The organism is Neglectibacter sp. CSJ-5, from assembly GCF_032490475.1.
Taxonomy (GTDB): domain Bacteria; phylum Bacillota; class Clostridia; order Oscillospirales; family Acutalibacteraceae; genus Hominenteromicrobium; species Hominenteromicrobium mulieris.
Map to the genome: position 1 here is coordinate 634,164 of NZ_JAVYJC010000001.1, position 230,686 is coordinate 864,849.

221 protein-coding genes, 5 tRNA genes, 1 other RNA gene, 2 riboswitches and 1 other annotated feature (2 of these 230 only partly in view) are annotated in these 230,686 nt (G+C 54.0%); of the genes, 187 read left to right on the forward strand and 40 right to left on the reverse strand.

Annotated elements, in window-relative coordinates:
- The 5 genes from R2K26_RS02860 to R2K26_RS02880 form a co-directional block, all read left to right on the forward strand.
- Positions 1–1,953, forward strand: partial view of a DNA polymerase III subunit alpha gene (locus tag R2K26_RS02860; protein WP_316518686.1) — the 3' portion only. It extends 1,635 nt beyond the left edge of the window; only the last 1,953 of its 3,588 coding nucleotides appear in the window; its start codon lies beyond the left edge, outside the window; its stop codon occupies positions 1,951–1,953.
- A gap of 153 nt (positions 1,954–2,106) precedes the next feature.
- Positions 2,107–3,075, forward strand: a complete 969-nt coding sequence (pfkA, locus tag R2K26_RS02865; RefSeq protein ID WP_316518687.1) for a 6-phosphofructokinase — start codon at positions 2,107–2,109, stop codon at positions 3,073–3,075.
- Between the two features lie 187 nt (positions 3,076–3,262).
- Positions 3,263–3,338: transfer RNA gene (locus R2K26_RS02870), tRNA-Trp, on the forward strand.
- Between the two features lie 4 nt (positions 3,339–3,342).
- Positions 3,343–3,419 (forward strand) — tRNA-Asp (locus tag R2K26_RS02875).
- A gap of 32 nt (positions 3,420–3,451) precedes the next feature.
- Positions 3,452–3,527 (forward strand) — tRNA-Thr (locus R2K26_RS02880).
- A gap of 126 nt (positions 3,528–3,653) precedes the next feature.
- Here the strand turns inward: R2K26_RS02880 and R2K26_RS02885 are convergent.
- The 4 genes from R2K26_RS02885 to R2K26_RS02900 form a co-directional block, all read right to left on the reverse strand.
- Complete coding sequence (locus tag R2K26_RS02885; RefSeq protein WP_316518688.1) at positions 3,654–4,685, reverse strand: site-specific integrase; 1,032 nt, start codon at positions 4,683–4,685, stop codon at positions 3,654–3,656.
- A 209-nt stretch (positions 4,686–4,894) separates the two neighbouring features.
- Complete coding sequence (locus tag R2K26_RS02890; protein ID WP_316518689.1) at positions 4,895–6,121, reverse strand: Fic family protein; 1,227 nt, start codon at positions 6,119–6,121, stop codon at positions 4,895–4,897.
- Positions 6,122–6,403: 282 nt separating this feature from the next.
- On the reverse strand, positions 6,404–7,912 hold the full coding sequence (locus R2K26_RS02895) for a hypothetical protein (RefSeq protein WP_316518690.1): 1,509 nt from the start codon (positions 7,910–7,912) through the stop codon (positions 6,404–6,406).
- A gap of 25 nt (positions 7,913–7,937) precedes the next feature.
- Positions 7,938–8,564, reverse strand: coding sequence for a LexA family transcriptional regulator (locus R2K26_RS02900; protein WP_316518691.1), 627 nt, complete (start codon positions 8,562–8,564; stop codon positions 7,938–7,940).
- A gap of 157 nt (positions 8,565–8,721) precedes the next feature.
- Here R2K26_RS02900 and R2K26_RS02905 point away from each other — a divergent pair, with 157 nt between their 5' ends.
- Together R2K26_RS02905 and R2K26_RS02910 are read left to right on the forward strand one after the other, a co-directional pair.
- Complete coding sequence (locus R2K26_RS02905; RefSeq protein WP_316518692.1) at positions 8,722–8,925, forward strand: helix-turn-helix transcriptional regulator; 204 nt, start codon at positions 8,722–8,724, stop codon at positions 8,923–8,925.
- Between the two features lie 55 nt (positions 8,926–8,980).
- Complete coding sequence (locus R2K26_RS02910) at positions 8,981–9,217, forward strand: hypothetical protein (protein WP_316518693.1); 237 nt, start codon at positions 8,981–8,983, stop codon at positions 9,215–9,217.
- 45 nt (positions 9,218–9,262) lie between these two features.
- On the opposite strand, the gene R2K26_RS02915 is transcribed toward R2K26_RS02910, so the two are convergent.
- Complete coding sequence (locus R2K26_RS02915; RefSeq protein WP_316518694.1) at positions 9,263–9,442, reverse strand: hypothetical protein; 180 nt, start codon at positions 9,440–9,442, stop codon at positions 9,263–9,265.
- 545 nt (positions 9,443–9,987) lie between these two features.
- Between R2K26_RS02915 and R2K26_RS02920 the strand changes: the two genes are divergently transcribed.
- The 41 genes from R2K26_RS02920 (at position 9,988) to R2K26_RS03120 (ending at position 44,660) form a co-directional block, all read left to right on the forward strand.
- Positions 9,988–10,272 carry a helix-turn-helix domain-containing protein gene (locus tag R2K26_RS02920; RefSeq protein WP_316518695.1) on the forward strand — a complete coding sequence of 95 codons (285 nt, stop codon included), beginning with the start codon at positions 9,988–9,990 and terminating at the stop codon, positions 10,270–10,272.
- 6 nt (positions 10,273–10,278) lie between these two features.
- Positions 10,279–10,464, forward strand: coding sequence for a hypothetical protein (locus R2K26_RS02925; RefSeq protein ID WP_316518696.1), 186 nt, complete (start codon positions 10,279–10,281; stop codon positions 10,462–10,464).
- Positions 10,461–10,982, forward strand: a complete 522-nt coding sequence (locus R2K26_RS02930; protein WP_316518698.1) for a hypothetical protein — start codon at positions 10,461–10,463, stop codon at positions 10,980–10,982. Before R2K26_RS02925 ends, R2K26_RS02930 begins: the two co-directional genes overlap by 4 nt.
- Entirely contained in the window at positions 10,979–12,916 is a 1,938-nt protein-coding gene (locus R2K26_RS02935) for a hypothetical protein (protein ID WP_316518699.1), read from the forward strand. The genes R2K26_RS02930 and R2K26_RS02935 overlap by 4 nt, the downstream gene beginning before the upstream one ends.
- Positions 12,913–13,275 carry a hypothetical protein gene (locus R2K26_RS02940; RefSeq protein ID WP_316518700.1) on the forward strand — a complete coding sequence of 121 codons (363 nt, stop codon included), beginning with the start codon at positions 12,913–12,915 and terminating at the stop codon, positions 13,273–13,275. Before R2K26_RS02935 ends, R2K26_RS02940 begins: the two co-directional genes overlap by 4 nt.
- Before the next feature lie 15 nt (positions 13,276–13,290).
- Positions 13,291–14,100: a recombinase RecT gene (locus tag R2K26_RS02945; RefSeq protein WP_316518701.1), complete on the forward strand. Its 810-nt coding sequence runs from the start codon at positions 13,291–13,293 to the stop codon at positions 14,098–14,100.
- Complete coding sequence (locus R2K26_RS02950; RefSeq protein ID WP_316518703.1) at positions 14,101–14,817, forward strand: MBL fold metallo-hydrolase; 717 nt, start codon at positions 14,101–14,103, stop codon at positions 14,815–14,817.
- Between the two features lie 5 nt (positions 14,818–14,822).
- On the forward strand, positions 14,823–15,635 hold the full coding sequence (locus R2K26_RS02955; RefSeq protein ID WP_316518704.1) for a DUF4373 domain-containing protein: 813 nt from the start codon (positions 14,823–14,825) through the stop codon (positions 15,633–15,635).
- Positions 15,632–16,093 (forward strand): RusA family crossover junction endodeoxyribonuclease, encoded by a 462-nt coding sequence (locus tag R2K26_RS02960; protein WP_316518705.1) that lies wholly within the window; start codon positions 15,632–15,634, stop codon positions 16,091–16,093. Before R2K26_RS02955 ends, R2K26_RS02960 begins: the two co-directional genes overlap by 4 nt.
- Before the next feature lie 173 nt (positions 16,094–16,266).
- Positions 16,267–16,476, forward strand: a complete 210-nt coding sequence (locus R2K26_RS02965) for a hypothetical protein (RefSeq protein WP_316518706.1) — start codon at positions 16,267–16,269, stop codon at positions 16,474–16,476.
- Positions 16,463–16,762: a hypothetical protein gene (locus tag R2K26_RS02970; RefSeq protein ID WP_316518707.1), complete on the forward strand. Its 300-nt coding sequence runs from the start codon at positions 16,463–16,465 to the stop codon at positions 16,760–16,762. Before R2K26_RS02965 ends, R2K26_RS02970 begins: the two co-directional genes overlap by 14 nt.
- Positions 16,762–16,944, forward strand: coding sequence for a hypothetical protein (locus tag R2K26_RS02975; RefSeq protein WP_316518708.1), 183 nt, complete (start codon positions 16,762–16,764; stop codon positions 16,942–16,944). The genes R2K26_RS02970 and R2K26_RS02975 overlap by 1 nt, the downstream gene beginning before the upstream one ends.
- Positions 16,945–16,960: 16 nt before the next feature.
- The gene (locus R2K26_RS02980; RefSeq protein ID WP_316518710.1) at positions 16,961–17,326 is read left to right on the forward strand and encodes an SANT/Myb-like DNA-binding domain-containing protein; all 366 of its coding nucleotides are present in this window, start codon (positions 16,961–16,963) and stop codon (positions 17,324–17,326) included.
- Between the two features lie 66 nt (positions 17,327–17,392).
- Complete coding sequence (locus tag R2K26_RS02985; RefSeq protein ID WP_316518711.1) at positions 17,393–17,593, forward strand: hypothetical protein; 201 nt, start codon at positions 17,393–17,395, stop codon at positions 17,591–17,593.
- Positions 17,594–17,656: 63 nt separating this feature from the next.
- Complete coding sequence (locus tag R2K26_RS02990; protein WP_316518712.1) at positions 17,657–18,445, forward strand: toll/interleukin-1 receptor domain-containing protein; 789 nt, start codon at positions 17,657–17,659, stop codon at positions 18,443–18,445.
- Between the two features lie 267 nt (positions 18,446–18,712).
- Positions 18,713–19,159 carry a terminase small subunit gene (locus R2K26_RS02995; protein WP_316518713.1) on the forward strand — a complete coding sequence of 149 codons (447 nt, stop codon included), beginning with the start codon at positions 18,713–18,715 and terminating at the stop codon, positions 19,157–19,159.
- Complete coding sequence (locus R2K26_RS03000; RefSeq protein WP_316518714.1) at positions 19,149–20,396, forward strand: terminase large subunit domain-containing protein; 1,248 nt, start codon at positions 19,149–19,151, stop codon at positions 20,394–20,396. Before R2K26_RS02995 ends, R2K26_RS03000 begins: the two co-directional genes overlap by 11 nt.
- Positions 20,393–21,832 (forward strand): hypothetical protein, encoded by a 1,440-nt coding sequence (locus R2K26_RS03005; RefSeq protein WP_316518715.1) that lies wholly within the window; start codon positions 20,393–20,395, stop codon positions 21,830–21,832. Before R2K26_RS03000 ends, R2K26_RS03005 begins: the two co-directional genes overlap by 4 nt.
- Positions 21,783–23,351, forward strand: a complete 1,569-nt coding sequence (locus tag R2K26_RS03010) for a phage minor capsid protein (protein WP_316518716.1) — start codon at positions 21,783–21,785, stop codon at positions 23,349–23,351. The genes R2K26_RS03005 and R2K26_RS03010 overlap by 50 nt, the downstream gene beginning before the upstream one ends.
- Complete coding sequence (locus tag R2K26_RS03015; protein ID WP_316518717.1) at positions 23,348–23,545, forward strand: hypothetical protein; 198 nt, start codon at positions 23,348–23,350, stop codon at positions 23,543–23,545. The genes R2K26_RS03010 and R2K26_RS03015 overlap by 4 nt, the downstream gene beginning before the upstream one ends.
- Positions 23,546–23,697: 152 nt before the next feature.
- Entirely contained in the window at positions 23,698–24,297 is a 600-nt protein-coding gene (locus R2K26_RS03020) for a phage scaffolding protein (protein WP_316518718.1), read from the forward strand.
- Positions 24,298–24,309: 12 nt separating this feature from the next.
- Complete coding sequence (locus R2K26_RS03025; protein WP_316518719.1) at positions 24,310–25,416, forward strand: P22 phage major capsid protein family protein; 1,107 nt, start codon at positions 24,310–24,312, stop codon at positions 25,414–25,416.
- Between the two features lies 1 nt (position 25,417).
- Complete coding sequence (locus R2K26_RS03030) at positions 25,418–25,792, forward strand: hypothetical protein (protein ID WP_316518720.1); 375 nt, start codon at positions 25,418–25,420, stop codon at positions 25,790–25,792.
- 9 nt (positions 25,793–25,801) lie between these two features.
- Positions 25,802–26,143: a DUF6751 family protein gene (locus R2K26_RS03035; protein ID WP_316518721.1), complete on the forward strand. Its 342-nt coding sequence runs from the start codon at positions 25,802–25,804 to the stop codon at positions 26,141–26,143.
- A gap of 12 nt (positions 26,144–26,155) precedes the next feature.
- Positions 26,156–26,527 carry a minor capsid protein gene (locus tag R2K26_RS03040; protein WP_316518722.1) on the forward strand — a complete coding sequence of 124 codons (372 nt, stop codon included), beginning with the start codon at positions 26,156–26,158 and terminating at the stop codon, positions 26,525–26,527.
- Entirely contained in the window at positions 26,524–26,955 is a 432-nt protein-coding gene (locus R2K26_RS03045; RefSeq protein ID WP_316518723.1) for a hypothetical protein, read from the forward strand. The genes R2K26_RS03040 and R2K26_RS03045 overlap by 4 nt, the downstream gene beginning before the upstream one ends.
- Before the next feature lie 17 nt (positions 26,956–26,972).
- A complete protein-coding gene (locus R2K26_RS03050) occupies positions 26,973–27,473 on the forward strand; it encodes a hypothetical protein (RefSeq protein ID WP_316518724.1) in 501 nt (166 codons plus the stop codon).
- Between the two features lie 11 nt (positions 27,474–27,484).
- Positions 27,485–27,826 (forward strand): DUF6673 family protein, encoded by a 342-nt coding sequence (locus R2K26_RS03055; RefSeq protein ID WP_316518725.1) that lies wholly within the window; start codon positions 27,485–27,487, stop codon positions 27,824–27,826.
- Positions 27,823–28,422, forward strand: coding sequence for a Gp15 family bacteriophage protein (locus R2K26_RS03060; RefSeq protein WP_316518726.1), 600 nt, complete (start codon positions 27,823–27,825; stop codon positions 28,420–28,422). Before R2K26_RS03055 ends, R2K26_RS03060 begins: the two co-directional genes overlap by 4 nt.
- Positions 28,423–28,433: 11 nt before the next feature.
- Complete coding sequence (locus R2K26_RS03065; protein ID WP_316518727.1) at positions 28,434–32,183, forward strand: phage tail tape measure protein; 3,750 nt, start codon at positions 28,434–28,436, stop codon at positions 32,181–32,183.
- On the forward strand, positions 32,184–32,834 hold the full coding sequence (locus R2K26_RS03070; RefSeq protein ID WP_316518728.1) for a hypothetical protein: 651 nt from the start codon (positions 32,184–32,186) through the stop codon (positions 32,832–32,834).
- A gap of 1 nt (position 32,835) precedes the next feature.
- The gene (locus R2K26_RS03075; RefSeq protein WP_316518729.1) at positions 32,836–34,521 is read left to right on the forward strand and encodes a phage tail spike protein; all 1,686 of its coding nucleotides are present in this window, start codon (positions 32,836–32,838) and stop codon (positions 34,519–34,521) included.
- Positions 34,521–36,335 (forward strand): DUF859 family phage minor structural protein, encoded by a 1,815-nt coding sequence (locus tag R2K26_RS03080; protein WP_316518731.1) that lies wholly within the window; start codon positions 34,521–34,523, stop codon positions 36,333–36,335. The genes R2K26_RS03075 and R2K26_RS03080 overlap by 1 nt, the downstream gene beginning before the upstream one ends.
- 12 nt (positions 36,336–36,347) lie before the next feature.
- A complete protein-coding gene (locus R2K26_RS03085; RefSeq protein WP_316518732.1) occupies positions 36,348–36,794 on the forward strand; it encodes a phage holin family protein in 447 nt (148 codons plus the stop codon).
- The gene (locus R2K26_RS03090; protein ID WP_316518733.1) at positions 36,794–37,510 is read left to right on the forward strand and encodes an N-acetylmuramoyl-L-alanine amidase; all 717 of its coding nucleotides are present in this window, start codon (positions 36,794–36,796) and stop codon (positions 37,508–37,510) included. The genes R2K26_RS03085 and R2K26_RS03090 overlap by 1 nt, the downstream gene beginning before the upstream one ends.
- Before the next feature lie 390 nt (positions 37,511–37,900).
- On the forward strand, positions 37,901–38,635 hold the full coding sequence (locus R2K26_RS03095; RefSeq protein WP_316518896.1) for a DUF3825 domain-containing protein: 735 nt from the start codon (positions 37,901–37,903) through the stop codon (positions 38,633–38,635).
- A gap of 161 nt (positions 38,636–38,796) precedes the next feature.
- Complete coding sequence (locus R2K26_RS03100; RefSeq protein WP_316518734.1) at positions 38,797–39,075, forward strand: hypothetical protein; 279 nt, start codon at positions 38,797–38,799, stop codon at positions 39,073–39,075.
- Between the two features lie 357 nt (positions 39,076–39,432).
- A complete protein-coding gene (locus R2K26_RS03105; protein ID WP_316518735.1) occupies positions 39,433–40,581 on the forward strand; it encodes an aminoglycoside phosphotransferase family protein in 1,149 nt (382 codons plus the stop codon).
- 66 nt (positions 40,582–40,647) lie between these two features.
- On the forward strand, positions 40,648–41,466 hold the full coding sequence (locus tag R2K26_RS03110; protein ID WP_176821201.1) for a sugar nucleotide-binding protein: 819 nt from the start codon (positions 40,648–40,650) through the stop codon (positions 41,464–41,466).
- A 412-nt stretch (positions 41,467–41,878) separates the two neighbouring features.
- A complete protein-coding gene (locus R2K26_RS03115) occupies positions 41,879–42,724 on the forward strand; it encodes a hypothetical protein (protein ID WP_316518737.1) in 846 nt (281 codons plus the stop codon).
- A gap of 184 nt (positions 42,725–42,908) precedes the next feature.
- Positions 42,909–44,660, forward strand: a complete 1,752-nt coding sequence (locus tag R2K26_RS03120) for a Na/Pi cotransporter family protein (RefSeq protein ID WP_316518738.1) — start codon at positions 42,909–42,911, stop codon at positions 44,658–44,660.
- Between the two features lie 103 nt (positions 44,661–44,763).
- Here the strand turns inward: R2K26_RS03120 and R2K26_RS03125 are convergent, their stop codons facing one another.
- The 3 genes from R2K26_RS03125 to R2K26_RS03135 form a co-directional block, all read right to left on the reverse strand.
- Positions 44,764–45,762: a prepilin-type N-terminal cleavage/methylation domain-containing protein gene (locus R2K26_RS03125; RefSeq protein WP_316518739.1), complete on the reverse strand. Its 999-nt coding sequence runs from the start codon at positions 45,760–45,762 to the stop codon at positions 44,764–44,766.
- 138 nt (positions 45,763–45,900) lie between these two features.
- A tRNA-Pro gene (locus R2K26_RS03130) sits at positions 45,901–45,978 on the reverse strand.
- Between the two features lie 90 nt (positions 45,979–46,068).
- Positions 46,069–46,713: a gamma-glutamyl-gamma-aminobutyrate hydrolase family protein gene (locus R2K26_RS03135; protein WP_316518740.1), complete on the reverse strand. Its 645-nt coding sequence runs from the start codon at positions 46,711–46,713 to the stop codon at positions 46,069–46,071.
- Positions 46,714–46,831: 118 nt separating this feature from the next.
- Between R2K26_RS03135 and R2K26_RS03140 the strand changes: the two genes are divergently transcribed.
- From R2K26_RS03140 to R2K26_RS03185, 10 genes are all read left to right on the forward strand, one after another.
- Positions 46,832–47,695, forward strand: a complete 864-nt coding sequence (locus tag R2K26_RS03140) for a M15 family metallopeptidase (protein WP_316518741.1) — start codon at positions 46,832–46,834, stop codon at positions 47,693–47,695.
- Between the two features lie 154 nt (positions 47,696–47,849).
- Positions 47,850–49,298: a glutamate--tRNA ligase gene (gene gltX, locus R2K26_RS03145; RefSeq protein ID WP_316518742.1), complete on the forward strand. Its 1,449-nt coding sequence runs from the start codon at positions 47,850–47,852 to the stop codon at positions 49,296–49,298.
- A 43-nt stretch (positions 49,299–49,341) separates the two neighbouring features.
- Positions 49,342–51,033: a glutamine--tRNA ligase/YqeY domain fusion protein gene (locus tag R2K26_RS03150; RefSeq protein WP_316518743.1), complete on the forward strand. Its 1,692-nt coding sequence runs from the start codon at positions 49,342–49,344 to the stop codon at positions 51,031–51,033.
- Between the two features lie 175 nt (positions 51,034–51,208).
- Entirely contained in the window at positions 51,209–52,204 is a 996-nt protein-coding gene (locus R2K26_RS03155) for a biotin--[acetyl-CoA-carboxylase] ligase (RefSeq protein ID WP_316518744.1), read from the forward strand.
- A gap of 44 nt (positions 52,205–52,248) precedes the next feature.
- Complete coding sequence (locus R2K26_RS03160) at positions 52,249–52,800, forward strand: biotin transporter BioY (protein ID WP_316518745.1); 552 nt, start codon at positions 52,249–52,251, stop codon at positions 52,798–52,800.
- Between the two features lie 164 nt (positions 52,801–52,964).
- On the forward strand, positions 52,965–53,162 hold the full coding sequence (locus R2K26_RS03165) for a DUF951 family protein (RefSeq protein WP_176821211.1): 198 nt from the start codon (positions 52,965–52,967) through the stop codon (positions 53,160–53,162).
- Between the two features lie 50 nt (positions 53,163–53,212).
- Complete coding sequence (prfA, locus tag R2K26_RS03170) at positions 53,213–54,292, forward strand: peptide chain release factor 1 (protein WP_316518746.1); 1,080 nt, start codon at positions 53,213–53,215, stop codon at positions 54,290–54,292.
- 2 nt (positions 54,293–54,294) lie between these two features.
- Entirely contained in the window at positions 54,295–55,914 is a 1,620-nt protein-coding gene (locus R2K26_RS03175) for an L-threonylcarbamoyladenylate synthase (RefSeq protein ID WP_316518747.1), read from the forward strand.
- A gap of 41 nt (positions 55,915–55,955) precedes the next feature.
- Positions 55,956–56,519, forward strand: a complete 564-nt coding sequence (locus R2K26_RS03180) for a lytic transglycosylase domain-containing protein (protein ID WP_176821214.1) — start codon at positions 55,956–55,958, stop codon at positions 56,517–56,519.
- Positions 56,512–57,924: an aminopeptidase gene (locus tag R2K26_RS03185; RefSeq protein WP_176821215.1), complete on the forward strand. Its 1,413-nt coding sequence runs from the start codon at positions 56,512–56,514 to the stop codon at positions 57,922–57,924. The genes R2K26_RS03180 and R2K26_RS03185 overlap by 8 nt, the downstream gene beginning before the upstream one ends.
- Positions 57,925–58,071: 147 nt before the next feature.
- Here R2K26_RS03185 and R2K26_RS03190 read toward each other — a convergent pair whose 3' ends face one another.
- Together R2K26_RS03190 and pyrR are read right to left on the reverse strand one after the other, a co-directional pair.
- Positions 58,072–58,506 carry a DUF523 domain-containing protein gene (locus R2K26_RS03190; protein ID WP_308448134.1) on the reverse strand — a complete coding sequence of 145 codons (435 nt, stop codon included), beginning with the start codon at positions 58,504–58,506 and terminating at the stop codon, positions 58,072–58,074.
- 42 nt (positions 58,507–58,548) lie between these two features.
- Entirely contained in the window at positions 58,549–59,115 is a 567-nt protein-coding gene (gene pyrR / locus R2K26_RS03195; protein ID WP_176821318.1) for a bifunctional pyr operon transcriptional regulator/uracil phosphoribosyltransferase PyrR, read from the reverse strand.
- A gap of 173 nt (positions 59,116–59,288) precedes the next feature.
- On the opposite strand from pyrR, the gene upp (R2K26_RS03200) reads away from it, so the two are divergent.
- The 8 genes from upp (R2K26_RS03200) (at position 59,289) to R2K26_RS03235 (ending at position 67,382) form a co-directional block, all read left to right on the forward strand.
- Positions 59,289–59,954 carry a uracil phosphoribosyltransferase gene (gene upp, locus R2K26_RS03200; RefSeq protein WP_308448135.1) on the forward strand — a complete coding sequence of 222 codons (666 nt, stop codon included), beginning with the start codon at positions 59,289–59,291 and terminating at the stop codon, positions 59,952–59,954.
- Between the two features lie 353 nt (positions 59,955–60,307).
- Positions 60,308–61,783 (forward strand): solute carrier family 23 protein, encoded by a 1,476-nt coding sequence (locus R2K26_RS03205; protein WP_308448136.1) that lies wholly within the window; start codon positions 60,308–60,310, stop codon positions 61,781–61,783.
- Between the two features lie 144 nt (positions 61,784–61,927).
- Positions 61,928–62,737: a M15 family metallopeptidase gene (locus tag R2K26_RS03210; RefSeq protein WP_308448137.1), complete on the forward strand. Its 810-nt coding sequence runs from the start codon at positions 61,928–61,930 to the stop codon at positions 62,735–62,737.
- A 167-nt stretch (positions 62,738–62,904) separates the two neighbouring features.
- The gene (gene rpmE / locus R2K26_RS03215) at positions 62,905–63,105 is read left to right on the forward strand and encodes a 50S ribosomal protein L31 (protein ID WP_176821220.1); all 201 of its coding nucleotides are present in this window, start codon (positions 62,905–62,907) and stop codon (positions 63,103–63,105) included.
- Positions 63,106–63,204: 99 nt separating this feature from the next.
- The gene (locus tag R2K26_RS03220; protein ID WP_176821221.1) at positions 63,205–63,828 is read left to right on the forward strand and encodes a YigZ family protein; all 624 of its coding nucleotides are present in this window, start codon (positions 63,205–63,207) and stop codon (positions 63,826–63,828) included.
- A 125-nt stretch (positions 63,829–63,953) separates the two neighbouring features.
- A complete protein-coding gene (gene dnaG / locus R2K26_RS03225) occupies positions 63,954–65,726 on the forward strand; it encodes a DNA primase (protein WP_308448138.1) in 1,773 nt (590 codons plus the stop codon).
- Positions 65,727–65,820: 94 nt separating this feature from the next.
- A complete protein-coding gene (gene rpoD, locus R2K26_RS03230; RefSeq protein WP_176821223.1) occupies positions 65,821–66,918 on the forward strand; it encodes an RNA polymerase sigma factor RpoD in 1,098 nt (365 codons plus the stop codon).
- A 23-nt stretch (positions 66,919–66,941) separates the two neighbouring features.
- On the forward strand, positions 66,942–67,382 hold the full coding sequence (locus R2K26_RS03235; RefSeq protein ID WP_316518749.1) for an Rrf2 family transcriptional regulator: 441 nt from the start codon (positions 66,942–66,944) through the stop codon (positions 67,380–67,382).
- Between the two features lie 220 nt (positions 67,383–67,602).
- Here R2K26_RS03235 and R2K26_RS03240 read toward each other — a convergent pair whose 3' ends face one another.
- Complete coding sequence (locus R2K26_RS03240; protein WP_316518750.1) at positions 67,603–68,244, reverse strand: hypothetical protein; 642 nt, start codon at positions 68,242–68,244, stop codon at positions 67,603–67,605.
- A 382-nt stretch (positions 68,245–68,626) separates the two neighbouring features.
- On the opposite strand from R2K26_RS03240, the gene rpoB reads away from it, so the two are divergent.
- The 16 genes from rpoB to R2K26_RS03320 all read left to right on the forward strand — a co-directional run bounded on the left by rpoB (position 68,627) and on the right by R2K26_RS03320 (position 89,544).
- Positions 68,627–72,352 (forward strand): DNA-directed RNA polymerase subunit beta, encoded by a 3,726-nt coding sequence (gene rpoB / locus R2K26_RS03245; RefSeq protein ID WP_316518752.1) that lies wholly within the window; start codon positions 68,627–68,629, stop codon positions 72,350–72,352.
- 28 nt (positions 72,353–72,380) lie between these two features.
- Complete coding sequence (gene rpoC, locus R2K26_RS03250; RefSeq protein ID WP_316518753.1) at positions 72,381–75,986, forward strand: DNA-directed RNA polymerase subunit beta'; 3,606 nt, start codon at positions 72,381–72,383, stop codon at positions 75,984–75,986.
- Positions 75,987–76,184: 198 nt separating this feature from the next.
- Positions 76,185–76,613 carry a 30S ribosomal protein S12 gene (gene rpsL, locus R2K26_RS03255; RefSeq protein ID WP_176821228.1) on the forward strand — a complete coding sequence of 143 codons (429 nt, stop codon included), beginning with the start codon at positions 76,185–76,187 and terminating at the stop codon, positions 76,611–76,613.
- A 187-nt stretch (positions 76,614–76,800) separates the two neighbouring features.
- The gene (gene rpsG, locus R2K26_RS03260) at positions 76,801–77,271 is read left to right on the forward strand and encodes a 30S ribosomal protein S7 (protein WP_176821229.1); all 471 of its coding nucleotides are present in this window, start codon (positions 76,801–76,803) and stop codon (positions 77,269–77,271) included.
- 30 nt (positions 77,272–77,301) lie between these two features.
- Entirely contained in the window at positions 77,302–79,395 is a 2,094-nt protein-coding gene (gene fusA / locus R2K26_RS03265; RefSeq protein ID WP_176821230.1) for an elongation factor G, read from the forward strand.
- A 91-nt stretch (positions 79,396–79,486) separates the two neighbouring features.
- Positions 79,487–80,689, forward strand: a complete 1,203-nt coding sequence (gene tuf / locus R2K26_RS03270) for an elongation factor Tu (protein ID WP_176821231.1) — start codon at positions 79,487–79,489, stop codon at positions 80,687–80,689.
- 24 nt (positions 80,690–80,713) lie between these two features.
- A riboswitch (FMN riboswitch) is annotated at positions 80,714–80,845 on the forward strand.
- A gap of 222 nt (positions 80,846–81,067) precedes the next feature.
- Positions 81,068–81,676, forward strand: a complete 609-nt coding sequence (locus R2K26_RS03275; protein WP_176821232.1) for an ECF transporter S component — start codon at positions 81,068–81,070, stop codon at positions 81,674–81,676.
- Between the two features lie 103 nt (positions 81,677–81,779).
- Positions 81,780–81,881, forward strand: a riboswitch (SAM riboswitch).
- A gap of 86 nt (positions 81,882–81,967) precedes the next feature.
- A complete protein-coding gene (gene metK, locus R2K26_RS03280) occupies positions 81,968–83,152 on the forward strand; it encodes a methionine adenosyltransferase (protein WP_316518755.1) in 1,185 nt (394 codons plus the stop codon).
- A 147-nt stretch (positions 83,153–83,299) separates the two neighbouring features.
- A complete protein-coding gene (locus R2K26_RS03285) occupies positions 83,300–83,554 on the forward strand; it encodes a hypothetical protein (protein WP_316518756.1) in 255 nt (84 codons plus the stop codon).
- Positions 83,555–83,591: 37 nt separating this feature from the next.
- On the forward strand, positions 83,592–85,841 hold the full coding sequence (locus tag R2K26_RS03290) for an ATP-dependent RecD-like DNA helicase (RefSeq protein WP_316518757.1): 2,250 nt from the start codon (positions 83,592–83,594) through the stop codon (positions 85,839–85,841).
- Positions 85,838–86,485 (forward strand): ComF family protein, encoded by a 648-nt coding sequence (locus R2K26_RS03295; RefSeq protein WP_316518758.1) that lies wholly within the window; start codon positions 85,838–85,840, stop codon positions 86,483–86,485. The genes R2K26_RS03290 and R2K26_RS03295 overlap by 4 nt, the downstream gene beginning before the upstream one ends.
- Positions 86,486–86,548: 63 nt before the next feature.
- Positions 86,549–87,580, forward strand: coding sequence for a rod shape-determining protein (locus R2K26_RS03300; protein ID WP_308448147.1), 1,032 nt, complete (start codon positions 86,549–86,551; stop codon positions 87,578–87,580).
- A gap of 10 nt (positions 87,581–87,590) precedes the next feature.
- Positions 87,591–87,803, forward strand: a complete 213-nt coding sequence (locus R2K26_RS03305) for a hypothetical protein (protein ID WP_316518759.1) — start codon at positions 87,591–87,593, stop codon at positions 87,801–87,803.
- A 427-nt stretch (positions 87,804–88,230) separates the two neighbouring features.
- The gene (locus R2K26_RS03310) at positions 88,231–88,542 is read left to right on the forward strand and encodes a DUF2325 domain-containing protein (protein WP_316518760.1); all 312 of its coding nucleotides are present in this window, start codon (positions 88,231–88,233) and stop codon (positions 88,540–88,542) included.
- On the forward strand, positions 88,535–89,080 hold the full coding sequence (locus tag R2K26_RS03315) for a DUF3793 family protein (RefSeq protein WP_308448150.1): 546 nt from the start codon (positions 88,535–88,537) through the stop codon (positions 89,078–89,080). Before R2K26_RS03310 ends, R2K26_RS03315 begins: the two co-directional genes overlap by 8 nt.
- A 35-nt stretch (positions 89,081–89,115) precedes the next feature.
- Complete coding sequence (locus R2K26_RS03320; RefSeq protein WP_176821241.1) at positions 89,116–89,544, forward strand: flavodoxin; 429 nt, start codon at positions 89,116–89,118, stop codon at positions 89,542–89,544.
- A gap of 154 nt (positions 89,545–89,698) precedes the next feature.
- Here R2K26_RS03320 and argS read toward each other — a convergent pair whose 3' ends face one another.
- From argS to R2K26_RS03345, 5 genes are all read right to left on the reverse strand, one after another.
- The gene (argS, locus tag R2K26_RS03325) at positions 89,699–91,387 is read right to left on the reverse strand and encodes an arginine--tRNA ligase (protein WP_316518761.1); all 1,689 of its coding nucleotides are present in this window, start codon (positions 91,385–91,387) and stop codon (positions 89,699–89,701) included.
- A 19-nt stretch (positions 91,388–91,406) separates the two neighbouring features.
- Complete coding sequence (locus R2K26_RS03330; RefSeq protein WP_176821243.1) at positions 91,407–91,844, reverse strand: DUF1934 domain-containing protein; 438 nt, start codon at positions 91,842–91,844, stop codon at positions 91,407–91,409.
- 6 nt (positions 91,845–91,850) lie between these two features.
- Positions 91,851–92,663 carry a glutamate racemase gene (gene murI / locus R2K26_RS03335; RefSeq protein WP_316518762.1) on the reverse strand — a complete coding sequence of 271 codons (813 nt, stop codon included), beginning with the start codon at positions 92,661–92,663 and terminating at the stop codon, positions 91,851–91,853.
- A gap of 15 nt (positions 92,664–92,678) precedes the next feature.
- Entirely contained in the window at positions 92,679–93,752 is a 1,074-nt protein-coding gene (locus tag R2K26_RS03340) for a D-alanine--D-alanine ligase family protein (protein WP_316518764.1), read from the reverse strand.
- 320 nt (positions 93,753–94,072) lie between these two features.
- Positions 94,073–94,855, reverse strand: coding sequence for a ThuA domain-containing protein (locus tag R2K26_RS03345; RefSeq protein WP_316518766.1), 783 nt, complete (start codon positions 94,853–94,855; stop codon positions 94,073–94,075).
- A 265-nt stretch (positions 94,856–95,120) separates the two neighbouring features.
- Between R2K26_RS03345 and R2K26_RS03350 the strand changes: the two genes are divergently transcribed.
- Positions 95,121–95,450, forward strand: coding sequence for a DUF1540 domain-containing protein (locus tag R2K26_RS03350; protein ID WP_316518767.1), 330 nt, complete (start codon positions 95,121–95,123; stop codon positions 95,448–95,450).
- Between the two features lie 126 nt (positions 95,451–95,576).
- The gene (locus R2K26_RS03355) at positions 95,577–96,323 is read left to right on the forward strand and encodes a hypothetical protein (protein WP_316518769.1); all 747 of its coding nucleotides are present in this window, start codon (positions 95,577–95,579) and stop codon (positions 96,321–96,323) included.
- A 162-nt stretch (positions 96,324–96,485) separates the two neighbouring features.
- Here R2K26_RS03355 and R2K26_RS03360 read toward each other — a convergent pair whose 3' ends face one another.
- A complete protein-coding gene (locus R2K26_RS03360; RefSeq protein WP_316518770.1) occupies positions 96,486–97,613 on the reverse strand; it encodes an FtsW/RodA/SpoVE family cell cycle protein in 1,128 nt (375 codons plus the stop codon).
- 350 nt (positions 97,614–97,963) lie between these two features.
- Between R2K26_RS03360 and R2K26_RS03365 the strand changes: the two genes are divergently transcribed.
- The 5 genes from R2K26_RS03365 to upp (R2K26_RS03385) are packed head-to-tail and all read left to right on the forward strand — an operon-like array spanning position 97,964 to position 101,962.
- On the forward strand, positions 97,964–99,637 hold the full coding sequence (locus tag R2K26_RS03365) for a formate--tetrahydrofolate ligase (protein WP_316518771.1): 1,674 nt from the start codon (positions 97,964–97,966) through the stop codon (positions 99,635–99,637).
- Positions 99,637–100,062, forward strand: coding sequence for a tRNA (adenosine(37)-N6)-threonylcarbamoyltransferase complex ATPase subunit type 1 TsaE (gene tsaE, locus R2K26_RS03370; protein ID WP_308448159.1), 426 nt, complete (start codon positions 99,637–99,639; stop codon positions 100,060–100,062). Before R2K26_RS03365 ends, tsaE begins: the two co-directional genes overlap by 1 nt.
- Before the next feature lie 60 nt (positions 100,063–100,122).
- Positions 100,123–100,830, forward strand: coding sequence for a tRNA (adenosine(37)-N6)-threonylcarbamoyltransferase complex dimerization subunit type 1 TsaB (gene tsaB, locus R2K26_RS03375; protein WP_316518772.1), 708 nt, complete (start codon positions 100,123–100,125; stop codon positions 100,828–100,830).
- Between the two features lie 24 nt (positions 100,831–100,854).
- On the forward strand, positions 100,855–101,301 hold the full coding sequence (gene rpiB / locus R2K26_RS03380) for a ribose 5-phosphate isomerase B (protein WP_316518773.1): 447 nt from the start codon (positions 100,855–100,857) through the stop codon (positions 101,299–101,301).
- Positions 101,302–101,323: 22 nt separating this feature from the next.
- Positions 101,324–101,962, forward strand: a complete 639-nt coding sequence (upp, locus tag R2K26_RS03385) for a uracil phosphoribosyltransferase (protein WP_308448162.1) — start codon at positions 101,324–101,326, stop codon at positions 101,960–101,962.
- A gap of 119 nt (positions 101,963–102,081) precedes the next feature.
- On the opposite strand, the gene R2K26_RS03390 is transcribed toward upp (R2K26_RS03385), so the two are convergent.
- Entirely contained in the window at positions 102,082–102,753 is a 672-nt protein-coding gene (locus tag R2K26_RS03390) for an HD domain-containing protein (RefSeq protein WP_316518774.1), read from the reverse strand.
- A 24-nt stretch (positions 102,754–102,777) separates the two neighbouring features.
- Positions 102,778–104,145 carry a Sapep family Mn(2+)-dependent dipeptidase gene (locus R2K26_RS03395; protein ID WP_316518775.1) on the reverse strand — a complete coding sequence of 456 codons (1,368 nt, stop codon included), beginning with the start codon at positions 104,143–104,145 and terminating at the stop codon, positions 102,778–102,780.
- A gap of 115 nt (positions 104,146–104,260) precedes the next feature.
- Here R2K26_RS03395 and R2K26_RS03400 point away from each other — a divergent pair, with 115 nt between their 5' ends.
- The 8 genes from R2K26_RS03400 to R2K26_RS03435 all read left to right on the forward strand — a co-directional run bounded on the left by R2K26_RS03400 (position 104,261) and on the right by R2K26_RS03435 (position 111,850).
- A complete protein-coding gene (locus R2K26_RS03400) occupies positions 104,261–104,839 on the forward strand; it encodes a nucleoside recognition domain-containing protein (RefSeq protein ID WP_316518776.1) in 579 nt (192 codons plus the stop codon).
- Positions 104,827–105,345, forward strand: coding sequence for a nucleoside recognition domain-containing protein (locus R2K26_RS03405; RefSeq protein ID WP_316518777.1), 519 nt, complete (start codon positions 104,827–104,829; stop codon positions 105,343–105,345). Before R2K26_RS03400 ends, R2K26_RS03405 begins: the two co-directional genes overlap by 13 nt.
- A 73-nt stretch (positions 105,346–105,418) precedes the next feature.
- Positions 105,419–106,189, forward strand: a complete 771-nt coding sequence (locus tag R2K26_RS03410; protein ID WP_316518778.1) for a type III pantothenate kinase — start codon at positions 105,419–105,421, stop codon at positions 106,187–106,189.
- A 138-nt stretch (positions 106,190–106,327) separates the two neighbouring features.
- Complete coding sequence (locus tag R2K26_RS03415) at positions 106,328–107,380, forward strand: lysylphosphatidylglycerol synthase transmembrane domain-containing protein (protein ID WP_316518779.1); 1,053 nt, start codon at positions 106,328–106,330, stop codon at positions 107,378–107,380.
- Between the two features lie 179 nt (positions 107,381–107,559).
- Positions 107,560–108,273, forward strand: coding sequence for an ABC transporter ATP-binding protein (locus tag R2K26_RS03420; protein ID WP_316518780.1), 714 nt, complete (start codon positions 107,560–107,562; stop codon positions 108,271–108,273).
- 14 nt (positions 108,274–108,287) lie between these two features.
- A complete protein-coding gene (locus tag R2K26_RS03425) occupies positions 108,288–109,874 on the forward strand; it encodes a hypothetical protein (RefSeq protein WP_316518781.1) in 1,587 nt (528 codons plus the stop codon).
- Between the two features lie 115 nt (positions 109,875–109,989).
- On the forward strand, positions 109,990–110,916 hold the full coding sequence (gene pfkB / locus R2K26_RS03430) for a 1-phosphofructokinase (RefSeq protein WP_316518782.1): 927 nt from the start codon (positions 109,990–109,992) through the stop codon (positions 110,914–110,916).
- Positions 110,906–111,850 (forward strand): AEC family transporter, encoded by a 945-nt coding sequence (locus tag R2K26_RS03435; RefSeq protein ID WP_308448172.1) that lies wholly within the window; start codon positions 110,906–110,908, stop codon positions 111,848–111,850. The genes pfkB and R2K26_RS03435 overlap by 11 nt, the downstream gene beginning before the upstream one ends.
- Positions 111,851–111,907: 57 nt before the next feature.
- On the opposite strand, the gene R2K26_RS03440 is transcribed toward R2K26_RS03435, so the two are convergent.
- The 3 genes from R2K26_RS03440 to R2K26_RS03450 form a co-directional block, all read right to left on the reverse strand.
- Positions 111,908–112,285 carry a metal-dependent transcriptional regulator gene (locus tag R2K26_RS03440; protein WP_176821263.1) on the reverse strand — a complete coding sequence of 126 codons (378 nt, stop codon included), beginning with the start codon at positions 112,283–112,285 and terminating at the stop codon, positions 111,908–111,910.
- Positions 112,286–112,501: 216 nt separating this feature from the next.
- The gene (locus tag R2K26_RS03445) at positions 112,502–114,229 is read right to left on the reverse strand and encodes an ammonium transporter (RefSeq protein ID WP_316518783.1); all 1,728 of its coding nucleotides are present in this window, start codon (positions 114,227–114,229) and stop codon (positions 112,502–112,504) included.
- A gap of 140 nt (positions 114,230–114,369) precedes the next feature.
- Positions 114,370–116,478 (reverse strand): glutamine synthetase III, encoded by a 2,109-nt coding sequence (locus R2K26_RS03450; RefSeq protein WP_316518784.1) that lies wholly within the window; start codon positions 116,476–116,478, stop codon positions 114,370–114,372.
- 595 nt (positions 116,479–117,073) lie between these two features.
- Here R2K26_RS03450 and R2K26_RS03455 point away from each other — a divergent pair.
- The 14 genes from R2K26_RS03455 (at position 117,074) to araD (ending at position 135,542) form a co-directional block, all read left to right on the forward strand.
- Positions 117,074–118,174, forward strand: coding sequence for a hypothetical protein (locus tag R2K26_RS03455; RefSeq protein ID WP_316518785.1), 1,101 nt, complete (start codon positions 117,074–117,076; stop codon positions 118,172–118,174).
- 35 nt (positions 118,175–118,209) lie between these two features.
- Complete coding sequence (locus tag R2K26_RS03460) at positions 118,210–119,715, forward strand: glutamate synthase-related protein (protein ID WP_316518786.1); 1,506 nt, start codon at positions 118,210–118,212, stop codon at positions 119,713–119,715.
- Positions 119,716–119,735: 20 nt separating this feature from the next.
- A complete protein-coding gene (locus R2K26_RS03465) occupies positions 119,736–120,167 on the forward strand; it encodes a 4Fe-4S dicluster domain-containing protein (protein ID WP_176821268.1) in 432 nt (143 codons plus the stop codon).
- A gap of 5 nt (positions 120,168–120,172) precedes the next feature.
- Positions 120,173–121,405 carry an FAD-dependent oxidoreductase gene (locus tag R2K26_RS03470; RefSeq protein ID WP_316518787.1) on the forward strand — a complete coding sequence of 411 codons (1,233 nt, stop codon included), beginning with the start codon at positions 120,173–120,175 and terminating at the stop codon, positions 121,403–121,405.
- 11 nt (positions 121,406–121,416) lie between these two features.
- Complete coding sequence (locus tag R2K26_RS03475; RefSeq protein WP_316518788.1) at positions 121,417–122,070, forward strand: glutamate synthase; 654 nt, start codon at positions 121,417–121,419, stop codon at positions 122,068–122,070.
- 277 nt (positions 122,071–122,347) lie between these two features.
- Positions 122,348–123,544, forward strand: coding sequence for a glutamine synthetase family protein (locus R2K26_RS03480; protein ID WP_316518789.1), 1,197 nt, complete (start codon positions 122,348–122,350; stop codon positions 123,542–123,544).
- A gap of 18 nt (positions 123,545–123,562) precedes the next feature.
- On the forward strand, positions 123,563–124,144 hold the full coding sequence (locus R2K26_RS03485; RefSeq protein WP_316518790.1) for a response regulator: 582 nt from the start codon (positions 123,563–123,565) through the stop codon (positions 124,142–124,144).
- Between the two features lie 90 nt (positions 124,145–124,234).
- On the forward strand, positions 124,235–125,305 hold the full coding sequence (locus R2K26_RS03490) for a carbamoyl phosphate synthase small subunit (protein ID WP_316518791.1): 1,071 nt from the start codon (positions 124,235–124,237) through the stop codon (positions 125,303–125,305).
- Between the two features lie 39 nt (positions 125,306–125,344).
- Positions 125,345–129,394 (forward strand): carbamoyl-phosphate synthase large subunit, encoded by a 4,050-nt coding sequence (gene carB / locus R2K26_RS03495; RefSeq protein ID WP_316518792.1) that lies wholly within the window; start codon positions 125,345–125,347, stop codon positions 129,392–129,394.
- A 133-nt stretch (positions 129,395–129,527) separates the two neighbouring features.
- Positions 129,528–130,445 carry a diaminopimelate epimerase gene (gene dapF / locus R2K26_RS03500; RefSeq protein ID WP_316518793.1) on the forward strand — a complete coding sequence of 306 codons (918 nt, stop codon included), beginning with the start codon at positions 129,528–129,530 and terminating at the stop codon, positions 130,443–130,445.
- A gap of 127 nt (positions 130,446–130,572) precedes the next feature.
- Complete coding sequence (locus tag R2K26_RS03505; RefSeq protein ID WP_316518794.1) at positions 130,573–132,183, forward strand: CTP synthase; 1,611 nt, start codon at positions 130,573–130,575, stop codon at positions 132,181–132,183.
- Between the two features lie 56 nt (positions 132,184–132,239).
- On the forward strand, positions 132,240–133,424 hold the full coding sequence (locus tag R2K26_RS03510; protein ID WP_316518795.1) for an LL-diaminopimelate aminotransferase: 1,185 nt from the start codon (positions 132,240–132,242) through the stop codon (positions 133,422–133,424).
- A gap of 116 nt (positions 133,425–133,540) precedes the next feature.
- Entirely contained in the window at positions 133,541–134,824 is a 1,284-nt protein-coding gene (locus R2K26_RS03515; protein ID WP_316518796.1) for a glycoside hydrolase family 27 protein, read from the forward strand.
- A 22-nt stretch (positions 134,825–134,846) separates the two neighbouring features.
- Positions 134,847–135,542 carry an L-ribulose-5-phosphate 4-epimerase gene (gene araD, locus R2K26_RS03520; RefSeq protein ID WP_316518797.1) on the forward strand — a complete coding sequence of 232 codons (696 nt, stop codon included), beginning with the start codon at positions 134,847–134,849 and terminating at the stop codon, positions 135,540–135,542.
- A 264-nt stretch (positions 135,543–135,806) separates the two neighbouring features.
- On the opposite strand, the gene R2K26_RS03525 is transcribed toward araD, so the two are convergent.
- Positions 135,807–136,295, reverse strand: coding sequence for an HD domain-containing protein (locus R2K26_RS03525; protein WP_316518799.1), 489 nt, complete (start codon positions 136,293–136,295; stop codon positions 135,807–135,809).
- A gap of 99 nt (positions 136,296–136,394) precedes the next feature.
- Here R2K26_RS03525 and R2K26_RS03530 point away from each other — a divergent pair, with 99 nt between their 5' ends.
- Positions 136,395–137,807 carry a PLP-dependent aminotransferase family protein gene (locus R2K26_RS03530; RefSeq protein WP_316518800.1) on the forward strand — a complete coding sequence of 471 codons (1,413 nt, stop codon included), beginning with the start codon at positions 136,395–136,397 and terminating at the stop codon, positions 137,805–137,807.
- A 264-nt stretch (positions 137,808–138,071) separates the two neighbouring features.
- Here R2K26_RS03530 and R2K26_RS03535 read toward each other — a convergent pair.
- The 3 genes from R2K26_RS03535 to R2K26_RS03545 all read right to left on the reverse strand — a co-directional run bounded on the left by R2K26_RS03535 (position 138,072) and on the right by R2K26_RS03545 (position 140,242).
- Positions 138,072–138,158, reverse strand: a tRNA-Leu gene (locus tag R2K26_RS03535).
- Positions 138,159–138,239: 81 nt separating this feature from the next.
- Positions 138,240–138,884 carry a redox-sensing transcriptional repressor Rex gene (locus R2K26_RS03540; RefSeq protein ID WP_176821283.1) on the reverse strand — a complete coding sequence of 215 codons (645 nt, stop codon included), beginning with the start codon at positions 138,882–138,884 and terminating at the stop codon, positions 138,240–138,242.
- A gap of 137 nt (positions 138,885–139,021) precedes the next feature.
- Positions 139,022–140,242: an NADP-dependent isocitrate dehydrogenase gene (locus R2K26_RS03545; protein WP_316518801.1), complete on the reverse strand. Its 1,221-nt coding sequence runs from the start codon at positions 140,240–140,242 to the stop codon at positions 139,022–139,024.
- A 326-nt stretch (positions 140,243–140,568) separates the two neighbouring features.
- On the opposite strand from R2K26_RS03545, the gene R2K26_RS03550 reads away from it, so the two are divergent.
- From R2K26_RS03550 to R2K26_RS03575, 6 genes are all read left to right on the forward strand, one after another.
- Complete coding sequence (locus tag R2K26_RS03550; protein WP_373367761.1) at positions 140,569–141,336, forward strand: ClpP family protease; 768 nt, start codon at positions 140,569–140,571, stop codon at positions 141,334–141,336.
- Between the two features lie 98 nt (positions 141,337–141,434).
- Entirely contained in the window at positions 141,435–142,376 is a 942-nt protein-coding gene (locus R2K26_RS03555; RefSeq protein WP_316518802.1) for an undecaprenyl-diphosphate phosphatase, read from the forward strand.
- Between the two features lie 29 nt (positions 142,377–142,405).
- On the forward strand, positions 142,406–145,300 hold the full coding sequence (locus R2K26_RS03560) for a DNA translocase FtsK (RefSeq protein ID WP_316518803.1): 2,895 nt from the start codon (positions 142,406–142,408) through the stop codon (positions 145,298–145,300).
- A complete protein-coding gene (locus tag R2K26_RS03565; RefSeq protein ID WP_316518804.1) occupies positions 145,293–146,195 on the forward strand; it encodes a ComEC/Rec2 family competence protein in 903 nt (300 codons plus the stop codon). Before R2K26_RS03560 ends, R2K26_RS03565 begins: the two co-directional genes overlap by 8 nt.
- Positions 146,196–146,237: 42 nt before the next feature.
- Positions 146,238–146,459 (forward strand): DUF3006 domain-containing protein, encoded by a 222-nt coding sequence (locus tag R2K26_RS03570; RefSeq protein WP_308448194.1) that lies wholly within the window; start codon positions 146,238–146,240, stop codon positions 146,457–146,459.
- Between the two features lie 13 nt (positions 146,460–146,472).
- Positions 146,473–147,486: a sugar-transfer associated ATP-grasp domain-containing protein gene (locus R2K26_RS03575; protein ID WP_316518805.1), complete on the forward strand. Its 1,014-nt coding sequence runs from the start codon at positions 146,473–146,475 to the stop codon at positions 147,484–147,486.
- On the opposite strand, the gene R2K26_RS03580 is transcribed toward R2K26_RS03575, so the two are convergent.
- Positions 147,473–147,925, reverse strand: coding sequence for a putative ABC transporter permease (locus R2K26_RS03580; RefSeq protein ID WP_176821289.1), 453 nt, complete (start codon positions 147,923–147,925; stop codon positions 147,473–147,475). The two genes, R2K26_RS03575 and R2K26_RS03580, sit on opposite strands and share 14 nt — an antisense overlap.
- A gap of 160 nt (positions 147,926–148,085) precedes the next feature.
- On the opposite strand from R2K26_RS03580, the gene galE reads away from it, so the two are divergent.
- From galE to R2K26_RS03680, 20 genes are all read left to right on the forward strand, one after another.
- Positions 148,086–149,105 carry a UDP-glucose 4-epimerase GalE gene (galE, locus tag R2K26_RS03585; protein WP_176821290.1) on the forward strand — a complete coding sequence of 340 codons (1,020 nt, stop codon included), beginning with the start codon at positions 148,086–148,088 and terminating at the stop codon, positions 149,103–149,105.
- Complete coding sequence (locus R2K26_RS03590; protein WP_316518806.1) at positions 149,105–149,677, forward strand: Maf family protein; 573 nt, start codon at positions 149,105–149,107, stop codon at positions 149,675–149,677. Before galE ends, R2K26_RS03590 begins: the two co-directional genes overlap by 1 nt.
- 59 nt (positions 149,678–149,736) lie before the next feature.
- On the forward strand, positions 149,737–150,330 hold the full coding sequence (locus tag R2K26_RS03595; RefSeq protein ID WP_316518808.1) for a sporulation protein YunB: 594 nt from the start codon (positions 149,737–149,739) through the stop codon (positions 150,328–150,330).
- A 92-nt stretch (positions 150,331–150,422) separates the two neighbouring features.
- Positions 150,423–152,432, forward strand: coding sequence for an NAD-dependent DNA ligase LigA (gene ligA / locus R2K26_RS03600; RefSeq protein ID WP_316518809.1), 2,010 nt, complete (start codon positions 150,423–150,425; stop codon positions 152,430–152,432).
- Positions 152,432–153,103, forward strand: coding sequence for a hypothetical protein (locus R2K26_RS03605; RefSeq protein WP_316518810.1), 672 nt, complete (start codon positions 152,432–152,434; stop codon positions 153,101–153,103). The genes ligA and R2K26_RS03605 overlap by 1 nt, the downstream gene beginning before the upstream one ends.
- Before the next feature lie 18 nt (positions 153,104–153,121).
- Positions 153,122–154,360: a galactokinase family protein gene (locus R2K26_RS03610; protein ID WP_316518811.1), complete on the forward strand. Its 1,239-nt coding sequence runs from the start codon at positions 153,122–153,124 to the stop codon at positions 154,358–154,360.
- Positions 154,361–154,632: 272 nt separating this feature from the next.
- Positions 154,633–155,973 (forward strand): tRNA (N6-isopentenyl adenosine(37)-C2)-methylthiotransferase MiaB, encoded by a 1,341-nt coding sequence (miaB, locus tag R2K26_RS03615; RefSeq protein ID WP_396897220.1) that lies wholly within the window; start codon positions 154,633–154,635, stop codon positions 155,971–155,973.
- A 73-nt stretch (positions 155,974–156,046) separates the two neighbouring features.
- Positions 156,047–156,457, forward strand: coding sequence for a YlbF family regulator (locus R2K26_RS03620; protein WP_308448202.1), 411 nt, complete (start codon positions 156,047–156,049; stop codon positions 156,455–156,457).
- Positions 156,458–156,667: 210 nt separating this feature from the next.
- Positions 156,668–159,286 (forward strand): DNA mismatch repair protein MutS, encoded by a 2,619-nt coding sequence (gene mutS, locus R2K26_RS03625; RefSeq protein ID WP_316518813.1) that lies wholly within the window; start codon positions 156,668–156,670, stop codon positions 159,284–159,286.
- Positions 159,287–159,313: 27 nt separating this feature from the next.
- Positions 159,314–161,374, forward strand: coding sequence for a DNA mismatch repair endonuclease MutL (mutL, locus tag R2K26_RS03630; protein ID WP_316518815.1), 2,061 nt, complete (start codon positions 159,314–159,316; stop codon positions 161,372–161,374).
- Positions 161,375–161,443: 69 nt separating this feature from the next.
- Positions 161,444–162,403 carry a tRNA (adenosine(37)-N6)-dimethylallyltransferase MiaA gene (gene miaA, locus R2K26_RS03635; protein WP_316518817.1) on the forward strand — a complete coding sequence of 320 codons (960 nt, stop codon included), beginning with the start codon at positions 161,444–161,446 and terminating at the stop codon, positions 162,401–162,403.
- Between the two features lie 14 nt (positions 162,404–162,417).
- Positions 162,418–163,728, forward strand: a complete 1,311-nt coding sequence (locus R2K26_RS03640) for an HlyD family efflux transporter periplasmic adaptor subunit (RefSeq protein WP_308448206.1) — start codon at positions 162,418–162,420, stop codon at positions 163,726–163,728.
- A complete protein-coding gene (locus R2K26_RS03645) occupies positions 163,709–164,440 on the forward strand; it encodes a YggS family pyridoxal phosphate-dependent enzyme (protein ID WP_316518818.1) in 732 nt (243 codons plus the stop codon). Before R2K26_RS03640 ends, R2K26_RS03645 begins: the two co-directional genes overlap by 20 nt.
- 35 nt (positions 164,441–164,475) lie before the next feature.
- Entirely contained in the window at positions 164,476–164,937 is a 462-nt protein-coding gene (locus R2K26_RS03650) for a cell division protein SepF (protein WP_308448208.1), read from the forward strand.
- Between the two features lies 1 nt (position 164,938).
- Positions 164,939–165,685 (forward strand): YlmH/Sll1252 family protein, encoded by a 747-nt coding sequence (locus R2K26_RS03655; protein WP_316518819.1) that lies wholly within the window; start codon positions 164,939–164,941, stop codon positions 165,683–165,685.
- 13 nt (positions 165,686–165,698) lie between these two features.
- The gene (locus tag R2K26_RS03660; RefSeq protein WP_316518820.1) at positions 165,699–166,637 is read left to right on the forward strand and encodes a DivIVA domain-containing protein; all 939 of its coding nucleotides are present in this window, start codon (positions 165,699–165,701) and stop codon (positions 166,635–166,637) included.
- 27 nt (positions 166,638–166,664) lie between these two features.
- Positions 166,665–169,466 carry an isoleucine--tRNA ligase gene (ileS, locus tag R2K26_RS03665; RefSeq protein ID WP_308448211.1) on the forward strand — a complete coding sequence of 934 codons (2,802 nt, stop codon included), beginning with the start codon at positions 166,665–166,667 and terminating at the stop codon, positions 169,464–169,466.
- 134 nt (positions 169,467–169,600) lie between these two features.
- Positions 169,601–170,110, forward strand: a complete 510-nt coding sequence (gene lspA / locus R2K26_RS03670) for a signal peptidase II (RefSeq protein WP_316518821.1) — start codon at positions 169,601–169,603, stop codon at positions 170,108–170,110.
- 2 nt (positions 170,111–170,112) lie between these two features.
- Entirely contained in the window at positions 170,113–171,033 is a 921-nt protein-coding gene (locus tag R2K26_RS03675; RefSeq protein WP_316518822.1) for an RluA family pseudouridine synthase, read from the forward strand.
- Positions 171,034–171,045: 12 nt separating this feature from the next.
- Positions 171,046–171,411 (forward strand): ComEA family DNA-binding protein, encoded by a 366-nt coding sequence (locus R2K26_RS03680; protein ID WP_316518823.1) that lies wholly within the window; start codon positions 171,046–171,048, stop codon positions 171,409–171,411.
- A 58-nt stretch (positions 171,412–171,469) separates the two neighbouring features.
- Here R2K26_RS03680 and tyrS read toward each other — a convergent pair whose 3' ends face one another.
- The 6 genes from tyrS to R2K26_RS03710 all read right to left on the reverse strand — a co-directional run bounded on the left by tyrS (position 171,470) and on the right by R2K26_RS03710 (position 177,946).
- A complete protein-coding gene (gene tyrS / locus R2K26_RS03685; RefSeq protein ID WP_316518824.1) occupies positions 171,470–172,696 on the reverse strand; it encodes a tyrosine--tRNA ligase in 1,227 nt (408 codons plus the stop codon).
- A 111-nt stretch (positions 172,697–172,807) separates the two neighbouring features.
- Positions 172,808–173,057: a binding site (T-box leader), on the reverse strand.
- A 29-nt stretch (positions 173,058–173,086) separates the two neighbouring features.
- Positions 173,087–173,680: a DUF4093 domain-containing protein gene (locus R2K26_RS03690; RefSeq protein ID WP_316518825.1), complete on the reverse strand. Its 594-nt coding sequence runs from the start codon at positions 173,678–173,680 to the stop codon at positions 173,087–173,089.
- 10 nt (positions 173,681–173,690) lie between these two features.
- Positions 173,691–174,743, reverse strand: coding sequence for a DNA polymerase III subunit delta (holA, locus tag R2K26_RS03695; RefSeq protein ID WP_316518826.1), 1,053 nt, complete (start codon positions 174,741–174,743; stop codon positions 173,691–173,693).
- 22 nt (positions 174,744–174,765) lie between these two features.
- Complete coding sequence (locus R2K26_RS03700) at positions 174,766–176,931, reverse strand: ComEC/Rec2 family competence protein (protein WP_316518827.1); 2,166 nt, start codon at positions 176,929–176,931, stop codon at positions 174,766–174,768.
- 9 nt (positions 176,932–176,940) lie between these two features.
- Positions 176,941–177,645 carry a YjjG family noncanonical pyrimidine nucleotidase gene (locus R2K26_RS03705; protein WP_316518828.1) on the reverse strand — a complete coding sequence of 235 codons (705 nt, stop codon included), beginning with the start codon at positions 177,643–177,645 and terminating at the stop codon, positions 176,941–176,943.
- Positions 177,629–177,946: a DUF1294 domain-containing protein gene (locus R2K26_RS03710; RefSeq protein WP_316518829.1), complete on the reverse strand. Its 318-nt coding sequence runs from the start codon at positions 177,944–177,946 to the stop codon at positions 177,629–177,631. The genes R2K26_RS03705 and R2K26_RS03710 overlap by 17 nt, the downstream gene beginning before the upstream one ends.
- Before the next feature lie 87 nt (positions 177,947–178,033).
- Here R2K26_RS03710 and R2K26_RS03715 point away from each other — a divergent pair, with 87 nt between their 5' ends.
- From R2K26_RS03715 to R2K26_RS03845, 27 genes are all read left to right on the forward strand, one after another.
- On the forward strand, positions 178,034–179,317 hold the full coding sequence (locus R2K26_RS03715) for a family 10 glycosylhydrolase (RefSeq protein WP_316518830.1): 1,284 nt from the start codon (positions 178,034–178,036) through the stop codon (positions 179,315–179,317).
- A gap of 163 nt (positions 179,318–179,480) precedes the next feature.
- Complete coding sequence (locus R2K26_RS03720) at positions 179,481–180,566, forward strand: nucleotidyltransferase domain-containing protein (RefSeq protein WP_316518831.1); 1,086 nt, start codon at positions 179,481–179,483, stop codon at positions 180,564–180,566.
- Positions 180,567–180,871: 305 nt separating this feature from the next.
- Positions 180,872–182,137 carry an EF-P 5-aminopentanol modification-associated protein YfmF gene (gene yfmF / locus R2K26_RS03725; protein WP_316518832.1) on the forward strand — a complete coding sequence of 422 codons (1,266 nt, stop codon included), beginning with the start codon at positions 180,872–180,874 and terminating at the stop codon, positions 182,135–182,137.
- On the forward strand, positions 182,134–183,432 hold the full coding sequence (gene yfmH / locus R2K26_RS03730) for an EF-P 5-aminopentanol modification-associated protein YfmH (protein WP_316518833.1): 1,299 nt from the start codon (positions 182,134–182,136) through the stop codon (positions 183,430–183,432). The genes yfmF and yfmH overlap by 4 nt, the downstream gene beginning before the upstream one ends.
- Before the next feature lie 18 nt (positions 183,433–183,450).
- Positions 183,451–184,554, forward strand: a complete 1,104-nt coding sequence (gene lgt, locus R2K26_RS03735) for a prolipoprotein diacylglyceryl transferase (protein ID WP_316518834.1) — start codon at positions 183,451–183,453, stop codon at positions 184,552–184,554.
- On the forward strand, positions 184,538–185,392 hold the full coding sequence (gene folD / locus R2K26_RS03740; protein WP_308448238.1) for a bifunctional methylenetetrahydrofolate dehydrogenase/methenyltetrahydrofolate cyclohydrolase FolD: 855 nt from the start codon (positions 184,538–184,540) through the stop codon (positions 185,390–185,392). Before lgt ends, folD begins: the two co-directional genes overlap by 17 nt.
- 2 nt (positions 185,393–185,394) lie before the next feature.
- Positions 185,395–187,287, forward strand: a complete 1,893-nt coding sequence (dxs, locus tag R2K26_RS03745) for a 1-deoxy-D-xylulose-5-phosphate synthase (protein WP_316518835.1) — start codon at positions 185,395–185,397, stop codon at positions 187,285–187,287.
- Positions 187,284–188,102, forward strand: a complete 819-nt coding sequence (locus R2K26_RS03750) for a TlyA family RNA methyltransferase (protein ID WP_316518836.1) — start codon at positions 187,284–187,286, stop codon at positions 188,100–188,102. Before dxs ends, R2K26_RS03750 begins: the two co-directional genes overlap by 4 nt.
- Positions 188,099–188,947 carry an NAD(+)/NADH kinase gene (locus R2K26_RS03755; RefSeq protein WP_316518837.1) on the forward strand — a complete coding sequence of 283 codons (849 nt, stop codon included), beginning with the start codon at positions 188,099–188,101 and terminating at the stop codon, positions 188,945–188,947. Before R2K26_RS03750 ends, R2K26_RS03755 begins: the two co-directional genes overlap by 4 nt.
- A 24-nt stretch (positions 188,948–188,971) precedes the next feature.
- Entirely contained in the window at positions 188,972–189,427 is a 456-nt protein-coding gene (argR, locus tag R2K26_RS03760) for an arginine repressor (protein WP_176820049.1), read from the forward strand.
- A 1-nt stretch (position 189,428) separates the two neighbouring features.
- A complete protein-coding gene (recN, locus tag R2K26_RS03765) occupies positions 189,429–191,105 on the forward strand; it encodes a DNA repair protein RecN (RefSeq protein ID WP_176820048.1) in 1,677 nt (558 codons plus the stop codon).
- The gene (locus tag R2K26_RS03770) at positions 191,102–191,641 is read left to right on the forward strand and encodes a hypothetical protein (RefSeq protein ID WP_316518838.1); all 540 of its coding nucleotides are present in this window, start codon (positions 191,102–191,104) and stop codon (positions 191,639–191,641) included. Before recN ends, R2K26_RS03770 begins: the two co-directional genes overlap by 4 nt.
- Positions 191,625–191,879 (forward strand): DivIVA domain-containing protein, encoded by a 255-nt coding sequence (locus R2K26_RS03775; RefSeq protein WP_308448244.1) that lies wholly within the window; start codon positions 191,625–191,627, stop codon positions 191,877–191,879. The genes R2K26_RS03770 and R2K26_RS03775 overlap by 17 nt, the downstream gene beginning before the upstream one ends.
- Before the next feature lie 122 nt (positions 191,880–192,001).
- Positions 192,002–192,955: a LysR family transcriptional regulator gene (locus R2K26_RS03780; protein ID WP_316518839.1), complete on the forward strand. Its 954-nt coding sequence runs from the start codon at positions 192,002–192,004 to the stop codon at positions 192,953–192,955.
- Between the two features lie 184 nt (positions 192,956–193,139).
- Positions 193,140–193,781 carry a redox-sensing transcriptional repressor Rex gene (locus R2K26_RS03785; protein WP_316518840.1) on the forward strand — a complete coding sequence of 214 codons (642 nt, stop codon included), beginning with the start codon at positions 193,140–193,142 and terminating at the stop codon, positions 193,779–193,781.
- 92 nt (positions 193,782–193,873) lie between these two features.
- Positions 193,874–194,116: a (2Fe-2S) ferredoxin domain-containing protein gene (locus R2K26_RS03790; protein WP_176820043.1), complete on the forward strand. Its 243-nt coding sequence runs from the start codon at positions 193,874–193,876 to the stop codon at positions 194,114–194,116.
- Between the two features lie 113 nt (positions 194,117–194,229).
- Entirely contained in the window at positions 194,230–194,616 is a 387-nt protein-coding gene (locus R2K26_RS03795) for a thioesterase family protein (protein WP_308448246.1), read from the forward strand.
- Between the two features lie 22 nt (positions 194,617–194,638).
- The gene (locus R2K26_RS03800) at positions 194,639–196,312 is read left to right on the forward strand and encodes a [Fe-Fe] hydrogenase large subunit C-terminal domain-containing protein (protein WP_308448247.1); all 1,674 of its coding nucleotides are present in this window, start codon (positions 194,639–194,641) and stop codon (positions 196,310–196,312) included.
- Complete coding sequence (locus R2K26_RS03805) at positions 196,305–197,477, forward strand: SpoIIE family protein phosphatase (RefSeq protein ID WP_176820040.1); 1,173 nt, start codon at positions 196,305–196,307, stop codon at positions 197,475–197,477. Before R2K26_RS03800 ends, R2K26_RS03805 begins: the two co-directional genes overlap by 8 nt.
- Before the next feature lie 106 nt (positions 197,478–197,583).
- On the forward strand, positions 197,584–199,032 hold the full coding sequence (locus tag R2K26_RS03810; RefSeq protein ID WP_316518841.1) for a 4Fe-4S dicluster domain-containing protein: 1,449 nt from the start codon (positions 197,584–197,586) through the stop codon (positions 199,030–199,032).
- Positions 199,033–199,345: 313 nt separating this feature from the next.
- Positions 199,346–200,806: a nicotinate phosphoribosyltransferase gene (locus R2K26_RS03815; RefSeq protein ID WP_316518842.1), complete on the forward strand. Its 1,461-nt coding sequence runs from the start codon at positions 199,346–199,348 to the stop codon at positions 200,804–200,806.
- 24 nt (positions 200,807–200,830) lie between these two features.
- An RNA gene (gene rnpB / locus R2K26_RS03820) (RNase P RNA component class A) lies at positions 200,831–201,174 on the forward strand.
- A 253-nt stretch (positions 201,175–201,427) separates the two neighbouring features.
- Positions 201,428–202,549: a hypothetical protein gene (locus R2K26_RS03825; RefSeq protein ID WP_316518843.1), complete on the forward strand. Its 1,122-nt coding sequence runs from the start codon at positions 201,428–201,430 to the stop codon at positions 202,547–202,549.
- Positions 202,550–202,844: 295 nt separating this feature from the next.
- Positions 202,845–203,396 carry a GNAT family N-acetyltransferase gene (locus R2K26_RS03830; protein WP_316518844.1) on the forward strand — a complete coding sequence of 184 codons (552 nt, stop codon included), beginning with the start codon at positions 202,845–202,847 and terminating at the stop codon, positions 203,394–203,396.
- A gap of 158 nt (positions 203,397–203,554) precedes the next feature.
- Positions 203,555–204,949, forward strand: coding sequence for an asparagine--tRNA ligase (gene asnS, locus R2K26_RS03835; protein WP_176820035.1), 1,395 nt, complete (start codon positions 203,555–203,557; stop codon positions 204,947–204,949).
- Positions 204,950–205,207: 258 nt separating this feature from the next.
- Positions 205,208–206,485, forward strand: coding sequence for an aminotransferase class I/II-fold pyridoxal phosphate-dependent enzyme (locus R2K26_RS03840; RefSeq protein ID WP_316518845.1), 1,278 nt, complete (start codon positions 205,208–205,210; stop codon positions 206,483–206,485).
- A 159-nt stretch (positions 206,486–206,644) separates the two neighbouring features.
- Positions 206,645–207,601, forward strand: coding sequence for a GNAT family N-acetyltransferase (locus R2K26_RS03845; protein WP_316518846.1), 957 nt, complete (start codon positions 206,645–206,647; stop codon positions 207,599–207,601).
- A gap of 94 nt (positions 207,602–207,695) precedes the next feature.
- On the opposite strand, the gene R2K26_RS03850 is transcribed toward R2K26_RS03845, so the two are convergent.
- Positions 207,696–208,742, reverse strand: a complete 1,047-nt coding sequence (locus R2K26_RS03850; protein WP_316518847.1) for an AI-2E family transporter — start codon at positions 208,740–208,742, stop codon at positions 207,696–207,698.
- A 180-nt stretch (positions 208,743–208,922) separates the two neighbouring features.
- Between R2K26_RS03850 and R2K26_RS03855 the strand changes: the two genes are divergently transcribed.
- The 16 genes from R2K26_RS03855 (at position 208,923) to R2K26_RS03930 (ending at position 220,986) form a co-directional block, all read left to right on the forward strand.
- Positions 208,923–210,437 carry a glycoside hydrolase family 32 protein gene (locus R2K26_RS03855; RefSeq protein ID WP_316518848.1) on the forward strand — a complete coding sequence of 505 codons (1,515 nt, stop codon included), beginning with the start codon at positions 208,923–208,925 and terminating at the stop codon, positions 210,435–210,437.
- A gap of 8 nt (positions 210,438–210,445) precedes the next feature.
- On the forward strand, positions 210,446–211,246 hold the full coding sequence (thiD, locus tag R2K26_RS03860) for a bifunctional hydroxymethylpyrimidine kinase/phosphomethylpyrimidine kinase (protein ID WP_316518849.1): 801 nt from the start codon (positions 210,446–210,448) through the stop codon (positions 211,244–211,246).
- 215 nt (positions 211,247–211,461) lie between these two features.
- Positions 211,462–212,439 carry an ATPase, T2SS/T4P/T4SS family gene (locus R2K26_RS03865; protein ID WP_316518851.1) on the forward strand — a complete coding sequence of 326 codons (978 nt, stop codon included), beginning with the start codon at positions 211,462–211,464 and terminating at the stop codon, positions 212,437–212,439.
- Entirely contained in the window at positions 212,348–212,833 is a 486-nt protein-coding gene (locus R2K26_RS03870) for a stage III sporulation protein AB (RefSeq protein ID WP_316518852.1), read from the forward strand. The genes R2K26_RS03865 and R2K26_RS03870 overlap by 92 nt, the downstream gene beginning before the upstream one ends.
- Before the next feature lie 23 nt (positions 212,834–212,856).
- Positions 212,857–213,051 (forward strand): stage III sporulation protein AC, encoded by a 195-nt coding sequence (gene spoIIIAC / locus R2K26_RS03875; RefSeq protein WP_176820026.1) that lies wholly within the window; start codon positions 212,857–212,859, stop codon positions 213,049–213,051.
- The gene (locus tag R2K26_RS03880; protein ID WP_316518853.1) at positions 213,048–213,437 is read left to right on the forward strand and encodes a SpoIIIAC/SpoIIIAD family protein; all 390 of its coding nucleotides are present in this window, start codon (positions 213,048–213,050) and stop codon (positions 213,435–213,437) included. Before spoIIIAC ends, R2K26_RS03880 begins: the two co-directional genes overlap by 4 nt.
- The gene (locus R2K26_RS03885; protein ID WP_316518854.1) at positions 213,434–214,543 is read left to right on the forward strand and encodes a stage III sporulation protein AE; all 1,110 of its coding nucleotides are present in this window, start codon (positions 213,434–213,436) and stop codon (positions 214,541–214,543) included. The genes R2K26_RS03880 and R2K26_RS03885 overlap by 4 nt, the downstream gene beginning before the upstream one ends.
- Positions 214,536–214,994 carry a hypothetical protein gene (locus R2K26_RS03890; protein WP_316518855.1) on the forward strand — a complete coding sequence of 153 codons (459 nt, stop codon included), beginning with the start codon at positions 214,536–214,538 and terminating at the stop codon, positions 214,992–214,994. The genes R2K26_RS03885 and R2K26_RS03890 overlap by 8 nt, the downstream gene beginning before the upstream one ends.
- A 34-nt stretch (positions 214,995–215,028) precedes the next feature.
- The gene (locus R2K26_RS03895; RefSeq protein ID WP_316518856.1) at positions 215,029–215,577 is read left to right on the forward strand and encodes a hypothetical protein; all 549 of its coding nucleotides are present in this window, start codon (positions 215,029–215,031) and stop codon (positions 215,575–215,577) included.
- A 31-nt stretch (positions 215,578–215,608) separates the two neighbouring features.
- A complete protein-coding gene (locus R2K26_RS03900) occupies positions 215,609–216,247 on the forward strand; it encodes a SpoIIIAH-like family protein (RefSeq protein ID WP_176820021.1) in 639 nt (212 codons plus the stop codon).
- Positions 216,248–216,470: 223 nt separating this feature from the next.
- Positions 216,471–216,908, forward strand: a complete 438-nt coding sequence (nusB, locus tag R2K26_RS03905) for a transcription antitermination factor NusB (RefSeq protein ID WP_316518857.1) — start codon at positions 216,471–216,473, stop codon at positions 216,906–216,908.
- Entirely contained in the window at positions 216,901–217,836 is a 936-nt protein-coding gene (locus R2K26_RS03910) for a peptidase M22 (RefSeq protein ID WP_316518858.1), read from the forward strand. Before nusB ends, R2K26_RS03910 begins: the two co-directional genes overlap by 8 nt.
- Position 217,837: 1 nt before the next feature.
- Positions 217,838–219,055, forward strand: coding sequence for an exodeoxyribonuclease VII large subunit (xseA, locus tag R2K26_RS03915; protein WP_316518859.1), 1,218 nt, complete (start codon positions 217,838–217,840; stop codon positions 219,053–219,055).
- A complete protein-coding gene (gene xseB / locus R2K26_RS03920) occupies positions 219,048–219,251 on the forward strand; it encodes an exodeoxyribonuclease VII small subunit (protein WP_308448264.1) in 204 nt (67 codons plus the stop codon). The genes xseA and xseB overlap by 8 nt, the downstream gene beginning before the upstream one ends.
- A gap of 2 nt (positions 219,252–219,253) precedes the next feature.
- A complete protein-coding gene (locus tag R2K26_RS03925; protein WP_316518860.1) occupies positions 219,254–220,129 on the forward strand; it encodes a farnesyl diphosphate synthase in 876 nt (291 codons plus the stop codon).
- Positions 220,129–220,986 (forward strand): RluA family pseudouridine synthase, encoded by an 858-nt coding sequence (locus R2K26_RS03930; protein WP_316518861.1) that lies wholly within the window; start codon positions 220,129–220,131, stop codon positions 220,984–220,986. Before R2K26_RS03925 ends, R2K26_RS03930 begins: the two co-directional genes overlap by 1 nt.
- 50 nt (positions 220,987–221,036) lie before the next feature.
- Here R2K26_RS03930 and R2K26_RS03935 read toward each other — a convergent pair whose 3' ends face one another.
- Together R2K26_RS03935 and R2K26_RS03940 are read right to left on the reverse strand one after the other, a co-directional pair.
- Positions 221,037–221,504, reverse strand: coding sequence for a MarR family transcriptional regulator (locus tag R2K26_RS03935; RefSeq protein ID WP_316518862.1), 468 nt, complete (start codon positions 221,502–221,504; stop codon positions 221,037–221,039).
- A gap of 71 nt (positions 221,505–221,575) precedes the next feature.
- Positions 221,576–222,160 (reverse strand): GNAT family N-acetyltransferase, encoded by a 585-nt coding sequence (locus R2K26_RS03940; RefSeq protein WP_316518863.1) that lies wholly within the window; start codon positions 222,158–222,160, stop codon positions 221,576–221,578.
- 47 nt (positions 222,161–222,207) lie between these two features.
- Between R2K26_RS03940 and R2K26_RS03945 the strand changes: the two genes are divergently transcribed.
- Positions 222,208–223,176: a TIGR01212 family radical SAM protein gene (locus R2K26_RS03945; protein ID WP_316518864.1), complete on the forward strand. Its 969-nt coding sequence runs from the start codon at positions 222,208–222,210 to the stop codon at positions 223,174–223,176.
- Between the two features lie 57 nt (positions 223,177–223,233).
- Positions 223,234–224,154 (forward strand): glycoside hydrolase family 25 protein, encoded by a 921-nt coding sequence (locus R2K26_RS03950; RefSeq protein ID WP_316518865.1) that lies wholly within the window; start codon positions 223,234–223,236, stop codon positions 224,152–224,154.
- 54 nt (positions 224,155–224,208) lie between these two features.
- Here R2K26_RS03950 and R2K26_RS03955 read toward each other — a convergent pair whose 3' ends face one another.
- The gene (locus R2K26_RS03955; RefSeq protein WP_316518866.1) at positions 224,209–224,529 is read right to left on the reverse strand and encodes an MGMT family protein; all 321 of its coding nucleotides are present in this window, start codon (positions 224,527–224,529) and stop codon (positions 224,209–224,211) included.
- 125 nt (positions 224,530–224,654) lie between these two features.
- Between R2K26_RS03955 and R2K26_RS03960 the strand changes: the two genes are divergently transcribed.
- Positions 224,655–225,482, forward strand: a complete 828-nt coding sequence (locus tag R2K26_RS03960) for an alpha/beta hydrolase family protein (protein ID WP_316518867.1) — start codon at positions 224,655–224,657, stop codon at positions 225,480–225,482.
- A gap of 198 nt (positions 225,483–225,680) precedes the next feature.
- On the opposite strand, the gene R2K26_RS03965 is transcribed toward R2K26_RS03960, so the two are convergent.
- Both R2K26_RS03965 and R2K26_RS03970 read right to left on the reverse strand, forming a co-directional pair.
- Positions 225,681–226,808 (reverse strand): DUF2974 domain-containing protein, encoded by a 1,128-nt coding sequence (locus tag R2K26_RS03965; protein ID WP_316518868.1) that lies wholly within the window; start codon positions 226,806–226,808, stop codon positions 225,681–225,683.
- Positions 226,809–226,831: 23 nt separating this feature from the next.
- Positions 226,832–227,239 (reverse strand): NINE protein, encoded by a 408-nt coding sequence (locus R2K26_RS03970; protein ID WP_316518869.1) that lies wholly within the window; start codon positions 227,237–227,239, stop codon positions 226,832–226,834.
- 186 nt (positions 227,240–227,425) lie between these two features.
- Here R2K26_RS03970 and R2K26_RS03975 point away from each other — a divergent pair, with 186 nt between their 5' ends.
- From R2K26_RS03975 to R2K26_RS03985, 3 genes are all read left to right on the forward strand, one after another.
- Positions 227,426–227,884, forward strand: a complete 459-nt coding sequence (locus R2K26_RS03975; protein WP_316518870.1) for a phage holin family protein — start codon at positions 227,426–227,428, stop codon at positions 227,882–227,884.
- A gap of 4 nt (positions 227,885–227,888) precedes the next feature.
- Positions 227,889–228,767 carry an N-acetylmuramoyl-L-alanine amidase gene (locus tag R2K26_RS03980; RefSeq protein WP_316518871.1) on the forward strand — a complete coding sequence of 293 codons (879 nt, stop codon included), beginning with the start codon at positions 227,889–227,891 and terminating at the stop codon, positions 228,765–228,767.
- A gap of 176 nt (positions 228,768–228,943) precedes the next feature.
- Positions 228,944–230,317, forward strand: coding sequence for a sodium-dependent transporter (locus R2K26_RS03985; protein WP_316518872.1), 1,374 nt, complete (start codon positions 228,944–228,946; stop codon positions 230,315–230,317).
- A 144-nt stretch (positions 230,318–230,461) separates the two neighbouring features.
- Here R2K26_RS03985 and R2K26_RS03990 read toward each other — a convergent pair whose 3' ends face one another.
- Positions 230,462–230,686, reverse strand: partial view of a GNAT family N-acetyltransferase gene (locus tag R2K26_RS03990; RefSeq protein WP_316518873.1) — the 3' end only. The gene runs 288 nt beyond the window's last position; only the last 225 of its 513 coding nucleotides appear in the window; the start codon falls outside the window, past its right edge — the gene reads right to left on this strand; it ends in the stop codon at positions 230,462–230,464.

Here is a 230,686-nt window from a genome sequence, read left to right on the forward strand (position 1 = left end):
CTCAAGATGGACTTTCTTGGCCTGCGCAACCTCTCGGTTATCGACCACGCCGAGCAGATGATTGCGAAACACACGCCGGGCTTTAAGGTGGAAAACGCGCCGGATAACGACCCGGACGTGTTTAAAATGATCGCGAGCGGTGCGACAGAGGGCGTGTTCCAGTTTGAATCTGCCGGTATGCGCCGTGTCATCATGCAATCCGACCCCAAAAGCATCGAAGATCTCATCGCCGTTATCTCTTTGTATCGCCCCGGCCCGATGAAGTTCATCCCCATGTACGTCGAAAATCGCAAGCACCCGGATAAAATCACGTACCGCCACCCGCGCCTTTCCAAAATACTGGATGTCACCTACGGGTGCATCATTTATCAGGAGCAGGTCATGCGCATTTTCCGCGAGCTTGCGGGCTATTCGCTCGGCCGTGCAGACATTGTGCGCCGCGCCATGAGCAAGAAAAAGCACGATGTCATGGAGCAGGAGCGCGAGTATTTCATTCACGGCTTAAAGCGTGAGGACGGCACCGTGGAGATTGAAGGCTGCATCGCCCGCGGCGTGGACGAGCAGACCGCCGAGACAATCTACGATGAGATGAAAAGCTTCGCATCCTACGCGTTCAATAAGTCCCATGCCGCCGCGTATGCCGTTGTGGCGTATCGCACGGCGTACCTCAAATATCACTATCCGAAAGAATATATGGCCGCGTTGCTCACAAGTGTGCTCGCATCCGCAGGCAAGATTGCGGCGTACATGGAAGAATGCAGCAGGCTGAATATTGCCGTGCTGCCGCCGCACGTGAACGAGAGCGAGCAGGGCTTTTCCGTTTTTGAAAACAGCATTCGTTTCGGTTTGCTCGCCATCCGCAACCTCGGGCGCGGCCTGATACAGCGCATTTTGTCCGAGCGCACGATGAACGGCCCGTTCACGACCTTCTACGATTTCTGCAAGCGCATGCAGGGCAGAGACCTGAACCGCCGCGCCGTGGAAAGTCTTATCCGCTGCGGTGCGTTCGACGGTCTCGGCAACAACCGCCGCGAAATGCTGATGGCGGTCGGCCCGCTGCTCGATCAGCTGGAGGACGACAAACGCCGCAACATAGAGGGACAGATCGGCCTGTTTGACTTCGGCGGGGAGGAGAAAACGGAATCTTTCGAGATGCCGAAAGCCGAGGAGTTCCCCAAAACCGAACTGCTTTCTATGGAAAAGGAAGTCACCGGCATGTACCTTTCCGGGCACCCCATGTCGCCGTATGCGGAGGTCTATAACGCCGGCATCGCCGCGCGCCTTGATGAGATTGCCCGCAGCGCCGCCGGGGAATCCGACCAATATAAAGACGAGCAGTATGTGGACGTTCTGGCCGTTGTGGAAAGCGTGAAAAAGAAGGTGACGCGCTCCGGCTCTGCCATGGCGTTCGTCACGCTGGAAGACATGTATGGCTCCATTGAGGCGCTTGTTTTTCCGAAGGTTTTGGAAAAATACGGCGACCTTTTTGCGCCGGGCGGCTCTGTTTGGGCGCACGGACGCATCAGCTTTACGGAAGAAAAAGACCCGAAATTCATCTGCGAATATGCCTCGGCACCGTTTTCGCCGGAAGAAATGATGATCCGCAGAAGGCCTGCGCCGGAGGAAAAGAATAGGGCCTCGCAAACGCCTGCCGTTGTGCCGGAAAGCGTCATGCCGCCGCGCGGGGAAGAGCGGCCCGGTGTGCAGATTAAGGGCTATAACACAGCCTATAAGGGCCTTTACCTGCGTGTACCGAACGCCGAAGACCCGCTCTGCAAAAAGGCGATGCAGTACATCGAGATTTTCGACGGCGTGACCGACCTCTATCTATATTATACGGACACGAAAAAGCTGGTCCGCGCGCCCGCTCGTTACCGCGTTGCGGTGAACTACGAGCTCGTTTCCGCATTGAAAAAACTTCTCGGCGAGGGAAATGTTGCGCTGAAAGAATAAGAAATTCTCAAAAAAACAAAAACCGATTCAAAAAAGACGAAATACCTCTTGAAACCGTCAGGGAAAAGGGGTATAATCAAAAATGAATGGAATAAATTGCTGAATTGCATTTTTAACTTTGCAGTTTTCAATAAGAAAGTGGAGGAATTTACAATGTGTGCAAAGAAAATCGCAGTACTTACGAGCGGCGGTGACGCACCGGGCATGAATGCTGCGGTTCGTGCTGTTGTCCGCACCGCGATCTCCTTCGGCATGGAGGTATATGGCGTACGTCACGGCTACAACGGTCTTCTGACCGGCGAAGTGCAGAAAATGGAACTTCGCAGCGTTTCCAACATCATCCAGCACGGCGGCACGGCGCTCTTTACGGCGCGCAGCCCCGAGTTCAATACCCCGGAGGGCGTTCAGAAGGCAGCTGCTAAATGTCGCGAACTGGGCATCGACGGCGTGGTCGTCGTCGGCGGCGACGGTTCTTTCCGCGGCGCACGCGACCTGACCGGCGCAGGCGTACCTTGCATCGGCGTCCCGGGCACCATCGATAACGATATTTCGAGTTCCGAATATACCATCGGTTATGACACGGCGATGAACACCGCTATGGAAATGATCGACCGCATCCGCGATACCACAGAGTCTCACGACCGCTGCAGCGTTGTAGAGGTCATGGGCAGACGCTGCGGCGACATCGCACTCAACACCGGCATCGCTGTCGGCGCAATCGCAACGCTCGTCCCGGAAGTGAAGTATGACTTTGAAAAGGACATCATCGAGCGCATCCGCTACGCGCAGAAGACCGGCAAGCGCCACTTCATCGTGGTCGTTGCAGAGGGCGTAGGTCACTCCGAAGATATCTGCAAGCGCATCCAAGAGGAGACCGGCATCGAGAGCCGTGCGACCATCCTTGGCCATGTACAGCGCGGCGGTTCCCCGACGCTCCGTGACCGTGTTGTGGCAAGCCAGATGGGCTACCACGCAGTTGAGCTGCTCCGCGACGGCAAGAGCAACCGCGTCGTCGTCATGCAGGGCGAACGCATCGTAGACTTCGACATTACCGAAGCCCTCGAGATGCCGCGCGTCTTCGACGAGAAGCTCTACAGGATCTCTCAGGATCTTTCCCGCTAAAGTTTAGTCACCGAAACGCCTGTTCCAAAAGGACGGGCGTTTTCTGTTTTTCGGCACGGTGTCTGCATTTTTTGCATAAAGCACCTTGTCGGGGGTAAAAAATAATTATTTTTGGGAAAATAGGTTGACATTTTCCGTAGTTCGTGGTAGAATAATCGAGCGGTCGAAAAGAGGCCGCGAGATAAATAGGGGCATAGCTCAGTTGGTAGAGCAGCGGTCTCCAAAACCGCGTGCCGTGAGTTCGAATCTTACTGCCCCTGCCACCATGGCCCGGTAGTTCAGTTGGTTAGAACGCTAGCCTGTCACGCTAGAGGTCGACGGTTCGAGCCCGTTCCGGGTCGCCACAAAAGGCGAGTTTATCTTGCCTTTTGCGTATGCTGCTATGGCTCAGTAGGCAGAGCACGTCCTTGGTAAGGACGAGGTCACCAGTTCGAATCTGGTTAGCAGCTCCAAGAAAAAGTCCAGTGTTTAAGCCGTTTTTTGGTTTTGACACTGGATTTTTTATTTTCTGAATATCGGTTTTTTAAGGCTTTTTTAAAGGGGTCGGGTAGTCAAAAAGTAGTCAGATTTTCGGGCGGTCACAGGCACAGGGCGGTCAGCTTTTCCGTAGCGTCTCGCAGGTCGCTGTTTTCAAGATGGGTGTAGATGTTGAGGGTCGTCCGCACGTCCTTGTGACCCATAAGGTACTGCGCTTGCTTGACGCCGACACCCAGGCGGTAGAGGGTAGACGCATAGCTGTGCCGCAGCATGTACGGATAAACGTGGAAGCCGACGGATTTCTCCACATGTGCCCACAGACGTTGGAATGCGCTTAGGGTCATTTCTTGTCCGTGTGCGTTCGGTACGATCTGCAAGGCGGTCTTTGGGGTTTCGTCCAAAATGTCTTTCAAGCGCTGCGGAATGGGAATCGCGCGGTTCGCCTTGGTCGTTTTCAACTCGCGATTTTCATCTGGCTGATTGACGGGGAAGGTGAGGCTGCGCCGAACGTGGAGCTTGTTGCCCTCTATGTCCGTCCAGAGGACGCCCAGTGCTTCTTCGCGCCGCAGGCCACAGAATAACATCAGCGCGCAGAACGCCCGCGCACGGGGCTCCGTGACGCGCGAGAGAAGCTCTCTCTGCTGCTCGGTGGTCAAAAACTGTGTTTGGTTCTCCGGCTTCGCGTGCGGAGTGATTTCTAAGTTTTCAGTAGGGTTCTTTGCAACAATGCCGTTTGCGATGGCCGTCTTGAAAAGCTGGTGCAGGATGTTCAGCACCTTGCGCTGCAGGTCTTCCGAATACTTGGAGATCGGATTCATCACCGCGCGGCAATGCACCTCTTTTACGTCCTGCATCCGCATGTTGCCGAGCACCGGCAGAATATGTAAGTTCAAATTGCGCAGGATGCTGCGCTGCGTGTTTTCGCGCAGGCCGCTTTTGTACTCCTGCACCCATTTTATCGCCCACTGTGCGACGGTCGTACGGTCTGAGAGATCTATGCCGGTCTCGAAGGCGCGTTCGATTTCCTTGGCTTTGCGGTTTACCTCCGCCGGGCTTGTGCCGTAGACGTGCTTTTGCGTGCCGTCCGGCAGCGTGATCTTGCGCTGGTAGCGCCCATCTGCTCGTTTTTTCATATGTACCTCCTGTTTTTATCCCGCTCTATTTATATGCGGCTATTTCTACCCACGTCCTCAAAGGGGAACGACTAATTTTGGGCATAAAAATGCCCGGGCTATTGCTTTTGCCCGGGTCAGGTGGTACAATATAGTTTGTTCGGGACTATACTGTCCACCGGGGTGACCCGGGCGGCCTCGTCGGTGTTGGTAGCACCGGCGGGGCTTTTTTATTGTTGCGAGTATGGTTCGACTAATTCTATAAGCCTTTTCAGGTTTAATCGATAGGTTTTATTGTGACCGACGCGATCCTGAGTGAGCAGTTGATAAGAATTGAATTTAGATAATCTTTTCCTAAGAGTTGCTGGTGTGACTTCTGTAGCTTCCAAAAGTTCCGAAGTGGTAATTCCATCTTCAGAAAACAATTCTGCTTGAATTAGCAGATAAGCGATGTTTTCCATTTCAGAGCTTTCTGAAATAAAAGGAATGTACTCTGCCATCTTGGCGAAAGATTTCAGACTTTCTAATCGTTTCTGTAACGCTGCATACAGTTGATCAATGGCTTTAGACACAATTTCGAGGAAGCTAAGAAGAAACGGGGTTAAATCGCCACGGCTTTTTTCGTCATTACAGACAATAAAGGCTTTGTAATATAATTGAATGTTTTCTTTTATGGTGTACGAAAGGCGATAGCTGATAAGCGAGTTTAACTCTTTAGATAGTAAATAACTGCTGATGAAACGGGAAAGACGACCGTTGCCATTATAAAAAGGGTGAATATAGCCAAAAAGATAATGAAAAATTGAAATTCGTTCAAGCATCTCAATTTCATCATTAGATAAGAAATCAAGGGCTTTTTGCATATAATGGATAATTTTGCTTTCCGGGTACAAACCTGTGTGGATTATTTTCTGGGTACTGCTGTATACATTCACCGAACCTTTACGGAAAAGAAGACCATCGGGCAGATCATTAGGATCTTCCTCTTCAACCTCTTTTAAAACAAGATCATCATAAATCAAACGTATGTCTTCACAAGTTTTGATGCTTAATTCATCAGTTTCACGAAGCATAAGATATTTATTTACCAGTCCAGAAAAACGTTTTCTTTTATCCTGTGTCTTCAGACTTTCAAGGACGTCCGTAATGTCTCTTCTGGTACTATTGACGCCTTCGATACTGTTTGTCAAAACTACTTCATCAATCAGACAGCGTTTTGCAAATTGATGTTGAGCAATACCCGGAAGCGAATGTATAAGCTCGCGAACCTTTTTATCCATTTTGTGAATGTTGAGCAATAAATCTATGCTCTCTGGAGTGCGTAAATAAAACGCCGGAAAGCCTTGAATATCAAAATCTAAATGGATAGCATATTCACTATTGAAGCGATTGTGATATATAGAATGATAGTCATTCGGCTGTTTGAAAAAAAGTTTTTGTAAAGAGTCATATTTCATCTGCTGCTACCACCTAATAAATGCAAATATAAGGGAGATTTATCATTTTACAATTGAAATTCCAATGTAAGATGTTAATTTAAGGTTATTTTATCATCTTTCGCAGTAAAATATACCGGAACATGTTAATTTTTGCTCTTTTCAACTTTTGCCCCACAGCGGGGCTTTTTCTTTTTTATCCACGCCCTCCGGGTGGAGGGCGACGGCGTGTTCATGGCTTTTTTATACCAAGATATGCCATTTCTATCCACGCCTTTTTCTCAAAAGGCGACTAAAATTCAGTTATTGTTCAACAAGCTCATAGCTGTCGCCGGAACGAACGTAGGTATGAATGCTTTTTAACAATGCACCGTCTTTATCAATTTCACCGTAATCAAAAACGGTAGTATTGCAGCCGGCAAAAACAAGTCCTGTACCGTCCATTAAATCGATAGTGAACCAGCTATAATCTTTACCCTCGATTTTTTCATCGACGAATGATACAAACTCTTCTTCGGTGCTCAGCTTAAGAACTTCTTTACCAACGATCACGGAAGCTCGTGTGCCGTTGGACATACTATATTCCGTAACCGGAAGGTTGAGCAAGAAGGTATTCGGGGTACTTTCGGAAGAAGTCTTGGCTGTGTCTGTTTCAGAAGAAACGGCGCTATTGTCGGCTTCACCCTGCGGCACTTGACCGTAGTAGAGGATCTCTGCGACCTTGCCTTGATTTAATCCAAACGCAACAGAGAAAACGCCGTCCGTCAAGCTTACATCTACACCGTCAACGTAGAGACTAACACCACCAGTTCCGTCGCCCTGCATCATGGTCAGCTTTCGGGTGTTGGAATTATAGGAGCACCACGTGACAATCATCAGATATGAGTCAGCAGGAATTTCATCTGTGTGCCGAATACGGTCTTCAAGGGACGTGTATTTTTCCATGTATGCCGTGCCCGTATTTGTGGTGTCGGTATCTTCGTCGAAATACGCGTCAGACATGGAAAAGTCATAATTTTCAAGAAGTTTCTCAGTGGTATCACCGATTTTGATGCCACGATACGTGTGAAGCGGTCCGAGTTCTTTTTCGGCTTCGGAAACAGAAGTCCACATTAAATTTGACGAATATTCACATTCATCATCTTCATTCCACATCAGGAAGTCATCGATAGACCAGCTTGCTGCGGCTTGTGAAGAACTTTCAGTGTCGTCACTTGTTTCTTCGCTTGGCATAAACGTGCTTTCGATAAGAATACTGGTTGATATGTGTTCCACTTTGTCGTTATCATCGTACATTACAGAAACTTCACCATAATGCCAAAGTTCATCGGGATCAGCGGTGACAACGATGCTTTCGTTATATGGGACATCCACGTCGATGCTTTCACCGATCGTGGCATCATCGTTCATTTTAGCCGCGAACATTGTGTAGTCATCAGAATCAGAAACTTTGTCACTGAGCTTTTGCAGCCTTTTAACCACGCTTTCGTGGCTATCTCCACAATGAATACCGCAAATCTGATACGTTTGGGAGTCAGAGATGGAAATGTTGATAATCGTGCTGTCAAGTTGTTTTATTGTCACACCGTCGTAACCCCAACGTACACAATCGTATTCGTCCGGGTCCGTTGTAAATTCCGGCTCACCGAGGTATTCAACCGCTTTGTCGATGTTGTCGCCGAGGACTATTTCCTTGCCGCCATACTGAAACGAGAACTTCTGTGGAAACTTTTGCGAAGCCGCGCCCGAGCACCCGCAAACCGCACAGGCGACGAAGACGATGCAAAGAACTACGCTCATTACCCTTTTCATGTCAATATACCTTTCTTTTATTCAATTATATTTTCCTGCACAGTCCCACGGCTTTGCCTTCTATGATTGCGGTGTTCATTTCCTCGCCAATCAGAACGATAGGGGGAAAAGCGGGATTTTCGGGCTGCAGGATGAGCTTGTCCGGCGAGTAGTAAACGTGCTTCAGCGTGGCTTCATCGCCGATGCGCACGGCAGCAATTTCGCCATTTTCGACGCTCGGCTGCTTGCGAATTGCCACAACGTCGCCGTCCTGAATGCGCGGCACCATACTGTCGCCTGCGCAGATCAGCGTGAATTGTGCGCCCCATTCCGTCGGCACGCGGTCATAGTCTTCTATGTTCTGCTCCGCCAATATCGGCTCGCCGCATGCGATTTGTCCTACGCGCGGCAGCAGCTCCGTCTCCGGGAGGGGCTGAAAGCCCGGCGGGACTTGAAAAGTAGATTCCTTCGTGTCCCATCCCATTAAGTATTCAACAGAAACCCCAGTGGCTTTTGCTATCATTTCAAGTCTGTCAATCGGTATTTTCTCGGTCTCACCGGTAGCATATCTTTGTAGAGCCGATTTTGGAATACCGGTTAGTTCGTGGAGAACGCCATAAGATAATTTAGCGTTCTGGATCGATTTAAGAATACGTTCAGATCGTTGACTCATGTTCTCACCTCGTTGCACTCATCATACCACCATCGTCCCAAATAAGCAATACTTTTTCAAAAAATATTTTGATATTGTCCCAAAATAGGGTTGACACACGCAAATAAATGTGTTAAGATTTAATCGTCCCAATAAAGGGACAAAAGGAGGTGGTGAAGTGGTCAGTAAAAATCTTCTTCGATCGAGAATTGCACAGAATGCACTTACGCAAAAGCAGCTTGCAGAACTCATCGGCATTAGTCCAAACTCTTTTTCTTCAAAAATCAACGGAAAAAAGCCTTTTAATACCGATGAGATCGATAAAATCTGCGCAGTGCTACATATCTCGAACAATGTCGAGAAGGCAAAAATTTTTTTGTGAAAATCGTCCCATTTTTGGAATGGTAAGAGATGCAGAGGTGAGAGGAGGGGAGAAAATGCAGACCAAAACAAAAAGCAAAGCCTTACATTCGGTTTTCATCGATACAGAAAGCAAAACGTATCTTTTCGACGGAAAGCCGATGCAAGGCATGTTAGGGCTTGATCTTCACATAGAACCTGACAACGACTACGTGACGATCAAGTATTGTTTAGAGTGTCCGCCGGAACATGAAGAAACGATATGGACCTGCGACGAGGGGCTAAAAAGAGAGGTGAGGGAATGGAACCGCTGACTTTGATCCTTGCACTGGTCAGCTTGGTGCTTGGTATCATCACGGCTATTTTGAGGCGGTGAGTTTCGATATTTTGTATCGCTTCTTTCCTCGATTAGTCATGATGATGAGTTCCCAGTCGGAAAGGTCGTTCGGCGTGTCCACGGCGGCTTCAACCATAAAATAACTGCCGACAACACCCATACCCGGAATGTACTGGGGAAGCGGTACGGAATCGATGCGCATTCGATCAACAACATCTTCTCCGTTTTTTTCTTCCTAAGTGTATACACGTTGCGGCAAACAGTTGAAGTCATACACTTTATCTTGGTGCTTCAACAGTATCCGGCTGATAGAAAGTGCAGTATGAGAGCGGTTTTCGATACTCATCAAAAACCTGAAGCTTTTATGGTTAAACCGTATCGGACATGGGCTATATGATCTAAAAGCAATATGTATCTTAAATCGATTTTGAAGAATATCTTTTGTAAGGTTGTAAACTGACAGTAGAGCGCCGAGAATGGCGATCGCAAAGGTTATGTTTGAGTAAGTGAAAAATTCCGAGAAATCAACATTCATACAAAAATCTCCTTTTTTCTTCCATATTACCACAAGAAACGGAGATGTACAAGAAATATGACCTAACCCGCCCCGCAGCCTTGCCCCATGCCGCCCGGAACTTACCTCCCATGATTTCATTTTGTTTGCGCCGAAGTGATTGTTTTCTTGTCATTGAACGGGCGGCAGGTGGGAGGGCTGCGGGAAAGAGACCAAAGGAAAGGAGTAGAAAAATGGAACAGTATTACACACTGCAGGAAGTGATGGCGCGACTGAACATCTCGCGCGATACGATTATGGGGCTTATCAGAAAAGGGAAGATTCCCGGCACGATCAAGCTCAGCAATGTTTTCCGCATCCCGGAAAGCGGCATCCAGCGCTTTTTGGAAGCCCAGACCGTGCAGCCGCATAAGCCGTTCTACGTGCCGCGCCAACGCAAACAGACCAACAGCAAGACGCCGGGCACGGCGAACGCAGGTTGGGCGCCGCTGACCATGGACGTATTCAAGAAAGGGTGATTTTATATGATCTTCGTCAAGCTGCTCGGCTTTGCGATGCTGATCGGGACGGTCATGGGGTCCGTGCTCGGGCTCCAGATCGTTATTGACCGGCTCGTCGCCGCGCAGCGCAGGAAAAGAAAAGCCGCACGGTCGTGCGGGAATATCGTGAACATCAATGAGTACAGAAAAAGAAAGGAAAGAAACGCATGAACCTGTATCACAAAGTAGAAGCCGCCTTCGACGGCATGGCAGACGCGTTGAAAGCGGCGATGAACGTCGCGGATAACAGCGAAGAAACGGAACTGTACAGCGACCTCTCTATCGATATCGAGAGCTTGCGCGACGATGCCCAGAGTCTTTACGAAAAGCTCATTCAAAAGAAAAATGCCGCTTCGGCTGTTGCAGCAGTCGAAACGGCGAAAGAGTCGGATAAACACTCTGATTTGAGTATAGACAAAATTCTTGAGAATGTCAAGGGGTCTTACTTGATCGTAGAACTGTTTGACGGAAAAAAGCCGGTGGTACACAGTAAAACCAGAAATAAGCACGATGTAATAGAGATGTATTCTGCCGCTGTAGAGACCTTTATGGAGAAAGGTGCGGAAAATTTGGTGTTTCCAGAAGAGATGGTGGAAGCCCATAAAAAAGGTGTCAATCGCTCTCTTCTCAAAATGGCTGATAAAGTGCAGCAAATTCTTGAAGATATAGTCAAGGGGGAACGGAAATGAAACTGCTTAGTTTGAAACTGGAAAACTTTATGGGCGTGAAGACGTTTGACTTTGCGCCCCATGGGCAATCGGTGACGGTCCTCGGCGCGAATGACAGCGGAAAAAGCACGCTGGAAACTGCTTACTGGTGGCTGCTCACCGGCAAAAATGCCGATCAAAGCACGGATTTTGACGTTTATCCTTACGGGGCCCCGGAGGGCGTGGAAGCGTCCGTCATAGGAGAATTTGAAGATGATAACGGCGATACATTTACCTTGACCCGTACATATAAGCGCGAGTTTACCCGCCGTAAGGGCGACGCGGAAGCGGCATTTAAAGGCAACAAAACGTCGTATCTCATCAACGGCGTACCGGAGACGCAAACAAAATTTAAGGCTTTTGTCGCGGAACATATCGCGCCGGAAGACAAGCTGCTGGTGCTTGGAAAGCTCCACTATTTTGCCACAGGCATGAGGTGGGACGCACGCCGCGCGGTGCTGCTGGACGTTTTTGCCCCGCATTTGAGCGACGCGGACATCATCAAAGCGCATGAAGAGCTCGCCCCGCTCGGTGGGTGGATCGGCGCGATGACGACCGTGGACGATATGGCGCGCCAGGCAAAAGCCAAGCGCCGCGAATTAAATGCCGAGCTGAATGAGATCCCTGCCCGCATCGACGAAGCCGAGCGCAGCAAACCTGATCTGCCGCCGGAGAGCGAACGACCCAGCACAGCGGCGCTTATGAAAGAAAAAATGAAGCTTGTCAGTGAGCTGGAAGGATTGAAATCTAACGCGGATGCAGCGGCAATCCGTACGAGGATTGCCGAGCAGAAAGCTAAAGCCGCCGAAGCGAAGGCAGCATACATAAAAGACAGCACGTCCGGTAGCGCGACGATCTCCCGACAGGCGGAAACGCTCCGCGAACGTATCCGCCGCGCAGAAGAAAAGCAGATGCAGCTTGAGAGAGACTACAAGGCGAATGTCTCTTTGAAAGAGAGCTTTGAGAAGGAACTCAACGAGCTCAGAAAACGTGCGGTCGATAACCATAATGAGCAGTTTCCGACAGATCAAACAATCTGCCCGACCTGCGGACAGATCCTCCCAAAGGAACGCTTGGCGGATCTGAAGGCCGAATTTAACACGCGTAAAGCCCGGCGCGGCGATGAGATCACGAAAAAGGGGCTTGAACTGAAAGCTATATGCGCATCTACGGCGCAGCGCGTAAACGAGTTTGCGGCAGAGCTGAAGGACATAGAAATGCACTTGCAGTCCGACAACGAAATGCTCCGCAGTCTGACTGCAAGCATCGTTACACCGCCCGCATGGGAGACCACCGTCGATGCAATGGCATACGATACGGAGCTCCGAGAGTTGGAGGCGAGGCTGACAAAAGCCGAACAGACAACGGATGAAAGATACCTTGCAGTACAGAAACGCATGGACGAGCTGAATGCACAACTCGCTTCCGGAGATACCCGCGCCGCTGCCGAAACACAGATTAAAACGCTCGATAAGCGCATCGAGGAGCTGAAAGCGCACGAAACATATCTCGGGCGCCAACTCGTCGAAGCGGATCAGCGCATTACCTTGGCGGAACGCTTTGTGCAGCTTCAGGCGGCGGACATTGAAGACAAGATCAACGCAGCCTTTAAGCGTGTGCGTTGGGTTATGTTTGACCGACAGGTCAACGGCGGTATCGCACCGTGTTGCCGGGCAACGGTGCAGAGCAACAAAGAGGACGTTTATACCGCATACGAGAGCAATACAAATACCGCGCGGCAGTATAACGCCGGGTTGGACATCATCGCGGCGCTTTCCGAAGCGATGGGCTTACATTTACCGGTCTGGGTGGATAATGCGGAAAGCTGCACGAAATTGGAAAACATCAAAAATCAAACGATCCGCTTGCAGGTTGCGGCAGAACACAAAAAAATCAAAGTGGAGGCAGACAAATGAGCGAATATTTGAAAGATAACGAAACGATCACCGTGCCGGTAACCGGCAAACCCGTTTCAATCTGGAGCGGCGAGCTGAAGAATATCATTTACGCCATTGATGATAAAATCGTTCGCGCGTTGCGCACAGCGTTGGAAAATCGCACTGGGTTTGAAGTCAACGCGAAGATCACATTCGCGCCGACGCAGCACAACGGGCAGACCTTGTTTGCCGTAACCTACAAAACAAACCATAAATTTGACCCGATACAGGTCGAAGACAAAGCGGCTCTGAATGACTTTTTGCCGGTGGCGATCGATGAATACGGGCAGCTTGTCATCCCGGACGATGCAGAATATCAGACAATGCTTGACGACTAAAAGGAGAAACAACAAATGAACAACAATCTTGCAAAAATCGATCAGTTTAAAGGCGTGCTGAACAGTCAGACCATACGCGCCCAGTTGAAGAACAGTCTGAAGGACAAAGCGGGGCAGTTTATGAGCAGCATGATCGACCTGTATTCCGGCGAAACGGCGCTCCAGAATTGTGACCCGGAAAAGGTGGCGCTGGAATGTGTCAAAGCAGCCGCGCTTGACTTGCCGCTTGTAAAATCTCTCGGCTATGCGTATGTTGTGCCGTACAAAAATGTGCCGACATTTACGATCGGATACAAGGGCCTCATACAGCTTGCGCAGCGTACCGGACAGTATAAAGTCATCAATGCCGATGTGGTGTACGATGGCGAGCTTCGCGGTTTTGATAAGCTCTCCGGCATCCCGGATATTTCTGGCGAGCGTATCTCGGATACAATTGTCGGCTATTTTGCATACTTTAAGTTGCTCAATGGGCACGAGCACGTCTATTACATGAGCAAGCCGGATATGGAGGCTTACGCGGAGCACTACTCGCCGAGCTACAACAGCAAGTACAGCCCGTGGCAGACCGACTTTGACAAGATGGCAATGAAAACAGTCCTACGCCAGCTCATCAGCAAATGGGGCCCGACCTCTACGGAGATGCAGAGGGTCGAAGCACTCGACGATAAGGGAAAAACACCTGTGCAGGAGATGCAGGATAAAGCCAACAAAACCATGATCGACATCCAGGTCGACGAGAACACCGGCGAAGTGATGAACCCGGAGGCGTTGCCGGTACCCGAAGAATCCATGCCGGAAGAGGCACCGTTTGTGCCCGGTTTTTAATTGATCTCGGTCAAATGCCTGGCATCCGGCAGCGCAGGAAACAGCTACGCCGTGGACGATGGAAAAAGCGTCCTGCTGCTGGAGGCCGGCATCAGAAAAAGGACGATACTCGCGGGATATATGGACTTGCTTATGCGTGTGCAGGGGTGTCTTATTACACATGAGCACCAAGATCACACCAAAGCGGCGCTTGGCCTGCCGATGGCGGGCATTGATGTTTACGCGTCGGGAGGGACGTTTGCCGCGCTGAACGCCGAGAAAGACCGCCGAAACTACCGCTTACACAGTATCAAAGCGGGTGAGCAGTTTACACTCGGCACGTGGACGGTGCTGCCGTGGGAAGCGCAGCATGATGCTGCGGAGCCGCTGGGTTTCCTCCTGTACTCGAAAGAGACGAGGGACAAGCTGATCTTCGCGACAGATACTTACTTTATTCCGAATACATTTCGCGGACTGACCTATATCATGGTCGAATGCAATTACGACCGAACATTGTTAGACCGCAATATCAGCGCTGGGTCTGTGCCGGAGTCTCTCCGGCCGCGCCTTGTGCGCAGTCACTTTTCACTTGATAATGTCCGAACATTTCTTACCGCCAACGATCTTTCAACCGTGCAGCGTATTTACCTATTGCATGTATCAAATCGAAACGGCGACAAGGACGCATTCAGGCGCGACATCGAAGCCCTGACCGGCATACCGGTCACCGTATTTTAGAGGAGGTGAGCCGAACGGCCGGAAGACGTCCTAAAAAGGGGCTCGACTGGTTCAAGAAAGATGTCAGCTATTATGAGGATTTTAAGGTCATGGACCTTATCAATGAGTACGGCCCTTTAGGCAGCACGATATTTGATTGCATCCTTTGCATGATATATCGTGAGGGATATTACCTTGAGCTGCCGCTCGATAAACTGTGCCTCGCAGTCGTGAAGTCGATCGGCAGCAAATGGGTCAAAAAACACCAGGTGATGCAAGTCATCCAGTATTGTGCGGATATAGGCTTATTCGATAAAAGCCTCCTCGCGCGATCTGTGGTAACCTCTGCGGGACTCCAGCGTCGCTACGCCGATGTGACCTCGAGGAACAAGGTGGATAAATCCTTATATTGGTTGATCGACGATGACGGTCAGCTCTTAAAAACTGTACCCCAAAATGTTATTTCTGCTACAGAAAAGCGCATTTCTGCAACAGAAATCCCAATTTCTACCGCAGAAATGCAACAAGAGACAGAAGTAAGAAAGAAGAATAAGAGAGAGAGTCATAGAGCGGCTTGCGCCGCGACTCCCTCTTTGGCTGAAGTTAAGGCGTATTGTGAGGAAAAAGGTTTTACCGTTGACCCGGAGCGATTTTGGAATTATTACGAGACGTTAGGCTGGGAAATCAACGGACAACCGGTGCGAAGCTGGAGAGCTCTACTCGGTAACTGGAGTTTATCCGAGCGGTGGAAGCCTCCGAAGCACGAACCGTCTTATGATCTTAGTGAGTACGAGAAATATGATATCTTCGCGGCAGCGAAGGCGAAAGGTGAAGTATGAAAATCAAATTTATAATACCGGGCGAACCGCAGGGCAAAGCCCGGCCGCGTGTAGTGCGGATGAAATCTGGGCGCAGCATGAGCTACACGCCCGATAAAACCGTGGCGTATGAGGAGCTTGTGCGGCAACGCTTTTTAGCGGAGGCACAGGGTAGGCGCTTTACCGATGATGCACCGATCGATATAATCATCACGGCGTTTCTGGGCGTTCCGAAGAGCGCCAGCAAGCGAAAGCAAATGCTGATGACGAGTGGCGCACTTTTCCCGCTGAAAAAGCCGGACCTGGACAACGTGATGAAGATCGTGTGCGATGCCTTGAACGGCATTGCGTATAAAGATGACGTGCAGATCGTGAATGCGAAGATCTGTAAGCGATGGTCATCGGAGATGCCGAGCGTATGGGTGACGATCTGCAGCACCGAAAGAGAGGGTGAAAACGATGAACGTAAAGAAGTATGATCCAGATCCGGTAAAGCGGACAAGCACAGCAGCAAACGTAAGACATCGCCGCACAGGCTGCCGTGGTTGCATCTACCGGCGTGACAATACGTGCTGCTATTGCTTTGACACGGGACACCCGCGTGGATGCCCAGTGGAGCATTGCACGAGAAAAATATACAGGAGGTGAGCCTGTGGCGCAAGTAAATCCATGTGTGCAAAATTGCCCGCAGCGCTCGGTGAGCTGCCATAACGGGTGCCAGACGTACATGCGGTACAAGCTGATGCGGCTACTGATGAACAAGCAGCGCGCGAAAGTAATAGACGAGGTAGGCTTTCACCGCGACGTGCGGCAGGCTGTGAAAAGAAAACATGAAAGGAAGATCAGATATGACAACAGATGAACTCATCGAGGCGCTTGAGCGCATGAAATCGGAGACCGGCTCGCTGGCAGACTCCTTGTGCTGCCTCGGTTACGGGCATGAGCATAACTGCGGCGTGCATGGGTGCGCGGTTATTCGGGAGGCAATAAAAACCGCGCAGCTGTATCAAGCCGCGTACAAAGTGCTCGAGCGGCAGCGGGACTGTGACACATGCCACTACAACAATCCGTGCGGAATGGACGATTTGCGCTGTACGGTCTGCACGAGAGGGCAAAAATGGAGATGGGACAGAGGAGGCGTAGAATAGTGACTAAAATCATCTTGGTCGTGCTCGTAATCGCGGCGACGCTCACGGAGTGCATCGTGATGCGCAAGTCGCGGGAGTACGACGCAGCGGACAATATCGCCGGGCTTGAGCGATGTGTAAAAGCCATGGTGGTGCTTGGAGTGGTAGGCATTGCCGCAGCAGTGGCGTTTGTGGCGATGTGATTTTTGAGGAGATGCGATGACAAAAGAACTTTTGGAGCAATATCTGGATATTTGTGCGGAGATCGAGGAGCTGAAGGCGAAAGACAGCGCGGCGGTGAGCGACGTGGTGCAGGCGAGCGCGGACGAGTTCCCGTTCAACCTGCACAGCGTTACCGTGCGGGGCTTGCCGAACCCGAAACACGCAGAACGCATTCGGGAACTTGAAGTGCAAAAGGCGGAGATCGAAGCGTTTGTGAGCAGGCTTGCCTACCGCCCTCAGAAGCTCGCCCGATGTGTCATGAAGCACGGGACGAGGTGGAAGGTCATTATGCGTGAGATGGGCGGTTACAAGTCGCCAGAAGCGCTGCGAAAAGAATTTTCGAGAATTTTCAAAAAAATTTGAGATTTGTCCGCTTTGTCCGTTTTGTCCGCCTATAATGATAATTGAGGAAGTCTACAAGGAGCAACTATGACACACAAAGAAGCTGTTATTTTATCCGCTTACACCGGTTTTTTGCTGGTCCCCGATTTTAAGGACGTGCATCGCTTCTGCGAGAAGCTGCTCGGGCGCGCGATCTTCACGCACGAGTTTGCCGACCCGAAGTTTATGGGAAAGATCAGGACGAAGTGCGAGCCGCTCGTCGAGGAGATCATTCGGGATGCAACGTGATTTTCCTTTACAAGCCTTTGCAAAGCGCGTATAATTTGCACTATACGACCTCGGAGGTGCATTATGGCAAAGGGAAACAAAAAGCCGATTTTATTTATTTCTCATATCTCGGAAGAAAAAGAAGCCGCAAGCCTGCTGAAAGATTTCTTTGAGCACGCTTTCCTCGGCGCGATTGAGGTGTTCGTCTCCTCGAACGAAAAGAGCATCACCTACGGCGCGCGATGGCTGGACCGCATCACGAATGCGCTTCAAAGCTGCGACACTATGCTGGTCCTATGCAGTGCGAAATCCGTGCAGCGCCCGTGGATCAACTTTGAGACCGGCTTCGGCAGCGCGAGAGATGTTGAGGTCATCCCGGTCTGCTATGCCGGGCAGGACAAGGGGCAGCTTCCGGCGCCGCTTTCGTTCTACCAAGGACTGAATTTGCGCGATGCCGGTGTTCTGGAGCTTCTGTTGGAGCAGATTGCCGAGAAAATCAACATGCACTGTCCACAAGCAGACTGTGCAGCGCTGGCGGAGCGGATTGGGAAGATAGAAGAACGATACATGTTCTGGGATGCCTGCAATGCTGCATTTGATGGACTTGAAGCGTGTATGCCGGGTATTATGCAAACGCTGAAGCAGCTTCCGGTCGGCGGGACGTATGAATTTGAGGTCGAAGGCACAGAGGAGAATCAGATCTTCAAAAAGCTTCGAGAAGGGTTCTTCGCAGACGGCTCGATCTTAGCGCTTTCGGAAGCAGAGGGAATGACTATTTACGCCGATTACGAAGTTAGCAAAGATTATATCGTCACCGTGCAACAGCGTTTCATCGATGAAATCGCCGGGAACGAGGAATTCAAGTACAAGTAAGTAAACAACAAAGAGGCACCTGCGCATTTGCGTGGGTGCTTTTCTTATACCCGAAACCGAAAGGAGGGGTGCACGTGAAAAGAAAATACCGGGTATGTCCGAGGGGCTGCAAATGCGTTTGGGCGGAACAATCGGACGATGTACGCTTCTGTATGCTCTCTGTGTGCCCCTATACGGCGATTTCGGACGGTGCGAGGGTAATTTCACCTGTTAGGGATAAAAATGCAGCAGAGAGCCGCATAGACGGCTCGGGGAGCGGGTGATGCGATGAGCAGACCTGTGGGCAGACCTCCGAAATACAAGAGCGTGGAGGAGATCGAGCAGAAGATTGAGGCGTACTTCAAATCATGTGAGGGCGAACCGCTGAAAGATAGGGACGGCACGGTGCTGACGGATAAATACGGCGCGCCGATCATCGTCGGCAAAAGACCGCCGACCGTAACGGGCTTGGCACTTGCGCTGGGCTTTGCCAGTCGTCAGGCATTGCTGAATTATCAAGGCCGAAAGCAATTTAATGACACGATAACGCGGGCGAAAACTTACGTGGAGCAGTACGCCGAAGAACGGCTATTTGACCGGGAGGGCGTGCAGGGCGCGAAGTTCTCGCTCGTCAACAACTTTAAAGGGTGGAGCGAGAAGCCGGAGAGTGAAAGCGACGCCGAACTGCTCCAAAAGGCGGCGGAATTGCTGGGAGGTGTGGACAGTGTCATTTAGTCCGAAGCAGCAGGAGTTTTTGCAGAACTGTAATCACCGTTGGAACATCAAGACCGGCGCGACGCGTTCCGGCAAGACGTTTTTGGATTACACCGTGATCCCGAAGCGGATTTTAAAATGCCGCGGCGAGGGGCTCATTGTGCTGCTCGGCAACACCAAAGGCACGCTTGAGCGCAATATTCTGGAGCCGATGCGTGCGATCTGGTCGCCTGCGCTCGTCGGGCAAATCGGCAGCAACAACACCGTACAGATCTTCGGCAAGAAATGCCATGCGCTCGGCGCAGACAAAATTTCTCAGGTATCAAAATTACAGGGCGCGGCGTTTGAATACTGCTACGGTGACGAGATTACGACCTGGCACGAGGACGTTTTCCAGATGCTCAAGTCGCGCTTATCGTGCCCGAACAGCCATTTTGACGGGACATGCAACCCCGGAAATCCGCAGCACTGGTTCAAGAAATTCTTGGATTCCGATGCAGACATTTACCGGCAGGCGTACACGATCGACGACAACCCGTTTTTGGCGCCGGAGTTCGTCGAGAACCTCAAGCGCGAATATGCCGGCACGGTGTATTATAACCGCTTTATCCTGGGCGAGTGGGCAGCCGCCGAGGGCGTGATTTATCAGGACTTCGCAAACAGCGTGGCAAGCCGTGACGAGCGGTTCGTATGGAAAGGCAAGGAGCTGCCGTTGATGGCGGTGAATATCGGCGTGGACTTCGGCGGCAATGGGTCAAAGCACGCGTTTGTTGCGACCGGCATTTTATCGGGCTATTCCGGCGTTGTGCTTTTGGCATCGCGCCGCGTGGAGCCGAGCACGCCGCAGGCGCTTGAAAAGGCGTTCGTCGATTTCTGCGCGGCGGTATACCTTGCGTACAGGCGTATCGACCATATCTACTGCGACAGCGCCGAGCAAGTGCTCATTCGCGGTATGCAGATCGCTTTGCAGCGGTCGGAGCTTTCGTTTGCCGCTTCCAGAGTGGCGAATGCCGCAAAGACAGAAATCAACGATCGTATTCGCCTTGTGTCCGTTTTGATGGGCGCAGGGCGCTTTTGGTATTTGCCGGAGGCAGGTTCGGCGAGAGACGCTCTGGCGGCAGCGCTGTGGAGCACAAAGGACCCGACAAAAGACGAGCGGCTTGATGACGGCAGCACGGACATCGATACGTTGGATGCGCTCGAATACAGCATCGAGCGAGACTATAAGCGCTTTTTGAAAGCGAGGGGACACACATGAACATCGGAGCAGTGATCGAATACCTGAACAAAACATACGGGTACGATCTCAACAGCAGTTATTATACATACATTGCCGAGTGGCGCGACTGGTGGACAGGCTTTCACAGGCCGTTTCATCATTTTGTGGAGATGCGGCAGAATAAGCCGATCCACCGCGAGCTTTTCACGCTGCACATGGGCAAGAAGGTGTGCGAGGACTGGGCAAGCTTGCTGATGAACGACAAGACGCGCATCGACGCCGGTGAACAGAACCAGGTGTTTTTGCTCGGCAATGGTACGGAACGCGGGCTTTTTGATGAACTTGCATTTTGGCTGCGGGAAAATGAACTTATTGAACGCGCTTTTGCGACCGGCACGGGCGCGGCGGTGCTGCGATTTGAAAACATGCTGGTGCAGAGCGGCGCAGTACAGCCGGACGAGAACTGCCGCATTTGTGTGGATTATCTGACGGCGGAAAACATCGTGCCGCTGACGGTCACGCCACACAGCGTACAGGATGTGGCTTTCGCGACCGATACGGTCTACAACGGCAAAACGTACACGTATGTTTCTACGCACCGATTGATCGGCGGCGAATATGTAATCCGCAACGCGTACTTTTCGGAGGAAGCGGGCGAGCTGAAGCCGGCAGAACTGCCGGAAGGCATCGCACAGGAATACCATACCGGCAGCCGTACGCCGTTGTTTTCGCTCATCTCGCCGAATATCGTGAAGAATTTTTACGGAGGCGCGGGGCTCGGTGTATCGGTGCTCGCGAACGCGCTGGATCAACTCAAGGGCGTTGACCTGGCCTATAACAATTTCTGCCGGGATTTTAAGCTCGGCGGCAAAAAGGTGTTTTACGATCAGTCGCTCGTGCAGATGGACGAGAACGGGCACCCGGTCACGCCGGACGACATCATGCAGTCGTTGTTCTTTCAACTCGGCGACGGCTGCGACCTCGGGGATAATCACCCGATTACGGAATACAACCCGTCTTTGCGCGTGGAAGAAAACATCGCGGGCATACAGGCGGCACTCGATTATCTTTCGCTTCGCGTCGGCTTCGGTACGAAGCACTATCAGTTCAACAGCTCATCTATTGTGACGGCGACGCAGTACAACGGCGACAAGCAGGACCTTGTGCAGAACGCCGCAAAGCACAGTATCGCCGTAGGGCAGCACGTGCAGGCGCTTGTGCGGGCGCTCTTGTGGGCGGGCAAATATGTGCTGGGCGCAGACGTAGACCCGGAAGCGCCGGTAACAGTCGATTTTGACGACAGCTACATTGTGGATAAAGAGACGCAAAAGGAGCAGTTTAGGCAGTTTGTAATCGCCGGCAAAGTGCCGCTGTGGTATTACCTCACGCGCTTTGAGGACATGGAGGAGGGCGAAGCGAAGGCGATTGCGAACGAGAGCGCACGTGCGCTCGGTGATCCGTATGCTGACGCCTGATTATCTCGAACACTGCGCCGATGCGGTGATTCTGCTGTATCAGCGGCTCGACGAAGCCATAGCGCGGGACATTGCCCGCAGGCTCATGAAAATGGGCGAAGTCACGGACACGGCACGCTGGCAGGCGGAGCAGTTACAGCACGCAGGGCGTCTCTATGACGAGGTGATCGCCGAAGTCGCGCGGTACAGCGGCATGACACAAGAAGCCGTGCGCAAGGCGTTTGAGGACGCGGGTGTGAAAAGCATGGACGCGGAGATCGAGCAGTATTTGCAGGCGGGCATAAACGTGCCGCCGATACGTCAGAACGAGCGTGCCTGGAACATCTTGCAGGCCGCGCTCAAGAAGACAGGCGGCGAGCTTTTGAACCTTACGATGACAACGGCGCTTGAAACGCAGCAGCGGTTCATTTCTGCATGTACGCTCGCCGAAATGCAGGTTACGGGCGGCTTTTTGAGTTATCAAGAAGCTGTACGGCGGGCAATACGCGATGCAGCGGGGGAAGGCACTTCCGTACTTTATCCCTCCGGGCATGTCGATAAGCTCGACGTTGCCGTACGGCGTGCGGTCGTGACCGGCGTCAACCAGACGTGCGGGAAGATCACCGAATCGCTTGCCGATGAATTTGAATGTGACCTCATGGAGATTACCACGCACGCAGGCGCAAGACCTTCGCATGCCGTTTGGCAGGGACAGATTGTCTCCCGTTCCGGGCGGCGCGGGTATTTGTCGCTTTCGGACATCGGCTACGGCACGGGCGCGGGCTTTCAAGGGTGGAACTGCCGTCATAGCTGGAATCCGTTTTTTGAGGGCATCTCGAAGCGCTCCTACACAAAAGAAGACATCGAAGCGCTGAACGCCAAAGACGTGCCGTATAACGGCGGCATGTACACGGAATACGAGATCAGCCAGATGCAGCGGCGCATGGAACGCGAGATCCGCGCCACACGCCGCGAGCTTGCGGGACTGGACGAAGCGGCAAAGTTTTCAGCAGGCAAGCAGAAAGCCGACCTGCAAAGCGATTTTGCGCAGAGTTCCGTGAAGCTCAAGCGGCAGGAAGCGAAGCTGCGGGACTTCACCCGGCAGACCGACCGCCGTGCAGATACCTCCCGCGTGCAGGTGATGGGCTTCGGGCGCAGCGTGAGCCAGAAGGCAGTTTGGGAGAATAAAAAAGAGAAACCCATATTTGACTTACTTTCTGCTCATGGTGTAAAATATAAGCAGAGAATCAACCGTAAAGAGATCATTGTTGATGCAGGAAAGCCTAAAATAGTCGGTATGCGTGTTCATGCGGCCGAAAATCTTACAACCAAAGCTGACCGCGCTCAAATGTCGCTTGAGCAGGCACAGCTTTTCGTGAACAATGCGAAACTGACGCTGTATCAAGACGATAAGTTTACAATGAAGTTTTTGGCCGAAGACGGATATGCAGTTCTTAATTTTGACTATGAGTTGGTAACAGCTGTACCGCAGAAATGGCGTAAGAAATACGATCAATATTTGGAGGAGATGAAAACATGAGACATCCAGACGACAAACATCCGTGTCCGTTACTGAAACGCGACGTCCTTTGGGGCGAATGTTGGGTCATTCAGGACATCCGCGACGACAACACCGATATGGAATTTGCCCCGGAGCCTTTTGAACGCTCCACCGCAAATAAAGTCTGTGAAAAATGTCGGTGGTATAGGGTGGACGAAGAAGCATCACAATAATTTTACACTGTTGATAAAGCAGCTTAGCGCTTAGGCGCCGGGCTGCTTTTTTCATACCCAAAATTACCGCCTGCCCGGCGGAAAAGAAGCGGGGCGGCCGCAGAACGGGGACTGGCCCGAGAAAAAGGACGCGGCAGAAGAAAGGAAAAACTATGGCACTTGAATGGCTGAAAGGTATTCTCGGCGACAAATACACCGAGGACATCGACAAGCAGGTCTCCGCAGAGATCGGCAAAGCATTCGTTTCTAAGGCGGATTTCAACACCAAAAACACAGAGCTGAAGAATGCGAAGGACGCTTTATCCGATGCGAACAAGACGATCGAAGGCTTTAAGTCTATGGACGTTGACGCGATCAAAAAGTCCGCCGATGAATGGAAGCAGAAAGCCGAAAAAGCAGAGAAAGAAGCTGCGGAGCAGATTGCACAGCTCAGATTTGACGCGCGTCTCGATAACGCGATCCTCTCCCGGCACGGCAGGAGCACGAAAGGCATCAAGGCGATGCTGGACGTGGAAGCCCTCCAAAAAAGCCAGAACCAGGACAGCGACATTGCCGCAGCGCTGGAGACCCTGCAGAAAGAAAGCGGCTACATGTTCGAGACTTCCGCTGCTGGCAGTTCGAACACAAACAACGGTACACAGGGCGGCATCCGTCTGAACAGCGGCACACAGCACGCCGGCGGCGGAATGCCCGACTACAATGCTATGAGCGACGCGGAATATTATGCCGCTGTGCTCAAAGATAACAAATAACAGGAGGTCATTATGGCAAATCAGTTTTTAACCATCAAAGAGGTCGCACGCCAGGCGCTGCCGCGTCTGATCGAAAACCTCGTATTCCCGAACCTTGTATACAGGGACTATTCCGACACGTTCCAGAAGCGCGGCGACGAAATTCAGATCCGCAAGCCCGCAAAGCTGGAAGCAAAGGAGTTTGACGCAGCAAAGGGCGTTGAGATGCAGGACATCGACGACAGCCAGACCGTAACGGTCAAGCTCGACAAGATTGCGACGGTAGACGTGGAAATCTCCGCGCTGGAGGGTGCGCTGAACATCGACAACCTCAACCGCCAGTTTATCGAGCCTGCGGCTGTCGCGCTCGCCCAGAAGATCAACAGCGATGGCCTTGCACTTTACAAGGACATTCCGTATGTCTGCGGCACGCCGGGCACCACGCCGAGCAAGCTTGAGGACATCACCGCCGTGCGCAAGGTACTCAATGCTAACAAGGTACCGACGAGCGGCAGACGTGCCGTGTGGGACGTGGAAGCGGATGCAGCGTTCACAACGATTCCGGCGATTGTCAACGCGGAAAAGTCCGGCAGCACAGCAGCGCTGCGTGAGGGCTCCATCGGCAGACTGTTCGGTCTCGACAACTACATGTCGCAGGCGGTCAAGCATCACACTGCCGGTACGCTTTCCGCCGCCGTCAAGCCGAAGGAAGCCACAAAGGCAGGTGCAACACAGCTCACCCTCGCGGCGACTGCCGTGACCGGCGCGCTCAAGAAGGGCGATATTCTGACGATCCTCGGCGACACGTATGTGGTCACGGTGGATGCTGCGGCAGCCTCGAACGAGATCACAGTGCCGATCTATCCGGCACTCAAAAAGGATGTTACGACCGCGACGAACGTGACGGTCGCAGGCAACCACACCGCAAACCTGGCATTCGTTGCCCCGGCATTCGCGTTTGTCACCCGTCCGCTCGTTACGCCCGCCGGTGTGGACTGCTATACCACGAGCTACAATGGCATTTCCCTGCGCGTTACAAAGGGCTATGACATGAAGTATAAGCGCGAGATGCTCTCCATGGACGTGCTGTACGCGTACAAGACGATCTACCCGGAGCTCGCCGTGCGTGCGATGGGTTGACATGTGGACGGTCGGTTTTGAGTTCTACCGCAGCACATACGGCGGTGCGATGGAAGCGGAGAACTTCCCGCAGACGATGCGTGCGGCGTGCGCATATATCGACACGCTGACGTTCGGCAGGCTGCGCGGTGCGGAAGAAATTCCCGATGACGTGCAGCTTGCGGCTTGTGCTGTGGCGGACGTATACGCCGCGGAACAAAGCGCACGCCGGGAGCAGATGCAGCGGGCGGGCGTGAAGTCGTTCACGACGGACGGGTACAGCGAAACGCTCGGCGACGCCGCACAGCTCGCGAAAGACTTTGCGCAGCACCGTATGGACGTGGCTGAAATTTACCTGCCGCGTGCGCACCCGCTGCGCTACGCCGGTATTCGGTAGGAGGGCAGCATGCAGCTTTGTAAGGAACAGCTCACGTATTTCGTGCTCGATGAGCGCGACCGCGTTGAAAAAGCCATTCCGCTTTTCGGCTCCTGGTACAGCAAAAGCACTTCGGAGCTGACGGATAAGGGCATGACGTTCGCGCAGGTCACGGAGTGCCGCATCCCCGCGGAATACGCGCCGCAGGGCTTTGCACCAAAAGAAAACGACATGCTGCTGCGCGGCACGTTTGACGGAGACCCGCCGGCGGCTGCACTGCTCAAGCACCGATACCACGCGGTGACGGTGAAAGCGGTGCGGGATAACCGCCGAACCGTGATGGCGCCGCACTGGCATATCTTTGCGGTTTGAAAGGCGGTGTATATGGCAGTCAGCATTGAACTGAAGCTTGACCCGCTTGTAAAAATGGAAGCGAAACGCCATTTGAACGACACGGGCAGAAAGAAGGTCGCAAGCGAAGTGAAACGCCTTTGTGACCCGTATGTGCCGTTTGACACCGGCATGCTGAAAAACACCGCGCAGGTGCTCACGGACGGCGTATTGTACGTGCAGCCATACGCGGCGGTGCAGTATTACACCAACGCCGGCAGCGGCAGGCAGGGGCTTACAAAGCAGAATGCGCACAACTACAAATGCCTGCGCGGCGCCTACTGGGACAAGCGCATGATGGCGGATAAGGGCGACGCGCTCAATAAGAGCATCGCTTCGTTCTGCGGCGGAAAGGCGGGAAAATGAGCATATCGGTTTTGGCGGGCATCCGGGAGTATCTTTCCGGGTGTCCTCTTTTTGATAACGGCTTGATACGCGTGAATTACCTCGAGGGCGAACCGATCGCGTATACGGTCGATGAAGTCCCCGCAGAGCCCGTTGTGCGGCAGTACACGGACGGCAGCAGCCTGCGGCAGGCAGAATTCGTCATCGCATCAAGCGAGTATTACAGCCGGGATGAAATCGAAAACCTCAAGGTGAGCGGCTTTTACGAGCAGCTTGCCGACTGGCTGGAGATGCAGAGCGAAAGCGGTGTTTTGCCCGAGCTGCCGCGCGGGTGTACGGCACAGAAAATAGAAGTTTTGACAAACGGTTACTGTATCAGCGCGGACATGCAGCAGAAGGTCCAGCGGTACCAGATACAGTGCCGTTTGCTCTATTTAAAAGAATTTTGAAAGGAATGATTTGAATTATGGCAGATACCAGAACTTTGGTACCCAGAAGCCAAAAGGTGCTCTTTTACGGCGTTCCGGCAGCGTCCGGCGATACAACTACTTACCACCGTATGAAGGGCTTTACGGACGTATCTACATCCAAAAACGCGAAGGAGTATACCCGTCAGTATGTAGACGAGCTTTTTGAGCAGACGGACGTCACCGGCTATTCGCCGTCCACATCTTACGGTTTCGACCAGTACGCGGGCGACCCGGTACATGCGGACATTGTGAAGATCACAGACGATGAGCTGATCGGCAGCAACGCCGTGCGCTCTCTGATCCTTGTAGACCTCTCCGCAACGGGTGCCACGGCAACGACCGCACCCGCCATGAAGCGCGATTATGCCGTCATCCCGGATTCCGAAGGCGGCAGCATGGACGCATATACCTACACGGGCAATTTCCGCTCGAAGGGTGAGAAAGTCACCGGCACGGCTACCACGGACGACGACTGGCAGACCATTACGTTTGCATAAGGAGGCGCAGCATGTACAAGTTCAAAATCGAAAATACCGAGTTCGAATACAACTTCGCGGACGCCGATGCTGTGGAATGCTTTGAAAAAGCGATGCTCATGCTCGGTGAGCAGATGCAGAACGTGCCGAAGGAAAAGAGCGGCAGCGAGCAGATCCGCTACGTGTGCAAATCTGTTTTCGCGGTGCTGGACATGATTTTCGGCGACGGCACGGCGAAGAAGATCTTCGGCGCGACTTGCGATATGATGCGCTGCATGAATGCGGTGGATGCGCTCGTGACCGCGAGATATGAGGCGGACGCGCAGCTCAGCGAGCAGATGCGCGCTCTGAACGGCAAAAGCTATATCAAATGACCTCGTGGCAGACATTGCCCGAAAGCATCATGGTGGACGGCACGGAGATCCCGATCAACGCGGATTTCCGTGCCTCTGCTGCTTTTGAGGAGCTGATGCAGGACCCAACGTGCACCGACGAACAGCGTGTTGCGGAGATGCTGGACCTGTATTTTACCTCGCAGACTATGCCGATGCTGCAAACGCTGGTACTGGAAGGCAAAGCACAGGCACTTTTTGAAGCAATCTTGTGGTTTTACCGCTGCGGCAAAGCGCCGAAAGAAGATCACGTAGCGAGCAAAAACGAGCCGCTCCCGTATTCCTTTGCCGCCGATGAACAGCGCATTTACGCGTCGTTTCGGGAGCAGTACGCGCTTGATCTGTACGACGTGCCGTTTCTGCACTGGTGGAAGTTTTCCTCCATGTTCGCAGCACTCGGAGAGAACACCGAAATGGCACGCGTGATGCACATTCGCACGGCGAAGTTTGAAAACGGCATGAGCGCCAAAGACCGTGCGGCACTGCGCAGGGCGAAGCGTGCGTATGCGCTGCCGGATCTGCGCACCGACGCACAGCGCGACGATGATTTTGCCGCTGCATTTGCTTCGGCGTTTTAGGAGGTGACGGTTTGGCATCTGACGGTTCTATCAAAATATTGACCGACCTTGACACCTCGGGATTTGAAAAGGGTATCAACAAACTTTCGGGCTTAGCGCCTAAGGGGTTAGGTACGGTTTTGAAATCGGTCGCGGCAGTCTCCGGCGCGCTGGGTGCTGCGAGCGGGTTTGCCGTAAAGGTCGGCTCGGACTTTGAAGCCGGTATGAGCGAGGTCGCCGCCATATCCGGCGCTACGGGCAAGGATTTGGAAGCCCTCACCGCGAAAGCAAAAGAGATGGGCGCGACCACAAAATTCAGTGCGACGGAGTCCGCCGAAGCGCTGAAATATATGGCAATGGCGGGCTGGGACACCGACAAAATGCTCTCGGGCTTGCCGGGTGCCATGAACCTTGCGGCGGCATCGGGTGAAAATCTCGGCACGGTATCGGACATCGTGACGGACGCCATGACGGCGTTCGGGCTTTCCGCAGACAAAGCCGGACACTTTGCGGACGTGCTGGCGCAGGCTTCGAGCAAATCGAATACCAACGTCGGCATGATGGGCGAAACATTTAAATACGTCGCGCCTGTTGCCGGTGCACTCGGGTACAGCGTGGAAGACGCCGCCGTTGCGATCGGCCTGATGGCGAACAGCGGCATCAAGAGCAGCCAGGCGGGCACAGCTTTGCGGCAGACGCTCACGCGCCTTGCAAAGCCGACCGACGAAGTGGAAGCCGCGATGGAAGACCTCGGCATATCGCTGACGGATAGTGAGGGCACCATGAAGTCCCTCGGCGAAGTCATACTCGATATGCGCAAAGGCTTCAAAAATCTCACGAAAGACCAGCAGGCGCAGTATGCGGCTTCTATCGCCGGGCAGGAAGGCATGTCCGGCCTGCTTGCAATCGTCAATGCAAGCGATGAAGATTTCAACACACTGACCGAAGCCATACAGAATTCCGACGGTGCGGCGCAGTCTATGGCAGACACCATGCAGGACAACCTCAAGGGCGCCGTGACCATCGCGAAATCCGCGCTGGAGGGGCTGGGCATTACGGTGTATGAAGAAATCAGTACGCCGATGAAAAACGCTGTGGAGACCGCTACGGAGTACACAGGGCAGTTACAGCGAGCTTTTGAAGCTAAAGGGATTGAAGGTGCTGTATCGACACTGGGTACAGTGCTCGCGAGTGCGGCGACAAAGGTAGCGCAGGCAGCGCCGAAAATGGTGGATGCCGGTGCAAACATGATCGTATCGTTTGTGCAGGGAATATCCAAAAATGCCCGTAAACTCTCTACGGCTGCCGTGAACGTAGGTAAATCTATCGTCAACGCATTGCTGAAATTTGTACCGGAAGCCGGAAAGGCAGGCTTGAAACTCATCACGGCGTTTGCAAAACAACTCGTGGGGTACAAGCTCGGCAAAGAAATCGATTCACTTGGCAGCACGATCATAAAAAGCTTTTCGGACATTTCGCGGTCTGTGAGCAATGCTATTGGGAAAATCACGCCGATCATTGAAAAAATGGCATCTGCTGCCATTAAAGCAGCGGAAGGCGGCATAGAAGTGCTGGCAAATATGATCGAATTCCTTTGCAACCATATTGACGTTGTTTTACCGTTAGTTTCTGCGGCTGCAACCGCCTTTGCAGCACTCTCCATTGCAAAGAACGCCGCAACATGGATACAAGGCGCTACGACGGCATTTCAAGGGCTAACAGCGGCGATGTCGCTTAATCCGTTTACGCTTGCGGTCGCCGGCGCTGCCGCTTTAGTGGCTATCCTTGTGACAGTAGTCGCTATGCAGGAGGATACTGTTACCTCTGCGGAGCGTTTAGCCGAATCGCAGGAAAATCTTGCGGAAAGCTGTCAGGGGGTACTTGATCAGTACGGTGCTTGGTCGGATGCAGTAAAAGCCGCAGACGGCTCGCTGGACGCCTTAACGTCCACAATGGGCATTGCAAAGGACAAGCAGCAGGAGCTCGCTGCCGAAATGGATGCTGTGCAAGCGCAGATCACAGCGATTATGAAAACGGCATCAGACGAGCGTCGAGGCTATACGGAGGCTGAAATCCAGACGCTGCAAGATCTGTTTGCACAGATGAGGTCACTATCCGAGCAGGAGCTCGCGATACAGCAGTCTTATCAAGATGCCGTCCTGACGCAGGCGAGCAATTTGCTCGACGCAGAGAATATGACCGCCGAATCATACACGGAATACGCTGCACGTATTGCAGCACAAGCCGAGACGACACGCGACGCAGTTATTAACAGTGCAAGCGACAAATATACACAAGCCATCGCCTACGCCGAACAAGAACGCGAAGCGGTTTTAAATTCCGAGGCAGGTAAAAACGAGGAACAAAAAGCGCTGGCCGAGCAGGCGTATCAGGATGCAATAAACACGGCTGCAAAGGAATATCAAGCGGCTGTGGACGCAGCAAACGCTAAATGCAACGACACCAGTGAGATCATCGCACAGGGATATGCCAAAAACGCAGACCTCGCACATGCGTGGTCAGAAGAACAGGCAATGATTGCCGCGGAAGAAACCGCCAATGCCAATGCCTACAAACAGGAGCTTATAGACGTTTACCAAAGCTATGTCGATGAGATGAAGCAAAAAGGTGCAGACGAATATACTGCACGCGATAATTTGCAGAAGGAACTCAATGACATTAACGAAAGATACACCGCAAAAGAAGCGAGTACCAATAACCGCCGAGCGGCAAATCTGGATGAAGCCACGCAAAAGCAAATCGCTACATTGCTTGAGATGGTGGCAGAATCGGGCAGCGCTTACGATGATTTGGATTCGACGACGCAACAAATGGTCGATGGTTTTATGGAAAACATCGATCGCCTTTCGCCGGAAACAAAGGAAAGCCTCAACGATACGCTCAAAGGTATGGGCATGACGATTGACAGCAACGGCAAGCTTTTGTACACCAGCGGCGAAAAGTCTGGGCAAGAGGTTATTAAAGGTTGGAAAAGTAAAATTCCAACTATGCAGTCGGCTGCCGATGAAGCAATCAAAGAGATCGATTCTCGTATGAAATCCGGGAAAGTATCGGCACCGAGTATGGGCAATATCGGTAACGCTTACAATGCGGCAGCAAATGCTCGAGCCCAAATCCAGTCGTATCTCAACAATAATCCTGTTTATGCCACTGTCCGCACCTCTCATGCGGCGGGCGGGTACTGGGCGCGGGGCGGCGTTACGAAGTATGCGCGCGGCGGTATGACGCCGGAGATCCACAAGCACGCAGCGGGCGTATTCACAAAGCGCACACGGCTGTGGGACCCGGTGACGGGCATCAACGAATATGGCGAAGCCGGACACGAAGCGCTGCTGCCGCTCAAAACCTCGGTGTATGACGAGATTGCGAAAGGTATCGTGCGGCAGCTCAGCCCGGCGAAGCTTTCCGGCATTGTGGACATGCTGCGCAGCGCCGTACGTGAACGCAATGAGACCGTTACCGTGCAGGTGCAGGAGCGGCGCGACCTTCGCGCGGCGGAGAAAGCGACACTGCACGAGGAAGACAGCGGCGTTGAAGAACTGCGCGAGGAAGCAGCCGTGCTCGGCAGCCGCATGGAGCAGGTCTTGACGTTGTTGAAAGAATTGCTCGGTACGTCGAAAAGCGGAGCAAATGCACTGCTGCAAGCGCTGCTCGGTATGCGCATCGACCTTGACGGCGAAGCGGTCGGCAGGCTGATTGCGCCGGAGATCAACGAACGGCTGAACGACTTATACGAACTGGAAGAAAGGGGGCGCTTTTAAATGTGGGGACTGACGATCAACGACAAGCACACGTTCGACGATTTCGGGCTTTGCTGTCTGAGCTGCACACTGGATCCGCCGGAGCCGCGGCTTTACACCATCGATATTCCCGGTGCTGACGGTGTGCTGGATGCGACCGCCGCACGCGGGCGTGTGACCTACAAAAACCGCACGCTGACAGCGGAATTTGACTGCGTATATAAAAGCCGCACATCATACGATGCAGCTTGCGCGGCACTGAACACGGCGCACCACGGAAGGCTTGTGGAGCTTCTCACGGACAGCGACCCCGAGCATGTGCTCACGGGACGTGCTGCGTGGGAGCATACTGTAGACGGCCTTGCCGCCACGCACACGCTGACGGTCGATTGCCAGCCGTACCGCATGGCGCTGTTTCCAACGGAAAAAACGTATGTCTTGACCGGCGAAGAGCTGCCCATAGCGCTTTTGAACGCACAGAAAGCCGTGATTCCGGAATTTGTGACGGACGCAGCCGGCATGACCGTGAAAACAGCGTCCGGCACGCAGTATACCATCATGAAGACCGGAGGCTATACCATCCCGGAGATTTATCTCAGCGAGGGCGTGAACACCTTTACGCTGAACGGCACGGGCACGATGACGATTCGTTACCGCGAGGGGGTGCTGTGATATGTACCGCATCACCTGTGACGGTATAACGCTGTATGAGCCCGATAACCCCGTTCTGCAGCTCATCTCCGGCACGCTCAAGACCGGGCAGAACATTGCCGGCACGCTGGCGTTTGTACTGGCGCCGACGCACCCGTATTTGTCCCGCATCAAAGCGCGCAGCAGCGTTATTTCGGTGTACAGGGACGGGGCGTTATATTTCCGCGGTTCACCGCTCAACGTGACGGAGAACGACACGGGGCTTGTGACGGTCACAGCAGAGGGGGCGCTGGCATGGCTCGGAGACTCCGTGCAGCCGTTTGCCGAATACCACAACATGACGGTGCGCACATATCTTGAAACGTTGGTTCAGAACCATAATGTGGCTGTGCAAGACGACGCGTACAAACAGTTTACGGTCGGCGAAGTGACCGTGACGGACAGCAACGACAGTTTATATCGACACTCGAATTTTGAACACACCAAAGACGCGATCACCGAGAAGCTGACAAAGCGTCTCGGCGGCATTTTGCGGGTGCGCTGGAAGAACAGCGTGCAGTATCTCGACTACCTTGCCGAATACAAGCACGTGAACGGGCAGGGCATCAAGTTCGGGCAGAACCTTTTGACGTATGCCCGCAGCGTGCCGACCGCGAACCTCGCAACGGCGATCATCCCGCTTGGCTGCAAGCTGACGGACGCAGACGGCAACGAGACGGACGAGCGCCTGCAAATCGACAACGGTGGTAAAAATTACGTGTGGGACGAAAAAGCTGTGCAGGAATTCGGCTGGATCTTCGACACGATCATCTGCGACGATGTGACACTGAAAGAAAATCTCATCAAGCGCGGCTATTCGGAGCTTGAAGCCCGCAAGGTGCTGCCGACGACCATCAAGCTGACCGCCGTCGATTTCGGTGCGCTCGGCGGCAATTATGAGCGCATCACCGTCGGCGACCTGCTGCCCATCGTGAGCGCCCCGCATAACCTCGACACCTACATGACCGTCGCCGAGATGACGGAGAACCTTGTGGACCCGGGCAAAAGCACGGTGACGCTGAACAGGACGTATAAAACGGTGACGAGCGGCATCGCGAGCGTCAAAAAAGAGCTTGGGCAAGAGTTTGACCTTGTGAAAAGCGATATGCAGAAGCGCACAGACAAAGTGCGGCAGGAGCTCACCGATTACAAAGTCGACGCGCGGAAGGACATGGACAGCATCACGGCATCGGTGACGGAGACCAGGACGGAGCTGACCACGACAACTGAAAACGTGTATGACGCGCTCGGGCGTTTACAAGATACCGCAGTCTCTACGGAAGAGCTCGAAAGCGTTAAACAACTGCTCATCACCCAATGGAGCGACCAGCTCGAATACCGCTTTACGCAGGTGACAAACCTCATTGACAGCACCAACGGCACGATAGCGGAAAATCAGCGGCTTTTAGAGCAGTATATCCGCTTTGAGGGGGCGCGAATTACTCTCGGCCGCAGCGACAGCGCCATACAGGCGGTGCTCTCCAACGACCGGCTCGAGTTTGTTGAAAACGGTCAAACCGTCGCGTATATCTCCAATCGTATGCTTTATATCACGGATGCGCATATCACGGGCAGCTTGTCTTTCGGCAACGCCGACACGGGCTTGTATATGTGGCGGTACAACGCGGAGGCCGACACGTTTGATCTTGAGTTTGAGGGGGACGACTGATGGGCAAAAACAGCTATAAAGCCCAGCTTAACTATTACGACAGTAAGTGGGGATGGAAAAGCGAGGGCACCGCCTCGCAGGGCCAGTGGGACGGCACAGGTGTGCGCACCGGCGTACTGTACTTTCCGGGCCTTGCAGCGCTCAAGGGCAAGATCATCAACAGCGTAAAGCTTGCCGCGACGACCGGACAGACGGGCTACGGCACAGCGACCACCAAAACGGTATACATCTACAACTCCGCCGCGCAGGGCGGCATTAAAACCTCGCTCAACGCAGGGCACCGCACAGGCAATGCGCTTGGCAGCTGTAAAGCGCCCATGTGGGATAATACCAAAACGTTTGATGTTGCTTTCATGGCGGCATCTATCGCCGCCGGGTACGATACGTACTGCATCTACAATGGCAGCTCTTACACGGATTATCTCAAATGGACGGCTGTAACGCTTGAGGTGGATTGGCAAGAGCCCGCAACACAGCCGAGTTTAAGTGCTACAACCGTAGAGATGGGCAAGAGCGTGACGATCAACACGCCTGCGGTAAACAGTGCCTACAGGCACACACTGCGCTACGCGTTCGGCGGCGCATCCGGAACGATTGCCACGGGCATTGCAAGCAGCGTGAGCTGGACGCCGCCGGTGTCGCTCGCAAATCAAATACCGTCCGCCACGGCGGGCAGCGGTACAATCTATTGCGATACATATTCCGGCAGTACGCTCCTCGGCACGAAGTCCGTAAGCATCACGCTCACCGTCCCCGGCAGCGTAGTTCCGTCGGCGGGCACGCTCTCGGCAGCGCTCGCCGAAGACACGAGCGGCACGGGTCTATACGTCAAGGGCATGGGCAAAGCAAAGCTGACGCTTTCCGGAGCATCCGGCGCATACGGCAGCAGCATCACCTCGTACACGATTACCGGCGGCGGATGGACGGCCACAAACGGCGCGCTTACGACCGGCACGTTGGCATCGGCGGGCAACATCACATTCACGGCCACGGTAACGGATTCGCGCGGACGAAAAGCGAGCACTACGCGCGCGATCAACGTCATAGACTACACAAAGCCCGGCGTAGCGGTGTGTGACGTGTACCGCTGCGATGCAGACGGCAACCGCAAAAAGGCAGGCACATATTTTGCCGTGAAGATCAACGCGAGTTACAGCGCAATCACCGGCAACACCTTGAGCATTACAGCTCGATACAAAAAGCAGTCCGAGAGCAGTTACAGCACCGCGGCGAACGTTACCAACAACGGCAAAACCGTGCTCGGCGGCGGAAATATAGGCGCGTCCACCACCTACGACGTGCTCGTGACGGTGGCGGACAAGTATAACAGCTTACTTATCCAGCGTACTCTGTCTACAAAAAGTGTGCTGCAATCCTTCAAACGCAGCGCAGGGGCGGCCATCGGCAAAGTGGCCGAGCTCGCGAACTGGCTGGACGTGGCGTGGAATACGCGGATTCGGGGCACGGTGCAAGCCGATAGTTATACTCCCGTAAATCGTGATGATGCGTCATCTAATCCAATCGTGTTTGTGCCGCGTGTTACCTATGGCACACTGGGACTTACTGGATCAAGCGGCTCCGAATACTTTAAGCAGTGGCTTATTTGGGTGTGCAAAGCCTATCCGAATAAATATATGCTATTGTGTATCGGCACGCAGCATCCTAATTCGGTCGGCATTGTGCTTTGCCACATCTACAATACGTCAGCAGTAAATGCGACCGGGCTGCCCGAGTATGCGACGGGCAAATATTTTGCACTGGGCGGCGGCGAAAGAGCTTTCGGCACCGTAGATTATAATTTTTATTTAAAATAAAGGAGCAAAAAAATGAACAAAGCAACTGTACTTAAATCCGTAACGGCAGTCGTTGGGGCGGGGGTCGCGGCATACTGCGGGCAGCTGGCCGCGCCGGTGCTCGTGCTGCTGTGCATGATGGTGATCGATTACGTCACCGGCATGGTCAAAGCCTACATGACGGCGCAGCTTAGCTCGCGCATCGGCGTGAAAGGTATTCTCAAAAAGCTTTGCTATATGGCCATGGTCGCCGTAGGCGCAGGCGTGGATTATCTGCTGCGCGGCGCCCTGGTACAGGCGGGCATCAACCTGCACATCGAGCTTTTCTGCGGTCTGCTGGTCGCAATCTGGCTCATCATCAACGAGCTCATTTCCGTCATGGAAAATCTCGCCGCCATCGGCGTGCCGGGGTTTCCGCGGCTGTCTAAACTGTTGGAGAGATTGAAGAACACCGTAAGTAAAGAAGAGGAGGAAAAATAATGGTACCGATTAGAGAAAACTTACTTAGCCCGAGCAAATATGATTTGAAAGTACCCGTAGAATCATGCGCAAAAGACATGAAGTACATCGTTATCCACAACACGGGCAATGATGCGTCTGCTGCGAACGAAGTGGCATATATGATTCGCAACGACAGTGCCGTCTCGTTCAATGTCGCGGTAGACGAGAAAGAAATTGTGATCGGTATTCCGCTCAACAGAGGCGCATTTGCTGCCGGCCCGAGAGACGGCAATGCGCACGGAATCCACATCGAGATTTGCTGGTCTCTGTCTGGCGGTGCTAAGTTCGATAAAGCTGAAAAGAACGCAGCTGAATACGCAGCGAAACTCTTGAAAGAGCGGGGGTGGGATATTTCTCACCTGAAAAAGCACCAGGACTTTGACGGCAAATATTGCCCTCATCGCACGCTCGACAAGGGCTGGCAGCGATTCGTAAACATGGTCAAGACGTATATGAACTCGAGTGCTTCTGCCGCAAAGCCTTCAACGTTCAAGTCCTATCTTATTCGAAAGAATTGCCGTGACCCGCTGAACATCCGCAAAGGTCCCGGTACGAACTACGGCGTGCAGGGCCAGATCAAAGACACGCTGCGCTATACAATTGTTGAGGAGCGCAGCGGCCCCGGCTCCGCCAAGGGCTGGGGCCGTCTCAAAGCCGGCGGCTGGATCGCACGCGACTGGGTGAAAAAGGTCTAAAAGTAAATACATAAAGCGAAAGGCGCAGGGCTGCCGGGATTTCCGAGCAGGCTCTGCGCCTTTTTTATTTTTCTTTATCGAATATCCTTGTAATATTTAGAAATATGTTCTATAATAATACCAAAAATAAAAGAACGATAAAGAAAAAGGGCTACACAAGCGTAGCCCCGCAACGATTGAGTTGCATGTTTTAAGTCGTGAGCATTAAAAATTGACGAGGTAACCGCTCACTAGTCCTCTTAGTTCTTATTATATTCAATTATTTAGATTTGTCAACAGTTAATTCTAAATTTACTTAGAAGGAGAATAGAATGGGAAAGCCTTTTTTTTAATTTTCGTTATCAATGTTATACACCTAATTATCCAGACAAAATAGAAGAGCTATTACATCTGGCGCGTCCTGAACGGTGGGATTATTTAAGAGATCAGCAAGATGTTGATCATAAAATTCTTGTAAACTATATTGACCATACATATAATCGGCTGAATTCATTGAATAGAAAATATCCTAATGGAAACTATCTGTTTAGCAATGAAAAGAACGCTTGTTTTAATACGGGATTGTTTACCACAAACTTTGAACCAATATTTGCGTTACTTGAAAGGAATGACCCTGCTTATAAAGTAAAATGGAAACTCAGGGGATTTTATAAAGAGTCTAGCCGTGAATTAAGATCGATTTCACCTTTGCCGGAGAGAGCTCATTATTTTGACAAAGTTGAAGATTTGATATATGATACGAAACATGAATTGAGAGTCAATATAGATCACATATTAGAAGATGAAAGAAATAGGCAAAGAATCCCAAAAATATATAGAGATTCACCTAATTTAGCTATGCTCTTTAAGGGAGCTGCATTAGATTTTGCAAAAATTAGAATAATGGAAAACTATAAAGCGGCAGTACCGCAATATTTTAATGGGAAAATTCAGTTTCTTATTCCAATAAGTTTAGGGGATCCTTCTGTAGTTGATTTGTCTTTAGCTGTTGGGTTAGAAGATGGTATATACACCGGGCATACATGTCTTACTCTTGATATGGCTTATAATAATGCAAGACTTATTGCAAAGCCAGAAAGTGACTGGCTTGTTTCAAACCCTGAAGCTATTCATATACGAACATAACTTGAAACACAAAAAAACAGCGCCCCAGGCTGAAGGATGAGTAGCCGCGGGGCGCTTGACGGATTTATCGATCATATTATAAAAAGGTGCGGCAAAAATATCAGGAAAATCTTGAACAGGCCTGCAAAAATCTGCTATGATATGTCAAAAGAGGGATAGCTATGACAAAAGAGCAGATGAAGATTAAATTTGACCGTTGGACTGAACGTGTAGGGCACACGCCGTTTGAAAATGACCTCGACAACGCGACGCTTTTGCTTTCATACGACGACAAGCAAACAAGTACAACGCTTTCGACCGTGGCGGTCTATGCCGTCGCCGTACATATGAACCGTGTGCATCTGTTTTTGTATACGGTGCGCACCACGTGGCAGCTTGACGCGCGGGGTGACACCGGAGAAGTGCTTGATGAGAGGTATAGGGTTATTGTGGCGTTTTAGCGCGGGTAGTCAAAAAAGTTGTCAAATGCTGAAAAAAGGCAGAAAACCCGCGAAAAGCCTGATTTCTTTCCGTCCTTGGTAAGGACGAGGTCACCAGTTCGAATCTGGTTAGCAGCTCCAAGAAGGACTTTGCAGAGATGCAGAGTCCTTTTTTGTTTGTGTTTTTGAGAGGTCATGCAGACAAAAGAGTATTCGGCAGTATATCATTTTTGAAGAAAAACGGCCTTTTTGCGCCTGTTCATAATTTCGACTTGAAATTTGCCGTATTTCTGCTATAATCTTTATAGTTATCCCTATATGTTTATGCTTAAAAAAAGCAAAGGCCAAACTGCCAGAAAATTGAAGGAGCAGAGGATTATGAGTATTCCAGAAATGGACATGAACCCGGAGATCGCCCGAAAGTTACTCGAGGTCGGCGAAGAATTCCGCATTGAAGGCCCGTTCTTCTCGTACGAAGAAATCAAAATGGGCAACGTGAACCACACCTACAAAGTCAATTATATTCGCGATGACGGTACCGGCATGGCAAGGATTAAGTCTTTCCTTGTGCAACGCGTCAATACATATGCGTTTCAGCACCCGATTGAGCTGATGCAGAACATTGACCGTGTCACGGAGCACATCCGCGAAAAATGCCCGGATACGAAAAGCCTGCATTTCCATCACACGAAGCACGGCGTCAACTATTTGATGGATAATGACGGCTTCTGGCGGCTCAGCAACTACGTGCCGTCTGTGACGTTCGATACCTGCGACGATCTGAACGTGGTGCGCAGTGCAGGTGAGGCGTTCGGCGATTTCCAACTGATGTTGGCAGATTTCGATGCGAACTCCCTTTTCTACACAATCCCGGATTTCCACAATACGCGCAAGCGCTATGAGAAGCTGAAGGAAGACATGGCTGCCGACCCGTGCAATCGTGTGGCAGAGGTGCGCGAAGAACTCGATTGGCTGCTTTCCGTAGAGGACGAGGCTTGCCGCCTGACCGACCTCTTTGAAAAAGGCGAGCTTCCGCTGCGCGTTACGCACAACGACACAAAGATCAACAACGTGCTGTTCGATGAGAAGACGCACGAGGCGCTCGTTGTCATCGATCTGGATACCGTTATGCCGGGCCTTGTCGGCCACGATTTCGGCGATGCCATCCGCTTCGCTGCAAATTTTGTGGAAGAAGATTGCGATTATCCGGAAAAGGCCGGCGTAAACCTCAATATTTTCTGGGCATTTGCCGAGGGCTTCCTTAAAAAGACCGCCGCGTCTCTGACGAAAACCGAAGTGGATACGCTGGCGCTCAGCTGCTTTGCGCTTACCTGCGAGCTTGCAACGCGCTTCCTTGCGGACTACATCGTCGGCGATAAGTACTTCAAGGTCAAAAAGCCGCAGCATAACCTTGTTCGTACGCGCTGCCAGATTGCCCTTGCAAAGGACATGCTGAATAAAATGGACGCGATGAACGCCATCGTGCAGGACTGCGCACGCCGCTACAAAGAGACCGAAAACGCATAATTCATTTTGCATCCAGACGACCCGGCAGTTTTGTCGGGTCGTTTTTAAAAACAGGGGGAGTTTATCATGAAAATTCTGTTGACCGGCGCAAATGGCTTTGTAGGGGCACGCATCCGTGCGGCGGCGCCCGTTATTTGTGCGCCGTCTCTGCGCGGGGCGGAAAAAGAGGATATCGACCGTCTCATCGACACCGTGCAGCCGGACGCCATCCTTCACACCGCGGCAATCTCGGACATCGGTGCGTGTGCCAAAGACCCGGAAGGCTCGTACCACGCAAATGTTTTGGTGCCGGAGTATTTAGCCAAAGCCGCAAACGGTGCGAAGCTCGTGTTGTTCAGCTCCGATCAGGTGTACAGCGGCGCAAAGGGCGATAAGCCGTTTACGGAAGACGACGTTGCGACCGCAAATCTCTACGCCGAAGAGAAGTTGGAAATGGAAAACCGCGTTCTCGCGATCGACCCGAATGCCGTCATGCTGCGTGCGACGTGGATGTATGACATGCCCATGTTCGGTGTGCCGAACCGCAGCAACCTCATCACGATGTTCCTGAACGCCGCCATCACCCAAAAGCCGCTTGCACTTTCCAAAGAGGAATTTCGCGGCATCACCTATGTGCGCGAGGTTGCAGAGCAGACCTTGCAGGCTGTGAACTTGCCCGGTGGGGCGTATAACTTCGGCAGCGAGGCAGATGTCTCCATGTACGCGCTTGCGGAACTGTTTATGAAAAAAACAGGCATGAAGCTCAATTTGCAGGAAAAATCCGGCGGCGAAAACCTCTGGATGAACTGTGCAAAGCTCAAAAACGCCGGCGGCGGATTTGAGACGACTGCCGAAGGCCTTGCGACGTGCATTGAGGACTATAATCTTTCGCTGCTCGGCCAATAACAAAACGAAAATCTCCTTTGAAGCCCGGTTCTATGGGTTCTTCAAAGGAGATTTTTAATGGATCGAAATATAATTATGTCAATAACATTATGTAAACTAAATTATGTAAAATTAAAGAAATTTGTCGAGCGCATGGGCGCGTTCACAGGCCGCACGCACCAGTTTCGGTTGCATGCGCAGCACGCCGGGCTCACCCACGACCTCCGCAAAGCTCGAAATCCTTTTGCCTCACAACAGATCAGAAAGATAGGCTAAACAGTCCGGTGGGCTGTTTAGCCGTAAGAAACCCTATCAAGAGGTTCCTTAAAAAGACATGAAGAATGCAAAAAGCCACACGCTCAAAAGTGTCATTTAAACCCCCTTCGGCATAACTTGTACAAGGGGAAAGTCCCCGAAAACAAGGAGGGGTTTTATGGCATCTTTTACAAATTTCGCGACGCTTTCGTATAACGGAGGCACAACGAATTCCAACACCGTCACGGGCGAGCTTTTGGAGGCCTTGACCGTTACCAAAACCGCCGTGGTGAAAAATTACGCCGCAAACGATAAGATTACGTATATCCTTTCTATCGTAAACAGCGGTGCGCAGCCGGTGACAAATCTCACGGTCACCGATAACCTCGGCGCGTATGAATTTAATAGCGGGACCGTCTATCCGCTCGCGTATGTGCCGAATTCTGTTCGGTATTATGTAAACGGAGTCTTGCAGACCGCGCCCACCGCAACGCCGGAGCCGCCGCTCGTCATTACAGTTCCGAATGTCCCCGCAAACGGCAGCATCATGCTCGTTTACGAGGCAGAGGTCACAGCGTATGCACCGCTCGGCACGGACGGCAGTATCACGAATACCGCAAATGTCACGGACGGCAATCTGGAAGTCAGCGCGTCGGAAACGGTCTCCACGGAGGATCGCGCGGTGCTCACCATCAGCAAAGCGCTGTGTCCTGCGGTCGTCACGGGGAACGGGCAGATTACGTATACGTTCGTCATCGAAAACACGGGCAACACCGAAGCTTCCGAAGCCGAGCGCATCGTGCTGACCGATACGTTTGACCCGATCCTCAAAAACATTGCGGTCACGTTTAACGGCACCGCTTGGACAGCAGGTACGCAGTACACGTATGGCGAAACGACCGGCGTGTTCGCAACGCTTCCGGGGCAGATCACCGTTCCCGCCGCGCAGTATACGCAAAACGAAAACGGCACATGGGCCACAACACCCGGCACCGCGGAGGTTGTTATCACCGGCACCGTGTAAAGCAAAATTTAACAGAACGCATTGCGTAGATATCCTCCGGCTTTTCGCCGGGGGATATTCATGCTTTGTGTCGTTTTTTAACAAGCGATTTTACATGGATTTTACAAAGAACACACAGTTGATTTGACATAGACACGATATACTCCTGTACGTGTAAAAGAATGTTAAAAGGGGAAAATCGGGTATGGATATTTTCAATGTACTGACGATGATCGGCGGGCTGTGTCTTTTCCTGTTCGGCATGAACTTGATGGGGCAGGCCTTGGAGCGCCGCGCGGGCGGCAAGCTGCAAAGCTTGCTCGATAAAATGACCGGCAGTGTACCGGCGGGCTTTTTGACGGGCCTCGGCATCACAGCCATCATTCAAAGCTCGTCGGCGACGACAGTCATGGTAGTGGGCTTCGTAAACTCCGGGCTCATGACACTGCGGCAAGCCATCAACGTTATTATGGGTGCGAACGTGGGCACCACCGTTACGGCGTGGTTGTTGAGCCTTGCGGGTATCAGCGGCAGCAATATTTGGGTGAATCTTTTAAAGCCGTCATCCTTCACGCCTGTTTTGGCGCTCATCGGCATCATTTTCTATATGTTCTGCAAGTCCGGTAAAAAGAAAGATACCGGCATGATCCTGCTCGGCTTTGCGACCTTGATGTTTGGCATGGAAACCATGAGTGGCGCGGTTTCGGGCCTTAAAGATGTCCCGGCGTTCGCTTCGCTGTTCCTGATGTTCAAAAATCCGATTCTTGGCGTGCTTGCGGGTGCGCTTTTGACAGGTATCATCCAGTCCAGCTCAGCTTCCGTGGGCATTTTGCAGGCATTGGCCGTAACGGGGCAGGTCAGCTACGCGGCGGCTATCCCGATTATCATGGGCCAGAATATCGGCACCTGCGTTACGGCGCTGATCTCCTCCGTGGGCACACAGAAGAACGCAAAGCGCGCGGCAGTTGTCCATTTGATGTTCAACGTTATCGGCGTGGTCGTGTTACTGACGGCCTTCTGGATTGTAAAGATCGTGTTTGCACCGGCTATTCTGGATGAAAACGCCACCATGTCCGGCATCGCGATTGCACACTCGCTCTTTAATATTCTGTGCACGGCGATGCTGCTGCCGGCAGGCGGCTTGCTTGAAAAGCTCGCAATCCGCATTGTGCCGGATAAGGGCGGCAAAGAGCAGCCTGTTGAGCTTGAAGAGCGTCTGCTCATCACACCGTCCGTCGCGCTCGGCCGCTGCCGTGCCGTTGCGGGCGAAATGGCACGCTGCGCAGGCGAAGCGCTGCATATGGCGCTGACGACCTTTGAAAATTATTCGCCGGAGCTTGCGGAATCCATCCGTGAAAACGAGAGCCGCTGCGACCGCTACGAAGACGAGCTTGGTACATACCTGGTGCGCCTGAGCGCCCAGCAGCTGAGCAATGCCGAAAGCGAAGAAGCCACCGAATTATTAAAAATTATCGGCGATTTTGAGCGTATCTCCGACCACGCCGTGAACCTGCTTGCGGCATCGGAAGAGCTGCGCAGCAAGGGACTTGGCTTCAGCGCCACCGCAGAAAAAGAGCTGAAGGTGCTCATCGGCGCGGTGAGTGAGATATTGAATACGGCAGAGCGCGCGTTCAGCGAAAAAGACCTTGCGGCCGCCGCACAGGTAGAGCCGCTGAAACAGGTCATCGTTGCACTGAAGGAGCAGATGCGCACGCGCCATATTCTGCGCATGCAGCAGGGTCATTGCAGTATTGAAGCGGGCTTCGTGTGGTCCGACCTGCTGACGGATCTCGAGCGAACGGCTGACCACTGCTCTAACATCGCCGGCTGTGTTCTGGATGCGGCAAACCACGGTCTTAATCTGCACGAAACGCTGCGCGCCATGCGTGCCGACGACCCCGACTTCCGCCGCGCCTACGGCACCTACGCGGAAAAATACCGCTTGCAGGCAGCATAACTACATAATAAATCAAGTTAAAAGAGAGGCAGTCTGCTTTAGACCGTCTCTCTTTTTGTACGTGTATGGGCATTTTGCCGGAGGTTCGGAGGAGTAAAGCGTTTTAAGATTGCCGCACGGAATCGTATTTGGAATCACCCAATGCTTTGAGGTAGGCATCGTAAGCCGCTTCCAACGAAGAAAACTCTTTTCCGTTTTTCAGGGTTTGCTTATACTGGCTCGGCGTAAGCGATTCCGAGATGGTGACATACTTCTTGCCGTTTCGCTTACCGGTCGTGGTTTCGGAAACATAATATTTCCCGTTACCGGTTTGAATAATTACGGGGATTTCCTTTCCGGCTCCGACCTTATCCGTGTTCAGAGATGTCCAGAAAAGATACCGATTTGCTTCTTGTCCATCTTTTCCGTTGCCGAGATAGGCCCATGTGCAATTAGGCTGCTGCAAAAGACTGTTATCCAGCTTTTTAATCTCTGCGATAATGGATGGAACATAGAGCGAATCCGGACATCTGGAGTCAAACTCAAAGTTTGTATTGGTTTTTATGCTGCCGTTTTTCCAAAAATCCGTATCGTATAGAAGCGAGAAGAAATCCGTTACGCTTGTGTTAAACGGGTATTTAGGTGTAGATGGGCCGGCTTTTCCGCTCCAAGTGAGAATGATTCCGTAATCTTCTTTATACGATACGACACAGGTTCCGTTTGGCGCAGCAACGCCTATCCAGTTAACCGTGTCTCCTTGGTTTTTGTAATGGACGATACCGCCGATATTCACAGGGTCCAATGATTGCCAGTCGGCCTGCTTCTGTTTTAGGTTGACGGTTACGGTAGTCTCAGAATCGCCGAGTAACGCCTCTGTGGACACCTTTGCATAAGCGGAGCGGACATTTGCAAGATCTGTTGCTTCTCTGGCTTTTTCAAGCTGTGACGCAAATACCGGAATTGCAACTGCAATCAATACGGCGATGATTGCAATGACAATTAGCATTTCCATTAATGTGAATCCGTTTTTGTTTTGCTTCATTATGATCCCTGCTTTATCTTTGAATAGAACAAATACATGGTGAAAATAAACATCGAAGTTAATCGCCGAAGGTCTCCGCAATATTTTCCGCCGGAAAGGATTTCTGCGGAAAAAGATATTATTAAATCGTATGGTAAAGGCCCATGGAATCCAAAATCTTTGTAAAAGGAAATGGACACCAATCAAGATACATGTTGTATCAAAATTGGTGTCCAGTTATGGTCCGAGTGACAGGAGTTGAACCTGCGGCCTCTTGAACCCCATTCAAGCGCGCTACCAAAACTGCGCTACACCCGGATAACGAATTTATTATACACGATGCCCGGGAAAAAAGCAAGCAGTTTTTTCACAATTTTATGCGGAAGCGGAAAATAGAGGAAAGCGGCTTTAAATCAGACTCAGAAAATAGCGAAACAGCTTTTCGCCGTTCACAGCATCGGGGCGGCGGTGCGCAAAGCCGATGCGCTCCGGGTGAAACTGCACGCCGATCACCTTGCCGTTTTTATGGATAAAGCCCTCGTTGATGCCGTCGTCGCTGACGCACAGGGGGATAAGTCCCGCGCCGAGCTTACCTGCGGCCTGATGGTGTGCACTGTTCACGGGGAATTCTTCGCCGTAAAATTCGCGCATCAGATCATGCTGCGCGCGCACCGTGTGAATGGCGTCGCCGGTCTCTTTTGTCGCCATGTGGTGCTGCGGGTCCGGCACATCCTGAATGAGGTCGCCGCCGAATGCCACGTTCAGCACCTGGTGCCCTCTGCAAATGCCGAATACCGGCTTGCCTGCTGTAAAAAAGCATTTTGCAAGCGCAATCTCGTCTGCATCACGGCTGTCATCGATGCCTTCGCTCGCCGTGTTTTCCTGCCCATAGAGCACAGGATTTACATCGGCGCCGCCGGGGATCAGCAGGCCGTCGCAGGTGTCTGCGTCGGAAAGCGTCATCGAGATTACCGGCTCCGCGCCGCAAGCCGTCAGCGCCGCCACATAATTTGCAAAATCGCCGGGGTTGCCGCGCATAAAGATCCTTTTCATCAAGGTCACTCCTTCAAAATGAAAAAAAGATGAAAAAACAATTTAGGAACTATGGATTAGTATACCAGTTATGTGGTATACTTGCAATAGAAGATACGAAAGAAAAGGGAGCATGAACGTGGCAAAGCACATGGCAGGGCCGCAAGGTGGACATTACAGATTAAAACAGCCGCAAAAACGGAAGAAGCGTAACAGGATTCCCGCACGTGTACTGAAATCGCGTGCACGGCTTTTGCTTAGTGGGGCAGGGTGCATTGCGGCTGTGCTTATCATCACAGCGCTGCTTGCCATGCCGCATCAAAATGCAGAGCCCATAGAAGCTGCTGCCTCGCCGGAAGCGGTACCGAGCACCGCTGCGGAGAGCACTTCAGACAAAGCAAGTGTGCTTTCTAAAACGACCTCTGCTCCCGAATCTGCCTTTCAGCAGCTCGGCGATTGGCGGCTTGTGCTTGTGAACAGCGAAGTGCCGCTGCCGGACGATTTCCAAATGACCCCGACGCTGTTCGATACCATCACCGTCAACTCCAAAATGTACCCGGAGCTCACGGCGCTTATCAATGCAGCGTATAACGACGAGATCAATTTGTGGGTTGCCTCGGGCTATCGCAGCGTGGAGGAGCAGGAAAGCGTGCTGGATCGCGCCGTGCAGCGCCGCATGGCAGACGGCATGACCTATGAAAACGCGTATGAAGACGCGCGGATCACCATTCAGGCGCCGGGGTACAGCGAGCATCACACCGGCCTTGCGGTCGATTTCAACGACGTTGAAGACGATTTCCGCGAGACGAAAGCCTACACATGGCTGCAGGAGCACGCCGCAGAATACGGCTTTGTCGAGCGCTACCCAAAAGGCAAGGAGAGCATCACCGGCATCGATTACGAGCCGTGGCATTACCGCTACGTCGGCAAGGAGCACGCGCAGCGCATGAACGAGCTTAACATGTGCCTTGAAGAGTACGTGGCGTTCCTCAAGGGCAATTAAGAACAGAAAACGGGAAAAAGATGGCGCTTTTTCCCGTTTTTTTATTGCAAAATTTTGCGCACAGATATATAATAGAACATTATATGATGGTGTAGTATTTTTTCATGCCGCGGCATGGATAGCAACGCACCGAAAAACCAAGGAGGTTGTTTTAATGGTTCGCACACGCTTTGCGCCGAGCCCTACCGGTTTCATGCACGTCGGAAACCTCAGAACGGCGCTGTACGAGTATCTGGTGGCGAAGTCCCAAAACGGCACGTTTGTGCTCAGAATTGAAGACACAGATCAGGAGCGCTATGTAGAAGGCGCAACAGACGTTATATATAATACACTGCAGCAAGTCGGTCTGCAGCATGACGAAGGACCGGACATCGGCGGCGAATACGGCCCGTATGTACAGAGCGAACGCAAGGATATTTATAAACCCTACGCAGAGCAGCTTGTGCGCGAGGGCAAGGCATACTATTGCTTCTGCACCAAAGAGCGCCTCGAGTCCATTCATCAGGACGGCGAGTTCGGCGGCTACGACCGTCATTGCCGCGACCTGCCCGCAGAGGAAATCCGGAAGAACCTCGACGCCGGTATGCCGTATGTCATTCGTCAGCGTGTGCCGCTCGAGGGCTCCACGTCCTTTGAAGACGCCGTTTACGGCACCATCACGATCGAAAACAAAGAGATCGAAGATCAGGTGCTTTTAAAGTCCGACGGCTACCCGACCTACAACTTTGCAAACGTCATCGACGACCACCTCATGCACATTACGCATGTCGTGCGCGGCTGCGAGTACCTCACCTCTACACCGAAGTACAACATGCTCTACGACGCGTTCGGCTGGGAAAAGCCGATTTATGTGCACCTGCCGCTCATCATGGGCAAAAACGAAGACGGCTCCGTCTCAAAGCTTTCGAAGCGCCACGGTTCCACAAGCTTTCAGGGCCTCCTCGAAGACGGCTACCTCGCGCCGGTCATCACGAACTACATCGCGCTGCTCGGCTGGTGCCCGAAGGATAATCAGGAAATTTTCTCGCTGAAAGAGCTCGAAGAAGCATTCTCCATCGACGGCATCAGCAAATCGCCCGCCGTGTTCGATTACGATAAGCTCCTGTGGTTCAATGGCGAGTACATCCGCAAGATGAACGGGGAAGAGTTCCGCACCGCGGCGATGCCGTACTACAAAGAGATTTTCGGCGACGCAGAAAAGCCGTACGATGTGCTCGACGCCATTTTGCAGCCGCGTATTTTGAAGTTTAAGGAAATCCCGAGCCTGCTCGGCTTTTTCAAAGAGCTGCCGGAATATTCCGCAGACCTCTTCATAAACAAAAAGAGCAAGGCAACGCTCGAGAACGCGCCCGTCATGCTGCGTGCCGCCATCGAGACGCTGTCCGCCATTGAAAACTGGCAGGTTGATACCATCCACGATGCACTCATTGCCCTCGCACAGAGCCTCGAAGTGAAAAACGGCACTCTGCTGTGGCCGGTACGCATCGCGGCGGCAGGCCAGACCGTTACCCCCGGCGGCGCTATGGAAATTCTCGCTGTGCTCGGCAAAGAGGAGGCACTGCGCCGTTTACAGCTCGGCCTTCAAAAGATCGAGAACGCATAAAGCAAGAGGAAAAACCTGATATTAGGAAAGGTATGGACAAATTATGAGTGAAGAGATCAAAAACGAAGCGGTCTCCGAGGAGATCAGCAGCAGTTTTATCGATGATTTTATTATAGAAGACCTCGCAGAGGGCGGTCGCTGCGAAGGCATGAAGGTGCACACCCGTTTCCCGCCGGAGCCGAACGGCTACCTGCACATCGGCCACGCCAAGGCGATCTACGTCGATTTCGGCACCGCAGAGCGCTTTAACGGCATCTGTAACCTGCGCATGGACGACACGAACCCCACAAAGGAAGACGTGGAGTACGTCGATGCCATCAAGGAAGATATCCATTGGCTCGGCTACGATTGGGAAGACCGCTTCTACTATGCTTCCGATTATTTTGAAGATATGTACAACGGCGCCGTAGAGCTCATCAAAAAGGGTCTTGCCTATGTTTGCGAGCTCACGCCTGACCAGATGCGTGAAATGCGCGGCGACCTCACCACCCCGGCGCAGAGCCCGTACCGTGACCGTCCGATGGAGGAGAGTCTCGACCTGTTTGCCCGCATGCGCGCCGGCGAGTTTGAAGACGGCAGAATGACGCTCCGCGCAAAGATTGACCTCGCTTCCGGCAACTTCAATATGCGCGACCCGGTCATCTACCGCATCAACCACATGCCGCACCATCGCACCGGTACCAAATGGTGCATTTACCCGATGTACGACTTCGCGCACCCCATCGAGGACGCCATGGAGCACATCACGCACTCGCTGTGTTCGTTGGAATTTGAGGATCACCGTCCGCTGTACGATTGGGTTATCAACAACGTCACGCTGCCCGCAAAGCCGCGTCAGATCGAGTTTGCCCGCCTTGGCATCAACAACACCGTCATGAGCAAACGCAAGCTGCGCGCACTCGTCGAAGGCGGTTATGTCAGCGGCTGGGACGACCCGAGAATGCCCACCATCTGCGGCCTGCGCCGCCGCGGCTACACCCCGGCCTCCATTCGCAATTTCAGCGTGCGCAACGGTGTTTCCAAGGTGAACTCTACCGTGGAATACAGCTTTCTCGAGCACTGCCTGCGCGAAGACCTGAACCTCACGGCAAAGCGCGTCATGGGCGTTCTGAACCCCGTAAAGCTCATTTTGACGAACTATCCCGAAGATAGGACCGAGACGTTCGAAGTTGAAAACAATCCGAACCGTCCCGAAGACGGTACCCGCACGGTCACGTTCGGCCGCGAGCTGTACATTGAAGCCGAAGACTTCATGGAGACCCCTGTAAAGGGCTATTTCCGCCTTTTCCCGGGAAATGAAGTGCGCCTCAAGACCACTTATGTTGTCAAATGTACCGGCTGCAAAAAGGACGAAAACGGCAACGTCGTCGAGGTCTATGCGGAGTATGACCCCGAGTCCCGCGGCGGCAACCCGGCAGACGGCCGCAAGATCAAGAGCACCATCCATTGGGTGGACGCGAAGAACGCCGAAGACGCCGAAATTCGCCTCTACGATAACCTCTTTACGGTGGAAGACCCGGATGCAGGCGATTTCTTAGAGCTTTTAAACCCGGATTCCCTCAAGGTCCTCACGGGCTGCAAGGTGGAAGCGAGCCTCAAAACCGCAAAGCCGGGCGAGAGCTTCCAGTTCATGCGTCAGGGCTATTTCTGCGTGGATAACAAGGATTCCGCAGAAGACCACCTTGTCTTCAACCGCTCCGTTTCGCTGAAGGACGGCTTCAAGAAAAAGAAGTAATGAAATAGTTGTCCGCACAGAGCAAAACCATGCGCTGTGCGGGCTTTTGTTGTTCCATTCAATCGGTGCTTTATTATTCGTCACCTTAATTTTAATTTTAGGTTGACGAAACGTTTTGTGTGTGGTAAACTGGTAGACGAAATTTTCGCTGCCGGTTTTGCCGGAAAGGAAATTTATGCGCATACAAGATGCAGTTTTAGACGCGCTTGAAAAAAATCGCGGAGAATACCTCTCCGGCGAGCAGCTTGCGTCGTCGCTCGGCGTTTCCCGCAATGCCGTGTGGAAAGCCATCCAAAAGCTTGAAGAAGCCGGCCATAAAATTCGCGCTGTGCCAAAGCGCGGCTACACGCTGGCGCCGGAAAGCGATGTGCTCACCGTGCAGAGTGTCTCACGGTTCCTCGATACCGATATGCCGGTTTACTTGCAGGTGCAGACCGAAGTCACCTCCACCAATACGCTTTTAAAGGCACAGGCGGAGCAGGGCGCGCCGGAGGGTACCGTGCTCATTGCGGAATCGCAGACAGCAGGCAAGGGCAGGCTCGGTCGGCACTTCACGTCGCCGCCGGGTACAGGTATTTATTTCAGCCTGCTGCTCCGCCCGCACTGCACCGCTGAAAAATCGCTTTTCATCACGACTACCGCAGCAGTCGCCGTGTGCGAAGCCATCGAGCAGGTCACGGGGTTAAATCCGCAAATCAAATGGGTGAACGACGTTTACCTCAACGAAAAAAAGGTCTGCGGCATTTTAACGGAAGCTTCCGTTGATTTTGAAAACGGCGGTCTCAACTGGGCCGTGCTCGGCATCGGCATCAACATCGCCGTGCCGGAAGGGGGCTTCCCGGAGGAGATTCGCTCCACCGCCGGTGCTATTTTCGACGGCCCGTGCCCCGTGGAGATGCGCAGCCGCATTTCGGCTGCCGTCATCAGTCGCTTTTTCGCGCTGTATAAGAACCTCGGCTCGAACGCGTTCATCGAATCGTACCGCAGCCATTCGTTTCTCACCGGCCGCGCCATCACGTTTTCGCTCGGGGAGGAGACGTACCGCGGTGTCGTCACCGGTATCAGCGACGAAGCGCACCTGCTCGTCCGTCTCGATAGCGGAGAGGAGCGCGCGTTCTCCGCAGGTGAGGTGCAGATCCACAAGGGCTTTGCAAACCCGAAAGCCGAATAAACTGCTTAGTGTGCCGTATTCCGAAATGAATAGGGGTAAATAACATGAACAGCAACAGAGAGAAAATCACCAATATCGTCATGGTCGGCGTATTCGCCGCCGTGCTCGCCGTTTTGTCGCAGATTTCGTTCCCGCTGCCGAGCGGTATCCCGGTCACCTTACAGACCTTCGCGGTTGCCCTGTGCGGCTATGCACTCGGCTGTAAGCGCGGCACGCTCGCCGTGCTCGTCTATATCGTGCTCGGCGCTGTCGGGTTGCCGGTGTTTGCAAACTTCTCCGGCGGCTTCGGTTCGCTTGTCGGTCTCGCGGGCGGCTACATCTACGGCTTCCTGCCCATGGCTGCGCTGTGCGGTCTCGGCACAAAAATGCCGCACCGTGTGCTCGCCATTGTACTCGGCGTTGCGGGCCTTGCGGCTTGCCATCTGTGCGGCACCGTTCAGTTCGGCATGATCTCCGGCAACGGCCCGTGGGCGGCGTTCCTTGTGGCCTCCGTGCCGTACCTCGTCAAGGATATCGTCTCCGTTGCGGCGGCTTACGGCGTAGCGACTGCTCTCAGTTTCGCGCTGAAGAAGAGCGGCATTCACATCGCAGCGTAAAAGCGTTTCACAAAGCGTTTGGAATAAAATAGAAACCGAAAAGGCCGTCTGCAAGGGAAAGTCCCGCGCAGGCGGTCTTTTGCTTTGACATCAATACAGCATTGTGCTATACTGAATTTTCAAGGGAGCATTCGCGCCCAATACACGATAAAGGAGGCTGTACCATGGATGTTCGGGTAGGCGACAAATTACAAATGAAAAAGCCGCACCCCTGCGGGACAAACGTGTTTGAAGTGCTGCGCATCGGCGCGGATTTTAAAATCCGCTGCACCGGCTGCGGCAGAGAAGTCATGGTGCCCCGCCACAAGTGTGAAAAGAACATTCGCAAGATCGTGCGCGAAAGTGCTGGCAGCGAGCAGTAGCGCCTCTCAGACCGTTTCATTTTACTATCTGTCTGAAAGGAAGCTTTGCTATGTTTGAAAATCTCTCGGTTTTTGAAAACCGATATGAAGAGCTTAATATGAAGCTCTATGATCCCGCCGTTGCGGCAGACCGCAATCTCTACCGCGACCTCATGAAGGAGCACAAAGAAATCGAACCCATCGTGGAAAAATACCGCGCCTTAAAAAAGGCCGAAGCGTCGCTCGAGGATGCCGAAGCGATCTTAAACGACTCCGAAGCCGATAAAGAGCTGCGCCAAATGGCGAGCGACGAGATGAGCTGCGCCAAAAGCGACATCGAAAGCATCTCGGAAGAACTCAAAATTTTATTATTGCCCCGCGACCCCAACGACGACCGCAGTGTTATCGTGGAAATTCGCGGCGGCGCAGGCGGCGAGGAAGCGGCGCTGTTCGCCTATAACCTCTACCGCATGTACAATATGTACGCCGAAAAACGCGGCTGGAAAACGGAGATCGTCAGCCTGAATGAAACGGAGCTTGGCGGCTTTAAGGAAGTCAGCTTCACAATCGACGGTGACGGCGCGTATTCCAGATTAAAATTTGAAAGCGGCGTGCACCGCGTGCAGCGCGTGCCGGAAACGGAAACGCAGGGCCGCATCCACACAAGCACCGCTACGGTCGCCGTTTTACCGGAAGCCGATGAGGTCGAGCTCGAGATCGACCCGAAAGATTTAAAGATTGACACATTCCGCTCCAGCGGCGCGGGCGGGCAGCACATCAACAAAACGTCGTCTGCCATCCGTGTTACGCACCTGCCCACCGGCACGGTCGTCGAGTGCCAGGACGAGCGCAGCCAGTACAAAAACAAAGATAAAGCCCTGCGCGTCCTGCGTGCCCGACTGTTAGACGCTAAGGTGGCGGCGCAAAACGCCGAGATTGCCGCAAACCGCAAAAGTCAGGTCGGCACCGGCGACCGTTCGGAGCGCATCCGCACCTACAACTACCCGCAGCTGCGCGTGACCGATCACCGCATAGGCCTGACAATCTACCGCCTGTTCGACGTCTTAAACGGCGACCTCGATGAAATCATTGACGCACTCATCGCCGCAGACCGCGCCGAAAAATTGAAAGAGAGCATGGAGAACGGATGAAAATGGATACGCGATTATTGGATGAAAAAAACGAACAGGATATAAAAGAAGCGGGGAAGATTCTGCGCCGCGGCGGCCTTGTCGCCATCCCCACGGAGACCGTCTACGGCCTCGCCGGCAATGCGCTGGACCCTACCGTCTCCGCACAGATCTACAAAGTGAAGGGTCGCCCGTCGGATAATCCGCTCATCGTGCATATCGCGGATATCAAAGAATTGCCTGCGCTTGTCGAAGAGATTCCCGCAGCTGCCAAAAAGCTTGCAGATGCCTTTTGGCCGGGCCCGCTTACCATCATCATGAAAAAATCACCGCTTGTGCCGATGCAGACGACCGGCGGTCTCGATACGGTTGCCGTCCGCATGCCGTCCGATCCCACCGCGCGGGCGATCATTAACGCCGCAGGCGTGCCGCTTGCCGCGCCGTCCGCGAATCTCTCCGGCCTGCCCAGCCCCACATCATTCCCGCATGTGTGCGATGATCTCATGGGCCGCGTAGACGGCATCGTGAACGGCGGCGACTGCGAGGTCGGCGTGGAGTCCACCGTTATTACCGTCGTCACCGAGGTACCGCGTGTGCTGCGCCCGGGCGGCATTTCCGTGGAGCAGCTGCGCCGCGTGCTCGGCAGGGTAGACGTGGACCGCGCCGTGCTGGAAAAGCCCGCGGAAAACGCCAAGGTCGCCTCGCCCGGCATGAAATATAAGCACTACGCGCCGAAAGCGGATGTCTACATGGTGGACGCTTCCGCCGAAGACTACGCCGCGTTTTTGCATACGCACTCCGAAGCAGCTGCACTTTGCTTTAACGAAGACGTGCCGTACCTCAAAAACCGGTGCGTGCCCTACGGCAGCGCCGCAGATTCCCTTTCGCAGGCGCATGGGCTTTTCACGTCGCTCCATCACCTCGATGAGATCGGCGCAAAGACCGTTTACGCCCGTATGCCGCGCAAAAGCGGCGTAGGCCTTGCGGTTTATAACCGTCTCATCCGCGCTTGTGCGTTCCGCATCGTAACGCCGAACGAGCAGCTCGTCATCGGCCTTACGGGCCAGACCGGCGCGGGCAAATCGACGGTCGCAAAGCAGCTTAAGGCGCGCGGCTGCGTCATCATCGACTGCGACGCCGTTACGCACGATCCGTCTCTTTATGCAGGAACATGTCTTACGGAGTTGCAAAATGCGTTCGGCCGTGCTATTATAAAGGAAGACGGCACGTTAGACCGCCGCCGTCTCGCAAACCTCGCGTTTGCAAGCGAAGAGGGCAAAGCGAAGCTGAACGCCATCACACATCCCGTGATCTTAGCGCGTCTCAAAAAGGAGATTGCCGCATATAAAGATGCAAAGGTCATCGTGCTTGACGCTCCGACGCTGTTTGAAGCCGGTGCAGATCGCCTTTGCCGCCGCGTGGTCTCCGTTCTTGCGGATGAAACCGTGCGCCTTGGGCGCATCTGCCGCCGCGACGGTCTCACGGAGCAGGAGGCCCTGACGCGCATGCATGCCCAGCAGAGCGACGATTTTTACATCGACCGCTCCGATTACACACTCGATAACACCGTCGCTGTTTCGGCGGACAATATGGATAATATGCTCGCAGTGCTCGGCTGCGCACACCCCGGTGAATCCGATTGAATAAGAGAAGCAAACATTTAAAAAAGTCCAAAAAGAAGCCCTTGTGGCCATGGATTCTTATCGCTGGCATTGCAGCTGCCGTGCTCGTTGTTTTCGCGGTGCAAAGGCTGCATCCCGATGTAGACCACATGCTTTACCCGCGCAAGTACGGATCCATCGTCAAAAAAGAAGCGAAGGAGTACGACTTGCCGCAAAGCCTTGTCTATGCCGTCATCAAGGCGGAAAGCGATTTCGACCCCGAGGCGGAGTCCCCGGTCGGCGCGCTCGGGCTTATGCAGATGATGCCCGAAACGTTTGACTGGATGCAAACGCATATCGGCGGGGAATATGACGCAAGCGCTTTGCTCGACCCCGAAATCAGCATCAAATACGGCTGTGCGCTGCTGCGCGTGCTCTTAAACGAGTACGACAACCTCGCCACAGCGGTCTGCGCCTACAATGCAGGCATGGGAAACGTTACGTCGTGGCTTTCGGACCCCGCATATTCCGAAGACGGAGTGACCTTAAAAGAAATTCCGTTTGAAGAAACGCGTCTTTACGTTCAGAAAGTCCTTCAGTATAAAGAAACTTACGAAAAATTGTATGGGGGAATTGAAAATGGCTAAAAAAGCAGCGGAAAAATCCGCAAAAGAGCTGTCCGAAATGCTCCTCAACCCGCGCAAGAACGGCTTTTTCAAGGTCACAGATGAGAAGATCGAAAAAGCCGATAAGTTCTGCGAAGGCTACAAGGCATTTTTAAACAGCGCCAAAACCGAGCGCGAGTCCGTTGAGTACGCGGTCGCGGCTGCAGAAAAGCACGGCTTTGTGCCGTTCGACCCGAAGCACAAGTATGCGGCGGGCGACAAAGTGTATTACAACAATCGCGGTAAAGCAATTTGCCTTGCCATCATGGGTAAAGAGGGCTGCAAAAACGGCGTTCGCATTGCCGCAGCACACATCGATAACCCGCGTCTCGACTTAAAGCCCATCCCGCTTTATGAATCCTCCGAGATGGCGTACCTCAAAACGCACTACTACGGCGGCATCAAAAAGTACCAGTGGACGGCGATTCCGCTCGCCATGCACGGCGTTGTCGTGAAGAGCGACGGCACGGTCATCAAGGTCTGCATCGGTGAAGAAGCGGGCGATCCGCAGTTCACCATCACAGACATTTTGCCGCACCTCGGTCAGGATCAGGCTACAAAGCCGCTGGGTACTGCCTTTACAGGCGAAGACCTTAACATCCTCATCGGCAGCCGCCCGGTTCGCGACGAGGAGGCTAAGGATGCATATAAGCTGAACATCATGCGTCTCTTAAACGAGAAGTACGGCATCATAGAAGCCGACCTCATCTCCGCAGAGATCGAGTTCGTCCCGGCGTTCAAGGCGGTGGATATCGGCTTTGACCGCAGCCTCGTCGGCGCTTACGGCCACGATGACCGCGTCTGCGCATACCCGGCACTTGAAGCTATCCTCAACTGCAAGAACCCGGTGCAGACCGTCGTCACTGTGCTCACCGATAAGGAAGAGACCGGCAGCGACGGCAACACGGGTCTCAACTCCGAGTACATGCGTTACTTCATCGCTGACCTCGCGCAGGCAGAGGGTGAAGAGCCGCGCCACGTGCTCTCCAAGTCCACCTGCATTTCCGCCGACGTCACCGCGGCATATGATCCGCATTATGCTTCCGTTTACGAGGCACAGAACTCCACCTACATCAACGGCGGTCTGGGCATAGCCAAGTACACCGGCGCACACGGCAAGGGCGGTACGTCCGACGCGAACGCAGAGTTCGTCGCCAAAATCCGCCGCACGTTTGACGATGCAGGCGTGCTTTGGCAGATCGGCGAGCTCGGCAAGGTCGATCAGGGCGGCGGCGGCACGGTCGCAAAGTTCATCGCGAACCTCAATGTCGACGTGCTCGACATCGGTGTGCCGGTGCTTTCCATGCACGCACCGTTTGAGGTTGTCTCCAAGCTCGACGTCTACATGGCCTACAAGGGCTTCAAGGCGTTCTTCGACGAGAAGTAAGCTGTAAAGCAAAATAGCATTACATAAAATTCAAAAAGCTGCGCGTAAAGCAATAAAACTTTACGCGCAGCTTTTCTTTATATCTTCAAGCAAAAAGCCTGCCGCAAAGCGCAGCAGGCCCAATTCTTTGCGTTAAGATGTTTTGCTTTACAGCGGCAGCTGATCCAATTCGTCCTCTGTAAACACCGGGATGCCGTTCGCGTTCAGAAGCTCCACGGTTACACCGTTGCCGGGAATCTTGTTGCCCGTAAACGTGCCATCGTAAATGAGTCCTTTGCCGCAGGACGGACTTTTCGCCTTCATCACGGCAAAATCCACGTGATTCAGCTTCGCAAAGTACAGCGCCGTCTCTGCGCCTTTTGTGTACGCCTTCGTCACGTCCTTGCCTGCACAGGAGATCACCTTGTCACCCTGCCGCTCCGCCGGGTCGCGGGGCGTGGGCAGGCCGCCCATCTGCTCGGGACATACGCCGATGATCTTGTTGCTTTCTGCAAGCTTAATGAGCGCATCGCACTTGCAGCCGTCGCCCTTATAGCGGCATTCGCAGCCCAAAAGGCAACTGCTTGCCAAAATTACAGCCATGTTTATACCTTCTTTTAATTTGATTTTTGCACTAAAAGCGGGTCATTGCCCGTAGATTTCCGGTTCGTTCTCGTCCTGCTCGTAGATTTCCACGTTCGTCTTGCCGTCCACAGCTTCCAAATGCACGGCGATGATCTCGCGTAGAGAGGTGGGGATATTCTTGCCCACAAAATCAGGGCGAATGGGCAGCTCGCGGTGACCGCGGTCGACCAAAACGACCAGCCGAATGCGCGCCGGCCGCCCGAAACGGAACACCGCGTCGATTGCCGCGCGCACCGTGCGGCCCGTAAACAGCACATCGTCCACCAAAATGACTTCCTTGTCGTTGAGGTCGACCGGAAGTGTCTGCGTGTTCACAGTCGGCAGGTCGTGCCGCTTTGTCAGGTCGTCACGGTAGAATGTAATATCCAGTGTGCAGGTTTGCACCTTTACACCGGTGTGTGTCTCAATGTTCGCCGCAATCTGCTCCGCAAGCGGCACACCGCGCGTTTTGATGCCGATGAGCACCACGTTTTCGAGGTCGCGGCTTTTTTCAATGATTTCATAAGAAAGCCGCGTCAAAGCGCGCTTTACGGTAACATCGTCCATCAGCTGGGCTTTCAGCTTCATAGGCATGCTTGTCAATCCTTTTTTAAACTCTTTGATTTATTGTAGCATTTCGGCGCTTTTCCGTCAAGACGCGTCTCTTTCGGTTGATTTTTGTCAAAGCGTGTGCTATGATATGCTTTGAAAATAAACGAAACAAGGCGGTGCGCCGTCTTACGGACTAAGGAAGGTCAAACATGGAAGCATATCTTTCCAATCTTACGGTTTTCAACCACCCGCTCATCAAGCACAAGGTCAGCCACCTGTGCGACGTTAACACCGGCACCAAGGAATTCAGCGAACTCGTCAAAGAGCTTGCCATGCTTATGGGCTATGAGACACTCAAGGAGCTCAAAACGAAGGACGTGGAGATCCAGGCGCCGCTGCAGAAGATCATTACCCCGGTGCTTGCAGAGGATTTCACCATCGTTCCGATTCTGCGCGCCGGCCTCGGCATGGTAGACGGCCTGCGTGAGCTTTCGCCTACGGCAAAGGTCGGTCACATCGGCCTTTACCGCGACGAGGAAACCCTAAAGCCGATGACGTATTACTTTAAGCTTCCGGTCGATACCGCAGACGGCCCCGTCGTCGTTGTTGATCCGGCGCTTGCAACAGGCGGCAGCGCAGATGCAGCCATCCAGTTTTTAAAGGACGCAGGCTGCAAGAACATCAAGTTCATGTGCATTTTCGCGTCCGAAGTAGGCATCAAGCTGCTGTATGAAAAGCACCCGGATGTCAAAATCTACGCGGCAAACTACGCACCCGGCCCGCTGAACGAGAACGGCTACATTCCCACCGCAGCCGGCGACGCAGGCGATCGCCTGTGCGGCACAGTCAGCTATAAACCGAATAAAAACCAGTAATCCTTGTAAACGTAAAAGCTCTTCGCATGGTGCGGAGAGCTTTTTCTGTATTGTGCTGCCTTTTTTGATGAATATTCACAAACTATTCACAAGTGCGCGAATTACGTTGACTTTCGTCGAATGTTGTGCTATAGTTTAGTGTTAGAAAACGAAATACGATCTTTAACCCCGATACTGTGATATTGGCAAGATTGACTCTTAATACGTCTTTACAGACGGCGTGCTGACAAGGCTCAAGCTCTGCCCATTTTACAGGCAGAGCTTTTCTTTATGCTCGGAAAAGCATAGGGGAGAAGAGAACGTGTTTTGGGGTAAGAAATGAAACCACGGTTCGGAAGAAAGGAAATGATTTCATGAAGTTGATTTACGGCATCGAAGATAAGCCGAAGTTCAGCAAAACACTGGTCTTCGCATTCCAGCAGATGATCGCCATCATGGCGGCTACGCTGCTCGTACCGCTGCTTGTCACCAGCTACGGCCTGCAGGCAGACGCCGCAGCCGCACTGTTCGGCGCGGGCATCGGCACCATCGTATACCTGTTCTGCACCAAGCGCAGAAGCCCGGTATTCCTCGGCTCCTCGTTCACCTTCCTCGGCGCGTATGCGGCTACAATCGGTCAGAATTACGGCTACTGGGGCATGCTCATCGGCGTTGCGTTCGCAGGCCTTGTTTACGTCATCATCGGTCTTGTCATCAAGGTCGTCGGCTCCGGTTGGGTCAATAAGCTGATGCCGTCCGTCATCATCGGGCCGATCGTCGCGCTCATCGGTCTGTCCCTCTCCGGCACGGCAACAAGCTGGATCATGGGCAACGGCGCGGCAGCTGTCGTATACGGCGAGACCTACAACTGGGCTGCCATCATCTGCGGCATCTTCACCTTCTTCATGATTGTCATTGCGTCCGTTAAGGGCTCCAAAACCGTCAAGCTCATTCCGTTTATCGTCGGCATCGGCGCGGGCTATGCACTTGCACTCGTCTTTACAATCATCGGTATGGCAACGGGCACAGAGAGCCTCAAGCTCCTTTCCTTCCAGCCGTTCATCGATGCATTCGGCACATTCAGCATCACCAGCATCGTCGATTATCCGAAGTTCTTCTTCCTCAAAGCAATCGAGACGAACGGCCAGTATCCGCTTGATGCGGCTGCCATCGGCAACATCGCCATGATCTACATTCCGATCGGCGTCGTCGAGCTCGCACAGCACATCGCTGACCACAAGAACCTCAGCACGGTTGTCAACCGCGACCTCATCGCAGACCCGGGCCTCGATAAGACCCTCATCGGCGACGGCCTCGGCTCCATTGTGGGCGCGTTCTTCGGCGGCTGTGCAAACACCACCTACGGCGAGTCCATCGGCTGCATCGCCATCACCGGCAACGCTTCCGTCGTTTCCATCCTCACCGCGGCACTCGGCTGCATGGTGCTTTCCTTCTTCACTCCGTTCGTCGTGCTCATTAACTCCATTCCGAAGTGCGTCATGGGCGGCGCGTGCATCGCGCTCTACGGCTTCATCGCCGTTTCCGGTCTCCAGATGCTCCACCGTGTTGATCTCGGCAACAGTAAGAACCTGTTCGTCGTCAGCTCCATCCTCGTCTGCGGCATCGGCGGTTTGTACTTCGGCTTCGGCACGAACAGCATCACCGGCGGCGCTCTGCTGAACATCACGTCTTTGGCTGTTGCCCTCATCGTCGGCATTGTCACGAACCTCATCGTCAATAACGGCAAGCTCAGCAGCGGCGAGGACGGTCTTAGCAGTGCAGCTTCCGAAATGGGAAAGGTAGACCCGGAAACCACCGAGATCCCCTCCCGTAAAAGCAAAAAGAAGTAATTCTTCAAAAAATAGCGTTAACTGAAATGCACAGCGCCCGGGCTTCACGGCTCGGGCGTTTTTCTGTTGTAAAGGAATTCGACTTGCTTTTTTCCCGTCATCCGATATAATAATAAAAGATACCGAAAGAAAGGGGAGAGCACCGTGCGGAAACGAAAAAAATACAGCCCCATCCAAAAGCCGCATCCGCTGCATTTGGAGCGCATTATGAACCTAAAGCGTTGGACGGGCATTCTGCTTATCTGCGCCGCCGCTTTCATGGCGCTTGCACTGTTTGTCATGTGGGGTTTGCCGGTGCTTTTCCCGCCCGAAGATCCGGAGGATTCCCTGCCGCAGGCCACCGTACTGCCCACCGCGTCCCCCGCTGCAAGCACGGAGGAAAACGACTTGCCTATGCTCGAGGACAGCGTGAATCTGTTCGTCATCAACGAAGACCACCCTGCGGACGCGGATTTCGCCCCCGAGGAGACCGCCGAGTTTGACAGCGTCACGGTCGATGCCCGCATTGTGCCGGCACTCACCGCACTGTGCGATGCCGCAAAAGCAGACGGTGTCACGCTCAAGTTTTCCGGCGGCTATGTGTCCTATGCAGAGCAGGAAGCGCTTTATAACGCCGAAGTCGAGCGCCTTATCGCGGCAGGTTCCACCAAGATTATGGCGCGCGAAGACGCAAAATCCACCGTGTCCGCGCCCGGCACAAGCGACCTGCAAAGCGGCCTGTGCATCACTGTGCAGGACGACCCCGCAACGTTTTCGACAACGGATACCTACGGCTGGCTGCAAAGGAACATGGCGCATTACGGCTTTGTGTTCCGCTATCCCGCCGGAAAAGAGGACGAAACCGGAATTGAACGCAATGATCTTGTCCTGCGCTATGTCGGCACAGAGCACGCCGCCGCCATCCGCAGACTCTCCTTTTGCCTCGAAGAATACCTTCGCTACATCGGCGCCTAACGAAAAAAACGGATGCTTTCGGGAAGAAAAAGAAAAAAGTTTTCTGTTTTTTTTGAAAAAGACCTTGCATTTTAGAATTTTTTGTGCTAACATAATTAGCGCTATGTTTATGTGTTAACTTCGCTGTTAACCGACTAACCGCAGATCAACCGAAAGAGGTGACAGATATGAAGAATATACATCCGGACTATCAGGAAACGACCATTACCTGCGCATGCGGCAATGTGATTCACACGCGTTCCACAAAGAAGGACATCCGCGTTGAAATTTGCTCCAAGTGCCATCCGTTCTTTACGGGTAAGCAGAAGCTGGTTGATACAAGCGGTCGTGTTGATATGTTCAACAAGCGCTACGGTATCACGAAGTAAATTTATATGGATCGTTCAGGGCGGTGCTCTTTCGGGCATCGCCCATTTTTTCTCCAAAGGCAAATCGCGTTCGTTTCAAAACAGAGGGGAGCGGTAAAAATGGCAGAGTACAAAACCGTGCGGAAAAACGCGCAGGACCAGTTTGTGGAAAAGCGATCGCGTTTCATCGGCTATGCCTGCCCGGTGCAGACCGAGCAGGAGGCGCTCGATTTCATCACGTCCAAAAAATCCGAGCACTGGGATGCCAGTCACAACGTCTATGCGTATATCCTGCGCGACGGCACCATGCGCTTTTCGGATGACGGCGAGCCGCAGGGCACGGCCGGTATGCCGGTGCTGGATGTCCTGCGCAAAAGCGGCGTTACGGATGTCGTCACGGTCGCCACGCGCTATTTCGGCGGCATTCTGCTCGGGGGCGGCGGTCTCGTTCGTGCGTATTCGCACACCGCGTCCATCGCCCTGCAGGCGGCACAGATCATTACCATGCGCGAGTGCCTGCTGTTGTCGCTCACCTGCGATTACGGCCGGTACGGCCGCGTTGCATCGCTTGTTCCGGAATGCGGCGGCGTGACGGACGACACGGTCTTTGAGGAAAAAGTCACCGTTAAATTCCATTTGGCGCCCGAGCTGCTCGGCACATTCCGCAAAAAACTTGCGGATGCCACAAACGGGCAGGTCGATGTGACAGAAGACGGAAAAAAATTTTTTGAATTTGAAGAATAAAAGAAGTAATTTCGCCGTTTGCGGCGTATATAATACTATGAGGGCAAAAATCAGGGCGTTTTGCTCCGAGCTTTGCCCGTAATCCCAACGGCATCGCGCCGGCGGTCACGAAAGGGGGCGGTGGAATGCCGTTGCCGGAGTCCTTTATGCAGGACTTAAAATCGCGCTGCGACATTACAGACATCGTTTCCTCGTATGTCAACCTAAAGCGGCGCGGCAAAAACATGGTGGGACTGTGTCCCTTCCACAACGAAAAATCACCGTCCTTCAACGTCTACCCGGAGAATAACTCGTTTTACTGCTTCGGCTGCGGCGCGGGCGGCGATGTTATCACATTCATCCGTAAGATTGAAAATCTCGATTACATCGAGGCCGTGAAAATGCTCGCGGACCGCGTGGGGCTGCAAATGCCGGAGCAGGGCGTGGACGATTCCATGAGCCGCCTGCGTCAGCGCGTGCTGGAAATCAACCGCGAATCCGCCCGCTTTTTCCACAGCGCGCTTTTAAGCCCGGAGGGTAAGCCGGGGCTTGATTATTTCGCGCGCAGGCGCCTGCCCATGAAAATGATCCGCCATTTCGGGCTCGGCTGGGCGCCGGAAAGCCGCTTTGCGCTCGTTAATCACCTGCGCTCCAAGGGCTATTCCGAGCGCGAGATGATTGCGGCGAACGTCGCGGTGGAGACGCGCTCCGGCCGCGCGATGGATCGTTTCCACGCACGCGTCATGTTTCCTATCATTGATCTGCGCGGCAACGTGGTCGCGTTCGGCGGGCGTATTTTGACAAATGAAAAGCCGAAGTACATAAATACATCGGATACCCCGGTCTACCACAAGAGCAGCGGTCTTTTCGCGATGAATTTTGCAAAAAACGCGCTCGAAAACGACCGCATCATTTTAGCTGAGGGCTATATGGACGTCATCTCGCTGCACAAAGCGGGCATTGAAAATGCCATTGCGTCGCTCGGCACGGCACTCACCGCAGAGCAGGCGCGCATCATTGCCCGCTATGCGAAAGAGGTCGTCATTTGCTACGATTCCGACGAAGCCGGTCAAAAGGCCGCACAGCGCGCCATTCCCATTCTGCGCGGCGCAGGGCTTTTGGTGCGCGTCATGGCCGTGCCCGGCAACAAAGACCCGGACGAGTTCATCAACGCATGCGGTGATGAAGGCGCGGCGCGTTTCCGCAGGCTCATTGAGCAAAGCGGCAACGATGTGGAATACCGCCTTGCAAAGCTGAAAAGCGGGTATGATTTAAGCAACGAAAACGGGCGTATTCAATACCTGATGGCCGCCGTAGAGCTGCTGGCGGGCCTTGAAAACGCCATTGAGCGAGACGTGTACGTCAGCCGCCTTTCGCAGGAATTGAATGTTGACAAAAACGCCATTTTGCAGCAGATGTCCGTTTCCGTGCGCAAAAAAGCGCGTGCGGCGCAGCGGCAGCAGCAAAGGGACATGACGGAGCAGCTTTCCGCGCGGCGCGATACCGTAAACCCCGAAAAGCGCCGCTATGTTCGCGTGGCCAACGCCGAAGAGCGGCTCATCGCGTGCCTTTTCCACAATAATGACCTCGCACAGAGCCTGAACCGCCGCGTGCCGCCCGAAAAATTCGTGACGGCGTTCAATCGCCGGTTATATCAGAGCCTCCTGGGCAAGATTATAAACGAAGAAACGGTCACATCGCCGCAGATTACAGACTTTTCGGCGGAATGTACGCCGGACGAAATGGGACGCCTTGCGAAGATTGTGCAGGAAAACGCCGGCATCACCGCCAAAGACGCGGAAGAATACGTGCAGATCATTTTGAGCGAAGGTGCGTTGACCGATACCGATAAGGTGCGTGGTGCGAACCCCGCCGACCTGCAGGCACAGCTCGATGCACTGCGCAAACAGAAAAAATAGGAACGTTATGCTTTAAAACAGAATTGAGATAAAAAGGCAGCGTGCAGACGCTGCCGAGGGAATAAGGGAAAACACAGGAAAGGTATGATAAACTATGGCAGCACCCGATAAGAAAACCGTGATCCGCGATCTGATTGAGCTCGGCAAAAGCAAAGGCCAGCTCACCACAAAGGAGATCCTCGACGCCATCGGCGAATTGGATTTCGACCCGGAGCACATTGAAAAATTCTATGATACACTGGAATCGCACGGTATTGAGATTATCGATGACTTCAGCGATATCCAGATTGATGACATTGACCTTTCCAAAGTATCTGGCGCAGATACGGACGATTTTGATGCCGGCATGGGCATGGAAGGCGTCGCTATCGATGACCCGGTCAAAGTTTACCTGAAAGAGATCGGCCGCGTGCCGCTGCTTTCCTCCGAAGAAGAAGTGCGCCTTGCCATCGCCATCAAGGACGGCGACGAAGCCGCAAAGAAGCGCCTTTCCGAAGCGAACCTGCGTCTTGTCGTCAGCATCGCGAAGCGCTATCTCGGCCGTGGCATGCAGTTCCTTGACCTCATTCAGGAGGGCAATCTCGGTCTCATCAAGGCTGTTGAAAAGTTCGATTATACAAAGGGATTCAAGTTCTCCACTTACGCAACGTGGTGGATCCGTCAGGCCATCACGCGTGCCATCGCCGACCAGGCCCGCACCATCCGTATCCCGGTGCACATGGTGGAGACCATCAATAAGGTGAAGAAGGTCTCCAGTCAGCTGCTCCACACGAGCGGTCACGAGCCGACCGCGGAGGAAATCTCCGACGAGCTCGATATGCCGGTTGATAAGGTGCGCGAGATCATGCGCGTCGCACAGGAGCCTGTCTCCCTTGAAACGCCGATCGGTGAGGAAGAGGACAGCCACCTCGGCGACTTTATTCCGGACGACGACGCACCGGCCCCGGCAGATGCCGCTTCCCATACGCTGCTGCGCGAAACGCTCGGCGATGTGCTCGATTCCCTCACCCCGCGTGAGGAAAAGGTGCTGCGCTTGCGCTTCGGCCTTGAGGACGGCAGAAGCCGCACGCTCGAGGAAGTGGGCAAGGAATTCAATGTCACCCGTGAGCGTATCCGCCAGATTGAAGCAAAGGCGCTCAGAAAGCTCCGTCACCCGAGCCGCAGCAAGAAGCTGAAGGATTTTCTGGATTGATCCCGAAAGGATAGGCACATACCATGCACATGACACTGGAAGCGGACTACGCAGTCCGCATCGTGGAATTTTTGGCCGTGAACCCCGGGCGAGCAGATGCCAAAACGATCTCGGAGCGCACAAGCGTCACGCTGCGCTTTACGCTGAAGATTCTGCGCACGCTCGTTTCGGACGGCATCGTGCGCTCGTATAAGGGCGCAAAGGGCGGCTATGAGCTTGCAAAGCCGCCGAAGGAGATCACGCTGCGCAGCGTGATCGAGGCGGTGGAGGGGCCGTATATGATTTCCCGCTGCCAGGGCGATGCGTACAGCTGCCAGCGCACCTCGTGCCGTTTGCATCACATCTACGGTGAGGTCTCGCAGCTTGTGCGCGATAAGCTGGAGTCCTACACGTTCGCGTCTATTTGCTCCTGCGAGGATACCGAGGCGGACGAAAAAGGCGAGGGGAAAGAGGCAGAAACGTAAGCGAATCCGCGTAAAAGTACAGGCAAGTACATACTTAAAACGCAATAATTCGTTTTGAAAGTGGCTTTCGCTTTTTAACTTAATTTCTTCGGCATCCAAAATTCAACATAAACAAAACAAAAACCTTCCCGGTTTCCAAACGGAAACGAAACCGGGAAGGTTTTGCGTGTTTTTAAGCGGTATGAACGCCGTGAGACTCTGCACGGGCAAGAGCTGCGGCTCAGTTTATGCGGCTGCCGCCCCATTCCACCGCTGTGAAGCCGTCGCGGGCGGGAGCGGTGAGCGTTTGCGCGGGAATGTCAACTTTCTCTTCAAGCGGTTTCCACGCCATGAAGACCCGAAGGAGCGTGTCGGGCGCGGGGGAGATATCCAGCTGCGCCACCTGCGTATAGCAGTCGGACTGAAACGCGATGAGATTATAGGGGTTTTCCTGCATCTGGGGAAGCCAGTACACGATGAATTCATTCGCTTCTTTGCGGGTGAGTCCGAGGTCGCGCAAGGCATTTTCGAGGAAAGCGGCGGTGTCGCTGCCCGCTACGCAGAAGCCGTGGGAAAGGTCGTATTCCGCGCTGTCCGTGCCTTCCCAGTACAGGTAGTTATACGTTTGGCCGTTCTCGTCCGTCAGAGTACCGTCAGGTTTCGCCGAAACATGCCAGCCGGTTTTGTAATTCGGGTAGGTGCAAGTGAGCGTTCCGTCGTACGCGAGCGTAACCGAGACGTCCGTTTCTTCTTCCGGATAAAGATAAATCACCGGCTTTAACGTGAGTTGCTCTTCTTCACGTTCACGGCATGCCGAAAGCCCGCACACGAAGCTGATTGCAAGGGCCGCGGCGAAAATCTGCTTTGCGAAATGCTTTTTCATACAGTGTTCCTCCTCAAACCTAAAATGATTAGCAGCGGATAAAAATAAAGCCCGATTGCAGTTTACAAGGTCCATGTGCTATCGGGTATACGGGTCAAAATTCAATTTATTCTGCTTTGGAATTTGAGAAAAGAAAAAGGGAATAAAACTCGAAAAAATTCGGGAAAAGGCTTGACAAATCCACAGATACGGTGTATCATATTACAATGTATCATCATGGATAGATATGCCATTTCTTTCTCTGATCTGCATTATAACACAGTTCCGAAAAATAATCAAGCATAATCTATAAAATTCACATGAACGGATATTCTTTCCGCTGTTTTTAAGTGATTTTGCTTAAAAACACGGGTCAAATACTAAGAATGGAGTGGTTGAGTCAATGGTGAATGTTAAGCCGGTACAGCTTGGCAAGAACACACGCATGAGCTTCTCGCACATCAATGAAGTTCTCGATATGCCGAACCTGATCGAGATTCAGAAAAATTCCTACGACTGGTTCCTGAAGGAAGGTCTGAAGGAAGTTTTTGACGACGTCTCCGGCATTACGGATTTCAACGGAAATCTGGTTCTGGACTTCGTGAACTACAAGCTCGACGAAAAACCCAATTACACGGTAACGGAATGCAAAGAGCGCGATGCTACCTATGCGGCAGCCCTGCGCGTCACTGCACGCCTTCTCAACAAGGAAACGGGCGAGATCAAGGAATCTGAAGTCTTCATGGGCGATTTCCCGCTGATGACACCGTCCGGCACCTTTGTGATTAACGGCGCAGAACGTGTTATCGTTTCCCAGCTTGTTCGTTCTCCGGGCGTCTATTATAAGATGGAGTACGATAAAACAGGCAAACAGCTTTTCTCTTCCACCGTCATTCCGAACCGCGGCGCATGGCTGGAGTACGAAAACGATGTGAACGACGTACTCTACGTGCGTATCGATAAAAACAGAAAGCTCCCGATGACCGCGTTCATCCGCGCACTCGGTCTCGGCACCGACGAAGAGATCAAGGAATACTTCGGCGAAGACGAACGCATCCTTGCGACTATCGATAAGGATACCACGCACACCATGGAGGAAGGCCTCTTTGAGGTGTACAGAAAGCTCCGTCCGAGCGAGCCGCCTACGGTTGAAAGCGCGCAGTTCCATTTGAACGGCCTGTTCTTCGACCCGAGACGCTACGACCTCTCCAGAGTCGGCCGTTATAAGTACAATAAGAAGCTGAACCTTGCCGGCAGAATCACCGGCTGTCAGCTTTCCCGCCCGATCGTCAACCCGGCGACCGGCGAGGTGATGGCAGAGGCGGGCACCGTTGTGTCCCGCACGCTTGCCGAAGACATCGACAACGCCGGTGTGACCACCGCCTGGGTTGCCCTTGAGGACGACAAGGAGACGAAGGTCATCTCAAACGGTATGGTCGATATCGCAAAATACGTTTCCTTTGATGCAGAGGCAGAGTGCGGCATCAACGAACGTGTGCGCTACGCAGTGCTCTCCGAGATTCTCGAAGAGTGCGGCGACGACGAAGAGAAGCTCAAAGAGCAGCTCACCGCACGTCATGACGAGTTGATTCCGAACCACATCATCATCGATGATATTTTCTCCTCCATCAACTACATGACCTGCCTTGCTGTCGGTCTCGGCTTTACGGACGATATCGACCAGCTCGGCAACCGCCGTATCCGTTCCGTCGGCGAGCTGCTGCAGAACCAGTTCCGCATCGGCTTCTCCCGCTTGGAGCGCGTGATCCGCGAGCGCATGACGCTGCAGGGTCAGGATATGGAATCCCTTACACCGCATTCTCTCATCAATATCCGTCCGGTCGTTGCAGCGATCAAGGAGTTCTTCGGTTCTTCTCCGCTGTCCCAGTTCATGGACCAGACGAACCCGCTGGCAGAGCTGACGCATAAGCGCCGTCTCTCCGCTTTGGGCCCGGGCGGCCTTTCCCGTGACCGTGCGAGCTTCGAGGTTCGAGACGTTCACTACACACACTACGGCCGCATGTGCCCGATCGAATCCCCGGAAGGTCAGAACATCGGTCTGATCTCCTACCTTGCAACGTTCGCAAGAATCAACCACTACGGCTTCATTGAGGCGCCGTACAGAAAGATTGATAAGGCGACGGGCAAGGTAACGAACGAAGTCGTTTACATGACGGCGGACGTGGAAGACGAGTTCATCGTTGCGCAGGCAAACGAAAAGCTGAATGAAGACAACACCTTTGCAAACGACAGCGTTCTCGCACGTTTCAAGGGCGAGTTCATTCAGGTTGAGCCAACCCGCGTCGATTACATGGATATTTCCCCGCGTATGGTCTTCTCCGTTGCAACGGCGATGATCCCGTTCCTCGAAAACGATGACGCGAACCGTGCTCTGATGGGCGCGAACATGCAGCGTCAGGCAGTTCCGCTGCTCCGCACCGAGTCTCCGATCGTCGGTACCGGCATGGAGTATAAAGCAGGCGTTGACTCCGGCGTTTGCGTCCTGTGCGAACGCGCAGGTGTCGTTAAGAGCGTCAGTGCAGACCTCATTCGCGTGACGACCGATAACGGCGATATCGACGACTATGTCGTCACAAAGTTCATGCGTTCCAACCAGAGCACCTGCATCAACCAGGTCCCGATCGTCAACCGCGGCGACCGCGTTGAAGTGGGCGATGTTCTGGCGGACGGCCCGGCCATTAAGAACGGCGAGATTGCGCTCGGCAAGAACGCGCTCATCGGCTTCATGACCTGGGAAGGCTACAACTACGAGGACGCCGTCCTGCTGAACGAGAAAATCGTACGCGATGACGTTTACACCTCCATCCATATCGAAGAGTATGAGATGGAAGCCAGAGATACAAAGCTCGGCGCGGAAGAGATTACCCGCGACATCCCGAACGTCAACGAAGATCTGCTGCGCGACCTTGATGACCGCGGCATCATTCGTGTGGGTGCGGAGGTTCACGCCGGCGATATTCTGGTCGGTAAGGTCACGCCGAAGGGCGAAACCGAGCTGACCGCCGAAGAGCGCCTGCTGCGCGCCATCTTCGGTGAAAAGGCCCGCGAGGTCCGCGATACGTCCCTCCGTGTTCCGCACGGCGAGTACGGCACCATTGTGGACGTTAAGGTCTTCACGAGAGACAACTGCGATGAGCTGAGCCCCGGCGTCAACAAGGTCGTGCGCTGCTATATCGCACAGAAGAGAAAGATCTCCGTCGGCGATAAGATGGCCGGCCGCCACGGTAACAAGGGCGTTGTTTCCCGCATTTTGCCGATGGAAGAGATGCCGTTCCTGCCGGACGGTACACCGCTTGACATCGTTCTGAACCCGTTGGGCGTTCCGTCCCGTATGAATATCGGACAGGTTCTCGAGGTTCACCTCGGCATGGCGGCAAGCGCACTCGGCTGGAAGATTATGACCCCGGTATTCGACGGCGCACACGAAGCGGATATCCGCGAGTGCTTCCGCATGGCGGGCATGAGTGAGGACGGCAAGTTCCGTCTGCGCGACGGTCGTACCGGCGAGTATTTCGATAACCCGGTTACCGTTGGCTACATGTACTACCTCAAGCTCCATCATCTTGTTGACGATAAGATTCACGCCCGTTCCACCGGTCCGTATGCCCTCGTTACCCAGCAGCCTTTGGGCGGCAAGGCGCAGTTCGGCGGCCAGCGCTTCGGCGAAATGGAAGTTTGGGCGTTGGAGGCTTACGGCGCGGCTTACACCCTGCAGGAGATCCTGACGGTGAAGTCCGACGACGTTGTGGGCCGTGTAAAGACCTACGAAGCCATTGTTAAGGGCCAGAACGTGCCGAAGCCGGGCATTCCGGAATCCTTCCGCGTTCTTATCAAGGAACTGCAGGCACTCGGCCTCGACATCAAGGTACTGGATAAGGACAACGAGGAGATTGACCTGCGCCAGAGCTTCGACGATGACGATGATGTGGGTCTCACCCCGGGCGATCAGGTCTTTGATGAAGAAAACGTCGCAACGGACGGCGATTTCGACGGCTATTCCATCGAGAACGAAGACGGGGAAGAGGACGACTTCTTCTCTACCGGCGACGATGATGAGTTTGAAGGCTCCGATAACGATTTGTTTGACGGCATCGACGACGAGTTCTAATTTCGGGTGAAAGGAAAGGATCGCATATATGGAGTTTAACGTTTTTGAATCAATAAAGATCGGCCTTGCATCGCCCGAGCAGATTCGCTCCTGGTCGTACGGTGAGGTCACGAAGCCCGAGACCATCAACTACCGTACATTGAAGCCGGAGCGCGACGGCCTTTACTGCGAGCGCATTTTCGGACCGACAAAGGACTGGGAGTGCCATTGCGGCAAGTATAAGCGCATCCGCTTTAAGGGCAAGGTCTGCGAGCGCTGCGGCGTTGAAGTGACGCGCAGCAAGGTTCGCCGTGAGCGCATGGGTCACATTGAGCTTGCAGCGCCGGTTTCGCACATCTGGTATTTTAAGGGCATCCCGTCCCGCATGGGTCTGATTCTTGACCTTTCCCCGCGCGTACTGGAAAAGGTTCTGTATTTCGCACTTTACATCGTTACGGATCCGGGTTCCGTTCGTGAGCTCTCTAAGATGCAGACGCTCACCGAAAAGGAATACCGCGACATGCGTGAAAAATATGAGGACGACTTCGAGGCGTCCATGGGCGCTGAAGCTGTGAAGAAGCTGCTCGAGGATATCGACTGCGAAAAGCTCAGCGAAGAGCTCAAAAAAGACCTCGAAACCGCGCAGGGACAGAAGCGCGTGCACATTCTCAAGCGTCTTGAGGTTGTGGAATCCTTCCGTATCTCCGGCAACCGCCCGGAGTGGATGATCCTCGATGCCGTGCCGGTTATCCCGCCGGATATCCGTCCGCTCGTACAGTTGGACGGCGGCCGCTTTGCAACGAGTGACCTGAACGACCTGTACAGACGCGTTATCAACAGAAACAACCGTCTGAAGAGACTCATCGAGCTCGGCGCGCCGGACATCATCGTGCGCAACGAGAAGCGTATGCTGCAGGAAGCCGTCGATGCCCTCATCGACAACGGCCGCCGCGGCAGACCGGTCACCGGCCCGAACAACCGCCCGCTCAAGTCCCTTTCCGATATGCTGAAGGGCAAGCAGGGCCGCTTCCGTCAGAACCTGCTCGGTAAGCGTGTTGACTATTCCGGCCGTTCCGTTATCGTTGTTGGCCCGGAGCTGAAAATGTACCAGTGCGGCCTGCCGAAGGAAATGGCACTGGAGCTCTTTAAGCCGTTTGTTATGAAGCGTCTTGTCGAGACCGGTGCCGCCGGCAACATCAAGGCTGCAAGAAAGGCCGTAGAGCGCGCGAAGAGCGAGGTTTGGGACGCACTGGAGATCGTTATCAAGAACCATCCGGTCATGCTGAACCGTGCACCTACGCTGCACCGCCTGGGCATTCAGGCGTTTGAGCCGGTCCTCGTTGAGGGCCGCGCCATTAAGCTGCATCCGCTCGTCTGCACCGCGTTCAACGCGGACTTCGACGGCGACCAGATGGCTGTGCATGTGCCGCTTTCCGCAGAAGCACAGGCAGAGGCACGCTTCCTCATGCTGGCTGCAAACAACCTCTTAAAGCCTTCCGACGGCAGTCCTGTTGCGGTCCCGTCGCAGGATATGGTTCTCGGTTCTTATTACCTTACGCTCGATAAGGACGGAGAGACCGGTGAAGGCAAGGTATTCCGCAACATGGACGAAGCGTTCATGGCGTATGACGCAAAATATATCACGCTGCACTCCAAGATCAAGGTCAGAAGAACCGTGGAGTACAACGGCCAGACATATACGGGCCTTGTCGATACGACGATGGGCCGCATGATCTTCAACCGCCCGATCCCGCAGGATCTCGGCTTTGTTGACCGCACCGACCCGGAGAATATTCTCAAGTTTGAGGTCGATTTCCTCGTCGGCAAGAAGCAGCTCGGCAAGATCATCGACAAGTGCATCAAAAAGCACGGCACGGCGATCACAAGCGAAATGCTCGATGCCATTAAGGCACAGGGCTACAAGTATTCCACCATCGGCGCAATCACCGTTGCTGTCTGCGATGCGACGATTCCGCCGCAGAAGCAGGAGATTCTTGCAAAGGCAGAGGCAGAGATCAGCGAGATTACCGCAGATTTCCGCGACGGCTTCCTCTCCGACGGCGAGCGTTACAGCGCGGTTCTGAAGACTTGGGAAAAGGCGACGAACGACGTTACGAAAGCCCTGCAGGACGGCCTTGACCGTTACAACCCGATCTTCATGATGGCAGACTCCGGCGCCCGTGGTTCTATGAACCAGATCCGTCAGCTGGCCGGCATGCGCGGTCTGATCGCGAATACGTCCGGTAAGACGATCGAAATTCCGATCAAGGCGAACTACCGTGAAGGCCTGAACATTTTGGAATACTTCATTTCCTCCCGTGGTGCTCGTAAGGGCCTTGCCGATACGGCTCTGAGAACGGCTGACTCTGGTTATCTGACCAGACGTCTGGTTGACGTTTCTCAGGATGTTATCGTTCGTCAGGATGACTGCGGTACGACCGAGGGTCTGGAAGTGTTCGAGATCAAATCCGGTAACGAGTCCATTGAGCCGCTTAAGGAGCGTATTGTGGGCCGCTACCTGCTTGACGATTACTGCGACGAGAATGGCAACGTGCTCGTTTCTAAGGATAAGATGATTGGCGACGCCGAAGCTGACCTCATCATCGGCCGCGGCACGACGCACATCAAGATCCGCTCTATTTTGAACTGCCGCACCCGTCACGGCGTGTGCAAGAAGTGCTACGGTTCCTCCCTTGCAAACGGCCAGCCGATCACGGTCGGCGAGGCGGTTGGTATCATCGCCGCACAGTCCATCGGCGAGCCGGGTACCCAGCTGACGATGCGTACGTTCCATACCGGCGGTGTTGCATCCGCAGAAGATATCACGCAGGGTCTTCCGCGTGTCAGTGAGCTGTTTGAAAGCCGCAAGCCGAAGCATCTCGCAATCATCGCAGAGATCGGCGGTACGATCGGCTTTGAAGAGGTCAAAAAGAACCGCCACATTGTCGTTCGCGGCGATGGCGACCAGCGCAGCTACCTCATCCCGTTCGGTGCACGCCTCAGCGTAAAAGAGGGCGATGTGGTTGAAAAGGGCACCCGCTTGACCGAAGGCTCCGTCAACCCGCACGACGTGCTCGCCATCAGCGGCCCGGAGGCGGTGCAGGATTACCTCATTGAGGAAGTGCAGCGCACCTACCGTATGCAGGGTGTTGATATCAACGATAAGCACATCGAAGTTATCGTTCGTCAGATGATGCGCAAGGTGCGCATTGAAGACGCGGGCGACACGCCGCTGCTCGTCGGCGCGCTCGTCGATAAGAACGACACGCTTCTTGAAAACGAGAAGATCGCCGCAAGAATTGCAAACGGCGAGACCGGCCTGCGCGAGGCGACATTCACGCCGACGCTGCTCGGTATCACGAAGGCATCTCTGGCGACCGAGTCCTTCCTTTCCGCTGCTTCCTTCCAGGAGACCACACGCGTGCTGACCGACGCCGCCATCAAGGGCAAGGTAGACCCGCTGCTTGGCCTGAAGGAGAACGTCATCATCGGTAAGCTGATTCCGGCCGGCACCGGCATGGACTGCTACACCAATGTTGAAATTGCGCCGACGGCGCCGAGCAGCTCTTTAAGCCAAGAGGCCGTAGCCGCTTTGAGCAGCTTTGAGGAAAAAACTTCCGCGCAGAATGCAGAAGAGGGCTTGACAAACGAATAATGAGCGGTGTATAATGTCAAATGGTGTGTTGTGGGCATGAAATCTGAGAATTTCTGCCGGAACCGCCTTTGAAACCGCATAAAACAGACCTGTCCGCGCGTTTTTTGTACGGACAGGATACTGTTTTGTATAGGCGCATGTTCTGCGGGCAATATAAACCCGCATGACATATATAGAAATTGTGTAAGGAGGTGCAATATGCCCACATTTAACCAGTTGATTCACACAGGTCGCGCAGTTTCCGAGAAGAAGGCAAAGGCGCCGGCACTGCTGAAGGGTTGGAACTCCAAGAAGAGAATTGCTATCGATCAGGATTCTCCCCAGAAGCGCGGTGTCTGCACTGCTGTTAAGACTGCTACCCCGAAGAAGCCGAACTCCGCACTTCGTAAGATTGCCAGAGTCCGTCTTTCCAACGGTATCGAAGTCTCCGCTTACATCCCGGGTGTTGGTCACAACCTGCAGGAGCATAGCGTTGTTATGATCCGTGGCGGTCGTGTTAAGGACCTTCCTGGTGTACGTTACCACATCATCCGCGGCACGCTTGACGCGCAGGGTGTTGCAAAGCGTATGCAGGCTCGTTCCAAGTACGGCGCTAAGAGACCGAAGGCCGGCGCTGCAAAGAAGTAATTTCTTTAAAGAGCCAAAACAAATCGTTACACAATGAACTTTTGACCGGAAAAGCGAAATTCGCTTTAAGGGTATTTATAATAGATAAGCTACTGATTATCGTGCGTAAATACCTTTTCTTAGCCGGCGGGAGCTTGTGCTTTCGAGTACCGATGAATTCATACTATTATGTGAAGGAGGGAAGACTATGCCAAGAAGAGGCAATGTAGCAAAACGCGATGTTTTGCCGGATCCTATGTATAATTCCAAACTGGTCACACGCCTGATTAACAACATCATGTATGATGGTAAGAAGGGCGTAGCTCAGAAGATCGTTTACGAAGCATTCGAGATCGTCGAAGAGAAGACGGGCAAGAATGCTCTGGAGGTTTTCGAGCAGGCTATGGAGAACGTAATGCCGAGCCTGGAGGTTAAGGCACGCCGTGTTGGCGGTGCGAACTATCAGGTTCCGATCGAGGTTCGTCCGGAGAGACGTCAGACCCTGGGTCTGCGCTGGATGGCGAGCTATTCCAGACTTCGTTCTGAAAAGACGATGAAGGAGAGACTGGCCGGAGAGATCCTTGACGCTCTGAACGGCGCCGGCGGCGCTGCTAAGAAGCGTGACGATACGCATAAGATGGCAGAAGCCAACAAGGCTTTCGCACATTACAGATGGTAATTTACCTGTAAACGTATTAAGGAGGATTATATGGCCCGTCAGGTACCACTTGAATTTACAAGAAATATCGGCATCATGGCGCACATCGATGCCGGTAAAACAACAACGACCGAGCGTATCCTTTATTACACAGGCGTCAACTACAAGATCGGCGAGACCCACGACGGTTCCGCTACGATGGACTGGATGGCACAGGAGCAGGAGAGAGGTATCACGATTACTTCCGCTGCTACGACGTGCTTCTGGCCGGACAGAAACGGTCACCAGAACCGTATCAACATCATCGACACCCCGGGCCACGTTGACTTCACCGTTGAAGTTGAGCGTTCCCTGCGTGTTCTCGATGGTTCCGTAACGGTTTTCTGCGCAAAGGGCGGCGTTGAGCCGCAGTCTGAGACCGTTTGGCGTCAGGCTGAGGAATACAAGGTTCCGCGTATGGCGTATGTCAACAAGATGGACATTATGGGCGCTGATTTCTACCGCGTTGTCAACATGATGCGCGAGAGATTGAAGTGCAACGCTGTACCGATCCAGCTGCCGATCGGCTCTGAAGATACCTTCAAGGGCCTCATCGACCTCGTGGAAATGAAGGCTTATGTCTACTATGATGATCTCGGCAAGGATATCCGTTGCGAAGAGATCCCGGAAGACATGAAAGAGCTCGCAGAGAAGTATCACACCGAGATGATCGAGCATGTCGCCGAGCAGGACGACGCACTCATGGAGAAGTATCTCATGGGTGAAGAGCTCACGATCGATGAGATCAAGACCTGCATCCGCAAGTCCACCATCAACAACACGATGGTTCCGGTTACCTGCGGCACTTCCTATAAGAACAAGGGTGTTCAGAAGCTTCTGGACGCGATTGTTGATTACATGCCGGCTCCGACGGATGTTCCGTCTATTAAGGGCGTAAACCCGGAAACCGAAGAAGAGGACGTTCGTCACTCTTCCGATACGGAGCCGTTCTCCGCTCTTGCATTTAAGATTGCTACGGACCCGTTCGTCGGTAAGCTGTGCTTCTTCCGTGTGTACTCCGGTACGCTTACGGCTGGTTCCACCGTTTACAACTCCACAAAGGATAACACCGAGCGTATCGGCCGTATTGTTCAGATGCACGCAAACCACAGACAGGATCTGGAAATGGTTTACGCAGGTGACATCGCTGCTGCAGTCGGTCTGAAGAACACCACCACCGGTGATACCCTTTGCGACGAAAAGCACCCGATCATCCTTGAGTCCATGGAATTCCCGGAGCCGGTTATCCGTGTTGCGATTGAGCCGAAGACCAAGGCCGGTCAGGAAAAGATGGGCATTGCACTTGCAAAGCTCGCAGAAGAAGACCCGACCTTCAAGGCCTATACCGATGAAGAAACCGGCCAGACCATCATCGCCGGCATGGGTGAGCTCCATCTGGAGATCATCGTTGACCGTCTGATGCGTGAGTTTAAGGTTGAGGCTAACGTCGGTAAGCCGCAGGTTGCTTACAAAGAGACGATCCGCAAGAATGCGGATTCCGATATGAAGTACGCTCGTCAGTCCGGCGGTAAGGGCCAGTACGGTCACGTTAAGATCCGTATTGAGCCGAACCCGGGTAAGGGCTACGAGTTCGTCAACGCAGTTGTCGGCGGTACGGTTCCGAAGGAATATATCCCGGCTGTTGACCAGGGTATCCAGGGCGCAATGCTCTCCGGCGTGCTTGCTGGTTACAACGTTGTTGACGTGAAGGTCACGCTGTATGATGGTTCCTATCATGAAGTTGACTCCTCTGAAATGGCCTTTAAGATCGCCGGCTCCATGGCATTTAAGGATGCTATGCGCAAGGCTGATCCGGTCATCATGGAGCCGATCATGAAGGTTGTTGTTACCGTTCCGGAGGAATACCTCGGTAACGTTATCGGTGACCTCAACTCCCGTCGCGGCATCATGCAGAATCAGGAGGCTACTCCGGGTGCTATGCAGATCACCAGCGAAGTTCCGCTGTCTGAGATGTTCGGCTACGCAACGGACATGCGTTCCAAGACCCAGGGCCGTGGTCAGTACACCATGGAGCCCTCTCACTACGCTGAAGTTCCGAAGTCTGTTTCTGAAACGATCATCGCTTCCAGAAAAAAGGCTGAATAAAGCGAAATACTACTTGATTTTTTTGCGGTTTGTTGCTACAATGGTAATAAACTCAAAAGGTTATTTTACTGAATAAAAGGAGGCAATTCCAATGGCAAAGGCTAAGTTCGAAAGAAATAAGCCCCATGTAAACATCGGTACAATCGGTCACGTTGACCATGGTAAGACTACTCTTACTGCTGCTATCACGAAGGTTCTCGCTCTGAAGGGCCAGGCACAGTTCGAGGATTACTCCATGATCGATAAGGCTCCGGAAGAGAGAGAGCGTGGTATCACGATCAACACCGCTCACGTTGAGTATGAGACGGACAAGCGTCACTACGCTCACGTTGACTGCCCGGGCCATGCTGACTATGTTAAGAACATGATCACCGGTGCTGCACAGATGGACGGCGCTATCCTCGTCGTTTCCGCTGCTGACGGCCCGATGCCGCAGACCCGTGAGCACATCCTCCTCTCCCGTCAGGTTGGTGTTCCGTACATTGTTGTATTCATGAACAAGTGCGACCAGGTTGACGACGAAGAGCTCCTCGAGCTTGTTGAGATGGAGATCCGTGACCTGCTGAACGAGTATGAGTTCCCGGGCGATGACACCCCGATCATCAAGGGTTCCGCTTACCTCGCACTCACCAGCGAGTCCAAGGACGTCAACGCTCCTGAGTACAAGTGCATCCTCGACCTGATGGATGCTGTTGACGACTACATCCCGACCCCGGAACGTAAGGCTGACCAGCCGTTCCTGATGCCGGTTGAGGACGTCTTCACCATCACCGGCCGTGGTACTGTTGCTACCGGTAGAGTTGAGCGTGGCATTCTGAAGATGTCTGACGAAGTCGAAATCATCGGCCTCACCGACGAGAGAAGAAAGTCCGTTGTTACGGGCATCGAAATGTTCCGCAAGCTCCTCGACTTTGCTGAGGCTGGCGACAACATCGGCGTTCTGCTCCGTGGTATCCAGAGAACCGACATCGAGCGCGGCCAGGTTCTGTCCAAGCCGGGCACGATTCACCCGCACACCAAGTTCAAGGGCCAGGTTTACGTTCTGACCAAGGACGAAGGCGGCCGTCATACCCCGTTCTTCAACAACTATCGTCCGCAGTTCTATTTCCGTACCACCGACGTTACGGGTGTTATCTCTCTGCCGGAAGGCACCGAGATGTGCATGCCTGGCGATAACGTTGTCATGGACGTTGAGCTGATCACCCCGATCGCTATCGAAGAGGGTCTTCGCTTCGCTATCCGTGAAGGCGGCAGAACTGTTGGTTCCGGCGTTGTTACGGGTATCAACGAGTAATTTTTACTCAAACTAAAATCTCATCATTTTCTTCGGGGCGAGGTGTGATTCCTCACCGGCGGTAAATGCCTTTGGCATAAGCCCGCGACCGCAGTTTTGCGCTGATCCGGTGTGATTCCGGAGCCGACGGTATAGTCCGGATGATAGAAGAAACGTGAATCAAAAGGATTTCGGCACCCCGCGAGTTTTCGTGGGGTGCTTTTTGATTCTTACCCCCGTTTCTGTATTGACATAGTATAAGTTGGGAATGCGCATGGCTTATGCGGCATTCTAAAGGCGGCGCTGCGTGGATTTGTGTTTTCCCGTAAAGGGAAAATGCAAGCGCGGAGTGAATTTCCTTGCGCTGCCTGATATTCATACAGAAAGGTTCTGACATTTATGACCGTAAATACTGCAAAAACTTCCAATGTGAATATTCGTAAAATTGCAATGACCGGCGTACTGGCGGCGATTGCGACTGTTTTGATGTTTTTACACTTCCAGCTACCGTTTATGCCGAGCTTTATTTCGCTCGACTTTTCCGAGCTGCCGGCGCTGATCGCGGCGTTTACGCTTGGGCCGGTGAGCGGTGTTGCCGTTTGCTTTGTGAAAAATCTTGTGCTGCTTTCGCAGACCATCACCGGCGGTGTGGGTGAGCTCTCGAACTTCATTATCGGTTCTGCGTTTGTGGTGCCGGCGGGGCTGATTTACCGCCACCACCGCAATTACGGCGGCGCGATTGTGGGCTCTGTTGTTGGCGCGCTTTTGATGGCAGTGCTGGGATTCTTCTCGAATCTGTTCATCATTTATCCGATCTACACGAATGTGATGCCGATGGAGGCCATTATGGGCATGTATCAGGCAATCAATCCTTCCGTGCAGGAGTTGTGGCAGGCGCTTTTGATCTTTAACTTGCCGTTTACGTTCTGCAAGGGGCTCATCAGTGCGGTTATCACGATTCTGGTATATAAGAAGCTGGAGCCGGTCATCAACGGCAAAGTCGTATGATATGCCGGAATTTGGCGGTATAAAACCGGGATTTTCTGCGGTTTTTTCCCTTGCTATTTGCGAAAAACTGTGTTATACTTTTTTACAGTCAAAAATGAATATGCCCTTATCAAGAGTGACGGAGGGAACAGGCCCTTTGATGTCCGGCAACCTGCATTTTGCAAGGTGCTAATTCCTGCGGCATGGCAATGCCGAAAGATGAGGATTTTGAACCGCTCATCTTTTGAGCGGTTCTTTTTTTCCTAAAATTCCTTGTGGGGGCTGTAAGTGAAAAGAGTAAAGGAGCAAAACATGAATAACAAACATCTTTTTACATCTGAATCCGTGACCGAAGGCCACCCGGACAAGGTTTGCGACCAGATTTCCGATGCAATTCTCGACGACATCATGGCGAAAGACCCGACCGCGCATGTAGCTTGCGAAGTGACGGCGACGACCGGTATGGTGCACGTGATGGGCGAGATTTCCACCGAGTGCTATGTGGACATCGATGCGATTGCGCGTAAAGTCATCAAAGAGATCGGTTACGATTCTCCGGATGCGGGCTTCAACGGTGCGACCTGTGCGGTGCTGACCTCCATCGACATGCAGTCCCCGGACATTGCAATGGGCGTGAACGAGTCTTTTGAAACGAAAAACGGCGCCGCTGACCAGGACGACCTTATCGGCGCGGGCGACCAGGGCATGATGTTCGGCTATGCCTGCGATGAGACCCCGGAGCTGATGCCGCTGACCATCTCTTTGGCGCATAAGCTTGCCAAGCAGCTGGCAAAAGTCCGCAAGGACGACACGCTTGACTACCTCCGCCCGGACGGCAAGACGCAGGTGACGGCGGAATACGACGGCGACACGGTGAAGCGCATCGACACCATCGTTATTTCCGCGCAGCACAGCGAGGCTGTCTCTCTGGAGCAGATTCGCAAGGATATGATCGAATATGTTGTGAAGCCGATCGTTCCGGCGGAGCTCATCGATGAGAACACGAAGTATTATGTAAACCCGACCGGCCGTTTTGTCATCGGCGGCCCGGTAGGTGACAGCGGTCTGACCGGCAGAAAGATCATCGTCGATACGTACGGCGGCGTAGGTCGTCACGGCGGCGGTGCATTCTCCGGCAAGGACCCGACGAAGGTTGACCGTTCCGCTGCATATGCGGCACGTTATGTTGCAAAAAACATTGTAGCTGCGGGCTTTGCAAAGAAATGCGAGGTGCAGCTTGCATACGCCATCGGTGTTGCACACCCGGTTTCCGTTATGGTCGATACATTCGGCACCGGCACGGTGGAGGATTCCAAGCTTGCCGAGGCTGTGCAGAAGGTCTTTGACCTGCGTCCGAACGCGATCATCCGCAACCTCGACCTGCGCCGCCCGATTTACCGTCAGCTCGCCGCTTATGGCCACATGGGCCGCGAGGAGCTCGGCGTGCAGTGGGAGAAGACCGACAAGGTCGAGGCTATGAAGGCTGCCGTGCTTTAATTTGCGCAAAACAGAATAAGAACCGAATGCACCTTCGCGTCATAGACTGGCGCGGAGGTGTTTTTTATGGAGCCTATCGGGATTGCTTTGGTGTGCGCGTTTACGCTGTGTATCTTTTTATTTGCTGTGAGGAGCGTTTGCCTGCGCGTGACACGTTCGAAAATGCTGGAGGATGCGCTGCCGTTTACGGTGTATGCGACGATCCGCCGCGCGGACGACGCAGAGTATATTGTGCGCAGTGTTTTGGAGCGCGTGAAGTGGCTGGATTTATACGGCATGTGCCGCATTGTGTGCCTGAATCCGACAAACGACCCGGAGATCGACGCGATTATCCGCAGACTTGTGCAAAAATACCCGTTTGCGGAGATTGGGGCTTTTCAAACACGAAAGAATGTTCTATAATAGAAACAGATAAAGATTGTAAAAGGGGGCGCAACCGATGCCGCAGGAAAACGGGCTGCTGGAAATGGAAGGCAGCGTGGAAAATATCGTTTACCACAACGACAGCAACCAGTACACGGTGTTGGAGGTCGATTGCGGCGAAGAGCTCATCACGGTGGTGGGGACGTTCCCGTATGTGAGTGTGGGGGAGCGGCTGCACCTGTATGGCACGTGGACATCGCACGCGACGTTCGGGCAGCAGTTCCGCGCACAGGCGTTTGAGCGCTCCCGTCCGGCGGACACGGCGGCGATGCTGAAATACCTTTCGAGCGGCGCGGTGAAGGGCATCGGCGGCGCGCTGGCGGGGCGAATTATAGAAGCGTTCGGCGATGAATCCATTAAAGTGATCGAGGAAGATCCGGCGCGGCTTGCAACCGTGAAGGGCATCACGCTGAAAAAGGCGAAAGAAATCTCCGAGGAGATGCAGCGCGTGAACGGCATCCGCGATTTGATGGCATTTCTCGGCAGCTTTGGCGTGCGCCCGGAGGACACCGTGAAGGTGTGGAAGGTGTACGGGCAGGACTCTGTGGCGTGCATTCAGGAAGACCCGTACCGGCTGTGCAGCGATAAGATCGGCATTTCGTTTGCGGTGGCGGATCAGCTGGCGGAGTCGCTGGAGTATGACCGCGACAACAAGGAGCGCGTGAAGGCGGGCGTGCTGTATGTGCTGCGGCACAATTTGAATAACGGGCACACGTGCCTGCCGGCGGATAAACTGTGCGCGGCGGCCGCGAAGCTTTTGGGCGTGCCGCCGGAGAGTGCGCAGGAGGCTTTACTTGAGCTGTGCCAGACGTTTGAGGCGGTGAACGAGAATTTTGACGGGCGTGACTTCGTGTTTTTGCCGAAGCAGCACCGCAGCGAGGTGTACTGCGCCGACCGCATCCATATGATGCTGCGCTACCCGCCGGAATCCATTACGGGCATTGACCGGGAGATTGCGGAAATTGAGCGCACAGAAGGCATTGAGTACGCCGAATTGCAGAAGGATGCGATCCGCGCGGCGCTGGAAAAGGGTCTTTTGATTTTGACGGGTGGCCCGGGCACAGGCAAAACGACGACGCTGAACGCGATTATCCGCATTTTGATGGAAAAAGGCGAAACGGTATTTCTGGCGGCGCCGACGGGGCGCGCGGCGAAGCGCATGTCCGAGCTGACGGGCGTGGAGGCGAAGACCATTCACCGTATGTTACAGGTGGACTGGGACGACAACGATGACCCGGTGTTCCAGAGAAACGAGCGCAATCCGCTGGAGTGTGACGCAGTGGTCATCGATGAGCTTTCCATGGTGGACGCGTATGTGTTTGAAAGTGTTCTGCGCGCTCTGCCCATCGGCTGCCGTTTGATCTTGGTCGGCGACAGCGACCAGCTGCCGAGCGTGGGGCCGGGCAATGTCATCGGAGACCTTATTGCGTCGAAGGTATTCCCAACAGTGCAACTGAAGGAGATTTTCCGTCAGTCGATGGAGAGTCTCATTGTGATGAACGCGCACAAGATTGTAGAAGGCGAGATGCCGGAGCTTTCCGTGCGCAGCAACGATTTCTTTTTTATGCCGCGCGAGGATGCACGCTCCGTTGCGGAGACGGTGCAGTCGCTTGTGGTGACGCGCTTGCCGAAAAGCTACGGGTATTCGCCGGTGACGGACATTCAGGTATTATGCCCGGGACGCAAGGGCGAGCTTGGCACGGTGGAGCTGAACCGTAAGCTGCGCGAGCAGATTAACCCGCCCGCGAAAAACAAGCCGCAGGTGACGGTGAACGGCACGGTTTTCCGCGAGGGAGACAAGGTGATGCAGATCAAAAATGACTACAACCTGCCGTGGAGTCGCGAAGACGGCACGGTGGGCGAAGGCGTATATAACGGCGACATGGGCATCGTCATCGATGTGGACAAAGATGCCGGTTGTCTGCGTGTGGAAATCGACGACAAAGAGGTGTTGTATGATTTTGAGCACGCGGCAGCAGAACTGGAGCTTGCCTACGCCGTGACGGTACATAAGAGCCAGGGCAATGAGTTTACGGCGGTTGTGATGCCGATGTTCCCGGGCGCGCCGCAGCTGAGCTACCGAAATTTGCTGTATACGGGCATTACACGTGCGAAAAAGCTGCTGATTTTGGTTGGCAAGCGCAGTGTAGTCGCCGATATGGTGGCGAACGATAAAAAGACGCGGCGGTTTTCCGGCTTGCAGCACTTTTTGCTCGAAAAGCCGGAGGAAGACGAGCCGGAGCAGAATGAGGAAGCGGAAGCATGAGCGTTTTAGAGAAGATTCTCACGTTCTTTTACCCGAAGCGATGCCTTTTGTGCGGGCGTGCGGGAGCGGTGAACGAGGACGAGTTGTGCGCGGACTGCGCGAAGCTGCAGCCGGACATTCGCGTGCGTTTTTTCGCGTTGCATGCAGGAAGACGGGATTACACACTGGAATGCCGTGCGCCGCAGCGGTACAAGGAGCCGTTTCGGTCATCCTTGTGGCGGTTCAAGTTCAAAAACGGGACGAACCTTGCGAAACCGCTTGCAAAGTTAATGCTGCCGGCGATCGATAAAAACCGGGTTTGGGACTGTATTGTGCCGGTGCCCATCAGCCGGGAGAGGCTGAAACAGCGCGGGTACGATCAATCGGTGCTGCTTGCAAAAGAGGTATCGAAGCTGACGGGTATTCCGTGCCGCACGGATATTTTGGAGAAGACGAAGCACAACCGCACGCAGCACAATTTGAGCGCCAAGGAACGTGAAGCGAATGTGCGTGGGGCGTACCGCGCGGAGGGTGCGGCGCGGCTGCGCATTCTGCTTTTGGACGATATCGTGACGACCGGCGCGACGGCCGTGGAATGCGCAAAGGTGTTGTACCGAAACGGGGCGGACTATGTGGGCTGTGTTTCGTGCGCGACGGTCGATTAGACCTTGCAAAACGGGAAAAAGTCATGTAAAATAAAAGACAGTATAACGCGAGAGGATGGTACCATGGCCGGTACGGATATTGCGATCGATTTGGGTTCGGCAAATTTCAGATTATATGTAGACGGCAAGGGTGTTGTGGTGGATGAACCGAACGTCATCGCCGTAGATGAAGACTCTAACCGTGTGGTGGCCGTGGGTCGCCGCGCGTATAAAATGCTCGGCAGGACGAGCGATCGCGTGCGCGTGGTCAAGCCCGTGACGGGCGGTGTGATTTCCGATTTGACGCTGATGGACGCGACGCTGCAGCACTACCTGAAAAAGGTGACGAACAGCCGCGTTTTCATGCCGCGCGCCGTTGTGGCGGTACCGAGCGGTATTACGGAAGTGGAGCGCCGTGCGGTGGTGGACGCTGTGGCGGCGAACGGCATTCGCAAGGTGTGCTTGATCGAAGCGCCGGTGGCGGCGGCGATCGGTGCGGGGCTGGATATTTCCCGTCCGCACGGCAGCATGGTTGTCACGCTCGGCGAGGGTGTGAGCGACATCGGCGTGCTTTCGATGAATCGCCTTTCCGTAAGCGGCAGCATTGCCGTGGGCGGCGCGGTGTTCAACGAGGATATTATCAAATACGCGCGCAGAAAGTTTGATCTGATTATCGGCGAGCAGACGGCAGAGGCGGCAAAGTGCGCCGTGGGCTGCGCGTTCCCGCTGAAGGACATTGAAAAATACGAGCTGCGCGGCAGAGACGAGCGCAACGGCCTGCCTGCAAAGGTGGAAGTGACCTCCGACGAGATTGGCGAAGCCATGCTGGAATCCGTTGTGAAGGTTGTGCACAAAATTCAGAGTGTGCTGGAGGAGACGCCGCCGGAGCTGACGGCAGACATCGGCAACGCGGGCATTGTGCTGACAGGCGGCGGCGCGAAGCTGCGTGGGTTGGACACGCTTATCTCGAAGCAGACGAAAATGCGCGTGCGCATTGCGGAAGAGCCGGAGGACTGCGTGATTCTCGGCGCAGGACGCGCAGTGCAGTGGATAGACAGCGTGAAGATGGACGCGGGCAAGGAAAACGGCAATGTGCCGCTGACCGCGTATTATTAAGGAGCGGCGTATGGAAAAACGGGTGCCGAAAGGCCGCAAAATGTGGACGGTGCAGATCGACGAAAACGGCGGTGTGCATATTCCGAAAGAGGCCTTGGCGCTTATCGGGCTGAAGGCCGGGGAAAGCGCCGTGCTGACGGGAGACAAACGCCGCGGGTTGGTGCTTGTGGCCGAAAGCCGCGCGGAATCGGTGCAGGAAGCCTTTTTGAAAAACGAAGAATAAGCTTGGCGCAGAGGAATTCTCTGCGCTTATTTTTTACGGAAATTTGCGTGCCGGTCTTGCGTGCGGCGGGCTGCGTCGCTGCCGTTTCGGGGGAAAGTGAAGCTGCGCAAGAAGAGCGGGCATTGGGGATATAGGTAAAAGCAGAGTAAATGAAGACAAAACCGGGTTATGGAACGCGGCTTTTGTTCTGCGAAAAATGACGGGGTGAAAGTTTCCGAATAAAAAATCAAAATAGGGGTTGACAAATGTATACGAGTTTAGTATACTATGAGCAAGTTAGTTTGTACTAACTTTAAGGATAACACATAGCGGTGAGAATCCGCTTTATTTAAAGCAAAAGAGTTAGCGCAAGCTAACTTAAATCAAATGCAAAGCCCGGTTTTGCGGGCAGCCTGTGAAACGCTTTTGCAGGCAGAAAGGATAGAATATGAGCGTAGTGATCGTTGGCGGCAATGAACGCATGGTATGTCAGTACATGGATATCTGCAAGAACCATGGCTGCAAAGCAAAGGTGTATGTGAAGGAGAACGGCTCCTTGAAAAAGAAGCTCGGCACGCCGGACTACCTTTTGCTTTTCACCAGCACGGTCTCGCACAAAATGATGTTGAGCGCTTCCAAGGAAGCGAAAAGAAATAACATTCCGATCGCGTATGTGCCGAGCAGCAGTGCCTCGGCGCTGCACAGTGTACTGGCAGATTGCTGTGCGGCTGTGCGCGGAGAGTGTGCTTTCAATGCTTGAGAAATACTTGATCGAGCATTGTGCGCCGACGCTGGCGTCGCTTAAAACGGCGAGTTTATTTTCCTACCACGCGGCGCAGGACCCGGAGGACGATGTAAAGCATTTGAATCGCATATTCCGCGATAAAGGTGTAGAGCTGCTGATCTTAAAGCGCGAAGAAAATGCGATGCTCATTTATGTGTGCCGCCGCACGCAGCTTGCAAAAGACCTGGAGCGCCCCGGCGCAAAAGAGCTTTTGGAGCGCTACGGCTACACCGACACGAGCGTGGACGGCGCGATAGAACGGCTGCGCATGCGGCTTGCAAGCGGAGACGGGTTCCCGCATGAGATTGGGCTTTTCCTCGGCTACCCGGTGGAGGATGTGCTTGGGTTCATTGAAAACGCCGGGCAAAACTGCAAGTGCTGCGGATGTTGGAAGGTGTACTGCAACGAATGCGAGGCAGTGCGCACATTTGCGCGGTATAAGAAGTGCCGGGACATCTACAAGCGTTTGTGGCAGGAAGGCAGAAGTGTTTTGCAGCTTACCGTAGCTGCCTGACATATAAAGAAATTTTTGAAAAGAGGTTACAAAAAATGCGTAAAACAGCAGTTGTTTATTGGAGTGGTACAGGCAACACCCAGATGATGGCGGAAAAGGTTGCAGAAGGCGTTCGCGCAGCGGGTGCAGAAGCAGATGTATATAACTGCACAGAGTTCTCCGCAGATCTGATGGATAACTATGAGGCTGTGGCGTTCGGCTGCCCGTCTATGGGCTCCGAGCAGTTGGAGGACACGGAGTTTGAGCCGGTGTTTACCGAGTGCGAAGCAAAGCTTTCCGGCAAGGTGATCGGGCTGTTCGGCTCTTACGGCTGGGGCGACGGCGAATGGATGCGTAACTGGGAAGAGACCTGCCTTGGTGACGGCGCGGTCTTCGCAGGCGACAGCGTCATCTGCAACGAAGCACCGGACGACGAAGCAGACGCAGCGTGCATTGCGCTTGGCAAGAAGCTCGCAGGTGAATAATCTACCGGCAAATTTTAGAGTATAACGTGTAATACCACACATTTGCGCATAACAGGATAGAAAAACCGACGGCATGATGGAACTTGTGCCGTCGGTTTTCTTATACAAAAGGAGTCGCTCTCGGAAACGGGAGCGACTTCTTTGCTGTTTATGATTACATGGACGTCGGAACAGTGATGTTGAACATGGTGAGGACGTTGCGAATGACCGTTGCGGTGGCGCGGCAGAGGGTGAGACGCGCCTGCATGAGGCTTTCTTCCTCGCCCTTTACACGGCAGGCATTGTAGAACTTGTGGAACTTTGTTGCAAGCTCGATAACATAGCGCGTGATGCGTACCGGGTCATAGTCCTTTGCGGCGCCGATGATCTCATCGGTGTAAGACGCGATGTGCTGGATGAGCTCAAGCTCCTCCGGCGCGGTGAGCAGTGCGAGCTCCTCTGCGGTGCAGTCGCGCGGGGTGACGCCCTCGGCTTCCAGTGCGCGCAGGATGCTGCAAATACGCGCGTGGGCGTACTGGACGTAGTACACGGGGTTCTGTGAATCCTGCTGCACGGCGAGGTCAAGGTCGAAGTCGAGCAGGGAGTTCGCTTCACGCATGTTAAAGAGGAATCTTGCGGAATCGACCGGGACTTCATCGAGTAGGTCGCCGAGCTGGATGGCCTTGCCGGTACGCTTGCTCATGCGCACGGGCTGGCCGTCACGCATCAAACGGACGAACTGCATGAGGATGATGTCGAGCTTATCGGCGCTCTGACCGATGGCGTCCATCGCGCCCTTCATGCGGGCGACGTGGCCATGGTGGTCGCTGCCCCAGATGTCGATGAGCAGGTCGAAGCCGCGGTCGAACTTATTCTTGTGGTAGGCGATGTCTGCCGTAAAGTAGGTTGGGTTGCCGTTGGCGCGGACAAGCACTTCGTCCTTTTCGCCGCCGAACTCGGTTGCCTTATACCAGACGGCGCCGTCTTTTTCGTAAGTGAGGCCGCGGTCGCGCAGGTAATCGACGACGGCCATGACTTCGCCGTCCTTGTGCAGGTCGCTTTCGAGGAACCAGCGGTCGTAATGGACGCGGTATTTTTCCATATCGGCCTTCATTTTCGCGATGTTTTTCGGCAGACCGAAGCCGACGAGTGCCTTGCGGCGCTCTTCTTCGGTGACGTGCATCAGCTCGTCGCCGTGCTCTTTGGCGTACTCTTTGGCGAGGTCAAGAATGTCTTCGCCGTGGTAGCTGTCCTCCGGGAGCTCCGGCGGATTTTCCGCGAAGAGCTGCTGGTAGCGAATGGAGAGGGAGAGACCGAATTTATCGAGCTGGTTGCCGGCATCGTTGACGTAAAACTCACGCCAAACGTCGTAGCCTGCGGCATCCAGAACGGAGGCGAGGCAATCGCCGAGCGCGCCGCCGCGGGCGTTGCCCATGTGCATGGGACCCGTGGGGTTGGCGGAAACGAACTCGACCATGACCTTGCGGTGGTTGCCGTAGCCGCTTCTGCCGTATGCGCTGTCTTTTGTGAGCACTTCGGTCAGCACATCGCTGTAAAACGCGGAGCCGAGGAAGAAGTTCATGAAGCCGGGGCCGGCGGTTTCGGCCTTAACGAAGTAGGTGCCGTTGAGGTCGAGATTTTCCATGATAGCCGCGGCAATCTTCGGGGGCGCCATGCGGAATGCACGCGCGGAAGCCATGGCGGCGTTCGTTGCGAAATCACCGTGAGAGCGGTCTGCCGGGCGTTCTACGGTGAAAGCGGGCAGCTCTGCTTCGGGCAGCATGCCCGCAGCCATCGCTTTTTTCATCGCCGCTTCAATGACGGCAGAAACCTGTTCTTTTGCAATGCTTACTGCTTTAGACATAGGGGATGTTCCTTTCGGTTTATTTATTGAATAGATCACGCTTGCGCAGGCGAACGCAGATTTCGTTGCTGGAGGAAAGCTGGGTATCGATGTCGAGCGTATAGCGGATGCACAGCTCACCGCCCGCAGCGGAAAGGTCATGCTTTAACGTCTGTGTATATACGCCGAGGGAGAGCACGCCTGCGCCGGTATCATAAAGGCATTTGTGGCGCTTGCCTTTTTCCAGCACCAGACGGGTGGGCGTGCCGGGGGTCAGCATGGTGACGGTATCCTCATTTTCGATTTTGAGCACTTTGAGCTGACCGTTATACGGCGCTTCATCGGCATATTCCGTGTAGGAGATATACTTTGCGCCGCCGCGCTCGGTGTAATCGCCGAGCGTATCCACCTGAATTTCATCGGTCTGTGCGTCAATCGTTTGGCGGCCGATGATGGTGATTTCGTAATCTTCGCGCATAATCACTCAGTACCTTTCAATATCTATACATTTCACGCAGCTTTCAACGCTTTGCCCGAGGAAGAGCTCGGCGACTTTATAAAAGCTTTCGGTGTCGTCGCTGACAAAATACTGCTGTGTGCCGTCGGTTTTGCCGTCGCACAGCAGACCGTTTTCCTCCAGCACGGTGCGGCAGCTTTTGGCGGCTTCGCGACCGGAACTGATGAGCGTGACGTTTTCGCCCATGACGCGGCGGATGGTCTCGCTGATGATGGGGTAATGCGTGCAGCCCAGAATGAGTGTATCTACGCCGGCTTCACGGATGGGCGTTAAGTAGCGCTCGGCCGTCAGGCGCGGAATGGGGTCATCCGGCGAGACGAACGCGTTTTCTACGAGCGGCACGAATAAGGGGCACGCCTGCTCGAACACTTCGGTTTTCGGCGCGAGACGCTCGATCTCCTTGCGGTAGGAGCCGGAAGCGATGGTGGCGGCGGTGCCGATGATGCCGATCTTGCCGTTTTTCGTTTGCTCCACCGCGGCGCGCGCCGTGGGGCGCAGCACATCAAAATAGGGGACGGGCAGCGCATCGCCGATGTCACGGGCAACAGAGCTGACCGTACCACAGGCGGCCAACACGGCTTTTACGTCGTGTCGGATGAGAAAATTCATATCTTGTTTTGCGTATTTGCGGATGATCTCGCGCCCGCGCGAGCCGTAGGGCACGCGGCCGGTATCGCCGAAGTAGAGGATACTCTCGTTCGGCAGGGTGCGAATCAGCTCCCGCATGGCGGTGAGGCCGCCGAGGCCGGAATCAAATACGCCGATGGGTCTGTTATCCATAAATTGCGCCTCGCGTTAGTCTTCACGCGTGAAAGCGCAGTCGATGAGCTTTTCAAGCAGCTCGCTGTACGGGGTACCGGCGTTTTCCCAGAGCTTCGGGTACATGCTGATGGACGTGAAGCCCGGCAGCGTGTTGATCTCGTTTAAAATGACCTTATGCTCCTTTTCAGTGACGAAGAAATCCACGCGGGAAAGGCCGTCGCAGCCGAGCAGGTTGTAGGCACGAACAGCCGTCTTGCGCACTTCCTCCGCAACGTCTTCGGGCAGACGCGCAGGGATGAAGAGCTGTGCGACGCCGTTCTTATATTTGTCATCGTAATCGTAGAATTCTGCACCCGCACCGATCTCGCCGACCGGGGAAGCGACGCTTTTGCCGCGGTTGCCGAGCACAGCGCACTCGACCTCCTGCCCGACGATGCCCTCTTCAACGACAACCTTCGTATCGTTTTCGGCGGCAAGGCGGATGGCGGCATCGAGCTTTTCGGGATCCGTTACCTTGCTGACACCGACGGAGGAGCCTGCGTTTGCCGGCTTTACGAACACCGGGAAATTGAGGCGTGCGGCGATTTTGTTGCGGATCTTCTCGCCGTCTGCGAAATAGCGGTCGGCGTAGAACCACAGGTAGTGCGCCTGCTCGATGTTCGCGGCGGAAAGCAGCGTGTGGGTGACGGCTTTATCCATGCACACAGCGGAAGCCAGTGTGCCGCAGCCGACATACGGGATGCCGCTGAGCTTAAAGAGACCCTGAATGGTGCCGTCTTCGCCGTTTTTGCCATGCAGCACGGGGAAGAGGACATCGACCTTCAAAACGGTATAGCTGCCGTCTACGTTCAGAACGACAAGGCCGTTCGTCGCTTTATCGGGAGAGATGAACGCGGGACGCGCGGTTTCGCTGTTCATCCACGTGTTGTTTTCAATGTTTTCCACAGCACCCGAATAGAGCAGCCAGCGACCGTCCTTTGTGATGCCGAGGGTGAGAATGTCAAATTTCTCTGTATCGAGATTTCGGATGATCGAAGCGGAGGACATCAGCGAAACTTCATATTCCGAAGACGCGCCGCCGAAGATCACGCAAACTGTTTTTTTCATGATAAAGGGCTCCTTCCCGCGCAGAAAATCACTGCGCAAACACTTTTTTGAGTGTTCAAAAAGAATTTTCAAAAGAATAAAAGAACAATATACCAGTAGTTTTACTCTTTTGCCGTATAAAATATGCGAATACACGAAACGGATCGCACACACGCGTCGCCGCTCGGGCGATATCGGTTTAGTATACCATATCTTCCGTGTTTTTTCAAGCACTGTGCGGGTTTTCGGGGCAGGATATAAAAGAAAAGCAGCCCGCGGCGCTGCAAACACAGAGCCATGGACTGCGAAACGGTAAAATTATGCTGTTTTAGAAAAGCGAGTTAGTCCCACATCTTGAGGTATTCGCCGGTGTTGCCTTCAAGGCGAGCCTGCTCGAGCGTGACTTCGATGCTCGGTGCGCCGAGGGTGATGCGTCTGTTCTTATCATTATAGCACCAATGCACAGCGTTCTGGATGATGCGGCGGACGTACGGATTGTAGAAGGAACCGTTCGTCTCGTGGCCCGGCTGGAAATAGAAGATCTTGCCGTAGCCGCGGGTGAAGGTGCAGCCGCTGCGGAAGACTTCGCCGATGTCATACCAGCCCTCGAAAATAACGTCGTCCGGGGTGGCAATATCAAAGTATTCGCCGTAGCACTCTTCAATGCCGAGCTCGAAATGCTCCGGAATACCGTCTGCGATGGGGTGGGTCGGCTTTACGTTGAAAAGACGCTCGTAGGTGCCGTCACGCCATTTCAGAGAACATGTGGTGCCGTTTAATTTGCGGAAAATTTTGGAATAGTGGCCGGAATGAAGCACAATGAGCCCCATGCCGTTCATGATGCGCTTGTAGACCTTTTCAACGACCTCGTCGGCGACAAACTGATGGCCCATGTGGCCCCACCAGATCATAACGTCGGTATTTTCCAGCACTTCGTCGGTCAGGCCGTTTTCCGGCTGTTTCATCTGTGCAGTGCGCACCTCAACTTCGTCGCCCAGTTCGCGGACGATGTCTGCAATGGTTTCGTGCAGACCGTTCGGATGCTGCTTGATGGCCTCCTCGCTGCAATGCTCAAAGGTTGGGTCATCGTGAAGATATTCGTTCCAGACAGTGACTCGAATCATGTAAAATAACTCCTTTAGGTAGTGTTTTGGTAATTTAAGACAATTATAGCGCCCATTTTAATAAAATGCAAGTACAAAATGCGCATTTGCGGGGATTTTGTTTAAAAAAACGCACAGAAATAACCGTATGAAATACCAATTTTTGACAGTACATACAATGTGCAAATGTGGCTTTTGCATAAAACTCGACTTTGCGGGCAGGCTAAAGAAGTCGCCAAAGTGCGGCACGAACTTAGAAATTCAAAAGGAAAGGATCTGGACCGATATGAATAAGTTGAAATGCAGCGTGACGACCTGCCGACACAACGCAAACGACCTGTGCGAGCTGCGCAAAATTCAAGTGGACGGCCCCGCCGCGCTGGAAAGCCGCGAGACCTGCTGCGGCTCTTATGCAGAGCGCACGTCTTCCTCCGAAAACTCCTGCGGATGCTCGTCTTCACCGAGCGCCACAGCTGATGTGCATTGCAGCGCCGAGCACTGCACGTATAACGATAACCACAAGTGCAGTGCGGACTGCGTCTGTGTGGGCTGCTGTTGCGCAGACCCGGAGGTCGTCAGCGAGACGGAATGCTGCACGTTTGAGCGCAGAGCGTAACCGTTTCTAAATCTTCACGTGTTTCCCATAGGGCGGTGCGGTTTTGGCTGTGCCGCCCTTTTCTGTTGCTTTTTACCATGTTTTTCGATATACTGTTTTTATAAACCGGCAGAGAGGGGGAGCACGGTGATTGACACGGAACGGTTTTTACAGGCGAGAAAAGAGGCGCTGGGGCGCGTTGGCGGCGCAGGCGGCATCGGTACGCTTTCGGAAAAAGCTTTGCACGCGGCGCTGAAAAGCTACTATGAGCCCGATTCTGAGAGCCGCGAAGTGAAGGTGGGCGGCTTTGTGGCAGACATTGTCGGCGAAAACGGCATCATCGAAATTCAAACGCGTGGGTTTGACCGGCTGCGTCGTAAGCTCGGCGCGTTTCTGGAAGCGGCGCGCGTGACAGTGGTATACCCTGTGGCGCCAAAGCGCGGGTTGTGCTGGGTGGACCCCGAAACGGGTGAGATCTTTGAAAAGCGAAAATCACCGAAAAAGGGCGCAGCATATGATGTTTTCCCGGAGCTGTATAAGATCAAAAATCAGCTTATGCACCCGAATTTCCGGCTGTGCATCCCGCTTTTGGAGGTGACGGACTACAAGTATCTCGACGGTTACGGTAAGCAAAAGAAGCTGCGCGCGACGTGTGGGGAGCGTATCCCGGAAGCACTGCTCGGTGAAGTGATCTGCGAAAGCCGTTGGGATTATTTGAATTTGCTGCCCGAAGACCTGCCGGAGCCGTTTACGACGAAAACGCTTGCAAAAGCGATGCGACGCTCGCAGACGCAGGCGCAGTGTGCGGCGAATGTGCTGTATTCCATGGGTGTTTTGGAGCGTGTGGGTAAGGAAAAAAACGCATATTTGTACGTGAAAAAACAGGAAGAATAAAAGCGTATCGCTTGCGGCTTTTGAAGCTCGGAGCGATACGCTTTTTTGCGGGTGCTATTTTTCTGAAGACGGCGTTTTGCCGCCTTGGGCGTTGTCCTAAGAACCCGCAAGTTTTCTCGAAGAAAACTTGACGAAAGACTTTTAGCCATGGTTGCCGGAAGTTTAGGCGTTTAATTTACGGAAGTTCATTTTCAGCGTTCTTGTACTGCGCAGGTGAGGAACATTGGCGTCGGGGCGATGCATGTATACGCTTTGTATCAGGCCGAAGCCGAGGTACAGACACACGGCACTGCTGCCGCCGGCGGAGAAGAACGGCAATGTGACGCCCATGACGGGCAGAAGCGCCAGGCACATGCCGATATTCGAGACGGACTGTAAAGCGATGAGCCCGAAAAAGCCGAAGCACATGCAGCGCCCGAGGTCGTCCCTCGCCTTTGACGCGATATACAGCACGCGCAGGAGATACAATAACAATAATACGATGATGGCGGTGCAGCCGATGAAGCCGAGCTCCTCGCCGGCAACGGAGAAGATGAAATCACTGTGCTGGAACGTGACGAGGTTTGTTTCGACACGCGGACCGTTAAACAGCCCTTTGCCGGTCAGCTGGCCGCTGCCGATGGAGATACGCCCCTGCACCTGCTGGTAGCCTTCATTGAGCCGAATAGATGGGTCGTCCAGATTATAGACAGATGTGAAGCGCTTGATTTGATATTCGCTGAGAACAAATTTCCACAGCACGGGCACGGACACGGCGACAAGCGCGCCGAGCAAAATGAAATAGCGCAGCTGCACACCGCCGCCGAGGCTCATGCACAGGAACATGAAGAAAAAAACGATCGCGGCGCCGTCATCACCTTGAAAATGGCAGAGCAGAACGGGCACCGCCGCGTGGAGCGCGAGCAGAACGACGTGCAGAGGGTGATTGATTTTATTTTGCACGCGCAAAACGGAGATGTGCTTTGCATACGTCAGCATAAAGCAGATTTTCACAAGTTCGCTCGTCTGGAACGTGCGGCCCGCAAGGCTGATCCACGCGCGCGCGTTGACGCCCTCGCTGCCCTGCACGCTGATGCCGAAAAACATGGTGTAGAGCATGATAAAAACGGAAAAACCCGCGATGAGATACCAGAACGACGCAATGCTTTCGTAATCGATGAAGGAGAGCACGAGCGCCGCGAGAAGGCCTGCAACGGTCACGACGAGCTGCGTTTTGAAATAATCCGTGTTCATCGCGCGGGAAACGCTTTTCAGAAGAATAAGGCTGAACGTGGATATTGTGAGCATCAAAAGCCAAAGAAGCTTGTCCGTACGGCGGAAAAAGGACGAAACAGCAAGGAAAATGCGGCTGTCTTTCGTAAGATCACCTGCTTTCAAAAAAATCAGAAGAAACCAAAGTAAAACAAAGCGTAAAAGTCTTTGTAAGATTTTAGGAATAAAAAGCGAAATTTCAACAAAATTTCTATTTTAGTATATCACACAGAAAAGGAAGGGGCAATATCCAGATTTTTTTCCGTTAAAAAAGCGCGTTCCTCTTTACGGAAACGCCTTTTTGCGCTATAATCTATAAGGTATAACGATGTCCGCATGCTGCGGCGTGCGGCAAAACGGAAAAGAACGGAAATGAAAGGTTGGTTGCAATGCTTACCGATATTGAAATTGCGCAGCAGACAAAATTAAGACCGATTGCGGAGATCGCGGAAGAACTGCACGTGTGTCCCGAAGAGCTGGAGCCCTACGGACGCTTTAAAGCAAAGCTGAATGATGACCTGTTCAAAAGACTTGAAAACGAGCCGGACGGCAAGCTGATCCTTGTCACGGCCATCAACCCGACGCCGGCGGGCGAGGGTAAGACCACCACCTCGGCTGGCCTCGGTCAGGCTATGGCGAAGATCGGCAAAAAAGCCGTCATCGCGCTGCGTGAACCGTCTCTGGGTCCGGTGTTCGGCATTAAGGGCGGCGCTGCGGGCGGCGGCTACGCACAGGTGTTGCCGATGGAGGACATCAACCTGCACTTTACGGGTGACATGCACGCCATCACTTCGGCAAATAACCTGCTGTGTGCCATGCTCGATAACCACATGCAGCAGGGCAACGTGCTGGGCATCGACCAGCGCCGTGTGCTCATCAAGCGCTGCGTCGATATGAACGACCGCGCGCTGCGCAGCATTGTCATCGGCCTTGGCAGTAAGGTGAACGGCATCCCGCGCGAGGACGGCTTTATCATCACCGTCGCAAGCGAGGTCATGGCGATTTTGTGTCTTGCAAAGGATTTGAAAGACCTGAAAGAGCGCCTCGGCAAAATCCTCATTGCATATACGTATGACGGCAAGCCGGTCTATGCGAAGGACATCAAGGCGGATGGCGCTATGACGGCTTTGCTCAAAGATGCCATCAACCCGAACCTTGTGCAGACGATTGAAGGCACACCGGCCATCATGCACGGCGGTCCGTTTGCAAACATTGCGCACGGCTGCAACTCCGTGCGCGCAACGCGCTTGGCGCTGAAGCTCGGCGATTACTGCATTACGGAAGCAGGCTTCGGCTCCGACCTCGGTGCGGAGAAGTTCCTCGACATCAAGTGCCGTTTGGCGGGCCTCAAGCCGAACTGCATCGTCGTTGTCGCGACGGTTCGTGCGCTGAAGTACAATGGCGGCGTGCCGAAGGCAGAGCTTGCAAAGGAGAATGTTCCGGCGCTCGAAAAGGGCATTGAGAACCTGCGCGCACACGTGGAGAACATGCACAAATATAACGTGCCGGTCGTCGTTGCCATCAATCGCTTCGGCACCGATACGGACGCGGAGCTGAAAGTCATCGACGATTGCTGCAAGTCCCTCGGTGTAGAGTATGCACTCTCCGAAGTGTTCGCAAAGGGCGGCGAAGGCGGCGTGGAGCTTGCTAAGACCGTCTGCAAGGTCATCGACGAGAATCCTGAAAGCCACTTTGCGCCGATCTATGACCTTGATCTCACAGTGGAGGAGAAGATCCGCACGATCGCGCAGAAAATCTACGGCGCGGATGACGTGACGTTCACGAACCAGGCGATGAAGTCCCTGAAGGACATCAAGGCGCTCGGCGGCGACGCGCTGCCGGTGTGCATCGCAAAGACGCAGTATTCGCTTTCTGACGACCCGACGCTGCTCGGCCGTCCGACCGGCTTCAACATTACGATCCGTGACTTGCGCCTCTCGAACGGCGCGGGCTTCGTGGTTGCGTATGCGGGCGACGTCATGACGATGCCCGGTCTGCCGAAGGTGCCGTCTGCCGAAAAGATCGACGTCGACGGTAACGGCGTGATCCACGGCCTGTTCTGATGCAACGGTTTGTTTCTCACTCGGTGCAGGACACCGAAAAAATCGCGGCGAAGCTGGCGGAAAAGCTCAAGGGCGGCGAGGTCATCGCGTTCACGGGACCGATGGGCATGGGCAAGACGGCGTTTACGCGCGGACTTGTGCTGGCGCTTGGCGGCGGGGACGTGGTCTCCAGTCCGACGTTTGCGCTTGTGAACGAATACGATGCGCGGCTGACGGTGCAGCACTTTGACATGTACCGCGTTTCCGGTTGGGACGATCTCTACTCCACGGGCTTTTTCGATTACCTCGATACGGACAACGTGCTCGTCATTGAGTGGAGCGAAAACATTGACGGCGCTTTGCCGGAAAACACGATTTATGTCCATATGGAAAAGGGCGAGACGGAAACGGAGCGCATCGTTACCATTGAGGGCATAGACCTGTGATAAGTTTCTGATAGAAAGGACGGCTTTTGCGCGGCAAAAAATCGCGTGAAAGCGACAAATATGCTGATTTTAGCACTCGATTCCTCTGCGGCACCGGCCTCGGCCGCGCTTTTGGAGGACGGAAAAATACTCTCTGAATTTTATATCAACACAAAGCAGACGCACAGCCAGACGCTGATGCCGATGGTGGAATCTGTTTTGAAGCTTACGAATAAAACGCTTGACGATGTGACCTGCATGGCGGTTTCCGCCGGGCCGGGTTCGTTCACGGGTGTGCGCATCGGCGTCTCCTGCGTGAAGGGACTTTCTATGACGCGGAACATCCCGTGCGCGGGCGTTTCCACGCTGCGCGCCATGGCGGAGAACGCACGGCAGCTGACGGGTATTGTCTGTGCTGTGATGGACGCACGCTGCGGGCAGGTGTATAATGCGCTGTTCCGTGCGGAGGACGGTAAGCTCACACGTCTTTGTGATGACCGCGCACTGCCCATTGCAGAGCTTTTGGAAGAATGCAAAACGTTTACGGAGAAGATTTATCTTGTCGGCGATGGCGCGGAGCTTTGCTATAAGACGTTTGCGGCTATCCGTGCGGAGCTTTTGCAGCCGCAGCTTCGCTTTCAGCGTGCCTCCGGCGTTGCCATGGCGGCGCAGGAGATGGTTGAAAACGGACAGACGGTCACGCCGGACGCTTTGATGCCAATCTACCTGCGTCTGCCGCAGGCGGAGCGCGAACTGAAAGCCAAAAACGCACAAAAAAACAATAAGTAATCCATATACGAAGGAGAATACAGCATGAAGATCGCAGTTGGTTCGGATCACGGCGGATTCGCTCTGAAAGAAGCCGTCAAGAAGCATTTGGAAGCAAAAGGCATCGAAGTCGAAGACTTCGGCTGCTATTCCACGGACAGCGTGGACTATGCGGTGTACGGCGCAAAGGTCGCGCACTGTGTGGCAGACGGCAAGGCTGATTACGGCGTACTTGTTTGCTCCACGGGCATCGGTATTTCCATGGCCGCAAACAAAGTGAAGGGTATCCGCGCGGCACTGTGCAGCGATACCCACGCAGCGGAAATGACCCGCCGCCACAACAATGCAAACATTCTGTGTCTCGGCGGCCTTGTCACCGAGGAGAAGACCGCGCTGGAAATCGTGGACACGTTCCTCAAATTTGACTTTGAGGGCGGTCGCCACCAGCGCCGTATCGACCAGATCGCAGATATTGAAAACGGACGCCTGTAAGGCAGAAATCGGAGAAATCAATATGGAAAACAACGAACAGATTTTTATCATGAACCACCCGCTCATTCAGCACAAGCTCTCTTTCCTGCGCGATAAAAACACCGGCACAAAGGAATTTCGCGAGCTTGTCAGCGAGATCGCGACGCTGATGTGCTACGAAGCTACCCGTGACCTGCCGCTGATGGACGTGCAGACGGAGACCCCGATGTGCACCGCAACGACGAAGGTCATCGCCGGCAGAAAGCTGGCGTTCGTGCCGATCCTGCGCGCCGGTCTCGGCATGGTAGACGGCATGCTGCAGCTCGTTCCGAGCGCAAAGGTCGGCCATATCGGTCTTTACCGTGACCACGATACCTTGCAGCCGGTCGAATACTACAACAAGCTGCCGTCCGACATTGAAGAGCGTGATGTCATCGTGCTTGACCCGATGCTCGCGACCGGCGGTTCCGCAATGGACGCGATCACCATTGTAAAGCGCAGCCGCCCGCGCAGTATCAAGTTCCTGTGCATCATTGCAGCACCGGAGGGCCTCAAGGCACTGAGCGAAGCGCACCCGGACGTGCATATTTACTGCGCAGCCGTTGATGAGAAGCTCAACGAACACGGTTACATTCTGCCGGGCCTCGGCGACGCAGGCGACCGTATCTTCGGCACGATGTAAGCTTTCGGAAAAGTTAATTTTATAAGCAAACGCTCATGGAGTGAAAATGAAGAAGGAGCCGTACCCGAAAGCGGGCGCGGCTCCTTCGATTTTTATGTTTTGCGTTTTGCGGGGGGGGATTACAGCAGACGCGTGTCGTTGATGATAAGCTCGAATGTGAGCCCCAAAAGATCGGCGGCTTTTCTGCACAGCACCATACGGTCGAGGAAAATCTCGAAATACTCCATGACGGGGCAGATGTCCGTATCAATTGTGATGTTGAAAAGGCAAAGCTTCTGCTCTTTGTCAATTTTCAGCGAGGCGTTCACGACGGCGTAATTCACGCGGTCATGAATATCCGTTGCGATAATCGCGTTTTTGCGCACGCGGGAACGACGCACGTCGCTTTTATCGGAGAGGATCAGCGCGGCAGAGACGGCGTTTACCGGGAAAGCGGTTTTTTCATCGTGGTGACCGATAGCCGAGCAGATGATAGCGATTTCTTCCGGCGGCATGTTCATGCGCGTTAAAAGCGTGAACGCCATAATGGCGCCGCTGTGCGCGTGGTCGACGCGGTTTACCGTGTTGCCGATATCGTGCAGATAACCGGCGATGGCGGCAAGCTCACAGGTGCGCTTATCGTAATCAAGCGCTTCCAGAATGTTCCGCGCGTAGTTGCTGCATCGCTTGGCGTGCGGGCGGCCGTGCTCTGTGAAGCCCAGTGCGCCAAGGCAGCTGTTGCCCGCCTCCACGTAGGCCTTCACTTCGGGGTTTTTTAAAATGTCCTCCGGCATGATATGTGTATATTCCATAATGGTGCGCTCCTGAATTCAAAATCAGTCCGCTGTAAACATGCGGTACATGGCTTCAAGGCAGATTTGTGCGTGCAGCTTGAACTGCTCCACATGGATGCACTCATTTGCCTGGTGCGCGTTCGATTCCTCTTCGTCGAACGATGCGCCGAACGCAACGCCTGCGCCGCCCATCTGGCGGGCATACGTGCCGCCGCCCATGGAGAAGACGTCGCACTTTTTGCCGGTGACGTCCTCATAAGCGCCGGAAAGCAGGCTGACGAGCGGGCCGTCCTTCGGCAGGTACAGCGGCGGCTCATCGGAAATGAGCGTGTAGGTGAGGCCTGTGCCCTCCACGGACTTTGCAAGGATCTTGTCGATCTCTGCGCCGGACTTTGTTGCCGGGTAGCGAATGTCGATATCGAAGCGGCCCTCGCCGTTTTCGATGTTCACGAGGCCGAGGTTGAAGGTCAGCGCACCGCTCGGCTCATCGGACATCTTAACGCCGATGTTGGAGCCGTCATATGCAAATCCGACTTTCTCATCCATGAACGTGAGGAATTCACCGCAGTCTGCGCCGAAAACGTTCACGAGCAGGTGTGCAAGGTGCGCGGCGGCGTTGATGCCGATCTCCGGGGTAGAAGCGTGCGCAGCCTTGCCGTTTGCGACGATGTGTGCGCCGCTTTCGGTGCGTGTGATGTCGAACTTCACTTCTGCAGCGTTTGCGGTTGCGACAAGCTTTGCAAATTCGTCGTCATCACAGAGCACGTCGGCTTCTGCCTTATACGGCACGGCGTTGACAACAGTACCGGCCTTGAAGGAAACGATCTTCTTGCCGACCTTGCCGGTTACGGCAAAGCGGAACAGGCCTTTTTCGCAGTGGCACACGCCGTAGCAGGCGTCCGGGGTGAAGCCCATGGTGGGCATCTGCTCTTTGGAGAAGTAGTGGCCCATATCCTGCATGCCGATCTCCTCTGCGGAGCCGAGCACGACGCGCAGCTTGCGTTTGCCGACGACGCCCGCTTCCTTCAGCGCGCGCAGGCAGTGCAGCGCAACAATTGCCGGACCCTTGTTATCGGAAACGCCGCGGCCGAACGCCTTGCCGTCGCGGATGACCATGGTGTACGGGTCGCTGTCCCAGCCTTCGCCGGCCGGCACGACGTCAAGGTGCGCCATAACAACGGCGTTTTCTTCGCCCTCGCCGAGCTCTGCGTGCATTGCATAATAGTCGCTGTTCTTCGTCTTAATGCCGTATCGTTCCGCAATTTCTATCGCCTTATCCACAGCGGTTGCTGCGTCCTTGCCGAACGGATACGGGCCGTCCTGCGGCTGTGCGACTGAGGGAATGGCGATGATATCGCCAAGGTCTTTCATTATATCGTCCCAGTAATCGAGAATTTTTTCACCGAACATGATACATTTCATCCTTTCCAAATGAATATACCTCTATCATAATCCATATTTGTGTTAAAATCAATCAAAACTCTGTAATTTTCCGCAGAGAAATAAAATGAAAGGGGAGGGTAGGATGCTGAACGGCATCTGGATGGCGATGATTGTGCTGGCGTTCGTCGGTGCGGTGTGCACGGGGAGATGGACGGCACTTTCCGCTGCTGCGGCGGATGGCGCAAGGCAGGCGGTGGAAACGGTGCTTTTGCTGCTCGGCGCGATGTGCCTTTGGACGGGCATCATGCGTATTGCGGGGGAGGCGGGGCTTACAAACGGGCTTTCCAAAATTCTGTCGCCGGTCATCAGGAGATTGTTTCCGAATTACGGAAAAAATGAAACCGTGCGCGAAAAAATATCGATGAATATTGCCGCAAACATGCTCGGTATGGGCAACGCCGCCACACCGTTTGGATTGAGCGCCATGGACGAAATGCAGAAATTACAGACGGGCGACGCGCCGACGCAAGAGATGATCTTATTCGTCGTGATGAATACGGCGTCGTTTCAGCTGATCCCCTCGGCGGCGGTCATGCTTAGGGCTTCCTACGGCAGCGCAGACCCGTATGATGTTCTGCCGCACATTTGGCTTGTTTCGTTCGGCAGCCTGCTCGTCTGCGTGCTGATGTGCCGCGTGTTTCAAAAACTGTGGCGGGCATAGGCGCGGCGGCCGTCTGCGGCGTGATCGCGCTCACGGTCATGTGCGGGTACGTAAAAGGACTGCCGGTGTTTGAGCTGTTCACAAAAGGCGCGGCGGAGGGCATGCATACGGCGATAAAACTGCTGCCGACACTGCTCGGACTTATTGTCGGCATTTCCATGCTGCGCGCATCCGGCTTTTTAGAGCTGTTTTCCGCGCTGCTGCGGCCCGTGACAGAAGCGCTGAACATCCCCACGGAACTTATGCCGCTCATCTTACTGCGCCCGCTTTCGGGCAGCGGCTCGGTGTCGTATGTTACGGAGCTTTACAGCGCATACGGTGCGGACAGTGTAATATCCCGATTGGCGGCAATTTTATCGTCTTCGACGGAAACGACGTTTTACGCGGCCGCGGTATATTTTTCGGGTCGGGGGTATAAAACGCTGCGCTACACGATTCCGGCGGCGCTTTGCGGCGACCTTGCCGCCGTGCTGCTCACGCTGCTTTCGGTGCGGCTTTTTGGGTAAAACTTTTTCTGTACGTTTTTGTGTTTTTGTGATATACTGCTCTCAAAGAAATTTGTTTTCGGAGGGGAAAGGTATGCTGCTGGCACTGGACGTCGGAAATACCAATATCACACTGGGCGTTTATGAGGGGGAAAAGCTGCTGTTCGTTACGCGCATGGCGACGAATCCGCCGCGCATGGAGGACGAATACGCTTCTGCAATGCTCAGCATTTTACATTTATACAATATCCACACGTCGCAGGTGAACGGCGCGGTTTTAAGCTCCGTTGTGCCGCGGCTGACCGATGACCTCGCCCGCGCGGTGCGCCGTGTTTGGAAGGTGGAACCGTTCATCGTCAGCGCGCAGTCTGTGCCGGAGCTGAAAGTGAAGCGCGATGTGCCGAACACACTCGGCGCCGACCTTGTTGTCGGTGCTGTGGCGGCAAAAGCCATGTACCACGGCCCGTGTATCGTCATCGATATGGGTACGGCAACAACGCTGACGGGTTTAAACGCCGACGGCGAAGTGTGCGGCGTAGTGATCATTCCGGGCGTCGGCACGTCCCTTGACGCATTGACGAGCCGCGCAGCGCAGCTTTCTTCCGTCAGTCTGACCGCGCCGCCGCAGGTGCTTGGCCGCAACACGATGGAGTGCATCCAGTCCGGCATGGTGTTCGGCACGGCGTGTATGCTGGACGGCCTGTGCGACCGCATTGAAGATGAGCTCGGCGCACCGTGCGAGGTGGTCGCAACGGGCGGCCTCGCGGGTCTTATCGTACCGCATTGCAGCCGCAAGATAACTTTCAGCGATACGCTTCTGCTGGACGGCCTGAAAATTATCTGGGATGCGCACGGGGAAAAGTAAAATAAACGAATAAGGCAGTGCCGAATATTCAGGGCACTGCCTTAACGTTTTCTTTCGGTTGTCAGTCTTGTCTTGCCAATAGAAACGCTATATGGTATACTATAAAATACGATTTTTCTGCAAGGAGACTACATTTTCATGAAAGAAAAGAAAAAGATCCCGTGGGGTCTTATATACGTGGGGCTGACGGTGGTCGTGATGATCGTGTTCGGGCTCGTCAATACCGAATTTGCGGGCATGTTTTCCGTCATCGCAAATCTTTCCCTCGGGTTTGTGGCGCTCGCCGTGCTGATGACCGGCGTGTTCCTCGTAACAGAGGGCGGCATCATCCATATGCTGCTGCGCGCGCAGGGCGAGCACGTCGGCTTTTGGACAACGGTGAAGATTGGGCTCATCGGCATTTATTATTCTTACATCACGCCGAGCTCCACGGGCGGGCAGCCTGCGCAGGTCGTCTACCTGCGGCGCGATAAGGTCTCGGTCGGCAACTCCACTGCGGTGCTGTTTGTAAAGTTTTTTGCGTATCAGCTTGCGTTTGTGCTGTGCACGGTGGCATCGCTGATTTATATGTACCCGAGTTTGAAGCGGGACGACCCGCAGCTCATTCCCATTGTGCTACTCGGCATCGCCATCAACGGGCTGTGGATTATCGCGATACCGCTTCTGTTCAGCCCGAAGATCTTAAAAAAGCTGTGCGGCGGCGTGACAAAGCTGCTCTTGAAATGTACGTTTCTCAAAAAGCGCGAGAATTACATAGAAAAAGTGCACGGCTTTGAGGCGGATTTCTCCTCCTACACAATGAAATTCAGAAGCAAAATGCGCTATGTGCTCCTTGCGATTTTGTGGTCGATCCCGCAGGTCATTTTGCAGATGAGCGTGCTGTACGTGGTGTTCCGCGCGTTTTCACTCGACCTGCCTTACGGCGAACTGCTTTGTATGCAGACGATGCTGCAGGCCTCCGTGTGCTTTATCCCGCTGCCCGGTGCATCCGGCGCTCAGGAGCTCGGCTTCTCCATGTTCTTTAAATCGTATTTTGCATCCGGCGATATTTTGTACACCGCCGTGCTTGTATGGCGATTCTTCACATATTACATCATCGTGCTGCTCGGCGCGCTCGTCGTCGTTATCGATCAGCTCGTGTTTGGTTGCCGCAGAAAGCAGGAAGCGGCGCTCTCTGCAGGAAAAGAATAATTCGACTTGCTTCGGCGCAGCTCGTAGGAGTTGCGCTGTTTTTATGTTCTTTTATGACATATTCCCATGCGCCGGAAAACATTGACATTCTTCTGCCGTGTGTCTATAATGGGCTCGACGGCTGAAATTCGGAAAGGCCGCCTTTCAGCCGTGAAAAAGAAGAAAAAGGAGAAAAACACATGCTGAACATTCAAAACTACACAAAGCGCTTCGGTGACAAAATCGCCGTAGACGACCTTTCGCTGCACATTGCGGCGGGGGAGATCTGCGCGTTTATCGGACACAACGGCGCGGGCAAAACGACTACGCTAAAAGCCTGCTGCGGCTTATTAAAGCCGGACGGCGGCACCATTACGGTGAACGGCATCGACATTCAAAAAGACCCCATCGCCTGCAAAAAGATCATGGCCTACATACCCGATAATCCGGATCTTTATGAATTCCTGACGGGCTACGAGTATTTGAATTTTGTTGCGGATATGTACGGCGTATCGGAAGCGGACCGCAAGGCGCGCATGGAAGCGCTTGCCGAGCGGCTGGATATTAAAAACGCGCTGCCGAACCTCATCTCGGAGTGCTCGCACGGCATGAAGCAGAAAATCGCCGTTATCGGCGCGCTTATCCACGAGCCGAAGCTCATTTTGATGGACGAGCCGTTCGTCGGGCTCGACCCTATTGCAGCGCACGAATTAAAGGAGATTATGGCAGAGCATTGCCGAAACGGCGGCGCTATCTTCTTTTCCACACACGTTTTGGAGGTGGCGGAGAAGCTGTGCGACAATGTGGCCATTATTAAAAACGGCAAGCTCATTGCACACGGCGCCATGGACAGCGTGCGCGGCGACGGTTCTTTGGAGCAGGTCTTCTTAGAGCTGGAAGACCACAAGGACTGAAAGGGGGAGGCTGCATGTTAAGATCCCTCTGGAAGCTGCAATGGAAGCAGTTTGCGGCGCGCATGAAAAAAGGCAACGGCAAAAAGACCTCCGGCGGATGGCTGGTTTTTCTGATGCTGTTCCTTGTGGTGTGCATGGAAATTTGGATGTTTGTGGTGTTCGCAGAGCTTGTTCCGCTGTGCGAAATGGGGCTTACGTGGCTGTATTTCGCCATGGCGGGCACAATGGCGCTGGCGCTTTCCATGTTGGGCAGCGTTTTTATGACGCAGGCGCAGTTGTATGACGCGAAAGACAACGAACGGTTGCTTTCCATGCCGATACCGCCAAAGTACATTCTTTTGACGCGCATTGCAATGCTGTTCACAACGACGGCAGGGTACACGCTGGCGGTTTTGCTGCCCGCGTTCGGTATTTACGCGTTTTCCTACGGTGCATCGGCGACGATGATTATCGGGTGGCTGTTTACATTTGTGGCTCTGAGCCTGATTTCGCAGTCTGTCTGCTGTGCGCTCGGCTGGGTGCTGCACAAGCTCCTCAGCCGCTTGCGCAACAAGGCGGTTGTTTCGCTTTTGTACATGGTCGTCTTCATGGCGGTGTACTGGTATTTTTACGCGAACGTCAACTCGTTTTTGTCCGGGATCGTCATGCAGGGAACGCAGATCGCGGGTGCAATGAAATACGTTTGGCCGCTTTATGCTATTGGCATGGCGTGCGGCGGAAGCCTTTTGCACACGCTGCTCGTGACTTTATTGAGCGCGGCAATAGCGCTTTTCACGCTTTGGCGGCTTTCCGCATCTTTCATTTCCTCCGTGCGTACATCGGGCGCGAAAGCGGGTGCAAAGCACAAATCGGGCAAAGCTTCCGCAAAGCAGCGCACGCCGGTGCTGTCTGTTGCGCATAAGGAGCAGCGGAAGTTCTTCACAAGCCCCGCGTACCTGATGAATTTCGGCTTCGGCTTGGTGGTCATTCCGGTTTTGCCGATTGCCGCCGCGATTTTCCGCGGGAAGCTGATGCAGATGATAAACCTGATGAGTTTTCGGCCCGAGTGGATTGCGCTCGGCATTTTTGGCGTGATGGCGTTTTGCATCGCGACGTCCTGCGCGACCGCGCCGTCTGTCTCGTTGGAGGGCAAAAATCTGTGGGTGCTGCGCACGATGCCCATAAGCGGCAAAACGGTGCTTTTAGGCAAGCTCCTTATGGTGTGCCGCCTGCAAATGCCGCTTGTTACCGTCAGTGTTTTGGCGCTTTGCCTCATCGCCGGGTGCGGTATCGGGCTCACGGTGCTGACCGTTTGCGTTTGCGTTTTGTTCTGCTGGTTCGTCGGCACGCTCGGCCTTGTGATGAACCTGCTCGCGCCGCGCTTTGACTGGCAGAGCGAAAATCAGCCGTGCAAGCAGTCGTTAAGCGTATTCGTCACGATGTTCGGCGCGTACTTCTTTGCGGCGGTGATCGTCGGCGTGTTTTTCGCGGTATCTGCACTGCATATTCCGGGCATTGCAGCGTATGCGGTAACGACTGCGTTCCTTTTGCTCTTGTCTGTCTTGATGCACCTGCTTTTGGTGCGTTGGGGCGCGAAAAAATTTGAGCGCTTAGAAGCCTAAATCAAAATAAAATCGAGCGTCTGCATACGTCTTTTGGCGGTGCAGACGCTTTTTCTTGCTTTTTTTGCAAAATCATGCTATGCTGAAACCACTTGATTTGGTTGGAGGGGATTTTATGATCTACACGATCACATTTAATCCGGCGGTGGATTACGTCGTCACGGCGGACACGTTCCGCACGGGCAAAACGAACCGCACGAAAACGGAAAACATTGTGTTCGGCGGCAAGGGCGTGAACGTCTCTTTGCTGCTGCACGCGTTGAATACAAAAAGCATCGCGCTTGGGTTTATTGCGGGCTTTACGGGCAAAGCGCTGCGCGAGGGCGTTGAAAAAGAAGGCATCACGACCGATTTCATCGAAGTCGAAAACGGCTTTACGCGCATCAATTTAAAGCTGCATGCCGAGGAAGAAACGGAACTGAACGGCAGCGGTCCGGAGATTTCAGAAAACGAGCTCAAAAATTTTTTTGAAAAGCTCGGTGCCTTGACCCCGCAGGATACCTTGGTGCTTTCCGGCAGTGTGCCGAAGTCACTGCCAAAAGACATTTACGCACAGATTGCAAAGCTTGCGCAAACAAAAGGCGTGCGGCTCATTGTGGATGCCGCAGGCGATTTATTATTGTCTACGCTTGAATTTCAACCATTCCTCGTAAAGCCGAACCGCGAGGAGCTTTCTGAGATGTTCCGTGCCTCGGCGGACACAGAGGAACAGGTGACAGCGCTTGCGGAGGAGCTGAAAAAACGCGGCGCAAAAAACGTGCTCGTTTCCATGGCGGGCGACGGTGCGCTTTTGTATACGGAAACGGGCGAGGTGTATTTTGCCCCGGCGGCAAAGGGCACGCTGATAAACTCCACCGGCGCGGGCGATTCCATGGTCGGCGGCTTTTTGGCGGAATTCACGCATTCCGGCGATTTTGCAAAGGCGCTCGCCATGGGCACGGCGGCGGGCGGCGCAACGGCGTTTTCCGTTGGCATCGCGGGCTTTCAGAAAATTATGGCGGTGCATGAAAGTGTGAAAGCCGGGGTGCAGCGTGTTCGATAGTTTTCTGGTCGCGCTGAATGCGATCATGCCGACATTTTTGCTTTTGGCGTTCGGCTACTTTTTAAAGCACAAAAACTTCGTCTCGTCGGAATTTTTAAAGCAGACGAATACGCTGACATTCAAATTTTTTCTGCCGTTTCTGCTGTTTAATAACATCTATAAAACGGAGATCACCGAGGCCATCGACGGCATGACATTCACGATCGCGGTAGGGAGCCTGCTGTTATTGTTTGCAGTGCTGTGCATCGTCGTGCCGCGTGTCGTGCGCGAGCCGAAACAGCGCGGCGTCATCATTCAGGGACTTTTCCGCAGCAACTACGTCATATTCGGCGTGAGCCTCGTCACGAACGTGTTCGGCGCGGAGGAGGCTGCCGCGGCATCCATCTTGAGCGCCGTACTCGTGCCGATGTACAACGTTTTGGCCGTCATTGCGCTGACGGTATTTACGGGCGGAGGCAAGGTCTCGCTAAAAAAGACGCTCAAATCCATCGCGACAAACCCGCTCATTATCGCGGCACTGCTCGGTGTTTTTGCGTCCATCATTAAATTGCGTTTCCCGGCATTTCTGGAAACGAGCTTGCGCGATGTTTCGCGCCTTGCCACACCGCTCGCGCTCATCGTGCTCGGCGGTGATTTCAGCTTCCGCAAGCTAAAAGGCAACATGCGTATTGCGGGCGTGACGGTGTTTATAAAGCTCGTTGTCATTCCGCTTGTTTTTCTGCCGATCGCGGTTCTGGCGGGCAGCAGAGGGCCGAGTCTTCTGGCGCTTGCACTTGCGTGGGAAACGCCGGTCGCGGTATCAAGCTACATCATGGCGCAGCAGGCGGGCGCAGATGGCGAGCTTGCCGGTCAGCTTGTTGTTTTGAGCGCCGTGTGCTGTATCCCGACCGTATTTTTGATGATCTTTATTTTGCAGAGCATGGCGTTGCTGTAAAAGTAAAAACCCGTTTCCGATAAAAGCTCGGAAACGGGTTTTCGCTGTTTAAGTTCATTAAAGATGCTCGTTCATTTCGCGGACATGCGCGCGGATCTTTTCAAAGCTCTCCTGGCTGATGACGTGCTCAATGCGGCAGGCGTCCTCTGTTGCGATGTCCTTCGGCACGCCGAGATAGGTGAGCCAATCGGAAAGCAACTTGTGGCGCTCATACATGCGGTTGGCGATGGCAAGGCCGTCCTCCGTCAGGTGAATGTAGCCGTCGCCGTCTACGGTGATCAAATTGTTCTCGCGCAGCTTTTTCATGGCTACGCTGACACTGGGTTTTGTAAAATTGAGCTCATTGGCAATATCAATAGAACGCACATAGGTGCTGCGCTCGGATAAGATTAAAATGGTCTCAAGATAGTTTTCTGCGGATTCCTGAATTTTCACGGCTGTCTCCTCTCACAATCGGGGTGGATAAATTCTTATAACAGTATAACACAAATCCAAAAAGAGTTCAATTCCCATTTTGTGCAAAACCGAAAATAAGTTGCAGGAGAAAATGGCAGAAAAAGTCAAGACCCGCCGGGGGGAACCGGCAGGTCTCGGCTTTTCTTATTTCAGGAGCGTAGTACGCGTCGTACTCAATTTAAATGGGAAGATTTATTATTCCACATCCTGCAGGGCGTCGTAGCCTTCTTCGCCTGTACGGACTTTGATGACATTCTCCACGTCGTAAACGAAGATTTTGCCGTCACCGATGTGACCGGTGTAAAGCGCTTTCTTCGCCGTTTCGATGACCGTGCGGACAGGCACCTTGGAAATGACGACCTCCACCTGTACCTTAGGCAGCAGGTTTGCTTCTACGAGCGTGCCGCGGTAGTATTCCGGCTTGCCCTTCTGAATGCCGCAGCCGAGTACGTTCGTCACTGTCATACCGGTGATACCGACGCTCATCAGTGCATTCTTCAAGGTATCGAAAGCTGCCTGCTTGCACACAATCTCGACCTTCGTCATCTTCACGCCGGTGCTTTCCGCTTTTTCGGTCTTCACGGGGGCGTGATGCACAACGACCGGCACGGCTTCGTCTACCGCAGCCGGGCCGAACGGGGCAGGGGCAACGCTGAGGTCTGCGCTTTCGAGCGAGGTGTTGATGGCCGGAACGAAGTCTGCATACGCATTTGCAAGGCCATGCTCGGGCAGGTCAAGACCCATAATCTCTTCTTCTCTCGTCACACGCAGGCCGACCGTCGCGCGGATGAGCAGGAACACAATGGTAATCGTCACGGCTGTCCAAGCACAGACCGTAAGCACACCAAGCAATTGTTTTGCAAGCAATGAGATGCCGCCGCCGTAGAACAGGCCGGTGAAGCTATCGTTGCCGGGGGCTGTGGTCGTTGCAAAAAGACCGACTGCAATGGTGCCCCAAATGCCGTTGCAGAAGTGGACGGCGACCGCGCCGACCGGGTCATCGACATGGAGCTTATAGTCGAGCAGCCAAACGCCGAACGGGCAAAGGAGACCGGCTACAATGCCGATGATTGCCGCGCCGAGGCAGTCCGTTACGTCACAGCCGGCGGTGATGGCGACCAGACCGGCGAGAGAAGCGTTGAGACACATGGAAACATCCGGTTTGCCGTACTTTACCCATGTGAAGATCATGCAGGTGACAGTTGCTATGGCAGGTGAGACGGTGGTGGTGAGGAAGATAGAGCCGAGCTGCTCAACGCTTGTTGCCGCAGCGCCGTTGAAGCCGTACCAGCCGAACCAAAGAATGAACACGCCAAGGCAGCCGAGCGGAATGTTGTGGCCCGGGAAAGCATTGACCTTTACGATCTTGCCGCTTGCATCCTTTTCGAACTTGCCGATGCGCGGGCCGAGCAGCTTTGCGCCGATGAGCGCGGAAAGACCGCCTACCATGTGGATGGCGCAGGAACCTGCAAAATCATGGAAGCCGAGCTGCGAAAGCCAGCCACCGCCCCAAATCCAGTGTGCTTCGATGGGGTATACCAAAGCGGAGATGACACCGGAGTAAATGCAGTAGGAAAGGAACTTTGTGCGTTCTGCCATTGCGCCGGAAACGATGGTCGCGGTCGTGGCGCAGAACACAAGGTTGAATACGAAATTCGACCAGTCAAAGTTTGCGTAGTTTGTGAAAATATCAAAGCCCGGCTTACCGATGAAGCCCAGTAAGTCTTCGCCCAGCAAAAAGCTGAAGCCGATGAGAATGAATACGCCGGTGCCGATGCAGAAGTCCATCAGGTTCTTCATCAAAATGTTGCCGGCATTTTTTGCACGGGTAAAACCCGTTTCTACCATGGCGAAGCCGGCCTGCATCCAGAAGACCAGCGCCGCGCCCATCAAAAACCAGACGCTGAAGATCTCGCTTGTCATATGTTCGTCCTCCTAAGTGTTGTTTGAAAATAGAAAAGGGTGTGCACGTTTGGTTCCTGAAACGGAACCCCGTGCACACCCTTGTGCCTATATTGAATTTTTCATCCCTTGTCCGTTTGAAACGGTATGTTCAAAGCCTTTTATACTCTGAACATCAGATCGCCGTAGCTCGGGTACGGCCAGTAATCGGAAGAGACCAGCGTTTCCATCTCGTCCACAACGGCTCTCAGCTCGGTCATGGCGGTGATGACGGAATCCTTATAATAGGTCGCAACCTCAATCGGATCTTCGCCGACTTCCTTCACGCCGATGATGGCGTTATCGAGCGCAGCAAGCTTCTTATATGCGCAGTCCTGCAGGCCGGAAAGACGCTTGATGATATCAAGCTCCGCTTCGCACGGAATGTCATCGCTGATGGCTTTCTTCGTGGCAACGCCGCTTGCAAGCTCCGCAACGTAAGAGGAAACAGCGGGGAGAATGTCGCGCTTGACCATATCACTTGCGGTGAGCGCTTCGATGTTGATGGTCTTCGCGTACGTCTCGAGGATGATGTCCTGTCTGGACTGCATCTCGACCTCGGTGTAGATCTTATGCTTTGTAAAGAGCTTCACGTTCTTTTCGTCGGTGTAGTGCGGCAGTGCGTCTACCGTGGTCGGCAGGTTCGTCAGGCCGCGTTTTGCTGCTTCCGCCTTCCAGGCGTCCGCATAGCCGTCGCCGTTGAAGATGATGCGCTTGTGCTCTTTGATCACGCGCTTGATGAGTGCGTTGAGCGCGCCGTTAAAATCTTCCTTGCCCTCAAGCTCGTCTGCAAACTGCTCGAGCTCATCGGCGATGATCGTGTTCAGCATGATGTTCGGGCAGGCGATGTTGAGCTGCGAGCCGAGGCTTCTGAACTCGAACTTGTTGCCGGTGAAAGCGAACGGGGAGGTTCTGTTTCTGTCCGTTGTATCCTTTGTGAAGGACGGCAGAACGTTTACGCCAATCTCCATGTTGACGCGGAGCGTACCGCCATAGACCGTGCCGGTCTCAATGGCGTGCAGAATAGCCGTAAGCTCGTCGCCGAGGAAGATGGAGATGATGGCCGGCGGCGCTTCGTTTGCGCCGAGACGGTGGTCGTTGCCTGCGGAAGCGACGGAGATACGGAGCAGATCCTGATACTCGTCAACACCCTTGATGACAGCTGCGAGGAAGAGGAGGAACTGTGCGTTTTCCTGCGGCAGCTTGCCCGGCTCCAACAGGTTCTTTCCGGTATCGGTGGAAATAGACCAGTTGTTGTGCTTGCCGGAGCCGTTCACGCCTGCAAACGGCTTTTCATGCAGCAGGCAGACAAGGCCGTGGCGGAGCGCAACGTTCTTCATTGTCTCCATGGTCAGCTGGTTGTGGTCGGTCGCAACGTTCGTGGTGGAGAAGATCGGCGCCAACTCGTGCTGTGCCGGGGCGACCTCGTTGTGCTTTGTCTTAGCAAGCACGCCGAGCTTCCACAGCTCTTCGTCAAGCTCCTGCATGAACGCGGCAATTCTCGGCTTGATCGCGCCGAAGTAATGGTCTTCAAGCTCCTGACCCTTCGGTGCGCGTGCACCGAACAGCGTGCGGCCCGTGTAAATGAGGTCCGGGCGCTCATCGTAGAGCTTTTTATCGACAAGGAAATATTCCTGCTCCGGGCCGACAGTGGTGATGACACGCTTTGTTGTGGAGTCGCCGAACAGGCGGAGGATACGAACGGCCTGTGCGCTCAACGCTTCCATGGAGCGCAGCAGCGGGGTTTTCTTATCCAGCACCTCGCCGCCGTAGGAACAGAACGCCGTAGGAATGAACAGGGAGTGATCTTTAATGAATGCGTAGGAGGTCGGGTCCCATGCGGTGTAGCCGCGGGCTTCAAACGTTGCGCGCAGACCGCCGGAAGGGAAGGAGGAAGCATCCGGCTCGCCCTTGATGAGCTCCTTGCCGGAGAATTCCATGATGATGCGGCCGTCTGCCGTCGGGGAGATAAAGCTGTCGTGCTTCTCGGCGGTGATGCCGGTCATCGGCTGGAACCAATGCGTGTAGTGCGTTGCACCTTTTTCAATCGCCCAGTCCTTCATGGCATTTGCCACAGCATTGGCGACCGTGATGTCGAGGTCCTTGCCGTTGTCGATGGTCTTTCTCAAAGACTTGTAAACGTCCTTCGGCAGTCTCTCACGCATGACGTCGTCGTTAAACACCATGCTGGCGAAAATGTTCGGCACATTGATCTTTGTCGTGCTGCTCATGTAAACCACTCTTTCCTTCAATAAGATTCGCATAATAGGAGGGGCGAACGCTGCGATATAATTTGTATATCTTCCCGTGCGTTTCGTCCTGCGGCTTCGCTTTACGAAACCGTCTGCACAGCTGTTCGTAATTCGTTCAAACGAAAAAAGCGCTGGGGATGGTAATAAACCAACCACAGCGCCTTTGCTATGCTATGTGATGAATTTTACAACGTCTCGGGACATTTGTCAACACCTTTTTTGAGAAAATTTGAAGATTTGCAGGATATACGATTTAAACCTGCGTTTATAAATTCATTTTATGAAATTTTTAAAGTCAAGCGAACATAAAATGAAATTACTACAACTTAAAAATTCAAAAATCGCGAAATTTTTCTTGACATATAAGAAGGGCCGCTATATAATGGTAGGCAGACAACGGAGTCTGATCATACATGTTGCATCTAAAAGCTGCCGAATGCGGGGCTTTTAGATTGCGCCGGGGGAACGGCGCGCGTGCATTGCACGCAGCATGTATGGTCAGACTTTCTCTTTTTTTCGGAAAAGCCGGGAAAAAGGCATATATCTTATTTGTTTTCAGAAGGGAGCAGTCTTCATGCTTAGAGAAGGCAAAAGCACAGCGGGCGATTTCCGAATTCCTTCGGGGTGCGCCGTATCTTCCGTTTTTTCCCGCAGCGGAAAGCGGCTGGACGGCTCCGATATCATCCGCTCCATTGAGATCATGCACGACCGTTCAAACGGCCTTGGCGGCGGCTTCGCCGGCTACGGCATTTACCCGGAATATGCGGAACAGTATGCGTTCCACGTTTTCTATAATAATGTAAAAGCAAAAGAGGAATGTGAGAAGTTCATCAACGAGCATTTCGACGTCGTGAACCTTTCCAAAATTCCGATCCGCAAGATTCCGCAGATCACGGACGAGCCGCTTATTTGGCGGTACTTCGTCACACCGCTGCACACAAAGCTTGCGGAAAGCCAGCTCGATGAAGACGAGTTCACCGCCCGCTGCGTCAACCGCGTCAATACCTTTATCGATGGCGCATATATTTTCTCCAGCGGCAAAAACATGGGCGTGTTTAAGGCTGTCGGCTACCCGGAGGATGTCGGTCGGTTCTATCGTCTCGATGAATACGCCGGCTACTGTTGGACGGCGCACGGCCGCTACCCGACGAATACCCCCGGCTGGTGGGGCGGTGCGCACCCGTTTGCGCTGCTCGACCTTTCCGTTGTCCATAACGGCGAAATCTCGTCCTACGATGCGAACCGCCGCTGCATTGAGATGTACGGCTACAACTGCAACCTTTTGACCGATACCGAGGTCATCACCTATATTTTCGATTATCTTGTGCGCCGTCAGGGCCTCACCCTGCAAGAGGTCGCAAACGTCATCGCGGCACCGTTCTGGACGACCATTCAGAACAAAGACCCGGAGGAGCGCGAGCGTCTGACGTATTTGCGCAATGTGTATTCCGGCCTGCTCGTCACCGGCCCGTTCTCCATTCTGGTCGGCTTTACGGGCGGCCTTATGGCACTCAACGACCGCTTAAAGCTGCGCTCTATGGTCGTCGGCGAAAAGAGCGATATGGTCTACATTGCCAGTGAAGAATCCGCCATCCGCGTCATTCAGCCCACACTCGATAAGGTCTGGGCACCCGCGGGCGGCGAGCCTGTCATCTTCACGCTGGACAAAAAGTAAGAGTTTGTGTTCTCTGAGAAATGAGGTTACTATAAATGGCTATCGATTTTTTATATCCGCAGTACGAGGTCGTCCGCAACCCCGCGCGCTGCATTGCCTGCCGTGCCTGTGAACGACAGTGCTCCAACGAAGTACATGCTTACGACGATGAGCTGAAAATGATGATCTCCGACGAAAGCCGCTGTGTGAACTGCCACCGCTGCGTTTCCATCTGTCCCACGCGCTCCTTGAAAATCGTCAAGACCGACCACACCTTTAAGGAAAATGCCAACTGGTCCGGCGAGACCATCATGGAGGTCTACCGTCAGGCGAGCAGCGGCGGCGTGCTGCTGTCTTCCATGGGCAACCCGAAGCCCCTGCCGGTCTACTGGGATAAAATCCTCATCAACGCGTCGCAGGTCACGAACCCGTCCATCGACCCGCTCCGTGAGCCGATGGAAACGAAGACGTTTTTAGGTCAGAAGCCGTCTAAAATCGAGCGCGACGAGAACGGTAAGATTAAGACGAATATCACCCCGCAGCTTGAGCTTTCCGTGCCGATCATGTTCTCCGCCATGTCCTACGGCTCCATCAGCTACAATGCGCACGAAAGCCTTGCCCGCGCCGCAGAAGCGCTCGGCATCTACTACAACACCGGCGAGGGCGGCCTGCATCAGGATTTCTACAAGTACGGTGCAAACACCATCGTACAGGTTGCGTCCGGTCGCTTCGGCGTGCATAAGGATTACCTCAGCGCCGGCGCCGCCATCGAGATCAAAATGGGGCAGGGCGCAAAGCCGGGCATCGGCGGCCATCTGCCGGGTGCAAAAATTGTCGGCGACGTTTCCCGCACGCGTATGATCCCGGAGGGCTCGGACGCTATTTCGCCCGCACCGCACCACGATATTTACTCCATTGAAGACCTGCGTCAGCTCGTTTTCTCCTTAAAAGAAGCCTCAAACTACAAAAAGCCCGTCATCGTCAAGATTGCGGCGGTGCACAACGTTGCAGCCATTGCGTCCGGCATTGCACGCAGCGGCGCGGACATCATCGCCATCGACGGTTTCCGCGGCGGCACGGGCGCGGCGCCTACGCGCATCCGCGATAACGTCGGCATCCCGATTGAGCTTGCCCTCGCAGCGGTCGATCAGCGCCTGCGCGACGAAGGCATCCGCAACAACGTTTCGCTCGTCGTTGGCGGCTCCATTCGTTCCAGCGCCGATGTTGTCAAGGCCATCGCACTCGGTGCAGATGCGTGCTACATCGGCACGGCGGCACTTTTGGCGCTCGGCTGCCATCTGTGCAGAAGCTGCCAGACCGGCAAGTGCAACTGGGGCATCGCAACCCAGCGCCCCGACCTTGTGAAGCGCCTTAACCCGGACATCGGCTATAAGCGCCTTGTGAATCTTGTCACCGCGTGGGAGCACGAGATTAAGGAAATGATGGGCGGCATGGGCATCAATTCCATCGAGGCGCTGCGCGGCAACCGCCTTATGCTGCGCGGCGTGGGTCTGAACGAAAAAGAGCTTCAGATTCTCGGCATCAAGCACGCGGGCGAATAAGCAGAAAAGGGAGCGTAACCATGAAAAGAGTATATGTTGATGAAAAATGGTGCCTCGGCTGCCATCTTTGCGAATATTACTGCGCCTTTGCAAACTCCGGAAAATCCAGCATGATCAAGGCGCTGAAGGACAGAACCATTCACCCCCGCATCCGCATTGAGGGGGACAATCAGGTCAGCTTTGCGGTTTCCTGCCGCCACTGCACAGACCCGCTGTGCGTGAAAAGCTGCATTGCGGGCGCACTTTCCAAAAAGGACGGCGTGGTCTGTATCGATCAGAATAAGTGCGTCGGCTGCCACACCTGCGTGCTGGTATGTCCCTACGGCGCGCTGATGCCCTCGGAATCCGGCGTCATGCAGAAGTGCGAGCTGTGCATCGAAAACGCCGGCGGCAAGCCCGCCTGTGTGCAGGGCTGTCCGAACAAAGCCATCATCTTTGAGGAAAGGGACTGAGCACCATGGCAAAATATGTAATCATCGGCAACTCCACTGCGGCCATCGGCTGTGTGGAAGGCATCCGCAGTAAAGATAAAGACGGAGAGATCGTGCTGATTGCTTCCGAAAACCACCACACCTACGCGCGCCCGCTCATTTCCTATTTATTGCAGGGCAAAACGGATGAGGAGCGCATGAAATACCGCCCGGACAGCTTTTACGAAGAAAATCATGTCACCGCAAAGCTCGGTGAGACCGTCACAAAGCTCGACCTGGAAAAGAAAACCGTAACGTTAAAGAGCGGGGAAGAGATACCCTATGAAAAGCTCCTTGTCGCAACAGGCTCCACGCCGTTCGTACCGCCCATGGAAGGGCTTGATACCGTTCCCGAAAAGTTCACGTTCATGTCGCTCGATGACGCACACGCGCTTGAAAGCGTCCTTACAAAAGACAGCCGTGTTTTGATTATCGGCGCGGGCCTCATCGGTTTAAAGTGCGCAGAGGGCATCAAGGAGCGCGTGAAATCCATCACGGTCGTCGACCTTGCCGACTGCGTGCTGCCGAGCATCCTCGATGAGACCGGCTCCGTTATCGTCAAGGATTTTCTTGAAAAGCAGGGCATCGAGTTCCACCTCGGCGATACCGCCGCAAAGTTTGCGGGCACGACCGCCACACTCAAAAGCGGTCTTACGGTCGATTTTGACGTGCTCGTCATTGCGGTCGGCGTGCGCCCGAATACTTCGCTCGTCAAAGATGCAGGCGGCGAGGTGCGCCGCGGCATTGCAGCGGATGATACCGGCAAAACAACCCTGCCCGATGTCTATGCTGCAGGCGACTGCGCGGAGAGCTTCGATATTTCCGCCGGCGTCAACCGCGTGCTGGCACTGTTGCCGAACGCCTATATGCAGGGCAATACCGCCGGCATCAACATGGCGGGCGGCAAAGCGAGCTTTGACCGGGCGATCCCGATGAATGCCATCGGCTTCATGGGGCTGCACATCATCACCGCAGGCACGTATGACGGCGAGACCTACGTCCGCCGTGACGGTGAAAACTACAAGATCCTTTTCTATAAAGATGATGTTTTAAAGGGCTATATCCTGATTGGCGACGTGGCGCGTGCCGGTATCTACACGGCGCTTATCCGTAATCGCACGCCGTTAAGCTCAATCGATTTTAAGCTGATCTGCGAAAAGCCGCAGCTCATGGCATTCACGGCCCGTACGCGCCGCGACCTGCTCTCAAAGCAGCAGTAAGGGGGAGAAACATGGAACAGAAAACATATGCACTCGGCCAGCGCTATATCGGCGCAGGGCAAAGTGAGGGTACGATTATATTGAACGAAGTGCCGGGCAACGCGCTCGGCGCGTATCTGGACGGCGCAAATATTATTGTAAATTGCAGCGCACAGGACGCGACCGGTGACACGATGAACGCGGGCGAGATCACCATTCACGGCAGCACGGGCGACGCGGCAGGTTACGCCATGCGCGGCGGTGCCATCTACGTGCAGGGCGATGCCGGTTACCGCGCAGGTATCCACATGAAGGAATATAAAGAGAAAGTACCCGTGCTCGTCATCGGCGGCAGAACAGGCAGCTTCCTCGGCGAATATCAGGCGGGCGGCATCATCGTCGTACTCGGCATCGGCAGTGAAGATCGCCAGCCGGTCGGCAATTTCTGCGGCACGGGCATGCACGGCGGACGCATTTATCTGCGCACCGCGCACCTGCCGAAGGATTTGCCGGAGCAGGTCGTGGCGCATAAGGCGACCGAAGAAGACATGCAGATTGCGGCGCCGCTCATTCAAAACTACGCGGAAAAGTTCGGTGCAGATGCCGAAAGTCTTCTGCGCGACGAATACTACGTGCTGCGCCCGAACACGCAGAATCCGTATAAGCAGCTCTATGTGACGAACTGATTTTGCCCCTGTAATTCTCTGCAAATTAAGGTTTCTTTTCTTGCATAAATCGACGGTGTATTTTGACGATAAACATTGTGCGTTCTGTCTTATTGCAAAATACACCGGTCTTGTGTTATAATATTCAAAAGCGGTCAGCATACGCTGTATTTTGGCAGAATATCTCAAAATGCGGCAGAAAAGAAGAACAGGTACAGCGTGAAAGACGGCAACACCGGATTTCACGCGTATTTGTATGTTTGAAACGCGCTTTTAAAAAAGAAAGGAAGGGTTCGGCATGCAGTATACGGAGTCCGAGGTCACAGAGTTTATCACAGATAACGACGTTAAGTTCATCAAAATGGCGTTCTGCGATATTTTCGGCAGACAGAAGATCATCGCCATTCAGCCGAGCCTTTTGGCTTCTGCGTTCGAGGGCGGCATTCCCATTGATGCTTCGCGCATCATGGGCTTTGAAAAAGAGGCGGACAGCGAGCTCTTTTTGGTGCCGGATACCTCCACCATGTCGCTTCTGCCGTGGCGACCCGCACACGGGCGCGTCGTGCGTTTTTTCTGCGACATTCGCCGTTCGGACGGCACCGGCTTCGACATCGACTGCCGCGGCATCCTGAAAAAAGCGGTTGACATTGCAAAACTTCATGGTATAATATTTGAATTTGGGGCAAGAAATGAATTCTACCTTTTCAAGAACGATGAAAACGGCAATGCAACGGCTATCCCCTTTGACAATGCGGGCTTTATGGATGCCGCGCCCGAGGATAAGGGCGAGGACGTGCGCCGCGAGATTTGCCTGACACTCGAGGATATGGGTGTCACACCGGAAAGCTCGCACCACAGCGGCGGCCCGGGGCAGAACATCATCGATTTTCAGCACAGCTCTGCCATTCAGTCCGCAGACGATGTCGTTACGTATAAGTCTGTTGTGAAGACCATGGCGTCGAGAAACGGCCTTACGGCGTCGTTTGCGCCGAACCCCATTCCGGGTAAGGACGGCAACGGCTTCCACATCACGCTAACGCCGCGCATGCAGATGGGCGACTGTTCCGAGTGTTTCCTTGCAGGTATTCTGGAGCACGCCGCAGAAATTACCGCTATTTTGAACCCTACGGCGGATTCCTACAAACGCCTCGGTGCGTTCGGTGCGCCGGAGTTCATCTCTTGGTCGGAGAAGAGCCGCTGGTGCTTTGCGTATAAAAAGGAAGGCGGCAGCATGATCGAAGTGCGCTCACCCGATTCCACTGCGAATCCGTACCTTGCGTACGCTGCGCTCATTTATGCGGGGCTTGACGGCTACCTCAAAAAGACGAAGCTGCCAAAGCCCGACCTTGCGCGCGAGACCTGCAGCAAACTGCCGAAGTCTGCCGAAGAAGCGCTGCAAATTTTCGCAAAGAGCAGCTTTGTCCGCAACGTGTTCCCGGAGTATTTCGTAAAGACGTATATCCGCACGTTCGGCAACGGGCCCACAGATGTGTAAAACAAGGGGGCACAGGGCATGAATGCGATCATTCAGCACAGCGTCCTCATCGTGTCCGGCACGCAAAAAGGTGCGGCGTATATCACAGAGCTGCTTTCCCCGCGCGAGTTTGCGCCCATGACAACGGCGCTCAGCGGCGGAGACGCCCGGCGGCTGCTTTTGCGGCGCAGCTACGACCTTGTGGTCATCAACACACCGCTTCCGGATGAATTCGGGCACGAGCTGGCAGAGTATATCACAGAAAAATTCGTTTCCGGTGTCATGGTCATTGCAAAAGCGGAACTTTTCAATCAGGTGAACGACAAAATGGAGCCGTTTGGCATATTGACGGTGCAAAAGCCGCTTTCGCGCTCGCTGTTTTATCAGGCGCTTCACCTGCTCATCGCCACGCAGAACCGCTGGCAGCGCTTTGACCGGGAAAACCAGAAGCTCAGAACCAAAATGGAAGAAGTGCGCATTGTGGCGCGTGCAAAGTGTATCCTTGTGGAATACCTGCGCATGAGCGAGCAGCAGGCGCACCGCTATATTGAAAAACAGGCAATGGATATGCGCACATCGAAAAAGGATGTTGCGGAAAATATCCTGAAAACCTATACGTAAATGAATGCGTACAGGGCTGCACCGCAGCTTTGACATAGATTGCATACAGCAGAAAAGAGTAATTATTTCAGGGAAAGAGGAACGTACGTTATGGGCAACAAAGCATATTTGGTACTCGAAAACGGAAAGGTCTTCTGCGGCGAATCCTTCGGCGCGGCGGGCGAAGTAACGGCTGAGGTCGTTTTCACGACCGGCATGACAGGTTATCTCGAAACGCTCACCGATAAGAGCTATTTCGGGCAGATTGTCGTCCAGACATTTCCGCTCATCGGCAATTACGGCGTGATCCCCTCCGATTTTGAGGGAAAGATCATCGGTCCCTGTGGTTATATCGTAAAAGAATGGTGTCAGTCGCCCTCCAATTTCCGCTCGGAGGGTGATCTTGACACCTTTTTTAAAGAAAGAGGCGTCATCGGCCTTTGCGGTATCGATACACGTGCCCTCACAAAGGTCATCCGCGAAAGCGGCGTCATGAACGGTATGATCACAACAGAGCTTACGCATGTCGATATGGATAAGATTCACAGCTACCGCGTGACAAACGCGGTGGAAAGCACCTCCGTCACCGAAATGACGCGCCGTGAGAACCCGGAAAAAAAATGTACCGTGGCGCTCATGGATTACGGCTACAAGGAGAACATCCGCCGCGAGCTCGAAAAGCGCGGGGCAGAGGTCATTGTATGCCCGTACAACACGACGGCAGACGAATTGAAAGCCCTTAACATTGACGGCGTGATGCTTTCAAACGGCCCCGGCGACCCGGCGGATAACATCGAGGTCATTGAAAACCTCAAGAAAATTATGAACATGGGCAAACCGCTCTTCGGCATCTGCCTCGGTCACCAGCTGCTGGCGCTTGCAAACGACTTTAAGACCGAAAAGCTCAAGTACGGCCACCGCGGCACAAACCAGCCGGTGCAAAATCTTGAGACCGGCCGCGTCTACATCTCCAGCCAGAACCATGGCTACGCGGTCGTGTCCTCCACAATCGACCCCGAGATCGCCGACGAATATTTCAACAACGTAAACGACAGAACGTGCGAGGGCGTGCGCTACAAAAAAATCCCCGCTTTTTCCGTGCAGTTCCACCCGGAAGCCTGCGGCGGCCCGCGCGATACCGCGTTCCTCTTTGATAAATTCTTTGAGATGATGGGAAAATAAACAGTACCCAAAGCAGTATAGAAAGGATTGTTTACAGCTATGCCATTGAATAAAGACATTAAAAAGGTTCTCGTCATCGGCTCCGGCCCGATCGTCATCGGTCAGGCGGCGGAATTTGACTACGCTGGCACTCAGGCGTGCCGTGCTCTGAAAGCGGACGGCATCGAGATCGTGCTCGTCAACTCCAACCCGGCGACCATCATGACGGATAACGCCATGGCGGACCACATTTACATCGAGCCGCTCACGCTGCCCACCATCAAGCGCATCATCGAAAAAGAAAAGCCGGACAGCATCCTCTCCGGCTTCGGCGGCCAGACCGGCCTCACGCTTTCCATGCAGCTTGCAAAGGAAGGCTTTTTGAAGGAACACAACGTACGCCTGCTCGGCGCTTCCCCGGAGACCATCGATAAGGCGGAAGACCGTCAGATGTTCAAGGATACGATGGAAAGCATCGGTCAGCCGTGCATCCCGTCCAAGGTCGTCACCACGGTAGAGGATGCACTGGAGTTTGCGGAAGAGATCACGTACCCCGTTATCATCCGCCCGGCGTTCACGCTCGGCGGTACCGGCGGCGGTATCGTCGATAACCGCGAAGAGCTCATGGAGGTCGCGGCAAACGGCCTTGCGCTCTCGCCGATCACCCAGATCCTCGTTGAAAAGAGCATTGCGGGCTGGAAGGAGATCGAGTTCGAGGTTATTCGCGACAGCAAGGGCAACGTCATCACGGTCTGCTCCATGGAAAACTTCGACCCGGTCGGCGTCCACACCGGCGACAGCATCGTCATCGCCCCGGCGGTCACGCTTTCCGATAAAGAATATCAGATGCTCCGCACTGCGGCCATCAACATCATCGACGCGCTCGGCGTAGAGGGCGGCTGCAACTGCCAGTTCGCGCTGCACCCGACGTCCTTTGAGTACGCCGTCATTGAGGTCAACCCGCGTGTGTCCCGTTCCTCCGCACTGGCATCTAAGGCGACCGGCTATCCGATCGCAAAGGTCGCGACGAAGATTGCCATCGGCTACACACTCGATGAGATCGTCAACGCCGTCACCGGCAAGACCTACGCGGCATTTGAGCCCGCGCTCGACTATGTGGCGGTCAAGTTCCCGAAGTGGCCGTTCGACAAGTTCGTTTACGCAAAGCGCAACCTCGGCACGCAGATGAAGGCGACCGGCGAGGTCATGTCCATCGCCGATACGTTTGAAATGGCCCTCATGAAGGCTGTGCGCGGTGCAGAAATCTCGCTCGATACGCTCAACATGCCGAAGTTCGCAAACTACGAGGACAGTGCCCTGTGGCAGATTTTAAAAGACGCGACGGACGAGCGCCTGTTCGCCATCTACGAGCTCATGAAGCGCGGCGTCACCACCAAAGAGATCCACGACTTCACGATGATCGACATGTGGTTCCTCGAAAAGCTCAATAACCTGCTCGCGTATGAGCGCGAGATTAAGGATCAGCCGCTCACGCACGCACAGTATACGCGCGGCAAGAAACTCGGCTACACGGACGAAGCTCTCACGCGTATTTGCGGCACAAAGCCGACCTTCCGTCACGAAGCGACCTTCAAAATGGTCGATACCTGCGCAGGCGAGTTCGCTGCGACCACACCGTACTTCTACGGCACCTACGATACGCCGGAGCAGGGCGGTGAAAACGAAGCGATGGAGTTCATCGGCAAAAGCGGCAAAGAGACCGTCGTGGTTTTCGGTTCCGGCCCGATCCGTATCGGTCAGGGTATCGAGTTCGACTATGCCAGCGTTCATTGCGTGGAGTCTCTCCAGCGCCTCGGCTATGAAGTCGTCATCGTCAACAACAACCCGGAAACCGTTTCCACAGACTTCGACACTGCAGACCGACTCTACTTTGAGCCGCTGTGCGCCGAAGACGTTATGAATATCATCAACATCGAAAAGCCGAAGGGCGTTGTCGTCGCGTTCGGCGGCCAGACGGCCATCAAGCTTACAAAGACGCTTGCGAAAAACAACGTGCCGATCATCGGCACGAGCGCCGACAGCATCGACGCCGCAGAGGACAGAGAGCGCTTTGAAGAGCTGCTCGAGCGCTGCAACATCAAGCGCCCGAAGGGTCACACCGTCATGACGACGGAGGAAGCCCTCGCAGCCGCGCACGACCTCGGCTATCCGGTGCTCATGCGTCCGTCCTACGTGCTCGGCGGTCAGAACATGATCATTGCATACGGCGATGAAGACATCAACGAATACATGGCGATTATCCTGCGCCAGAAGCAGGATAACCCGGTGCTCATCGATAAGTACCTCAGTGGCACCGAGATTGAAGTCGATGCCATCTGCGACGGCGAGAACATCCTCATCCCGGGCATCATGGAGCACGTAGAGCGCACCGGTATCCACTCCGGCGACAGCATCGCGGTCTACCCGGCAAAGGACATCGACGACGAGCTCAGCGCAAAGATTGTCAAGACGACCGAAATGCTCTGCACGGAGCTCAAGGCCATCGGCCTCATCAACCTGCAGTACATCATCATGAACCGCGAAATCTACGTTATCGAGGTCAACCCGCGTGCTTCGAGAACGGTTCCGTACCTCAGCAAGGTCACGGGCGTGCCCATGTGCGACCTCGCTACAAAGGTCAGCCTCGGCATGAAGCTCACCGACCTCGGCTACGGCACGGGTCTCTATCCGACTTCGCCGTATACGGCCGTCAAAGTGCCGGTCTTCTCCTTCGAGAAGCTCACGGATGTCGATACCCAGCTTGGCCCGGAAATGAAATCCACCGGCGAAGTGCTCGGCATCGGCAACAACCTTGAGGAGGCGCTCTATAAGGGCCTCATCGCCTCCGGCAGCAAGATGAACAAAAAGGGCGGCGTGTTCATCACCGTCCGCGATGGCGATAAGAAAGAGATCGGCGAGATCGCGAAGAAATTCGACAAAATGGGCTTCCCGCTTTACGCCACGACGGGCACCGCAAGCGTGCTTGCAAAGCTCGGCCTCACCGTGAAGATTGTCGATAAGATTCACGAAAGCCCGGTCAACACCATTACGCTGCTTGAAAGCGGTAAGCTGGCGTATATCATCTCCACCTCCGCAAAGGGCAGAAACCCCGCACGCGACAGCGTTAAGATCCGCAGAAAAGCGGCGCTGCTCGGCATCCCGTGCCTCACGGCCATCGATACCGCAAACGCCCTCGCGGACAGCCTGATGAGCCGCTACACCCCGTACAACACGGAGATTGTGGACATCAACAACCTCAAAAAAGAAAAGGTCAAGCTGCCGTTCACCAAGATGTCGGCGTGCAGCAACGACTACATTTATATCAACTGCTTCGAAAACGAAGTTTCCTCTCCGGAGTTTCTCTCCATCTACCTGTCCGACCGCCACAACGGCGTCGGCGGCGACGGTGTCATCCTCATCTGCCCGTCCGATGTGGCAGACGCTCAGATGCGTATGTTCAACCGCGACGGCAGCGAGGGTCTCATGTGCGGCAACGGCATCCGCTGCGTCGCAAAGTACCTCTTCGACAACGGCATCGTGAAAAAGCCTGTCATCAATATCGAGACAAAGAGCGGCATCAAGTCTTGCAGCATCATGACGATGAACGGCAAGGCGTACAAGATTACGGTCGATATGGGCGCGGCAGCGCTTCGCCCGGAGCAGGTGCCCGTAAAGCTCGAGGGCGATGTGATCGTCAACAAGCCTGTCATCATCGACGGTCACGAGTATTACATCACCTGCGCATCCATGGGCAACCCGCACTGTGCGGTGTTCGCACCGTCCGTCGATAAGCTGGATCTCAATGCTATGGGCCCGAAATTCGAATATAACCCGCTCTTCCCGGAGCGCGTCAATGTCGAATTCATCGAGGTCGTGGACGAGCGCACTCTTAAGGTACGCGTTTGGGAGCGCGGCAGCGGCGAAACGATGGCCTGCGGTACAGGTGCTTGCGCGGCTGTTGTCGCGGCAACGCTCAACGGCAAGTGCGAAAAGGGCGAGGACATCCGCGTCATCTTAAAGGGCGGCGACCTTACCGTGCGCTACACCGATGAGAAAGTGCTCATGACCGGCGGCGCAGAGAAGATCTTCGACGGTGTCGTAGAAGTCTAATTGATGTTAAATAATTCGGCGTTCCGCATTTTTGCGGAGCGCCGAAAAACATTTTAAAAATAAAATCAGAAATTTTTTCTGAAAATTTGAAGAGGATAAAAGGTAAAAATTCAAGAGAAAGCGGTGAAATTCCATGAACAAGTACTTGAAAAAAGCGGAAAACGGCTCGGGCATCGACCACTATGTGCGCGTGCCGGGCACCGGGGCAAAGCAGAAGATCACGTTTACCAAAATGCACGGCTGTGCAAATGATTACGTGTATATTGACTGCTTCCAAAATGATATTCAAAACTACGCCGAGCTCGCAATCTATCTTTCTGACCGCCACACCGGCATCGGCGGCGACGGCGTCATCTACATTTGTCCGTCCGATGTAGCCGACGCGAGAATGCGCATGTATAACCTCGACGGCAGTGAGGGCATGATGTGCGGCAACGGCATCCGCTGCGTTGCAAAGTATGTCTACGACAGCGGCATCGCGAAGAAAGACGTTTTGCATATCGAGACAAAAAGCGGCATCAAAATCTGCCGCGTGCATGTCGAAAACGGCGAAGTTACCACTGTCACGGTCGATATGGGCAAAGCGGAGCTCGTGCCCGCGAAGATCCCGGTCGATTTCCCGGGTGATACTGCCGTCAAAGAGAAGATCACCGTCCTTGACAAAGAATACGAAGTCACCTGCGTTTCCATGGGCAACCCGCACTGCGTCATTTTCGGCAAAGATCCCGATATGATCGACCTCGAGAAGATCGGCCCGCATTTTGAGCACTTTGAGAAGTTCCCGGAGCGCATCAATACGGAGTTCATCGAGGTGCTGGATAACCACACCTTAAAAATGCGTGTGTGGGAGCGCGGCAGCGGTGAAACCATGGCGTGCGGCACCGGCGCGTGTGCGTCTGCCGTCGCGGCGTGTCTCAACGGCTACTGCAAAAAGGGCGAAGATATTACCGTCAAGCTGCGCGGCGGCGACCTTGTCATCAATTATACCGATGACGGCGTGCAGATGACCGGCAGCGCCGACACGGTTTTTACCGGCGTCGTAGAAATTTAATTGTAAAACAGCCGAAAACGGCTTTGATAAAATGAAATAGGGTATTGGAGAAATAATAGGTTTCTCAGTCAAAGAAGTCAAAGAAAAATATAAAAGTTCCACTGTAAAAAAGAAAGGGGTAAGTTCTATGACAAAGTACATTTTCGTAACCGGCGGCGTGGTTTCCGGCCTCGGTAAGGGCATCACGGCGGCATCGCTTGGCCGTCTTTTAAAGGCGAGAGGGTTAAAGGTCGCCGCACAGAAGCTTGACCCGTACATCAACGTTGACCCGGGCACCATGAGCCCGTACCAGCACGGCGAAGTTTACGTGACCGAGGACGGCGCAGAGACCGACCTTGACCTCGGCCACTACGAGCGCTTTATCGACGAAGACCTGAATAAATTCTCCAACCTCACGACCGGCAAGGTCTACTGGAACGTCCTCAACAAGGAACGCCGCGGCGAGTACCTTGGCGAGACCATTCAGGTCATTCCGCACATCACGGACGAGATCAAGAACTTCATTTACAGCGTCGGCCACAAGACGAATGCAGACGTCGTTATCACCGAGATCGGCGGCACGGCAGGCGATATCGAAAGCCAGCCGTTTCTCGAAGCCATTCGTCAGGTTTCGCTCGAGGTCGGTAAGGAAAACTCCCTTTTCATTCACGTCACACTTGTGCCGTACCTCAAAAGCTCCGGCGAGCATAAGTCGAAACCGACCCAGCACTCTGTAAAAGAAATGCAGGGTATGGGCATCTCCCCGGACATCATTGTCCTGCGCTGCGATGAGCCGATTGATCCGAGCATTTTCCACAAGATTGCTCTGTTCTGCAACGTAAAGCCGGACTGTGTTATTGAAAACATGACGATCCCGGTGCTGTACGAAGCGCCGATTATGCTGGAGAAAAACAATTTCTCCAGCGTTGTCTGCCGCGAGCTGAACCTCAAGACAAAAGAGCCGGATATGGCCGAGTGGAGCCGCATGGTAGAGAAGATCCGCGGCCGCAAAAAGACCGTCACCATCGGCCTTGTCGGCAAATATATCAAACTGCATGACGCATACCTTTCCGTCGTCGAAGCACTCAACCATGCCGGCTATGAGCACGGCACGAAGGTCGAAATCAATTGGATCGATTCCGAGCTCATCACGCAGGAAAACGCTGCCGAAATGCTCAAGGGCTGCGATGGTATCCTTGTGCCGGGCGGCTTCGGCAACCGCGGTATCGAGGGTATGATCTATGCCGCACAGTACGCAAGAGAGAGCAACGTCCCGTACCTCGGCATTTGCCTCGGTATGCAGATTGCCGTCATCGAGTATGCCCGCCACGTGTGCGGCATCGCGGATGCAAACTCCGGTGAATTCGACGAGTACGGCCTCAATAAGGTTATCGATTTCATGCCGGACCAGTCCAGCACCATCAATATGGGCGGCACACTGCGCCTCGGCAGCTACCCGTGCGAGATCGCGGAGGGCACGCAAATGGCGCGCTGCTATGGCGTTTCCCATATTGATGAACGCCACCGCCACCGCTATGAGTTCAATAACGATTACAGAGAGACACTCACAAAAGCAGGCATGGTCATCAGCGGCACCTCGCCGGACGGCAGGATCGTCGAGACCGTGGAAGTGCCGCAGAACGACTTCTGCATCGGCGTGCAGTTCCACCCGGAATTTAAGTCCCGCCCGAATAAGGCGCATCCGTTATTCCTCGGCTTTGTCGGCGCATCACTCAATAAGAGGGAAAAGAACGCATAAGAGACAGTAATGAAAATAAAAAAGGTCCAAGTATAAGAAGAAGGGAAGAAACCGGCATGAAACTCAACCAAAACTACGCAAACCTTCAGGAAAGCTATTTGTTTCTGACCATCGCAAAGAAAGTCGCCGCCTATACGGAGGCGCATCCGGATAACCACATCATCCGCATGGGCATCGGCGATGTCACTCAGCCGCTCGTTCCGGCCGTCATCGAAGCCATGCACAAAGCAACGGATGAAATGGCGCACAAGGAGACATTCCACGGCTATTCGCCGGATCAGGGTTACGATTTCCTGCGTGAAGCCATTCAGGGCTACTATGCAAAGCGCGGCGTGGCGTTAAAGCGCAGCGAAATTTTCGTCGGCGATGGCGCAAAGAGCGACGTCGGCAATATCGTCGATATCTTCGCGGACGATAACACCGTTCTCATCCCGGACCCGGTCTATCCCGTGTATGTCGATACGAACGTCATGTCCGGCAGAAAGGTGATCTACCTCGACGCAAACGAGCAGAACGGCTTCCTCGGTATGCCGGATGAAAACGTCAAGGCCGACATTATCTATCTCTGCTCGCCGAATAACCCCACCGGCGCCGTGTATAACAGAGCACAGCTCAAAGCGTGGGTCGATTACGCGCTCAAAAACAACGCTGTCATCCTGTTTGATGCCGCATATGAGTCGTTTATCACGCATGATGATCTCCCGCACAGCATTTTCGAGATTGAGGGCGCGAAAAAGTGCGCCATCGAGTTCTGCTCGTTCTCGAAGACCGCAGGCTTCACCGGTGTGCGTTGCGGCTATACCGTTATCTGCGATGAGCTTGTTTCGGACGGCACCAAGGTCAATACGTTGTGGGCGCGCCGTCAGGCCACAAAGTTCAACGGCGTCAACTACATCACCCAGCGCGCCGCCGAGGCCGTCTTCACGGACGAAGGCCAGCAGCAGGTGAAGGGCGTCATCAACTACTACCGTGCGAACGCCAAGGTCATGGTCGATGCGTTCAAGGAGATGGGCGTGTGGTTCACCGGCGGCGAAAATTCCCCGTACATCTGGCATAAGGTGCCGGACGGCATGACCTCCTGGGAGTTCTTCGATTATCTCTTAAACGAAGCCGAGGTCGTCGGCACGCCGGGCAGCGGCTTCGGCAAAAACGGCGAGGGCTTCTTCCGCCTTACCGCATTCGGTACGCTGGAAAAGACACAGGAAGCCATGGAGCGCCTCAAAAAGCTGCTTAAAAAGTAATTCAAACGAAGTCAAAGGGGACTGTGCAAAACCTGCGCCGTCTCTTTTTTTACTCTTGACTTGTGCAGACAAGTTGCTATAATGAAACTGAGCTTATTTCCTACGGAGGATACACTATGCATTACAAAAAAGATCGCGTCGCTTTAAAGCCGCCGCTTGGTTGGAACAGCTGGGATTGCTACGGCCCCGCCGTCAATGAAGTGCAGCTTTTGGGCAATGCGCGTTATATGGCAGAGCACTTAAAAGCGCACGGTTGGCAGTATGTCGTGTGCGACATTCAGTGGTACGAGCCGGAGGCCGGGCAGCGCCACTGGGAGTATAACCGTTTCGCAGAGCTGTGCATGGACGGATTCGGTCGCCTCATCCCGGCGGAAAACCGTTTCCCTTCCGCCGCAAACGGCGCGGGCTTTAAGCCCATCGCCGACCAGATTCACGCACTCGGTCTGAAATTCGGCATCCACATCATGCGCGGCGTACCGCGTCTCGCCGTGCATCGCGCCCTGCCTGTAAAGGGCACGAACGTCACTTGCCGCGACATCGCTCACGCAAACTCCATCTGCGCGTGGAACACCGATATGTACGGCGTTGACGCTGATTGTGACGGCGCACAAGCGTACTACGACGCTATCTTTGAGCTCTACGCTTCATGGGGCGTCGATTACGTCAAGGTCGATGACATCTGCAACGTGAAGATCACTCCGCTCGAGCCGTATTCCGCGCGCCGCGAGATCGAGATGATCCGCCGCGCCATTGACCGCTGCGGGCGCGATATGGTGCTCAGCCTTTCGCCCGGTCCGGTTGTGCTGGAAGAAGCATGGCATCTTGCGAAAAACGCGAACATGTGGCGCATCACGGACGATTTCTGGGATAATTGGGACTCCCTCAAAGAAATGTTCTGGCGGTGCGAGCGCTGGCAGGCGCACGTAAAGCCCGGTCAGTTTCCGGACTGCGATATGCTGCCGCTCGGGCATATCACCATCGCGGCGGACGGCATAGGGCACAATACGAACCTGACACACGCCGAGCAGATCACCATGATGACGCTGTGGGGCATTTTCCGCTCGCCGCTCATCATGGGCGGCGAAATGCGCGATAATGACGCGTTCACGCTGAGCCTGCTCACAAATGACGAGCTTTTAAACCTCAACCAAAACGGCACCACGCCTTTGCAGCTTTTCCGCGACGAAACAAAAGCCGCGTGGCTCAATTTCGTAGGCAGCACGCCGTATATCGCGCTTTTCAACCTCACGGAAAACCGCGCCGTTGTCAGCGCCGAGCTGTCGGAATTCACCGATAAAACGCACGCCGAGGAGATCTGGAGTGGGGAGAAGACCGCATTCACAAAAACGCTTTCCGCTAAAATAGAGCCGCACGGCGCAAAGCTTTATAAACTCATTTGACCGGATACAGGAGGAGAACATCATGCTGGAAACACTGAAAGAAGAAGTCTACAAGGCAAATATGCTGCTGCCGAAATACAAGCTCATCACGTTCACGTGGGGTAACGTCAGCGGCATCGACCGCGAAAGCGGCATCATGGCCATTAAGCCGAGCGGCGTGGAGTACGACCTCCTGCGCCCCGAGGACATGGTGCTCGTCGATGTGAACACCGGCAAAAAGGTGGAGGGCGACCTCAATCCGTCGTCCGATACGCCCACACATGTCGAGCTCTACAAGGCGTTCCCGAACATCGGCGGCGTTGTCCACACGCATAGCCGCTGGGCGACCGTGTTCAGCCAGTCCGGCCGCGGCATCCCGGCGCTCGGCACCACGCACGGCGATTATTTCTACGGCGAAATTCCCTGCACGCGCAAAATGACGCCCGAGGAGATCGGCGGCGCTTATGAAAAGGAGACCGGCACCGTCATCATCGAGACGTTTAAGGATAAGTCCCCGGACGACATTCCCGCCGTGCTCGTCCACAGCCATGGCCCGTTCACATGGGGTACAGATCCCATGAACGCTGTGCATAATGCTGTCGTCCTCGAGGAACTCGCGTTCATGACATGGCACAACCTCGTGCTTGACCCCACGATTCCTCCTATGCAGCAGGAGCTTCTTGATAAGCACTACCTGCGCAAGCACGGCGCAAACGCGTACTATGGGCAAGGGAAATAAAAAACGGCTGGGAAAAGGGCACAGTCCCGCTGCAAAACGAAGACCTCACACTGCGCGAATGGTACTTTGACGGCGAAAGCTATTGGGTCTCGGCTGTAAACAAAGACGGCAGTGACTGCGCAGGAGACGGCGGCTATGCACAAACTACACGCTATTGCCGCGTGGCAAACGCAGAACTAAACTGGTCGCCGTGCGCCGCACCGAACGAACCATAAAGCAAGACCCGACGGGGAATATACATCTCGGCGGGTCAAATAATATTCGTTATTCTTTTATAAACGTGTCGAGCAGGGCGAGACCCGAAGCGGATTTAAACAGTCGCCGCACGGCTTTCGCGTGGGCAGAAGGATCATCTTCTTCCGTGCAGCCCGCAATGAGGTCGGCTTCAACGAGAAGATGCAGATCCTTGCCGTCAATTTTGTCGTAGCAGTGGTGCAGAACGACCATCTCGGTAATGCGCGGAAAATCTTCCTCCTTATAACCGCAGGCCGTCAGAAATTTTCGCACCAACGCAGGTGCCTCCTTGCGCTGATTCGCGGGGCAGCCGTTACCGTACTTTTCCTTGCAAAATCTGATCGCGATATCGTGCAAAATCGCTGCTGCACGCAGATTTTCCTGCTCGTGGGGCGGTAAGTTTTCAAGCTCGCCCAGCATTTTCGCAAGGCCGTATACCTTTAAAATGTGCTGTGTGCGGCGCAGGTGCCCGTTCTCATACAGGAGCGCGTCATATAAAAGCTTCGCTTCGTTCGGCATGCAATTCCCTCCGTTTCAAGGTCATCATACCATGGCTTTGACATTTGCGCAAGAGTTCGCTATACTAAGTTAAAACGCGACAGATCACGGAGAACCTACATGCTCACCTATTCTTTCTCAAAAATCGGCTCCGAAAGCCTTTATATGTACCTGTATAAGTGCATCCGTGAGGACATTCTGACGGGCAAGATCACGCCCGGCACAAAATTGCCCTCTAAGCGCAGCTTTGCGGAAAACCTCGGCGTCAGCGTCATCACAGTCGAAAACGCCTATGCGCAGCTTGTCTCGGAGGGGTACGTCTACGCCTTACCGAAAAAAGGCTTCTTCGCCGCCAATCTGGAAAAAAGCACCGCGCCGCAGAAAAAAGAGAGTCCCCGCACACAAATGCCCGTACCGCCGAAATATTTTGCGGATTTTTCCAGCAGCCGCACCGACCCGCAGAATTTCCCGTTTGCCACATGGGCGAAGCTTATGCGCGAGATCATCTCGGAGAAAAGCGCCGAGCTTATGGTAAATGCCCCGTGCGGCGGCGTGTTCGAGCTAAGGTGCGCCATCGCCGAGCACCTTAGGGAGTTTCGCGGCATCGATGCCGACCCGAACTGCATCGTCGTCGGCGCCGGAACGGAGTACCTCTACGGGCTTCTCATCCAGCTTTTGGGGTTCGATAAGGTCTACGCGCTCGAAGATCCCGGCTATCGCAAAATTGCGCAGGTGTACGAGAGCTATGGCGTGCAGTACCGTTTCACGCCGATGGATAAAGAGGGGATAGACCCCAAAGCGCTCGAAAAAAGCGGCGCGGATATTCTGCACATTTCGCCGTCGCACCACTTCCCGACGGGCATCGTCACGCCCATCGCACGGCGTTACACGCTTCTCGATTGGGCCGCGCAGAGCGAAAACCGTTACATCATCGAGGACGATTACGATTCCGAGTTCCGCCTCACCGGCAAGCCTATCCCGGCGCTGCAAAGCATCGATTCCGCCGACCGCGTCATTTACATGAATACGTTTTCAAAAAGCCTTGCCAGCACCATCCGCATCAGCTACATGGTGCTGCCCACAGCGCTCGCCGAAGCATTTTACAAAAATCTTGGGTTCTACGCGTGCACGGTCTCGAACCTCGAGCAGTACACGCTCGCAAAATTCATTTCCGAGGGCTATTTTGAAAAGCACATCAACCGCATGCGCATCCGTTATAAGCAAAAAAAAGACCTCATCTTAAAAGAGATGAAGCGCTGCGGTTTATTAAAGCTTGCAAAAATCGATGCCGAAGACGCCGGCCTGCATTTTCTTCTGCGTGTCTGCGGACCTGTGCCCGCCGAGGAGATCACCCGCCGCGCGGCGGAAAACGGCGTGCGCGTCACCGGGCTTTCGGCGTATTACCATACAGCGCCCGTAAACCCGCAGACCGCATTCGTCATCAGCTACTCCGAAATTCCCGACGCCCGCATCACCGAAGCCGTCAACCGCTTAGCTAAAGCCGTTACGGCTGCGGTGATGGGGGAGAGATGATAAAACCCCGCCGCCCGCAAAGATAAGATTTTGTCTTTATGGGCGGTGGGGTTAGTGATATATTTCGCTTTGCAAAATATGAAATGCGTGCTGCCGTGTTTGTGAAGTTTTCCGCGTATGCAGAAAGTGAAAGGAACTTCGCTCTTAACGCGCGCAGCGCAGCTCACTGTGAAGCAATTTCACGATAACCGAAGGCTGTTATTTTACTCGTCGTAAGGCGAATTTCGTTGAAAAAAGACCATTGTCATTCGACAATGGTCTTTTTGGTGCAGGTAACAGGACTTGAACCTGCATGAACTTGCATTCATATGGACCTGAACCATACGCGTCTGCCAATTCCGCCATACCTGCATATTCTTTTTGCCGTCTCGTTTGACGGCTCAATTATTATAGCATGATGCAGCTGAATTGTCAACAGCTATTTTTTGACTTTTAAGAACTTTTTTCGTTTTCGGTCACGCGGTAGCACAGCGTCATCATGCTGTCGTTCAGATGCACGTTTTCCACGATCGTGTCCGGATAGCGCAGGGCAATATCGTAGTGGCTGAAATTCCAGTAACTCTTGATGCCGATGTCGTAAAGCAGCTCCACGACCGATTTCACGGCACTGTCCGGCACGCACAAAATCGCCATCAAGGGCGCGTTTTCCGAGCAGAAGCGGCGGATGCCTGCAGCGGGGAGTACGCGCAGGTCGGCAATCTGCTGGCCCACGACCTGTTCGCTGTTGTCAAAAATACCGATGAGATCAAATCCCGCGAAATTATAAGAAATGTGCGTCGCAATGGCCTTGCCCAAATTGCCTGCACCGATTAAAATGCACTTGTGTGCACGGTCCACACCCAAAATAGAGCCAATCTCCTCGCAAAGTTGGTGCACGCCGTAGCCGTAGCCCTGCTGGCCGTAGCCGCCGAAGCAGTTGAAATCCTGACGCACCTGCGAAGCCGTGAAGCCCATTTTTTCGGAAAGCTCCTTGGAGGAAATACGCGTCACCCCGCGCTTGTCCAAGTGCCGCAAAAAGCGGTAGTAGCGCGGCAGACGCCGAATGACCGGCATGGAAATATACGGTTTCTTCTGCATATCATCACCTCGTTTGACAAAATTTTAGCACATCATAAAGACCTGTGCAAGTGTTTTTTATAAATAAGAAAAGAAAAACGGGCGGCCAGACCCTAAAAAGGAGGGTGGCCGCCCACGCTTTTCAAATCCATGTCGGGTTACAGAAGTTGCTCCAAACGATCGCGGATCGCGAGGAGGAAGCCCTCGGTGTCCACTTTCTTTGTATTCGGCAGGGTAGACATCGCCGCAAGGTCGCCGGTCATGATGCCGTCCTCTTCAATCGTCTGCAAGGTTGCCTTTTCAAGCTTGTCCGCAAAGGCGCTCAGCTCCGGCAGGTCGTCCAGTTCGCCGCGCTTACGCAGCGCGCCCGTCCACGCAAACAGTGTTGCGACGGAGTTTGTGGAGGTTGTTTCGCCCTTCAAATATTTGTAGTAGTGGCGCTGTACCGTGCCGTGCGCGGCTTCATACTCGTAAACGCCGTCCGGGGAGACGAGCACGGAGGTCATCATGGCAAGACTGCCGTACGCCGTCGCGATCATGTCGCTCATCACGTCGCCGTCGTAGTTTTTGCAGGCCCAAATGTAGCCGCCTTCACTGCGAATCACGCGCGCAATGGCGTCGTCGATCAGCGTGTAGAAGTATTCAATGCCGACTTTTTCAAACTTCTCTTTATATTCCGCGTCGTAAATTTCCTGGAAAATATCCTTAAAGCGGTGGTCGTAGGTCTTCGAAATCGTGTCTTTTGCCGCAAACCACAGGTCCTGCTTCATGCTCAGCGCGTAATTAAAGCAGGAGCGTGCAAAGCTCTCAATGCTCTTATCAATATTATGTAAACCTTGAATCACACCCGGCGTTTTGAATTCGTGGATGGTCACGCGCTCCTCAGTGCCGTCCGCTTTTGTCACAACAAGCTCAGCCTTTGCATTTTCCGGCACGCGCATCTCGACGTTCTTATACAGATCGCCGTATGCGTGACGCGCAATGGTAATCGGCTTTGTCCACGTCGGAATGTACGGTGTGATGCCTTTTAAGAGGATTGGCGTGCGGAACACCGTGCCGTCCAAAATGGCACGGATGGTACCGTTCGGCGATTTCCACATTTCTGTAAGGTTGTATTCCTTCACACGCGCGGCGTTTGGCGTAATGGTTGCACACTTTACAGCCACACCGTATTTTTTCGTTGCCTCGGCGGAATCAATCGTAACCTGATCTTTCGTCGCCTCGCGGTGCTCCAGACCAAGGTCATAATACTCCGTTTTCAGGTCAACATAGGGGGTCAGCAAAATATCTTTGATCATTTTCCAGATGACGCGGGTCATCTCGTCGCCGTCCATTTCCACAAGCGGCGTTTTCATGGGGATCTTTGTAAAATCGGACATTTCAAAGCCTTACCTTTCTGCGGCTGCACCGCGAAGCTCCGTGTCACGGGGGAGAATGTGACGCTGTTTCTATCATTATCGGATATTTCGCAAGAAAAGTCAATCGTAAATTGTGAATAAATTGCATGAAATTGCAGGAAATACAGTTAAACCCTGCAAAACGTGCATACTATGTATTTACAGGACATCGGCGGACATGTTTGCGCTTTGCCCTTGCAGGATGCGTAAAAGCGTGCTATACTGATATACGTGAAAGTTTGTGCCGCGTATGATTCCGCATTTTCTGTGAAAACTAAGCGCATCTTATTCAAAAGGAGCGCTGCGGCATGAAAAGCACAAAGAAACGCTCGTCTTTTTCCATGCAGGAAACGGACGAAGCCGAAGAAGAAAACGAAGACCTTTCCGACCGCCAGAAGCAGATCCGCGAGGGCGGCGCGGTTGTTACCAAAAACCGAAAGCACACCATCCAGTGCCTCACCGTCATCGGACAGATTGAAGGGCATTACGTCGCACCGTCGCAGAACAAAACGACGAAGTACGAGCACGTGATCCCGCAGATCGTCTCCGTGGAGGAGGACCCGAACATCGACGGCCTGCTCATGATTTTAAACACGGTCGGCGGCGACGTGGAGGCCGGTCTTGCCATTGCAGAGCTTGTCGCCGGCATGCGCAAACCCACGGTGTCACTCGTTCTCGGCGGCGGACATTCCATCGGCGTGCCGCTTGCAGTGGCGGCAAAGCACTCGTTCATCGCGCCCTCGGCATCCATGACCATTCACCCGGTGCGCATGAGCGGCCTGATGCTTGGTGTGCCGCAGACGCTGGAGTATTTTCAGCGCATGCAGGACCGCATTACGAATTTCGTCACGGCAAATTCCGGCATTTCCTATGAGCGCTTTATGCAGCTCGCCATGAATACGCAGGAGCTCGTCATGGACGTGGGGACGGTGCTGGACGGCGATGAAGCCGTGGCAGAGGGGCTTATTGATACGCTCGGCAGCCTGCACGATGCCATGGATTGCCTCGACAAAATGATTGCCGCAGAGAAGAATAAGCAGCGTGCAAAGCCCAGAAAAGGCAAGAAATCACTCTAAAAACGGCATTTGCCGTTTACATAACTTTTTATTTATCGTATAATTATACCGATAAAACCGAACAAAACCAAATTATCCGCAGAAAAGGAGATTACATAATGTCTATTTTTGAAGCAATCATTCAAGGTATTGTACAGGGCGCAACAGAGTTTCTGCCCGTCTCAAGCAGCGGTCACTTGTCGCTTGCACAGCACATCATGGGTGTAAAGGTAGACAGCTTGCTGTTTGACATTCTTTTGCACCTCGGCACGCTCATCGCCGTATGTGCCGTCTATTATAAGCTCATCTGGCGGCTCATTAAGGCGTTTATTTCGCTCGTTGCAGACGTATTCCGCGGCAAATTTAAATGGAAAGATATGGATCATGACCGCCGACTTTTGATGATGCTCATGATCGGCCTTATCCCGCTGTTCCTTTTGTTCCTGCCGGTTCCGGGCACGGGCATGAAGTTAAAAGATATTTCGGAGCTGTGGGCTTCGGATTCGACGATTTGGATCGAGGGCCTTGCGCTCCTCATGACAAGCGCCCTGCTGTTCCTCGGCATCCGTGCTTCCAAGGGTGCAAAGGTACATCACTTTACGCGTAAGGATGGTAAAGTCGGCGAGATTCGCGGCCGCACAAAGTTCCACACGGCAGACGCCATTTGCGTCGGTGTCACGCAGTGCGCGGCGGCGGTGTTTCCGGGCCTTTCCCGTTCCGGCTCCACCATGGCGGCAGGTCTTCTGCGCGGCATCAACCAGCAGGCAGCGCTCGATTATTCCTTCGTGCTCGGCATCCCGTCCATTTTGGCGGCAGCTGTGCTCACCATTAAAGATGCAATCGGCCAGCCGGTCGACATTGGCGTCGGTGCAATGATTGCAGGCGTTGTTACGGCGGCTGTTGTCGGCTTCCTCGCCATCAAGCTGCTCAAGTGGATTGTCACCACGAACAAATTGCAGGTTTTCGCTTATTATACGCTGGTGCTCGGCGTTATAACGCTCATCGTTTCCGTTATCGAAGCGGTCACGGGCACAAATCTTTTCACCGGCATGCCGCTTTGATCCGGTGATCTATAATCCGGAGGTTTATTTTGGCGGGTAAAAAACAAAGTACAGCAAAGGGCAGCGCTTCCAAAGCAAAAAGCGGTGCGAAGTCATCGGCTGCCAAAAACACCCGGAGCTCGGGTTCTAAGTCCAATACAAAATCGCGTGCGTCTTCCGCAAAAGGGAAAAGCACGTCTTCAAAACAGAGCGCACCCAGCGTAGAGCAGCTGCGCCAGCGCAACCAGACAGAAGCTATCCTCTGGTTCGGTGCGGCCATTTTAACGGCGTGCTTTGTACTCATTCCGGGCGGCAGCGTGTGGCTTATGGTGCACAACGTGCTGCGCGGCGTGTTCGGCGGCTGGGCTATCCTGCTTGCGGTGCTGATGGGGTATATCGCCGTCAGCAAAACGATGGAGCAGACCACTATGCTGCGCGGCGGACGTTTAGCACTCATGGTCGTGATTGTCGTGCTGTTTTGCACGGCGGGGCATGTGTTTGGCAGCTTTTTCCCGAAAGAAAAGAGTTTTTTTAAGCTGGTCGGCATCTTATATATGCATGGCGTAGAGCAGGGCGGGGCCGGCCTTGTCGGCGGCCTTGTCGGCGAGCTGCTCGTCAAGTGCGCGGAAGTGCTTGGCGCACGCATCATCACGGGCGTGCTGCTGTTCGTCTCCGTGCTCATCTTTACGGGCACGTCGCTCGCGAGCTTTTTTAAAAAAATTGCAAAGCCGGCGGTCGTTATTCGCGACGTCGCGCGGCAGCGCAAGGAAGAGCGCCGCATTCTGGAAGAGGAGCGCGGTAATGCGGAGGAATCGCCGTTTGAAACGGTTTTGCCGCAGCACCCGGTGCGCTCTGTCCCGGAGGATGGTAAAATGGAATCGAAAAACAAAGGAAAGACGCCGCGCGTGTATTTGGAGCAGCTTTTCGGTGTGCGCCGCACGGAGCCGGATAACGACCCCGTAGTGCTGCACGATTACACCGAAAGCTCCGCACAGATCAACGCATTGATCGACGAAAACCGCCGGGTGCCGGATTTCCGCGTGCCCGGCTTAGAGCGTGAAGCACAGCCTGCGCAAAATGTGCAGCCGACCTATACGCCGCCGGTGCAGGCGGAAGTGCGGCCCGCGCCGCAGCCCGCTGAAACGCCGGAGACCCACGTGCCGGTGGAACGCGAAACGGTGGAAGCGCCGGTGATTATGCCGCCCGTTATGCAGACGGCAAAGCCGGAGTCTGCACCTGTGCAGCAGAGCGCGTATGCACAGCCTGCGCCACAGCCGGCCGCACCGACAATCCTCGCGCCGAGGTCGTCCCCGGTGACGCCCGCGCACAGCGCGGAAGCCGCCGCGGACGCGCAGAAGGCGACGGAAGAATTCATGAAAAAGAAGCTGGAAGCAGAACGCATGGAGACCCAGCCTGCGCAATCTGCACCGAAGGAGGAAGACAGCTCATACATCTTCCCGCCGGTTACGATGCTCGCTTCCGGCAAAAAAGTAGATGCCGCCGTGGAGACCGAAGAGCTCCAGACAAACGGCAAGCTGCTTGTGGAAACACTGAAAAGCTTCGGTGTGCAAACCAAAATTCTCGATATTTGCCGCGGCCCGGCTGTTACGCGCTATGAATTGCAGCCTGCCGCCGGTGTGAAAATCAGCAAGATCACGAACCTCGCCGATGATCTTGCAATGAACCTTGCCGCAACGGGCGTGCGCATTGAGGCGCCGATCCCGGGCAAGGCGGCCGTCGGCATTGAGGTGCCGAACAAGGTGAAGACCATCGTACGCATGCGCGAGCTTGTGGAATCGAACAGCTTTGTGACTTCAAAAAGCCACTTGACCGTGGCGCTTGGCCGCGACATTGCCGGTCAGGTAACGGTGGCAGACCTCAGCAAAATGCCGCATATCCTCATTGCCGGTACGACCGGCTCCGGTAAATCCGTGTGTATCAACTCGCTTATCGTGAGCCTGCTGTATAAATCCGGCCCGGACGATGTGCGCTTTTTGATGATTGACCCGAAGGTCGTGGAGCTCGGCATTTATAACGGCATTCCGCACCTATTGGTGCCGGTCGTCACCGACCCGAGAAAGGCGGCCGGTGCGCTGAACTGGGCCGTTACGGAAATGCTGAAGCGCTACAAAATTTTTGCCGAAAACAACGTGCGCGACTTAAAGGGCTACAACGCCCTCGCGCAGGCGAACAATTATCAGGACGAAAACGGACAGCCCATGCACAAAATGCCGCAGATCGTCATCATTATCGACGAGCTTTCCGACCTGATGATGGCCGCGCCGAACGAGGTGGAAGACGCGATCTGCCGCTTGGCGCAGATGGCGCGTGCCGCCGGCATGCACCTTGTAGTCGCAACGCAGCGCCCGTCCGTGGACGTTGTGACGGGCCTCATCAAGGCGAACATTCCGAGTCGTATCGCGTTTGCGGTGTCCTCTGCCATTGACTCCCGCACCATTTTGGACAGCGGCGGTGCGGAAAAGCTGCTCGGTCAGGGCGATATGCTGTTCTCGCCGGTCGGCGCGCAGAAGCCGCTGCGTATTCAGGGCTGCTTTGTCAGCGACAGCGAGATCGAATCCGTCGTGGATTTCGTGAAGAATTCGAGAAGCGTTATTTACGACGACTCCATTGCGCAGGAGATTGAGCGCAGCGCTGTGGAGGGCTCAAAATCGAGCGACAGCGGCAGCAATGACGATGAGGGCAGCGGTGACCCGATGATGAACGAAGCCATTAAGTGCGTTGTTGAAGCGGGCCAGGCCTCCACATCGCTTTTGCAGCGCAGACTGCGTCTCGGCTACGCCCGCGCGGGCCGTCTCATCGATGAGATGGAACAGATGGGTATTGTGGGTCCGCACGAGGGCTCGAAGCCGCGCCAAGTACTCATCACCTATGCGCAGTGGCTGGAAATGAACATGCAAAAGCAGGATACCCCCGGTGATGCGTAACACAAAGCGCGGTGCACGGGACGGCAGAAAGCTTGTGCGCACAGGCGCGTTGGTACTTGTTTTGCTTCTTTTGGCGTTCTGTTACACGCCGCCCGGACGGGCGATGTGGACGGAGCTCCGCCGCGCATGCGGCCTGCTGCCGTTTGCACAGAGCTTGCCCGATGCCGATTTGACGGTTTATGTCATCGACGTGGGTAAGGCGGATGCAATCTTAATCGAAACGCCGGAGGGCGCAGTGCTTTCGGACTGCGCGACAGCGGAGCAGGCGAAAACCGTGCTGCGCGTTTTAAAACAGCGAAACATTCAAAAGCTGCGCGCCGTGTGGATCTCGCACGCGGACAGCGACCACGTGGGCGGGCTGACGCAAATTTTGCGGGAGGTGCCCGCAGAGGAGGTGGTCACCTCCGTGTACACGGAGCTGACCGGGCTGCCGGAAGATCAAACCGTGCGAACGGTAAGCGCCGGGGAGACGGTCTCTTACGGCGAGGCGGAATTTCGGGTGTTCGCGCCTTCAGAAGATTTAGAGAGCACGAATGAGAATTCGCTTGTGTATAAGTTTTGCTACAAGGAGTTTTCCATGCTATTCTGTGGTGATATTGAGGAGAAAGCGGAAAGACTGCTGCTGGATATATATGGCGACGCGCTGCAGGCGGATGTTTTGAAGGTGCCGCACCACGGCAGTGCTTCGGCGACAAGCGATGCATTGCTTGAAGCTGTGCAGCCGCAGTATGCGGTAATCTCCTCGGGCGAAGACAGAAATTTGCTGCCGCGAAACGAGACGCTGAAATGGCTCGCCGACCACGGCGTTGAAATTTTCCGCACGGACGAAAACGGCGGTATTGCGACTTTGACGGACGGCGCTGAAACGAAAATTTGCACGGAAAACGGGAAATAACCCGCTGCTATATAAAAGGTATTACGGAAAGGAACAGATGATATGAAACAAATCACCATCGACCGCTTTGACGGTATTTACGCAATCTGCGAAGACAAGGACAAGGCGTTTTTCGCCATTGAAACGAGCGAGCTGCCGCAGGGTGCAAAGGCCGGCGACGTGCTGAAGATTACCGATGACGGTGCGCTTTCCATCGACGTGGAGGAGACCGAGCGCCGCCGCGCACGCATTTTAGAGAAGCAGAAAAAGCTGATGGGGCTGTAAGAAGGGGCGGCTTATGGGAAGACTGAAATATATTTTTCACTGCATTCTGCACATGGATTATAAATCGCTGTTCGATACGGTGAAAACGGTGCATGAGGTGAGCGGTAAAAACCGTATTTGGCTGTTTTTTGACATCATCAAGTGCGGCTTTAAGTACGGTGCGGGCTACAAGGATTACCTTTTATGCGCGTTTTATGACCTGAATGACAAGCAGCGTGCGACGTATGTGACGCGCGGCATCAATAACTCCATTGTAAAAAGCCTCAACGACCCCGCGTATTACCATATTTTTGATAATAAAAGCGAGTTTTACACGACGTTTGCGGAATATTTGCACCGCGAGTGGCTGCATTTTTCCAAGTGCACAAAAGAGCAGTTTTTGGACTTTATGCAGGACAAAGACGAGATCATCTGCAAGCCGGACGACGCTTCCTGCGGCGTGGGTGTGGAAAAGCTGAAAAAGGCCGACTACGCAACGCTCGACGCCATGTACGAGGACTTAAAGAAAAAGGGCGCGGACGTGATCGAAGAGGTTGTCATTCAGCACCCGGATATGAACCGCATCAACCCCGGATCCGTCAACACCATCCGCGTGTACACGGTGCTTTCCGACGGTGTGTCGAACGTGGTGTACGCGTGCATCCGCATGGGCAACAGCGACCGCCCGGTGGATAACATCAATGCCGGCGGCATGTATTCGCCGATCGACCTCGAGACCGGCAAAATCGCGTGCGCGGCGTGCGACAAGCAGCGCATCGTCTATGAGCGCCACCCGCGTTCGGGGTGCTTGCTCAAGGGCTACCAGATTCCGTACTGGGACAAGGTGATGGACATTTGCCGTGAAGCGGCACATAAGGTGCCGCAGATGGGCTACATCGGCTGGGACGTAGCGATCACAAAAGACGGCCCGCTCTTTATTGAAGCGAACAACATGCCGGGTCATGATGCGTTCCCGCAGATGCCGTTGCAGGCACCGGATAAGATCGGCATTTTGCCGGTGTTCCAAAAATATATCAAGGGTCTGTGATGACCGAGGCTGATTTTGTCTCTTTCGGGAAGGCAGAAAGGCGGCAGCAGAGCTTGCACAGGGCGCTTGCGGGGATCGTTAAAACGAACCAGATGAGCGAAAACGGCAGACAGATCTGGCCCATGATGTTGAGCGGCAGGGCGGAGTAATCCCACACATGCAGATGAAGCACGCGGTTTACGAGCAGGCCGAATAAAAATTCCACAACGGTTATGATGAGGGAGCCTATGGCGCAGCGCGCCGGAAGGCTTCTTCTTTTCATTTTTTCGCAGCATACGGCGTTGATGAGCAGCAGACAAACGCCGCCGGCAAGTGCCATGGAGGCGTGGGAGTAGCCGCGCCACAGCACTTCCAAAAGGGGATAAAGGCCGCTGCCGGCGAGGAACAACAGACTGTTTTTGCGGACGGTACGGTTCATGGAAAACGACTCCTTTTTCATGACTTTCCTTTTCAGTATGCCCGCTTTTTGTACGCCTATTGCAAAAGAAGCAACAAAATCGAAATAAATAAGCATCAAAAAAGATACGCATGCTACTGTACAAAGCGGCGGAAACTGTGTATAATCAGTACAGACAGAAAGACAGAAAGGTCGGTTTCTTATGAAAAGAATTTTGGTTACGGGCGGCACAGGCTACATTGGCAGCCACACCTGCATTTCTCTTCTTGAAAAGGGCTACGATGTGACGATCGTGGATAACCTTGTAAACAGCAAGGCGCTGGTGGTAGACCGCATTGAAAATTTGAGCGGCAAAAAAGTGAAGTTCTTTGAAGCGGACGTGTGCGACGAAGACGCGCTGCGCAAGATCTTTGCGGAGGACGAGATTTTTGCCGTTATCCATTTTGCAGGCCTGAAGGCAGTCGGCGAATCCGTGCAGATTCCGTTGCGTTACTATGAAAACAACCTCATTTCGACATTGAGCCTTTTGAAGGTGATGGCGGAGTTTAAGGTGAACAACTTTGTGTTCAGCTCCTCGGCGACGGTGTACGGTAACCCGGCTTCCGTGCCGATCCGCGAGGATTTCCCGCTTTCGACGACGAACCCCTACGGCACGACAAAGCTGATGATTGAGCGCATCTTGAAGGACTACGCGCACGCAAACCCGGATTTTAACCCGATCATCCTGCGCTACTTCAACCCGGTGGGCGCGCACAAGAGCGGCACCATCGGCGAAGACCCGAACGGCATCCCGAACAACCTTGTGCCGTACATCACGCAGGTGGCGGTGGGCAAGCTGCGCTGCCTCGGTGTTTTCGGCGACGACTACCCGACGAAGGACGGCACCGGCGTGCGCGATTACATTCATGTCGTCGACCTTGCAGAGGGCCATGTGGCGGCGCTCAAGAAATTCGATGATCCGCACTGCGGCGTGAAGATCTACAACCTCGGCACCGGTGTGGGTTACTCTGTGCTTGACATTGTGCACGCGTTTGAAAAGTGCGTCGGCCACAAGATTCCGTATGAGATCAAGCCGCGCCGCGCGGGCGACATCCCGGAGTGCTACGCAGACTGCACGAAGGCATATGAGGAGCTCGGCTGGAAGGCGCAGAAGACGCTGGACGACATGTGTGCGGACTCCTGGCGCTGGCAGACGCAGAACCCGAACGGCTACAACGGCTGATGGCACGCTTCGTTTTAGCCTCGTCCTCCGTGAACCGCAAGGAGATTCTGGAACGCGCGGGCATCGAGTTTACGGTGATCGCCTCGAATGCCGATGAATCGAACGGGCCGAAGGCGCCGGACGCGCTTGTAAAGGAGCTTTCCCGCCGCAAGCTGGAAGCGGTTTTGCCGAAGTGCGAAAGTGGCGATCTTGTAATCGCGGCGGACACGGTGGTGTACATAGACGGCGAAATTCTCGGCAAACCGAAAGACTTAGCGGATGCAAACCGTTTCATGCACCTGCTTTCCGGGCATGTGCACACGGTGTTTACCGGCGTGTGCATGGCGTATCACGGCGAGCGCGTTTCGTTCAGTCAGGAGACGAAGGTAAAGTTCTATCCTCTGACAGAAAGCGAAATCGCGGCTTACGTGCAGAGCGGCGAGCCGATGGGCAAGGCCGGCGGCTACGGCATTCAGGGCCCGGCGGCGCTGTTCGTAGAGAGTATTGAGGGCGACTACAACAACATTTTCGGTCTGCCTGCGGCGCACGTGATGCAGGAAGCGAAAAAGCTTTTAAAGGCAGACAAAATATAAGACAGGCACGATCAGTCCTTTTCGGCGTATACTGGCGTATCGGAAAGGACTGATGATTTATGTACCGGTATCGCCGAAGACGGTATAAACGCGGACGTAAACGGCGCGTGTTGGCGTTTTTGCTGCTTGTTTTCGCTTTTGTGTTTGCCGAGCTGCGACTGCCCACGATGAAAGCGGAGCTGCGCACGGCAGCGCTGACGGCGCACGCGCAAGGGTGCATCGCGAAAACGGTGCCGGAGTATCTGCCGCAGACCGTCTGCGAAAAGGACGGGGCAGAGACGGCGCTCTCTACATATGCGCTCGGCGTACTGGAAGCGGAGCTGACGGATGCTTTGCGGAAAAGCTTGAACAGCACGGCAAAGGCGTTTGTGCCGCTCGGAAATTTAACGGGGCTGATGCTTTTGAACGGGCGCGGGATGAAGATACCCGTGCGGTTTTCGGTGGAAAGTGCGGTTTCGGTGTGGTTTGAAAGCGTCTTGACGGGCGCGGGCATCAACCGCACGGCGTACCGAACGGTGCTGCATATTGAAGCGGTGCTGTTCACGGCGGAGCGAGACGGGGCGGAGCCTGTGACGGTGACGGCAGCATACCCCGTGTATGAAGCGGTGCTTGCGGGCGACGTGCCGCAGTACGGCGTGGTGCGCGCAGGATAAAAAATTGTGAATAGCCGTTGGATTTTCGCACGTTTTGTGGTAAGATATTAACAAGTATCGAAATATCTTGAAATGACACGGAGTTTTAACTTATGACGCACGAACAGGCCCGGCAGCAGATTGACGCGCTGCGGGAACAGATCGAGTACCACAATAAAAAATACTACACCGAGGATGCGCCGGAAATCAGCGACTATGCGTACGACATGTTGTACCGCCGCTTGGAAAATCTGGAAGCGGCGTTCCCGGAGCTGAAAACAGAGGACTCGCCGACGAACCGTGTGGGCGCAGCGGGGTACAACACATTTGCGGAAGTGACGCACACCGTGCCGATGGAGAGCCTGCACGACTCGTTTTCCGAAGACGAGCTGCGCGACTTTGACCGCCGCGTGCGCGCCGTTGTGGACGACCCGGTGTATGTGGTAGAGCCGAAATTCGACGGTCTTTCCGTGGCGCTGGAATACGTGAACGGCGTATACACGCGCGGCTCTACGCGCGGCGACGGCATTACGGGTGAAGACGTGACGTTGAATATCGGTACGATCAAATCCGTACCGAAGACGCTCAAAGAGCCGCTGCCGTTTTTGGAGGTGCGCGGCGAGGTTTATATGTCGGACGAAAGCTTTTTGCGGCTGTGCGAGCGGCAGGAGCTTTTGGAAGAAAAGCCGTTTAAAAACCCGCGCAACGCGGCGGCGGGGTCGCTTCGACAGAAAGATCCGAAGATTACGGCGCAGCGCACGCTGGATATTTTTGTTTTTAACATTCAGGTCATCGAGGGTGAGACCATCACGACGCACGCGGACGCATTGAAGCGTTTGCACGAGCTTGGCTTTACGGTGTCGCCGCTTTATTGCCGCACGGGCGACATAGAGACGGTAATCGAGAAAATCCGCGAGATCGGCAACGAGCGCGGCACGTTCTCGTACCCGATTGACGGCGCTGTTGTAAAAGTGGACAGCTTCTCTCAGCGCGAGGCACTCGGAAGCACGGCGAAGTTCCCGCGCTGGGCGGAGGCGTACAAGTACCCGCCGGAGGAAAAAGAGACGACGCTCCTTGACATAGAAGTTGCTGTAGGGCGCACGGGTGTTTTGACGCCGACCGGCGTGTTTGAGCCGGTGTTCTTAGCCGGTACGACGGTCAGCCGCGCGACGCTGCACAACCAGGATTTCATCACGGAAAAGGATATCCGCATCGGCTCGCGCGTCATTATCCGAAAGGCGGGCGAGATCATCCCGGAGGTCGTTTCCGTGGTCTCGAACCCGGAGGATACCGTGCCGTACCGTTTGCCGGAAACGTGCCCCTCGTGCGGGGAAGTTATCACGCGTGTGGAGGGGGAAGCGGCAGCGCGCTGCACGAATCCGCAGTGCCCGGCACAGCTGATGCGCAACCTCATTCATTTTGCGTCGCGCGACGCGATGGACATTGACGGATTGGGCCCGGCGGCGCTGGAGCAGCTGAGCGCAGCGCTTCAGGTGCACTCGCCGGCTGATTTATACGACATTACGGCACAGGAGCTTGAAACGCTTGATCGTTTCGGCAAAAAGAGCGCGGAAAACCTCGTTGCGGCGATCCAAAAATCGAAAGAAAACGATTTATCAAAGCTGCTGTTTGCGCTCGGCATTCCGCACATTGGCGCGAAGGCGGCGAAGCTGCTTGCGGGCGCGTTCGGAAATATGGATGCTTTGATTGCGGCGGACGAGGAGCGGATTGCGGCGATAGACGGCTTTGGCGGCATTATGGCGCAGGAGGTCTACGCATTTTTCAGAAGACACTCGGCGATAGAGCTCATTGACCGGCTAAAAGCGGCGGGCGTGAACATGACGGCGGAAGCGGTCACGACGGACACGAAATTCCTTGGCAAGACGTTTGTGCTGACGGGTACGCTGCCGAATTTGAAGCGCACGGAGGCCGCAGCGCTGATTGAAAAGGCGGGCGGAAAGGTGAGCGGCTCGGTCTCGAAAAAGACGAGCTATGTTGTGGCGGGCGAAGAAGCCGGCAGCAAGCTTACGAAGGCGCAGACGCTGGGCATCCCCGTATTGACGGAAGCGGAGCTTTTGACGCTTTTAAACGGTGAGGACAACACGGAAAGGAACGAGGCATAATGGCAGAAGAAAGAAAAACGGACGAAGCGCTTGAAAAAGCCGTGGAGACCGATGAGGACATTGACCGCTATATCCGCGAGCTGACGGGAAAGGAAACGCCGAAGGACAAGGAGAAGAAGGCGGAAGAAAAGAAAGCGCCGGAAAAAGAAGAATTCCGCGTGACGAGCCAGATCGGCGAGGACGACTACAAGGCATTCATTTATTACTCTACGCTTGGGCGCTTTAAGTGGCTCATCCCGGCGTTTATCATCGTGCCGCTCGTGTTCTCGTTCCTCTTTGCGTTCAACGCGGGGCATTTTTACGTGGGCAATTTCATTTTATCGCTGCTTATCATGTATGTGGCGATTACGCTGATTGTGGTCATTCGCTGCACGCGCTGGCTTTCTAAAATTCGCAACAATAATCCTGCCGTGATGCACCTGACGGAGACGACGCTTATTTTCATGACGAACAGCGTCATCAACATGAAAAACGGCAACCGCATCAAGGTCGATTACAAGCACATGATCGACGTGGGCGAGAGCAGACAGCACTACATCATGTATTTTGATAACGGCAAATCCATGGTATTCAGAAAAGAAGACATGGAAAAGGAAGCGTTGGAAAGGTTCCGTCCGTTTATCGAATCTAAAGTACATAAATTAAAATTTACACAGATGCTCAAAAAATAAACCGGGAGGTTTTTCAACATGGTCATCGATTTAAAAACACTGTACGGCGCGGAAGCGACCGAGCAGCAGAAGCGTTATGAGGAGCTTTCCGCTTACTTTGCGGAGGAGTTCGGGGATGCTAATGCACTTTCATATTTCAGTGCGCCGGGCAGAACCGAGGTGGGCGGCAACCACACCGACCACAACAACGGCAAGGTGCTGGCGGCGGCTGTGAATCTGGACGTTATTGCGGCGGTGAAAAAGACCGAGAACGGCGTGATCCGCCTGAAATCCGTCGGGTTCCCGATGGACACGGTCGATACGGCAGACCTTAACGTGCAGGAAGCGGAAAAGGAGCGCTCGGCGTCGCTTATCCGCGGCGTGTGCGCACGCTTAAAGGCGCTCGGCTATGAAGTGGGCGGCTTTGACGCGGTGACGACCTCGAGAGTTTTAAAGGGCTCCGGCCTTTCAAGCTCCGCGGCGTTTGAGGTGCTTGTGGTGACGATTTTAAGCCACCTGTATAATGACGACGCGATCGACCCCGTGGAGGCGGCACAGATCTCAAAATTTGCCGAAAACGTGTACTTCGGCAAGCCCTCCGGCTTACTCGACCAGATGGCGGCGAGTGTGGGCGGCTTTACGACGATGGACTTTAAAGACCTTTCCGCGCCGAAGATTGAGAAGATCGATTTTGACCTCGACCGTTACGGCTATGCGCTGTGCGTCGTCGATACGGGCGGAAACCATGCCGACCTGACCGGCGAATACGCAGCCATTCCGGCGGAGATGAAGCGCGTTGCGAAGGCGCTTGGCGGCGAAGTGCTGCGCGAGGTAAGCGAGGAGGAGTTTTATAAGAAAATTCCCGAGCTCAGAAAAGAAGTCGGCGACCGCGCGATTTTGCGTGCGATTCATTTCTTCGACGACAACCGCGTGGTGGATAAGGAAGTGGCAGCGCTGAAAGCGGGTGATTTTGAGACGTTCAAGCAGTGCGTGATTGCCTCGGGTCATTCCTCGGCGATGAATTTGCAGAATGTGTTCGCAGTTGTGAACCCACAGGAGCAGGGCTTGTCCCTCGCGTTGGCGCTTATTGCGAAGATCCTCGGTGGCAAGGGCGCGTATCGCGTGCACGGCGGCGGCTTTGCCGGCACGGTGCAGGCATATGTGCCGCTCGATATGCTGGACGCGTTCAAGGCAGAGATGCAGAGCGTGTTTGGCGAAAAGAGCTGCTATGTGCTCTCTGTGCGCAGCGCGGGCGGCACGAAAGTGACAATCGAATAAGTTTAACGGCGGCTTTGATTTTTAGAGCCGCCGTTTTTGCGTATTGCGAGAAATACGTGTTGCGAAATTGTAAATATTGGGAAACGGTGGATTTCGCCTTGCGAATCATGCCGATTTGTGGTATAGTATACTCTGTATCATTATGACAGCTTACCGCAGACAGCTTGTCTGCGTGCGATAAAGGAGAATGTTTTTTGAAGGATAAAGAAATCACCGTTACGGCAGACGAGCTGCAAAAGCAGAAGCTATACACGGCGGACGTTGCGGCGATCATGCAGGTGCGCGCGATGCACGGCACGCCGAAGGCGCTTGTGCGCACGTATGGCTGCCAGCAGAATGTGGCGGACGGCGAACGCATTAAGGGTATGCTCTCTGAAATGGGCTTTGAATTCACTGAAGATGAAGATGAAGCCGATTTTATTCTGTTCAACACCTGCGCCATTCGCGAGCACGCCGAAGACCGCGTGTTCGGCAACATCGGCGCGCTGAAAAACGTGAAGCGCCGCAACCCGTCGCTGCTCATTGCCGTATGCGGCTGCATGATGGAACAGGAGCGCGTGGCGGAGCGCATTAAGGCGTCGTTCCCGTTTGTGAACATCGTGTTCGGCACGCACGTCATCCACCGACTGCCGGAGATGATGTACACCGCCGTGACCGACTCGAAGCGCGTTTTTTTGCGCGGGCATGAATCGAAGGAGATCATTGAGGGCCTGCCGGTGCGCCGCGACGGCAGCACACGCGCGTGGGTGACCGTGATGTACGGCTGCGACAATTTCTGCTCGTACTGCATTGTGCCGTATGTGCGCGGCCGGGAGAAGAGCCGCCACCCGGATGCCATCGTCGCCGAGTGCCGCGAGCTCATTGAGCAGGGCTACAAAGAAATTACGCTGCTTGGACAGAACGTGAATTCCTACGGCAAGGGCTTGCCGGAGAAAGTGAATTTTTCGGAGCTTCTGCGCCGCATTGACGCGATTGACGGCGACTACCGTTTGCGTTTTATGACCTCGCACCCGAAGGACGCGACGCACGAGCTGTTTGACACGATTGCGGAGAGCCGGCACATCTGCCACTACATCCACCTGCCGTGCCAGTCCGGCAGCAGCCGCGTGTTAAAGGCGATGAACCGCCACTACGACCGCGAAAAATACCTTGACCTCATCCGCTATGCGAAAGAGAAAATGCCGGATCTGTCGCTGACCTCCGATATTATCGTCGGCTTTCCGGGCGAGACGTATGAGGAGTTCTGCGAGACGCTGAGCCTCATCCGCGAGGTGGAGTTCACGTCGCTCTTTACGTTTATTTTCTCGCCGCGCCCCGGCACGAGAGCCGCCGAAATGGAAGACCCTGTTACGTACAAGGAGAAAACGCAGTGGTTCTCGGAGCTTTTGAAGACGCAGGAGGAGATCGCCGCAAAGCGCTGCGCTTCCATGGTGGGCAGCACGGAGCGTGTGCTTATTGAAGAGCGCAACGAGAAAAACGGTTTGCTCAGCGGTCGCACCGCAAGCAGCATCATTGTGGAATTCCCCGGCGAAGACGAGTGGATCGGCGAATTCAAAAATGTAAAAGTGACCGAAGCGCGCAACTGGATTTTGCGCGGCGAATGTGTAGACTAAGCAAAACGGGTTTTGACCCATTGCTTTTTCAAAATACAATAAAATTTATAATTTATTTTAAGGAGCTATTACTATGGATATCATGAAACTGACAAGAGAACTCGGCCGCGCTTTGCAGCAGGACCAGACCTACATCAACATGAGCGTTGCGGAGCAGCAGTGCAACGAGGACGAAGCTTTGCAGAACGCCATCGGCGAATTCAACTTAAAGCGTATGGCCATCAACAACGAGGCGGCAAAGGAAGACCGCAGCGAGGAGCTTATCGAGCAGTACAACAAAGAACTGCGCGAGATTTACGGCAGAGTGATGCAGAACGAGCACATGGCGGCGTATCAGGCGGCAAAGAACGAGTTTGATGCGCTGATGCAGCGCGTGACGGGTGTGCTTTCCATGTGCGCGGAGGGTCAGGACCCGGATGGCTGCGATCCCGATGCCTGCGGCTGCACCGGCAGCTGTGCAACCTGCGGCGGTGGCTGCCACTAAGGCAGAATTTTGCAAAGTTTGTACGTGATCTGCTTGCATCTTTTCCGCCATACCGGTCGTAAAGTCCTTGACAGGCGCCAGCCTGCCTGCGGAATTTACGCACGCTCTGACGAAAAATCTGACGGCGCATCTCGCGCACCTACTTTACAAAAATCTGCCTTTGGTAGTAATTCACTTGTTGACTGAATCTTAACGATATGGAGGCCGGGCATGGCTGATTATTCCCCGATGATGAAACAGTACTTTGAAGTGAAGGAAAAGTACCCGAACACGCTCCTTTTCTTTCGCCTTGGGGACTTTTACGAGATGTTCTTTAACGATGCGAAAATCGCGTCGCGTGAACTGGAGCTGACGCTGACAGGCCGTGACTGCGGTCAGGAGGAGCGCGCGCCGATGTGCGGCGTGCCGTTCCACAGCGCGGAGACGTATATCGCGCGGCTTGTGGCAAAAGGCTACAAGGTTGCCATCTGCGAGCAGATGGAAGACCCGGCGCTTGCAAAGGGCATCGTAAAGCGCAGCGTCATCCGCGTCATCACGCCCGGCACCGTTATGGAAAGCAGCATGCTCGACGAGGCGAAGAACAACTACATCGCTTCCGCGTATTATCAAGGCGATAAGGTGGGCATCTGCTTTGCGGATATTTCAACGGGCGAGCTGGAGGCGACGACGCTGACGGCGGAGAAGGGCGAGACGCTCTCCCGCGCGGTCATCGACGCGCTGTCGCGATTTACGCCGCGCGAAATCCTCATCAACCCGGAATTTACCGATTTGACGGACGTGGCGAAATTCATTTCCGATAAGCTTTCGGCGTCACTCGAGTGCATGGATTTTACGGTTTACGAACCGCTGCACGCGGAAGAAACTGTGAAGGCGCAGTTTCACCCCGAGGTTTTGGAACGCTCCGACGTTTTGAATTTCCCGGAGATCACGGCGGCGCTGAGCGCTTTGCTCGAGTATCTCAGCCGCACGCAAATCACGGGTTTGGAGCGCATGGAGGAAATTCGCATATATTCGCAGGCGAAGACGATGCGGCTTGATTTAAACACGCGCCGAAACCTTGAATTACTCGAGACGATGCGCAGCAAGGAGCGCCGCGGCTCGCTTTTGTGGGTGCTTGACAAGACCAAAACGGCGATGGGCAAGCGGCTTATCCGCACATGGCTCGAGCAGCCGCTTTTGAGCCCGGCGGGCATTACGCTGCGGCAAAACGCGGTGGAGGAGCTGTTTGAGAACCGCCCGCTTTTAGACGATGTGACCGAGGCGCTGACGGGCATTTTTGATCTGGAGCGCATTATGACGCGCGTGGTGTACGGCTCTGTAAACGGCAAAGACCTGCGTGCGCTGTGGTCGGCGCTGACGCGCTTGCCGCAGCTGAAAGCGCTTTCTGCGACGTTTAAAGCGACGATGCTGCGCGACATCGACAGCCGCATGGATGTGCTCTCCGATATTTGCGAACTCATTGACCGCGCCGTTGTGGAGGAGCCGCCGCACACGATCCGTGAGGGCGGCATTATCCGCGAGGGCTTCAACGCGGAGCTTGACGAAGTGAAAAGTGACATGACGAACGGCAAGCAGCTCATCGCCGAGCTGGAGGCGCGCGAGCGCGAAGCGACGGGCATTCCGAAGCTGCGCGTGGGGTACAACCGCGTGTTCGGGTATTACCTTGAGGTTTCGAACGCGTTTAAGGACAAGACGCCGGAGCACTACGTGCGCAAGCAGACGCTTGCAAACGGCGAGCGGTACATCACGCAGGAATTAAAGGAGCTTGAAAACCGCATTTTAGGCGCGCACGACCGTTCTATTGCACTTGAGGGCAAGCTGTTTGAAGAAGTGCGCAGGACGATTGCGGAGCAGCTGACCCGCGTGCAGGAGACGGCGAAGGCGATTGCGGAGCTGGATGTTTTGGCATCGTTTGCGGCGGTATCTGTGCGGAACGACTACACGCGCCCGACCATTACGGCGAACGGCAGGCTGTATTTAAAGGACAGCCGTCACCCGGTGGTGGAAGCGCTGCTGACGGGCAGCGCGCCGTTTGTGCCGAACGACCTTGAGATGGACCCGAATCAGAACCGTGTGTCTATCATTACGGGCCCGAATATGGCGGGTAAATCTACATATATGCGGCAGGTGGCGGTTATTGTCATCATGGCGCAGATCGGCTGCTTTGTGCCGGCGAGCGCGGCGGAGATCGGCATTGTGGACGGCATCTACACGCGCGTGGGCGCTTCTGACGACCTTGCGGCGGGGCAGTCCACGTTCATGGTGGAAATGGCCGAGGTGGCGGAAATTTTGAAGAGCGCCACGAAGGACAGCTTGCTGATTTTAGATGAGATCGGCCGCGGTACCTCGACGTTTGACGGCATGAGCATTGCGCGGGCGGTCATCGAATACGTACACGACAAAAAGCTGTGCGGTGCGAAGACGCTGTTTGCGACGCATTACCACGAGCTGACGGAGCTGGAAGACCTTTTGCCCGGTGTGCAGAACTTCAGTATTGCGGTGAAAAAGCGCGGGGACGACATCACGTTCCTGCGGCGTATCGTGCGCGGCGGCGCGGACGACAGCTTCGGTATTGAGGTCGCGAAGCTCGCGGGCGTGCCGGACAAGGTGGTGCGGCGTGCGAAAGAGGTGTTAAAAAGCCTTGAAAGCGGCGAGATGGTGAAAAAACCGAAAAACGCCGTGAAAGTGCAGCAGGAGGAACCGATACAGCTGACGATGCTGACAAAGGACACGGAGGTTTTAAACCGCCTGAAAAGCCTGGACGTCAACACGCTGACGCCGATTGAATCCATGAACATTTTGTTTGAACTTGCAAATATGCTGAAATAAATTTAACGCGAAAGGAAGGTGCAGAAAATGCCGAAAATTCACGTTTTGGAAAAGCAGGTCGCGGAGCTGATTGCTGCCGGTGAGGTGGTGGAGCGCCCGTCTTCCGTCATTAAGGAGCTTGTGGAAAACTCCATTGACTCCGGCGCGTCGATTGTCACGGTGGAAATTCGCCGCGGCGGCGTGACGTATATCCGTGTGACGGACAATGGCTGCGGCATTGCGCGCGAGGACGTAGCGACGGCGTTTCTGCGCCATGCAACGAGCAAGGTGCGCGAAAAGGACGACTTAGACGCGATTTTGACGCTCGGCTTCCGCGGTGAGGCGCTGGCGTCCATTTCGGCTGTGTCGCGCGTTGACCTCATCACGCGCACGTCGGACAGTTCAATCGGCACGCACTATTCCTCCGAGGGCGGCAGCGACGTGGAGATCGAAGACGCGGGCTGCCCACTTGGCACGACTATTACGGCGCGCGACCTGTTTTTTAACGTGCCGGCGCGTATGAAGTTTCTGAAGAAAGACACCGCAGAGAGCAACTCCGTGGCGGGGCTGATGGACAAAATTGCGCTTTCGCATCCGGAAATCTCGTTCCGCCTCATTCGCGAGGGCAAGGAAGTGCTGCACACGCCGGGCGACGGCAAGCTGAGCTCGGCGATCTATGCGGTGTTCGGCAAGGAGTTTTCCGGCGCTTTGCTGCCGGTGGATTATACCTTGGGCGGCATTCGCGTGCACGGGTATATCTCGTCGCCGATTGCGAGCCGACCGAACCGCAGCATGCAGAATTTCTTCATCAACGGGCGTTTTGTGCGCAGCCGCACGGCGTGTGTGGCGCTGGAGGAAGCGTACAAGGGCGCGATTATGGTGGGTAAATTCCCGGCGTGCGTGCTGCACATCGAGCTGCCGTCGTCGGTTGTCGACGTGAACGTGCATCCGGCGAAGCTGGAGGTGCGTTTTGTGAACGAGCGTCCGGTGTTTGATGCGGTGTACCACGGGGTGAAATCCGCCGTGACGGCGAGCCGCGATATGAAGTCCGTTGACCTTGCGCAGCACGCAAGGCGGCCCGTCGACCCGTATAAGCCGGATGTGGTCGTAAAGCCGCAGCAAATGGTGCTGAATCAGCCGCCGAAAACGGAGACGGTGAAGCCGATGTCTGCGCCGGTCGTGAAGTCTGCGCCCGTTATCAACACGAGCAAAAAAGAGGCGGAAGCGCCGTATGAGCCGCCCGTTGATATGCCGCCGATGCCGCATACGTTCTCGGACAGCGCAGAGCGGGAGGAAAAGCCGCAGCTTGAAAGTATTCGTACGTCGATCGAGCGCGTTTTGGAGGCGGAGCCGCAGCCGGTGACAAAGCCGGAAGTGAGAACGGAAGAACCGCCCTTACCGCAGCCGCCCAAGACGGAGCCCGTGCCGCCGGCGTGGAAGGAAACACCCGTGCAGACGGAAGCGGCGCAGGAAAATCCGGAAAGCAACGCACAGCCGGAAACATGCATTGTGCCGGAGACGGAGCGGGATTTACCCCGCACGGCGCATAAGGTGATCGGCGAGGTGTTTGACACGTATATCATCCTTGAATACGACGCGCAGACGCTGATGTTTATCGACAAACATGCCGCGCATGAGCGACTGCTGTACGAAAAGCTCAAACGGCGCGAAGAAGCTGCTATGGCGCAGACGCTGCTTGTGCCCGTGACGGTGACGATGGACAAAAACGAGTACACGGCGGTTTTGCAGAATTTGAGTGTTTTTGAGCAGGCGGGCTTTGACGTGGAGGATTTCGGCAGCGGTACCGTTTTGGTGCGCAGCGCGCCGCTTAATTTGAACGGTGCGGACATCAAGGACTCCGTGCTCGAAATGGCGGGATACCTTGAAGAAAACAAGACCGACGCGACGACGGAGCACATGGACTGGCTGTACCACAACATTGCGTGCCGCGCAGCCATTAAGGGTGGGAACGCCTCGAAAAAAGAGGAGCTCATTGCACTTGCGGAGGAGCTGGAAGCGAACCCCGATGTGCGCTACTGCCCGCACGGCAGACCGATCTACGTGATGCTGAAAAAGCGAACGCTGGAAAAAGAATTCGGCAGAGTTTAACGGTTTGCTCACAAACACGAGCGAAAGTTGTGTTATTATAAAGTTATGTAAACAAAAGGGGGCGCCGGAATGACGGAAGCACAAGAGAAAATCAAGGTATTCGCGGTGTGCGGGCCGACGGCCTCCGGCAAGACCTCGCTTTCCGTAACGCTTGCGAAAAAGCTCCATGCGGAGGTGGTTTCGTGTGACTCGATGCAGATTTATAGGGGCATGGAGATCGGCACGGCAAAGCCGACCGCGGACGAGATGCAGGGTGTGCCGCACCACCTGATGGGTTTTCAGGATCCCGCGGAGCCGTTCAGCGTGAGCGACTATGTGGCGCTTGCGGGAAAGGTGATCGAAGACATACATGCGCGTGGCAAAAACGTGTTGCTTGTCGGTGGCACGGGCTTATATGCGCGCTCGCTTTTAAAGGCGGTGCCGTTTACGGAAAACAGCCGTGACGATGAAATCCGCGGTAATTTGGAAGCGGAATTTGCGGCAGACGGCATTGAACCGCTTTATGCGCGGCTAAAAGAGCTTGATCCCGAGGGGGCCGAGGGTATCCATCCGAATAATACGCGTAGGGTCATCCGCGCGCTTGAATACTGCATGGTGACGGGCGAGCCGTTCTCGAAGCAGGCGAAGGACTCGAAAGCGGTGGAATCGCCGTATGACGGGAAAATGTTGGTGCTGTCTTTCAGAGACCGCGAGACGCTTTACGGGCGTATCAACCTGCGCGTGGAGCAGATGTTTGCAGACGGCCTATTAAAAGAAGCCGAGGATTATTTTAAGCGGTATGGCACGCCGGGGCAGACCTCCGTGCAGGCCATCGGCTACAAGGAGCTGTTCCCGTATTTTGAGGGGCAGTGCTCCTTAGACGAAGCAAAGGAAAATATAAAAAGGGAAACACGGCGCTATGCCAAGCGCCAATTGACGTGGTTCCGCCGGGAGGAAGATGCCGTGTGGCTTTTTGCGGATGATTTTGATGCCCCGGCAGACCTGATAAGCGCGGCAGAGGACATAGCCCGCGCGCATTTTGAAGACTGAAAGGAAGCCCCGCTATGGGAAGCAACACATTATTTCGTAAAATCAGTTCAATCGCCGTGGCGATTTTACTTTTGATATATGTAGGCTACCAGATTTACAGAAGCCAATACACCGGATTTAAAACGGAAACGGCCATGTACGCTGACCTTTCCGCATCCATCGACACCACGGGCTTTATTATCCGCAACGAGGAGCTTGTGTACTCGCGGTACGACGGCGTTTTGAACTACACGCTCGACGACGGAGAGAAAACGGCGTTCGGCGGCACGGTAGCAGAGCTGTATCCCGCGGAAGAGGACGCCGCCGCACACAACCGCATGCTGCGCATCGACGAGGAGCTTACGCGGCTAGCCGTGCTGGAGAACCCCACAGAGGTCGCGTCCTCGAACCCGAAGAACATCGGCAGCCAGATCAATAAAACGGTCACAGGGCTGCTTTCCGATTTGAAATCCGGTGCGTTTTCGTCGATCTCGAACGATAAAAACGACCTGTACCTCTTGATGGGCCAAAAGCAGATCGTGACGGGCGCGGAGGATTCCGCGAGCTATGTGGCGCACATTGAGAATTTGAAATCGGAGCGTGCAACGCTGGAGACGACGACCTCTTCAAGCACCGGCACGGTGACGTCGCCGGCTTCCGGTTATTTTATCCATACGGTGGACGGCTACGAAAACGCGGTGGACATCGATGATGTGGAGCAGCTGACCGTAAGCGATGTGCGTGCGCTGGAAGAAGGCGAAGCGGGCAGCAATGCGGACAGCACGGTCATCGGCAAGGTGGCAAAGGAATTCAACTGGTACATTGCGTGCATCATCGATGAAAACGACCTTGTGCGGCTTGACCGCACGACGAATGTGAAGGTAGAGATGCCGTTTGCGACGGCGGAGACGATCCCGGCCGAGGTCGTGAAGATCAATAGGGACGAAGCGAGCGGGGACGCAGTGGCCATTTTGAAGTGCTCTTACATGAACACAGACCTTGCCGCCGCGCGCAAAGAGCCGCTGCGCATCGATTTACAGTCGTATGCCGGTGTGCTCGTGAACGAAAAGGCCATCCACTTTGCGGATGTGACCGTGACGGATACGGACACGGACGGCAATGTGACGGAGCATGTGGAACAGAACGTGAAGGGTGTTTACATCAAGTCCGGCAGCCGCGTGCGCTTTGTGCAGGTATTCTCCGATGCGACGATCGACGGCTATGCCGTGTGCAAGCTGAACCTTTCCTCCTCGGAAAAAGAGCAGCTCGTCACCTCGAGAACGATACAGCTTTACGATGAAGTCATTGTGGAAGGGACGGATCTTTATGACGGAAAAATGCTTTGAGGAGCGTTTTAGGGACGTAGAGGAAAACTATAAGGTCATCACGAACCGCATTGCGGAGGCAGCGGTGCGCTCCGGCAGAAAGCCCGAGGACATCACGTTTCTTGCGGCGACGAAGACCGTGCCGGCGGAGGTCATCAACCGCGCCATCGGCTGCGGCCTGCGCTTCATCGGCGAAAACCGCGTGCAGGAATTCATGGACAAATATGAAAAGATCGATTGGGACAAGGGCGTTTCCGGCCAGATCATCGGGCGCTTGCAGACGAATAAGGTGAAATATATCATCGATAAGGTCGACTGCATCCAGTCGGTGGATTCCGTAAAGCTTGCAAAGGAAATTTCCCGCCTTGCGGAGAAGATAGGCCGCAAAATGCCGGTGCTCATTGAAGTGAATATCGGCGGGGAAGAAAGCAAGGGCGGCATCGAAAAAGCTGCGCTGCCCGAGTTATTGGAAGAAATTGCCGTGCTGCCGGGCATTCAGGTGAACGGATTGATGGCAATTCCACCAATTTGTGCGGAAAAATCCGCGCTATGCAATTATTTTTCCCAAATGCATCAATCTTTTATTGACATCCGCGCCAAAAAAATAGATAATGTATTTATGAATTGCCTTTCGATGGGTATGTCTTCCGATTACGCGGAGGCCATCGAGTGCGGCGCCACTATGGTGCGCATCGGCTCTTCGCTTTTCGGTCCGCGCGACTACACGCGCTGACCGACCCTGTTATGCAGAAAATGGAGGTATAATATATGGCAGGCATTGTAGAGAAGCTTCAGAAAATGTGGAACCCGCCCGACGACGAGTATGATGAATACTACGAGGACGAAGCCACGGAGCCCACGGCAGACAGCCGCGAGGAGCAGCCTTCCGCACGCCGTTCGTTCTCCTCTTCAAGCTCGAACCGCGTTGTGAACATTAACCACGCACGCGCAGGCGCACAGGTGGTTGTGTTTAAGCCGAACTCTTTCCGTGACGACACAAATAGCATTGCGGATGAGATCAACCAGGGCCATACGGTCGTTGTGAATTTTGAAGAGACGAACGCGAGCGAGGCGCGCTATATTCTGGCGTTCCTCAGCGGCGCTTCTTATGCGAACCACGGCGAGGTGAGACCCATCGCCGCGAAGACGTATATTTTCACGCCTGCGGGCGTGAGCCTGAGCGGTGCGGAGATTCGCGATGATCTTGCACAGAACGGCGTAACGTTCTGATATGGCCGCACAGGAAGACAGGCTTTTTGAAGCGAAAATAGAGGATTGCCTGCGCCTTGGCGAAAAAAGGCCGGCGTTTTTGGGCTTTTTGGATCTTTCCGAGCGCGCGTACGCAGTAGAATATTTGCGCCGTGCACATGCGGAAAATTACCGGTTTTTCGGTGGCTTTCCCGAAGCGGAGCGAACGGTTTTGGGCGTGTTTCCGGATTATATGGAGCCCTTAGATGAGGAGTTCCCGGTGACGGGGCTCACGGTGAAGTTTCGCCGGCAGGATGCGCTTTCACACCGCGATTTTATGGGCTCATTTCTGGCACAGGGCGTGGTGCGTGCATCGCTCGGCGATATTCTGGCCGAAGAAGGGCGCGCCGTGCTGTTTGTGAAAACAGAGCTTGCGCCGCACTTTCTTTCGCAGATCGATAAGATCGGTCGGGTGGGGGTGCAGATTACAAAGGGCTTTACAGATCCGCTGCCGCAGGCGCACAGCTTTCAGCCGATGGGCGGCGTGGTCGCTTCGGAACGCTTAGACTGCTTGGTTGCCTTTTTGGCGGGCACCGGCAGGGAAAAAGCCGCGCAGATGGTGCACGCGGGTCTGGTTTCCGTCAACCATAGGGAGACGGATTCCGTTTCGCACCGTGTAAATGAAGGAGACATCATCTCCATACGCCGCTGCGGGCGATTTATTGTTGATATGCTCGGCCCGGTCACGAAAAAGGGCCGTTTATCTGTGAAATGCAGAAAATACATATAGGAGGCTTACACACATGTTATCGATTAAGGACATCAATGAAGTCAGCTTCAGAAAATCAAATTTTTCCGGTTACAATTCTGATGATGTCGATCAGTTTATTGATGAAGTTTTGGAGACCGTAACGGCGCTCACAAAGGAAAACGCAGAGATTAAAACGCGCAAGACGGATGATTCCGCCGCTGTGCAGCAGTTACAGGCGAAAAACGCCGAGCTGCAGGAGAAGCTTTCTATTTTGGCTGCAAAAATTGAGTCTTACCGTGCAGAGGAAGACGGTATTAAGGACGCTATTCTCAGCGCACAGCGCCTTGGCAATGCTTCCATCCGTGAGGCAAAGGCGAAGGCCGAGAAGATTGTGAACGACGCAAACGCGAAGGCGGACGCTCTTGTAAAAGATGCGAAGGGCCGCTCCGAAACGCTTGTGAAGTCCTATGAAAAGCAGATCGCCGCAAAAGAGAAAGAGCTGGAGAACATGAAGCGCGAGGTGACAAACTTCCGCGCATCGCTCTACGGCATTTATAAAGAACACCTTGCCGTGATTGAGAAGATCCCGACGTTTGACCTGCCGGAGGAAGAGCAGAAAGAAAAAGCGCCCGCCGAGGAATCGACGCCGGTATATACCGAGCCCGAAGTGATTGAGGAGCCGGAAGAAGAAATCCCGGTGCCTGCAGCACAGCAGGTCAAAGAGGAACCCGCACCGGCCCCCGCAGAGCCGAAGCCCGCTCCCGCACCTGTCCCGGAGCCGATTCCCGCACCGGCGCCGGTACAGCCGCAGCCTGTTTACGACAAGGACTCCTACATTAAGGAACAGTTCAGCGGCATCGGCCTTGATTTGAACGCTTACGCCGACATCCCGGAATCTTTGCAGAAAGAAAAGGAGGCCCTTTTCAGCACGCTGGAGTTCGGCGTTGAAGACGAAGGCGACAAGAAAAAGGGTAAATTTAAGAGAAGATAAAACCAGCAGAAAGGCACGGATCAATATATGGATTACAAAAGCACATTGAATCTCCCCAAGACCGACTTTGCCATGCAGGCCGGCCTACCGAAGCGCGAGCCGGTAATGCTCGAAAAGTGGTATGAAGATAAAGTTTACGAGACCGTTCTCGAAAAGAACGACGGTAAGCCGCTTTATGTTCTGCACGACGGCCCTCCGTATGCAAACGGCGATATCCACCTCGGCACGGCGCTGAATAAGACGCTGAAGGACTTTATCGTTCGCTACAAGAATATGTCCGGCTTTAAGGCACCGTACGTTCCGGGCTGGGATACCCACGGCCTGCCGACTGAGCTGAAGGCCAGAAAAAAAGCGGGCGTTTCGAATTCCACCGCAATCTCCGACATCGAGCTGCGCAAGCTCTGCCGCGAGTTTGCCCTCGGCTACCTCGATGAGCAGCGCAACTCCTTCAAGCGTCTTGGCGGCATCGGTGAATGGGACAATCCGTATGTCACCCTGCGCAAGGAATTTGAAGCAAAGCAGATCGAGATTTTCTCCGAAATGGCGACGAAGGGCCTCATCTATAAGGGCTTAAAGCCGGTTTACTGGTGCCCGGAGTGCGAGACTGCACTGGCGGAAGCCGAGATTGAATACGCAGAGGATCCCTGCCACTCCATCTATGTGAAGTTCCGCGTGACGGACGACAAGGGCCTTTTGACCCCGATGGGCGCAGACCTGAGTAAGACCTACTTCGTAATCTGGACGACGACGACCTGGACGCTCCCCGCGAACGTCGCGATTTGCGTCGGCCCGGAATTTGAATATGCACTTGTAAAGTCCGGCGACGAATACTATGTGATGGCAACGGCCCTGACCGAATCTGCCATGCAGGCGGCGGGCAAGACCGATTACGAGATCCTTGGCACCTTAAAGGGCAGCGACCTTGAGTATATGAAGACGGCGCACCCGTTCATCGACCGCACATCTCTCGTCATTGTGGGCGACCACGTTACGTTGGAAAGCGGTACCGGCTGCGTTCACACGGCTCCGGGCCACGGCGTCGAAGACTATGACGTCTGCCATAATCACTACCCTGAAATTCCGATCGTTGTGCCGGTGGACAGCCATGGCAAGATGACCGAGGAAGCGGGCCAGTTTGCAGGCCTGACGACCGAGGAAGCCAACAAGGCGATTGCACAGCACCTTGAGGATACAGGCGCACTGTTCGCTTTACAGAAGATCATCCACCAGTATCCGCACTGCTGGCGCTGCAAGAAGCCGGTTCTGTTCCGTGCGACCGAGCAGTGGTTCTGCTCCGTGGACGCTATCAAGGATCAGGCGATTGAAGCCATCAAGGGCGTAAAGTGGATCCCGGGCTGGGGCGAAGACCGCATTTCCTCCATGGTCCGTGACCGCAACGACTGGTGTATCTCCCGTCAGCGTCGCTGGGGTGTGCCGATTCCGATTTTCTACTGCAAGGACTGCGGCGAGCCGCTCATCGAGAAGGACGCGATGCACGCAGTTTCCGAGCTGTTCCGCGCAGAGGGCTCCGATGCTTGGTACATCAAGGAAGCGGAAGAAATTCTGCCCGCAGGCACAAAGTGCAAGAAGTGCGGCTGCACCTCCTTTACAAAAGAGCGCGACATCATGGACGTTTGGTTTGATTCCGGCGTGACCCATGCTGCCGTTTGCGATACACGCGATTATCTCCATTGGCCGGCTGACCTGTACCTTGAGGGTGCAGACCAGTACCGCGGCTGGTTCCAGTCTTCGCTGCTCACGTCCATTGCATGGCGCGGCAAAGCGCCGTACAAGGCTGTCGTCACACACGGCTGGGTCGTGGACGGTCAGGGCAGAAAGATGAGTAAGTCCCTCGGCAACGGCATTCTGCCGCAGGAGATTGTGGATAAGTACGGCGCAGATATCCTGCGTCTGTGGGTCGCTTCTTCCGACTACCATGCCGATATTCGCATCTCCCCGGAAATCCTCAAACAGCTTTCCGACGCATACAGAAAGATCCGCAACACGGCGCGCTATATGCTCGGCAACCTTTCCGATTTTAATCCGGATACCGACAGTGTAGAGGTCTCTGAGATGCTTTCCATCGATAAGTGGGCGCTGAACCGTTTGGATCGGCTGATGGTGAAGGTGCGCGAGGGCTATGAGTCCTTCGAGTTCCACCAGGCTTACCACGCCATCCATAACTTCTGCGTTGTGGATATGTCGAACTTCTATCTCGACGTCATCAAGGATCGTCTGTACACCGAGAAGAAGGACTCCGCTGCACGCCGCGCCGCGCAGACTGCGATGTATATCATCCTCGATGCGATGACCCGTCTGGTCGCACCGATCCTGGCGTTCACCTCCGACGAAATCTGGCAGAGCATGCCGCACGCTTCCGATTGCGATGCACGCCACGTTGTTTACAACGAGATGCCGAAGCCGACGAGCGAAAAGTACGGCATCGACGTGACGGAAGAATTCATCGCACGCTGGGATAGAATCCATGCAATCCGCGATGTTGTGAAGAAGGCGCTTGAAAACGCACGTGCAGAGAAGACGATCGGTGCATCGCTCGATGCAAAGGTCACGCTGTTCTGCACCGGCGAGCTGTATGCGTTCCTCAAGTCTGTGGAAGACGAGCTTGCAACCGTGTTCATCGTATCTCAGGTCGAGATCGTGGACGGCGAGGGCGGCACACTTTCCGACGATGCGCTTGGCCTTTCCGTGCAGGTCGATAAGGCAGAAGGCTGCAAGTGCATGCGCTGCTGGACATATTCCTCCACAGTCGGCAAAAACCCGGCATACGTGGATCTGTGCGAGCGCTGCGCAAAAGCACTTTCCGAATAATTTCGGACACATTGAATTTGTTTTAAACGGTACGTGCTTAATGACGCCGTGCTGTTGAATAATTGAACCGAACCAAGGTGCAAACCGGTTTTGCCCGGCTTGCGCCTTTTTCGGGTTATAAGGGGATATTTCTTTTGTCCATTCTCATTCTTTTGCTGATCGCCGTGCTGACGGCTGTCGATCAGTTTATAAAAATGACGGTTATCACAAACTTAAAGCCCATCGGCAGCGTGACGTGCATTCCGGGCCTTTTGGAGTTCCGTTACCTTGAAAACAACGGCGCGGCATTCGGTTTTTTTGCCGGGCTTTCGTGGCTTTTGATCATACTGACGATAGGGCTTATGGCAGCGTTGCTCGTGTTTTTGTTCCGCTATAAGCACCACACATGGATGTCGCGCACGTCGTGCGTGCTCATCATCGCGGGCGGCATTGGTAACCTCATTGACCGTTTTATTTTCGGCTATGTGGTCGATTACATCCATGTGCTGTTTTTTCCGTATGTGTTCAACTTTGCAGACTGCTGCGTGGTGGTCGGTGCGATTTTGTTTGCCGTGTGGTACTTATTCTTTAAAGACAAAAAAGAAGCGGCAGATAAAAAAATGAACGAGCCGACGGAAACGACTGCCGACGGGGTCGGGAAATAAGTATGGCGGAGCTGCATGAGATTGAGGTCACAGCGGCGGGCTGGCGCGCCGATAAGCTGATTGCGGAGGCGCTGCCGGAGCTTTCCCGCTCTGCGGTGCAGAATTTGATCCGCGACGGGCATGTGACCTGCGATAATAAGATTGTGCAGAAAAGCACGAAGCTTGCGCCGGGGAGCGTTTTGTGCGTGGAGATTCCCGAAGCGCGCCCGCTCGACGTGAAGGCGGAGAACATTCCGCTTGACATCGTATATGAAGATGACGACCTACTTGTGGTGAACAAGCCGAAGGGGATGGTGGTGCACCCGGCAGCGGGCAATTATGACGGCACACTTGTGAACGCGCTGCTGTACCACTGCGGCGAGTCGCTTTCGGGCATCAACGGCGTGATTCGCCCGGGCATTGTGCACCGCATTGACAAGGACACGAGCGGGCTGCTCATCGTCGCGAAGAACGACACCGCGCACCGGCACTTGGCGGAGCAGATCAAGGCGCACAGCTTTACGCGCGAATACCGCGCCGTGGTGTACGGGAAAATTCGCGAGGACGGCACGGTGGATGCGCCCATCGCACGTCATCCGCAGGATAGAAAGCGCATGGCGGTACAAAACACGCCGAACGCGAGAAACGCCGTGACGCACTATTTTGTCACAAAAAATTTTACGGGATTTACGCAGCTGCGCCTGCGCCTTGAGACCGGACGCACGCACCAGATCCGTGTGCACATGGCGTATATCGGGCATCCTGTCGCGGGCGACCCGGTCTACGGACCGAAAAAAGTCATCACGCAGCTGCATGGGCAGTGCCTGCACGCGGGGCTCATCGGGTTCATCCACCCGCGCACGGGCGAATATATGGAGTTTGAAGCGCCGCTGCCGCCATATTTTACGGATTTTTTGAAGACGCTGCACGCGGAGGACGAGTAAGGGGGAGCGCTTGTGCGCGCGGGAAGTCAACGGTCAATTTTGCTGTTCGCGCTGTTTTTAATGGCATGTGCGGCGGTGCTGTTCTGCGTTGCCTTTGAGAATACACCGCTTGAACCGTACAGGGTGACATCGACAGGGCAAAGCGAAGCAGCATCGAGCGCGCCGGCTGCATCCGCTTTAAGCGAAGAAAAAGTCAACATCAACACCGCGTCGAAGGAAGAGTTGATTGGCCTGAACGGCATCGGAGAAGTACTCGCCGACAGAATCATCGAATACCGCGAAGCAAACGGTGGATACAAAGATGTGCGCGAGCTCACGAATGTAAAAGGCATCGGCGAAAAGCTGCTTGAGAAGCTGCTGCCGTATGTGACGGTGTAAACAAAAAAGGCATACGTTCCTGAAAACGGAGCGTATGCCTTTTGCAATACTTTTTTACTTACTTCAAAACGACCTTATGGAAGACCTTTTTGCCTTTTTTGATGATGACGTGGCCTTTTTCAAAGTCGGCTGCGGTGCAGGTCTTGGCGATATCGGTGACCTTTACGTCGTCGACGGAAACGCCGCCCTGCTGCACGAGGCGGCGGCCCTCGCCCTTAGATGCGATGAGGCCGGCTTTCTGCATGAGGTCGAGAATGTTGATTGCGCCGTCGGTGAGGTCGGCTGCGGTGATCTCGGTGGTCGGCATGTTCTCGGAGTTTGCGCCGCTGCCGAACAGTGCGCGTGCGGCTTCTTGTGCCTTCCGGGCTTCCTCAGCGCCATGTACCATCTGGGTGAGCTCGAACGCGAGGATCTCCTTTGCGCGGTTCAGCTGGCTGCCTTCCCAGCTTTCCATATTTTCAATCTCGTCAAGCGGCAGGAACGTCAGCATCTTGATGCACTTCAAAACGTCGCTGTCGTCTACGTTTCTCCAGTACTGGTAGAAATCGAACGGGGAAGTTTTGTTCGGGTCAAGCCACACGGCGTTGCCGGCGGTTTTGCCCATCTTCTTGCCCTGAGAATCGGTGAGCAGGGTGATGGTCATGGCTGCGGCGTCCTTGCCGAGCTTTCTGCGGATGAGCTCCGTGCCGCCGAGCATGTTGCTCCACTGGTCGTCGCCGCCGAACTGTAAATTGCAGCCGTACTTCTGGAACAAGGCGTAGAAGTCGTAGCTTTGCATGATCATGTAGTTGAACTCAAGGAAGGAGAGACCCTTTTCCATGCGCTGCTTATAGCACTCGGCGCGCAGCATGTTGTTGACAGAGAAGCATGCGCCCACTTCACGCAGGAGCTCGACGTAATTGAGCTTTAAGAGCCAATCGGCGTTATTGACCATGAGGGCCTTGCCGTCGGAGAAATCGATGAAGTTTTCCATCTGGCGCTTGAAGCAGGCGGCGTTGTGTTCGATGTCTTCCATCGTGAGCATCTTGCGCATGTCGGTGCGGCCGCTCGGGTCGCCGATCATTGTGGTGCCGCCGCCGATAAGAGCAATCGGCTTGTTGCCCGCCATCTGCAGGCGCTTCATTAAGGTCAGCGCCATGAAGTGACCGGCCGTAAGGCTGTCTGCGGTGCAGTCAAAGCCAATGTAGAACGTGGCTTCGCCGTTGTTGATAAGGTTGCGGATGCGCTCTTCGTCCGTGACCTGTGCAATGAGGCCGCGGGCCTGCAATTCTTCGTAAATACCCATGTTGTTTCGTTCCTTTCGATTTTCAGGTTTTGGGCTTTTGGGGCAATAAAAAAGCCCCCTTGATCTTCAAGGAGGGGAATTTTGAATATAAAAAAACACCCTCACTTGATCTATGAGGGCGAACACGTTTCGTTTTGTGGTTCGCGGTACCACCTCAGTTTATTTCAGGCTCACACCTGAAACCTCAATGGGTACAAACATACCCTTGCGCTGTAACGTGCGCACACGGACTTTTTTACTGGGAACCCGTTCAAAAAGACAGCTCCGGAATGTATTTCGGCGTTTTTTCGCACCTGCTTACACCACCCGCAGGCTCTCTGTGCCGATGAAAACGCGTACTTCTTTCTTTCACAGCCATTGTGCTTATTATAGTCGGCGCTTTTCGGTTTGTCAAGCACCGTTTTTGATTTTTTCTACGGCGGCTAAAAGCTGCGCCTTTTTTTCTTCGCTCGTCACCCAGCGCAGGAGCATTTTGGTCGTGAGGTTTTCGGGGAGATTAAGTGCTTTCAAAACGCCTTGGCGCAGTGTGGCGCTGTTTACGCCGCCGGTGAGACCGAACGACATGAGGTCTGCCGGGGTCAGGGCTTGAAAATCGGTTGTGCTGCCCTCAACGGAAGCGCCGGCTTCTTTTAAAATTTCCAGTAAAATTTCCGAGGAAATGCCCTCCACGCCGAGCTTGCCCTCTTTGGAAGGCGCCGCTTTGCGCTTTTCTTTGCCGTAAATATCCGGGATATACGCGTGGCGAATTTGATTTGACGGCACGAAAGATGTGATATACGCGCGGATCTGCCGACCGGCGTTGTCACTGTCCGTCAAAATGACGATGCCGCGCTCTTTGGCGAGCTTGCGGATGAAATCGCGCTTTTCAGCATCCTTGTAGATGCCAAAGCCGTTCGTTGTGACGATGATAGCGTCGGTCAGCGCGGAAAGCTTGCTTTTGTCATACCGGCCCTCGACGATGAGGGCTTCGTTCATGTGGATCATAAGAGCTCCTTTAGGCCACGCTGCCGCGGTGCGCAACGTACAAAAGCTGGGCGAAAAGCTTTTCGAGTGCGATTCTGTCCATGTTTTCACCGCCCGAAAGCTTGATGGAAAGATCGCAGTTGAGTAAAAGCGAAAGGCATTCACGCAGCATTTCGATGGAAAGGTCGCGCACGTCGCGCTCGGCATATTTTAATCTAAAATCGCGGCCGCGGTAATCGCCGTATTCCGTCGGCGCCATGGACGTTTTGCCCGCTTCGATTGCGGCGCGCACGCGGTACATGTCGATATAAGCGCTGCTTAAAACGGCCAAAATCGTGTACGGTTCTTCGCGCTGGGCCATCAGTAGATCAAGCAGCGCATACGCTTTGCTGTAATCGCCGCGCACGAGGGCGTTGCTCAAGAGAAACACGGTTGTTTCCATGTTTTTCGTGACCGTTTTTTCCACCTGCTCGGCGGTGATCTCGCCGCCGCCCGCAAAGGCGCAGAGCTTTGTCACTTCGTTTGTGAGGGCGTTTAAGTCGTTGCCGACGTACTGCACGATGCGCTCGGCAAGCTTGCGGGAGAGCAGGCAGTTTGCCTTTTCGGCCTCGCGGCAGACGTATTTTTCAAGCTCGTTGTCTTTCAGGCGCAGCGAGGGCAGGGAAAAGCCGCGCGTGTCGAGCTTCTTTAAAAACGTGCGCCACTTTACGCTCTTTTTCGGGTCGATCTCGAGCGTGGGCAGATAAAGAATAAGTACGGTCGTTTCAGGAATGGTATCGAGCAATTCGTAGAGCTTATCGAGCTCTGTGGTGTTCATGGCTTCCACGTTAAGGTCGGAGACCGTGACGCACTTGCGCTCTGCCATAAACGGCATGGCGACAACGGCATCCGCAATGCTGTCTACGGGCGCGTCGTGCGGGAATTCCTGAAAGTTGAATTCCGGGAAGTTGCCGTCCAGTTTTTTTAACAGGCGATTTAAATTGCGGCGCACGAGCAGCTTTTCGTCGCCGTACAAAAAGTAAAGGCTGCCGATTTGCTCTTTTGCAATCTGCTCCTTGAGTTTGGTTTCCGTGATCTCGGGCATAGTGTTTTCCTTTCGTTGCGGCTTAGCCGCCGTATACCGTGTACGTGCCGCGCTCGTCAAAATCGAGCCGGATGCTTTCGTGCTCCGTCATAAAGAGGTAAGCGCCGGGCGAAAGCGAAGCTTCGGTATCTTCTATTATACCACTTGTTTTTAAAATCGTAAACGGGGCAGAGACTGCACTTTGCGGTTTTTCTGTCACCAAAATGTCTGTGTTGTGGGAAATCGACGTGCTGCTTTTCGTTTCAAGGTAGATTTCCGTGCCGTTTACGGTGACCGTGACGGTCTCGCCGCCGTCCGTGACCGTGAAGCTGCCGGAGGGAAACACGCCGACATAACTGAAATCGTAAAACGCAGCGTTTTCTGCAGGGTAATATACGGTGTCCGGCACGAGAATCTGCTTGACCTCGAAAAGCTGTGCAAGCTTTTCGGCGCAGCGGATGCTTTTTTCATCAGGCTGCACGTGTAAAAGGGTGATCTGCTCCGCACCGTTCGCGCGCAGGGCGGTCTCAACGGAAGCGGCATTTCCGCTGCACCCGAGCACCTCGGCGGAGGTGTTTGTGATAATCGCCGTGCAGGCGGCGTAATCGGTGCGGAAAACGACAAGGCGTGCGGCGCTTTGGTTCAAAAGCGCGTTTGCACCCATGCCGCAAAGCAGGATGCACACCGCTAAAACGCATGGCAGCGCTTTATTTTTGCGGCGGTAGAGAAGCATGGAAAGCGTGAAGAAAAGGACGCAGATCACGACGGTTACGGGCAGATATTTGCCGGAGATACGCAGCGTACCGGGAATGTGCTCTGCGATAAGCGTGATGATGAAATTCTGCGCTTTCACGCAAATGCCGCTTAAAAGCACGAACGGCGCGGCGCACGGGGAGAGGACGGGGACGGCGAGCAGCAAGGCGGCGATGAGCCCGAACCGCAGCAGCCACGCGGAAATCTCCAACACCAAAAGCGATGTGAGCACCGAAACGAATTGCACCGTGCCGTATAAATAAAGCTGCAGCGGCGCAGTGAAAAGCACCGCCGAAAGCGAGACGGAAAAGGCAGAAACAAGCTTTGCAAGGTGCGCTTTCCGCTGCGGCTTGCGAATATTTTTCGTGACTGCTTTTGTGATGCGCGGCGCAAGCAGGATGATGCCGAGCGTCGCCGAAAATGAGAACAACAGGGAGACATCACCCGCGCAGAACGGGTTTAATAAGCTCATGGTCAAAACGGCGACCGCAAGGGAGTTGAGCGGTTCCGCCTGGCGACCGAGAAGAATGCCGAAAAGCAAAATAAGCTGCATAATGCCGCTGCGCACCACAGAGGCCGAAAGCCCCGAGACGAACATAAAAAGCAGCGTAAACACCGCGGAAACGAGCGCGGCCGGGCGGCGTTTCAGCCCGAGCAGACCCAGAAAACCGAGGGTGAACTGCGTCAAGATCGCCATGTGCATGCCGGATATGGCCAAAATGTGCGAAGCACCGGCCTTTTTGTAGGCGGAGACAAGCTCGGTTTCCATATCGTCCCGCAGGCCGAGCAGCATGGCGGAAAGCACAGAGCCTTCGGCTTTGGGGTAGTTTTCCAAAATCAAATTGTGAAAATGCGTGCAGATTTGGTTTACATAATATGAAAACGGGCGCTTTTCGGCAGGCGTGACCTGCACGGATTCGTAATCCGTGACATAGGCGGATAAGACCATGTTATCCGCAAGCCACGAGGTGCGCGGGGAGAGCCCGAGGCTGTCTTCAAACGCGAAGAACTTCGCTTCGCACGTGACCGTGTCGCCAATCTCTGCCGGGAAAGCCTCGCTGTGGGAGAGGCGTACCGAAAAATCGACATCCTGTACAGGCTCGTCGATGTGCGTCACATGCAGCTTGTAATAGAACCGCCCGTTGCTTTTCGTGAGGAACGACTCTACGTTTCCGGTGACGGTATATGTGCCGCCGTCATAGCGCTCCGTGGGCAGCACGAATAGATTCATTGCAACTGCAAACACCGCGAATGCGGCTGCGGTAGCGATGAGGGAAAGCACGAAATTCGGCCGTTGTCGATGCTGCTTAAACAGCAAAAGCAGAAAAACGGCGGCGAACAGCAAAACCGCCGAAACGGCGGCAAACGGCGCGCCGAAGAAAGAGGCGACAAACAGCGCCGCGAAAAAGGGGAAGCCGATGTGCACGGCCGGGCGGTCGATGTCGGGGTTCTCCATAAAAGCTCCTTACAGCAAAATTCTTACGATATCTTCGTAGCTTGCGGCTTCAAAGTTGGGCGGTATGGGAAGGATGTTTGCTTTGCGATTAGGGTTATACCATAAGCTGTCTAAACCGGCGTTCTGCGCGCCTTTGATGTCTGCCGAAAGCGAATCGCCGATGACGAGACAGTTTTCGGTGCTCGCGCCCGGTATGTGCGCAAGGACATAATCAAAATATTTTTTATCCGGCTTTGCCGCGCCGATCTCATCGGAAATAAAGCAGTCCTTCATAAAGGCCGTGACGCCGGAATTCTTGAGACGTCCGGGCTGCGAGATCGGATTTCCGTTTGTGGTGATGTAGAGGTCGTAACGCTCTGAAAGCGCACGTAGCATATCCAAAGCGCCCGGCAGCGGCGTGCCGGTTTTCGCTATGCCGGAGACATACAGGTCTTGCAAAAAATCGATGCTGACCGGTGTGAGCCCCGCGACCTCGAAGAAATCGACGAAACGGTTGTGGTACAGCTCCGCTTTGGTGCAGAGCTTTTGCTCAAAACGCCGCCACCAGCTTTCATTGCAGTCGTTGTAAAGGCGCAGAATCTCTGCACTGTATGGCTTTTGCTTTGCAAGCCCCGATTGCTCGTACATATATTGAAATGCGAGCGGCATGTCTTTTTCAAAATCGATGAGCGTCTGATCGGCATCAAACAGCAGATTTTTATATTTTGTGTTCATTAAAGTCTCCCTCAAAGCAAAAAATCCGATAGAAAAGGACGATGTGCAGTACGATGAAAACGGGCATGGAGATCACAAATTTCAGGTGTTTTGTTTTGTGGCGGATACACAGCATGGCGATAAATTCGCCGAGTGCGCCGCCTGCCGCACCGAGCAAAAGGAGCGTGCGCTCCGGGACACGCCATTGCTTTTTCTGTGCGCGGCGCTTATCGGTAACGGTCAGGACTGCGGCTGTGATATTGATGATACAATAATAGGTCAGCAGTGTGAACTGCACGGGTTCCGGTTTAAAATCCATCATATTTTCCTCGCTTGTCTCATACTTATGATTATCTTACCGCAAATCCGTTTGGCGGTCAAGGGAACGCAGAGAGAAAGGAAAAAGCGTATGATCGTAATTAAAAAGTATCATTATGTCATCGCGGTTTTAATTTTGGTTGCGGCCGTATTTCTGGCGATGAAAAGCGCGGCGGGACGGGAGAAAAACACAGAGCCGAGTGCGGCGGAAAACTCCGTTGAAGTCGTATTCCCAAGCACTGCGCCGGAGCAGGAGGATAGCAACGCCGCAGAAACGACCGCAAAAGCAGAAGAACCGCTTGTCGGCGTGTGGATTCCGTACATGGCGCTCGATGTGGCGGAGAAGACCGAAGAAGCGTTCAAGGAGAATTTTGACGCCAAGCTTGCGGCTGCGAAAAGCGTCGGCGCAAATGCGGTGTTTGTGCATGTACGGCCGTTTGCGGACAGCTTGTATCCCTCGGAGTACGAGTCGTGGTCGCACCTCTTGACGGGCACGCAGGGGAAAGACCCCGGCTATGACCCGATGGAATACATGGTAAATGCCGCGCACGAGCAAAATATGCAGTTTCACGCGTGGATCAACCCGCTGCGCATTGCGAGCACGACAATCCCGCCGGAGCTTGACGAAAATGGATTTTATATGCAAAATTATGTAAATCACCCGGAATATTTTATGACGTACAATAGCGGCATTTATTATAACCCCGCAAGCGCGTATATCCGCAACCGCATTGCGGACGGCGCAGCGGAGATCGCCGAAAAATACGACGTGGACGGCATTCATTTTGACGACTATTTTTACCCCACGGACGACGAAAGCATCGACGCCGAGCAGTACGCGGCGTATGTAAAAGAAACTGAAGAGCCGCTCACGCTGCACGAGTGGCGCACCGCGAACGTGAACGCGCTCATTGCCGCCGTGTACAGCCGTGTAAAAGAGGCAGATCCAGACGTGCAGTTCGGCATTTCGCCGCAGGGCAATTTAGAAAACAACGAGATGATCAACGCTGACGTGTACACATGGTGTGCGCAGGCGGGGTATATCGATTACGTTTGCCCGCAGCTTTATTACAGCTTTGAAAATGAAGCGCTGCCGTTTGAGACGGCGCTCCAAAATTGGTGCGCATTAAAGCGCCTGCCGAGCATCAAATTGTATATCGGGCTTGCGGTGTACAAGGCGGGCACGGATGCGGACAACGGCACGTGGCTCAACACGACCGACACGCTCGCAAAGCAGATCGACCGCGCAAAGGAAGCGGGTGCAGACGGCGTGGTGCTGTACGCCGTAGACCACCTGACAGGCGAAAACGCCAAAGCCGAAATGGCGAACGCCGTGCCGGAGCTGGAAAGGTTTAAAGAAGCACAACAGAATTGACAAATTATATAAAACATTCCACAAATTAAGAGAAAATATTGCGCCTTGCCATCACTTTTGATATACTGAAGCTGCGGCTGATGTATGAAAAGCGGTGCAGAATGTGTCCGTCCCGCATTTTGCGCCCGAAACGATTTTGTTTGATAAGGACAGGAGAACCAACATGACGGAAGAAAACAGAAATGCGCTGATGCAGCGCAACGACCGATTGATTCGGGACGTGATTCAAAAAGCAGAAAAAGAATGCAAAAGCGCCGTGGCGTTAATTGCAATGTACGGCTCGTTTTGCACGGGGCGATACTCGGAAACGTCCGACCTTGACCTGTTTGTTTTAATGCGGAACGAGGACGGCTATAAAGCCTGTGTAACCTTTATACTCGATGGCATCGGCATGGATTTTTACGGCGTGAAATGGGAATGGCTCGAAGAAGAAGCAAATTACACCACACCGTATCTTGCAAAGCTGCTCGATTCCAAAATCGTCTATTGCCCGAAAAATGCGGACAGGGAACGGTTTGAGGCGTTGCGTGAAAAGGCGCAAAGCATCCTCACAGCGCCGTATACGGAAGACGATCTGCATCGCGCGGAGGCGATGTTCGGCGAAGCGGAGCGCTTATTTGCGAAGCTGATGCGCGAAAGAGCGTTCGCGCAAAGCCGCAAATATGCCGCAGGCCTGCTGAATTGCCTGTTTGGTACGATCTGTGTGCTGAATAAGCAAGTGTTTAAATTAAGCGTGCGCGACCGCTTTACGGAGCTTGAGCAGATGCGGTTCGTGCCGCGAAATTTCAAGGCCGTAACGGAAGAAGTCATCCGCGCGGGCACGGCGAAAGACCTGCGCACGGCGGCGGAAAAGCTGATGCGTGCTGCGGATGACTGCTTTGCAGAAGCGCGGGCGGTCTATGCGCTGAAAGCGGAGAAGAAGGAACCGACCCCGGACGACCTCAAGGGCACGCTGGAAGAGATGGTGAGCAACTGGCAGCACAAAATACACCGTGCGGCGAAAGAGAAAGACGTGTTTTCCGTGTTTGACGCGACGGCGAATTTGCAGTATATGCTCGATGAGATCGGGGAGAACCTCGACATTCCCGCATTTGACCTGCTTGAAAAGTTCGATGCAAAAGACCTGTCGGCGGCTGCGGCGCAGTTTGACGGCGCACTCAGCTTATATGCAAAGGAATACGAAAAAGCGGGACTCAAACCGAATGTGTTTGACAGCATAGAGGCGTTTGAAAAAATGTATCTCGGTTGAGGTGGATTTCAAAAAGAGAATGCCTCATCATTACGAAGCGGGTATATTATACTTCGGGGGAAGAATTCACGGACATCGAGATCAATTTGAATACGGTCGAGTGAGACCGCAGCTTCAGCCGGGTGCATCGAAAAGTGTTGCGCCCGGTTTTTTGTGCGCGCGTAAACTGAATTTTTTGTGAAAAAGCCGACTTTGGCTTTAAAATTGAAAAAAGCTGTGCTATAATACGAATACGAAAGCATATTTATGCAACTATACCTTTTGAAAATTCGGTTTTAAACTATTTCAGGAAGGAAAATTCAGAGATGAATAATCATTTTTTTGAACAGAAGGACTGCGGCTTGCAGGCGTTCTGGAGCAGCACGCCGCAGTTTAAAACGGCACGCGTTTCCGCACATCTTGTGTTGCCGCTTACCACGCCGGAAAATGCGGCTTTATATGCACTCGTCCCGAATATGATCTCCCGTGCGACGCGCGAATACCCCGATTACACGCAGTTTGGCAAGCGCCTTGCGGAGCTGTACGGCGCTTCGGTGCAGCCGGGCGTAACGCGCGTGGGCGATAACCAGATTTTAACGCTTGCCGCAGCCGGCATTGCGAACCCGTATGCGTTCGGCGGCGAAGATGTGCAGCAGGCGCTTTCCGAAATGCTGGAGAGCATTCTGTTCACGCCGCTGTGCGATGAAAACGGCCTGTTCCCGGAGGACGGTTTTTTGCAGGAGCAGCGCCAGCTTTTGGAGACGCTTGACGCGGAATATAACGATAAGGCGACGTATGCCATGCAGCGCTGTGTGCAGACCATGTTTGCGGGCGAACCCGCAGGTGTGCCGCGCATCGGTACGCGCGAGGCGATCTTGAATGCGACCCGCGAGGGCGTGAAAGCGGCGTGGGAGTATGCCGTAAAGCACGCGCAGATCTGCCAGTTCACAATCGGCGACGGTGCGGACGACCGCTTTGCGCAACAGCTTATAAAGCGCCTCGGCACGCGCGACGCGGTGTCCATTGAGACAAAGCGCCACACGGCATCGGGAGACGTAAAGCGTGTGACGGAAGAAATGCCCGTTGTGCAGTCTAAGCTCGTCATGGGCTTTGCCATCGGCACCACGCCGGAAGAGCGCCTTGCGGCAAAGCTGATGTCCGTTGTGCTCGGCGGCACACCGAGCAGCAAGCTTTTTATGAACGTGCGCGAAAAGCAGAGCCTTTGCTACTACTGCGCCGCGCGCCACGATACGCCGAAGAACGTCATGTTCGTGCAGAGCGGCGTGGAAACGAAAGACCTCGACCGCACGGAAGAAGCGATTTTAAAAGAGCTCAACGATATGAAAAAGGGCAATATCACGGACGATGAGATTCTCTTTGCAAAGCTCGCCATGTGCAACAGCTACAACGCCGTGGCAGATTCCGCAGCATCCATGGAGACATGGTATCTCAGCGGTATGCTGCAGGGCAAGCTCCACACGCCGGAGGAATATGCGGAGCGTATCATGAACATCACGAAGGACGAGATCGTCAGCGCCGCCGAGCGTGTCACGCTCGATACGGTCTATAAGCTGAAAGGAGCGGCAAAATGAGCGCAGAAATGAAGAATACCCTTGTGGAAAGCAAACTTCTTCGGGACGGCTACCGCTGCGTCAAACACGCAAGCGGCCTGACCGTGTTTATATACCCGAAAGCGGAAATGCGCAGTACGTATGCGGTGTTTGGAACGCGCTACGGCTCCATCGATAAGGTCTTTAAACGCAGCGACGAGGATAAGGCAGAGACGACACCCGCGGGCATCGCGCATTTTTTGGAGCACAAGCTTTTTGAAAGCGAAGACGGCGACGCATTCGGCCGCTATGCCGAGATCGGCGCTTCCGCAAACGCGTATACGTCCTTTGAGACGACGCGCTACCTGTTCTCTTGCACGGAAAACGCAGAGCAGGCGCTGGAGATTTTGCTCGACTTCGTGCAGTCCCCGTATTTTACAAAGCAGACCGTTGAAAAAGAGCTCGGCATCATCGGCCAGGAGATCAAAATGTATGACGATGACCCGCAGTGGCGCATGATGTTCAGCCTGCTGCGCGCCATGTACCACACGCACCCGATCAAGGACGACATTGCGGGCACGGTGGAGAGCATTGCGGAAATCACCCCGGAGTACCTTTACCGCTGCTACAACACGTTCTATAACCTCAACAACATGGCACTGTGCGTCTGCGGCAACTGCACGGAGGAGGAAGTCCTCGCGCTGTGCGACAAAATGCTGAAAAAGAGCGAGCCCGTTGAGGTAGAACGCGTTTTTGAAGAGGAGCCCGATACCATCGTGCAGCCGTTCGTCGAAGAAAAGCTGCCTGTGGCGTGCCCGATGTTCCAGTTCGGCGTGAAAGAGGCCGTAACCGGTGCGCACCGCACGGAAAAAGACCTTGCCGTCACCGAGGTGCTGCTCGACATCATGGCGTCCGACAGTTCGCCGATGTTCCGCAAGCTCTTAGATGCGGGCCTTGTGAACGAAGCTTCCTTCAGCTACGAGTATTTTGAGGGCACGGGCTACGGTGCGCTGCTGTTCGGCGGCGAATCCGGCAACCCGGAGGCCGTGTGTGATGCCATCCGCGAGGAAATGGCACGTTTAAAGCGCGAAGGTGTCAAGGAGGAAGACGTGCGCCGCAGCGCGAAGTCCCTTTACGGCGCAAATGTTTCCGGCCTCAATAGCCCGGATGTCATCGCGAACGCCGTGATGACCATGCACTTTAACGACCGCGAGCTGTTCCGCTACATCGAGTGCTTCTCCGAGATCACCGCAGAAGACGTGAACGCGCGCATTCAGACGCTGTTTGATATGGACAAAACGGCAGCTTCCATCATTCGTCCGCTGGACGAAGCTTAATCGAAAGGATATACAGTCATGACGCATCAAGTTCAGTTTCCAAACCTCGGAATTTCGGTGGAGGTCAATCCCATCGCGTTTCAGGTCGGTAATTTTACCATTTACTGGTACGGCATCATCATCGGCATCGGGTTCCTGCTGGCGGTGCTGTACGGTTTTTCTTCCTGCAAAAAAATGAATATCAATAAAGACCACTTGCTCGATGCCATCATTGCCGGCTTGCTCGGCGGCATCATCGGCGCGCGTCTTTACTACGTCATCTTCTACCCGGGCGACAAGTACATCACGAACCCGATGGAGATTTTCAACATCAAAGAGGGCGGTCTCGGCATTTACGGCGGCATCATCGGCGGCCTGCTGTGCGGCGGCATCGTCGCGAAGATCCGCAAGATGAACCTGTTCGCCGTGCTGGATGTCGCGTCTCTTGGCTATCTCATCGGTCAGGGTGTCGGCCGCTGGGGTAACTTTGTGAACCAAGAAGCTTTCGGCTGCGCGACCGACCTGCCGTGGGGCATGTACAGTGACCGCACCGCCGCAGAAGTGGTAGGCAATGTGCACCCGTGCTTCCTTTACGAATCGATTTTGTGCCTTTTAGGCTTTGTTTTACTGCATTTATTCACGCGCCACCTGCGCCGGTATGACGGCCAGACGTTCTTATTATACATCATCTGGTACGGCGTGACGCGCTTCTTCATTGAAGGTCTGCGCACAGACAGTCTGCTGTTGCCGGGTATCGATCTGCGCGTTTCGCAGGTGCTTGCCGCGGCTTCGGCACTCGTCGCTGTTGTTTTGCTCATCGTGTTCCGCAACTGCCATAAGCTTACGGGCTGCGGCAGCCGCAAGGCGATGGAAGCGGCCGGCCTTACAGTTGAAGACAAGGCGGAGAAGGTCGAGATCGACGACACTGCCGAAAGCACCATTTTCTCCGGCATGAGCGCCGAAGAAGCACAGGAGCACATGGCGGTCGGTACCGGCGTAAAGAAAGCCGCCGAGGCGGAAAATGAAAAAACGGAAGGAGATGCGGATGCAAACACTTCCGAAGAGCCGTCTGATGAAGCCGAAAAAACGAATGAAACGGCAGAAGGGGAAAGCGAGGAGAAGAACGATGGCAGTGAGAATTGACGGCAAGGCCGTTGCGGCAAAGGTACGCGGCGAAATTGCCGAAGAAGTTGCCGCTTTAAAAAAGCAGGGCGTTCAGACCGGCATGGCGGTCGTGCTTGTCGGCGAAGACCCCGCGTCTAAAATCTACGTGCGTAACAAAGGCAAGGCCTGCGCCGAGACCGGCATTTACTCCGAGGAACACGTCCTGCCGGAAAACACCACGCAGGAGGAGCTTTTGGCGCTTATCGAAAAGCTGAATGCAGACCCGAAGATCAACGGCATTTTGGTGCAGTCTCCGCTGCCGAAGCACTTGAACGAAGCGCTCATCGTGGAGCATATCGATCCGAAAAAGGACGTGGACGCGTTCCACGCCGAAAATGTCGGCCGCATCATGATCGGCGATTTCGCGTTTTTGCCGTGTACGCCCGCGGGCATCATCGAGCTCATCCGCTCTACCGGCGTCACAATCGACGGCAAAAACTGCGTCGTCATCGGCCGCAGCAACATCGTCGGCAAGCCGATGGCTATGCTGCTTCTGCATGAAAACGGCACGGTGACGATCTGCCACAGTCACACGAAAAATTTGAAAGAGATCTGCAAAACGGCGGATATTCTCGTTGTCGCGGTCGGCAAGGCGAAATTTGTCACCGGCGATATGGTAAAGCCCGGTGCCGTGGTGATCGATGTCGGCATGAACCGCGATGAAAACGGCAAGCTGTGCGGCGATGTCGATTACGAAAGCGCCGAGGCGGTCGCCGGCTACCTTACGCCGGTGCCCGGCGGCGTAGGCCCTATGACCATCACAATGCTGATGAAAAACGCCGTAACGGCAGCAAAAATACAGAACGGGCTGGTGTAAGTATGAGCAGATTGCTCAGTAAAATCAAGGCCCCGAACGATGTAAAAAGGCTTGCGGCAAACGAGCTGCCGGAGCTTTGCGATGAGATCAGGGAAGAGATCATCAGCACGGTGGCGGACAACGGCGGCCATCTCGCCTCCAATTTGGGCGTGGTGGAACTCACTGTGGCGCTGCACCGTGTGTTCACCTTGCCGGAGGATTGCATCGTGTGGGACGTGGGGCACCAATCCTACGCGCACAAGCTTTTAACCGGCAGAGAAGAAGCGTTTTCCACGCTGCGCCGCGAGGACGGGCTTTCGGGCTTTCCGTCGAGAGAAGAAAGCGACTGCGACCCGTTTACAACGGGGCACAGCAGCGCGTCCATTTCTTCGGCGCTCGGCCTTTCCGTTGCAAAGGCACTTGCGGGTGACCCCGGCCATGTCATCGCCGTCATCGGCGACGGCGCGTTGACCGGTGGCCTTGCGTATGAGGGCCTCAACAATGCGGGCCGCATCAACCGCAATATGATCGTCATTTTGAATGACAACGCCATGTCCATTTCCCGCAACGTGGGCTCCATTGCGCGTTATCTTTCCTATGTGCGCGCAAAGCCGGGGTATTTGAACGCAAAAGACAGCGTCGAAGCCGCACTGTGCCGCGTGCCGAAGGTGGGCGAGCACATGGCTGCCGAAGTGCGCCGCGTGAAAAACCAAATCAAAAAGAATATTTTCAACACCACGATCTTTCAGGATCTTGGCTTTAATTATTACGGCCCGTTCGACGGACACGACCTGCGCACCTTGACGTCGGTTTTGACGATGGCGCGCGATATGGATAAGCCGGTACTCATCCACATCCGCACCTATAAAGGACGCGGATATAAATACGCGGAGAACGCTCCGAGCGTTTACCACGGCCTTGCGGCGTTTGACCGCGAAAAGGGCGCGGACGAAGCCATTGCCAAGGGCTTTTCCCACGCATTCGGCGAGACGATGTGCACGATAGCCGGTGTAAATGAGAAGCTGTGCGCCGTTACGGCGGCGATGGAATCCGGTACCGGTCTGACGGATTTCCGCGAAAAATACCGCAGCCGCTTCTTTGATGTCGGCATTGCGGAGGAACACGCCGTCACGTTCTGCGCCGGTCTGGCGCGCGGAGGCATGATTCCGGTTTTTGCGGTGTATTCCACGTTTTTACAGCGCGCGTACGACCAGCTCATCCACGACGGCGCCTTGCAGCATCTCAAAATTATTCTGGCCGTGGACAGAGCCGGCGTGGTCGGCGAAGACGGCCAGACGCATCAAGGTGTGTTCGATGCCGCGTTCCTGCGCACCGTGCCGGACATTCATGTGTACGCGCCGACGTATTACGATGAGCTTTCGGACAATCTTGATGACTGTATTAAGGGAGAAAACCACCTTTATGCTATTCGCTACCCGCGCGGCAAAGAACTGTATCGCCCGGAAAACTACACGCTTTCCGGCAAGCCGTTTTATGTGTTCGGTACGGAAGATGCTTCTGTCACGCTTGTGACCTACGGCCGTATGTTCTCGTTTGCGTGCGAAGCGGCGGAAATGCTCGAAAAAGAGGGTATAAAGTGCCGCATCGTGAAGCTCAATCGCATCGTGCCGATCGATCCGAAAGCGGTGGAAACGGTCTTAAGGTGTCCCACGGTGCTGTTCTTTGAAGAGGGCGTCCGCCAAGGCGGCATCGCGGAGGAATTCGGCGCCATGCTGTTGGATCGCAATTTCAGAGGACACTACGAAGTGCACGCTATTGAAAACGGATTCATCAAGCACGCGCCTATGTTCCGCACGCTGCACAAGCTCGGTCTTGACGTAGAGGGCATGGTGAACGCCGTACACATGGCGCTGCAAACCGCAAAAAAGAAAGATGGAAAGGCAGTTTCTATATGAAAAAAAGGATAGACGTCCTGCTTTATGAAAAAGGGCTTGCGCCCAGCCGCGAAAAAGCGCGTACGCTCATCATGGCGGGCTGTGTTTACGCGGATAACCAGAAATTTGATAAGCCCGGCGACACCGTGCGCGAAGACGCAGTTTTAGAGGTGCGCGGCAACACGCTGCGCTACGTCAGCCGCGGCGGCTTAAAGCTTGAAAAAGCTATGCAGCTGTTTCCAATCAAGCTCGAAAACACCGTATGTATGGACATCGGTGCATCTACGGGCGGCTTTACGGACTGCATGCTGCAAAGCGGCGCCTCCAAAGTATACAGCGTAGACGTCGGCTACGGGCAGCTCGCCTGGCAGCTGCGCACCGACCCGCGCGTGGTGAATCTGGAGCGTACGAACGCCCGCTATCTCACACGCGAGCAAATTCCGGAGGAGATTGACTTCTTCTCCGTAGACGTGTCGTTCATCTCGCTCAAAATTATTTTGCCCGCCGTGCGTCCGCTTTTAAAGGACGGCGGCAAAGCCGTGTGCCTTATTAAACCGCAGTTTGAAGCCGGCAGGGAAAAAGTGGGCAAAAAGGGCGTTGTGCGCGACAAAGCCGTGCACGAGGAAGTGGTGCAGATGATCTGCGATTTCGCAGTGAAAAACGGATATTCCGTACTGGGACTTACGTTCTCGCCGGTCAAAGGACCGGAGGGCAACATCGAGTATCTTGTATTCCTCCAAAAAAGCGACGCGCCGGTGAATACGGCAGAAAGCACGCCGCACGAGATCGTGGAAGCATCTCACGCGGCGCTGGACAAAAAGGACGGAGGCTTATGAAAATTGCGGTGATTCCAAATCTGGATAAACGCGATGCGGACACATACACCCGGGAAATTCTGGCGGTTTTGCAGGAAAACGGTGCGGAAACACTCATGCACGAAAAGCACCGCGGGCAGTATGAACACGTCACGTTCTGCAAAAATCACGCCGCACTGGCGGAAAGCTGCGACCTTATCGTTGCGGTCGGCGGCGATGGCACCATCATCCACACGGCAAAGCACGCGTCCGTTGCAGGTAAGCCCATCCTTGGAGTGAACCTTGGGCGGCTGGGCTTTTTGGCGGGTGTGGAGAAGGACGAGCTGCACAAATTAAAGGCGCTCTTTACGGGCGATTACCGTGTGCGCCGCCTGATGATGCTTTCCGTTACCGTGCACAGCGTGAAGGGGGATACAACCTACCGCGCTTTAAACGACGCGGTCGTCTCCGGTGCACAGTCCAGAATTTACGATTTCGGCTTTTCCGTCGACGGTTCCAAGCTTTATAAATTCCGCGCGGACGGCCTCATTTTGGCTACACCGGCGGGCTCCACGGCATACTCGCTCTCGGCGGGCGGCCCAGTGGTAGACCCGGAATCGGAATGCGTAATCTTCACGCCCATCTGCCCGCATGCGCTCTTTAACCGCAGCACGCTGTTCTGCGCAGATAAGACCATCACGGTCAGCACGGACAGCGATTATTCCGGCGAGGTGTATCTCACCATAGACGGTGGCGCACCCATACGCATTCATAAGACGGACACGGTTTCCGTCAGTCGCTCGACCTATTACACTGAGCTTATTCAGACCGACGAACGCAATTTTTACGATATTGTAGACAGCAAATTTATGCAAAGCAGAAATTAAAAGGCAGGAAGGAAGGCAGAAAGCATGAAAACAAGACGCCACGCCAAAATTCTGGAGCTCATCAAAGCACAGGATATCGACACGCAGGAGGAGCTCCTGCGCAATTTGCGCGCTTGTGGCTTCGACGTGACCCAGGCAACCGTTTCCCGCGATATCAAAGAGCTTCGGCTCGTAAAGAGTCTTTCCCCGAACGGAAAGTATAAATATTCCACCGGGCGCGACAATGCCCGCGACATTTCCTCCAAGTTCTATTCGCTGTTCGGCGATTCGGTTATGAGCGTGGAGGCGGCCGGCAACATGATCGTTGTCAAGTGCATGACCGGCATGGCGCAGGCGGTCTGCGCCTCTATGGATACGCTGCATTTCCCGGATTTCATCGGCACGCTGGCCGGTGAAGACACCATTCTCATCATCTGCAAAACGGATGAGATTGCGGAGGAAAAGCAGAACGAGCTCAGAAAGCTGATTGGCGGGGTCTGATATGCTGACGCAGCTTTACATTCAGAATATCGCCGTCATCGAGCAGGCGTCTATCGATTTTGAACCGGGCTTCACCGTTTTGACCGGCGAGACCGGCGCGGGCAAATCCATCATCATCGACGCGATCTACGCCGTGCTCGGTGAGCGCACCTCAAAGGAGCTTGTACGCACAGGTGCGGAGCAGGCGAGTGTTTCGGCACTTTTTACGGATGTTTCTCCGCAGACGCAGCAGGTTTTGCGTGAGCTGGATATTCCGCTTGAAGACGATGGCAGTTTGCTTATTCGCCGTGAGATCCGCCCGCACGGTCGCTCCTCCTGCAAGCTCAACAACATCCCGGCGACCGTTTCCATGCTGCGCGCCGTCGGCGGCACGCTCATCGATATTCTCGGTCAGCATGAAAGCTACAAGTTGCTTTCACCGGAAGTGCACGGCACGTATATCGACAGCTTTGCGGGCGCATACGGTCTGCTTGCGGAGTACCGCGCGGCGTATACGGCGCTGCGCCGCATCAAAGGCGAGCTCGATGCGCTCGAATCCGATGAGGGGCAGAAGTCCCGCCGCATGGATATTTTGCGCTATCAGATTGAAGAATTAGAAGCTGCACAGCTGCGCGTCGGCGAACAGGCAGAACTGACCGAGCGCCGTGATGAGATCCGCAACAGTGAGCGTATCGTGCGCGGTGTGGGCGAAGCCGTCACGCTTTTGCAGGGCGATGAGGACAATGGCGGCGCCATCACGGCCGTATCCGTTGCGGCAGAGTCGCTCGAGCAGGCGGCGCGCTATGCACCGTCGCTTTCAAACGTCGCCGAGCATGTCCGCGACGCTGAATACGCACTGACAGATGCCGCGGCGGAAATCTCCGATTACCTCGATAACGCCATGTTTGACGCAAACGAGCTTGATGAGATTGAAAGTCGTCTGGAAGTTATCTACCGCTTGAGCCTCAAATACGGCGAAACAGAGGAAGAAATGCTTTCGTTCCTCGACCGTGCCCGTGCGGAGCTTTCGGACATCGAGTTTTCCGATGAAAAAAAAGAATTGCTTTTGCAGCAGTATGAGCAGAAGAAAAAAGAAGCGGTGACGCTTGCAAAGCAGCTATCCGCGAAGCGCCGCGCCGCGTGTGAGAGCTTTTCCCGCCGTGTGCGACAGGAGCTTTCAGAGCTCAACATGCCCGGCGTCGTCTTCACCGTGGAGCAGGAGCGCACACCGTTGACAGCCTTCGGCTGCGACCGCATCCAGTTCCTCGTCTCCGCAAACGCAGGTGAGGATCCGAAGCCTATGTCGAAAATTGCGTCCGGCGGCGAGCTTTCGCGTATTATGCTCGCCATCAACACCGTGCTGTCTGAGGATTCCGGCGCGGCCGAAACGCAGATTTTCGATGAGATTGACACCGGCATCAGCGGCGAAGCGGCGAATAAGGTTGGCATCAAGCTGCGCTGCGTCTCCAAAAACGCGCAGGTCATCTGCGTCACGCACCTGGCGCAGATCGCCGCCATGGCGGATAACCACTTGTTTATCGTCAAAAAGCAGGAGAACAACAAAACGTATACGGCGGTGCACACGCTGACGAAAGACGCGCGCGTCCGCGAGATTGCCCGCATTATCGGCGGCGATGACATCACGCCGTTAAAACTCAAAATGGCCGAGGAGATGCTCGGTCGGCCGCATGAATCATGAATGTTAATCCTGTAAAGATAAATAGCCTTACAATCAAAATATGTAAAGCTGTATCACTTGTCAATACGCTCGCGACAATTTGCATTCTGCTTTTGCTTTCGCCGATTCTGTTCGGACAGAACGTACTTGCTGTAAAGCGAACCGACTGTACATGTTATCCCGTAAATTCGCTTGCGTATTACGCATATATGCCGGCCGAAGATTATTTCCCGGGTGACTGCGCGGCGATTCAAACCGAACGCGGTCTGTTGCTGCTGACGCTGACCGAAAACGACCCTGAAGCCCGCGTTTGGCATACGGCGGGGGAATTCAAAGTCTATGCCGAAGTGCCGTATGAATATTTAGAGGGCAAAGTGAGCGCATTCTGCCTGCCGCATATGGGCTTCGTCGCGGATGATTGGCCCGTTCTGTTGCCTATATTTGCAGGGGGCGCGGCGCTTTTCTATGCATTCTCGCGCGTTCTGCCGAAAAAACTATATCAGCCAAAGTACGGCAGAAAGCCGGGGGAGGAGGCCGAAAATGGAGCTGACACCTGAATATATAAAGGCTGTTCGCTTTACAGTTAAGCGTGGCAACACCTACGATGCCGCCGAGGTGGACGCGTTCTTAGACGAACTTTTAGTTGCTGTCACCGCACGGCAAAACACTCCGGATGCCGATACCCTTGCAGCGGTGTGTACCATACGCGCCGAGATGACGGAGCAGATTACCCGTGCAGTACTCGAAGCCGAAAAGCGCATTGCACCCCTGCTTTCGGACGAAAATGCGGTTTAGCCGCCGATTTTTTCGGATTTTACGCTGTTTTTGTGCACAAGTATTTGACAAGAGAGCGGGATATGCTATAATATAATCGAAATAGTGTTATGCCCTTTCAAATATGTCCGTAGGAGAACGCAATGAACATCGCACATCTGAAATATGCGGTGGAAGTAGAGAAGACCGCATCCATCACTAAGGCTGCCGAAAACCTTTTTATGGGGCAGCCGAACCTCAGCCGCGGGATTAAGGAGCTTGAGGAGACGCTCGGCGTCAAGATCTTTAAGCGCACCTCAAAAGGCATTGTGCCAACACCGCAGGGAGAGGAGTTTCTCGGCTACGCCAAGAGTATTCTGGCACAGATCGAAGAAATGGAGTCGCTTTATAAGCCTGAAAAGAATAATAAGCTGAAGTTCAGCATCTCGGTGCCGCGCGCCAGCTATATTGCGGATGCGTTTTCCAAGTTTGTCCGTGAGGCGGATATGTCAAAGGAAATCGAGTTTAGTTTCAAAGAAACGAACGCCATGCGTGCCATTCGCAACGTGGTAGAGGAAAACTACGGCCTTGCCATCGTGCGGTATCAGACGATCTTTGAGAGCTTTTTTACGAACATGCTGCGCGATAAGGGCATGAAGGCGGAGAACATCTGGGAATTCGAGTATCAGCTTCTCATCTCCAAAAACGACTCGCTCTCGCAAAAGGATGTTGTGGATATCGAAGACCTTTCCGGCTATATCGAAATTTGCCACGGCGATCCGTTCGTGCCGTCGCTGCCGATGTCCGACATCAAAAAAGCAGAGATGGACGAAAACGTCACCAAACGCGTGTATGTTTACAGCCGCGGCAGTCAGCTCGACCTTTTGGCGACGGTGCCGCACACATATATGTGGGTCTCGCCGACGGATGTGGAACAGCTTGAACGCTATGAGCTTGTGTTAAAACCGTGCCGCGGCAACAAACACCGCGTGTACAGAGATATTTTGACGTCCAAAAAGGAATATAAATATACGGCGGTCGATAAACAGTTCATCGAAAAGCTGTATGAGGAGCGCGATTTATTGAGCGCAAAGTTCGGCACGCCGCATGCGGAGTAGAAATCCGCCGAAGTTTGATTTAGTTTGTCTGTTTTTTAACGTGTCGTTGGGGCTTTTTTGCTTTTATATCGATGAAATTATATCGATATTTGAAAATGGGTATTCCATTTGGTCGTTTCTTGTGTTAAAGTATTAGATGTTTGGTTTATTTTGATTTTCTGTTTGGATGGGGGTTGGCTGCGTCATGGTGAATCGCAGCATTTCAAAACAAACGCTGCTCAGGTTACCGCTTTACCTGAATTATATGAAGCAGCTCGGCGAAAACACGCCGGAACACATTTCCGCCACGACCATCGCAGAGGCGCTGCGCCTAAACCATGTCGTTGTGCGCAAAGACCTTGCAGCGGTCAGTTCGGCCGGCAAGCCGAAGGTTGGTTACAACACAGAGGCGCTCATCGCAGAGCTTGAGGAATTCTTAGGCTACAATGATGTTGATGACGCCATCATCGTCGGCGCGGGCAAGCTCGGCAAGGCGCTTTTGACGTATGGCGGCTTTAAAGACTGCGGCATGAACATTGTGGCCGCATTCGATATCGATGAAGATGTATGTGAGGAAGATTACAGCGGCAAACGCATTCTGACAATGGATAAGCTGATGGATCTGTGTGAGCGCATGCGCGTGCGCATCGGCATCATCGCAGTCCCGGCAGAAAATGCGCAGGCCATCTGCAACTTGCTCATTGAAAGCGGAATTTTGGCTATCTGGAATTTCGCGCCCGTGCATCTCGATGTGCCGGAGGGCATATTGGTACATAACGAAAACCTCGCCGCGTCGCTTGCGCTCTTATCTAAGCAGCTCAAGGAGAAATTTGACGCCAATACCTAAGTTAGCTTGGCAGAAAAGGAAGATCCCTTTTCTATGCCATTATATAAACAAATAAGTAAAAACCAAAAACTAAGAAACGGAGTTTGATTAGAATGAAAGTTATCATCTGCATCGGCAGCTCATGTCATCTGAAAGGTTCCCGCCAGGTCGTGGAAAAGCTTCAGGCGCTCGTAAAGGAAAACCACCTCGAAGATAAGGTAGAACTCGGTGGCACTTTCTGCATGGGTGACTGCGTAAACGGCGTCAACGTCACCGTAGACGGCGAGAAGCATTCCGTATCTCCCGACACCACCGAGGAATTCTTCCAGAAAGAGATTCTCGCAAAGGTTCAGTAAGCATAAGAAACAAAAATTTAGCCGGTGCAAGAGCCTTTTTGCATCGGCTCTCCGTGCGTAAGCTGCTGTGTGCGGCAAAACGCAGCAGAAAATAGGAAGTAAGGGTGATTAAGTTGTTGACAGCCGGAATGAAAGGCAAAGCCGAGACCGTTGTTACAGAGAAGAACACAGCCAAAGCCATGGGAAGCGGCACGCTGGACGTTTTTGCAACGCCCGCTATGGTCGCGCTGATGGAAGAGGCGGCTTGGAAGTGTGTTGCGCCGGAATTAGAGCCGGGCATGGGCACTGTGGGCACGCTGATGAATGTGCAGCACACGTCCGCAACGCCGCTTAGCATGCATGTTACGGCAGAGTGCGAACTTACCGAAGTGGACAACCGCCGTTTGGTGTTCACGGTTAAGGCGTTTGACGAGGTCGGCCCCATCGGCAGCGGTACCCATGAAAGATTCATCGTCAAGGATGAAAAATTCGTAGCGAAAGCGAACGCTAAAAGAGGATAAGTTAAAGAGAGGATAATAGGGTATGCCAGACTACCTGAAGCTCAAAAAGTCTAACTGTCAGAACTGTTATAAGTGCATCCGTCATTGCCCTGTCAAGTCCATTCGTTTTCAGTCCAGTCAGGCGCATATCGTAAAAGACGAGTGCATTCTCTGCGGTCAGTGCTTTGTCGTATGTCCGCAGAACGCAAAAGAAATCCGAAATGACGTACCGATTGCGGAGATGTTCGTCAAGGGTGAATGTCCTGTGGCAGTCAGCCTTGCGCCATCCTTTGTAGCAAATTACCCGGGCGCTACCATCGAAACGATGCGTGCGGCGCTCAAAAAGCTTGGCTTTGACCGGGTAGAGGAGACCGCCGTAGGTGCGTCCGTCGTCAAGACCGAATACGAAAAAATTATTAAAGAGCGTCGGCAGAGCGTCATCATTTCCACATGCTGCCACTCTGTTAATACGCTTGTGCAGAAGTATTACCCGGAGGCTCTGCCGTACCTTGCACATGTTTTGTCGCCGATGCAGGCGCACTGTAAGATGCTGAAGGAGGAAGACCCGGAACTGAAGACCGTTTTCATCGGGCCGTGCATCTCCAAAAAGGCAGAGGCCGACGAAAGCCCGTATGTGGACTGTGTGCTCACGTTCGAGGAGCTTTCCGCTTGGTTTGAAAAAGAGGGCATCACCGTGGAAGCAGGCGAGGATCACACGGAAGAAAGCCGTGCGCGCCTGTTCCCGACGACCGGAGGCATTCTGCGCACCATGGTGTGCGATGACCCCGAGTATACATACATGGCGATCGACGGCGTGGAAAACTGCATCAACGCGCTTGAAGACATCAAGAGCGGCAAAATGGAGAACTGCTTTGTCGAGATGAGCGCCTGCTTCGGCAGCTGCATCAACGGCCCGGCTATGGATCAGGGTCAGCGTCAGCCTGTGCAGGATTTTATCGCGGTCAACAAGTATGCCGGCAAAAAGGACTTTGTGGTGCCACAGCCGGCTTCCGAAGAGCTCAAGCACGATTTTGATTATATCAGCCTGTATCACCTCATGCCGGGCAACATCGAGATTGAGGCTATCCTCAAAAAGATGGGCAAGACTCGCCCGGAGCAGGAATTGAACTGCGGTGCCTGCGGCTATAATACCTGCCGTGAAAAGGCCATCGCCGTTTATCAGGGCAAGGCGGAGATTTCCATGTGCCTGCCGTATCTGCTCGGCAAAGCGCAGTCGTTCTCCGATACCATCATCAACAACACGCCGAACGGCATTTTGGTGCTGAACGAATCGCTGGAAATCCAGCAGATCAACGCTGCCGCGCGTAAGATCGTGAACGTGAAGCATACATCCGAGGTGCTCGGCAAGCAGGTCATCCGCATTCTGGACCCGCGCGTTTTCATCGACGTCATGCAGTCCGGCCGCGGCGTGCGCGACGAGCGTGTGTACCTTGCGGAATACGGCAAGTATGTCGACCAGACCGTGCTCTACGACCGCAACTATCACATTATCATGTGCATCATGCGTGATGTGACGGATGAAATGAACGAACACCTGAAAAAAGAAAAAATGGGGCAGCAGACGATTGAAGTCACCAACCGTGTGATCGAAAAGCAGATGCGCGTCGTACAGGAGATCGCATCGCTGCTCGGCGAGACCACGGCAGAAACGAAAATCGCGCTCACCAAGTTAAAGGAATCGCTGCAAGATGAATAATCTCTGTACAGATATTGGCTGGATGAGCCTCAACAAAAAAGGTGAACAGCTTTGCGGCGATCACGTTGACATCGTTCCGCAGGGAGAAAATTCCACGGTGGTCGTGCTGGCAGACGGCATGGGCAGCGGTGTTAAGGCAAATATTCTTTCCACGCTGACCGCAAAGATCATCTCTACCATGATGGCGGAGGGGCTGCATGTCGAAGACTGCGTGGAGACCATTGCGTCTACACTGCCCATCTGCGCGGTGCGCGGCGTGGCGTATTCCACGTTCACCATCATCCGAATCATAGAAAATGAAGAAGCGGAGATCATTCAGTATGATAACCCGTTCGTGGTTCTGCTGCGCAACGGCAAAAACTGGGAATACCCGCGCGAAGCCGTCGAGATCGGCGGCAAAACGATCTATAAGACCCGCATCCCGATTCAGAAGGATGACACGTTCATCGCGTTCAGCGACGGCGCCATTCATGCCGGCATCGGCATGTCGCTGAATTTCGGCTGGGAGCGCAAGGACATCATCGACTATATGGAGATGATGTACGACGAAAGCTTCACGGCAAAAACGCTCAATGCGCTGCTGCTCGATGAGTGCAACAAGCTTTACGGCGGCCAGCCGGGCGACGATACCACCGCGGTCTGCGTCAAAGTGCGCGAGCGCTGCTGCGTGAACCTGATGATCGGACCGCCGTCTAAACCCGAAGATCTCGCGAAAATGCACGAGGCGTTCTTCTCGGCACCCGGCAAGCGGATTGTCTGCGGCGGTACCACGTCTACGCTTGCGGCGGAATACCTCAAAAAGCCCATCATCGCACAGCTCGATTACCTCGATTCCGATATTCCGCCCACGGCGAAGGTCGAAGGACTCGACCTTGTCACCGAAGGCGTCATCACCATGAGCAAGGTCGTCGAGTACGCAAAGGATTACCTTGAGGAAAACCGCAAGTACAGCCAGTGGGGCTATAAGCGCGACGGCGCGTCTATGATCGCCCGTATGCTGTTTGAAGAAGCGACCGATATCAACTTCTTTGTCGGTCGTGCGGTAAACCCGGCGCACCAGAACCCAAATCTGCCCATTAACTTCAACATTAAGATGCAGTTGGTCGAAAATCTCTGCACCTCGCTCGAGAAGATGGGCAAAAAAGTTAAGGTATCTTACTTCTAAGCGCAGAAAAGCTTCTGCGTATAGAGTGTCTCGGCACTCTAAGGAAGATTTGAAAAATATAGAAAAGGAAGTCTCTGTCCAAAGCAAGAAAGGTTTGATGTGAAGAATGAGAAAGTTTGATACGAAGATCCAGTATTTGAAGTATAAGGTCCTGCGCGAGGTCGCACGTTACGGTTTTGAGGATAACCTCGACGCCGCATACTATGAGATTCCGAAGCTGATCGTCAAAGAAAAGCCGACGATGCGCTGCTGCATCTACAAAGAGCGCGCCATCGTTGAGGAGCGCATCAAGCTCGCTATGGGCGGCGACAAGAAAAACCCGAACGTCATCGAAGTCATCGAGATTGCCTGCGACGAATGCCCGGTCAGCGGCCATGTCGTCACAGAGTCCTGCCGCGGTTGTCTTGCACACCGCTGCGAGGACGTATGCCGCCGCGGTGCCATCACGTTTGATGAGCAGCAGAAGGCGCACATCGATAAGTCGAAGTGCGTAGAGTGTGGCCAGTGCGCAAAGGTATGCCCGTACAGCGCCATCATCAACCAGAAGCGTCCGTGCGAAAAGGCCTGCAAGATCAAGGCCATCAGCATGAGCAGCGAGGAGCATCGCGCAGCGCATATTGATAACGAAAAGTGCATCTCCTGCGGTGCATGCGTTTACCAGTGCCCGTTCGGCGCAATCGTCGATAAGTCCTTCATTCTCGATGCTGTCAACCTCATCAAGGGCAGCCACGAGAATCAGGACTACAAGGTTTACGCGGTCGTAGCACCGTCTATCTCCAGCCAGTTCAGCTATGCAAAGCTCGGCCAGGTCATCACCGGCATTCAGCGCCTCGGCTTCTATCATGTCATCGAAGCGGCGCTCGGCGCAGATATGGTTGCGTATAAGGAAGCGGCAGAGCTTGCGGAAAAGGGCTTCCTCACAAGCTCCTGCTGCCCGGCATTCGTTTCCTACATCAAGAAGAACTTCCCGACCATGGTTGATAAAATCTCGCACAACCTGTCCCCGGCAGCTGAGATCGGCCGCTACATCAAGGAGACCACTCCGGGCGCAAAGGTCGTTTTCATCGGGCCGTGCACCGCGAAGAAGATGGAGTTCAAGGAAGGCGAGCCGGCAAGCCGGTACATTGACTGCACGCTGACGTTTGAGGAGCTGCAGGCACTGTTTGACAGCCGCAACATCGACCTCACCACGCTCGAAGAAGGCGTGCTCGATAACGCCTCCTACTACGGCCGCATCTTTGCGCGCAGCGGCGGTCTGTCCGACGCGGTTGTGGAAGCACTCAAGGAGCAGAACAACGAAGATTTCAAGCTCAACGCCATCGCATGCGACGGCATCGAAGCCTGCAAGGCGGCTTTGCTGCGAGCCTCCAAGAATGTTCTGCCGAACAACTTCATTGAGGGCATGGCGTGCACCGGCGGCTGCATCGGCGGCGCAGGCTGTCTGACCCACGGCGAAAAGAACAAGGCAGATGTCGATAAGTACGGCAAGCAGGCGATGGAGAAGACAATCCTCGACGCCATCTCCGTGACCGATGTCGGACCGGAAGCCGAATAATTAACCGAAATGAGATCCGGTCTGCTGTGCTTGCAGGCCGGATTTTGTTCTGTTCCGAAAAAACGCGTAAACTGTACGTGGTGCTAAACTTTTAACAAAACATTTTGCAAAGACGCGCCGTTTTCCGTGCAGATGCAGATTTTTTCGGTTTGCCGTGAGTTTTCATTGTACTTTTCAAAAAATTGCGGTATAATAATACAAATCGGCTTAAAGCGCTGCTTTTGGCCGTGTGTGGTAAAAAACAAGGCGTATGAGGAAACACCTCACTCCCGGAGAAAGGAATGCTTTCATTTCAGAAAGCGGTGGCTGAATTATGGCACAGAATCTCTCTAACGATCATATTAACCTGACCATGCTGACGGATTTCTATGAGATCACTATGGCAAACGGCTATTTTACCAATGGTTTTAAGGATACCATCGGCTACTTTGATATGTTTTTCCGCAAAGTTCCGGACGGCGGCGGATTTGCCATTATGGCAGGCGTGGAGCAGCTCGTCAATTACTTGAGTGAGCTTTCTTTCACGCAGGAGGATATCGATTACCTGCGCTCCAAGCACATTTTTCGCGAAGAGTTCCTCGATTATCTGAAGAACTTCAAGTTTACCTGCGATGTTTGGGCTGTGCCGGAGGGCACACCGATCTTCCCGGGTGAGCCGATCGTCACCGTGCGCGGCCCGGTCATTCAGGCACAGTTTGTGGAGACCATGGTTTTGCTGTCCATCAACCACCAGAGCCTCATCGCAACGAAGACAAACCGCATCGTGCGCGCTGCGGACGGCAGAGCGGTTATGGAGTTCGGCTCCCGCCGTGCACAGGGCTTTGACGGCGCCATTTATGGCGCGCGTGCCGCATATATCGGCGGTTGCGTCGGCACTGCCTGCACCATCAGCGACCGCCGTTTCGGCGTTCCGGCGCTCGGCACCATGGCGCACAGCTGGGTACAGCTTTTTGACAGCGAATACGAAGCGTTTAAAGCGTATGCCGAAGAATATCCGCACAACTGCACGCTGCTCGTCGATACATACAACGTATTGAAATCCGGTGTGCCGAACGCCATCCGCGTCTTTAACGAAGTACTCGTGCCGCAGGGCTTCCGCCCGGCCGGCATCCGCATCGACAGCGGCGACATCACGTATCTTTCCAGAAAAGCGAGAAAGATGCTCGACGATGCCGGCTTTGAAGACTGCAAGATCTGCGCATCCAATTCCCTTGATGAGTACATTATCCGCGATATGCTCATGCAGGGCGCAAAGGTCGATTCCTTCGGCGTAGGCGAGCGTCTCATCACGTCCTCCAGCGAGCCGGTGTTCGGCGGCGTTTATAAGCTGGCGGCTGTTGAAAAGCCGGACGGCACCATCGTTCCGAAGATCAAGATCAGCGAAAACGTAGCAAAGATCACCACACCGTGCTTCAAGGAGGTTTGGCGTATTTTCGACCGCGAGACCGACAAGGCCATTGCGGATGTTATCACGCTGAACGACGAGGTCATCGATGACGAGAAACCGTATACGATCTTCGACCCGAACCACACGTGGAAGCGCAAGACCGTGGAGAATTTCCGCGCCGTGCGCCTGCGCACCCAGCTGTTTAAAAACGGCGAGTGCCTGTATCAGCCGCGTGCCTTAAGCGCCATCCGTGCGCATTGCCTCGCGCAGGTCGATACGCTGTGGGAAGAAGTAACGCGATTTGAAAACCCGCACAGCTACTATGTGGACCTTTCCCAGAAGCTGTGGGACGAGAAAAATCGCTTGCTTTCCGAAAACCAGTATTAAAATCCAATCATTTCACAAATTTTGCGAGTAAGCCGGACAGCTGCGGGTGTACGCCGAAAGGCCGCATCTGAGGAAAGTCCGAGCTCCACAGGGCGAGAATAACGGCTAACGGCCGCCGGGGGCGACCCCAGGGAAAGTGCAACAGAGATATACCGCCTGCATTGCAGGTAAGGGTGGAAAGGTGCGGTAAGAGCGCACCGGCGCGCAGGAGACTGCGCGGCCATGTAAACCCTATTCGGAGCAACATCGTGGAGAAACATATACGTCGGCCCGGCGGTTTCGAGGAGATGGCTTGAGCTGCACGGCAACGTGCAGACGAGAAAGATGGTTGTCCAAGACAGAACTCGGCTTATAGGTTTAGTCGCAATCTTGAATAAAAGGGGACAGAGAGTGCAAGCTTTCTGTCCTTTTTTGTTTATTGCATATAAAAATGCCTCCCCGTTTTGGCTAAAACGATATTGACAAAATTCGCGCTTTTATGTTATTCTTTTTGTAACAAAAGCGGTTTCCCGTAAACGCGCATATACTTTTAACATCGGGAGAACGGTTGCGGTCGTTCTCTTTTTGCGTATTCGCGCGCTTTATTGAGTTACTGTACTGATTTAAAAGGAGGCGGACGATATGAAACGCAAATGTGTGGTCGTTTTGGCAATCTTGGTGCTGATGCAGGTGCTGTGCGGCGTTCAAAGCGCGCCGAAAGCACAAACAGCAGGGGAGAAAAAGCCGACGATCTTAGTAGAAAGCAAAAATTTCTTCAAGAATAATCCAATCACGGAGATTTACGAATACCTCTACGGCGAGTGCCCGGTGGAGTTTGTCGCGCTACCGAGCAATGGAGCCGAGCGCGAAGCAAAGATAGAAGAAATTCGTGCCGAGATCGAAGCCGGCGGCGGGCCCGACGCGTTTATTTTGGCGGCGCACGCCCCGAACTCGACTTGTACGTCCGCGCTTTTCCCGGATGTGGAGCAGAGTATGGCAGACGGCGCATTTCTGCCGCTTGATACCTACATCAAAAGCAGCCTCTATCTTGACCCGAGCACACAGGTGCAGCCGGTGTTTAATGCCGGCAAGGTAAACGGTGAGCAGGTCGTGCTGCCGCTTTTGTACCGCGTGAACACCTATCTGCTCGATAAAGCGCAGATGCAGGACCCGAACGCGCAGTATATGTCTTTTGACGCACTGAAAACCTGCAAGGACGATACTGCTTTGAGTGTTTTGCAGGCACATCAGGCGAGCTGGTACGGCGCACAGCTTGCGGATATTGAAACCGCATCGGAATTTTCCGTGCCCACTGCCGAAAATGAAGTTGCAGGCGCCGAAATTCCGCTTACCGGCGGCGCATGGTACGAAGACGGCTTTACTTATTACGCACAGAACAAAAACGACACCTACGCGCTGACCGTCCCAAACGATGCGGGCGGTGTGACGGCGTTCGTCACGGCCTATGCGGCGGTGAATCCGAATACGAAGTGCGCCGAGGAAGTCTTTAAATACCTCGAACTCTTTTACAGCGATGCCGTGCAGAGCGACAACGGCCTGCGCGATAAAGAAACGGAAATCACCTACGGCGCACTCGCAAGAAGCAATATGTTTGCGTTGCTGGGTGCAGATATCAGCACCGTAACGGGCGAATACGCCTACGAAAACGCAGAGCTGCGCAATGAGATTAACAGCCGTATCAACGCGGTGCGCTTTTACGGCGAAAAGGACCGCAAATTGCGCAAACACGCGTCTTTGGGCTGATTTTCCGGAGAATTTCAGGAAAATAGAATTTTCCTCTTGCAAAACCGAAAGAACTGTGGTAGGATAGTCAAAACAAATTTGAAAGAAAGGGGTATGACAATGTTCCGCTTTGTCCGCGTTATGATGAATATGCAGTCCGCAAATGCCATGGGTAACGGTACTTGCTGCGGGCCTACATTGTCATGCGCTTTTTGAGAGTTAGAAAGAACCTAACCGCATAAATCGCAATGAACAGTGCAGGCTGAATGAACGGTCTGTACTGTTTTATTTTTAGGAGAAATCAGGAGGAAACACAATGGAACACAAGGGGACTGTCACACTCGAAACGCCAAGACTCATTTTGCGCCGCTTAACGCTTGCGGACGCAGAGCCGATGTACCGCAACTGGGCGTCCGACCCTGGGGTCACAAAGTTCCTCACATGGCCCACGCACAGCAGCGTAGAGGTAACAAAGCAGATCCTCGCGCTGTGGATATCGCACTATGAGGAGCTCAACTATTACCAGTGGGGCATTGTTGTAAAGGATGAAAACGCGCTTATCGGCACCATCGCTGCGGTAAAAACGGATGATGAGATCAAAGCTGTAGAGATCGGCTACTGCATCGGCCAAAACTGGTGGCACAAGGGCTATACGAGCGAAGCACTCGGTGCCGTGATTAATTTCCTGTTTGACGAGGTCGGCCTCAACCGCATTGCGGCGCGCCATGATGTGAACAACTCGCACTCCGGCGGCGTGATGAAAAAGTGCGGCATGCAGTTTGAGGGCATCATGCGCGAGGGCGCAAAGAACAATGGGGGGCTGTGCGACATCGCAAATTATGCGATTTTGAAGAAAGATCGCGCATAAATCGTGTTTTCGGGGAGAAAATTCAAAATTTTCCTTGCTAAACCGATAGCGTTTGTAGTATGATAATAAAAGTGATTATTTGCGGAGAAATGCCGCATGCCAAAGCGTAGGTTTTGCGTGTGCAGTTTAAGTGCCGCACGGAAAGGAATGTGGTCATCATGAAAAGAACAGAAATCGCGGCCCTCTACGGATCGCCGGAGACCTTTGGCGATACGCAGGTCACGGTCTGTGGCTGGGCGAGATCGATCCGCGACTCCAAAGCGCTCGGATTTATCGATCTGAATGACGGCAGCTGCTTTAAGGGCGTACAGATTGTCTTTACGGCGGAAAAACTCGAAAATTACAAGGAGATCGCTTCCCAGAATGTCGGCGCTGCGCTGCGTGTCACCGGTACGTTGCTGCTCACGCCGGAAGCGAAGCAGCCTTTTGAAATTCAAGCGGAGGAGATTACCGTTGAGGGTGCGTCCTCGCCGGAATACCCGCTTCAGAAGAAGCGCCACACGGTGGAATACCTGCGTACGGTCGCGCACCTGCGCCCGAGAACGAACCTCTTCAACGCGGCGTTCCGCGTGCGTTCCGCTGCGGCGTTCGCCATTCATAAGTTCTTCAACGAGAACGGCTTCACCTACGTGCATACGCCGATTGTCACGGGCAGTGACTGCGAGGGCGCGGGTGAGATGTTCCAGCTGACAACGCTCGACCTCGACAATGTCCCGAAAAACGAGGATGGTACGGTCGATTACAGCAAGGATTTCTTCGGCAAGCAGACGTCCCTCACCGTTTCCGGCCAGCTTGAGGCGGAGTGCATGGCCATGGCGTTCGGTAAGGTCTATACGTTCGGCCCCACGTTCCGCGCAGAGCGCTCCTACACGCAGCGTCACGCGGCAGAGTTCTGGATGGTCGAGCCGGAGATCGCGTTTGCCGATCTCAACGACGACATGGATCTCATGGAAGCCATGATCAAGTACATCATCAAAGACGTTATGGCGCGCTGCCCGCAGGACATCGACTTCTTCAACCAGTTTGTCGATAAGGGTCTCAAAGAACGTCTGGAGCACGTGGCAAACTCCGATTTTGTCCGCATTTCCTATACGGATGCCGTAAAGCTCCTTGAAAAGAACAACGACAACTTTGAATATAAGGTCTCCTGGGGCTGCGACCTCCAGACCGAGCACGAGCGCTACCTCACCGAAAAAGAGTTCGGCAAGCCGGTGTTCGTCACCGATTACCCGAAGGAGATCAAGGCGTTCTACATGCGCCTCAATGACGATGACAAGACCGTTGCGGCGACCGATCTGCTCGTGCCGGGCATCGGCGAGCTGTGTGGCGCAAGCCAGAGAGAAGAGCGCTACGACGTGCTTCTGAACCGCATTCGCGAGCTCGGCCTTAACGAGGAGGATTACTGGTGGTACCTCGACCTTCGCCGTTTCGGCGGCAACAAGCATGCGGGCTTCGGCCTCGGCTTCGAGCGCATGGTCATGTACCTTACGGGCATCTCCAATATCCGCGACGTACTGCCGTTCCCGCGCACAACGGGCTCTGCGGAGTTCTAAATTTCATAAAAGCAATTTTGCCGGTGCAGTTCGCTGTGCCGGTTTTTGCTTTGTTATACGCTTGTCAGAATGAACGGAAAAGCAGGAAAACACGTCGTACAATCGTGCAAAACGGGAAAAAATGCAAGATTTATAAATAAGGCTTGCATTTTTAGCTTATTTGCATTACAATAAGAATTGTTTCAGGCGCTATTGGAGCGTAAAAATGAATTGAATACTTATTTTTCAATTCAAAATCTTATTTATGGAGATGTTTTCGTGGCGTACGCAAACTTGAGCAAAGCAGAATTACAGAAGGTTTTCGATGAGCTTTCCGCAGAATATAAGGGCTACCAGGCCAAAAATCTTTCGCTGAACATGGCGCGCGGCAAGCCCAGCGCAAAACAACTGGAGCTCGCCCTCGGCGTTTTGGAAGCGCTGAAAGCGAGAAGCGAATTTGCGAATTCCAACGGTGATGACTGCCGTAACTACGGTCTTTGGGACGGTCTGCCGGAGATGAAACGCATTTTCGCCGATATGGTCGGCGTACCGGCTTCGCAGGTCATTCTCGGCAACAACTCAAGCTTGATGATGATGTTTGAGGTTATTTCCCGCGGCTTCTCGCACGGTTACAACGGCTGCACACCGTGGTGCAAGCTGGATAAGAAAAAATTTCTCTGTCCGGTGCCGGGCTACGACCGCCATTTTGCCGTAACGGAGTATTACGGCTTCGAGCTTATCAACATCCCGATGTATGCTACCGGCCCGGATATGGATCTCATCGAAAAGCTCGTCAAGGACGATGACTCCATCAAGGGCATTTGGTGTGTGCCGAAGTATTCGAACCCCACGGGTGTCACGTATTCCGATGAGACTGTCCGCCGTTTCGCCGCATTAAAACCGGCTGCAAAGGACTTCAAAATCATGTGGGATAACGCCTATTGTGTGCATGACCTCACCGATACGCCGGATACGCTGCTCAATATCTACGATCTCTGCGTTGAAAACGGCACGGAAGATCAGATCTTCATTTTTGCCTCTACGTCCAAGATCTCGTTCCCGGGCGCCGGTGTGGCCGGCCTCGCTACGAGCGATAACAATATCCGCGATTTCAAGGAGCACACGCTCACGTCTACCATCGGCCCGGATAAGCTGAATCAGCTGCGCCACGTGCTGTTCCTGCACGACATCAACGGTGTGCGCGCCCTCATGAAGGGCCACCGCGCCATTTTGGAACCGAAGTTCCGCCTGTGTGAGCTGATGTTGGAGGAAAATATCGGCGACCTCGGCATCGCCGAGTGGAATAAGCCGAACGGCGGCTATTTCATCAGCGTCGATGTGCTTGACGGCTGCGCAAAGCGCGTCGTGCAGCTGTGCAAAGAAGCGGGCGTCATCCTGACCGATGCCGGTGCGACGTTCCCGTACGGCAAAGACCCACACGACAGTAACATCCGTCTTGCGCCGTCGTTCCCGCCGCTTGAAGAGCTCGAACAAGCCATGGAAGTTTTCTGTTGCTCCATCAAGCTTGCCGCTGCAGAAAAGCTGCTGAACGCGTAAAAATTTCATACAAAATACAGAGCAAGAGAGGGATAGACCGTCCTTCTCTTGCTTTTTTGCATAAAAGCGGACATCTTTTCAAAATCGCCTTGACTTCGAACATAGGTTTTGCTATACTGGAAAATACAGGAGAATAGGTTTAATTCAGAGGAGAACGATATGGAAAAGAAAAACAACAGAAAAATTCTCGAATATTTCACCTGCGAAAATAAAGAGCACTGGCTCCGTGAGATTCAAAAGAGCGATTGGGGAGCGGGGCAGTACCTTTACAGCTTGCTGAAAGAAAATAAACTGAAAGCACTTGTCGGCGCAACAGCACTGGTTTTGATGCTGGCAGACGGCGACAAGCTCGTCTCGTTCTGCACGCTTGCGCCGCTTGATGACGTGCAGCCGACATCATACACGCCGTGGGTCGGGTTTGTGTATACATTCCCGGAGTACCGCGGGCAGCACTGTGCCGGTCGGCTTTTGGACTGCGCAGAAAGCATCGCGGCCATCATGGAACGGAAGTACACATACATTTCTACCGATCACATCGGGCTGTATGAAAAATACGGCTATACATTTTTAGAGACCGCACAAGACATTTCCGGCGGCGAGATCCGCATTTACCGCAAGGCGCTTTTAGACGGCGGGCCGGAAACGGAGCGCCGTCTAAAAAACGGAGCCCGGTATAAATCGGAGATTGTCCGCGCAGCGCGTACAGGCACCGACCCGACGGCGTATTGCGGGCTTTCGTGCGACCATTGCTTTTTAGGGCAGTGGTGCGGCGGCTGTCGGTCGGATTTTAACTGTTGCTCCTACGGCACGCTGTCCGAGAAAGGCGTATGCCCCAATGCTGCCTGCTGTAAGGAAAACGGGCTTGACGGTTGCTATGACTGCGCGAAAATTCTGACGTGCGAAAAGGGATTTTACACGAAGGACAACGACGGCGCAGCCGCCGCCAAGGCGCAGGCGCTGTTCATTCATAAGCACGGCAAGGAAGAGTTTTTCAAGCTGCAAAACGTCATGCACAAAGCGCGTGATTTCAAGAAGATACAGGAAATCTTGGGTCAAAACACGCAGGAGGGTTTGCGCATTTTAGAAGGCTTTATGAAAACGGAAGCAGATGATTGACGGACTTTCGATTTTTGAATGTATTTTTATCAAAATACAATAATTTTAAAATGGTGTTTTTGAATTTTGCTTTTGTAAATTTGCGATTTTTAATCTATATTGATTCTGATTTTGCTGTTAGTATTCCGGCTTTTCTCAACATGCCAATCAGCATGAAAAAGGTGCCGGTGTAGGGGATGAGCCAAAAATTGCGGCTGATAAGGCTGCAATACACAGCGAAAAGCATCACAGCGGGCGGGGTGCGCGTCATTTTGGCGAGCAGCTTCGGCTCAATGATCTGCCGGATGACGCTTAGAATGATCCACCCGATGAAGAGCCCGAGTGCTTGCGCCGTGCTGCCGCATAACAATCGGTAAACGGCGAGCGGCAGCAAAACGGTTCCCGGCCCAAAGACCGGGAAAATATCGGAGACCGTCACAACGGCGGCAGTCATCAGCGGGTATTTCATGTGCAGCAGGTGGAGCATCACAAAACTTTCCGCAAACGTGATGGTGTAAATGAGTGCATAGGCGGAAACAAACCCGACGGAAGATTCGCTTTTTGCGGATTTTTGCAGGTTTTCTACGCACTTTTCACCGATGAGCTTCTTTAAAAGTGACAGCAAATTTTCACGGTACAGCAGGGTGAGATACGCAAAAACCGGGATGAGCGTGAGCGTTAAAAACACGGCGGGCAGCAGCAAAATCGCTTTTACGGTGCCTTGCAGCGCGGGCATGGCGGCACCCATGTTACCCGAAAAATTCTTCTGCGCAGCGGAGATCCACTGCGGCAATTCCTGCCATGTGCGCTCCAAAAACGACCGCACGGCGGGGGAGAGTGCTTCGTAGCGAAAGTATCGCCCGGAAGCAAAAAACGCGGCGCTTTCCCGGATGAGCCGCGTGAAAAGCAATGCAAGAAGGACGAGTGAAACACTATAAACGGCGACAGCAGTGCAAAGTGCGGCGCGCTTATGGGAGAGATGCAGCCGTTTTTCCAGCAGGCGGCATAGCGGCGCCGTGACCCATCCAAGCAACCCGCCAAGCAAAATTGGGAGAATATGAAAAATAAATCGAACCGCCAAAATAAAGACGGCTGTATACAGTATTAGTAATACGATAAATATCTTTTTGCTTTTTACAAATTTCCAAACGCGCTTTGCCACCTTTGCACCGCCTTTCCTTTACAGATCTGCAGCGCACATAGTTTGGCTTTGCGCGGCGGAAAAATTCGCAAATTTAAGCAAAATATGCATGACATTTTTCGCGCGGTGTGCTACAATATCCTCGAATAAATGTGGTGCATGCATTTAATGCGCCGATAACGGCTAAAGGAGCTTGAGTTTATGGAAATTACAGTCAGTAAACGTTTTCTACGCGTGCCGGTGAAATTTGACGGCACTTCGCACAAATTTACTTTTTCTGAAAACGGCACACCGGTTTATAAGTTCGATGCCGTTTATACGGAAGAAAACGCAGATGCGGTTTATTATGCCGACCTGCGCAATTACCTTGGTAAGACGATGACCGTCACGGTAGAGCCGGAGTGCGCATTTACACCGGTGTTTGAGGATGCCATGACGCCGCTTACGGCGGAAGAGACCGTCTTGCGCCCGCAGCTGCACTTTACAGCGGAGCGCGGCTGGATCAACGATCCGAACGGTCTGTGCTTTTACGGCGGACAGTACCACCTTTTCCACCAGCACAATCCCTACGGCAGACTGTGGGGCAACATGCATTGGGGTCACGCCGTGAGCCCGGATCTTTTCCACTGGGAATATAAGGAAGAAGCGATGTTCCTTGACATGGACGGCGCAATGTTTTCCGGCTGTGCGGTAGTCGATCACAACAATGTTTCCGGCCTCAAGGAAGGCGATGAAACGCCAATCTTGTTCTTTTACACCTGTGCGGGCGAAAAAAAGAGCACACAGTGCCTTGCGTACAGCACAGACGGCGGTAAAACGCTGAAAAAGTATGACAAAAATCCGCTGATCGACGAGATTGCACCCGGCAACCGCGACCCGAAGGTTATTTACGACGCAAAGCGCGCGCGCTGGCTGATGGCACTGTATTTTGTGGAGCGCACCTACGCAATCTTCACGTCGCAGGACTTACTGCACTGGGAGCTTCTGCAGAAATTTGACCTGCCCGGTGATGACGAGTGCCCGGATCTCTATCCGCTTACAGCAGATGACGGCAGAACGCTGTGGGTCTATTCCGGTGCGCATGACATGTATTTTGTCGGTGATTTTGATGAAAACGGCCTTTACCAGCCGATTCAGTCGGTCGGGCAGCTTTCGTATAACTCGCAGTCGTATGCGGCGCAGACGTATTACTACGATCCGGGCAAGCCGGTTATCCGCTTTGCGTGGAACCGCAGCGATATCCCCGGCGCACCGTTCAACGGCTCCATGTGTACGCCGACCGAAATGACGCTGAAAAAGCACGGCGACCGCTACTATCTCTCTGCGCTGCCGATCAAGAGCACAGAAAATCTGATTGTAAAATCCGACAAGCTTGACGACTTTACATTGACACACTGCACGCACGAGCTCGGCAGCAAAACCTGCCGCATCTCCTTTGCTGTAAAGGAAGGCGACCTTACATGCAACTTGTACGGCCTTGAGATGAAGCTCGACAAAAACGGTCTGACCTGCGGAGAATCCATATTGCCGCGCCTGAAAAACGAGCCGATGAAGGTGGACATCATTACCGATACAAACAGCGTAGAGATTTATTTGAACGGCGTTGCAAACACGGTCATCGCGCATGTGCTGGATGAGACGAAGCCGACGTTCACGATCCACGCCGAGGATCCCGTTGAGGTGCAGAACCTCATAGTTTCCGAGCTTTCGCTGTGATGAGTGCAATGAAACGTGTACTGACCATCGCCGGGTCGGATTGCTCCGGCGGCGCGGGTGTTCAGGCGGATATCAAGACAATGTCCGCACACGGCGTGTACGCGATGAGCGTGATCGTATCCGTCGTGGCGGAAAACACCGTGCATGTGCTGGAAAAGCAGGATATTGCGCCGGAGATTGTCCGCGCGCAGGTGGACGCAATCTATGAAGATATCGGTACGGACGCCGTGAAGATTGGCATGCTGCCGACGCCGGAGGTGATGTCTGCTGTGGCGGAAAAGCTGCGCAAATACTGTCCGAAGAACGTCGTTGTTGACCCTGTGATGTATGCGAAAGACGGAACGGCACTGATGGCTCCGCAGTCGATTGAGACATTCAAAGCGGAAATTTTGTCGCTCGCCGACGTGCTGACACCGAATATTCCCGAGGCGGAGGAAATCACCGGGATGCACATTGAGACGGAAGACGATATGTGTGTTGCAGCAAAGTTGATTTACACAATGGGCTGTAAAGCTGTGCTTGTAAAGGGAGGACACTTTGCAGGTGACCCGATCGATATTCTGTTCGATGGTGAACAGCATATAAGCTTTACATCAAGACGCATTCAAACGAAGAACACGCACGGCACAGGGTGCACGCTGTCTTCCGCTATTGCCTCGAATTTGGCGCTTGGATATGCACCCGCTGAAGCGGTGAAGCGTGCGAAAGACTACATGACGTGCGCCATCGAGCACGCGCTCGAGCTCGGGCACGGCGCTGGGCCGACGAACCACTTTTACAGCTTGTATCAAAGCGGACTTTCAAAGTAAATAGCTTGCTCCATAGAGAAAGCACCTTGTAAAGCTTTTAGCCTTGCAGGGTGCTTTTCATGTTTGAAAGATCGCGGCGGATTTCGGGCGCACTTTTCAAAGGCATAAAGGCACGTTTATAAAAAGGCGATGGCCCGTTTTCTTTCACTTTGGTTCTAAACCCGGCGGCACGTCCATAGAATTGGGCATACGGAGCGAAAAGAAAGGTGTGTGCGATGGATTTTGAAAAGGCAATCCGCCCGCTCGGGCGCTTTACACCGATGCTTGAAAAGGTGCCGCAGGCGGTGCGCGACGCGGTGTTTGACATTCGTATCAGTGTGGATAAGCCTGTGCTGCTGTGCTGCGGCGACCGCATTTTGTTTTTGCGGGAAGACGGCGACACGGCGCAGTATTTTTCGCAAAACAATGTGACAGCGACACGCGAGGACGTGGAGGAGATCTTTTTGCGGCTGTGCGGATATTCCGTTTACAGTCACATGGAGGAGATTCGCGGCGGATTCGTCTCCGCAGACCGCGCGCTGCGGGTGGGCATCGGCGGTACGGCAGTGATCGAAAAGGGCGGCATCAAAACGGTGCGCGACGTGACGAGTCTTTCTGTGCGTATTCCGCGGGAGAAGCGCGGCTGTGCAGAGGAGGTGCTGCGCTACGGCGTAGACCTCAGCCGCGGGCTGCTGCTTGCTGGCGCGCCGTCCTCGGGCAAAACGACGCTGCTGCGGGATATTGCACGATATATCGGTACGGCGGGGCACCGCGTGGTGGTGCTTGACGAGCGGTTTGAGCTGAGTGCTGACGGGTTTGATCTCGGCGCGTGCACGGATATTTTGCAGGGCTACCCGAAGCAGGAGGGGCTTTCGCACGCGGTGCGGTGTCTTTCACCGGAGTACATCGTCTGCGATGAGCTCGGCGAAACCGATTTTTCGGCGATACGTGCGGCATCGTTTTCAGGGGTGGCGCTGATTGCGAGCATCCACGCGGGCAGTGTACACGAGCTGTGTTGCCGACCGCTGTGCCGCGGGATTCTGTCGCTCGGCGCGTTTGAAACGGTGGCGCTGCTGCACGGGCGAAGTGCACCGACGAAAGTGGAAAAGCTGTTTTTGGCGGGTGATCTTCTTGAAAACAACGGCGGCGATCCTGATTGTTCTGTGCGCGGCGACGGCCGGGTCATCGGTATCTGCGCGGCTAAAAATGCGTGAAAAAGAACTGAACATCTTCTTGGAAGCGCTTTTTGCGTTGAAAAACGCCGCGGCCTATACGGCGGGCGACCTGTACGCGCTGCTCTCTCTGTGCCGCGAAAACGCTTTTTTGGGGCGCGTGTGGGTGCTTTCTGAAAACATGGATTGCACAGCGGCGTTTAAAGCGGCGGCACATGCATTTTTTACATACCGCGGGGATGAAGCGCTGTGCGCGGCGTTTATCGACGGGTTCGGCAAGACCGACCTCGATGGGCAAATGGCGTACTTTGCGCTGCATGAAGGCCGCGTGCGCAGCGCACTTTTAGCCGCCGAGCAAAGCCTTGCCCAGAAAGGCAGATTGTGCGTGGCGCTGGGGTTATTTGTCGGCGTTTCCGCCGCCCTCATTTTGCTGTAACAGCCGGAAAGGAAAGCAAAGTTATGGATGTAGATCTGATCTTCAAGATCGCCGCCATCGGCATACTTGTAGCCGTTTTGAACCAGCTGCTCATTCGCTCCGGGCGGGAGGAGCAGGCTATGATGACGACGCTTGCGGGGCTCATTGTGGTGCTGACGATGCTCATCACGCAGATCAGCACGCTGTTCGATACGATTAAATCGGTGTTTGGGCTATGAGCACGGTGCTTATGGTATCGGCAGCGGCGGTGTTTGCAGCGGTGTGCGGCGCGCTTTTAAAACGCGGGCAAAAGGAAATAGCTCTGCTGTTTTCGCTTGCGGCGGCGGTGCTCGTTTTTCTGTGTATTTTGCCGCAGATCGAAACGCTGACTTTGACATTCCGCGAATGGGCGGAGCTTTCCGGCATGCCGGAGGTGTTCGGAGCGCTGTTAAAAGCGCTCGGCATCGTGCTCATCGGGCGCATAACGGCGGATCTTTGTAAGGACGCGGGGGAATCGGCAATAGCAAGCGGTGTGGAGCTTGCCGTAAAAACAGCGGTGCTGCTGACGGCGCTGCCGTTGCTGAATCGACTTCTCTCGCTTTTGCAGGAAGTGCTGTTGTTATGAAAAAACGGATTTTGCGCGTTTTTTTGGCTTTGACGGTGTTTATCCTGCTGCTCTCGCTGCCCGTGCGCGCGGACGAAGCGGAACTCTACCAAAACAGCGGGGCGGATACACTTATGGAGGCGCTGCCGGAAGAAGCACAGTCGCTTTTGCAGAATGTCGGGGCCGACCCGATGGAAGCACCTGCGCCCGACGCGGCGGCAAAGCTGTTTTCGGCGCTTTCCGAGGGCTTTCGTGCGGAGTGGACAGCACCGGCGCGGGCACTCCTTACGCTGCTTGCATCATGCGTGCTGTGCAGACTTGTGCAGGAATTCGCCGCAAAGGAGCTTTCCTACGCCGTTTCCGTATGCGGGGCGCTGTGCGCCGCCGTGACGCTGTTTTCGCCGATGGCTTCGCTTTTGGAGCAGGCCGCGCGTGTGACGGATGCTGCTGCCGTTTTTCTGCTTGCCGCGGTGCCCGTGTATGCGGGGCTGCTTTTCACGGCGGGGAACACCGTGACAGCACCGACCTACGGCGCGCTGTCGCTTGCAGCGGCAAATGCCGTCTCGGTTTTAAGCGGCGCGGTGCTCATCCCGGTTTTGCGTGTGTTTTTGGCGTTTTCCGTGGCTTCTGCCGTGACATCGTTTGATTTAAAGCGGCTGACGGACGCGCTGTATAAAGTTATCAAGTGGGCTTTGGTGCTCGCCGTCACGGTATATACGGGTGTTTTGTCCGTACAGACAATTGTTGCGAACAGCGCGGAGATGGCGGGCGGCAAGGCGGCGAAAATGCTGGTCTCCGGCGCGATCCCCATTGTGGGCAGCGCGTTTTCCGATGCGTTTTCGGTCATCGTTTCCGGCGCGGCGCTTGTAAAAAACGGCGTGGGGGCATTTGGGTTGCTTGCATCGCTCGCGATTTTTCTGCCGCTGTGCATAAAGGCTGCCGCGTGGCTTTTGATTTGCTTTTGCGCGGGGCTTGCGGCAGAGGTGTTGGGCCTAAAGCCGCTTGCGTCGTTTTTAAACGGCTGTGCTGCGGCGCTGCGGCTGCTCATTGCGGCGGTATGTAGTGTGGGTGCGGTGGCGGTGGTCTCGGCGGCCGTGGTGCTTTGTGTGCGAGGTGCTTATGCGTGAATTGTATGCGCTGGTGTTTTCGGTGTGCGTGGTGCTCATCGGAACGGAGATGATCGTGCGGCTGTTCCCGGAAAAAAGCGGGTCACTTATCCACGCGCTTGCAGCGCTGATGCTGCTTGTGGTGCTTGTAAACGGCATTTTAAAGCTGCAAAGCGGGGCCTCGCTCGATTTTGACTTGACCGAAACGGGCGAAGCCGAATCGACGATAACGCAAAGCTACGCGGAAAAGGGCACGGCGATTTTGAAAGAGCGGCTCTCGGCGCTTTTGAAAAGTGCGGGGATGGACGTGCCGGTAGCGAATATCGACATTTGGTACACGCAGGACGATGACGGCGTGGTGACGGTGGAACGTGTGCGGGTACGGGTGCGGTTTGCGACAGACATCGACCGCGCTGATGCGCTTTTGCGCAGCGTGCTGACCGAGGCCATTCCGGTGGATGTGTACGTGTAGGAGGTGAGGCGAGACGGATAAACTGAAAAGCCTTTTGAAAAACGGTAAGCTGACGTATATGCTCATTGCAGCCTGCGCGGCGCTCGTTTTATTGATGCTCCTTTGGCCTATGGACACAAAGAACACGGAAAATGAAGCGCCGGAGACGGTGGAACTGACGGCGGGGGACTACACCAAAGCGCTTTCCGCGCAGATTGCGCAGATGGTCTCGGCTATCACGGGGGAAAGCGAGCCGCAGGTGACGGTGACACTGCGCACGATGGGCGAAACGGTGTATGCGACCGAAGATAAGCAGAGCGAAAAAAGCGCCGAGGAGTACAGCGGCGAAAGCCTCAACCGCACGCAGACGGACGGCGACACGCAGAAGACGTATATCCTGGTGAAGGCGGCGGACGGCTCGCAGAAGCCGCTCATCGTGACGAAAACGGAGCCGGAGATCCGCGGTGTGGTAGTCGTGAGCCGCGGGGGAGGCGACCCGAAAATGCGGGAGAAGATTGTGGAGGCCGTGAAGACTGCGCTCGATTTATCCTCTACGCAGGTATGCGTGGTGGGGTACAGCGAATATACATATGGCAACGAATGAAACCATTCAGTGAAGATCGGAGGAACACGGAATGAAATACGGTAAAAGACAGCTGATCTTGGCATCGCTTGTGCTGGCCCTTGGTGCGGCGGTGTACTTAAATTGGCAGTTTGCGGGCACAAAGGTGCAGAGCGCGGGCGATGTCAGTGAGGAAAGTGCGTCTTCCGCTCTCGGTGCGGCGCAGCTTGTGAACAACGCCTATGTGGAGACGGTCTCCGACACGCTTATGAACGAGGACGGCGTTCTGCCGGAAACGGAGCCCGCAGACGGTGCGGCGGAAAGCAGCGCGGCAGAAGAAACAGCGGCTGCGGTATCGGCTTCCGCAAAGCTTTCGGACGCTCGATTGACGCGCCAGACCGCACGGGATGAGGCCGTGGAACTGCTGGAGGACATCCTGAAGGACGACAGCGCCGAGGTCGCCGTAAAGCAGGCCGCCGTGGACGAAGCCGCGGTTATCGCGCAGAACATTTTGAAAGAGACAAACATAGAGTCCCTCATAGAAGCGAAGGGCTTTACGGAGTGCGTGGCGTACATCAACGGCGAGAGCTGCACGGTGGTTGTAAACGGCGACATGGAGGACGAACAAAACGCGCTCATCGTGCGGGACATTGCAGTTTCCGAAAGCGGCGTCAGCGCGGAAAACGTGAAGATCATTTCTGCGGCGAAATAAAAGATGATTTCTTGCATTTTACCGTTTATCGTGGTATACTATTCCAGAACATATCGGCGTGTATGTCTGGAGCTTGAAAACTGCACATCAAACGGCACCGGTGAAACCCGAAAGTGCCCGATTTCTGCTCAAATTGCCTGCCGATCCTTCGGCGGGCTTTTTTGTTTATATCCGCCATGAATCACGCAATGAATTTTATTGAGATAAGGGAAAGGAACCGAGTATGACGAAAAGAAGAGAATCGAGAGAACAGGCTTTTACGCTGCTTTTTGAAAAGACTGTGACGGGCGACAGCATGGAAGACATCATTGAAATGGCGGAGGAAGCGCGCGACGTCGTTATCGATCCGTACTGCGAAAAGCTGACCGCTTTGACGGAGCTTTATTTAGATGAGATCGACCACACGATCGAAGAAAATCTGCGCGGCTGGAGTTTGCGCCGTCTTTCTAAAATGACGCTGACGATTTTGCGCGTTGCCGTGTGCGAAATGCAGTTTATGCGGGCCGACGATGTGCCGGTGAGCGTTTCCATCAACGAGGCGGTGGAACTTGCAAAAATTTACGGCAACGAAAAGGACGCTTCTTACGTAAACGGCGTACTTTCCACGATTGCAAAGAAGCTTGAGGGAGCGAAGAACGAGACGGAGAGCGAAAATGCCTAACATCAGCGCGCTCGGTTTAGATACCAGCAACTACACAACGAGCGCCGCGTTTTTCGGCGACGGCGAAATGGACAGCCGCGGCATGATTTTGCCTGTGAAAGAGGGCGAGATCGGACTGCGCCAGAGCGACGCGGTGTTTCACCACACGCGCCAGCTGCCGGAGGTGCTGTCCATGCTCGGTGATAAGATCGGCGAGGCGAAGGTCATTGGCGTTTCGGAGCGTCCGCGTGATGCGAAGGACTCCTATATGCCGTGCTTCTTGGTGGGCATCGGCGCGGCGCAGATGCTTGCGCAGGCGTTAGGGGTGCCGCTGCGGCGCTTTTCGCATCAGCAGGGGCACATTGCGGCGGCGCTTTACTCTGTTGATAGACTGGATTTGCTGCACGAGCGCTTTTTGGCGTTCCACATGTCCGGCGGCACAACGGAAGCGGTTTTGGTAGAACCTGTGGAGGGTGACAAAATGTTTCGCACGCGCCTTGTTGCGTCTTCACTCGATTTAAAGGCCGGGCAGGTCATTGACCGCATCGGCGTGATGCTCGGTCTGCCGTTTCCGGCCGGCAAGCATTTAGACCCCATTGCGTGCAATTATACGGAAAAACTGCGCGTGCGCGCTTCGATGAAAGGCGCGAACTGCTCGCTTTCCGGTGTGGAAAATAAATGCCGCGAGCTGATGAAAAAGGGCGCGCCGAAGGAGGAAATCGCCGCGACGTGCATGGCGTACGTCATTGCGGCATCGGACGCGATGTGTAAGGCGCTTATTGAGACATTCGGCGATTTGCCCGTGGTGTTTTCGGGCGGCGTGTCTTCAAACTCTATGCTGCGTGCACACATGAGCAAAAAGTACGGCGCACTGTTTGCAGAGCCGCGCTTTTCGGCGGATAACGCTGCCGGCATCGCCGTTTTGGCGTCACTTTCGCAGGAGGCCTGATATGCGCGTTTTATCGGTTTCGCAGATCAACTTTTTTATAAAGTCGCTTATTGAGGGTGACGGCCGCATGCGCGATATTTACGCGCGCGGCGAAATTTCCAATTTTACCGATCACTACCGCTCCGGACACCTGTATTTTTCGCTGAAAGACGAAAAGTCCGTTTTGAAGGCGGTTATGTTTTCGTCTGCCGCGCGGCGGCTGCGCTTCCACCCGAAGGAGGGCATGCGCGTTATCGTGCGCGGGCGTGTGGCTGTGTATGAGCCCGGCGGGCAGTACCAATTCTATGTGGAGGAAATGCAGCCGGACGGCGTGGGCGCGCTGAGTTTAGCGTTTGAGCAGCTGAAAGAAAAGCTTGCTGCCGAGGGGTTGTTCGCGGAAGAACACAAGCGGTCGATCCCGCCGTTTCCGGCGCGCATCGGCGTTATTACATCGCCGACGGGCGCGGCGGTGCAGGATATTCGCAACATACTCTCGCGGCGCTGGCCTGCGGCGGAGATCGTGTTTTGTCCGGTGCTTGTGCAGGGCGAGGACGCAGCGGCGCAGCTTACGGCGGCGGTGAAATTGATGAACGCCCAAAAGGCGGCGGATGTCATCATCATCGGGCGCGGCGGCGGCTCCGCGGAGGATTTGGCCGCATTCAACGACGAGACGCTCGCAAGGGCAGTGTTCGCGTCGAAGATACCCGTCATCTCCGCTGTGGGGCACGAGACGGATTTTACGATTTGCGATTTTGTCGCGGACTTGAGAGCGCCAACGCCGAGCGCGGCGGCAGAGCTTGCCGTGCCGGACAGGGAAGAAATGCGTGCGGCACTTGCGCAGCTGACGCGCCGTTTGTGCGGCAGTGTGCAGGCGGGGCTTGACGATCGGCGGCAGATGCTCGATGCGCTTGCAAGCGCAAACGTTCTGCAAAACCCGTCCGCGTGGCTTTCACCGCGTAGGCAGGCGCTCCGAAACACGGTGCAGAGCCTGACGCACAGCGCCGAGCGCAGAATTTTGAATGAGAAAAACGAGCTTGCTGCGCTTTCCGCACGGTTAGACGCAATGAGCCCGCTGAAGGTGCTTTCACGCGGATACGCGATCGTGTCCGACGAAAACGGGAAAGTGATAAAGCGCACGGAAGACGCAAAGCCGGGCGACGTTTTGACAACGCGCGTAGAGGACGGCGCGATCACCGTGCAGGTGCAGAAAACAGAAAAGAGGGAAATGACCGATGCCTAAAAAAACCATGACCTTTGAAGACGCGATGCTGCGCCTTCGCGAGGTGACCGAGACGCTCGAAAAGGGAGATGTGACACTGGAGGAATCTGTGAAGCTTTTTAGTGAGGGCGCGGAGCTTTCCCGTTTTTGCTATGAGAAATTAAACACTGCCGAACAGAAAATTACGGAGCTGAGTGCTGCGAAAACGGAGGAATAAAAATGGAAGACAGGGTAAAACGCATTGAAAAAGCCTTAGATCATTTTTTGCCGGAGCGCAAGGGCTCGCTTTCCGAGACCGTGACCGACGCCATGCGCTATTCGCTTTTAAACGGCGGCAAGCGTGTGCGCGCCGTTTTAACGCTTGCGTTCTGCGAGCTGTGCGGCGGCGATGAAGACATGGCGATGCCGTTTGCGTGTGCCGTGGAGATGGTACACGCGTATTCGCTCATTCACGATGACCTGCCGTGCATGGATAACGACGATATGCGCCGCGGTAAGCCCTCTAACCACAAGGTCTACGGTGAAAATTACGCATTGCTTGCGGGCGACGGCCTTTTGACAAAAGCATTTGAAACGGCGCTGAGCAGTGAAGCATTCCGAAATGTCGGCATGGAGCGCGCTGCGTATGCGGCGGCGGTGCTTGCGCGCTGCGCGGGCGAGCACGGTATGGTGGGCGGCCAGTGCATTGACCTTGCAACCGAAAACCGCACCGTTTCGCTCGATGAGCTGTGCGAAAAAGACACCGGCAAGACCGCGAACCTCATCATGGCGGCATGCATGATGGGTTGCATTGCGGCGGGTGCGAACGAAACGCAGATCAATGCAGCAAAGGAATACGCGCTGCACATCGGTTTGGCGTTCCAGATCCGCGACGATATTCTGGACGTGACCGGTGACGCCAAGGAGCTTGGCAAGAACATTGGCGTGGATGCACAAAACGCGCGCTGCACGTATGTTTCCATTTTGGGCGTGGAAAAAGCGCAGGCGCTCGTCGATGAGCATACCGAAAAGGCGCTTTATGCGCTTGACGCGTTTGACGCGGACAGCACGTTCCTGCACGAGTTTGCGGAAAGACTCGCGACGCGCAGCAAGTAATGAAACGCACACTGGAGTTCGTCATCGACCGCGGACAGGAAAACATGGACGTGCGCACGTTCGTGCGGCGGTACTTAGGGTTTTCCGCACGCATTTTAGCGGCGCTGAAATACGAGGGAGAGATGCTTAAAAACGGCGAACCCGTGCACAGCAATGCCGTTTTGAAAGCCGGCGATACGCTGACTTTGACGCTGTTTGAAACGGGCGAAGCGTATGAAAAAGCCGACCTGCCGTTTGCGGTTTTATATGAGGACGAGGATTTTTTAGTGCTCGATAAGCCGTACAATATGCCCGTGCACCCCTCGCCGGGGCACGACCGCGACAGCGTTTTAAATGCGGCGGCGTGGTATTTTCAAAATACGACGGACTTTGTGTTTCGGCCGTTGTACCGCTTAGACCGGGATACGACCGGCGCGCTGGTGCTGGCGAAAAACAAATTTGCCGCAAATGCAAAGCTGACGAAAACGTACCGCGCCGTGTGCGAGGGAGAAACGCCCGAAAGTGGGTGTGTGAATGTGCCCATCGGGTTAAAGCCGGAGCATAAAGTGGAACGCTGCGCGGGCATCGGAGACGAAGCCGTGACGGAATTTCAAACGGTGAAAACGAGCGGCGGGTACAGCCTCGTCGATTTTCATTTGAAAACCGGGCGCACGCACCAGATTCGCGTGCACATGGCGCACCTTGGGCATCCCGTGGCGGGGGACGACCTTTACGGCGGGCATTTGGACAGAACGGAGCACCAGATGCTCTGCTGCCGTGCAGTGCATCTTTTATGTCCGGCGCTCGACATCGATAAAACGGTCGAGACGGATTTTTCGGCGGAACAGAAGGCGTGCTTCCCGGAGCTTTTTCAATAAAAACACCCCGCAGCTTTAAAACTGCGGGGTAGCCCATATCAAGTGAAATTTTACTCCACGTCCGTATGGATGAGGCGGTCTAACAGTGTGATGAGTAAAATGCGCTCTTCATCGGAAAGGTCGCGCGTGACGCTTTTGGCCCAATCCTGCAAAATCTCGCGGATGACGGGCACGAGCTTTTCGCCGCTTTCTGTAACGTAGAGGTTGTTTTCGCGGCGATCTTCCTTGCCGGTTTCGCGCGAGATGTAGCCGAGCTCTTCAAGGCGTTTTGTGCGGCGTGCTACGGTGCATTTGTCGATATACATGTGTGAGACGATGGCGTCCTGCGTGGTGCCGGGGTGGCGGTTGATGTAAAGCAGGATCATCGGCATGCCACCTACAAAGCCGTAGCCGCGCAGACGGTCATCCATATATTTTTTACGCTGGCGGTGCAGATAGGTGAAGCTGCGGCTTAGATCACGCGGAAAATCCGCAAGGCGCTCCTGTTCGGTTTCTGCTGTTTTCTGTTCTTCCGGCATGCTTACACCTCCGTATGGTTTATGGCTTTATTATATGGCTTTTGTGCGAAAAAGTCAATTCAAAAATCTGCCTATTCCGCGATAAACGGGTGACAGACGCGCTTATACAGTTCGTCGTCGAACATAACGTGATAAATGCTTTCAAGCTCATGCAGCACGACTTTCGCTTCCGGCACGGGCTGCGCGATGGGCAGCACGAGTATGTTGAAATCCACGCCGTACAAAAGGCTTTTGGCTTTTGTTATTTCGCACCCGCAGCGCTCATAAAACGCGATGCGGCGGCGACGGATGTTGACTTCTTCTTCGGCTTCGGCGCTCTCAACGCTTTCCACTTCGAGTAAAAGACCGTCACGGTCTTTCATTTCTGTGCGCAGCAGGGGAAAAGTCTTGCTGCCGATGCCCGTGCCGCGCAGGTCTTTTCTGACAGCAAAGTAATCGAGCAGGGCGTATTTGCCGTTTTCCGTGCACGAAAAATAGGCGTAGGCGCAGAGTGAATCGGTCTCGTTGTAAAAGCCGTAGCACGGGTAGCAGTTTTTATTGTAGAGCATTTCCATGCTTGCAAAGGGGCGCAGCTCGCTCGGCGGGAATGCCTCGTGCATATATGCGTTGTAAATTTCGCGAATTTCGTCTAAATTCAGCTTTTTAATGTGTAACAAATACTCAACTCCTATTATTATTTTGGACCAAGCAAAGGAGCTTTACTTTGAATCCATTTCCGTATACGTTTGATAACAAACGGTATCATACATTAGCTTATCACAACCGGGTGCAGAATTGCAAGACCCAAAAGGCCGTGATCGATGCCGGGCTGAGCTGCCCGAACATAGACGGCACGTGCGGCGTGGGCGGGTGCATTTTCTGCGACGGCGGCAGCGGCTATTTTACGCAGGATAAGGCACTTTCCGTGACGGAGCAGTTGCAAGCGGAAAAAGTGCGTATTCATAAAAAGTCGCCGGAAAGTAAAATCATCGCGTATTTTCAGACGCACACAAACACCTACGCGCCGGTTGAAAAGCTCAGGACGTTATACGAAGAAGCGCTTGCATTCGGCGTTTACGGCGTATCGATTGCCACGCGCCCGGATTGCATCGGGAAGGATGTTTTGTCGCTTTTAAAAGAATTGAACGGCAAAACGCACCTCACCGTGGAACTGGGCCTGCAAAGCAGTAATGATGAGACGGCTGCGCGTATTCACAGAGGATATAAATACGAGGTATTTAGAGAGCTATTTCTGCGCCTGCGCGAAAATAATATTCGCGTTTGCGTGCATATCATAGACGGCTTACCGGGCGAGACGGAGGCAGAGATGATAAAGACCGCCGAAGACCTTGCACAGCTGCGCCCGGACGGTGTGAAAATTCATCTTTTACACGTCATTCGCGGCACGCAGCTTGCGGGCTTATACGAAAGCGGCGCATACACGCCGATGACGTTTGAGGACTATGTGCGCGTCGTAGTCCGTCAACTGGAGGTGCTGCCGCCCGAAACGGTCATCGAGCGCATTACGGGCGACGGTGACAAAACAAAGCTGCTTGCGCCTCTGTGGAGCCGCGATAAAATCCGCGTACTCGGCACGATAGACCGCGAGATGGCAGTGGGAAATACTTGGCAAGGCAGACTTTATTCGCCGAATGGCTTGCAAAAAGGACAGAAAATGCGTATAATAGAATAAATCCGAACACGGTGTGCAGTTTACGCTGTGATTTCGTTTATGAAAGGTAATTTTACTATGAATATTAAAGCTCCAAATAAACATAGCGACGCGCGTTCTTTTGAAATGCGCCGTTTGATTTTCCTTGGCGCGGCCGGCGTGCTCATTCTGGTCGTGGTCATTTTATCGCTCCTATCCGCGTTCGGCGGGAAATCCGACGGGCAGAGCACCGGCAACGGCACATCTTCCGCGGTGACGGAGGACGGCAAGCTCGTCATTCAGGATCTTTACGAGGGTGAGATCACCATTCCGAAGTTTAATGTGCCGCTCAATACATACGACCAGTCGAAGTTTAAAAATGACAACGGCCTTGTGACGTATGACGACGCGAACGCGAGCCTCGGCATCGACGTTTCCGACTATCAGGGCGACATCGACTGGGCAGCCGTCAAAGCGAGCGGCATCGATTTCGCGATGATTCGCGCAGGCTACCGCGGTGCAACGCGCGGCAAGCTGAACGAAGACAGCAAGTTTGCCGATAATTACACCGGTGCGAAGGACGCGGGCGTAAAGGTGGGCATCTACTTCTTCTCGCAGGCAACTTCTGTTACCGAAGCGGAGGAGGAAGCGGGCTATGTGCTCCAGCTTTTGCAGAATAAGTCCGTCGATTACCCCGTTGTCTTTGACTGGGAGCAGACGAGCGTAGACGGCTCTCGCACGGCAGACGCCACAGGCGAGCAGATCACGAGTTATGCTTCGGCGTTCTGCAAAAAGATCGCGAAAGCGGGCTACACCGCAGGTGTGTACTTCAACCGCAGTCTTGGCTATAACTATTACGACTTAGAGCAGCTCAAGGATTTTGAGTTCTGGCTTGCGGAATACCGCAGCGTGCCGGCGTTCTACTATAACTTCGGCCTGTGGCAGTATTCCGACAATGCGCAGGTGCAGGGCATCGACGCGGCAGTCGATATTAACGTCAGCTTTAAGAACTACGGCTGATCTTAAAAGTAAAAACGAAAGGTGCTTGATCATTTTGGTCAGGCACCTTTTTTGTTATTCTTCGTCTTCGCCGAACCAGCCGCAGGCTTTCATGTCTACGCGGCCGTCGGGCAGGAACTGCACGCCCTCGGCTTTGAGCTTTTCGCGCTGTACATCGGGGCCGCCGAAAACGTAGCCCTTGCACAGAGAGCCGTCTTTGAACACTACGCGATGGCATGGTGTGTTTACGGGGTCCGTGTTGCGGTGCAACACAAAGCCCACGCCGCGCGAGGCCCGCGGTTTGCCCGCCGCAAATGCCACAAAGCCGTAATTTGTCACCTTGCCGCGCGGGATCTCGCGCACCACCTGAAACACGCGCTCGGAAAAATCGTTCATAGTATTCAACTTCCTTTGCTTTCAAACCGTTTTGTACAGTATAGCATAAAAGTAGTCTTTACAAAAGGGCTTTTATTGATTATAATGAAATATAACGAAACTAAAATTGAAACGGAGTTGTTGATATGGCTATTATTGAAGTGAATTTTATCTCGAAGTGCCTCATGCGCACGGTGACGTTCAATGCAATTATCCCGGTGGATAAGTTCGGCCCGCAGGCGGAAAACGCAGAGCAGAAGCCGCTGAAGACGCTTTACCTTTTGCACGGCATTTTCGGCAATTATACGGACTGGGTGAACGGCACGCGCATTCAGGCGTGGGCGGAGGCAAACGACCTTGCGGTTATCATGCCCTCCGGTGAAAACCGCTTCTACCTCGACGACGAAAAGAGCGGCGAGCTGTACGGCGAGTTCATCGGCAAGGAGCTTGTAGAGTTCACAAGAAAGCTGTTTCCACTTTCCGATAAGCGCGAGGATACGTTCATCGCGGGTCTTTCCATGGGCGGCTACGGTGCAATCCGCAACGGCCTGAAGTATGCGGAAAACTTTGGCTGCGTCATCGGTCTTTCCGCCGCGCTCGTGCACGATACGTGGAAGGACGCGGACAACTCCGCGCCGATCTTCACATTCCGCCGCAACTATTACGAGACAATTTTCGGTGAATATGACAAGGTGAAGGGCAGCGACAAAGACCCGAAGGCGCTGCTTTTGAAGCTGAAGGAGGAGGGCCGACCCGTACCGAAAATGTACCTGTGCTGCGGCACGGAGGACGGCCTCGTCACCGCAAACCGCGATTTCCGCGATTTCCTCAACGAAAACGGTGTTGACCTCACGTATGTGGAGGGCCCCGGCAAGCACGACTGGGTATTCTGGGATACGTACATCAAAAAGGTGCTCGACTGGCTGCCGCTTAATAGAACAGGCGCGGGCATCAACAGCGGAAACGTGAAATAAAGCAGAACGGATGATGCAGAAGAGGAATCTGAAAAATTCCGCAAGATCATGATGAATGTGCTAACGATGCAGCTCAATTCCATCACGATCATGGATCTCATCGCCGCCAGCTTGTAAATTCGTAAACATAAATCAAAAGCCACCGAAACGGAAAAGCGCAAGGCTTACCGCAAACGGTGGCTTTTACTCTATGAAAATTTAATTCTGCGTTTTATTGCCGGGCAGGATATTGAGGTTTTCCGGGACATTCGGGTGGGGGATGTTGTGCAACGCAAAGCCCGCGAGCTGACGGATGATCTGCAAAACGAACGACCGCGTTTCGGGGTCGAGGTGCACGGCGGCGTTGTAGATAGCGCCGATGTTCTTTTGAATGTCGCCGGCGTCAAATACGTTTTCAATATTGCCGGCGGTCAAAAGGCCGTAGAGTACATCGACAAGGCGTATGCGCTCATCGATGCTCATGCCGGTGATCCAGCTGTTGAGTGTTTTGTTCATGTATTTTGCGCCGCTGGAAATTTCCTCCAGCGTATGAAATGCACCGTCCGTCACCTGCCACGAGAACGGGTCGTGCTGCATAATGCCCATTTGGTTGCTTTCCACAACGGAGTATGCACCGTGGTTTTCAAGCAGCATGCCGATGAGCGAGCCTTTCGGAATGACCTTATGTACGCGGCTTTGAATGCGCCCATATTCTTCGGATTCGAGCGTGTTGCCGATGAAGCCGGGGCTGTCGAGCGGGTAGACGCGCTCAATACGCTTTTGAATTTCCGGGTCGCAGAACATGCCTGCATAGGCTGCAAGGTTGCCGCCTTTGGAGTGGCCCATCAAAAGCAGTTTGCCGGGAAAATCTTCGCCGAGCTTTGTCACATAGTCTGCCGCATCGGCCTGCGAGGGGATGACGGGCAGAAATGCCATGTTAAAATCCTCTTTCCAGCCGACGAGCGTGGCGTCCGTGCCGCGGAATACGGCGCAGGCGTGGTCGTCATCGAGGTATACGGTGATGGCCGCAAACTGCTCCTCTGACTGGTCACACAGCTTTTCAACGAAGTTGCCGATTTTTATGTTGCGCCAGCGCGGGCTTGACGCCATAGCGTACAAAAGCCTCATGTTGCTTTTGGTATCGCGTACATGGAACATCAACTTTTCAAAGCGCTCTGCCTTTAAAAGCTCTCGAATTTCTATTTTGTTTTCGCATTTAAGCTCGTCTTCAAACGCGCTCAGATTCATGTAGGAAAACTGTGATAAAAGCAGGCTGTCTACATCCGTAAACGGTTTTTCTGCCAAAGGCGAGAATTCGGTTTCTGCATATTCAAGGATGCTTGGCATAGTACGCCGCCTTTCTGAGAAAGTTAAACGTAATAATAGGGGCCGGGCTTACAGAGGATTACAATGAGATCGATGAACGCGCCGATGCTGAACAGGCCGCCGGTGAAGATATACAAAACACCCATGCCGATCTTTCCCTCATAAAATTTATGCGCGCCGATGAGTCCTAAAAACAGGCACAGGAAAAACGCTGTCCATTTGCTTTTTGCCACACCACCGTAAGTGACATTGTTGTTTACATAAACAGGCTGGGGCTGTTGGGCAGACTGCAATGGCTCTACCTGCCTGCCGCACGCGGGGCAAACCACGCAGTCGGCACCGATGACCGCGCCGCAGTATTTACAGAATTTCGCGTTTTCGGTGCGCGTGCCGCAGTTTGGGCAAAAAAGCTCACCGTTCGGAATATTTGCACCGCAATCTTTGCAGACCATAAGAAAATCTCCTTTGCATATTTGAATATTTGTCCACCGAAATCATAACACAGATTTTGACATTCCGCAACGTGTTTCATTGCTTTTTCTGATTGTCGCGCACAAAAGCAGCACGTCTGTCATAGTATGCTGCGGGACAAAGCGCTGTGCATGTCCCAATATGCAGGAAAGGAGGGCAAAGGTTTGATGAAACAGACGGTTTTAAAGATGACGGCGGCCGTGCTCGGCGCGGGACTCGTGTCGTACCTCGGTACGCTTGCGGTACCGATGCTCGTGCTGCTCGGCGTGATGTTGCTCGATTATATCACCGGCATGATCAAAGCGTATATCCGCGCCGAGTTAAATTCCAAGTTCGGTATTAAGGGGATACTCAAAAAGCTTTGCTATATGGTCATGGTCGCAGTCGGTGCGGCGGTGGATTATCTTTTGCGCGGTGCAGTCATCGGGGCCGGCATCACGCTCGATGTAAAGCTGTTTTTCGGCATGCTCGTCACCGTGTGGCTTACGATCAACGAGCTCATTTCCGTCATGGAAAATCTTGCGGCCATCGGCGTGCCGGGGTTTCCGCGTTTACAGCGCATTTTAAAGCGGCTCCGTCGCACCGTGGCGGATGAATCGGGTGCAAGTGATGAGAAGAAGGAGTGATCTTATGGTACCAATCCGCGAAAATCTATTATCTTCTGCAAAATACAATTTGAAAGTGCCGGTGGAGTCCTGCGCAAAGGACATGAAATATATCGTCGTGCACAACACGGCGAACGATGCTTCTGCCGCGAATGAAGTCGCGTATATGATTCGCAACGACAGCTCGACATCGTTCAACGCGGCGGTCGATGACAAGGAAATCGTCATTGGTATCCCGCTGAACAGAGGTGCGTTTGCGGCAGGGCAGCGCGACGGCAACGCGCACGGAATCCACATCGAGATTTGCTGGTCTCTGTCTGGCGGTGCTAAGTTCGACAAAGCTGAAAAGAACGCCGCAGAGTATATCGCAAAGCTGCTTACAGAGCACAAATGGGATATTTCGCACGTGAAGAAGCATCAGGACTTCGACGGCAAATATTGCCCGCACCGCACGCTCGACAAGGGCTGGGCGCGGTTTTTAAAAATGATTGAAAGCGAAATGAAGGACGACAAAAAGGAGACAAAGACCGATGCGAAACCCGTGCCAAAGCAGCTTTACCGCGTGCGGACAAGCTGGTCGGACGCAAAAAGCCAGATCGGTGCGTATGCAATACTGGAAAACGCGAAAAACGCGTGCCCTGTGGGTTATAAAGTGTATGCCTCAAACGGCAAAATTGTGTATGAACCGTTCAAAGCGTATACAGTGCGCAAGGACGCTGCAGATGCGCTCAATATCCGCAAGGGTCCGGGTACGAATTATGACGTGCAGGGGCAGATCACAGACACGAAGCGCTATACGGTTGTAGAGGAGAGCGCAGGTGTGGGCTCTGCAAAAGGCTGGGGACGTCTCAAAGCCGGCGGCTGGGTGGCGCTCGACTGGGTGAAAAAAGCGCAGCGCCGATGATAAGGCATAATATAAACAGAAAACGCAAAATGAATTTGTGAAAGCAAGATATTGCATTTTTGCGGCTTATGTGGTATGCTGAACGTATTGATGCAGCACGCCGGTGAAACTGAAGGGGGAAAACGGTTTCACCGGCGGCTGTGTTTGAATATTCGCAGAAAATAGGTGGAGAAGTAATGAAGAAACATCACAGTAATCGCAGCATGTTCTCGGGTAAGCTCGGGTTCGTGCTGTCTGCGGCCGGCGCTTCGGTCGGTCTTGGCAACATTTGGCGATTTCCGTACCTTGCGGCAAAATACGGCGGCGGCATTTTCCTTTTGATCTACATTTTGCTTGCGCTGACGTTCGGTTACACGATGATCGTGGCAGAAACGTCGCTTGGCCGCATGACGCGCAAAAGCCCTGTGGGTGCATATGCATCATTCACAAAGTCGCATACATTAAAAGCCGGCGGCTGGATTAACGCCATTATCCCAATCCTGATTGTGCCTTATTATTCCGTTATCGGCGGCTGGGTCATCAAATATCTTTTTGAGTACATTTGCGGCAACGGAACAAAGCTTGCGGAGGACGGATATTTTTCGATGTTCATCTCGGACGGCGTGTCCGCCGAAATTTGCTTTATCGTTTTTGCACTCATCACGCTGACCATCATTTTTGCCGGCGTGCGCAACGGTATTGAGCGTGTATCGAAATTCATGATGCCGATCCTTGTCGTGTTGTCTGTCATCATCGCAATCTATTCCGTCACACGTCCCGGCGCACTGAAGGGCATTCAGTATTTCCTTGTGCCGAATCTTGAAAATTTCTCCTGGATGACGGTCGTTTCCGCCATGGGGCAGATGTTCTATTCGCTGTCCATCGCTATGGGTATCCTTGTTACGTTCGGCTCTTATATGAAAAAAGAAACGTCTATTGAGGACTCTACGCGCAACGTGGAGATTTTCGACACCGCCATTGCCATTATGGCCGGCCTTATGATTATTCCGGCAGTCTTTGCGTTCTCCGGCGGCGACCCGAACACCTTGCAGGCGGGCCCGTCATTGATGTTCATCACGATTCCGAAGGTGTTCGCCAGCATGGGCCTCGGCACGGCGGTCGGCATTCTGTTCTTCGTACTCGTGCTGTTTGCGGCGGTCACAAGCTCCATTGCGCTGACGGAAAGCGCCGTTTCCACGTTTGAAGATGAACTCCATTGGAACCGCAAAAAGTCGACCGTTGTCATCGGTATCATCATGCTCGCGCTCGGCACGCTGTCTTCGCTCGGTTACGGCCCGCTCGATGCCGTAAAGATTCTCGGCATGCAGTTCCTCGATTTCTTCGATTTCCTAACGAACTCCGTTATGATGCCGATTGCGGCTATTGCGACTTGCCTGCTCGTTTCCCGCGTGATCGGTGTAGACCGTATTGAAGAAGAAATGACGCAAGAAGGCGGCACGTTCCGCAGAAAGAAGATCTTCGTCATGATGATCAAGTATCTTTGCCCGGTCTTTGCAGCCATCATCCTTATCAGCTCTGTCATGAATGCATTCGGCCTGATCTCTATGTAAGCATTTTGACCGGCGCGACGAAAGCCGCGCACTTCGATAATGCCGCAAGGGTTATTTTACCGGACGAAAGAAATAGCAGAATAGAATGAGCGAGGCCCCGGCGAGCGTTTTGTCATGCTCGTCGGGGCCTGTGTCTGTTGTGCGTTATTTCAGAATTTTTTCGTAGGCAAAGCGGTCTGTGCCGTCCGCAAGGCGAATGATGCCGCAGTGCTTGTAGCCGTTCTTTTCGAGCGTGTGCTGCATGATGGTGTTGCCGGGATGCGTATCGCAGCGCATGGAGGTGATACCCACTTCAAGCGAGATTTCCGCGCAGTAGGTCATCAAAAACGATGCCGCGCCGCGCTTCTTCGAATTATTTGCCGCCATAAT

Bases quoted from the DNA above. Each gene is read 5' to 3' on its own strand.
- pfkA (WP_316518687.1), top strand. From the start codon at position 2,107: ATGTGTGCAAAGAAAATCGCAGTACTTACGAGCGGCGGTGACGCACCG.
- R2K26_RS02885 (WP_316518688.1), bottom strand. From the start codon at position 4,685: ATGAAAAAACGAGCAGATGGGCGCTACCAGCGCAAGATCACGCTGCCG.
- R2K26_RS02890 (WP_316518689.1), bottom strand. From the start codon at position 6,121: ATGAAATATGACTCTTTACAAAAACTTTTTTTCAAACAGCCGAATGAC.
- R2K26_RS02895 (WP_316518690.1), bottom strand. From the start codon at position 7,912: ATGAAAAGGGTAATGAGCGTAGTTCTTTGCATCGTCTTCGTCGCCTGT.
- R2K26_RS02900 (WP_316518691.1), bottom strand. From the start codon at position 8,564: ATGAGTCAACGATCTGAACGTATTCTTAAATCGATCCAGAACGCTAAA.
- R2K26_RS02910 (WP_316518693.1), top strand. From the start codon at position 8,981: ATGCAGACCAAAACAAAAAGCAAAGCCTTACATTCGGTTTTCATCGAT.
- R2K26_RS02915 (WP_316518694.1), bottom strand. From the start codon at position 9,442: ATGCGCATCGATTCCGTACCGCTTCCCCAGTACATTCCGGGTATGGGT.
- R2K26_RS02920 (WP_316518695.1), top strand. From the start codon at position 9,988: ATGGAACAGTATTACACACTGCAGGAAGTGATGGCGCGACTGAACATC.
- R2K26_RS02925 (WP_316518696.1), top strand. From the start codon at position 10,279: ATGATCTTCGTCAAGCTGCTCGGCTTTGCGATGCTGATCGGGACGGTC.
- R2K26_RS02930 (WP_316518698.1), top strand. From the start codon at position 10,461: ATGAACCTGTATCACAAAGTAGAAGCCGCCTTCGACGGCATGGCAGAC.
- R2K26_RS02935 (WP_316518699.1), top strand. From the start codon at position 10,979: ATGAAACTGCTTAGTTTGAAACTGGAAAACTTTATGGGCGTGAAGACG.
- R2K26_RS02940 (WP_316518700.1), top strand. From the start codon at position 12,913: ATGAGCGAATATTTGAAAGATAACGAAACGATCACCGTGCCGGTAACC.
- R2K26_RS02945 (WP_316518701.1), top strand. From the start codon at position 13,291: ATGAACAACAATCTTGCAAAAATCGATCAGTTTAAAGGCGTGCTGAAC.
- R2K26_RS02960 (WP_316518705.1), top strand. From the start codon at position 15,632: ATGAAAATCAAATTTATAATACCGGGCGAACCGCAGGGCAAAGCCCGG.
- R2K26_RS02970 (WP_316518707.1), top strand. From the start codon at position 16,463: ATGACAACAGATGAACTCATCGAGGCGCTTGAGCGCATGAAATCGGAG.
- R2K26_RS02980 (WP_316518710.1), top strand. From the start codon at position 16,961: ATGACAAAAGAACTTTTGGAGCAATATCTGGATATTTGTGCGGAGATC.
- R2K26_RS02985 (WP_316518711.1), top strand. From the start codon at position 17,393: ATGACACACAAAGAAGCTGTTATTTTATCCGCTTACACCGGTTTTTTG.
- R2K26_RS02990 (WP_316518712.1), top strand. From the start codon at position 17,657: ATGGCAAAGGGAAACAAAAAGCCGATTTTATTTATTTCTCATATCTCG.
- R2K26_RS02995 (WP_316518713.1), top strand. From the start codon at position 18,713: ATGAGCAGACCTGTGGGCAGACCTCCGAAATACAAGAGCGTGGAGGAG.
- R2K26_RS03005 (WP_316518715.1), top strand. From the start codon at position 20,393: ATGAACATCGGAGCAGTGATCGAATACCTGAACAAAACATACGGGTAC.
- R2K26_RS03015 (WP_316518717.1), top strand. From the start codon at position 23,348: ATGAGACATCCAGACGACAAACATCCGTGTCCGTTACTGAAACGCGAC.
- R2K26_RS03020 (WP_316518718.1), top strand. From the start codon at position 23,698: ATGGCACTTGAATGGCTGAAAGGTATTCTCGGCGACAAATACACCGAG.
- R2K26_RS03025 (WP_316518719.1), top strand. From the start codon at position 24,310: ATGGCAAATCAGTTTTTAACCATCAAAGAGGTCGCACGCCAGGCGCTG.
- R2K26_RS03030 (WP_316518720.1), top strand. From the start codon at position 25,418: ATGTGGACGGTCGGTTTTGAGTTCTACCGCAGCACATACGGCGGTGCG.
- R2K26_RS03035 (WP_316518721.1), top strand. From the start codon at position 25,802: ATGCAGCTTTGTAAGGAACAGCTCACGTATTTCGTGCTCGATGAGCGC.
- R2K26_RS03040 (WP_316518722.1), top strand. From the start codon at position 26,156: ATGGCAGTCAGCATTGAACTGAAGCTTGACCCGCTTGTAAAAATGGAA.
- R2K26_RS03045 (WP_316518723.1), top strand. From the start codon at position 26,524: ATGAGCATATCGGTTTTGGCGGGCATCCGGGAGTATCTTTCCGGGTGT.
- R2K26_RS03050 (WP_316518724.1), top strand. From the start codon at position 26,973: ATGGCAGATACCAGAACTTTGGTACCCAGAAGCCAAAAGGTGCTCTTT.
- R2K26_RS03055 (WP_316518725.1), top strand. From the start codon at position 27,485: ATGTACAAGTTCAAAATCGAAAATACCGAGTTCGAATACAACTTCGCG.
- R2K26_RS03060 (WP_316518726.1), top strand. From the start codon at position 27,823: ATGACCTCGTGGCAGACATTGCCCGAAAGCATCATGGTGGACGGCACG.
- R2K26_RS03070 (WP_316518728.1), top strand. From the start codon at position 32,184: ATGTGGGGACTGACGATCAACGACAAGCACACGTTCGACGATTTCGGG.
- R2K26_RS03075 (WP_316518729.1), top strand. From the start codon at position 32,836: ATGTACCGCATCACCTGTGACGGTATAACGCTGTATGAGCCCGATAAC.
- R2K26_RS03080 (WP_316518731.1), top strand. From the start codon at position 34,521: ATGGGCAAAAACAGCTATAAAGCCCAGCTTAACTATTACGACAGTAAG.
- R2K26_RS03085 (WP_316518732.1), top strand. From the start codon at position 36,348: ATGAACAAAGCAACTGTACTTAAATCCGTAACGGCAGTCGTTGGGGCG.
- R2K26_RS03090 (WP_316518733.1), top strand. From the start codon at position 36,794: ATGGTACCGATTAGAGAAAACTTACTTAGCCCGAGCAAATATGATTTG.
- R2K26_RS03100 (WP_316518734.1), top strand. From the start codon at position 38,797: ATGACAAAAGAGCAGATGAAGATTAAATTTGACCGTTGGACTGAACGT.
- R2K26_RS03105 (WP_316518735.1), top strand. From the start codon at position 39,433: ATGAGTATTCCAGAAATGGACATGAACCCGGAGATCGCCCGAAAGTTA.
- R2K26_RS03110 (WP_176821201.1), top strand. From the start codon at position 40,648: ATGAAAATTCTGTTGACCGGCGCAAATGGCTTTGTAGGGGCACGCATC.
- R2K26_RS03115 (WP_316518737.1), top strand. From the start codon at position 41,879: ATGGCATCTTTTACAAATTTCGCGACGCTTTCGTATAACGGAGGCACA.
- R2K26_RS03120 (WP_316518738.1), top strand. From the start codon at position 42,909: ATGGATATTTTCAATGTACTGACGATGATCGGCGGGCTGTGTCTTTTC.
- R2K26_RS03135 (WP_316518740.1), bottom strand. From the start codon at position 46,713: ATGAAAAGGATCTTTATGCGCGGCAACCCCGGCGATTTTGCAAATTAT.
- gltX (WP_316518742.1), top strand. From the start codon at position 47,850: ATGGTTCGCACACGCTTTGCGCCGAGCCCTACCGGTTTCATGCACGTC.
- R2K26_RS03150 (WP_316518743.1), top strand. From the start codon at position 49,342: ATGAGTGAAGAGATCAAAAACGAAGCGGTCTCCGAGGAGATCAGCAGC.
- R2K26_RS03155 (WP_316518744.1), top strand. From the start codon at position 51,209: ATGCGCATACAAGATGCAGTTTTAGACGCGCTTGAAAAAAATCGCGGA.
- R2K26_RS03160 (WP_316518745.1), top strand. From the start codon at position 52,249: ATGAACAGCAACAGAGAGAAAATCACCAATATCGTCATGGTCGGCGTA.
- R2K26_RS03165 (WP_176821211.1), top strand. From the start codon at position 52,965: ATGGATGTTCGGGTAGGCGACAAATTACAAATGAAAAAGCCGCACCCC.
- prfA (WP_316518746.1), top strand. From the start codon at position 53,213: ATGTTTGAAAATCTCTCGGTTTTTGAAAACCGATATGAAGAGCTTAAT.
- R2K26_RS03175 (WP_316518747.1), top strand. From the start codon at position 54,295: ATGGATACGCGATTATTGGATGAAAAAAACGAACAGGATATAAAAGAA.
- R2K26_RS03185 (WP_176821215.1), top strand. From the start codon at position 56,512: ATGGCTAAAAAAGCAGCGGAAAAATCCGCAAAAGAGCTGTCCGAAATG.
- R2K26_RS03190 (WP_308448134.1), bottom strand. From the start codon at position 58,506: ATGGCTGTAATTTTGGCAAGCAGTTGCCTTTTGGGCTGCGAATGCCGC.
- pyrR (WP_176821318.1), bottom strand. From the start codon at position 59,115: ATGAAGCTGAAAGCCCAGCTGATGGACGATGTTACCGTAAAGCGCGCT.
- upp (WP_308448135.1), top strand. From the start codon at position 59,289: ATGGAAGCATATCTTTCCAATCTTACGGTTTTCAACCACCCGCTCATC.
- R2K26_RS03205 (WP_308448136.1), top strand. From the start codon at position 60,308: ATGAAGTTGATTTACGGCATCGAAGATAAGCCGAAGTTCAGCAAAACA.
- rpmE (WP_176821220.1), top strand. From the start codon at position 62,905: ATGAAGAATATACATCCGGACTATCAGGAAACGACCATTACCTGCGCA.
- R2K26_RS03220 (WP_176821221.1), top strand. From the start codon at position 63,205: ATGGCAGAGTACAAAACCGTGCGGAAAAACGCGCAGGACCAGTTTGTG.
- dnaG (WP_308448138.1), top strand. From the start codon at position 63,954: ATGCCGTTGCCGGAGTCCTTTATGCAGGACTTAAAATCGCGCTGCGAC.
- rpoD (WP_176821223.1), top strand. From the start codon at position 65,821: ATGGCAGCACCCGATAAGAAAACCGTGATCCGCGATCTGATTGAGCTC.
- R2K26_RS03235 (WP_316518749.1), top strand. From the start codon at position 66,942: ATGCACATGACACTGGAAGCGGACTACGCAGTCCGCATCGTGGAATTT.
- R2K26_RS03240 (WP_316518750.1), bottom strand. From the start codon at position 68,244: ATGAAAAAGCATTTCGCAAAGCAGATTTTCGCCGCGGCCCTTGCAATC.
- rpoB (WP_316518752.1), top strand. From the start codon at position 68,627: ATGGTGAATGTTAAGCCGGTACAGCTTGGCAAGAACACACGCATGAGC.
- rpoC (WP_316518753.1), top strand. From the start codon at position 72,381: ATGGAGTTTAACGTTTTTGAATCAATAAAGATCGGCCTTGCATCGCCC.
- rpsL (WP_176821228.1), top strand. From the start codon at position 76,185: ATGCCCACATTTAACCAGTTGATTCACACAGGTCGCGCAGTTTCCGAG.
- rpsG (WP_176821229.1), top strand. From the start codon at position 76,801: ATGCCAAGAAGAGGCAATGTAGCAAAACGCGATGTTTTGCCGGATCCT.
- fusA (WP_176821230.1), top strand. From the start codon at position 77,302: ATGGCCCGTCAGGTACCACTTGAATTTACAAGAAATATCGGCATCATG.
- tuf (WP_176821231.1), top strand. From the start codon at position 79,487: ATGGCAAAGGCTAAGTTCGAAAGAAATAAGCCCCATGTAAACATCGGT.
- R2K26_RS03275 (WP_176821232.1), top strand. From the start codon at position 81,068: ATGACCGTAAATACTGCAAAAACTTCCAATGTGAATATTCGTAAAATT.
- metK (WP_316518755.1), top strand. From the start codon at position 81,968: ATGAATAACAAACATCTTTTTACATCTGAATCCGTGACCGAAGGCCAC.
- R2K26_RS03290 (WP_316518757.1), top strand. From the start codon at position 83,592: ATGCCGCAGGAAAACGGGCTGCTGGAAATGGAAGGCAGCGTGGAAAAT.
- R2K26_RS03295 (WP_316518758.1), top strand. From the start codon at position 85,838: ATGAGCGTTTTAGAGAAGATTCTCACGTTCTTTTACCCGAAGCGATGC.
- R2K26_RS03300 (WP_308448147.1), top strand. From the start codon at position 86,549: ATGGCCGGTACGGATATTGCGATCGATTTGGGTTCGGCAAATTTCAGA.
- R2K26_RS03305 (WP_316518759.1), top strand. From the start codon at position 87,591: ATGGAAAAACGGGTGCCGAAAGGCCGCAAAATGTGGACGGTGCAGATC.
- R2K26_RS03310 (WP_316518760.1), top strand. From the start codon at position 88,231: ATGAGCGTAGTGATCGTTGGCGGCAATGAACGCATGGTATGTCAGTAC.
- R2K26_RS03315 (WP_308448150.1), top strand. From the start codon at position 88,535: ATGCTTGAGAAATACTTGATCGAGCATTGTGCGCCGACGCTGGCGTCG.
- R2K26_RS03320 (WP_176821241.1), top strand. From the start codon at position 89,116: ATGCGTAAAACAGCAGTTGTTTATTGGAGTGGTACAGGCAACACCCAG.
- argS (WP_316518761.1), bottom strand. From the start codon at position 91,387: ATGTCTAAAGCAGTAAGCATTGCAAAAGAACAGGTTTCTGCCGTCATT.
- R2K26_RS03330 (WP_176821243.1), bottom strand. From the start codon at position 91,844: ATGCGCGAAGATTACGAAATCACCATCATCGGCCGCCAAACGATTGAC.
- murI (WP_316518762.1), bottom strand. From the start codon at position 92,663: ATGGATAACAGACCCATCGGCGTATTTGATTCCGGCCTCGGCGGCCTC.
- R2K26_RS03340 (WP_316518764.1), bottom strand. From the start codon at position 93,752: ATGAAAAAAACAGTTTGCGTGATCTTCGGCGGCGCGTCTTCGGAATAT.
- R2K26_RS03345 (WP_316518766.1), bottom strand. From the start codon at position 94,855: ATGATTCGAGTCACTGTCTGGAACGAATATCTTCACGATGACCCAACC.
- R2K26_RS03350 (WP_316518767.1), top strand. From the start codon at position 95,121: ATGAATAAGTTGAAATGCAGCGTGACGACCTGCCGACACAACGCAAAC.
- R2K26_RS03365 (WP_316518771.1), top strand. From the start codon at position 97,964: ATGCTTACCGATATTGAAATTGCGCAGCAGACAAAATTAAGACCGATT.
- tsaE (WP_308448159.1), top strand. From the start codon at position 99,637: ATGCAACGGTTTGTTTCTCACTCGGTGCAGGACACCGAAAAAATCGCG.
- tsaB (WP_316518772.1), top strand. From the start codon at position 100,123: ATGCTGATTTTAGCACTCGATTCCTCTGCGGCACCGGCCTCGGCCGCG.
- rpiB (WP_316518773.1), top strand. From the start codon at position 100,855: ATGAAGATCGCAGTTGGTTCGGATCACGGCGGATTCGCTCTGAAAGAA.
- upp (WP_308448162.1), top strand. From the start codon at position 101,324: ATGGAAAACAACGAACAGATTTTTATCATGAACCACCCGCTCATTCAG.
- R2K26_RS03390 (WP_316518774.1), bottom strand. From the start codon at position 102,753: ATGGAATATACACATATCATGCCGGAGGACATTTTAAAAAACCCCGAA.
- R2K26_RS03395 (WP_316518775.1), bottom strand. From the start codon at position 104,145: ATGTTCGGTGAAAAAATTCTCGATTACTGGGACGATATAATGAAAGAC.
- R2K26_RS03400 (WP_316518776.1), top strand. From the start codon at position 104,261: ATGCTGAACGGCATCTGGATGGCGATGATTGTGCTGGCGTTCGTCGGT.
- R2K26_RS03410 (WP_316518778.1), top strand. From the start codon at position 105,419: ATGCTGCTGGCACTGGACGTCGGAAATACCAATATCACACTGGGCGTT.
- R2K26_RS03415 (WP_316518779.1), top strand. From the start codon at position 106,328: ATGAAAGAAAAGAAAAAGATCCCGTGGGGTCTTATATACGTGGGGCTG.
- R2K26_RS03420 (WP_316518780.1), top strand. From the start codon at position 107,560: ATGCTGAACATTCAAAACTACACAAAGCGCTTCGGTGACAAAATCGCC.
- R2K26_RS03425 (WP_316518781.1), top strand. From the start codon at position 108,288: ATGTTAAGATCCCTCTGGAAGCTGCAATGGAAGCAGTTTGCGGCGCGC.
- pfkB (WP_316518782.1), top strand. From the start codon at position 109,990: ATGATCTACACGATCACATTTAATCCGGCGGTGGATTACGTCGTCACG.
- R2K26_RS03445 (WP_316518783.1), bottom strand. From the start codon at position 114,229: ATGACAAGCGAGATCTTCAGCGTCTGGTTTTTGATGGGCGCGGCGCTG.
- R2K26_RS03450 (WP_316518784.1), bottom strand. From the start codon at position 116,478: ATGAGCAGCACGACAAAGATCAATGTGCCGAACATTTTCGCCAGCATG.
- R2K26_RS03455 (WP_316518785.1), top strand. From the start codon at position 117,074: ATGCTTAGAGAAGGCAAAAGCACAGCGGGCGATTTCCGAATTCCTTCG.
- R2K26_RS03460 (WP_316518786.1), top strand. From the start codon at position 118,210: ATGGCTATCGATTTTTTATATCCGCAGTACGAGGTCGTCCGCAACCCC.
- R2K26_RS03465 (WP_176821268.1), top strand. From the start codon at position 119,736: ATGAAAAGAGTATATGTTGATGAAAAATGGTGCCTCGGCTGCCATCTT.
- R2K26_RS03470 (WP_316518787.1), top strand. From the start codon at position 120,173: ATGGCAAAATATGTAATCATCGGCAACTCCACTGCGGCCATCGGCTGT.
- R2K26_RS03475 (WP_316518788.1), top strand. From the start codon at position 121,417: ATGGAACAGAAAACATATGCACTCGGCCAGCGCTATATCGGCGCAGGG.
- R2K26_RS03480 (WP_316518789.1), top strand. From the start codon at position 122,348: ATGCAGTATACGGAGTCCGAGGTCACAGAGTTTATCACAGATAACGAC.
- R2K26_RS03485 (WP_316518790.1), top strand. From the start codon at position 123,563: ATGAATGCGATCATTCAGCACAGCGTCCTCATCGTGTCCGGCACGCAA.
- R2K26_RS03490 (WP_316518791.1), top strand. From the start codon at position 124,235: ATGGGCAACAAAGCATATTTGGTACTCGAAAACGGAAAGGTCTTCTGC.
- carB (WP_316518792.1), top strand. From the start codon at position 125,345: ATGCCATTGAATAAAGACATTAAAAAGGTTCTCGTCATCGGCTCCGGC.
- dapF (WP_316518793.1), top strand. From the start codon at position 129,528: ATGAACAAGTACTTGAAAAAAGCGGAAAACGGCTCGGGCATCGACCAC.
- R2K26_RS03505 (WP_316518794.1), top strand. From the start codon at position 130,573: ATGACAAAGTACATTTTCGTAACCGGCGGCGTGGTTTCCGGCCTCGGT.
- R2K26_RS03510 (WP_316518795.1), top strand. From the start codon at position 132,240: ATGAAACTCAACCAAAACTACGCAAACCTTCAGGAAAGCTATTTGTTT.
- R2K26_RS03515 (WP_316518796.1), top strand. From the start codon at position 133,541: ATGCATTACAAAAAAGATCGCGTCGCTTTAAAGCCGCCGCTTGGTTGG.
- araD (WP_316518797.1), top strand. From the start codon at position 134,847: ATGCTGGAAACACTGAAAGAAGAAGTCTACAAGGCAAATATGCTGCTG.
- R2K26_RS03525 (WP_316518799.1), bottom strand. From the start codon at position 136,295: ATGCCGAACGAAGCGAAGCTTTTATATGACGCGCTCCTGTATGAGAAC.
- R2K26_RS03530 (WP_316518800.1), top strand. From the start codon at position 136,395: ATGCTCACCTATTCTTTCTCAAAAATCGGCTCCGAAAGCCTTTATATG.
- R2K26_RS03540 (WP_176821283.1), bottom strand. From the start codon at position 138,884: ATGCAGAAGAAACCGTATATTTCCATGCCGGTCATTCGGCGTCTGCCG.
- R2K26_RS03545 (WP_316518801.1), bottom strand. From the start codon at position 140,242: ATGTCCGATTTTACAAAGATCCCCATGAAAACGCCGCTTGTGGAAATG.
- R2K26_RS03550 (WP_373367761.1), top strand. From the start codon at position 140,569: ATGAAAAGCACAAAGAAACGCTCGTCTTTTTCCATGCAGGAAACGGAC.
- R2K26_RS03555 (WP_316518802.1), top strand. From the start codon at position 141,435: ATGTCTATTTTTGAAGCAATCATTCAAGGTATTGTACAGGGCGCAACA.
- R2K26_RS03565 (WP_316518804.1), top strand. From the start codon at position 145,293: ATGCGTAACACAAAGCGCGGTGCACGGGACGGCAGAAAGCTTGTGCGC.
- R2K26_RS03570 (WP_308448194.1), top strand. From the start codon at position 146,238: ATGAAACAAATCACCATCGACCGCTTTGACGGTATTTACGCAATCTGC.
- R2K26_RS03575 (WP_316518805.1), top strand. From the start codon at position 146,473: ATGGGAAGACTGAAATATATTTTTCACTGCATTCTGCACATGGATTAT.
- R2K26_RS03580 (WP_176821289.1), bottom strand. From the start codon at position 147,925: ATGAAAAAGGAGTCGTTTTCCATGAACCGTACCGTCCGCAAAAACAGT.
- galE (WP_176821290.1), top strand. From the start codon at position 148,086: ATGAAAAGAATTTTGGTTACGGGCGGCACAGGCTACATTGGCAGCCAC.
- R2K26_RS03590 (WP_316518806.1), top strand. From the start codon at position 149,105: ATGGCACGCTTCGTTTTAGCCTCGTCCTCCGTGAACCGCAAGGAGATT.
- R2K26_RS03595 (WP_316518808.1), top strand. From the start codon at position 149,737: ATGTACCGGTATCGCCGAAGACGGTATAAACGCGGACGTAAACGGCGC.
- ligA (WP_316518809.1), top strand. From the start codon at position 150,423: ATGACGCACGAACAGGCCCGGCAGCAGATTGACGCGCTGCGGGAACAG.
- R2K26_RS03605 (WP_316518810.1), top strand. From the start codon at position 152,432: ATGGCAGAAGAAAGAAAAACGGACGAAGCGCTTGAAAAAGCCGTGGAG.
- R2K26_RS03610 (WP_316518811.1), top strand. From the start codon at position 153,122: ATGGTCATCGATTTAAAAACACTGTACGGCGCGGAAGCGACCGAGCAG.
- miaB (WP_396897220.1), top strand. From the start codon at position 154,633: ATGCAGGTGCGCGCGATGCACGGCACGCCGAAGGCGCTTGTGCGCACG.
- R2K26_RS03620 (WP_308448202.1), top strand. From the start codon at position 156,047: ATGGATATCATGAAACTGACAAGAGAACTCGGCCGCGCTTTGCAGCAG.
- mutS (WP_316518813.1), top strand. From the start codon at position 156,668: ATGGCTGATTATTCCCCGATGATGAAACAGTACTTTGAAGTGAAGGAA.
- mutL (WP_316518815.1), top strand. From the start codon at position 159,314: ATGCCGAAAATTCACGTTTTGGAAAAGCAGGTCGCGGAGCTGATTGCT.
- miaA (WP_316518817.1), top strand. From the start codon at position 161,444: ATGACGGAAGCACAAGAGAAAATCAAGGTATTCGCGGTGTGCGGGCCG.
- R2K26_RS03640 (WP_308448206.1), top strand. From the start codon at position 162,418: ATGGGAAGCAACACATTATTTCGTAAAATCAGTTCAATCGCCGTGGCG.
- R2K26_RS03645 (WP_316518818.1), top strand. From the start codon at position 163,709: ATGACGGAAAAATGCTTTGAGGAGCGTTTTAGGGACGTAGAGGAAAAC.
- R2K26_RS03650 (WP_308448208.1), top strand. From the start codon at position 164,476: ATGGCAGGCATTGTAGAGAAGCTTCAGAAAATGTGGAACCCGCCCGAC.
- R2K26_RS03655 (WP_316518819.1), top strand. From the start codon at position 164,939: ATGGCCGCACAGGAAGACAGGCTTTTTGAAGCGAAAATAGAGGATTGC.
- R2K26_RS03660 (WP_316518820.1), top strand. From the start codon at position 165,699: ATGTTATCGATTAAGGACATCAATGAAGTCAGCTTCAGAAAATCAAAT.
- ileS (WP_308448211.1), top strand. From the start codon at position 166,665: ATGGATTACAAAAGCACATTGAATCTCCCCAAGACCGACTTTGCCATG.
- R2K26_RS03675 (WP_316518822.1), top strand. From the start codon at position 170,113: ATGGCGGAGCTGCATGAGATTGAGGTCACAGCGGCGGGCTGGCGCGCC.
- tyrS (WP_316518824.1), bottom strand. From the start codon at position 172,696: ATGGGTATTTACGAAGAATTGCAGGCCCGCGGCCTCATTGCACAGGTC.
- R2K26_RS03690 (WP_316518825.1), bottom strand. From the start codon at position 173,680: ATGATCCACATGAACGAAGCCCTCATCGTCGAGGGCCGGTATGACAAA.
- holA (WP_316518826.1), bottom strand. From the start codon at position 174,743: ATGCCCGAGATCACGGAAACCAAACTCAAGGAGCAGATTGCAAAAGAG.
- R2K26_RS03700 (WP_316518827.1), bottom strand. From the start codon at position 176,931: ATGGAGAACCCCGACATCGACCGCCCGGCCGTGCACATCGGCTTCCCC.
- R2K26_RS03705 (WP_316518828.1), bottom strand. From the start codon at position 177,645: ATGAACACAAAATATAAAAATCTGCTGTTTGATGCCGATCAGACGCTC.
- R2K26_RS03710 (WP_316518829.1), bottom strand. From the start codon at position 177,946: ATGATGGATTTTAAACCGGAACCCGTGCAGTTCACACTGCTGACCTAT.
- R2K26_RS03715 (WP_316518830.1), top strand. From the start codon at position 178,034: ATGATCGTAATTAAAAAGTATCATTATGTCATCGCGGTTTTAATTTTG.
- R2K26_RS03720 (WP_316518831.1), top strand. From the start codon at position 179,481: ATGACGGAAGAAAACAGAAATGCGCTGATGCAGCGCAACGACCGATTG.
- yfmF (WP_316518832.1), top strand. From the start codon at position 180,872: ATGAATAATCATTTTTTTGAACAGAAGGACTGCGGCTTGCAGGCGTTC.
- yfmH (WP_316518833.1), top strand. From the start codon at position 182,134: ATGAGCGCAGAAATGAAGAATACCCTTGTGGAAAGCAAACTTCTTCGG.
- lgt (WP_316518834.1), top strand. From the start codon at position 183,451: ATGACGCATCAAGTTCAGTTTCCAAACCTCGGAATTTCGGTGGAGGTC.
- folD (WP_308448238.1), top strand. From the start codon at position 184,538: ATGGCAGTGAGAATTGACGGCAAGGCCGTTGCGGCAAAGGTACGCGGC.
- dxs (WP_316518835.1), top strand. From the start codon at position 185,395: ATGAGCAGATTGCTCAGTAAAATCAAGGCCCCGAACGATGTAAAAAGG.
- R2K26_RS03750 (WP_316518836.1), top strand. From the start codon at position 187,284: ATGAAAAAAAGGATAGACGTCCTGCTTTATGAAAAAGGGCTTGCGCCC.
- R2K26_RS03755 (WP_316518837.1), top strand. From the start codon at position 188,099: ATGAAAATTGCGGTGATTCCAAATCTGGATAAACGCGATGCGGACACA.
- argR (WP_176820049.1), top strand. From the start codon at position 188,972: ATGAAAACAAGACGCCACGCCAAAATTCTGGAGCTCATCAAAGCACAG.
- recN (WP_176820048.1), top strand. From the start codon at position 189,429: ATGCTGACGCAGCTTTACATTCAGAATATCGCCGTCATCGAGCAGGCG.
- R2K26_RS03770 (WP_316518838.1), top strand. From the start codon at position 191,102: ATGAATGTTAATCCTGTAAAGATAAATAGCCTTACAATCAAAATATGT.
- R2K26_RS03775 (WP_308448244.1), top strand. From the start codon at position 191,625: ATGGAGCTGACACCTGAATATATAAAGGCTGTTCGCTTTACAGTTAAG.
- R2K26_RS03780 (WP_316518839.1), top strand. From the start codon at position 192,002: ATGAACATCGCACATCTGAAATATGCGGTGGAAGTAGAGAAGACCGCA.
- R2K26_RS03785 (WP_316518840.1), top strand. From the start codon at position 193,140: ATGGTGAATCGCAGCATTTCAAAACAAACGCTGCTCAGGTTACCGCTT.
- R2K26_RS03790 (WP_176820043.1), top strand. From the start codon at position 193,874: ATGAAAGTTATCATCTGCATCGGCAGCTCATGTCATCTGAAAGGTTCC.
- R2K26_RS03800 (WP_308448247.1), top strand. From the start codon at position 194,639: ATGCCAGACTACCTGAAGCTCAAAAAGTCTAACTGTCAGAACTGTTAT.
- R2K26_RS03805 (WP_176820040.1), top strand. From the start codon at position 196,305: ATGAATAATCTCTGTACAGATATTGGCTGGATGAGCCTCAACAAAAAA.
- R2K26_RS03810 (WP_316518841.1), top strand. From the start codon at position 197,584: ATGAGAAAGTTTGATACGAAGATCCAGTATTTGAAGTATAAGGTCCTG.
- R2K26_RS03815 (WP_316518842.1), top strand. From the start codon at position 199,346: ATGGCACAGAATCTCTCTAACGATCATATTAACCTGACCATGCTGACG.
- R2K26_RS03825 (WP_316518843.1), top strand. From the start codon at position 201,428: ATGAAACGCAAATGTGTGGTCGTTTTGGCAATCTTGGTGCTGATGCAG.
- R2K26_RS03830 (WP_316518844.1), top strand. From the start codon at position 202,845: ATGGAACACAAGGGGACTGTCACACTCGAAACGCCAAGACTCATTTTG.
- asnS (WP_176820035.1), top strand. From the start codon at position 203,555: ATGAAAAGAACAGAAATCGCGGCCCTCTACGGATCGCCGGAGACCTTT.
- R2K26_RS03845 (WP_316518846.1), top strand. From the start codon at position 206,645: ATGGAAAAGAAAAACAACAGAAAAATTCTCGAATATTTCACCTGCGAA.
- R2K26_RS03855 (WP_316518848.1), top strand. From the start codon at position 208,923: ATGGAAATTACAGTCAGTAAACGTTTTCTACGCGTGCCGGTGAAATTT.
- thiD (WP_316518849.1), top strand. From the start codon at position 210,446: ATGAAACGTGTACTGACCATCGCCGGGTCGGATTGCTCCGGCGGCGCG.
- R2K26_RS03865 (WP_316518851.1), top strand. From the start codon at position 211,462: ATGGATTTTGAAAAGGCAATCCGCCCGCTCGGGCGCTTTACACCGATG.
- spoIIIAC (WP_176820026.1), top strand. From the start codon at position 212,857: ATGGATGTAGATCTGATCTTCAAGATCGCCGCCATCGGCATACTTGTA.
- R2K26_RS03880 (WP_316518853.1), top strand. From the start codon at position 213,048: ATGAGCACGGTGCTTATGGTATCGGCAGCGGCGGTGTTTGCAGCGGTG.
- R2K26_RS03885 (WP_316518854.1), top strand. From the start codon at position 213,434: ATGAAAAAACGGATTTTGCGCGTTTTTTTGGCTTTGACGGTGTTTATC.
- R2K26_RS03890 (WP_316518855.1), top strand. From the start codon at position 214,536: ATGCGTGAATTGTATGCGCTGGTGTTTTCGGTGTGCGTGGTGCTCATC.
- R2K26_RS03900 (WP_176820021.1), top strand. From the start codon at position 215,609: ATGAAATACGGTAAAAGACAGCTGATCTTGGCATCGCTTGTGCTGGCC.
- nusB (WP_316518857.1), top strand. From the start codon at position 216,471: ATGACGAAAAGAAGAGAATCGAGAGAACAGGCTTTTACGCTGCTTTTT.
- R2K26_RS03910 (WP_316518858.1), top strand. From the start codon at position 216,901: ATGCCTAACATCAGCGCGCTCGGTTTAGATACCAGCAACTACACAACG.
- xseA (WP_316518859.1), top strand. From the start codon at position 217,838: ATGCGCGTTTTATCGGTTTCGCAGATCAACTTTTTTATAAAGTCGCTT.
- xseB (WP_308448264.1), top strand. From the start codon at position 219,048: ATGCCTAAAAAAACCATGACCTTTGAAGACGCGATGCTGCGCCTTCGC.
- R2K26_RS03925 (WP_316518860.1), top strand. From the start codon at position 219,254: ATGGAAGACAGGGTAAAACGCATTGAAAAAGCCTTAGATCATTTTTTG.
- R2K26_RS03930 (WP_316518861.1), top strand. From the start codon at position 220,129: ATGAAACGCACACTGGAGTTCGTCATCGACCGCGGACAGGAAAACATG.
- R2K26_RS03935 (WP_316518862.1), bottom strand. From the start codon at position 221,504: ATGCCGGAAGAACAGAAAACAGCAGAAACCGAACAGGAGCGCCTTGCG.
- R2K26_RS03950 (WP_316518865.1), top strand. From the start codon at position 223,234: ATGAATATTAAAGCTCCAAATAAACATAGCGACGCGCGTTCTTTTGAA.
- R2K26_RS03955 (WP_316518866.1), bottom strand. From the start codon at position 224,529: ATGAACGATTTTTCCGAGCGCGTGTTTCAGGTGGTGCGCGAGATCCCG.
- R2K26_RS03960 (WP_316518867.1), top strand. From the start codon at position 224,655: ATGGCTATTATTGAAGTGAATTTTATCTCGAAGTGCCTCATGCGCACG.
- R2K26_RS03965 (WP_316518868.1), bottom strand. From the start codon at position 226,808: ATGCCAAGCATCCTTGAATATGCAGAAACCGAATTCTCGCCTTTGGCA.
- R2K26_RS03970 (WP_316518869.1), bottom strand. From the start codon at position 227,239: ATGGTCTGCAAAGATTGCGGTGCAAATATTCCGAACGGTGAGCTTTTT.
- R2K26_RS03975 (WP_316518870.1), top strand. From the start codon at position 227,426: ATGAAACAGACGGTTTTAAAGATGACGGCGGCCGTGCTCGGCGCGGGA.
- R2K26_RS03980 (WP_316518871.1), top strand. From the start codon at position 227,889: ATGGTACCAATCCGCGAAAATCTATTATCTTCTGCAAAATACAATTTG.
- R2K26_RS03985 (WP_316518872.1), top strand. From the start codon at position 228,944: ATGAAGAAACATCACAGTAATCGCAGCATGTTCTCGGGTAAGCTCGGG.